The 226,058-nt window shown below is 70.9% G+C and carries 208 protein-coding genes, 1 other RNA gene and 3 pseudogenes (2 of these 212 running past the window's edge); 113 read left to right on the top strand and 99 right to left on the bottom strand.

The window, feature by feature from the left end; all coding sequences use genetic code 11:
- The 5 genes from Q0Z83_RS36775 to mctP form a co-directional block, all read left to right on the top strand.
- Window positions 1-272, top strand: the end of a protein-coding gene (locus Q0Z83_RS36775) for a zinc ribbon domain-containing protein (protein WP_317787888.1). The gene continues 463 nt to the left of window position 1, outside the view; only the last 272 of its 735 coding nucleotides appear in the window; its start codon lies off the left edge, out of view; the stop codon is at window positions 270-272.
- Between the two features lie 2 nt (window positions 273-274).
- A complete protein-coding gene (locus Q0Z83_RS36770) occupies window positions 275-1,369 on the top strand; it encodes a bifunctional RNase H/acid phosphatase (RefSeq protein WP_378078667.1) in 1,095 nt (364 codons plus the stop codon).
- Between the two features lie 80 nt (window positions 1,370-1,449).
- Window positions 1,450-2,736, top strand: coding sequence for a glycoside hydrolase family 18 protein (locus tag Q0Z83_RS36765; protein WP_317787885.1), 1,287 nt, complete (start codon window positions 1,450-1,452; stop codon window positions 2,734-2,736).
- 134 nt (window positions 2,737-2,870) lie between these two features.
- A complete protein-coding gene (locus Q0Z83_RS36760; protein ID WP_317787883.1) occupies window positions 2,871-3,086 on the top strand; it encodes a DUF3311 domain-containing protein in 216 nt (71 codons plus the stop codon).
- Window positions 3,083-4,729, top strand: a complete 1,647-nt coding sequence (gene mctP, locus Q0Z83_RS36755; RefSeq protein WP_317787882.1) for a monocarboxylate uptake permease MctP — start codon at window positions 3,083-3,085, stop codon at window positions 4,727-4,729. Before Q0Z83_RS36760 ends, mctP begins: the two co-directional genes overlap by 4 nt.
- Before the next feature lie 3 nt (window positions 4,730-4,732).
- Here mctP and Q0Z83_RS36750 read toward each other — a convergent pair whose 3' ends face one another.
- A complete protein-coding gene (locus Q0Z83_RS36750) occupies window positions 4,733-5,719 on the bottom strand; it encodes a hypothetical protein (RefSeq protein WP_317787881.1) in 987 nt (328 codons plus the stop codon).
- A 427-nt stretch (window positions 5,720-6,146) separates the two neighbouring features.
- Between Q0Z83_RS36750 and Q0Z83_RS36745 the strand changes: the two genes are divergently transcribed.
- Entirely contained in the window at window positions 6,147-6,875 is a 729-nt protein-coding gene (locus tag Q0Z83_RS36745; RefSeq protein WP_378078644.1) for a hypothetical protein, read from the top strand.
- 49 nt (window positions 6,876-6,924) lie between these two features.
- Here Q0Z83_RS36745 and rnpB read toward each other — a convergent pair.
- Window positions 6,925-7,334, bottom strand: an RNA gene (gene rnpB / locus Q0Z83_RS36740) — RNase P RNA component class A.
- A 201-nt stretch (window positions 7,335-7,535) separates the two neighbouring features.
- On the opposite strand from rnpB, the gene Q0Z83_RS36735 reads away from it, so the two are divergent.
- The gene (locus Q0Z83_RS36735; protein ID WP_317787880.1) at window positions 7,536-8,303 is read left to right on the top strand and encodes a sulfite exporter TauE/SafE family protein; all 768 of its coding nucleotides are present in this window, start codon (window positions 7,536-7,538) and stop codon (window positions 8,301-8,303) included.
- 398 nt (window positions 8,304-8,701) lie between these two features.
- Here the strand turns inward: Q0Z83_RS36735 and Q0Z83_RS36730 are convergent, their stop codons facing one another.
- Window positions 8,702-9,118: a toll/interleukin-1 receptor domain-containing protein gene (locus Q0Z83_RS36730; protein WP_317787878.1), complete on the bottom strand. Its 417-nt coding sequence runs from the start codon at window positions 9,116-9,118 to the stop codon at window positions 8,702-8,704.
- 207 nt (window positions 9,119-9,325) lie between these two features.
- On the opposite strand from Q0Z83_RS36730, the gene Q0Z83_RS36725 reads away from it, so the two are divergent.
- From Q0Z83_RS36725 to Q0Z83_RS36710, 4 genes are all read left to right on the top strand, one after another.
- Complete coding sequence (locus Q0Z83_RS36725; protein ID WP_317787877.1) at window positions 9,326-10,384, top strand: type I glyceraldehyde-3-phosphate dehydrogenase; 1,059 nt, start codon at window positions 9,326-9,328, stop codon at window positions 10,382-10,384.
- Between the two features lie 9 nt (window positions 10,385-10,393).
- Entirely contained in the window at window positions 10,394-11,302 is a 909-nt protein-coding gene (locus tag Q0Z83_RS36720; protein ID WP_317787876.1) for a serine/threonine dehydratase, read from the top strand.
- Between the two features lie 119 nt (window positions 11,303-11,421).
- Window positions 11,422-12,030, top strand: a complete 609-nt coding sequence (locus tag Q0Z83_RS36715) for a GTP cyclohydrolase II (protein ID WP_317787875.1) — start codon at window positions 11,422-11,424, stop codon at window positions 12,028-12,030.
- A 65-nt stretch (window positions 12,031-12,095) separates the two neighbouring features.
- The gene (locus tag Q0Z83_RS36710; RefSeq protein ID WP_317787874.1) at window positions 12,096-12,686 is read left to right on the top strand and encodes a M15 family metallopeptidase; all 591 of its coding nucleotides are present in this window, start codon (window positions 12,096-12,098) and stop codon (window positions 12,684-12,686) included.
- A 25-nt stretch (window positions 12,687-12,711) separates the two neighbouring features.
- Here Q0Z83_RS36710 and Q0Z83_RS36705 read toward each other — a convergent pair whose 3' ends face one another.
- Window positions 12,712-13,509 (bottom strand): class I SAM-dependent methyltransferase, encoded by a 798-nt coding sequence (locus Q0Z83_RS36705; RefSeq protein WP_317787873.1) that lies wholly within the window; start codon window positions 13,507-13,509, stop codon window positions 12,712-12,714.
- 102 nt (window positions 13,510-13,611) lie between these two features.
- Here Q0Z83_RS36705 and Q0Z83_RS36700 point away from each other — a divergent pair, with 102 nt between their 5' ends.
- Both Q0Z83_RS36700 and Q0Z83_RS36695 read left to right on the top strand, forming a co-directional pair.
- The gene (locus Q0Z83_RS36700; RefSeq protein WP_317787871.1) at window positions 13,612-14,637 is read left to right on the top strand and encodes an aspartate-semialdehyde dehydrogenase; all 1,026 of its coding nucleotides are present in this window, start codon (window positions 13,612-13,614) and stop codon (window positions 14,635-14,637) included.
- A gap of 380 nt (window positions 14,638-15,017) precedes the next feature.
- Entirely contained in the window at window positions 15,018-15,224 is a 207-nt protein-coding gene (locus tag Q0Z83_RS36695) for a hypothetical protein (RefSeq protein WP_317787870.1), read from the top strand.
- Window positions 15,225-16,046: 822 nt separating this feature from the next.
- Here the strand turns inward: Q0Z83_RS36695 and Q0Z83_RS36690 are convergent.
- Window positions 16,047-17,162, bottom strand: a complete 1,116-nt coding sequence (locus tag Q0Z83_RS36690) for a hypothetical protein (RefSeq protein WP_317787869.1) — start codon at window positions 17,160-17,162, stop codon at window positions 16,047-16,049.
- Between the two features lie 433 nt (window positions 17,163-17,595).
- On the opposite strand from Q0Z83_RS36690, the gene Q0Z83_RS36685 reads away from it, so the two are divergent.
- Together Q0Z83_RS36685 and Q0Z83_RS36680 are read left to right on the top strand one after the other, a co-directional pair.
- The gene (locus Q0Z83_RS36685; protein WP_317787868.1) at window positions 17,596-20,646 is read left to right on the top strand and encodes a hypothetical protein; all 3,051 of its coding nucleotides are present in this window, start codon (window positions 17,596-17,598) and stop codon (window positions 20,644-20,646) included.
- A gap of 150 nt (window positions 20,647-20,796) precedes the next feature.
- Window positions 20,797-22,416: an RNB domain-containing ribonuclease gene (locus tag Q0Z83_RS36680; RefSeq protein WP_317787867.1), complete on the top strand. Its 1,620-nt coding sequence runs from the start codon at window positions 20,797-20,799 to the stop codon at window positions 22,414-22,416.
- A gap of 133 nt (window positions 22,417-22,549) precedes the next feature.
- Here the strand turns inward: Q0Z83_RS36680 and panB are convergent, their stop codons facing one another.
- Both panB and Q0Z83_RS36670 read right to left on the bottom strand, forming a co-directional pair.
- Window positions 22,550-23,383 carry a 3-methyl-2-oxobutanoate hydroxymethyltransferase gene (gene panB, locus Q0Z83_RS36675; RefSeq protein WP_317787866.1) on the bottom strand — a complete coding sequence of 278 codons (834 nt, stop codon included), beginning with the start codon at window positions 23,381-23,383 and terminating at the stop codon, window positions 22,550-22,552.
- A gap of 129 nt (window positions 23,384-23,512) precedes the next feature.
- Entirely contained in the window at window positions 23,513-25,258 is a 1,746-nt protein-coding gene (locus Q0Z83_RS36670) for an NAD+ synthase (RefSeq protein ID WP_317787865.1), read from the bottom strand.
- A 113-nt stretch (window positions 25,259-25,371) separates the two neighbouring features.
- On the opposite strand from Q0Z83_RS36670, the gene glnA (Q0Z83_RS36665) reads away from it, so the two are divergent.
- Window positions 25,372-26,724, top strand: coding sequence for a type I glutamate--ammonia ligase (gene glnA / locus Q0Z83_RS36665; RefSeq protein ID WP_317787863.1), 1,353 nt, complete (start codon window positions 25,372-25,374; stop codon window positions 26,722-26,724).
- A gap of 203 nt (window positions 26,725-26,927) precedes the next feature.
- On the opposite strand, the gene Q0Z83_RS36660 is transcribed toward glnA (Q0Z83_RS36665), so the two are convergent.
- Window positions 26,928-27,725 (bottom strand): hypothetical protein, encoded by a 798-nt coding sequence (locus Q0Z83_RS36660; protein ID WP_317787861.1) that lies wholly within the window; start codon window positions 27,723-27,725, stop codon window positions 26,928-26,930.
- Window positions 27,722-28,357, bottom strand: a complete 636-nt coding sequence (locus tag Q0Z83_RS36655) for an RNA polymerase sigma factor (protein WP_378078649.1) — start codon at window positions 28,355-28,357, stop codon at window positions 27,722-27,724. The genes Q0Z83_RS36660 and Q0Z83_RS36655 overlap by 4 nt, the downstream gene beginning before the upstream one ends.
- A 165-nt stretch (window positions 28,358-28,522) precedes the next feature.
- Between Q0Z83_RS36655 and Q0Z83_RS36650 the strand changes: the two genes are divergently transcribed.
- Window positions 28,523-28,948 carry a DUF350 domain-containing protein gene (locus Q0Z83_RS36650; protein ID WP_317787860.1) on the top strand — a complete coding sequence of 142 codons (426 nt, stop codon included), beginning with the start codon at window positions 28,523-28,525 and terminating at the stop codon, window positions 28,946-28,948.
- A 10-nt stretch (window positions 28,949-28,958) separates the two neighbouring features.
- On the opposite strand, the gene Q0Z83_RS36645 is transcribed toward Q0Z83_RS36650, so the two are convergent.
- Window positions 28,959-29,099: a hypothetical protein gene (locus tag Q0Z83_RS36645; protein ID WP_317787859.1), complete on the bottom strand. Its 141-nt coding sequence runs from the start codon at window positions 29,097-29,099 to the stop codon at window positions 28,959-28,961.
- A 56-nt stretch (window positions 29,100-29,155) separates the two neighbouring features.
- On the opposite strand from Q0Z83_RS36645, the gene Q0Z83_RS36640 reads away from it, so the two are divergent.
- On the top strand, window positions 29,156-29,848 hold the full coding sequence (locus Q0Z83_RS36640; RefSeq protein WP_317787857.1) for a helix-turn-helix transcriptional regulator: 693 nt from the start codon (window positions 29,156-29,158) through the stop codon (window positions 29,846-29,848).
- Between the two features lie 24 nt (window positions 29,849-29,872).
- Here Q0Z83_RS36640 and Q0Z83_RS36635 read toward each other — a convergent pair whose 3' ends face one another.
- Entirely contained in the window at window positions 29,873-30,232 is a 360-nt protein-coding gene (locus Q0Z83_RS36635) for a VOC family protein (protein ID WP_317787856.1), read from the bottom strand.
- A 93-nt stretch (window positions 30,233-30,325) separates the two neighbouring features.
- Here Q0Z83_RS36635 and Q0Z83_RS36630 point away from each other — a divergent pair, with 93 nt between their 5' ends.
- Window positions 30,326-30,763 (top strand): GNAT family N-acetyltransferase, encoded by a 438-nt coding sequence (locus Q0Z83_RS36630; protein WP_317787854.1) that lies wholly within the window; start codon window positions 30,326-30,328, stop codon window positions 30,761-30,763.
- Here the strand turns inward: Q0Z83_RS36630 and Q0Z83_RS36625 are convergent.
- Complete coding sequence (locus Q0Z83_RS36625) at window positions 30,760-31,683, bottom strand: quinone oxidoreductase family protein (RefSeq protein WP_317787853.1); 924 nt, start codon at window positions 31,681-31,683, stop codon at window positions 30,760-30,762. The genes Q0Z83_RS36630 and Q0Z83_RS36625 overlap by 4 nt on opposite strands.
- Window positions 31,684-31,717: 34 nt before the next feature.
- On the opposite strand from Q0Z83_RS36625, the gene Q0Z83_RS36620 reads away from it, so the two are divergent.
- Together Q0Z83_RS36620 and Q0Z83_RS36615 are read left to right on the top strand one after the other, a co-directional pair.
- Window positions 31,718-32,503 (top strand): type 1 glutamine amidotransferase, encoded by a 786-nt coding sequence (locus tag Q0Z83_RS36620; protein ID WP_317787851.1) that lies wholly within the window; start codon window positions 31,718-31,720, stop codon window positions 32,501-32,503.
- A complete protein-coding gene (locus Q0Z83_RS36615; protein ID WP_317787849.1) occupies window positions 32,503-35,454 on the top strand; it encodes a bifunctional [glutamine synthetase] adenylyltransferase/[glutamine synthetase]-adenylyl-L-tyrosine phosphorylase in 2,952 nt (983 codons plus the stop codon). The genes Q0Z83_RS36620 and Q0Z83_RS36615 overlap by 1 nt, the downstream gene beginning before the upstream one ends.
- Here Q0Z83_RS36615 and Q0Z83_RS36610 read toward each other — a convergent pair whose 3' ends face one another.
- Window positions 35,455-36,135 (bottom strand): hypothetical protein, encoded by a 681-nt coding sequence (locus tag Q0Z83_RS36610; RefSeq protein ID WP_317787848.1) that lies wholly within the window; start codon window positions 36,133-36,135, stop codon window positions 35,455-35,457. It abuts the gene before it with no gap.
- A 55-nt stretch (window positions 36,136-36,190) separates the two neighbouring features.
- Window positions 36,191-36,631, bottom strand: coding sequence for a MarR family winged helix-turn-helix transcriptional regulator (locus tag Q0Z83_RS36605; RefSeq protein ID WP_317787847.1), 441 nt, complete (start codon window positions 36,629-36,631; stop codon window positions 36,191-36,193).
- A gap of 66 nt (window positions 36,632-36,697) precedes the next feature.
- Between Q0Z83_RS36605 and Q0Z83_RS36600 the strand changes: the two genes are divergently transcribed.
- The 5 genes from Q0Z83_RS36600 (at window position 36,698) to Q0Z83_RS36580 (ending at window position 41,985) form a co-directional block, all read left to right on the top strand.
- Window positions 36,698-36,901, top strand: coding sequence for a hypothetical protein (locus Q0Z83_RS36600; RefSeq protein WP_317787846.1), 204 nt, complete (start codon window positions 36,698-36,700; stop codon window positions 36,899-36,901).
- Between the two features lie 53 nt (window positions 36,902-36,954).
- Window positions 36,955-38,106, top strand: a complete 1,152-nt coding sequence (locus tag Q0Z83_RS36595) for a glycosyltransferase 87 family protein (RefSeq protein WP_317787844.1) — start codon at window positions 36,955-36,957, stop codon at window positions 38,104-38,106.
- A gap of 9 nt (window positions 38,107-38,115) precedes the next feature.
- Complete coding sequence (locus tag Q0Z83_RS36590; protein ID WP_317787843.1) at window positions 38,116-40,224, top strand: esterase-like activity of phytase family protein; 2,109 nt, start codon at window positions 38,116-38,118, stop codon at window positions 40,222-40,224.
- 67 nt (window positions 40,225-40,291) lie between these two features.
- A complete protein-coding gene (locus Q0Z83_RS36585; RefSeq protein ID WP_317787842.1) occupies window positions 40,292-41,227 on the top strand; it encodes an ATP-binding cassette domain-containing protein in 936 nt (311 codons plus the stop codon).
- On the top strand, window positions 41,224-41,985 hold the full coding sequence (locus tag Q0Z83_RS36580) for an ABC transporter permease (RefSeq protein ID WP_317787841.1): 762 nt from the start codon (window positions 41,224-41,226) through the stop codon (window positions 41,983-41,985). The genes Q0Z83_RS36585 and Q0Z83_RS36580 overlap by 4 nt, the downstream gene beginning before the upstream one ends.
- Here Q0Z83_RS36580 and Q0Z83_RS36575 read toward each other — a convergent pair.
- A complete protein-coding gene (locus Q0Z83_RS36575; RefSeq protein ID WP_317787840.1) occupies window positions 41,911-44,997 on the bottom strand; it encodes an ATP-binding protein in 3,087 nt (1,028 codons plus the stop codon). The two genes, Q0Z83_RS36580 and Q0Z83_RS36575, sit on opposite strands and share 75 nt — an antisense overlap.
- Window positions 44,998-45,072: 75 nt before the next feature.
- Here Q0Z83_RS36575 and Q0Z83_RS36570 point away from each other — a divergent pair, with 75 nt between their 5' ends.
- Window positions 45,073-45,720, top strand: coding sequence for an ElyC/SanA/YdcF family protein (locus tag Q0Z83_RS36570; protein WP_317787839.1), 648 nt, complete (start codon window positions 45,073-45,075; stop codon window positions 45,718-45,720).
- Here the strand turns inward: Q0Z83_RS36570 and Q0Z83_RS36565 are convergent, their stop codons facing one another.
- Window positions 45,721-45,876: a hypothetical protein gene (locus tag Q0Z83_RS36565; RefSeq protein ID WP_317787838.1), complete on the bottom strand. Its 156-nt coding sequence runs from the start codon at window positions 45,874-45,876 to the stop codon at window positions 45,721-45,723.
- A 35-nt stretch (window positions 45,877-45,911) separates the two neighbouring features.
- Between Q0Z83_RS36565 and Q0Z83_RS36560 the strand changes: the two genes are divergently transcribed.
- The 4 genes from Q0Z83_RS36560 (at window position 45,912) to Q0Z83_RS36545 (ending at window position 48,121) form a co-directional block, all read left to right on the top strand.
- A complete protein-coding gene (locus Q0Z83_RS36560; protein WP_317787837.1) occupies window positions 45,912-46,346 on the top strand; it encodes a hypothetical protein in 435 nt (144 codons plus the stop codon).
- Between the two features lie 391 nt (window positions 46,347-46,737).
- On the top strand, window positions 46,738-47,196 hold the full coding sequence (locus tag Q0Z83_RS36555) for a hypothetical protein (protein ID WP_317787836.1): 459 nt from the start codon (window positions 46,738-46,740) through the stop codon (window positions 47,194-47,196).
- Window positions 47,193-47,612, top strand: a complete 420-nt coding sequence (locus Q0Z83_RS36550) for a hypothetical protein (RefSeq protein WP_317787835.1) — start codon at window positions 47,193-47,195, stop codon at window positions 47,610-47,612. The genes Q0Z83_RS36555 and Q0Z83_RS36550 overlap by 4 nt, the downstream gene beginning before the upstream one ends.
- Window positions 47,609-48,121, top strand: a complete 513-nt coding sequence (locus Q0Z83_RS36545) for a DUF6907 domain-containing protein (RefSeq protein WP_317787834.1) — start codon at window positions 47,609-47,611, stop codon at window positions 48,119-48,121. The genes Q0Z83_RS36550 and Q0Z83_RS36545 overlap by 4 nt, the downstream gene beginning before the upstream one ends.
- Window positions 48,122-49,300: 1,179 nt before the next feature.
- Here Q0Z83_RS36545 and Q0Z83_RS36540 read toward each other — a convergent pair.
- Complete coding sequence (locus tag Q0Z83_RS36540) at window positions 49,301-50,044, bottom strand: helix-turn-helix domain-containing protein (protein ID WP_317787833.1); 744 nt, start codon at window positions 50,042-50,044, stop codon at window positions 49,301-49,303.
- Between the two features lie 175 nt (window positions 50,045-50,219).
- Here Q0Z83_RS36540 and Q0Z83_RS36535 point away from each other — a divergent pair, with 175 nt between their 5' ends.
- Entirely contained in the window at window positions 50,220-50,402 is a 183-nt protein-coding gene (locus Q0Z83_RS36535) for a hypothetical protein (RefSeq protein WP_317787832.1), read from the top strand.
- Between the two features lie 203 nt (window positions 50,403-50,605).
- Here the strand turns inward: Q0Z83_RS36535 and Q0Z83_RS36530 are convergent, their stop codons facing one another.
- From Q0Z83_RS36530 to Q0Z83_RS36480, 11 genes are all read right to left on the bottom strand, one after another.
- Window positions 50,606-50,890: a hypothetical protein gene (locus tag Q0Z83_RS36530; protein ID WP_317787830.1), complete on the bottom strand. Its 285-nt coding sequence runs from the start codon at window positions 50,888-50,890 to the stop codon at window positions 50,606-50,608.
- Window positions 50,887-51,138: a hypothetical protein gene (locus Q0Z83_RS36525; RefSeq protein ID WP_317787828.1), complete on the bottom strand. Its 252-nt coding sequence runs from the start codon at window positions 51,136-51,138 to the stop codon at window positions 50,887-50,889. Before Q0Z83_RS36525 ends, Q0Z83_RS36530 begins: the two co-directional genes overlap by 4 nt.
- A complete protein-coding gene (locus Q0Z83_RS36520; protein WP_317787826.1) occupies window positions 51,135-51,503 on the bottom strand; it encodes a hypothetical protein in 369 nt (122 codons plus the stop codon). Before Q0Z83_RS36520 ends, Q0Z83_RS36525 begins: the two co-directional genes overlap by 4 nt.
- A 125-nt stretch (window positions 51,504-51,628) precedes the next feature.
- Window positions 51,629-51,826: a hypothetical protein gene (locus Q0Z83_RS36515; protein WP_317787824.1), complete on the bottom strand. Its 198-nt coding sequence runs from the start codon at window positions 51,824-51,826 to the stop codon at window positions 51,629-51,631.
- 191 nt (window positions 51,827-52,017) lie between these two features.
- Entirely contained in the window at window positions 52,018-52,854 is an 837-nt protein-coding gene (locus tag Q0Z83_RS36510) for a hypothetical protein (RefSeq protein ID WP_317787822.1), read from the bottom strand.
- A gap of 49 nt (window positions 52,855-52,903) precedes the next feature.
- Window positions 52,904-53,230: a hypothetical protein gene (locus Q0Z83_RS36505; protein WP_317787820.1), complete on the bottom strand. Its 327-nt coding sequence runs from the start codon at window positions 53,228-53,230 to the stop codon at window positions 52,904-52,906.
- Window positions 53,227-53,418: a hypothetical protein gene (locus tag Q0Z83_RS36500; protein ID WP_317787819.1), complete on the bottom strand. Its 192-nt coding sequence runs from the start codon at window positions 53,416-53,418 to the stop codon at window positions 53,227-53,229. Before Q0Z83_RS36500 ends, Q0Z83_RS36505 begins: the two co-directional genes overlap by 4 nt.
- Window positions 53,419-53,436: 18 nt before the next feature.
- Window positions 53,437-54,774: a DUF3631 domain-containing protein gene (locus Q0Z83_RS36495; protein ID WP_317787817.1), complete on the bottom strand. Its 1,338-nt coding sequence runs from the start codon at window positions 54,772-54,774 to the stop codon at window positions 53,437-53,439.
- Complete coding sequence (locus tag Q0Z83_RS36490; RefSeq protein WP_317787815.1) at window positions 54,771-55,112, bottom strand: hypothetical protein; 342 nt, start codon at window positions 55,110-55,112, stop codon at window positions 54,771-54,773. Before Q0Z83_RS36490 ends, Q0Z83_RS36495 begins: the two co-directional genes overlap by 4 nt.
- Window positions 55,109-55,342: a hypothetical protein gene (locus Q0Z83_RS36485; protein WP_317787813.1), complete on the bottom strand. Its 234-nt coding sequence runs from the start codon at window positions 55,340-55,342 to the stop codon at window positions 55,109-55,111. The genes Q0Z83_RS36490 and Q0Z83_RS36485 overlap by 4 nt, the downstream gene beginning before the upstream one ends.
- Before the next feature lies 1 nt (window position 55,343).
- A complete protein-coding gene (locus tag Q0Z83_RS36480) occupies window positions 55,344-55,529 on the bottom strand; it encodes a helix-turn-helix domain-containing protein (protein ID WP_317787811.1) in 186 nt (61 codons plus the stop codon).
- A 112-nt stretch (window positions 55,530-55,641) separates the two neighbouring features.
- Between Q0Z83_RS36480 and Q0Z83_RS36475 the strand changes: the two genes are divergently transcribed.
- Window positions 55,642-56,094, top strand: a complete 453-nt coding sequence (locus Q0Z83_RS36475) for a helix-turn-helix domain-containing protein (protein WP_317787809.1) — start codon at window positions 55,642-55,644, stop codon at window positions 56,092-56,094.
- Window positions 56,084-57,223, top strand: a complete 1,140-nt coding sequence (locus tag Q0Z83_RS36470; protein ID WP_317787808.1) for a tyrosine-type recombinase/integrase — start codon at window positions 56,084-56,086, stop codon at window positions 57,221-57,223. Before Q0Z83_RS36475 ends, Q0Z83_RS36470 begins: the two co-directional genes overlap by 11 nt.
- Window positions 57,224-57,243: 20 nt before the next feature.
- On the opposite strand, the gene glnA (Q0Z83_RS36465) is transcribed toward Q0Z83_RS36470, so the two are convergent.
- Window positions 57,244-58,668 carry a type I glutamate--ammonia ligase gene (gene glnA, locus Q0Z83_RS36465; protein WP_317787807.1) on the bottom strand — a complete coding sequence of 475 codons (1,425 nt, stop codon included), beginning with the start codon at window positions 58,666-58,668 and terminating at the stop codon, window positions 57,244-57,246.
- Between the two features lie 191 nt (window positions 58,669-58,859).
- Here glnA (Q0Z83_RS36465) and Q0Z83_RS36460 point away from each other — a divergent pair, with 191 nt between their 5' ends.
- A complete protein-coding gene (locus Q0Z83_RS36460) occupies window positions 58,860-59,252 on the top strand; it encodes an RDD family protein (protein ID WP_317787806.1) in 393 nt (130 codons plus the stop codon).
- On the opposite strand, the gene Q0Z83_RS36455 is transcribed toward Q0Z83_RS36460, so the two are convergent.
- Both Q0Z83_RS36455 and Q0Z83_RS36450 read right to left on the bottom strand, forming a co-directional pair.
- Window positions 59,238-61,445 (bottom strand): hypothetical protein, encoded by a 2,208-nt coding sequence (locus Q0Z83_RS36455; RefSeq protein WP_317787805.1) that lies wholly within the window; start codon window positions 61,443-61,445, stop codon window positions 59,238-59,240. The two genes, Q0Z83_RS36460 and Q0Z83_RS36455, sit on opposite strands and share 15 nt — an antisense overlap.
- 4 nt (window positions 61,446-61,449) lie before the next feature.
- Window positions 61,450-62,412: a hypothetical protein gene (locus tag Q0Z83_RS36450; protein ID WP_317787804.1), complete on the bottom strand. Its 963-nt coding sequence runs from the start codon at window positions 62,410-62,412 to the stop codon at window positions 61,450-61,452.
- Window positions 62,413-62,613: 201 nt separating this feature from the next.
- On the opposite strand from Q0Z83_RS36450, the gene Q0Z83_RS36445 reads away from it, so the two are divergent.
- From Q0Z83_RS36445 to Q0Z83_RS36435, 3 genes are all read left to right on the top strand, one after another.
- Window positions 62,614-62,976 (top strand): WXG100 family type VII secretion target, encoded by a 363-nt coding sequence (locus Q0Z83_RS36445; RefSeq protein WP_317787803.1) that lies wholly within the window; start codon window positions 62,614-62,616, stop codon window positions 62,974-62,976.
- Window positions 62,977-62,997: 21 nt separating this feature from the next.
- On the top strand, window positions 62,998-63,282 hold the full coding sequence (locus tag Q0Z83_RS36440) for a WXG100 family type VII secretion target (RefSeq protein WP_317787802.1): 285 nt from the start codon (window positions 62,998-63,000) through the stop codon (window positions 63,280-63,282).
- Window positions 63,283-63,432: 150 nt separating this feature from the next.
- Window positions 63,433-64,782, top strand: a complete 1,350-nt coding sequence (locus tag Q0Z83_RS36435; protein WP_317787801.1) for a S8 family serine peptidase — start codon at window positions 63,433-63,435, stop codon at window positions 64,780-64,782.
- Window positions 64,783-65,130: 348 nt separating this feature from the next.
- On the opposite strand, the gene eccB is transcribed toward Q0Z83_RS36435, so the two are convergent.
- On the bottom strand, window positions 65,131-66,489 hold the full coding sequence (eccB, locus tag Q0Z83_RS36430) for a type VII secretion protein EccB (RefSeq protein WP_317787800.1): 1,359 nt from the start codon (window positions 66,487-66,489) through the stop codon (window positions 65,131-65,133).
- A gap of 7 nt (window positions 66,490-66,496) precedes the next feature.
- A complete protein-coding gene (eccD, locus tag Q0Z83_RS36425; RefSeq protein ID WP_317787799.1) occupies window positions 66,497-67,906 on the bottom strand; it encodes a type VII secretion integral membrane protein EccD in 1,410 nt (469 codons plus the stop codon).
- Between the two features lie 75 nt (window positions 67,907-67,981).
- Between eccD and eccCa the strand changes: the two genes are divergently transcribed.
- From eccCa to Q0Z83_RS36410, 3 genes are read left to right on the top strand one after another with little or no spacing between them, the layout of a single operon-like run.
- Window positions 67,982-71,929, top strand: coding sequence for a type VII secretion protein EccCa (gene eccCa / locus Q0Z83_RS36420; protein ID WP_317787798.1), 3,948 nt, complete (start codon window positions 67,982-67,984; stop codon window positions 71,927-71,929).
- A 60-nt stretch (window positions 71,930-71,989) separates the two neighbouring features.
- A complete protein-coding gene (locus tag Q0Z83_RS36415; RefSeq protein ID WP_317787797.1) occupies window positions 71,990-72,490 on the top strand; it encodes a SigE family RNA polymerase sigma factor in 501 nt (166 codons plus the stop codon).
- Entirely contained in the window at window positions 72,490-73,176 is a 687-nt protein-coding gene (locus Q0Z83_RS36410) for a hypothetical protein (protein ID WP_317787796.1), read from the top strand. The genes Q0Z83_RS36415 and Q0Z83_RS36410 overlap by 1 nt, the downstream gene beginning before the upstream one ends.
- Window positions 73,177-73,212: 36 nt before the next feature.
- On the opposite strand, the gene Q0Z83_RS36405 is transcribed toward Q0Z83_RS36410, so the two are convergent.
- The 4 genes from Q0Z83_RS36405 to Q0Z83_RS36390 all read right to left on the bottom strand — a co-directional run bounded on the left by Q0Z83_RS36405 (window position 73,213) and on the right by Q0Z83_RS36390 (window position 77,939).
- Entirely contained in the window at window positions 73,213-74,145 is a 933-nt protein-coding gene (locus Q0Z83_RS36405; protein WP_317787795.1) for a hypothetical protein, read from the bottom strand.
- Entirely contained in the window at window positions 74,142-75,341 is a 1,200-nt protein-coding gene (locus Q0Z83_RS36400; RefSeq protein WP_317787794.1) for a type VII secretion protein EccE, read from the bottom strand. Before Q0Z83_RS36400 ends, Q0Z83_RS36405 begins: the two co-directional genes overlap by 4 nt.
- An 18-nt stretch (window positions 75,342-75,359) precedes the next feature.
- The gene (locus Q0Z83_RS36395) at window positions 75,360-76,976 is read right to left on the bottom strand and encodes an AAA family ATPase (RefSeq protein WP_317787793.1); all 1,617 of its coding nucleotides are present in this window, start codon (window positions 76,974-76,976) and stop codon (window positions 75,360-75,362) included.
- Between the two features lie 270 nt (window positions 76,977-77,246).
- Window positions 77,247-77,939, bottom strand: coding sequence for a DUF4191 domain-containing protein (locus Q0Z83_RS36390; RefSeq protein ID WP_317787792.1), 693 nt, complete (start codon window positions 77,937-77,939; stop codon window positions 77,247-77,249).
- A 310-nt stretch (window positions 77,940-78,249) separates the two neighbouring features.
- Between Q0Z83_RS36390 and Q0Z83_RS36385 the strand changes: the two genes are divergently transcribed.
- Entirely contained in the window at window positions 78,250-81,837 is a 3,588-nt protein-coding gene (locus tag Q0Z83_RS36385) for an AAA family ATPase (RefSeq protein ID WP_378078669.1), read from the top strand.
- An 860-nt stretch (window positions 81,838-82,697) separates the two neighbouring features.
- Window positions 82,698-82,940 carry a hypothetical protein gene (locus Q0Z83_RS36380; RefSeq protein ID WP_317787789.1) on the top strand — a complete coding sequence of 81 codons (243 nt, stop codon included), beginning with the start codon at window positions 82,698-82,700 and terminating at the stop codon, window positions 82,938-82,940.
- Window positions 82,941-83,033: 93 nt separating this feature from the next.
- Here Q0Z83_RS36380 and lipA read toward each other — a convergent pair whose 3' ends face one another.
- A complete protein-coding gene (lipA, locus tag Q0Z83_RS36375; protein ID WP_378078670.1) occupies window positions 83,034-83,996 on the bottom strand; it encodes a lipoyl synthase in 963 nt (320 codons plus the stop codon).
- A 308-nt stretch (window positions 83,997-84,304) separates the two neighbouring features.
- On the opposite strand from lipA, the gene aspS reads away from it, so the two are divergent.
- Both aspS and Q0Z83_RS36365 read left to right on the top strand, forming a co-directional pair.
- Window positions 84,305-85,561, top strand: coding sequence for an aspartate--tRNA(Asn) ligase (gene aspS, locus Q0Z83_RS36370; RefSeq protein WP_317787788.1), 1,257 nt, complete (start codon window positions 84,305-84,307; stop codon window positions 85,559-85,561).
- Between the two features lie 19 nt (window positions 85,562-85,580).
- The gene (locus Q0Z83_RS36365; RefSeq protein ID WP_317797217.1) at window positions 85,581-86,714 is read left to right on the top strand and encodes an outer membrane protein assembly factor BamB family protein; all 1,134 of its coding nucleotides are present in this window, start codon (window positions 85,581-85,583) and stop codon (window positions 86,712-86,714) included.
- A 147-nt stretch (window positions 86,715-86,861) separates the two neighbouring features.
- Here the strand turns inward: Q0Z83_RS36365 and Q0Z83_RS36360 are convergent, their stop codons facing one another.
- The 7 genes from Q0Z83_RS36360 to lpdA form a co-directional block, all read right to left on the bottom strand.
- Window positions 86,862-87,026: a peptide ABC transporter substrate-binding protein gene (locus Q0Z83_RS36360; RefSeq protein ID WP_317787787.1), complete on the bottom strand. Its 165-nt coding sequence runs from the start codon at window positions 87,024-87,026 to the stop codon at window positions 86,862-86,864.
- Complete coding sequence (gene lipB, locus Q0Z83_RS36355; RefSeq protein WP_317787785.1) at window positions 87,026-87,655, bottom strand: lipoyl(octanoyl) transferase LipB; 630 nt, start codon at window positions 87,653-87,655, stop codon at window positions 87,026-87,028. The genes Q0Z83_RS36360 and lipB overlap by 1 nt, the downstream gene beginning before the upstream one ends.
- Before the next feature lie 10 nt (window positions 87,656-87,665).
- Entirely contained in the window at window positions 87,666-89,585 is a 1,920-nt protein-coding gene (locus tag Q0Z83_RS36350; protein WP_317787784.1) for a DUF2079 domain-containing protein, read from the bottom strand.
- A gap of 26 nt (window positions 89,586-89,611) precedes the next feature.
- The gene (locus tag Q0Z83_RS36345) at window positions 89,612-91,483 is read right to left on the bottom strand and encodes a DUF2079 domain-containing protein (protein WP_317787782.1); all 1,872 of its coding nucleotides are present in this window, start codon (window positions 91,481-91,483) and stop codon (window positions 89,612-89,614) included.
- A 33-nt stretch (window positions 91,484-91,516) separates the two neighbouring features.
- Window positions 91,517-92,434, bottom strand: a complete 918-nt coding sequence (locus tag Q0Z83_RS36340) for a TIGR01777 family oxidoreductase (protein WP_317787780.1) — start codon at window positions 92,432-92,434, stop codon at window positions 91,517-91,519.
- 84 nt (window positions 92,435-92,518) lie between these two features.
- Window positions 92,519-94,288: a 2-oxoglutarate dehydrogenase, E2 component, dihydrolipoamide succinyltransferase gene (sucB, locus tag Q0Z83_RS36335; RefSeq protein WP_317787779.1), complete on the bottom strand. Its 1,770-nt coding sequence runs from the start codon at window positions 94,286-94,288 to the stop codon at window positions 92,519-92,521.
- Window positions 94,289-94,343: 55 nt separating this feature from the next.
- Window positions 94,344-95,735 (bottom strand): dihydrolipoyl dehydrogenase, encoded by a 1,392-nt coding sequence (gene lpdA / locus Q0Z83_RS36330; RefSeq protein WP_317787778.1) that lies wholly within the window; start codon window positions 95,733-95,735, stop codon window positions 94,344-94,346.
- A gap of 164 nt (window positions 95,736-95,899) precedes the next feature.
- On the opposite strand from lpdA, the gene Q0Z83_RS36325 reads away from it, so the two are divergent.
- On the top strand, window positions 95,900-96,220 hold the full coding sequence (locus Q0Z83_RS36325; protein WP_093610849.1) for a hypothetical protein: 321 nt from the start codon (window positions 95,900-95,902) through the stop codon (window positions 96,218-96,220).
- Window positions 96,221-96,240: 20 nt separating this feature from the next.
- On the opposite strand, the gene Q0Z83_RS36320 is transcribed toward Q0Z83_RS36325, so the two are convergent.
- A complete protein-coding gene (locus Q0Z83_RS36320; protein WP_317787777.1) occupies window positions 96,241-97,776 on the bottom strand; it encodes a leucyl aminopeptidase in 1,536 nt (511 codons plus the stop codon).
- 119 nt (window positions 97,777-97,895) lie between these two features.
- Between Q0Z83_RS36320 and gcvT the strand changes: the two genes are divergently transcribed.
- A complete protein-coding gene (gene gcvT / locus Q0Z83_RS36315; protein ID WP_317787776.1) occupies window positions 97,896-98,987 on the top strand; it encodes a glycine cleavage system aminomethyltransferase GcvT in 1,092 nt (363 codons plus the stop codon).
- A gap of 21 nt (window positions 98,988-99,008) precedes the next feature.
- On the opposite strand, the gene Q0Z83_RS36310 is transcribed toward gcvT, so the two are convergent.
- Both Q0Z83_RS36310 and Q0Z83_RS36305 read right to left on the bottom strand, forming a co-directional pair.
- The gene (locus tag Q0Z83_RS36310; RefSeq protein ID WP_317787775.1) at window positions 99,009-99,755 is read right to left on the bottom strand and encodes an adenosylcobinamide-GDP ribazoletransferase; all 747 of its coding nucleotides are present in this window, start codon (window positions 99,753-99,755) and stop codon (window positions 99,009-99,011) included.
- Window positions 99,748-101,607, bottom strand: coding sequence for a bifunctional adenosylcobinamide kinase/adenosylcobinamide-phosphate guanylyltransferase (locus Q0Z83_RS36305; RefSeq protein ID WP_317787774.1), 1,860 nt, complete (start codon window positions 101,605-101,607; stop codon window positions 99,748-99,750). The genes Q0Z83_RS36310 and Q0Z83_RS36305 overlap by 8 nt, the downstream gene beginning before the upstream one ends.
- 83 nt (window positions 101,608-101,690) lie before the next feature.
- Between Q0Z83_RS36305 and Q0Z83_RS36300 the strand changes: the two genes are divergently transcribed.
- On the top strand, window positions 101,691-101,888 hold the full coding sequence (locus Q0Z83_RS36300; protein WP_317787771.1) for a hypothetical protein: 198 nt from the start codon (window positions 101,691-101,693) through the stop codon (window positions 101,886-101,888).
- A gap of 10 nt (window positions 101,889-101,898) precedes the next feature.
- The gene (locus tag Q0Z83_RS36295) at window positions 101,899-102,717 is read left to right on the top strand and encodes a site-2 protease family protein (RefSeq protein WP_317787770.1); all 819 of its coding nucleotides are present in this window, start codon (window positions 101,899-101,901) and stop codon (window positions 102,715-102,717) included.
- 3 nt (window positions 102,718-102,720) lie between these two features.
- Here the strand turns inward: Q0Z83_RS36295 and Q0Z83_RS36290 are convergent, their stop codons facing one another.
- Window positions 102,721-103,719 carry an aldo/keto reductase family protein gene (locus tag Q0Z83_RS36290; protein WP_317787769.1) on the bottom strand — a complete coding sequence of 333 codons (999 nt, stop codon included), beginning with the start codon at window positions 103,717-103,719 and terminating at the stop codon, window positions 102,721-102,723.
- A gap of 16 nt (window positions 103,720-103,735) precedes the next feature.
- Window positions 103,736-107,932 carry a WG repeat-containing protein gene (locus Q0Z83_RS36285; protein WP_317787768.1) on the bottom strand — a complete coding sequence of 1,399 codons (4,197 nt, stop codon included), beginning with the start codon at window positions 107,930-107,932 and terminating at the stop codon, window positions 103,736-103,738.
- A 2,353-nt stretch (window positions 107,933-110,285) separates the two neighbouring features.
- On the opposite strand from Q0Z83_RS36285, the gene Q0Z83_RS36280 reads away from it, so the two are divergent.
- The 3 genes from Q0Z83_RS36280 to Q0Z83_RS36270 are packed head-to-tail and all read left to right on the top strand — an operon-like array spanning window position 110,286 to window position 112,895.
- Window positions 110,286-111,146: an ABC transporter permease gene (locus Q0Z83_RS36280; RefSeq protein WP_317787767.1), complete on the top strand. Its 861-nt coding sequence runs from the start codon at window positions 110,286-110,288 to the stop codon at window positions 111,144-111,146.
- Entirely contained in the window at window positions 111,139-111,939 is an 801-nt protein-coding gene (locus Q0Z83_RS36275) for an ABC transporter permease (RefSeq protein WP_317787766.1), read from the top strand. Before Q0Z83_RS36280 ends, Q0Z83_RS36275 begins: the two co-directional genes overlap by 8 nt.
- Window positions 111,936-112,895: an ABC transporter ATP-binding protein gene (locus Q0Z83_RS36270; RefSeq protein ID WP_317787765.1), complete on the top strand. Its 960-nt coding sequence runs from the start codon at window positions 111,936-111,938 to the stop codon at window positions 112,893-112,895. The genes Q0Z83_RS36275 and Q0Z83_RS36270 overlap by 4 nt, the downstream gene beginning before the upstream one ends.
- Here Q0Z83_RS36270 and Q0Z83_RS36265 read toward each other — a convergent pair.
- On the bottom strand, window positions 112,879-113,436 hold the full coding sequence (locus Q0Z83_RS36265) for a helix-turn-helix domain-containing protein (protein WP_317787764.1): 558 nt from the start codon (window positions 113,434-113,436) through the stop codon (window positions 112,879-112,881). The genes Q0Z83_RS36270 and Q0Z83_RS36265 overlap by 17 nt on opposite strands.
- A 67-nt stretch (window positions 113,437-113,503) precedes the next feature.
- On the opposite strand from Q0Z83_RS36265, the gene Q0Z83_RS36260 reads away from it, so the two are divergent.
- Both Q0Z83_RS36260 and Q0Z83_RS36255 read left to right on the top strand, forming a co-directional pair.
- Window positions 113,504-114,292 (top strand): AzlC family ABC transporter permease, encoded by a 789-nt coding sequence (locus Q0Z83_RS36260; RefSeq protein WP_317787763.1) that lies wholly within the window; start codon window positions 113,504-113,506, stop codon window positions 114,290-114,292.
- Window positions 114,286-114,594: an AzlD domain-containing protein gene (locus tag Q0Z83_RS36255; protein WP_317787761.1), complete on the top strand. Its 309-nt coding sequence runs from the start codon at window positions 114,286-114,288 to the stop codon at window positions 114,592-114,594. The genes Q0Z83_RS36260 and Q0Z83_RS36255 overlap by 7 nt, the downstream gene beginning before the upstream one ends.
- A gap of 74 nt (window positions 114,595-114,668) precedes the next feature.
- Here the strand turns inward: Q0Z83_RS36255 and Q0Z83_RS36250 are convergent, their stop codons facing one another.
- The 3 genes from Q0Z83_RS36250 to nadA all read right to left on the bottom strand — a co-directional run bounded on the left by Q0Z83_RS36250 (window position 114,669) and on the right by nadA (window position 118,100).
- The gene (locus Q0Z83_RS36250) at window positions 114,669-115,292 is read right to left on the bottom strand and encodes a DUF3043 domain-containing protein (RefSeq protein WP_317787760.1); all 624 of its coding nucleotides are present in this window, start codon (window positions 115,290-115,292) and stop codon (window positions 114,669-114,671) included.
- A gap of 67 nt (window positions 115,293-115,359) precedes the next feature.
- The gene (murA, locus tag Q0Z83_RS36245) at window positions 115,360-116,715 is read right to left on the bottom strand and encodes a UDP-N-acetylglucosamine 1-carboxyvinyltransferase (protein ID WP_317787759.1); all 1,356 of its coding nucleotides are present in this window, start codon (window positions 116,713-116,715) and stop codon (window positions 115,360-115,362) included.
- Window positions 116,716-116,921: 206 nt separating this feature from the next.
- Window positions 116,922-118,100 (bottom strand): quinolinate synthase NadA, encoded by a 1,179-nt coding sequence (gene nadA / locus Q0Z83_RS36240; RefSeq protein ID WP_317787757.1) that lies wholly within the window; start codon window positions 118,098-118,100, stop codon window positions 116,922-116,924.
- A 60-nt stretch (window positions 118,101-118,160) separates the two neighbouring features.
- On the opposite strand from nadA, the gene Q0Z83_RS36235 reads away from it, so the two are divergent.
- From Q0Z83_RS36235 to Q0Z83_RS36220, 4 genes are all read left to right on the top strand, one after another.
- Window positions 118,161-119,267: a glycerate kinase family protein gene (locus Q0Z83_RS36235; protein WP_317787755.1), complete on the top strand. Its 1,107-nt coding sequence runs from the start codon at window positions 118,161-118,163 to the stop codon at window positions 119,265-119,267.
- 88 nt (window positions 119,268-119,355) lie between these two features.
- Window positions 119,356-119,727 (top strand): iron-sulfur cluster insertion protein ErpA, encoded by a 372-nt coding sequence (gene erpA, locus Q0Z83_RS36230; RefSeq protein WP_317787753.1) that lies wholly within the window; start codon window positions 119,356-119,358, stop codon window positions 119,725-119,727.
- Between the two features lie 113 nt (window positions 119,728-119,840).
- Window positions 119,841-120,818, top strand: a complete 978-nt coding sequence (locus Q0Z83_RS36225) for a carbohydrate kinase family protein (protein ID WP_317787752.1) — start codon at window positions 119,841-119,843, stop codon at window positions 120,816-120,818.
- A gap of 18 nt (window positions 120,819-120,836) precedes the next feature.
- The gene (locus Q0Z83_RS36220; RefSeq protein WP_317787751.1) at window positions 120,837-121,349 is read left to right on the top strand and encodes an AAA family ATPase; all 513 of its coding nucleotides are present in this window, start codon (window positions 120,837-120,839) and stop codon (window positions 121,347-121,349) included.
- A gap of 108 nt (window positions 121,350-121,457) precedes the next feature.
- Here Q0Z83_RS36220 and Q0Z83_RS36215 read toward each other — a convergent pair whose 3' ends face one another.
- Window positions 121,458-121,667, bottom strand: coding sequence for a sulfurtransferase TusA family protein (locus Q0Z83_RS36215; protein ID WP_317797216.1), 210 nt, complete (start codon window positions 121,665-121,667; stop codon window positions 121,458-121,460).
- Entirely contained in the window at window positions 121,664-122,809 is a 1,146-nt protein-coding gene (locus Q0Z83_RS36210) for a cysteine desulfurase family protein (protein WP_317787749.1), read from the bottom strand. The genes Q0Z83_RS36215 and Q0Z83_RS36210 overlap by 4 nt, the downstream gene beginning before the upstream one ends.
- A gap of 157 nt (window positions 122,810-122,966) precedes the next feature.
- On the opposite strand from Q0Z83_RS36210, the gene ctaC reads away from it, so the two are divergent.
- The 5 genes from ctaC to Q0Z83_RS36185 all read left to right on the top strand — a co-directional run bounded on the left by ctaC (window position 122,967) and on the right by Q0Z83_RS36185 (window position 127,159).
- The gene (gene ctaC, locus Q0Z83_RS36205) at window positions 122,967-123,893 is read left to right on the top strand and encodes an aa3-type cytochrome oxidase subunit II (protein WP_317787748.1); all 927 of its coding nucleotides are present in this window, start codon (window positions 122,967-122,969) and stop codon (window positions 123,891-123,893) included.
- 7 nt (window positions 123,894-123,900) lie between these two features.
- Entirely contained in the window at window positions 123,901-124,359 is a 459-nt protein-coding gene (locus tag Q0Z83_RS36200) for a cytochrome c oxidase subunit 4 (protein WP_317787747.1), read from the top strand.
- Between the two features lie 76 nt (window positions 124,360-124,435).
- Window positions 124,436-125,302 (top strand): sigma-70 family RNA polymerase sigma factor, encoded by an 867-nt coding sequence (locus Q0Z83_RS36195; protein WP_317787746.1) that lies wholly within the window; start codon window positions 124,436-124,438, stop codon window positions 125,300-125,302.
- 54 nt (window positions 125,303-125,356) lie between these two features.
- Entirely contained in the window at window positions 125,357-126,280 is a 924-nt protein-coding gene (locus tag Q0Z83_RS36190) for an SDR family oxidoreductase (protein ID WP_317787745.1), read from the top strand.
- Between the two features lie 12 nt (window positions 126,281-126,292).
- Window positions 126,293-127,159, top strand: coding sequence for a helix-turn-helix transcriptional regulator (locus Q0Z83_RS36185; protein ID WP_317787744.1), 867 nt, complete (start codon window positions 126,293-126,295; stop codon window positions 127,157-127,159).
- Here the strand turns inward: Q0Z83_RS36185 and Q0Z83_RS36180 are convergent.
- The 5 genes from Q0Z83_RS36180 to Q0Z83_RS36160 all read right to left on the bottom strand — a co-directional run bounded on the left by Q0Z83_RS36180 (window position 127,121) and on the right by Q0Z83_RS36160 (window position 130,782).
- Window positions 127,121-127,855, bottom strand: coding sequence for an SDR family oxidoreductase (locus Q0Z83_RS36180; protein WP_317787743.1), 735 nt, complete (start codon window positions 127,853-127,855; stop codon window positions 127,121-127,123). The genes Q0Z83_RS36185 and Q0Z83_RS36180 overlap by 39 nt on opposite strands.
- 88 nt (window positions 127,856-127,943) lie before the next feature.
- Window positions 127,944-128,150, bottom strand: a complete 207-nt coding sequence (locus Q0Z83_RS36175) for a hypothetical protein (RefSeq protein WP_317787742.1) — start codon at window positions 128,148-128,150, stop codon at window positions 127,944-127,946.
- 109 nt (window positions 128,151-128,259) lie between these two features.
- Window positions 128,260-129,318, bottom strand: a complete 1,059-nt coding sequence (trpD, locus tag Q0Z83_RS36170) for an anthranilate phosphoribosyltransferase (protein WP_317787740.1) — start codon at window positions 129,316-129,318, stop codon at window positions 128,260-128,262.
- 36 nt (window positions 129,319-129,354) lie between these two features.
- Entirely contained in the window at window positions 129,355-129,795 is a 441-nt protein-coding gene (locus Q0Z83_RS36165; protein ID WP_317787738.1) for a hypothetical protein, read from the bottom strand.
- 48 nt (window positions 129,796-129,843) lie between these two features.
- Window positions 129,844-130,782: a cytochrome c oxidase assembly protein gene (locus Q0Z83_RS36160; protein ID WP_378078657.1), complete on the bottom strand. Its 939-nt coding sequence runs from the start codon at window positions 130,780-130,782 to the stop codon at window positions 129,844-129,846.
- Between the two features lie 109 nt (window positions 130,783-130,891).
- Here Q0Z83_RS36160 and ctaE point away from each other — a divergent pair, with 109 nt between their 5' ends.
- The 4 genes from ctaE to qcrB are packed head-to-tail and all read left to right on the top strand — an operon-like array spanning window position 130,892 to window position 135,091.
- A complete protein-coding gene (ctaE, locus tag Q0Z83_RS36155) occupies window positions 130,892-131,488 on the top strand; it encodes an aa3-type cytochrome oxidase subunit III (RefSeq protein WP_317787737.1) in 597 nt (198 codons plus the stop codon).
- Between the two features lie 50 nt (window positions 131,489-131,538).
- Entirely contained in the window at window positions 131,539-132,387 is an 849-nt protein-coding gene (gene qcrC / locus Q0Z83_RS36150) for a cytochrome bc1 complex diheme cytochrome c subunit (protein WP_317787736.1), read from the top strand.
- Window positions 132,384-133,484 carry a cytochrome bc1 complex Rieske iron-sulfur subunit gene (gene qcrA, locus Q0Z83_RS36145; protein ID WP_317787735.1) on the top strand — a complete coding sequence of 367 codons (1,101 nt, stop codon included), beginning with the start codon at window positions 132,384-132,386 and terminating at the stop codon, window positions 133,482-133,484. The genes qcrC and qcrA overlap by 4 nt, the downstream gene beginning before the upstream one ends.
- The gene (qcrB, locus tag Q0Z83_RS36140; protein ID WP_317787734.1) at window positions 133,481-135,091 is read left to right on the top strand and encodes a cytochrome bc1 complex cytochrome b subunit; all 1,611 of its coding nucleotides are present in this window, start codon (window positions 133,481-133,483) and stop codon (window positions 135,089-135,091) included. Before qcrA ends, qcrB begins: the two co-directional genes overlap by 4 nt.
- A 615-nt stretch (window positions 135,092-135,706) precedes the next feature.
- On the opposite strand, the pseudogene Q0Z83_RS55975 reads toward qcrB, so the two are convergent.
- From Q0Z83_RS55975 to Q0Z83_RS36110, 6 genes and pseudogenes are all read right to left on the bottom strand, one after another.
- Window positions 135,707-135,874, bottom strand: a pseudogene (locus tag Q0Z83_RS55975) (EscE/YscE/SsaE family type III secretion system needle protein co-chaperone); the annotation flags it as partial.
- 843 nt (window positions 135,875-136,717) lie between these two features.
- Window positions 136,718-137,005: an Lrp/AsnC family transcriptional regulator gene (locus Q0Z83_RS36130; protein ID WP_093610781.1), complete on the bottom strand. Its 288-nt coding sequence runs from the start codon at window positions 137,003-137,005 to the stop codon at window positions 136,718-136,720.
- Window positions 137,006-137,554: 549 nt separating this feature from the next.
- Window positions 137,555-138,388 carry a sugar phosphate nucleotidyltransferase gene (locus Q0Z83_RS36125; RefSeq protein WP_317787732.1) on the bottom strand — a complete coding sequence of 278 codons (834 nt, stop codon included), beginning with the start codon at window positions 138,386-138,388 and terminating at the stop codon, window positions 137,555-137,557.
- A 320-nt stretch (window positions 138,389-138,708) separates the two neighbouring features.
- Window positions 138,709-139,224: pseudogene (locus Q0Z83_RS36120) on the bottom strand (NUDIX domain-containing protein); the annotation flags it as partial.
- A 31-nt stretch (window positions 139,225-139,255) separates the two neighbouring features.
- Window positions 139,256-141,040, bottom strand: a complete 1,785-nt coding sequence (locus tag Q0Z83_RS36115) for a RelA/SpoT family protein (RefSeq protein ID WP_317787731.1) — start codon at window positions 141,038-141,040, stop codon at window positions 139,256-139,258.
- Between the two features lie 158 nt (window positions 141,041-141,198).
- On the bottom strand, window positions 141,199-143,001 hold the full coding sequence (locus Q0Z83_RS36110; protein WP_317787730.1) for a DEDD exonuclease domain-containing protein: 1,803 nt from the start codon (window positions 142,999-143,001) through the stop codon (window positions 141,199-141,201).
- A 106-nt stretch (window positions 143,002-143,107) separates the two neighbouring features.
- Here Q0Z83_RS36110 and Q0Z83_RS36105 point away from each other — a divergent pair, with 106 nt between their 5' ends.
- The 6 genes from Q0Z83_RS36105 (at window position 143,108) to Q0Z83_RS36080 (ending at window position 150,080) form a co-directional block, all read left to right on the top strand.
- Complete coding sequence (locus Q0Z83_RS36105; RefSeq protein WP_317787729.1) at window positions 143,108-144,562, top strand: NYN domain-containing protein; 1,455 nt, start codon at window positions 143,108-143,110, stop codon at window positions 144,560-144,562.
- A 95-nt stretch (window positions 144,563-144,657) separates the two neighbouring features.
- Complete coding sequence (locus Q0Z83_RS36100; RefSeq protein WP_317787728.1) at window positions 144,658-144,879, top strand: hypothetical protein; 222 nt, start codon at window positions 144,658-144,660, stop codon at window positions 144,877-144,879.
- Between the two features lie 122 nt (window positions 144,880-145,001).
- Window positions 145,002-146,258 carry a M48 family metallopeptidase gene (locus Q0Z83_RS36095; protein ID WP_317787727.1) on the top strand — a complete coding sequence of 419 codons (1,257 nt, stop codon included), beginning with the start codon at window positions 145,002-145,004 and terminating at the stop codon, window positions 146,256-146,258.
- Entirely contained in the window at window positions 146,258-147,388 is a 1,131-nt protein-coding gene (locus tag Q0Z83_RS36090) for a glycosyltransferase family 4 protein (protein ID WP_317787726.1), read from the top strand. Before Q0Z83_RS36095 ends, Q0Z83_RS36090 begins: the two co-directional genes overlap by 1 nt.
- 254 nt (window positions 147,389-147,642) lie before the next feature.
- Entirely contained in the window at window positions 147,643-149,613 is a 1,971-nt protein-coding gene (locus Q0Z83_RS36085) for an ABC transporter ATP-binding protein (protein ID WP_317787725.1), read from the top strand.
- A gap of 20 nt (window positions 149,614-149,633) precedes the next feature.
- Entirely contained in the window at window positions 149,634-150,080 is a 447-nt protein-coding gene (locus Q0Z83_RS36080; protein ID WP_317787724.1) for a TlpA family protein disulfide reductase, read from the top strand.
- On the opposite strand, the gene Q0Z83_RS36075 is transcribed toward Q0Z83_RS36080, so the two are convergent.
- Window positions 150,058-151,365, bottom strand: coding sequence for an MFS transporter (locus Q0Z83_RS36075; protein WP_317787723.1), 1,308 nt, complete (start codon window positions 151,363-151,365; stop codon window positions 150,058-150,060). The genes Q0Z83_RS36080 and Q0Z83_RS36075 overlap by 23 nt on opposite strands.
- Window positions 151,366-151,433: 68 nt before the next feature.
- Between Q0Z83_RS36075 and Q0Z83_RS36070 the strand changes: the two genes are divergently transcribed.
- Window positions 151,434-151,928 (top strand): MarR family winged helix-turn-helix transcriptional regulator, encoded by a 495-nt coding sequence (locus Q0Z83_RS36070; protein ID WP_317787722.1) that lies wholly within the window; start codon window positions 151,434-151,436, stop codon window positions 151,926-151,928.
- 8 nt (window positions 151,929-151,936) lie between these two features.
- Window positions 151,937-152,359 (top strand): DUF4395 domain-containing protein, encoded by a 423-nt coding sequence (locus Q0Z83_RS36065; protein WP_317787721.1) that lies wholly within the window; start codon window positions 151,937-151,939, stop codon window positions 152,357-152,359.
- 6 nt (window positions 152,360-152,365) lie between these two features.
- On the opposite strand, the gene Q0Z83_RS36060 is transcribed toward Q0Z83_RS36065, so the two are convergent.
- Together Q0Z83_RS36060 and Q0Z83_RS36055 are read right to left on the bottom strand one after the other, a co-directional pair.
- On the bottom strand, window positions 152,366-153,034 hold the full coding sequence (locus Q0Z83_RS36060; RefSeq protein WP_014688640.1) for a response regulator transcription factor: 669 nt from the start codon (window positions 153,032-153,034) through the stop codon (window positions 152,366-152,368).
- Between the two features lie 7 nt (window positions 153,035-153,041).
- Window positions 153,042-154,718 carry a sensor histidine kinase gene (locus Q0Z83_RS36055; protein ID WP_378078661.1) on the bottom strand — a complete coding sequence of 559 codons (1,677 nt, stop codon included), beginning with the start codon at window positions 154,716-154,718 and terminating at the stop codon, window positions 153,042-153,044.
- A gap of 138 nt (window positions 154,719-154,856) precedes the next feature.
- Between Q0Z83_RS36055 and Q0Z83_RS36050 the strand changes: the two genes are divergently transcribed.
- From Q0Z83_RS36050 to Q0Z83_RS36025, 6 genes are read left to right on the top strand one after another with little or no spacing between them, the layout of a single operon-like run.
- Complete coding sequence (locus Q0Z83_RS36050) at window positions 154,857-155,309, top strand: SRPBCC family protein (protein WP_317787716.1); 453 nt, start codon at window positions 154,857-154,859, stop codon at window positions 155,307-155,309.
- A 24-nt stretch (window positions 155,310-155,333) separates the two neighbouring features.
- The gene (locus Q0Z83_RS36045) at window positions 155,334-156,254 is read left to right on the top strand and encodes a hypothetical protein (protein ID WP_317787714.1); all 921 of its coding nucleotides are present in this window, start codon (window positions 155,334-155,336) and stop codon (window positions 156,252-156,254) included.
- Window positions 156,255-156,279: 25 nt separating this feature from the next.
- Window positions 156,280-157,227, top strand: coding sequence for an ROK family glucokinase (locus Q0Z83_RS36040; protein WP_317787713.1), 948 nt, complete (start codon window positions 156,280-156,282; stop codon window positions 157,225-157,227).
- Window positions 157,228-157,238: 11 nt separating this feature from the next.
- A complete protein-coding gene (locus Q0Z83_RS36035) occupies window positions 157,239-157,916 on the top strand; it encodes an endonuclease/exonuclease/phosphatase family protein (protein WP_317787712.1) in 678 nt (225 codons plus the stop codon).
- A gap of 25 nt (window positions 157,917-157,941) precedes the next feature.
- Window positions 157,942-159,261 carry a flavin-containing monooxygenase gene (locus Q0Z83_RS36030; protein ID WP_317787711.1) on the top strand — a complete coding sequence of 440 codons (1,320 nt, stop codon included), beginning with the start codon at window positions 157,942-157,944 and terminating at the stop codon, window positions 159,259-159,261.
- Complete coding sequence (locus tag Q0Z83_RS36025; RefSeq protein WP_317787710.1) at window positions 159,258-160,034, top strand: alpha/beta hydrolase; 777 nt, start codon at window positions 159,258-159,260, stop codon at window positions 160,032-160,034. The genes Q0Z83_RS36030 and Q0Z83_RS36025 overlap by 4 nt, the downstream gene beginning before the upstream one ends.
- Here the strand turns inward: Q0Z83_RS36025 and Q0Z83_RS36020 are convergent.
- Complete coding sequence (locus Q0Z83_RS36020; protein ID WP_317787709.1) at window positions 160,017-161,444, bottom strand: alpha,alpha-trehalose-phosphate synthase (UDP-forming); 1,428 nt, start codon at window positions 161,442-161,444, stop codon at window positions 160,017-160,019. The genes Q0Z83_RS36025 and Q0Z83_RS36020 overlap by 18 nt on opposite strands.
- 34 nt (window positions 161,445-161,478) lie before the next feature.
- Window positions 161,479-162,276, bottom strand: coding sequence for a DUF308 domain-containing protein (locus Q0Z83_RS36015; protein ID WP_317787707.1), 798 nt, complete (start codon window positions 162,274-162,276; stop codon window positions 161,479-161,481).
- Window positions 162,277-162,418: 142 nt separating this feature from the next.
- Between Q0Z83_RS36015 and Q0Z83_RS36010 the strand changes: the two genes are divergently transcribed.
- The gene (locus Q0Z83_RS36010; RefSeq protein WP_317787706.1) at window positions 162,419-163,093 is read left to right on the top strand and encodes a lysophospholipid acyltransferase family protein; all 675 of its coding nucleotides are present in this window, start codon (window positions 162,419-162,421) and stop codon (window positions 163,091-163,093) included.
- Here Q0Z83_RS36010 and Q0Z83_RS36005 read toward each other — a convergent pair.
- Complete coding sequence (locus tag Q0Z83_RS36005) at window positions 163,090-163,767, bottom strand: Crp/Fnr family transcriptional regulator (protein WP_373871036.1); 678 nt, start codon at window positions 163,765-163,767, stop codon at window positions 163,090-163,092. The genes Q0Z83_RS36010 and Q0Z83_RS36005 overlap by 4 nt on opposite strands.
- A gap of 248 nt (window positions 163,768-164,015) precedes the next feature.
- On the opposite strand from Q0Z83_RS36005, the gene Q0Z83_RS36000 reads away from it, so the two are divergent.
- Together Q0Z83_RS36000 and Q0Z83_RS35995 are read left to right on the top strand one after the other, a co-directional pair.
- Window positions 164,016-164,870: a phosphotransferase enzyme family protein gene (locus Q0Z83_RS36000; protein ID WP_317787705.1), complete on the top strand. Its 855-nt coding sequence runs from the start codon at window positions 164,016-164,018 to the stop codon at window positions 164,868-164,870.
- Between the two features lie 34 nt (window positions 164,871-164,904).
- Window positions 164,905-165,423 carry a polyadenylate-specific 3'-exoribonuclease AS gene (locus tag Q0Z83_RS35995; protein WP_317787704.1) on the top strand — a complete coding sequence of 173 codons (519 nt, stop codon included), beginning with the start codon at window positions 164,905-164,907 and terminating at the stop codon, window positions 165,421-165,423.
- Here Q0Z83_RS35995 and Q0Z83_RS35990 read toward each other — a convergent pair.
- The gene (locus Q0Z83_RS35990) at window positions 165,380-166,021 is read right to left on the bottom strand and encodes a TetR/AcrR family transcriptional regulator (RefSeq protein ID WP_317787703.1); all 642 of its coding nucleotides are present in this window, start codon (window positions 166,019-166,021) and stop codon (window positions 165,380-165,382) included. The genes Q0Z83_RS35995 and Q0Z83_RS35990 overlap by 44 nt on opposite strands.
- 101 nt (window positions 166,022-166,122) lie before the next feature.
- Between Q0Z83_RS35990 and Q0Z83_RS35985 the strand changes: the two genes are divergently transcribed.
- A complete protein-coding gene (locus Q0Z83_RS35985; RefSeq protein WP_317787702.1) occupies window positions 166,123-167,601 on the top strand; it encodes a DHA2 family efflux MFS transporter permease subunit in 1,479 nt (492 codons plus the stop codon).
- Window positions 167,602-167,865: 264 nt separating this feature from the next.
- Here the strand turns inward: Q0Z83_RS35985 and Q0Z83_RS35980 are convergent, their stop codons facing one another.
- Together Q0Z83_RS35980 and Q0Z83_RS35975 are read right to left on the bottom strand one after the other, a co-directional pair.
- Window positions 167,866-169,650 (bottom strand): glycoside hydrolase family 3 protein, encoded by a 1,785-nt coding sequence (locus tag Q0Z83_RS35980; RefSeq protein ID WP_317787701.1) that lies wholly within the window; start codon window positions 169,648-169,650, stop codon window positions 167,866-167,868.
- Window positions 169,651-169,667: 17 nt separating this feature from the next.
- Window positions 169,668-170,936, bottom strand: a complete 1,269-nt coding sequence (locus Q0Z83_RS35975) for an MFS transporter (protein ID WP_317787700.1) — start codon at window positions 170,934-170,936, stop codon at window positions 169,668-169,670.
- Between the two features lie 248 nt (window positions 170,937-171,184).
- Here Q0Z83_RS35975 and Q0Z83_RS35970 point away from each other — a divergent pair, with 248 nt between their 5' ends.
- From Q0Z83_RS35970 to Q0Z83_RS35955, 4 genes are all read left to right on the top strand, one after another.
- Window positions 171,185-173,449 (top strand): ROK family protein, encoded by a 2,265-nt coding sequence (locus tag Q0Z83_RS35970; protein ID WP_317787699.1) that lies wholly within the window; start codon window positions 171,185-171,187, stop codon window positions 173,447-173,449.
- Window positions 173,450-173,642: 193 nt separating this feature from the next.
- Complete coding sequence (locus Q0Z83_RS35965; protein WP_317787698.1) at window positions 173,643-174,671, top strand: 6-phosphofructokinase; 1,029 nt, start codon at window positions 173,643-173,645, stop codon at window positions 174,669-174,671.
- Window positions 174,672-174,806: 135 nt separating this feature from the next.
- Window positions 174,807-175,619: a pyrroline-5-carboxylate reductase gene (gene proC, locus Q0Z83_RS35960; protein ID WP_317787696.1), complete on the top strand. Its 813-nt coding sequence runs from the start codon at window positions 174,807-174,809 to the stop codon at window positions 175,617-175,619.
- Window positions 175,620-175,674: 55 nt separating this feature from the next.
- Window positions 175,675-176,454: a GNAT family N-acetyltransferase gene (locus Q0Z83_RS35955; protein ID WP_317787695.1), complete on the top strand. Its 780-nt coding sequence runs from the start codon at window positions 175,675-175,677 to the stop codon at window positions 176,452-176,454.
- Here the strand turns inward: Q0Z83_RS35955 and Q0Z83_RS35950 are convergent.
- Window positions 176,417-177,397 carry an FAD-dependent oxidoreductase gene (locus Q0Z83_RS35950; protein WP_317787694.1) on the bottom strand — a complete coding sequence of 327 codons (981 nt, stop codon included), beginning with the start codon at window positions 177,395-177,397 and terminating at the stop codon, window positions 176,417-176,419. The two genes, Q0Z83_RS35955 and Q0Z83_RS35950, sit on opposite strands and share 38 nt — an antisense overlap.
- A 153-nt stretch (window positions 177,398-177,550) precedes the next feature.
- On the opposite strand from Q0Z83_RS35950, the gene Q0Z83_RS35945 reads away from it, so the two are divergent.
- Together Q0Z83_RS35945 and Q0Z83_RS35940 are read left to right on the top strand one after the other, a co-directional pair.
- Entirely contained in the window at window positions 177,551-178,480 is a 930-nt protein-coding gene (locus Q0Z83_RS35945; protein ID WP_317797213.1) for an SCO2521 family protein, read from the top strand.
- Entirely contained in the window at window positions 178,477-179,424 is a 948-nt protein-coding gene (locus tag Q0Z83_RS35940; RefSeq protein ID WP_317787693.1) for a DUF6879 family protein, read from the top strand. Before Q0Z83_RS35945 ends, Q0Z83_RS35940 begins: the two co-directional genes overlap by 4 nt.
- A 2-nt stretch (window positions 179,425-179,426) precedes the next feature.
- Here the strand turns inward: Q0Z83_RS35940 and Q0Z83_RS35935 are convergent, their stop codons facing one another.
- The 5 genes from Q0Z83_RS35935 to Q0Z83_RS35915 form a co-directional block, all read right to left on the bottom strand.
- Window positions 179,427-180,407 carry an SCO2522 family protein gene (locus Q0Z83_RS35935; protein ID WP_317787692.1) on the bottom strand — a complete coding sequence of 327 codons (981 nt, stop codon included), beginning with the start codon at window positions 180,405-180,407 and terminating at the stop codon, window positions 179,427-179,429.
- Complete coding sequence (locus Q0Z83_RS35930) at window positions 180,404-181,306, bottom strand: SCO2523 family variant P-loop protein (RefSeq protein WP_317787691.1); 903 nt, start codon at window positions 181,304-181,306, stop codon at window positions 180,404-180,406. The genes Q0Z83_RS35935 and Q0Z83_RS35930 overlap by 4 nt, the downstream gene beginning before the upstream one ends.
- 2 nt (window positions 181,307-181,308) lie before the next feature.
- Entirely contained in the window at window positions 181,309-183,162 is a 1,854-nt protein-coding gene (locus tag Q0Z83_RS35925; RefSeq protein WP_317787689.1) for an SCO2524 family protein, read from the bottom strand.
- A 102-nt stretch (window positions 183,163-183,264) separates the two neighbouring features.
- Window positions 183,265-183,942, bottom strand: a complete 678-nt coding sequence (locus Q0Z83_RS35920; RefSeq protein ID WP_317787688.1) for a DUF429 domain-containing protein — start codon at window positions 183,940-183,942, stop codon at window positions 183,265-183,267.
- A complete protein-coding gene (locus Q0Z83_RS35915) occupies window positions 183,942-184,412 on the bottom strand; it encodes a glutathione peroxidase (protein ID WP_317787686.1) in 471 nt (156 codons plus the stop codon). The genes Q0Z83_RS35920 and Q0Z83_RS35915 overlap by 1 nt, the downstream gene beginning before the upstream one ends.
- A 171-nt stretch (window positions 184,413-184,583) precedes the next feature.
- Between Q0Z83_RS35915 and Q0Z83_RS35910 the strand changes: the two genes are divergently transcribed.
- From Q0Z83_RS35910 to Q0Z83_RS35900, 3 genes are all read left to right on the top strand, one after another.
- The gene (locus Q0Z83_RS35910) at window positions 184,584-186,059 is read left to right on the top strand and encodes a glycosyl hydrolase family 18 protein (RefSeq protein ID WP_317787685.1); all 1,476 of its coding nucleotides are present in this window, start codon (window positions 184,584-184,586) and stop codon (window positions 186,057-186,059) included.
- Window positions 186,060-186,122: 63 nt separating this feature from the next.
- A complete protein-coding gene (locus Q0Z83_RS35905) occupies window positions 186,123-187,529 on the top strand; it encodes a class II 3-deoxy-7-phosphoheptulonate synthase (protein WP_317787684.1) in 1,407 nt (468 codons plus the stop codon).
- Window positions 187,522-188,541, top strand: coding sequence for a threonine aldolase family protein (locus tag Q0Z83_RS35900; protein ID WP_317787683.1), 1,020 nt, complete (start codon window positions 187,522-187,524; stop codon window positions 188,539-188,541). The genes Q0Z83_RS35905 and Q0Z83_RS35900 overlap by 8 nt, the downstream gene beginning before the upstream one ends.
- Here the strand turns inward: Q0Z83_RS35900 and Q0Z83_RS35895 are convergent.
- Window positions 188,505-189,230 carry a CTP synthase C-terminal region-related (seleno)protein gene (locus Q0Z83_RS35895; RefSeq protein WP_317787681.1) on the bottom strand — a complete coding sequence of 242 codons (726 nt, stop codon included), beginning with the start codon at window positions 189,228-189,230 and terminating at the stop codon, window positions 188,505-188,507. The two genes, Q0Z83_RS35900 and Q0Z83_RS35895, sit on opposite strands and share 37 nt — an antisense overlap.
- Window positions 189,231-189,301: 71 nt before the next feature.
- Between Q0Z83_RS35895 and Q0Z83_RS35890 the strand changes: the two genes are divergently transcribed.
- On the top strand, window positions 189,302-190,141 hold the full coding sequence (locus tag Q0Z83_RS35890) for a LysR family transcriptional regulator (protein ID WP_317787680.1): 840 nt from the start codon (window positions 189,302-189,304) through the stop codon (window positions 190,139-190,141).
- Here the strand turns inward: Q0Z83_RS35890 and Q0Z83_RS35885 are convergent.
- The 3 genes from Q0Z83_RS35885 to Q0Z83_RS35875 all read right to left on the bottom strand — a co-directional run bounded on the left by Q0Z83_RS35885 (window position 190,110) and on the right by Q0Z83_RS35875 (window position 193,843).
- Window positions 190,110-190,979 carry a deoxyribonuclease IV gene (locus Q0Z83_RS35885; protein ID WP_317787679.1) on the bottom strand — a complete coding sequence of 290 codons (870 nt, stop codon included), beginning with the start codon at window positions 190,977-190,979 and terminating at the stop codon, window positions 190,110-190,112. The two genes, Q0Z83_RS35890 and Q0Z83_RS35885, sit on opposite strands and share 32 nt — an antisense overlap.
- Entirely contained in the window at window positions 190,976-192,979 is a 2,004-nt protein-coding gene (gene pknB / locus Q0Z83_RS35880; RefSeq protein ID WP_317787678.1) for a Stk1 family PASTA domain-containing Ser/Thr kinase, read from the bottom strand. Before pknB ends, Q0Z83_RS35885 begins: the two co-directional genes overlap by 4 nt.
- Window positions 192,980-193,114: 135 nt before the next feature.
- Entirely contained in the window at window positions 193,115-193,843 is a 729-nt protein-coding gene (locus Q0Z83_RS35875) for a hypothetical protein (protein ID WP_317787677.1), read from the bottom strand.
- A 9-nt stretch (window positions 193,844-193,852) separates the two neighbouring features.
- Here Q0Z83_RS35875 and Q0Z83_RS35870 point away from each other — a divergent pair, with 9 nt between their 5' ends.
- Window positions 193,853-194,203 (top strand): Rv2175c family DNA-binding protein, encoded by a 351-nt coding sequence (locus Q0Z83_RS35870; RefSeq protein ID WP_317787676.1) that lies wholly within the window; start codon window positions 193,853-193,855, stop codon window positions 194,201-194,203.
- Between the two features lie 56 nt (window positions 194,204-194,259).
- Here Q0Z83_RS35870 and Q0Z83_RS35865 read toward each other — a convergent pair whose 3' ends face one another.
- Window positions 194,260-195,330: a polyprenyl synthetase family protein gene (locus tag Q0Z83_RS35865; protein WP_317787674.1), complete on the bottom strand. Its 1,071-nt coding sequence runs from the start codon at window positions 195,328-195,330 to the stop codon at window positions 194,260-194,262.
- A gap of 88 nt (window positions 195,331-195,418) precedes the next feature.
- Here Q0Z83_RS35865 and metF point away from each other — a divergent pair, with 88 nt between their 5' ends.
- From metF to Q0Z83_RS35845, 4 genes are all read left to right on the top strand, one after another.
- Window positions 195,419-196,345: a methylenetetrahydrofolate reductase [NAD(P)H] gene (gene metF / locus Q0Z83_RS35860; protein WP_317787673.1), complete on the top strand. Its 927-nt coding sequence runs from the start codon at window positions 195,419-195,421 to the stop codon at window positions 196,343-196,345.
- Window positions 196,346-196,430: 85 nt separating this feature from the next.
- On the top strand, window positions 196,431-197,099 hold the full coding sequence (locus tag Q0Z83_RS35855) for a CDP-alcohol phosphatidyltransferase family protein (RefSeq protein WP_317797212.1): 669 nt from the start codon (window positions 196,431-196,433) through the stop codon (window positions 197,097-197,099).
- A 137-nt stretch (window positions 197,100-197,236) separates the two neighbouring features.
- Entirely contained in the window at window positions 197,237-197,674 is a 438-nt protein-coding gene (locus tag Q0Z83_RS35850) for an HNH endonuclease (RefSeq protein ID WP_317787671.1), read from the top strand.
- A 173-nt stretch (window positions 197,675-197,847) separates the two neighbouring features.
- On the top strand, window positions 197,848-198,339 hold the full coding sequence (locus Q0Z83_RS35845; RefSeq protein ID WP_317787670.1) for a hypothetical protein: 492 nt from the start codon (window positions 197,848-197,850) through the stop codon (window positions 198,337-198,339).
- Here Q0Z83_RS35845 and Q0Z83_RS35840 read toward each other — a convergent pair.
- Window positions 198,315-199,694, bottom strand: coding sequence for an FAD-dependent monooxygenase (locus tag Q0Z83_RS35840; RefSeq protein ID WP_317787669.1), 1,380 nt, complete (start codon window positions 199,692-199,694; stop codon window positions 198,315-198,317). The genes Q0Z83_RS35845 and Q0Z83_RS35840 overlap by 25 nt on opposite strands.
- A 41-nt stretch (window positions 199,695-199,735) precedes the next feature.
- On the opposite strand from Q0Z83_RS35840, the gene Q0Z83_RS35835 reads away from it, so the two are divergent.
- The gene (locus Q0Z83_RS35835; protein WP_317797211.1) at window positions 199,736-200,314 is read left to right on the top strand and encodes a TetR/AcrR family transcriptional regulator; all 579 of its coding nucleotides are present in this window, start codon (window positions 199,736-199,738) and stop codon (window positions 200,312-200,314) included.
- Window positions 200,315-200,523: 209 nt separating this feature from the next.
- Here the strand turns inward: Q0Z83_RS35835 and Q0Z83_RS35830 are convergent, their stop codons facing one another.
- The 3 genes from Q0Z83_RS35830 to Q0Z83_RS35820 are packed head-to-tail and all read right to left on the bottom strand — an operon-like array spanning window position 200,524 to window position 203,959.
- Window positions 200,524-201,267: a succinate dehydrogenase/fumarate reductase iron-sulfur subunit gene (locus Q0Z83_RS35830; protein WP_317787668.1), complete on the bottom strand. Its 744-nt coding sequence runs from the start codon at window positions 201,265-201,267 to the stop codon at window positions 200,524-200,526.
- Window positions 201,267-203,216, bottom strand: coding sequence for a fumarate reductase/succinate dehydrogenase flavoprotein subunit (locus Q0Z83_RS35825; protein ID WP_317787666.1), 1,950 nt, complete (start codon window positions 203,214-203,216; stop codon window positions 201,267-201,269). Before Q0Z83_RS35825 ends, Q0Z83_RS35830 begins: the two co-directional genes overlap by 1 nt.
- Window positions 203,217-203,218: 2 nt before the next feature.
- On the bottom strand, window positions 203,219-203,959 hold the full coding sequence (locus tag Q0Z83_RS35820; protein WP_317787665.1) for a succinate dehydrogenase cytochrome b subunit: 741 nt from the start codon (window positions 203,957-203,959) through the stop codon (window positions 203,219-203,221).
- 71 nt (window positions 203,960-204,030) lie between these two features.
- Here Q0Z83_RS35820 and Q0Z83_RS35815 point away from each other — a divergent pair, with 71 nt between their 5' ends.
- The 3 genes from Q0Z83_RS35815 (at window position 204,031) to Q0Z83_RS35805 (ending at window position 207,538) form a co-directional block, all read left to right on the top strand.
- Window positions 204,031-204,939 (top strand): LysR family transcriptional regulator, encoded by a 909-nt coding sequence (locus tag Q0Z83_RS35815; protein WP_317797210.1) that lies wholly within the window; start codon window positions 204,031-204,033, stop codon window positions 204,937-204,939.
- A gap of 32 nt (window positions 204,940-204,971) precedes the next feature.
- A complete protein-coding gene (locus Q0Z83_RS35810; RefSeq protein ID WP_317787664.1) occupies window positions 204,972-205,730 on the top strand; it encodes a class I SAM-dependent methyltransferase in 759 nt (252 codons plus the stop codon).
- A 95-nt stretch (window positions 205,731-205,825) separates the two neighbouring features.
- Window positions 205,826-207,538 carry a substrate-binding domain-containing protein gene (locus tag Q0Z83_RS35805; RefSeq protein WP_317787663.1) on the top strand — a complete coding sequence of 571 codons (1,713 nt, stop codon included), beginning with the start codon at window positions 205,826-205,828 and terminating at the stop codon, window positions 207,536-207,538.
- 122 nt (window positions 207,539-207,660) lie between these two features.
- Here Q0Z83_RS35805 and Q0Z83_RS35800 read toward each other — a convergent pair whose 3' ends face one another.
- The 7 genes from Q0Z83_RS35800 to Q0Z83_RS35770 form a co-directional block, all read right to left on the bottom strand.
- Complete coding sequence (locus tag Q0Z83_RS35800; protein WP_317787662.1) at window positions 207,661-209,094, bottom strand: phytoene desaturase family protein; 1,434 nt, start codon at window positions 209,092-209,094, stop codon at window positions 207,661-207,663.
- Window positions 209,095-209,096: 2 nt separating this feature from the next.
- Window positions 209,097-210,191, bottom strand: a complete 1,095-nt coding sequence (locus tag Q0Z83_RS35795) for a glycosyltransferase (protein ID WP_317787661.1) — start codon at window positions 210,189-210,191, stop codon at window positions 209,097-209,099.
- Window positions 210,188-210,928, bottom strand: a complete 741-nt coding sequence (locus Q0Z83_RS35790; RefSeq protein ID WP_317787660.1) for a carotenoid biosynthesis protein — start codon at window positions 210,926-210,928, stop codon at window positions 210,188-210,190. Before Q0Z83_RS35790 ends, Q0Z83_RS35795 begins: the two co-directional genes overlap by 4 nt.
- 5 nt (window positions 210,929-210,933) lie before the next feature.
- Window positions 210,934-211,488, bottom strand: a complete 555-nt coding sequence (locus Q0Z83_RS35785) for a GNAT family N-acetyltransferase (RefSeq protein ID WP_317787658.1) — start codon at window positions 211,486-211,488, stop codon at window positions 210,934-210,936.
- Entirely contained in the window at window positions 211,485-212,096 is a 612-nt protein-coding gene (locus Q0Z83_RS35780; RefSeq protein WP_317797209.1) for a monooxygenase, read from the bottom strand. The genes Q0Z83_RS35785 and Q0Z83_RS35780 overlap by 4 nt, the downstream gene beginning before the upstream one ends.
- A gap of 62 nt (window positions 212,097-212,158) precedes the next feature.
- Window positions 212,159-212,632, bottom strand: a complete 474-nt coding sequence (locus Q0Z83_RS35775) for a YbaK/EbsC family protein (protein ID WP_317787657.1) — start codon at window positions 212,630-212,632, stop codon at window positions 212,159-212,161.
- A 2-nt stretch (window positions 212,633-212,634) separates the two neighbouring features.
- Window positions 212,635-213,426: an SDR family NAD(P)-dependent oxidoreductase gene (locus Q0Z83_RS35770; protein ID WP_317787656.1), complete on the bottom strand. Its 792-nt coding sequence runs from the start codon at window positions 213,424-213,426 to the stop codon at window positions 212,635-212,637.
- Window positions 213,427-213,485: 59 nt separating this feature from the next.
- Here Q0Z83_RS35770 and Q0Z83_RS35765 point away from each other — a divergent pair, with 59 nt between their 5' ends.
- Complete coding sequence (locus Q0Z83_RS35765; RefSeq protein ID WP_317787655.1) at window positions 213,486-213,947, top strand: hypothetical protein; 462 nt, start codon at window positions 213,486-213,488, stop codon at window positions 213,945-213,947.
- A 48-nt stretch (window positions 213,948-213,995) separates the two neighbouring features.
- Window positions 213,996-214,688 (top strand): DUF305 domain-containing protein, encoded by a 693-nt coding sequence (locus Q0Z83_RS35760; protein WP_317787654.1) that lies wholly within the window; start codon window positions 213,996-213,998, stop codon window positions 214,686-214,688.
- A 232-nt stretch (window positions 214,689-214,920) separates the two neighbouring features.
- Here Q0Z83_RS35760 and Q0Z83_RS35755 read toward each other — a convergent pair whose 3' ends face one another.
- Window positions 214,921-215,406 carry a DUF4396 domain-containing protein gene (locus Q0Z83_RS35755; protein ID WP_317787653.1) on the bottom strand — a complete coding sequence of 162 codons (486 nt, stop codon included), beginning with the start codon at window positions 215,404-215,406 and terminating at the stop codon, window positions 214,921-214,923.
- Window positions 215,407-216,203: 797 nt separating this feature from the next.
- Here Q0Z83_RS35755 and Q0Z83_RS35750 point away from each other — a divergent pair.
- The 7 genes and pseudogenes from Q0Z83_RS35750 to Q0Z83_RS35720 form a co-directional block, all read left to right on the top strand.
- Complete coding sequence (locus Q0Z83_RS35750) at window positions 216,204-216,605, top strand: SAV_6107 family HEPN domain-containing protein (protein WP_317787652.1); 402 nt, start codon at window positions 216,204-216,206, stop codon at window positions 216,603-216,605.
- 1,520 nt (window positions 216,606-218,125) lie between these two features.
- A pseudogene (locus Q0Z83_RS55970) lies at window positions 218,126-218,779 on the top strand (hypothetical protein); the annotation flags it as partial.
- A gap of 103 nt (window positions 218,780-218,882) precedes the next feature.
- Entirely contained in the window at window positions 218,883-220,574 is a 1,692-nt protein-coding gene (locus tag Q0Z83_RS35740) for a DNA polymerase Y family protein (protein ID WP_317787651.1), read from the top strand.
- Between the two features lie 11 nt (window positions 220,575-220,585).
- Window positions 220,586-223,903 carry an error-prone DNA polymerase gene (locus tag Q0Z83_RS35735; RefSeq protein WP_317787650.1) on the top strand — a complete coding sequence of 1,106 codons (3,318 nt, stop codon included), beginning with the start codon at window positions 220,586-220,588 and terminating at the stop codon, window positions 223,901-223,903.
- Between the two features lie 65 nt (window positions 223,904-223,968).
- Complete coding sequence (locus tag Q0Z83_RS35730) at window positions 223,969-224,316, top strand: SSI family serine proteinase inhibitor (protein ID WP_317787649.1); 348 nt, start codon at window positions 223,969-223,971, stop codon at window positions 224,314-224,316.
- Between the two features lie 26 nt (window positions 224,317-224,342).
- Window positions 224,343-225,125: a methyltransferase domain-containing protein gene (locus tag Q0Z83_RS35725; RefSeq protein ID WP_317787648.1), complete on the top strand. Its 783-nt coding sequence runs from the start codon at window positions 224,343-224,345 to the stop codon at window positions 225,123-225,125.
- A 179-nt stretch (window positions 225,126-225,304) separates the two neighbouring features.
- On the top strand, window positions 225,305-226,058 hold the 5' portion of the coding sequence (locus Q0Z83_RS35720) for an alkaline phosphatase family protein (RefSeq protein ID WP_378078688.1). It continues 329 nt past the right edge of the window; 754 of the gene's 1,083 nt are visible here — the first part of the coding sequence; the start codon lies at window positions 225,305-225,307; the stop codon falls past the right edge of the window.

Genomic DNA, 226,058 nt, shown 5'->3' with positions numbered 1-226,058 from the left:
TCGCCGAGATCGCCAAGGAGCTGGAGTTCAAGACCCAGGCCCGGGGCCCGCTCGCCGGTGACCTGCCGGACGACCTGGTCACGCTCTACGAGAAGATCCGCTCGGAGACCGGCATGGGCGCGGCGCTGTTCTACGCGGGTCGCTGCGGCGCCTGCCGGATCGAGCTGTACGGCGCCGACCTGAACCGGGTGAAGACGGCCCCGAAGGACGACGTGGTCCGCTGCGAGGAGTGTCGCCGGATCATGGTGCGTACCGCGGAGTCGGGCCTGTGACCCTGCGCGTGGTCATCGAGGCGGACGGCGGGTCGCGGGGCAACCCCGGCCCGGCCGGTTACGGTGCCGTGGTCCGGGACGCCGACTCCGGCGAGGTCCTGGCCGAGCGGTTCGACTCGCTCGGGGTGGCCACCAACAACGTGGCCGAGTATTCCGGTCTGATCGCGGGCCTGCGGGCGGCGGCCGAGCTGAACGCCGAGCGGGTCGCCGTGAAGATGGACTCGAAGCTGGTCATCGAGCAGATGTCCGGCCGCTGGCAGATCAAGAACGCGGGTCTGCGCCCGCTCGCCGCCGAGGCGGCCGCCCTGGTCGGCAAGTTCGCCGGGGTGACGTTCGAGTGGATCCCGCGGGAGCGCAACAAGGCCGCCGACGCGCTGGCGAACCGGGCGATGGACGGTGTCACCGAGACATCGGCCCGGTCAGCTGCCGAGACGCCCGCGGAGAAGCCGAAGTCGTGGGCGCCGCCCGCGTCGCTGACCGACGCCACCCGGATCATCCTGGTCCGGCACGGCGAGACGCCGCTGACCTCGCAGGGGCGTTACTCCGGGCGGGGCGACGTGCCGCTGACCGACGAGGGCGAGGCGCAGGCGATGGCCGCGGCGGGCCGGGTGGCCGGCATCTCCCGCGACATCGCGGCGGTCCTCTCCTCACCCCTTTCCCGGTGTACGAGGACCGCGCAGCTGATCGCCGATGAGGCGGGCGGACTGCCGGTGACCATCATGGACGACCTGATCGAGTGTGACTTCGGCCAGTGGGAGGCCAAGACCTTCGCCGAGGTGCAGGAACGGTGGCCGGACGAGATGGCCGCGTGGCTGGCGTCGACGAGTGTCGCCCCGCCGGGCGGAGAGTCGTTCCAGGCGGTGGCGAAACGAGTGCGGGGGGCTCTGGCGACCGTGCTCAGCGCGTACCCCGGCAAGGTCGTGGTCCTCGTCTCTCATGTGTCGCCGATCAAGCTGATCCTGCGTGACGCGCTGGCGGCCGGTGACGCCTTCCTGCACCGGCTCTTCCTGGACGCGGCGGGTGTGTCGACGATGGACGTGTGGCCGGATGGGAACATCGCGGTCAGATCGGTCAACGAGACGGCCCACCTCCGATAACCAGATATTGACCCTCGCAGGGCGGACGTTTAGCTTCCTCGATTAGGAAACTTTCTTCAACGTTTCGCCCTGGAGGGCTCATGCGCGGTTTCACCCGCCGCCTCGTCGCCGCGGCGGCCGCCGCCACCTGTGTCGTGGCGGCCGCACCGGCTCCCGCACAGGCACACGGGAACGACGGATACAAAAAGGTCGCCTACTTCACCCAGTGGGGCATCTACGGTCGCGACTTCCAGCTCGCCGACGTGCAGAACTCCGGCGCGGCGGCCCGGCTGACCCACCTCAACTACGCCTTCGGCCCGGTCACCGCCGACGGCGTGTGCGCCTCGGCCGACCCATGGGCCGACTGGCAGACGCCGTTCTCCGCGGAGAACAGTGTGGACGGTGTGGCCGACGTCGCGGGTCAGCCGATCTCCGGCAACCTGAACCAGATCGCCGAGCTCAAGAAGAAGAACCCCAAGCTCAAGGCGCTGATCTCGCTCGGTGGCTGGACCGGCTCGGCGTACTTCTCGGACGCCGTGCTCACCGACGCGTCCCGGAAGAAGTTGGTCAGCTCCTGCATCGACCTGTGGATCAAGGGCAACCTGACCGGCCTGCCCGAGGGCATCGCCGCCGGCATCCTCGACGGCATCGACCTCGACTGGGAGTGGCCCGGCTCGTCCGGCAACGACGGCAACGTCATCCGGCCCGAGGACAAGCAGAACTTCACCCTGCTGACTGCCGAGTTCCGTAAGCAGCTCGACCAGCTGGGTAGGAAGACCAAGAAGAAGTACCTGCTGACCGCGTTCCTCCCGGCCGCGCCGGCGAAGATCGAGGCGGGCTTCGAGGTCAAGAAGATCTTCAAATACCTCGACTTCGGTACGGTGCAGGGCTACGACTTCCACGGCAGTTGGGAGCTGCGGGCCAACCAGCAGTCGGCGCTGCGCGTGCCGGCCGGTGCGCCCGACAATCCGGACTTCTCGGTGGACAGCACGATCAACGCCTGGATCGCGGGCGGGGCGCCGCGCAACGAACTGGTCCTCGGCGTGCCCTACTACGGGCAGGGCTGGACCGGCGTCACCGGCGGTCGCAACGGCCTCTTCGGACCGGCCACCGGCCCGGCGCCCGGCGTCTTCGCCGCGGGCTCGGAGGACTTCAAGACCCTGCAGAAGCTGACGAAGCAGGGCTTCCAGGTGCACCGGGACATCCGCAACGGTCACGCGTGGCTCTACGACGGCAACACCTTCTGGACGTACGACGACCCGGCCGTCGTCTTCCAGAAGTCGCTCTACATCCGGGCCAAGGGTCTCGGTGGCGCGATGATGTGGTCGCTCGACGGTGACGACGAGAACGCGTCGCTCACCAAGGCCATCTCCGCCGGTCTGCGGTAACGGTTCTCATCGATGCGGCGGTGTGCCCATTCGGCGCACCGCCGCACCCGTTCGGCGCACAGGGGATCGCTCGTTCATCCGATGTCTCGTTAGCGTGACGTGAACCACACGCAATGTGGACGGAGGGGTGACTCATGACTGAGCCCGAACGTCGGAGAACCGATAGAAGTCCCTGGAACTGGCTGCTCCTGGTGCCGATCGTGGTGCCGCTGCTGACCTTCCTCTACAACCACGACGAGCCGCGGATCGCCGGCTTCCCGCTCTTCTACTGGCTGCAGTTCGCCTTCATCCTGCTCGGCGTCGGCACCACGACGCTCGTCTACCAGATGACCAAGAGGCGGCGGTCATGAGTGAGCATTTGACCGAGATCATCGTCTTCACCGCCCTGTTCCTGCTGGTCAGCGGGATGGGCTTCGTCGCCTCCCGGTGGCGGGCGCCGAAGGACATGGCCCATCTCGACGAATGGGGACTGGGCGGACGCAGCTTCGGCGGCTGGATCACCTGGTTCCTGGTCGGTGGGGATCTGTACACCGCGTACACCTTCGTCGCCGTGCCCGCCCTGATCTTCGGCGCCGGCGCGGCCGGGTTCTTCGCGGTGCCCTACACGGTGATCATCTACCCGCTGTTCTTCCTGATCCTGATCCGGCTCTGGTCGGTGTCGCACCGGCACGGGTTCGTCACCCCGGCCGACTTCGTACGCACCAGGTTCGATTCACCGACCCTCGCGCTCGTCATCGCGATCACCGGGATCGTGGCCACCATGCCGTACATCGCCCTGCAGTTGATCGGCATCGAAGCCGTTCTGAAGACCATGGGCGTCACCGGGGAGAGCACGCTCGCGAGACATCTGCCGATCATCGTGGCGTTCGCGATCCTGGCCGCCTACACCTACCAGTCCGGGCTGCGGGCGCCCGCGCTGATCGCCTTCGTCAAGGACACCCTGATCTACATCGTGATCCTGGTGGCGATCATCTACCTGCCCTACAAGCTCGGTGGCTGGAACGCCATCTTCGACGCCGCCGACGCCAAGTTCCAGGCGTCCCCGGCACCGAACGACGGCATCACCCTCAACGCCAACAACCAGGTCCAGTACTTCACCCTGGCCCTCGGCTCGGCGCTCGCGCTGTTCCTCTACCCGCACAGCATCACCGGGGTGCTGGCCAGCAAGAACCGGGACGTGATCAAGCGCAACATGTCCGCGCTCCCGGCGTACAGCCTGCTGCTCGGCCTGATCGCGCTGCTCGGCTACATGGCCATCGCGTCCGGGGTCAAACCGCTGCCCGGCGCCAAACCCGGCACCGTCGACAGCAACACGGTCGTGCCGGTCCTCTTCGACCAGCAGTTCCCGGCCTGGTTCACCGGCGTCGCCTTCGCCGCCATCGGCATCGGCGCCCTGGTCCCGGCCGCGATCATGTCGATCGCCGCGGCCAACCTGTTCACCCGCAACATCTACAAGGAGTACCTGCGCAAGGACGCCACCCACGCGCAGGAGGCCAATGTCGCCAAGATCACTTCGTTGGTGGTGAAGATCGGCGCCGTCGCCTGCATCGTCTTCCTCGACCCGCAGTTCTCCATCGACCTCCAGCTGATCGGCGGCGTGATCATCCTGCAGACGGCGCCGGCCGTGGTGATCGGGCTCTACACCAGGTGGCTGCACCGGGGTGCGCTGATCGCCGGATGGGCGGCCGGCATGGCCCTCGGTTTCTGGATGCTGTGGCAGATCCCGAATGCCGCAACCGGTCGCAAGCACTTCGGTGGATCGGCCTTCCCGCTGTCCGAATTCGGTCTCGACAGCACGAAGACGATCTACGTGGGGTTCGTCGCGGTGATCGTCAACGCGCTCGTCGCGGTGATCGTCACGCTGGCGCTGCGGGCCGCCAAGACCCCGGAAGGCGTCGACGGGACCGAGGCCGACGACTACTTCGCCGATGAGGGCGACGAGCGGATCTCGCAGCAGCGCACCACGCCGGTCGACAACGTCTCGTCCACCTGACGGTCAGGTTCGCCGTATCTCCCGCCTCAGCGGGAGATACGGCACCGGCAGATCAGCGCGATAGACCAGGTCGGCCGGCTTCGCGACGCCCGCACGCAAGGCGATGACCAGGCTTCCGGCGATCTTGCGGTACGTGTCACCGGCCGCCGGCCAGTCGATCGTCTCCGTCTCGTCCCGCACGCGTACCGTCAGGCTGTCCTCGGTCTGCGAAAGCTCGGCGAGCACCCCCGCATCCTCTGCCGCAGGTGTTCCCGAATCTTCTCGCGCATCTCTTTGGGCGTCTGCTCGTGTGGCTCTTTGCGTGTCTTCGCGCGTGTCTTTTCGGGCGTCTGCTCGTGTGGCTCTTTGTGTGTCTTCGCGCGTGTCTTTTCGGGCGCTCGCCAGCAGTCGCACGCTCGCGCCCGCCGGCAGTGACGCCGCGGCCGCCGCGAGGCCCAGCTCCAGCGCCGGCCAATCCACAGCCCCGTCCACAGGCGGGACCGGCGGATGGGGGACGCGGCGCGGAGCGGGCCGCAGCCACAGGTCGAGCACTCCCGGCCGGTCGACGATCTCCAGCACTCCGGCCGCGACCCGCCAGCCGACGCTCGGATCCGGCCCCGGACACCGCATCACCGGTGGCCCCAACTGCACGCTCACCTCGGCGATCGCGGCCACGAACCCGTCCCGGCGGGCCGGCACGCGAATGGTGTCCCGCTCGCGCGAATCGCCGATCCTCTCGGGCGGGTTTCCGTCCGGCTCGGGCGGTTTGCCGTCCCGCTCGCGCAGATCGGCGTCCCATTCGCGCAGATTCAGGAAGACGGCGGTCACCTCGGCGCCGAACAGGAACGCGCCCGCCCGTCCCGGGACGGCGTCGAACGTGCAGCTCACGGTGCCTTCGGAGGGTATCCGGTAGATCCAGCCCGCGGCGGTCACGAGCCCTTCGAGCTCATCGGCCGTCCAGGCCCAGCCGATCCCGGCGACCGCAGCCACGGTACGAGCCAGCGCGTACACCGCGACCCCCGTTCACCCTAGTCCGGCGGTCATTCTTGCTCACAAAAGTCACAACGCCGGGGTCTTGCGCGTACGGAGATCCGCGAGGGTTAGGGCATACGCGAGACGAATTTAGGTATTAGTCCGACTCGCCACAGATGAGGCTGATGCTCCGGTAGCGTCGGGTCTGGCGCCGCCCGGGCGTGACCCGCCTTGCGATCCGCTTCCGGGTTCGCCTGGCGATCCGCCTGTGACCCGCTTCCGGTTCGCTTTGCGACCCGCCTGTGACCCGCTTCCGGTTCGCTTTGCGACCGGCCTCGTGACCCTTCCGGGTTCGCTTTGCGACCCGCTTCGTGACCCGCTTCCGGGTTCGCTCTGCGACCCGCTTCGTGACCCGCTTCCGGGTTCGCTCTGCGACCCGCCTCGTGACCCCGTGGAGGAGCTCAGCGTGGCCACCCAGACCACCCTGACGCAGCAGTTCGCCACCGAGTACGCCAAGGGCGCCGTGCCCGGCATGCTCCGCGCCATCCGGACCATCAAACGTGCCAACAACCTGATCCTGATCGGCGCGCTGGCCGCCAGCTACCTGCACCAGGCCCACTACCTGGCCACGCTGGGTGCCGGAATGTTCGCCTGGATCGTCCCCGCGGTCTTCGACCTGGCGATGCTCTCCATGCTGACCATCGCACACACCGCGGGCATGGCCGCCGACGCCAAACGCGCCGCGATGAAGATCCTCGCGGTCGTCGTGGTCATCTCGGCCGCGGTGAACTTCGCCGCCCCCGGCCCACTCGGCCTCCGGATGATCTTCGCCCTGGTGGTGGGCCTGGTGGCCGGTGTCGAATGGGTAGCCGCCAAGATCCGCCCCGACTTCGCCGCCATCGAGGCCCGCGAGGTGGCCGTGATCACCGAGGTCAATCCGAACCGCAAACTCGACCCCGAGGTCGCCAAGGCCCGCGCCGCGAAGGCCGCCGCCACCCGCCGCGCCAAGCAGGAGGCCGCCTCCGCCGCCGCCAAGGCAGCCGAGGAGGCAGCCCGCGCCCGAGCCGCCCGAGCAGCCGAACGAGCCAAGGCCCGAGCCGACCGGGAGGCCCTGGACCAGGCTGAACTGGACCGCTTCCTCAGGGGCGGCCGAGCCGGACTGGAGGAGCCGGTGGGCGCGCACCGAGCGGTCTGACCAGCGGCCGAACGAGCGGCCTGACCAGCGGCCGAAAAGCACAGGGCGGCGGACGAGCCGGCCTGTACGCCGGATTCTGTGGCCGGAGACCGTGGTCTCCGGTGGCGGCCATCCATCTAGGCCTGCCGTTGCCGGCAGGCTCGAGCAGCCTACCCGCAGGCTCGGGCGAGCAGCCCTCGAACGCCTGCGCCGGCCTTCGCCTCGCGGCTCGGGCCTTGCTTGGCCTTGCTCCGGGTGGGGTTTACCGAGCCACCCCGGTCACCCGGGGTGCTGGTGAGCTCTTACCTCACCGTTTCACCCTTACCGGCGTCGTACGTGGTACGCCGCCGGCGGTCTGTTTTCTGTGGCACTTTCCCGCGGGTCGCCCCGGGTTGCCGTTAACAACCACCCTGCTCTGCGGAGTCCGGACGTTCCTCGGCGGCACCCAGAGGATGCCGACGCGGCCGCCCAGCCGACTCGTCCGTCGCGTCGCAATCTTACGTGCCGCCCGATCCGCCTCTCGTGCCGCCCGATCCGCTCTCGCCGCCCGCCTCGGCGCGGTGCCGGGTCCGGCTGGTCGTGGGAGCTGTGTCCGCGCCCGTTCGGCAACTCTGGTGACCGGCCGAAGGGGTGAAGATCACCGGGCCGGTGGGTCGGGATGGCCGTAGGGTCGGCTGCACCATGGATGTCACGGAGATCTTGCTGCTGGTGGTGGCCGGGATCGCGGCCGGGGCGATGAACGCGATCGCCGGTGGCGGGTCGCTGATCACGTTCCCCAGCCTGATCGCTATCGGACTGCCGTCGGTCGACGCGAACGTCACCAATTCGGTCTCGGTGTTCCCGGGATATGTGTCGAGTGTCGCCGGGAGCCGGGCCGATCTCGCCGGGCAACGGCAGCGGGTGCGGGCGACGGTTCCGGCGGCGGTGGCCGGTTCGGCGGTGGGCTGTGCGCTGCTGTTGCTCACGCCGGCTCGGGCGTTCGAGGTGATCGTGCCGTTCCTGGTGCTGGGGGCGGCGGCGACGCTGGCGTTCCAGGAGCGGCTACGGGCGCTGGTCGGGCATCCGCGGAGCATGTCGCCGCGCCGGGCCGCGGTGACGTTGCGGTGTGTGGTGTTCGCCGGGGCGATCTACGGCGGCTATTTCGGGGCGGCGCTCGGGGTCATGTACGTGGCCGCCCTCGCGCTGATCATCGACGAGCCGCTGAAGCGGATCAACGCGCTCAAGAACGTCCTGTCGGCCACGGTCGGCCTGGTGACGCTGCTGGTCTTCGCGGCGTTCGCGCGGGTCGACTGGGCTGCCGCGGCGACGCTCGCTCCGGCCACGATCATCGGAGGGTACGTCGGAGCGCGTCTTGCCCGGCGCCTGTCCCAGCGGGTCCTCAAGTATGTGATCGTCACCTTCGGCACCACGATCGGCCTTCTGCTCTTCTACCGAGCCGCCCTCCCCTGACCCGACCCGCCTCGACCGGCGGCGAGTTTCGGCCCGTGGTTACGCGCGCGGGTTGGGTGTGCGTCGGGTGGGTGTGGCGCGTTTCGGACTGTAGGTCACCGTGTGGGTTGGGGTCTGGCGTGATCCCGGCCGTGGGTCGTCGCGCGAGTGGGAGCCGCCGGGTCCGGGAGCGGCCGTGCCGGGCCGCCACCGGACCCGGCGGCCGGGCCGGTCGCCAGCCGGTCCCGGGGAGAGTGGTCTTCGGGGGAACCCGGTGTCGATGGCGCTTACCGGGTGCGGGTCATGGTCCTGATCGGACTGCGGATGATCGTCGGGTGTGGGCTGCCGGGACGCAGCCGGTCGGACGAGCGGGTGCTTACGGCGTACCGCTGCGGGGGTCTGCTCGGAAGGCCGACCGCTTACCACCGGGAACCGGCGGGCAAACCTCTCGTCCGGAGTTTTTCCCGGCGGAGCCCGCCGGCGACGGCCAGGACGAGTTCGAGGGCGTCCTCCTCGTCGAGGCCGTGGAGGCTGCGGCAGGGGATGGCGCGCAGGGCGCGTGGCGCCTCGGTGGCGTCGAGGCGCAGGGCGACGAGACGGCCGACGAGTGTGGACGCCGCGGCGAGGAGGGCCCAGTCGCCGGGCGTGCCGCGATGCTCGGCCGAGAGCAGCACCAGAACCGGCCCGGTGCTGCTGAAACGTCCCTCGGTAAGTCGGACGGCGAAGGCCCGGTCGGCGGGGTCGAGGCGCACCTCGTGGCCGGCCGCGCGGAGCGAGACGGAGATCCATTGTGCCCAGGGTTCGTCGGCCGGCGAGTGGGAGACGAGTACGGGCACGTTCCCAGCATGCCGGACCGGGCTCCACAGTGCTCGATGGGGTTTGCGTAGTCCATCGATGGCGTGGTGTGAGAATGTCGTCCGTTGACGTGCAACTTGCACAACTCATAGTGTCGGTGTCGTGACTGCGGGTGGACCCTTGTGGGAACGGGGGAGGCCAAGTCACGGGGGAATGCTGCCAAAGCATCACAAATCGAGGAGCGCTCGATGACTGTCACGATCGGGATCAATGGACTTGGTCGGATCGGCCGAAGTTTGACCCGGATCGTGGCCTCCGTGCCGAACCCGGGTGTGGAGATCGCCGCGGTCAACGACATCGCGTCGACGGAGAAGCTGGCCTACGGCCTCCGACGCGACAGCATCCGGGGGTCGTTCCCCGGCACGGTCACCGCACGCGGTGACTATCTGGTGGTGAACGACCACGCCATCCGGGTGTTCCATCACGAACGGCCGGAACGTATTCCCTGGGCCGACCACGGGGTCGACGTGGTCATCGAGGCCACCGGCCGGTTCCGGGCCGGGACCACCGCCCGCAACCACATCACCCACGGTGGGGCCCGCAAGGTGGTGATCAGTGCCTCCGCCGACGACCCGGACGCGTTCCTGGTCTTCGGGGCCAACCACCAGAGTTACGACCCGGTCGGCCACGACGTCGTCTCGCCCGCCTCCTGCGGGGTGAACGCGTTGACCGTGATGGCCAAGGTGCTGCTCGACAGGTTCGGGCTGAGCGCGGTCAACACCTCGGTCATCCTGGCCAGTCAGGGCTGGCAGCGGGTCCAGGACTCGGCGGTCGGCAACTCCCGGGACGATCCGCGCCTCGGTCGGGCCGGCGGGGACAGCATCATCCCGCACAACTACGTGGTCGGTGACCTGGTACGGGTGGCGCTGCCGGAGATCGGCGAGATGCGCTACAGCTACTACTGCGTACCCACCCCGGTCGGTTCGCTCGCGGAACTGTCCGGGCAGGCCGGGCGCCCGGTGACCGCCGAGGAGGTGAATCGGGCGATGGCCGAGGCCGCCGCCGGCCCGCTGCGCGGCATCCTCGCCTACGACCCGGACCCGACCGTCTCCATCGACGTCAAGAACAACTCGGCGTCGTGCCTGTTCGACCCGTCCGGCACGCAGACCACCGCGGACGGCGGGGTGAAGGTGCGCGGCTGGTTCGACAACGAGTGGGGCTTCTCCAACCGATTACTGGACCTGGCGCGCCTGGTCGGCGAACGTTTACCGGTCGGCTCCAGCCGGGTCTCCTGGAGCGTCGCCTAGGCTGGCGACGTGGTGGACCTGGCAGACGTGCGGGCGGCGGCGAAGCGTATCGACGGGCGGATCCGGCGTACTCCGGTGCTCGCCGCCGGGCCGGATCTGTGGTTCAAGCTGGAGTTCCTGCAGCATGCGGGCTCGTTCAAGACCCGCGGCATGATGAACCGGATCCTCGCCGGGCCGGTGTCCGAGGCGGGCGTGATCGCCGCCTCCGGGGGGAACGCCGGACTGGCCGCCGCCTACGCGGCCCGCGAGCTGGGCTACCCGGCCGAGGTGTACGTGCCGGTCACGGCGCCCGCGGTCAAGGTGGCGAAGCTCGGTAAGCTCGGTGCGCGGGTGGTGCAGGAGGGTCGGGAGTACGCGGAGGCGTACGCCGCCGCCGTGGTCCGGGCGGCGGAGACCGGGGCGCTGTTCTGTCACGCCTATGACGACCCGGAGATGGTGGCGGGGAACGGGACCGTCGGGCTGGAGCTGCTGTCCCAGCTGCCGGGCGGGTTCGACACCGTCCTGGTGGCGGTCGGCGGCGGCGGCCTGCTGGGCGGCGTGCTAGCCGGACTTTCCGAAAATGTCCGGATAGTGGGCGTTGAGCCGCCGGGCTGTCGCGCCCTGCACGCCGCCTTGGAGGCCGGCGAGCCGGTCGATGTCCCGGTTTCCGGTATCGCGGCGGATTCGCTCGGTGCCCGACGAATTGGAAATGTCGGATTTGGCCTGGCGGTTGCCTCCGGGATCGACTCCGTCCTCGTCGACGACTCCGCGATCATCGAGGCCCGCCGCCGGCTGTGGGACGAATACCGGATCGTCGTCGAGCACGGCACCGCCGCCGCCTACGCCGCCCTGCTCGGCGGCGCATATCGCCCCGCGCCGGGGGAGCGGGTGGTCGTTCTGCTCTGCGGTGCCAACACCGATCCGGCCACTCTGGCTTGAGCGTGCGTATTCCGGCAAATCGGGATGTGATCGGCGACCCATCGGCAACCGTGGCCACCTCATGAACCGCCGCGTACGGTCGATCCGTACTTGAAGTATCAAGTGCACAGGGAGAGGGCATGCCGGTTCGTACTCGCGTCACCGTTCCGCTCGAGTTCCCCGATGGGTACCGCACCACCGCGGAGGTCGTCACCTTCACCGGTCTGTCCGACGGTAAGGAACACCTCGCGCTGGCCCTCGGGGATGTCGTGAAGGCCGAGGCCCCACTGGTCCGATTGCACTCCGAGTGCATGACCGGTGACGTCTTCGGCTCACAGCGCTGCGACTGTGGTCCGCAGTTGCGCGAGGCCGTCGAGCGGATCACCGAGACCGGGGGCTATCTGCTCTACCTGCGCCAGGAGGGTCGGGGCATCGGGCTGTACGCGAAGCTCGACGCCTACGCGCTGCAGGACCTCGGCATGGACACCTACGAGGCCAACCGTGCTCTGGGCCACGCCGACGACGAGCGCGACTACACCGCCGCCGCCCAGATGCTGGAGTCGCTCGGCGTCGAGTCGGTCGACCTGCTCACCAACAACCCGGACAAGTCCCGGCAGTTGCGCGAGCTCGGCGTGGATGTGCGCGCGGTCCGGCCGACCGAGGTGCACGCCTCCCCGGCGAACGTCCGCTACCTGCAGGCGAAGGTCGCCCACACCCAGCACACGATCGACCTGGCTCCGGCGTCCTGAGGGTTCGTCCTGAGTTTCTCTTCGGTTGCGCCTCAGATTCCCTGAGGCGCGCCGAACGAGAAGGCGTGGGTATCGAGGGAGTGAATTCACGCATCGCGGACATCCAGAGCCGGATCCTCGCGCTGCAGGGGCAGCAGGCCACGACCATGGCGGGCCGCGCCCGGACGGAGACACCCGCCCAGGCCAGTTTCGCCAGCCATCTGCAGAGCGCTGTCGCATCCACTGGGGCTTCGGACAAAGCCTACAAACTCAACAGTAAAGGTATCCCGGAGGATCTTGCCGCGTACGGGAACGGCAAGATCCCCCCGGAGGCGCTCGGCCGAGTCGGCACCACCAACCACAAGCTGTGGGCGCCGGCCGCCGAAAAGCTGAACCGGATGATCGAGGACGCTCGGAGTCAAGGCGTCAAGATCGGCATCACCGACTCGTACCGGCCGTACGCCGAACAGGTCGACCTGGCCCGACGCAAGGGCCTCTACTCGCAGGGTGGTCTGGCGGCCAAGCCCGGCACCAGCGAACACGGCTGGGGCATGGCCACCGACCTGGACCTCAACTCCGAGGCGCTCTCCTGGATGCGGAAGAACGCCAAGAACTACGGATTCGTGGAGAACGTGCCCCGGGAGTCCTGGCACTGGGCCTTCCGGCCACCGTCCTGACCTAGATTCCGGCCATCGTCCTGATCTAGACCCGACAGAGGATCTCTCCGTGCGGGATGATCAGCCAGCCGTCGGGGTCGTCGGCCCACCGGCGCCAGCCGGCCGAGATCCGTCGCAGATCGGTTTCGGTCGCCGCGCCGGTGCGCACCGCGGAGGCGGCCATCTCCGAGTCGAGCACGCGCTCCTCCCACATCCCGCCCCACCACTCCCGGTCCTCCGGGTTGGCGAAGCACCACACGCTCGCCGTCGCGGTGACGTCGGTGAACCCCGCCGCCCGCGCCCACGACAGCAGCCGTCGGCCGGCGTCGGGCTCGCCGCCGTTACCCCGGGCCACCCGCTGGTAGAGATCCAGCCACTCGTCCAGCTCGGGCAGCATCGGGAACCAGGTGAACGCCGCATAGTCGCTGTCTCGTACCGCGACCAGCCCGCCCGGCTTCGTCACCCGGCGCATCTCGCGCAGGGCCGCCACCGGATCGGCCACGTGTTGCAGCACCTGGTGGGCGTGCACCACGTCGAACGTGTCGTCCGGGAAATCGAGCGCGTGCACGTCGCCGACCGCGAAGTCGACGCCGGTCAGGCCGCGCCGGGTGATCTCGGCCCGGGCCAGGTCGAGGGCCTCCGCGGTCTGTTCCAGAGCCGTCACTCGACCGGGTGCGACCAGTCCGGCCAGCTCGGCCGTGATCGTGCCGGGGCCGCATCCGACGTCCAACAGGGAAAATCCGGAGGAAAGATGCGGCAGCAGGTATGCCGCCGAATTCTCTGCGGTGCGCCACCGGTGTGAGCGCAAGACCGACTCGTGGTGTCCATGGGTGTAGGTCGCCATGGCACTGACGCTAGGCCCTGATTCCTCGAATGTGGGACAACCTTCTCACCATATGGACAAGTCGATTTTAAGATCACCAGTTCAGGCCGTACTTTGGTGCCCATGAGGATCGGTATCGTCGGTGCGACGGGACAGGTGGGCGGCGTCATGCGCCGGATCCTGGCCGAGCGCCGGTTTCCTGTGACCCAGCTCCGGCTCTTCGCCTCCGCGCGCAGCGCGGGCCGCACGATTCAGTGGGGCGACGGCGAGGTGACCGTCGAGGACACCGCCACGGCCGACTACTCCGGCCTCGACATCGTGCTCTTCTCGGCCGGCAAGGGCGGCTCGAAGGAGTTCGCACCGCGCTTCGCCGAGGCCGGCGCGGTCATCGTCGACAACTCGTCGGCGTACCGGATGGACCCCGAGGTCCCGCTCGTCGTCGCCGAGGTCAACCCGGCCGCGGCCCGGGTGCGGCCGAAGGGCATCATCGCCAACCCGAACTGCACGACCATGGCCGCGATGCCGGTGCTGCGCCCGCTGCACGAGGAGGCCGGCCTGGTCTCCTTCATCGCCACCACCTACCAGGCGGTCGGCGGAGCCGGTCTGGCCGGTGTGGCCGAGCTCGACGAGCAGATCAAGAAGGTCGCCGACCGCGCCACCGAGCTCACCCACGACGGCTCGGCGGTCGAGTTCCCCGAGTCGAAGGTCTTCCCCAAGCCGATCGCGTTCAACGTGATCCCGCAGGCCGGCTCGTTCGTCGACGACGGCAGCAACGAGACCGACGAGGAGCAGAAGCTCCGCAACGAGAGCCGCAAGATCCTCGACCTGCCCGAGTTGCTGGTCTCCGGCACCTGCGTCCGGGTGCCGGTCTTCACCGGCCACTCGATCCAGGTCAACGCGCGTTTCAGTCGCCCGGTCAGCCCCGAGCGGGCCCGCGAGATCCTCGCCTCCGCGCCCGGTGTCGAGCTCTCCGACGTGCCCACTCCGCTCCAGGCGGCCGGCCGCGACCCGTCCTACGTGGGCCGTTTCCGGGTCGACCCCACCGCCGAGAACGGTCTGTCGTTCTTCATCTCCAACGACAACCTCCGCAAGGGCGCGGCCCTCAACGCGGTCCAGATCGCCGAACTGGTCGCCGCCGAACTCGGCTGACCCCCGGCATTCCCGAAATGCCGCCCGGCTGCCAACGTCCGGGCGGCATTTTTCTTCGGCGGTACGGCCACCCGTACCCGAACGCAGCTGTCCCGTTCCCTGGCTCCGCCGCGACATGGTCCGGCCGTCCGGCCTTCAAGGCGACTCACGGGCGTATGCGTCCGTCCGGGAAAGTCATCCCCGCCTTTGTCGTCCCGTGTGGTTTCCGGCGGCGCATCGTGGGGATATCCGCCTGGGTGGCCGGTTCCGGCGGCCCACCTGTGCCCGATATGTCCGCTGTTGGCGGTTTCGGAGCTCTTTTGTTCAGCTTAACAATGGGAATTTGCGACTTTTTGCCCGAATCGGTAGCGCTTGGCCGATTTTAGCGGCACAGTGATGGAATGAACGACAGTGGGCTGGGCGGAGCGGGCTACTTCTGGTGCCTCCGCGACCAACGGGTGGAGAGCGGCGACGACGTGTGCCCCGCTCAATACCGGCTCGGTCCCTATGCCACGGCTGACGAAGCGACGCGGGCACTCGAAACCGTCGAGAAGCGCAATGCCGAGTGGGATGCCGAGGACGCCCGCTGGACAGGGGAAGCCAGCTGACGTAATCCGCCGCTCCGGTCACCCCGAGCCGGAGCCGCGAGTCTCCCGGCGCAGACATGCCCGCAATGAACTTCTGCCACCCCTGGCGCCGCGCTGAGCCCGTCGGGCTCCGGCGAACCGGCCAGCCACGGTGGAGAAAGCTCAGTCATTCGCAAGGAGGAACACCTCGATGCCCGCTGCCAAAAAGGCCCCGACCAGGCCCGCTGCCTCCGGCACGGGCCACCGACCCAAATCCACACCATCCGGTACGGGCACCCGCTCCACCGCCGCCCCGAAGCCCCGCCCGGCAGCGGCCACACCCCGCCCCGCCGCGACACCCACTCGTCCGGCTGCGTCTCCCGCTCGCTCGGCCGCGTCTCCCGCTCGTCCGGCTGCGTCTCCCGCTCGCTCGGCTGCGTCTCCCGCTCGTTCGGCTGCGTCTCCCGCTCGTTCGGCTGCGTCTCCCGCTCGTCCGGCGGCTTCCGCTCGTCCGGCGGCTTCCGCTCGTTCTGCTGTGACGGCCCCTCGTGCGGCCGTGCCGGGCTCGCGCTCGGCCGCGGCTGCTTCGGCCGGTAAGGGAACTGCCTCCTCCCGTTCGGGGGCGGCGGTCTCAGCGGTCAAGGGTGCCGCGGCGCGTTCGGGTGCCGTCGTCTCTCGCCCGGCATCGGCGACCAGTGCGGTGAAGAGGACTGCAGGCACGGGCGCCAACACGGCGACCGCGAAGAATGCCTCGACCAGGAGCGCCACGGCGCGGACGGCGCCGACGGCCAAGGGCCCCGCGAACGACCGTGGCGCGGTCGGCAAACAGACCGCGAAGCAGACCCTCGCCAGGAAGCCCTCGAATCAGTCGCCGACCAGGCAGTCCCAGGCGAAACCGCCCGCGCTCAAAACGGCCTCCGCCAAGCAGCCCGCGGCCAAGGCGGTGTCCGGCAAACCGAATCCCGTGAAGCAGTCCGCGAACAAGTCGGTCGCGGGCCGACAAAACGGGAATTCGGCTGCAAAGCAGATCGTCGGCAAACAGTCGGCACGGCCTGCCGGCCCGGTTGTTTCGGCGGATGCCCGGAAGTCTCCGGTCACGCCGATGCCCAAAACGGTCCCGCCCGCCAAAAAATCGACGTCTCGTGGAACAGCCACTGCCGCGGGCCGAAAGGCGCCGACTACCGAAGCCGCCATCGTCAAACCGCGCGGCTCAGGCTCGTCGCGGAACGCGGAGAAGATCGCTCCACTGCCCCGAACCGCCGTGCGGGGGGCTGCGAAAACTGCTGCGGCACCTCCGACCCGGGCGACTGCGAAGACCGCTACCGCGCCGTCGGCTCGGGCGGCCGCGAAGACCACTACGGCGCCGTCGGCGCGGGTGGCCGCGAAGACCACTACCTCCTCGTCGACTCGGGTGGCGGCGAAGGTCGCTGTTACGCCGTCGGCTCGGGCGGCTGTGAAGACCGTGAGCGCTCCGTCGGTTCGGGGTGCCGCGAAGTCCGCTGGGACACCGAAGTCCGGTGCCGGGAAAGTCGCCGCTCCACGCGTCGGAGGAAAGGCCACCACCGGAGGGTCGGTCGCGGCGAAGTCCGCCGGACGGACTCTCGCGGCTGCCAAACCGGCGCGGGTCATATCGGCTGTCGCTGTGGAGGATCGTGCCGCACCGACAAAGGGTCGCGCCGCCACGGTGGCTGCCGGCCGGTCCGTGAATTCAGCGCCGTCGGGTAAGCGCGGCACGACATCGTCGTCCGTCGCGAAGACGACCTCGAAGCCTGCCGGCAAGTCGGGGAACTCGCCGAAGGCGATTGCGGCTGCCGGCACTAAGTCGAAGACCCAGCCGGTGGTGGGCACAACAAGGTCCGCATCGGTCAAGGGATCCACGACGGCGGCCCGAACCGCTCCGGTCAAGAACGCGGCGACCGGTACCGGCCGTGCCCTCTCGACGAAGGCGGCGCCGGCCAAGACCGTTACGTCCAAGGCCACCGCGGTCAGAGGCGCCGGGGCCGTGAAGGCCGCGGGTCGGAACAACGCCGCTGGGGCTGCTGCGGCCCTGAAGGGCGCTGGTCGGAACAACGTGGCCGGGGTGGCTGCGGCCGTGAAGGGCGCTGGCCGGAACAACGCAGCCGGGGTGGCTGTGAAGGGTGCCGCTGGGCGCGGCACGGCCGGTGCCCGCGCGGGCCGAACCGGTGCGAATGTCGTGGCGCTGGAACGTGCCGCGGACCGGAAGACCGGCCGCGCGACCACCGGCGGACCCAAGGTCGCAGTCTCGTCCGGGCGTGGTGCGGCCGGGAAGGCCTCCGCTCGAAGTGGCGGTGGTGGGGTGACCGTACCGATCGCGTCGAAGGCTGTTTCCGGACGCCGTGCCGGTGGCTCGCGACGGGTTGCGGCCGCGATGAGTAACCTGCCGAAGAATCAGGTGACCATCGCCACCGACGACGATTGGGACGACGACACCGACGACCGGGCGCCCGGGTATCTCGCCGGACGGATGAACCTCGGCCAGGGCGTATCTCGGCCGGACGAGGACGAGGTCGACGCCGGATCACTGCCGGACGTGTCGTTCGTGGGCGGGTGGTTCCCGCCGCATCGCGGTCCGGTGCAGCCGGCCGAGGGTTCCGACCAGTGGGGGGCGGACCGGCCCGACCTGGAGGCTCTGGAATCCGGCGCCGAGCGACCCACCACGGACGAGGACGCTCCCGAATACACGGGTCCCGCGGATGCGGTCGAATCCGGGTGGGTGTCCACGCTCGCCAGGGTGTCCAGCGCGGACGGGCGAGAACTGGACCCGACCGCCGACGACGACGAACTCGACGACGAGGATTTCGAGGCCGCCACCCCGGCGGACGCGGTTTCGACAGGCGCGGCGCTCCAGCCGTCCCGCGACGAGCCGTCCTACGACGTCGATGCCGACGCCGAGTTCGACGAGGACGAGGACGAGGACGAACTCGCGACCGATGACGATCAGGATGCCGAAGTGACGGACGACTTCGCGGACACGACGGCTGACCTCGACGAACTCACCATGTCCGAGACGGGAGCCGCCCGGACGACTGGAACCGGGGCCACCAAGGCGACCACCAGGAAGGTCGAAGCTTCCCGCAAGATGGCGGGTGGCAAAGCGGCACCGGTGAAGAGCACGGCGACCAAGGCGGCGGGAGCGGCAAGGACGGCTGCCAAGGCGGCGGGTGCGGCGGCGACGGCGGTTCGGAACGCGGATGGCATCGGCGGCGCGACTCTGACCGACGGAACCTCCGCCACCACTGCCGGAACCGGAACACCGAAGGGCCGTGGCCCGGCGAAATCCGCGACGGCTCGGGGCCCGGCAGCAAGGACCACCGGGACGAAGGCGACCGGCACCGCTGCGTCCGGAACAGCCGGAACACGGACGGCCGCGGTCAAGACGATCGGGGGCGGAGGAGGCCGTACCGCCGGCGGGAAGGCGACCGGAACCAAGGGCGCCGCCACCAAGACGGCGGGGTCCAGGATGGCCACGTCGAGGTCCGTGACAGCGAAGCAGGCCGCCGCAGCCGAGGAAACGATCATCGAGACCGCGGCGCCGGTCGGCCGAACCGGACGCGCCCGAACCGGGGCGGCCGGAGCCACGGCGGCCAAGCGGGCCGGCGCGAAGGCGACTGGCACTGGCACTGGCACGAAGACCAAAACGACCGGTGCCGCGGCGGCGAAGGCGACCGGCGCGAAGGCGACCGCGGCGAAAGCGGCCGGGGCGAAGGCGACGGTATCGAAGGCTGCCGGGGCGTCGAAGGCTGCTGGCGGCAGGCGGGCCGGAGCCGCGGCAGGTGCCAGGGCGACAGGTGGTGCGGCAGGCGTCAAGGCAACCGCGGCTAAGGCCGCTGCTAGTAGGACATCGGCAGCGAAGGCGACGGCTGCCGAGCGGGCTGCGGCGCTGGAATCGGAAACGTCAGTGACCGGCAGTGTGGCGACAAGGAAGACCGCTGCGAAGACGACACCTGCGGGGAAGGCTGGGGTCAAAGCGACGGCTCCGAAGAAGGCTGCGGCCAAGGCCTCGGCTGGTACCGCCGCTAGGGCTGCGGCAGGTACCGCTGCGAGGGCGGCGGGTGCGGCCGCCAAGGCGACCGGTGCGAAGAAGGCTGCGGCCAAGCCGACGGCGGCTACCACTGCCAAGGCGACCGCTACCCGGAAGGCGGCCGGTCAGGTGGCTGGAGGCAAGACAGCGGCCGCTAAGAAGACCGCAGCGACGGTCGGGACGGCGGCTAAGTCGGCGGCAGCAAAGGCGACGGTGCCGAGCAAGGCCGCGAAGGCCACCGCTGCCAAGGTCGCACCCGGTAAAGCAGCCGCCAAGGCGACCGGTGCGAAGGCGGCGACCCAGGCGACCGGCACAACGGCAGCGACCAGGGCGACCGGAACCAAGGCGACCGGAACCAAGGCGACTGGCACCAGCGGGGCTGTGGGGGCCAAGGCCACCGGCCCCAGGGCGGGGGCCAAGGCGGCTGCGGAGAAGGCTGGCGGAGGTAGGGCGACCGCCGCCAAGGCCGCGCCCGCTAAGACAGCAGCCAAAGCGGCAGGGACCAAGGCCGCCGGGGCTAAGGCGACGGCCAGGACGACCGGTGTCAAGGCTGCTGGGACCAAGGCTGCTGGGGCTAAGGCGGCTCCGGTGACGGCCGGCGGAGGCCGGGCGACAGCTGGTAAAGCGACCGGTGCCAAGGTCGCTGGGACAAAGGCTGCCCCGGCGAAGGCCGGCTCGGGCAGGGTGGCCGGTACCAAGGCGACGGCCAAGGCGACCAACGCCAGGGCTGCGGCCGAGGCGACTCCGGTGAAAGCCGTTGGTGGCAGGGCGACTGCTGCCAAGGCGACGCTCGCCAAGGCGACCGGGACCAAGGCGGCACCGACCAAGACGACCGCCTCGAAGGCGACCGCGGCCAAGGCGACCAGCGCCCGCGCCACAGCCGCCAAGACGACCAGCGCAAGGTCGGCGGCCAAGGCCACCGGAACAAAGGCAACGGCGGCCAAGACCACCGCGACGAAGGCTGTCGCGGCCAAGGCCACCGGAACGAAGGCCACTGCGGGTAAGGCCGTCGGAACGAAGGCCACTGCGGGTAAGGCCGTCGGAACGAAGGCTGCCGGAGGTAAGGCCACTGCGACGAAGGCCGCTGCGGGTAAGGCTGCCGGACCGAAGGCCACCGCGACGAAGGCCGTGGTGAGCAAGGCTGGTGCGGCTAAGGCTGCCGGGAGCAGGGCCGACGCGGCGAAGAGCACCGCGGGCCGGGCGGCGAACGCGAAAACGACGCCGGCCAAGGCCGCGGCGGGCCGGGCGGCGGCGAGTGGAACGGTGAAGGCCACCGGGAACGCGGCCAAGGCGACCCGGGCGTCCCGGAGTTCGGGGGCGAACGCGGGAGCCTCCGGGCGTGCACCGGGAAGCACCCGCACCACCCGGAACACGCCGAGGACCGAACCGGTACAGGCGTCACGGGCGGCACGTCGCCGCTGATCCGAAACGCGAGGCGCGCCACCACGGGAGAACCGACCCGGGGCGGCGCGCTTCCGTCCATCGGGTGCCGCGGCAGTACCTCAGCGTGGATTCGGTGGCTGAGCGACGGCCGACCCGGTGGGTCGGGGGTGCGGCTGGTAGGAATGAGCCGTGCCGATCAAACGGGTGGTGGCGCCGCAGATCGATTTCTCGGCGCTGCGGCGGGAGCTTGGGTTGCCTGAGGTGTTTCCGGCGGCGGTGCTGGCCGAGGCCGGTACGGCTGCCCGGGACACGGTGATGCCGGAGACGGATCGGACCGGGATCGAGTTCGTGACGATCGATCCGGCCTCGTCCCGGGATCTTGACCAGGCCATGCATCTGAGCCGGCGGGCCGGGGGTGGTTATCGGGTCCACTACGCGATCGCCGATGTCGCGTCCTACGTGCGGCCGGGTGGGCCGCTCGAAGCGGAGAGCTGGGTTCGCGGGCAGACCGTCTATCTGCCGGACGGGCGGGTTCCGTTGCATCCACCGGTGCTCAGTGAGGACGCGGTCAGCCTGCTTCCGGGTGGCGATCGGGCCGCCGTCGTGTGGACGATCGATCTCGACGCCGACGGGGACACCGTGGACGTCCGGGTGGAGCGGGGCCGGGTTCGCAGCCGGGCGAAGCTCGACTATGCGGGGGTGCAGCGGCAGATCGACTCGGGGACCGCGCCGGAGATGCTGACGCTGCTGCCGGAGATCGGTGGGTTGCTTGCGCGGCGGGCCGCGGATCGGGGTGCGGTGAATCTTCCGCTGCCTTCGCAGGAGGTCGAGCGGGACAGTGGCGGGTGGCGGCTGGTGCTGCGGGCGCCCCTGGCGATCGAGGAGCACAACGCGCAGATCTCGCTGCTCACCGGCATGGCGGCGGCGCAGATCATGCTGGATGGCGGGGTCGGGCTGCTGCGGACCATGCCACGGCCGAAAGCGGAGGCCGTCGAGAAGTTGCGGGCCGCAGCCGGGCCGCTCGGTATCCGGTGGCCGGACGGGGCACAGGTCGGGGCGGTCATCGCGGCCGTCGACCCGGCCGATCCGCGGGGCGCCGCGTTCCTGGACCAGGCCGCCGAGCTGCTGCGCGGTGCCGCCTACACGGCCTTCGGCGTGGCGGCTCCGGCCGATTCGGGCCGCGGCGCGGACACCGGCCCAGCGCCATCCGACGGTCAGTCCCGTGGCCCGGCGGAAGGCGGCCGGGACGGTGGTCCGGCGGATGGCGGCCGGGGCGGCGGTCCGGCGGATGGCGGGCGGGAAGGCGGGCGGGGCGGCGGGTCGGCCACGGGTGGTCAGGACGGCGGGGACGGAATCCTCGGCGTTCCGGCCGATGCCGGGCACGGTGGGGTCGGTGCGCCATATGCCCACGTCACGGCGCCGCTGAGGCGGCTTGCGGATCGATATGCGACGGAAGTCTGTCTTTCGAGGTACGCGGGGCGCGAGATTCCCGAATGGGTGCTGAGCGCGCTGCCCCGGCTGCCGAAGACGATGTCGTCGACTGATCGGGTGGCCGGTGCGGCCGACCGGGGCGCCATCGACCTGGCCGAGGCGGTGCTGTTGCAGGGCCGGGTCGGGGAGGTGTTCGAGGCGGCGGTTCTGGATCGGGACGAGGCGAACGGGAAACGGCCGGCCGGCGGGACGATCGCGTTGGACGAGCCGGCCGTGCGGGCCAAGTGTCTCGGGGATCTGCCGCTGGGGGAGCGGGTTCCGGTGCGGCTGACGGCGGCGGACCCGATCAGCCGGACGGTCCGGTTCGAACGCGCCTGACCTTGCGGGGGCCGGCGGCGGGGTGAAAGGCGATGGGCACGGTCGTCCGGGCGAGGGTCGTGGCCGCTCGTGACGGTGTCGGCCGGGCGGGACGGGGTCCGCTGCGGTTGTCGGCGGCGGACCCCGTACCCCATCAGAAGGTGTGTTCGGCGGCGGGGAACTCGCCGTTGCGGACCTCGTCCGCGAATTGCCGCGTCGCTTCGGTGAGGGCCCCGGCGAGGTCGGCGTAACGCTTCACGAAGCGCGGCGCCTTGCCGGTGCGCAGCCCGGCCATGTCCTGCCAGACCAGTACCTGCGCGTCGGTGTCGGGGCCGGCGCCGATGCCGACGGTGGGAATCGGGAGTTCCTTGGTGATCTGCTTGGAGACCTCGCCCGGAACCATCTCCAGGACCACCGCGAAGGCGCCCGCGTCGGCGACCGCCCGGGCGTCCGAGATCACCTCGGCGCCCTCGTTCTCCCGGCCCTGGACCCGGTAGCCGCCGATGGCGTGCTCGCGCTGCGGGGTGAAGCCGACGTGCCCCATCACCGGGATGCCGGCGCCGGTGATCGCCTCGATCTGCGGTGCCATCCGGCGGCCGCCCTCGAGCTTGACCGCGTGGCAGCCACCCTCCTTCATGAACCGGACGGCGGTGCGCAGCGCCTGGGTCGGGCCCTCCTCGTAGCTGCCGAACGGCAGGTCGCCGACGATCAGTGCGGTCTTGGTGGCCCGGACCACCGCACGGACCAGCGGCAACAGCTCGTCGACGGTGACCGGGACGGTGGTCTCGTAGCCGTAGACGTTGTTCGCGGCCGAGTCGCCGACCAGCAGCACCGGCACGCCGGACTGGTCGAAGATCTGCGCGGTGTACATGTCGTAGGACGTGAGCATCGGCCAGCGGTCGCCGCGGACCTTGGCGTTGAGCAGGTCACGGGTGCGGACCCGGCGGGTCGGCGGGCCACCGTACAGGGTCGGGATGGTGTCCGACATTTCGCTTACTCCTCCCTCGAGGCCGCGCGGATGCGGTCCCCGGGTGCGCTCATCGTCGCACCGGGAACCGCCCGCCGGTCAGGGGTGAGTGGAGGTTTTCACACCCGTCCAACCGCCCCGCCCGCCACCCTAGAGTGGATCGACTGCCTGTCCTTCTCGAAACAGGTTCGTAATGGGGAGGCGACGATCGCGGCCGAACGCCTTGCCGGAGATCTTGGTGCCGGGGGCCGACTGACGCCTCTTGTACTCGGCCAGGTCGATCATGCGCAGCGTCCGGTCGACCAGGGCCGGATCGTTGCCGGCCGCGATCAGCTCGTCGCGACCGAGGTCCTGGTCGACGTAGCCCTTGATGATCGGGTCGAGGATCTCGTAGTCGGGTAGCGAGTCCGAGTCCTTCTGATCGGGCCGCAGCTCCGCGCTGGGCGCCTTGGTGATCGAGTTCTCCGGGATCGGGGGTGTGCCGGGCTGCGTGTTCCGCCACCGTGCGAGCTGCCACACCATGGTCTTCGGCACGTCCTTGAGCGGATTGAACCCGCCGACCGAATCGCCGTAGAGCGTCGAGTAGCCGACCGCCAGCTCACTCTTGTTGCCGGTGGTCAGGACCAGGTGCCCCTCCTGGTTGGAGAGCGCCATCAGGATCACGCCGCGGACCCGGGCCTGCAGGTTCTCCACGGCCAGGCCGGACAGCGACAGGTTCGCCAGGAACGCGTCGACCATCGCCTGGATCGGCTCGGTGCGGTAGTCGAGGCCGGTGCGTTTGGCCAGGTCGGCGGCGTCGTCCTTGGAGTGGTCGGAGGAGTGGCCGCTGGGCAGGGAGACGCCGACCACCCGTTCCGGGCCGAGGGCGTCGACGGCGATGGCGGCGACCACCGCCGAGTCGATGCCGCCGGACAGACCGAAGATCACCGAGCGGAACCGGTTCTTGTTCACATAGTCGCGCAGGCCGAGGACCAGGGCGGACCAGATCTCGGCCGCGTCCTCGACGCGGTCGGCGATGCCACCCCGCCTGGTGTCGGCCGGCGGGGTGAGGACGACGTCGGTCGCCACCCGGTCGATCTTGAGTGCCGTGGGGCCGGGCTCCGGCTCTTTGAGATCGAGTTCCAGATCGTGTACGAGCAGCTCCTCGCTGAACTGGCCGGTGCGGGCGAGTAGCTCCCCGGTCTCCGAAACGATCATGGAGCCGCCGTCGAAGACCAGCTCGTCCTGCCCGCCGACCATGTTGACGAACGCCACCGTGGCGCCCGCCTCGACGGCCCGGCGCCGCACCAGGGCGAGCCGCACGTCGTCCTTGTTCAGCTCGTACGGCGACGCGTTGATGTTGACCACCAGCCCCACCCCGGCCCGCCGAGCGGCGGTGAACGGCCCACCGGCCTGCCAGATGTCCTCGCAGACGGTGAGCGCCACGTCGACCCCGCCGAGCCGGGCCACGGTGAGCGTGTCGCCGGGCTCGAAGTAGCGGTCCTCGTCGAAGACGCCGTAGTTGGGCAGGTGGTGCTTGTAGTAGGTGGCCACCACCTCGCCCCGGTGCAGCAGCGCGGACGCGTCCCGCCGACCGCTGCCGGGGACGGCGTCGGAGCTGATCGCCGGCGGCCCGTCGGCGTCCACGTAACCGACCACGACCGCGAGCTCACCCAGGCCGTCGGCGGCCAGGTCGGCGGCGAGGGCCCGCAGCGCCCGTCGGGACGCCTCGACGAACGAGTTGCGGAAGACCAGATCCTCGATGGGATAGCCGGTCAGCATCATCTCCGGAAACGCCACCAGGTGTGCTCCGGCGTCCGCCGCCTGCCGGGACCAGCGCCGGACCGAATCCGCGTTGCCGCGAATGTCACCGACTGTCGAGTTCACCTGAGCGAGGGCGATGCGCAACGTGGGCATGCCCCACATTGTTCCCCCTGTCCGGGCCTCCTGATCCCGACCCGGGCCGACGTCACAGGTGAAGGTCAGCGTAGTCTCGGCTCGATAGGTAGACCTCCGAACGAGGGGTGGCAGTGGACCGACAGCAGGAGTTCGTGCTTCGTACGCTCGAGGAGCGCGACATCCGTTTCGTCCGGCTCTGGTTCACCGACGTGCTCGGCACGTTGAAGAGTGTGTCGGTCGCCCCGGCCGAGCTGGAGTCCGCCTTCGAGGAGGGCATCGGCATCGACGGCTCGGCGATCGAGGGCTTCGCCCGGGTCTACGAGTCCGACATGGTCGCCATGCCCGACCCCACCACGTTCCAGGTCTTCCCGTTCGAGGGCGGTGTCTCCGGCGAGAGCGCCCGGATGTTCTGCGACATCCTGCTGCCCGACGGCAGCGCCGCCTGGGCCGACCCGCGTCACGTGCTGCGCCGCGCCCTGGCCAAGGCCGCCGAGAAGGGCTTCACCTTCTACACCCACCCCGAGGTCGAGTTCTTCCTGATCCAGGATGGCGACAACGACGGGTCGGTGCCGGTCCCGGTCGACACCGGCGGTTACTTCGACCACACCACCCACGCGGTGGCCCGTGACTTCCGCCGGCAGGCCGTGCTGGCCCTGGAGCGGATCGGCATCTCGGTCGAGTTCAGCCACCACGAGGTCGCGCCCGGCCAGCAGGAGATCGACCTGCGCTACGCGGACGCACTGACCACGGCCGACAACATCATGACGTTCCGGCACGTGGTCAAGGAGGTGGCGCTGTCGCAGGGCGTCAAGGCCACCTTCATGCCGAAGCCGTACACCGACCAGCCCGGCTCGGGCATGCACACCCACCTGTCGCTGTTCGAGGGCGAGCGCAACGTCTTCTACGACAGCGAGGACCCGCAGAAGCTGTCGAAGACGGCCCGGTCGTTCATCGCCGGTCTGCTGGTGCACGCCCGGGAGTACACGGCGGTCACCAACCAGTGGGTCAACTCGTACAAGCGCCTGTTCCCGCTGCAGCTCCCGGACCGGATCACCGAGTCCCCGGCGTTCGTCAGCTGGGGCCACCTCAACCGGTCGGCGCTGGTCCGCGTCCCGGCGTTCGGCAAGCCCAACTCGGCGCGTGTCGAGGTCCGCTCGATCGACTCGGCGGCCAACCCGTACCTGGCCTTCGCGGTCATGCTCGGCGCCGGCCTGAAAGGCATCGAGGAGGGGTACGAGTTGCCGCCCGGTGCCGAGGACGACGTGTGGTCGCTCTCCCCGGCCGAGCGCAAGGCGGCCGGCTACGAGGCGCTCCCGGAGAACCTGTCCGAGGCGATCGACGTGATGTCCGGCTCCGAGCTGATCGCCGAGGTGCTCGGCGAGCACGTCTTCGACTTCTTCCTGCGCAACAAGCGTCAGGAGTGGGAGCAGTTCCGCCGCGAGGTCACGCCGTACGAGCGGCAGCGCTACCTCGGCGCCCTGTAACACCAGGCGTACCAGAAAGGGCCTTCCCGGATCGGGAAGGCCCTTTCTGTTTGAGGCGCCAGGCGGCGACGGTGTCCGAGCCGTCACCGCCTGGCTGGTGCGGTTGCCGGTCGCTGGGTGGGGGCGACCCTTACCGGTAACCGACCGCTAAAGGCACCCGGCGGACCGCCCGTTCCCCAGATCCGGTCCGCCGGGTGCCGGCTTCATCTGCGCGGCCTCGGGCTGTTGCTCGGGCTCGCGCTGGCGCTCGGCCGTGGTTTCGGCGACCACTGGTCGCCGTCGCCGTCGTCCGACCACTGGTCGTCGTCTCTGTCGTCGCCGTAGCCGCCCGGCTGATCGGGATAGGCCGGATAGCTCGACTGGTTGGGGTAGTCCGGTCGGGGACTGGACGTACCACCGAAGGTGTTGTTCCGGGGTCGGCTGCCGCAGAACTGCTCGACCCGCTCGCGGTCCTTCTCACCGGCTCGTTTCACCAGCTCACCGAAGCGGCCGTCGTTGAGGGCGCGCGTCCGGGTGTCCCGGTCGTGGAGGGTGAACTCCTGGCAGAGCTCGGACACCCGATCCGGGCGGACGGTGGGCGTGGCGGCGGGCTGCGGCACGGTGGAGACGGCCTGTTTCGGCGTCTGCGAGGCAGTCTGGCTCGCCGGGGCGGAGACGGTCTGCGAGTCGTCGCCGAGCGGTCCGGGCAGGGCGCCCGTGTTGGCGGCCAGGGCCACACCCCCTATGGTCGCCGAGGTGCCGAGGGCGACCACCGCCACCTTGAGGGTGAGCAGCCGGGCCACCGCGGACCTGAGCATCGAGGAGCGCCGCCGTGGAGCGGGCGCGTGCGCGGCGGCCCGGAACGCGGCCATCGCGTCGGCCTCCCCGGCCAGCTCGTGTGCGGTCGCGGGCGCCGTGGCGGCGGCCAGCACCTGGTCGAGCGGGTGCCCGGAACGGTCGCCGCGCAACAGGCGGTCCGCGGTCCTCCGGTCCATCTCGCTCCACTCCTCGGGGCTGGTCATCTCATCTCCTTCAGCGCCGCGGCCGCCGAAGTTGTCACCGGGTTGGTCCAGGTGGATGTCCGCCGCTGTTCCGGTGGGCGCTGAGGTGCCTGCGGAGGGAGCCGGGCGGCGAGCTGTTTGAGACCCCGATAGGCGGCGGTACGGACCGCGCCGGCCCGCCGTCCGAGGATCTTGCCGGTGGTGGTGGCGTCCAGCCCGACCACCACCCGCAGCATCACCGCCTCGGCCTGCTCCGGCGGCAGCGTCGCGATCAGTGCCAGCGCCGCGTCGGTGGTGACCAGCTCCATGGCCCGATCGGCGGTGTCGTCGTCGGCGCTCAGCTCGGTCAGATACTCGACCGGGGCGCTCGCCTGCGGGCGGCGGCGCTGGGCACGTAGCAGGTCCATGGCACGGTGCCTGGCGATGGTGGCGGTCCAGCCCCGGAAGCCGTCCCAGTCGCCGGAGAACTTACGCAGGTCGCGGGCGATCTGCAGCCAGGCTTCGGAGGCGACGTCCTCGGCGTCCTCGGCGACCAGGACCCGCAGATAGCGCAACAGAGCCGGCTGCTGGGTGCGGTAGAGCAGGCGGAACGCCTCCTCGTCGCCCCGCTGTGCCGCCTGCACGACCGCGTCGAGGCCCTCCGGTGCCATCATCCAACGACCTCCGCGCCTCACTTCGGCCCCACACACCGCATGCGGGCTCCCCTGGTACAGCGCCGACTGATGAAAAAACGTCACCGTGGCGTCAGGCGTCCGATCGACTCGGTAGATCCGCTCCGATACGGTCTTGTGCGGACCACATCTGACTAGGGAGAAGTCGTGCTCGAAGATCTGCTTGAGGGTGCCGGGCGCAGCATAGTGTTCGGCGGCGTCGGCATCGTGTTGATGGCCGTCGGGTTCGTTCTGATCGACGTGCTCACCCCGGGCAAGCTGCGTGATCTGATCTGGGTGGAGCGCAACCCGAACGCGGCGCTGCTGCTGGCCTCGAACCAGTTGGGTATCGCCGCGATCGTCTTCACCTCGATCTTCACCACATATGAGTCGTTCGGCCAGGGGCTGGCGTCGACCGCGCTGTTCGGCGTGATCGGCATCGGCATCATGGGCCTGGCCTTCCTGGTGCTGGACTGGCTGACCCCCGGCAAGCTGGGCGAGGTCATCTGCACCCAGGACCGGCACCCGGGCGCGCTGGTCAGCGCCGCCTCGCACTTCGGGGCGGCCCTGATCGTCTGCGCCTGCATCGCCTGATCCACCGGTTTCACTCGCCGCGACCGAAGTCACCGATCGCGGCGGCCATCCCGAGACGGCGGATGCGGGGCGGATCCTCGGCGATCGCCCCGCCCGCCAGGATCAGCGGGACCGCCGCCGGCCGGGCCACCGCGGACTGCTGCTGCGTCATGGCGCGCAGCTTAGGACAGCGCGCGTTCTGTCGTACCCCCGCTTTATGGTCGTGGGGTGAATCGAACCGATCGGCTGTATGCGCTCGTCGAGGAGTTGCGGGCGGTCGCCCCCCGACCACGCAGCGCCCGCTGGCTGGCCGAGCGGTTCGAGGTGAGCGTGCGCACGGTCGAGCGGGACATCTCGGCCCTGCAGCAGTCCGGCACCCCGATCTGGGCCGAGCCGGGCCGCACCGGCGGCTACTGCCTGGATCGCGCGCACACCCTGCCGCCGGTCAACCTGACTCCGGAGGAGGCGGTGGCCATGGCGCTCGCCCTGCGCAGCATGGCCGGCACTCCGTTCCGGCAGCCCGCGGCGACCGCGCTGCGCAAGGTGCTCGCCGCGATGCGCCCGGAGGATGTGGCCGCCGCCCACGACCTGGCCGGGCGGATCCAGCTGGCCGGTGACGCGACCCCGATCACCCTGCCACGCCTGGCCGGCGGCCCGCTGCCGGTGGGCTGCGTGCTCCGGATCGGTTATGCCGACCGGTTCGGCGTGGTGACCCTGCGCGACATCGAGCCGCTGGGTTATGTCGGCGTCAGCGAGCGGTGGTATCTGATCGCCTGGTGCCGACTGCGCGACGGGGTGCGGATCTTCCGGGCCGACCGGATCAGTTCGGTGACGCCGACCCGGGAGGCGGCGCCACCGCGGTCGCTCAGCGAGGCCGGCGTGGACATCCCACACCGGCTGCGCCCGCTGAGCCTCACCTGATCGCCCCGGGCCGGCCCCGGGCGATCAGGAAGCCGGCGGCTGGAAGACCTGGAACTGGTTGCCCGACGGGTCGAGCAGGTGGGCGATCTCGATGCCGGCCGCCGACCGGCGCCGAACCAGCACCTTGCCGCCGGCGGCCTCGGCCGCCCGGCAGGTGGCGTCGGCATCGGCGACCTGTACCGAGAAGACGGCGTGGTTCGGCCCCTGGCCACCGGTGTCGGCGAGCCCGCCCTGGATGCCGCCCTCGGCCGGGGTGGTGATGATCCGGTATCCGGGCACCTCCCGGTCGAACGTCCACCCGAACAGGCCGCCGTAGAACTGCTCGGCCTCCTCCGGCTGGTCGGTGCCGATCTGGAACCAGGCGATGCCGTTCACTGCGGACATGATCTCTTCTCCTTCGTTCGGAACTCCTTCACTCTGGAGGCCCGGCCCGACACCGTCCTGTCGGTGTTTCCGGGCTTTGGCAAGATCACCCGAATGGAAGACATCAGCCTCGAACCGGTCACCGCCGGCAATTGGCGGGACTGCGCCGCGCTCACCGTCCATCCGGAGCAGAAGCGGTTCGTCGCCGAGGTCACCTACTACCTGTGCATGTGCCACTACGGCGACACCTGGAACCCGCTCGCCGTGGTCCGCGGCGGCGCCGTCGTCGGGTTCGTGATCTGGGCGGTCGACGACGACGGCAGCCGGTGGATCGGCGGCCTCGTGGTGGACGCGGGGCTCCAGCGGCAGGGCATCGGCCGCGAGGTGGTCCGGCAGTTGCGGGAGCGGCTGATCACCGAGCCGGGCACCCCGAACGTGGCGCTCAGCTACCAGCCGGCCAACACCGCGGCCCGCGACCTCTACCTGTCGATGGGCTTCGTCGAGACCGGCGAAACCGAGGACGACGAGGTCGTCGCGAGGTGGATGCCTTAGGTGAGGCGGTGTACGTCGATCACCAGCTTGCCCGAGGTGGTGCGGCTCTCCAGATCGGCGTGCGCCGACCCGACCGCCGACAGCGGGTACCGCCCACCGATCCGGGCGGTCAGCAGCCCTCGGCCGGCCAGATGGAACAGCCGCGCCGCACTCGACCGGTAGAGCTCCTCGTCGTCCAGCACCCGCTGCAGCCAGAAGCCGAGCACCCCGGTCGACGCGGTCATCAGATCGTCCACCGCGACCGTGTTCGGCACGTCGGCGGCCCCGCCGTACGCCACGATCCGCCCGAACGGCGCCAGCGCCCCGTGCAGCTGCTCGAACGTGGGCCCGCCGACGCTGTCCAGCACCAGGGTCGGCGTCTCGTCGAGGGCCGCACCCAGGTCCGGATGGTTGGAGTCGACCGTGGCGTGCGCGCCCAGCTCGGTGAGGAACGCGCGTTTCGCCGGTGACGAGGCCACGCCGATCACCCGGGCTCCGGCCGCCCGGGCCAGCTGGACGGCCAGGTGACCGACCCCACCGGCGGCCGCGGTGATCACCACGACGTCGTCGGCGCCGACCCGGCCCAGCGTGTGCAGGCTGTGCCAGGCGGTCAGCCCCTGCTCCAGCACGGCGAGGGCCTGCTCGTCACCCGCCTCGTCGGGCACCTCGACGACGTGGTGCGCCGGGGCGACCTGTGCGTAACCACCACCGCCACGCAGCAGTGCGGCGACCCGGCGTCCGTCGGACCGACGACGGCCCACCACGTCGGCGCCGAGCACGGCGGGCAGGGGCGGCCGCTCGTACTCCCCGCGCCGCCGGTAGACGTCGGCGTAGTTGACCCCGGCCAGCGTCACGTCGACGACGTCACCCTCGGGTTCGGGCATCTCGGTCAGCGCGAACACGCCGGGCCCGCCGAACGCGGTGATGACAGCGGCGAGCATGACCCATTCATACCCGCTCGGATAGCCTCAACCCGTGGGCACCGCACTAGTCATCGAGAACGACCCCAGCGACGACCTCCGCCGACTCGGGGACTGGCTGGCCGAGGGTGGGCTGGAGCTCACCGTGCTTCGGCCGCACGCCGGCGACGAGCTGCCGGACAGCCTGGACGGCTATCTGGCGCTGATCGTGCTGGGTGGTGATCAGAACGCGTTCCCGGACACCGCGGGAGTGCCCGGTGCGCCCTGGTTCCCGGCGTTGGAGGGGCTGCTGCGCAAGGCGGTCCGGTTCCGGGTGCCCACGCTCGGTGTCTGTCTGGGCGGGCAGCTGCTGGCCCGGGCGCACGGTGGTTCGGTCGGGCGCAGCACCGCCGGTCCGGAGATCGGCCCCGGCCTGGTCGCCAAGCGCGACGCCGCCGACAACGACCCGCTGTTCAAGTGGGTGCCGCTGCTGCCCGACGTGCTCCAGTGGCACCGTGACGAGATCACCGAGCTGCCCGCCGGTGCGGTGCTGCTGGCCGCCTCCACCCGCTATCCGAACCAGGCGTTCCGGATCGGCGACCGGGCCTGGGGCCTGCAGTTCCACATCGAGTGCGACGCCGCGATGATCGCCGACTGGGCGCGGTCGGACGGTGCCGGTCTGGCCGAGCTGGGCTACGACGAGGAGGCCGTGGTGGCGGCCACCGTCGGGGTGCTCGCCGACGTGGAGGAGGTGTGGCAGCCGTTCGCGGTCCGGTTCGCCGCGCTCGCGCAGGGTCGGCTCGCCGACGCCGACATACCGAACCCCGGGACCGGGCGGACCCTGCCACTTCTGGGGCAGTGATGACCAGGCCCACCCGCCTCGCCCGGTACGGTTTCGCCGACAACGGCGCCCGCGCCACCGACCTGCTCGGGCCGGGTGGGCTGCGGCTGTGGGACACCGAGGCGCAGGCCCCGGCCGACGAGCGGGCGGCGGTGCTGCTGGACGCGCTGTCCAAGGCGGCCGACCCCAACGTGGCGCTGCGCCAGCTGCACCGGATGGTGGAGTCGGCCGAGCGCGCCGGCACCCCACCGGAGGACCTGCTCGGCGCCCTGGCCGACGACCACGGGCTGCGGCGGCGGCTGGTCGCGGTGCTCGGGGCGTCGTCGGCACTCGGCGACCACCTGGTGGCCAATCCGGGGCACTGGCGGACGCTGGCGACCGGGACGAGCGGCATGCCCCCGGATGCCGACGGCGGGCTGGCCGATTTCGATCAGCTGACAGTGCCGGCATTGCGTACCGCGTACCGCATCTCGCTCTTGCGCATCGCCGCCGCCGACCTGACGGCGGGCCGCGGTCTGGAACCCACCATGGACGCCCTGTCCCGGCTGGCCGACGAGACGCTGGCCGCCGCCTACGCGATCGCCGTCGCGGGCCTGCCCGCGGCGACGCCGGAGCCGCGTCTCGCGGTCGTCGCGATGGGCAAGTGCGGCGGCAACGAGCTCAACTACGTCTCCGACGTCGATGTGATCTTCGTGGCCGCCGGTGACGAGGACCTGTCGGCGGGCACCACGATCGCCGCCCGGCTGATCGAGATCTGCGGGCAGGTGGCCTGGCCGGTGGACGCCGCGCTGCGTCCCGAGGGCAGTCGCGGTCCGCTGGTCCGCACCCTCGCCAGCCACCAGGCCTACTACCGCCGCTGGGCCCGGACCTGGGAGTTCCAGGCGCTGCTCAAGGCTCGTCCGGCCGCCGGTGACCTGCCCCTGGCGCAGGAGTGGATCGCCGACCTGGCGCCGCTGGTGTGGCACGCCGCCGAGCGACCGGAGGCGGTCGCCGACGTCCGCGACATGCGCCGCAAGATCATCGACAACGTGCCCAAGAAGGAGCTGGACCGCGAGATCAAACGTGGTCCGGGTGGGCTGCGCGACATCGAGTTCGCGGTGCAGCTGCTCCAGCTGGTGCACGGCCGGGTGGACGAGTCGCTGCGCTGCGGCGGGACGCTCCCGGCGCTGCGCGCCCTGGTCGCGGGCGGCTACGTCGGCCGCGAGGACGGCGAGACGCTGCTGCGTGGTTACCGTTTCCTGCGCGGCGTCGAGCACCGGCTGCAACTTCAACAACTCAAGCGTACGCACACCGTGCCGGACGATCCGGCCGGGCTGCGCTGGCTGGCGGCCGCTCTCGGCTACACCGCCCTGCCCGGCCGGGACGCCGTCGAGTCGTTCCGCTCGGACTGGGTGGGGCACGCCGCCAACGTCCGCCGCCTGCATGTGAAGCTGCTCTACCGGCCGCTGCTGGAGGCGGTCGCCCGGGTGCCGGCCGAGGAGCTGCGGATGACCCCGGAGTCGGCCCGCCGACGTCTGGAGATCCTCGGATTCGCCGACCCGGTGGGCGCCCTGCGTCATCTGGAGGCGCTGACCGGTGGCGTGACCCGTACCGCGGCGATCCAGCGGACGCTGCTGCCGATGCTGCTGCAGGACTTCGCGGACGCCCCGGAACCGGACCGTGGCCTGCTCAACTACCGCCAGGTATCGGACAAGCTGGGCAGCACGCCGTGGTATCTGCGGTTGCTGCGCGACGCCGGCCCGGTGGCTCGCCGGCTGGCCCGGGTGCTGAGTCTGTCCCGGTACGCGACCGACCTGCTCACCCGCGACCCGGAGGCGCTGCGCCTGCTGGCCGAGGACGTCGAGTTGCAGCCTCGCCCCCGGGAGTCGCTGCTGGACGGTTTCGCTGCGGCCGGCGATCGGCACGCCGACCCGGTGAAGGCGATCGCCGCGGTCCGGGCGCTGCGCCGCCGGGAGCTGTTCCGGCTGGCCTGCGCCGACATCCTGAGCCAGGGCGGTGACCTGGCCCCGGACCGCCCGCTCGGGGTGGACGCGATCGGGATGGCGCTGTCCGACGTGACCGACGCGACGCTGAACGCGGCGTTGCGGATCGCCCAGCGGGCCAAACCGGCTCCGGAGGGCCTGCGGTTCGCGGTGATCGGCATGGGCCGACTCGGCAGCTACGAGATGAGCTACCCGTCCGACGCCGACGTGCTGTTCGTCTACGAGCCGCCGGCCGGGATCCCGGAGGGGGAGGCCAGCGCGGCCGCGCACGCGATCGCCGAGGAGATGCGCCGCCTGCTCAACGCGCCCGCCCCGGACCCGGCCCTCGGAGTCGACGCCGATCTGCGCCCGGAGGGCCGGCAGGGTCCGTTGGTGCGCAGCCTGCAGGCCTACCGGCAGTACTACGACCGCTGGTCGAAGGTGTGGGAGGCGCAGGCGCTGCTGCGAGCCCGGTTCGTCTGCGGTGACGCCGAGCTGGGCCGGCGGTTCGAGGTGCTGGCCGACGGCGTCCGCTATCCGGTCGGTGGCCTCACCCGTGAGCAGGTGGTCGAGATCCGGCGGATCAAGGCCCGGGTGGAGACCGAGCGGCTGCCCCGCGGTGCCGATCCGAACACGCACACCAAGCTGGGCCGGGGCGGCCTGGCCGACGTCGAGTGGGCGGTGCAGGTCACCCAGCTGCGCAACGCGCACGCGGTCCCGGAGCTGCGCAAGACCCGGACGCTGGAGGCGCTCGCCTCGGCGGCGGAGGGCGGCCAGATCTCCGAGGCGGACGCGGCCGAGATGACCGCCGGCTGGACGCTCGCGGCGCAGGTGCGCAACGCCCTCACACTGGTCCGCGGCCGGCCGACCGACCAGTTGCCCCGGCACGGGGTCGAGCTGGCGGGCGCGGTGCTCCTTCTGGGCGGCGGCGACCCGGGTGAGTTCGTGGACCGGTACCTGCGGCTGACCAGGCGTTCCCGGGCGGCGATGGAGCGGGTGCTGGAGAGCTGATCAGCACGGCCGGTTGGTGGCGTCGCCTCGCAGCATCCGGTAGCCGTCACCGTGGGCGGTGAGCAGGTAGACGGCCTGCCAGCGGGTGCACGTCTCGGCCGGCCGTTCCGGTGGCCCGTGTCCGGTCGCCTGCTCGCTGCGGAAGCTCACCTCGGCCCGGAGCCGCCCGGCGGACGCCTCGGTCAGGGCGAGCAGGACGACGTCGGAGTCCCGGCTGGTCGACGTGCCCTCGGCGAACGCGCGTAACTGGCCGGGCACCCCGGGATCGATGTCACCGGCCGGGTCGAGGATCGTCGCGACGGCCCGGTAGTCGCGCTCGTTGATGCCCCGGAAGTAGGTGTCGAGCATCGCCACCACCGCCGGCGCACCCGGGTGGTCGACCCGTGGATGCGCGGTGACCAGGGCGAGGGGGACGGTTTCCAGGATCGGTGCGGCGGTTCGCAGCGCGGCCTGTTCGGTCCGTGGCCGACCGGAGTTGAACAGGCGTGGGCCGCCGATCACCGCGGCCAGGCCGAGGGCGCCGACCAGGACGGCGATCGGCAGGGCCGGCAGTATCCGGCTGCGGGCGGGTTGCTCGGCCGGCTCCGGGATCCAGACCGACACGATCCGGACCGCTGAGCAGACTCGGCACTCGTCCGGCCCACCGATGTTGCGTTCCCCGCAGTTGACGCAGATCCACATCCGGCTCGTCCTCCCGTCGTGCTCAACGACGGTGACTGATGGATGGGGTGGTGATTCACCCGGTCGCGGCGGCTATCACCCGGGTGAGCGCCTCGTGCACCCGGCGAAGCTCCTCGATCGGCATGCCGAGCCGCTCGACCACGGCGGGCGGGATCCTCTCGGCGTCGGCCCGCAACGCCCGGCCCCGCTCGGTCAGGGTGATGGCCAGGCTGCGCTCGTCGGACCGGTCCCGCTCGCGGCGCAGGTAGCCGATCGCCTCCAGACGCTTGAGCAGCGGCGAGAGTGTGCCCGGGTCGAGTTGCAGCAGCTCGCTGAGGCGGCGCACGGACAGGGGGGAGTGCTGCCAGAGGGCGAGCATCACCAGATATTGCGGGTGGGTCAGGCCCATCGGCTCGAGTAGGGGGCGGTAGATCGCCACGACGCTGCGGGCGGCCACCGACAACGCGAAGCAGACCTGCTGCTCCAGCGCCAGGGGGTCGTGGACCGGATCACTCATCGGTGGCCAGCCTACCAACAGTTGGTGTACAAATGATTGGCACACCAACGATTATCGGGAGGCGTCGTGTCGAGGTTCAAGGCCTGGTTCCACCGGACGTTCGACGACTGGTTCTTCCGCTCGATGATCGGTCCGGCGCAGACCAAGGGGGCGGTCCACGGCGCTGACCACTTCGCCCGCGAGCAGTGGAAGCGAGACCTGGAGAACCGGAAGCGTTATACCCGTGAGCAGCGCGAGCGCAAGCGTGCCGAGCGGGCGGCCCGTCGGTGACAGCGGGGCGGGCAGCGCCGTCACGGTAGTGTCGGCGGCGTGGAAAGTGCTGCATGAAGCGAAAAGCGATGGTCATCGGCCTGGCGTCGATCACGGTGGGACTCGTCGTTCTCGCGGTGTTCCGTAACTCGTATTTCGACTCCCGGGTCTATCACGGGGCGATCGTCTACTGGTTCCGTGACGGCGGCATGGTCTATGACTTCCTGCGACCCGGTACACCGTACGGCTTCACCTATCCGCCCTTCGCCGGCCTGGTGATGTCCCCGATGGCGGTGCTGCCGCTGCTGATGGTGATGATCCTGGCCACCCTCGGCACCGTGATCACCACCGGTCTGCTGGTGTGGTGGCTGACCGGGCCGGAGATCCAGCGCCGCGGCTGGCCGGTCAAGTTCGCCTTCGCGATCGCTTTCTGCCTGGCGCTGTCCTTCGAGCCGGTCCGCGAGACGATCAGTTTCGGCCAGGTCAACACGCTGCTGCTGGCCCTGGTCGCCGGTGACATGATCCTCGGGCTGGACCGGGGCCGGAAATGGGCCGGCGTCGGCATCGGCCTGGCCACCGCGATCAAGCTCACTCCCGGCGTCTTCATCCTCTACCTGCTGGTCACCAGGCGCTGGCGGGCCCTGGGCACCGCGGTCGGCACCGCCACCGGTGTCACCCTGCTGGCCGGGGCGCTCTTCCCGGACGAGTCCCGGGAGTTCTGGACCTCGGCGCTGTGGGACACCAACCGGGTGGGCGTGCTGCACATCGTGTCCAACCAGTCCGAGCGCGGGTTCCTGGCCCGGCTGCCGATCGACACCATCGAGTCGAAGGTGTGGCTGGTGTGCGTGCTGGCGACCCTGGCGCTGTGGGCGTGGCGGGTGGCGCGGGCGCCGGAGGACGTGGTCGGTGGGCTGGCGCTGACCGGCATCGTGGGCTGCCTGCTCAGCCCGGTCACCTGGATCCACCACTGGGTGTGGGTGATCCCGGCACTGGTGCGCTGCCTGTTCCTGTTCGACTCGAACCGGGCGCGGTTCGCCCTCGGCGCGGCGGCGTATGTGCTGATGACCTCGCACATCACCTGGCTGTGGGAGAAACCCCCGATCCCGCCGATGGAGTTGCTCGGCGCCAACGTTTATGTCTGGTTCGGCCTGGCTCTGCTGCTCTGGACACCTGTGGGCATCACGCGTTCGTCTGAAGTCCATGCGAAGGTCAAGATCATCGCGTAGGCAGAGCGCATGTCTCTACGCCGTACCACCTCGGCGGTCGTCTCAGTCGTGGCCGTGGCCGCGGTGGGTGTCGTGCCCACCGCGGCGGCCGCGCACGGCCGTTCCGAGGAATTCCGCCGGCTCGCCACCTTTCCGGCCTACCTGAACTCGTCGATCGACGACACCGCGGCAGCCGAGATCTCGACCGTCACCGAGGACGGTCGCACGGTCGTCTACACCGACAGTCCGGGCAAGCGCCTCGGCTTCGTCGACATCAGCAACCCGTCCGCGCCGAAGCCGGCCGGCACCCTGGCCGTCGGCGGCGAGCCCACCTCGGTCGCCCACCTCGGCCGCCTGCTGCTCGCCGGTGTGAACACCCGGACCAGCTTCACCTCGCCGTCCGGCAAGCTCGTCGTGATCGACGCGAAGTCCCGCGCCGTGCAGCGGGAGATCGACCTCGGCGGCCAGCCGGACTCGGTCGCCGTCGCCCCGAGTGGCCGCTACATCGCCGTGGCCATCGAGAACGAGCGCGACGAGGATGTCAACGACGGCGCGATCCCGCAGGCCCCGGCCGGCTGGCTCGCCGTGATCGACACCCGCACGTGGAAAGTGACCAAGGTTGATATGTCCGGATTGTCGGCGATAGCGCCGACGGACCCGGAGCCCGAATATGTCAGCATCAACTCCCGCGACGAGGCCGTCGTCTCGCTCCAGGAGAACAACCACCTCGTCGTGGTCGACCTGCGCACCGGCAGGATCGTCCGCAGCATCGACGCCGGCACGGTCACCGTCACCGGGGTCGACACGAAGGATGACGACCAGATCACGCTGGACGGCACGATCACCGCCAAGCGTGAGCCGGACGGTGTCGCCTGGATCAACGACGACCTGTTCGCCACCGCCAACGAGGGCGACTACGAGGGCGGGTCGCGCGGCTGGTCGATCTTCAGCAAGAGGACCGGCAAGGTCGTCTGGGACGCCGGTGACAGCCTGGAGCACATCGCCGTCGCCCACGGCCAGTACCCGGACAAGCGCTCCGACGCCAAGGGCATCGAGGCGGAGAACGTCGCGTTCGCGGTCCTCAACCGGACCCCGTACGTCTTCGTCAACTCCGAGCGCGGCGACTTCACCGCCGTCTACGACGTGTCGAACCCTTCGAAACCGAAGTTCCGGCAGCTCCTGCCGACCACGAACGGCCCCGAGGGCGTCGTCGCGGTCCCGTCGCGCAACCTGGTCGTCGTCTCCTCCGAGGAGGAGGACCCCTCGATCGGCATCCGCGGCACCGTCCAGGTCTACGGCTTCGGCTCGCCGCGCAACGAACAGGTCGTCTCGAAGCACGACATCCCGTGGGGGGCGCTCTCCGCTCTCTCGGCGGTTCCCGGCCGCCGCGACCGGCTCGCGAGCGTCACCGACGCCGTCTACACCCCGACCCGGATCCTCGGCCTCACCACCGGCGGGGTCATCGACAGCGAGCTGACCGTCACCAAGGACGGAGCGCCGGTGGGCTACGACGCCGAGGGACTCGTCGTGCGCAAGGCAGGCGGTTACTGGCTGGCCGTCGAGGGCACCAACACTCTGGTACGCCTCGACGCGCGCGCCCGAGTCCAGGAGGAGATCCCACTGTCCGCCGACGTGGCGGCCGCGATCACCAGCAACGGCCTGGAGGGCATCGCCGAGGTCGGCGGATCGGTGTGGGTGGCCGTCCAACGCCCGATCAAGGGCGACCCGGCGAATGTCACCCGGATCGGCCGCTACGACACGGCCACCAAGACCTGGTCGTGGCTGCTCTACCCGCTCGACACCGCGCCCACCGGCTGGGTCGGCCTGTCCGAGCTGGTCGCCGTCGACCAGAACACGTTCGCCGTGATCGAGCGCGACAACCAGCGCGGCACCCTCGCCGCGATCAAGCGGATCTACACGTTCGACGTCCCGGCCACCTGGACCGGCACCCCGACCGTGTCGAAGAAGCTGGTCAAGGACCTGCTACCGCTGCTTCAGGCGGACGGCGGCTGGGTGCAGGACAAGGTCGAGGGCCTCGCCGTCGCCGGGAACGGCCGCACCTACGCGGTCACCGACAACGACGGGCTCGACGACAGCACCGGCGAGACGGTCTTCCTCGACCTGGGCCGGCTGCTCTGACGTGACCTGACATGGCGCTGATCGTCGTATCAGCGCCATGTCAGCTCCGCCGAGCACGGTGTCCGGCATGGACACCACCTATGCGATCCGCGCCGAAGGGCTGGTGAAACGCTTCGGCGACACCACCGCCCTGGACGGCGTCGACCTGGCCGTGCGCCCGGGCACGGTCCTCGGTCTGCTGGGGCCGAACGGGGCCGGGAAGACCACCGCGGTACGGGTACTGGCCACCCTGATCCGCCCGGACGCCGGACACGCCACCGTCGGCGGCTTCGACGTCGTCAAGCAGCCGCACGAGGTCCGTGAACTGATCGGACTGACCGGCCAGTACGCCTCCGTCGACGAGACCCTGAACGGCACCGAGAACCTCCTGATGATCGGCCGGCTCCTCGGCCTGTCCCGCCGTGACGCCCGCGCCCGCGCCGCCGAACTGCTGGAACGCTTCGAGCTCACGGCTGCCGCGAACCGGGCCGCCGGAAAATACTCCGGTGGCATGCGCCGCCGTCTCGACCTGGCCGCCAGCCTGGTCGGCGACCCGCGACTGCTCTACCTGGACGAGCCCACCACCGGCCTGGACCCGCGCAGTCGCAACGAGGTGTGGGACATCGTCCGCGGCCTGGTCGCCGGCGGCACCACAGTGCTGCTGACCACCCAGTACCTGGACGAGGCCGACCAGTTGGCCGGTGAGATCGTGGTGATCGACCACGGCCGGGTCATCGCCACCGGCACCCCGGCCCAGCTCAAAGCCCGTACCGGCGCCCAGACCGTGACCGTCCGCCCGGCTTTCGCCGACGAGATCGGCCGGGTCCGCGACGCGGTCGGCCGGATCGCCACCGGACCGGTCGACGTGGCCGGCGAGGTCGTCACCGCCTCGGTCAGCGACCCCGGCGCGCTCGCCAAACTGGTTCGTGACCTGGACGAACACGGTCTGTCGGTGGCCGAACTGGCGCTGCGCAGCCCCAGCCTCGACGAGGTCTTCCTGAGCCTGACCGGAGGCCGCTCATGACCACGATGGCGCTGCGCAACACCGCCACGCTGGCCTGGCGGACCCTGGTCCAGATCAAACACAACCCGTTCGAGCTGTTCGACTTCAGCGTCCAGCCGATCATGTTCCTGCTGCTCTTCACCTACGTGTTCGGTGGCGCCATCGCCGACACACCGGGGGAGTACCTGACCTACGCGCTGCCCGGCATCATCGTGCAGAACCTGCTCTTCGCCACCCTGAACACCGGCGTCGGCCTGAACACCGACATCAGCAAGGGCGTGTTCGACCGGCTCCGGTCGCTGCCGATCGCCAGGTTCTCCCCGTTGGCCGGCCGGATCGTCGCCGACGTGATCAAGCAGGCGTGGGCGGTCACCCTGCTCCTCGTACTCGGCATGATCCTGGGTTTCCGGATCGAGACCGGCCCGGTGCAGGTGCTCGCCATGTTCGGGCTGCTGCTCGGGTTCGCCTTCGCCGCGTCCTGGATGTCGGTGCTGGTGGCGATGCTGGTCAGCGAACCGGAGAAGGTGCAGATCTTCGGGTTCGTGCTGCTCTTCCCGATCACGTTCGCCAGCGGGGCGTTCGTCGACCCGGACACCATGCCCGGCTGGCTGCGCACCTTCGCCGACGTCAACCCGACCAGCATCCTGGCCGACGCCACCCGTGGGCTGCTCAGCGGCGGCCCGGTCGCCGGCCCGGTCACCCGGTCACTGCTGTGGGCGGCCGGATTCCTGGTGGTCTTCGCGCCGCTGTCGGTCCGGGCCTTCCGCCGGCGGATCTGACTCCAGACCGGCCGCGGCCAGCGCGTTCGCCATGGTGACCCCGTCACCCAGCCGGTACGCCGCATCGAAGCCCGCGTCGCCCAGTGCGGCGCGGGCTTCGCGGAAGGTCCGCTCGGCCTGCTCGACGGTCCGGTCCTCGGAGCCGCGCACCGAGTCCGCCGCACCCAGCAGATACGCGGCCCGCGCCGGATCACCCGCCCGCAGCGCCAGGTCCGCCACCCCGGCCAGCACCTGCGCGATCACCGGCGAGTCGTTCGAATCCACGGCGATCCGGATCGCCGTCCGATGCGACTCCCGGGCCAGCCCCAGATTGCCGGCCGCGCCGTAGATCAGCGCCTGCGTGCTCTGCGCCATCGCCCGGAACTGCGGAGCGAACATCGAATGCTCGATCAGCCGGACCGCCGTCTCGTTGTGCTCCTGCGCCAGGCCGAGATCACCCTCGGCCAGGGCGATCACCGCGTGACAGTGGTGCACCGAGGCCATCACCTCGGGAATCCCCACCTCGTGGGCGTACTCCCGGGCCCGTTTCATCATCCGGTGCGCCTCCTCCGGCTCACCGTTCAACCACAGCTGATGGGCCATCTTCACCGACAGCTGCGGCAGGTCCTCCCGCATGCCCACCTCCTCCAGCAGGGCCAGCGCCTCCCGCTGCCAGGCCAGCGCCTGCCCGAAATCGCCGCGCGCCGCCGTCATGTCGGCCAGTGAACTCAACGTGTAGCCGATGCCCCAGCGGTCCCCGATATGCCGGAACCCGGCCAGCGCGGCTCGCAGATCCGCCTCGGCCGGCGCCGCCGGTTCACCGAGATTCAGCCGGACCTGACCGATCAGCATCCGCGACATGGCCCGCAGCCACGGATCCGGATCGTCGGCGAGCAGTTCGGCCCCGCCGTACGTCGCCTCCTCCGCCACGTGCGAGTAGATCGCCGACAGCGGGCCCAGCAGGCGCAACGCCGGATGCCTGTCCAGCACCCCGACGGCCAGTTCCTCGGCCGCGTGGAACGCCGCCTTCACGTCGTCGAACTCCATCGGGCCCTCGACCCCGTTGAGCGCCGCGAACACGTGCACCAGCGCCAGATCGGCCCGATCGGCCGGGCCGGGAAGGGCGATCACCTCGGAACAGAGCCGGGCCCCCTCGGTCCGGTGCCCGTTCAGCCACCAGTACCAGCCCAGATTCGCCACCAGCGTCGCCGCGTTCACCCGGTCGCCGGCCTCGATCGCGTCCCGGACGGCGGCGTGCAGATTGTCGTGCTCGGCACTCAGCCGACGCAGCCAGCCCAGCTGCTCGGCGCGGCGTAGATGCGGCTCGGCGGCCCGGGCCAGATCGATCAAATGCGCGATGAGGGTACGCCGTACCGCCTCCGACTCACCCGCCTCCGCCAGCCGCTCCAGCCCGTACTCACGGATCGTCTCCAGCATCCGGTAACGCCCGTCCGGGCCCAGCACCAGCAGCGACTTGTCGACCAGGGCGGCCGGCGGATCCAGGTCCGGCCCGCAGATCCGCTCCACCGCGGTCACGTCCGCCCCACCGGGCAGCATCGCCAGCCGCCGCCACACCCGCCGCTCGTCGCCGGACAGCAGATCCCAGCTCCAGTCGACGACCGCGCGCAACGTGCGGTGCCGGGGCAGCGCGGTCCGGCTACCCCCGGTCAGGAGCCGGAACCGGTCGGCCAGCCGGTCCGCCAGAACCGCCGCCGGCAGGGTACGCAGCCGAGCCGCGGCCAGCTCGATGGCCAGCGGCATGCCGTCCAGAGCGCGACAGATCCGTACCACCGGCTCGGTGTTCTCGCTGGTCAGCGTGAAACCGGAGGTCCGGTCCAGGAGCAGCCGCACGGCTGGGGACGCGGCCGCCGTCGCCAGGTCGGCCCCGGCCGGCGGCAGGGCCAGCGGCTCCACCGGGAACAGCCGCTCACCGGCGATCCCCAGCGGCTCCCGGCTCGTCGCCAGCAGCCGCAGCCCCGGCGCCGCCCGCAGCAACACGTCGGCCACCTCGGCGGCCGCCTCGATCAGATGCTCACAGTTGTCCAGGACGAGCAGCAGATCCCGGCCGGCCAGCGCCTCCCGCAGCCGGGCCAGCGGCGTCGCCGGCTCCACCCGGCGCAGTGCCGGACCACTCAGGCGCAGCGTCGACAGGATCGTCTGCGGCAGTTCGGCCGGGTCCCGTACCGGAGCCAGCTCCACCCGCCACACCGCACCCGGAAGCGAACCGCCCACCTCGACCGACAGCCGCGTCTTGCCGCTGCCGCCCGGACCGGTCAGGGTGACCAGCCGGTGCTCGCCGAGCAGGGCGCGCACCGCGCGCACGTCATCGGCCCGGCCGACGAAACTGCTCACCTCGGCCGGCAGATTGCCCTCGGCCACATCGGTCTCCCGCAGCAGCTCCAGGTGCAGCCCGGCCAGCTCGGCCGACGGATCAACCCCCAACTCGTCGCCGAGCCGCCGCCGGACCTGCTCGAACACCTCCAGCGCCCGGCCCCGGTTCCCGGCGTCGCGCAGCGCCCGCATCAGCAGAGCGGCCAGCGGCTCGTCCAACGGATGTGCCCGGACCAGCGCCGCCAACTCGGGAACCACATCTCGCCGGCCCATCTCGTCGGCCAGCCGGGCCCGCCGCGCGGCCAGCCGCAGACCCTCCAGCCGCACCGCCTCCGGCCGCGCCACCTCCGGGAACTCCAGGTCGCCGTGCCACAGGCCGAGCATCCCCGTCGGATCCCTGGTGAACCGGTGGACGTCGACCGCCTCCGGGTCGATGACCAGGCGATAGCCGGCCGAGGTGGCGGCCACGGCCAGACCCGGCACGGCCCGCCGCAACCGCGAGACCAGGGCCTGCAACGCGTTCGCCGCGGCCGCGGGCGGCGCGTCACCCCAGACGCCGTCGATCAACCGGTCCGCGGTCACCTCACGGTTCGCGTCCAGGGCGAGCAGGACCACGAGGGTACGCAGCCGCGCTCCCGCCACCGGCCGGAGTGCCCCGTCCCCGTCCCGGACCTCGACCGGCCCGAGTACCGCGATCTCCACCCGGTTGATTCTGCCGCCCGCACGCATCCCGGGTCGATTCCGTATCGCCCGACGCCGCCCTGGCAGACTGATCTTGTGGAGTTCGAGGTGCTGTCCGGGACACCCGGCCTGTCCCTCGGCCGGGTCGCGCATGTCCTGGTGCCGGGCCACGGCCGTAACCACGACGCCTCCGGCCTCACTCCGGGCGGCGTCGACCGCTGCCGCATCGGCCTGGCCGTCCACTCCGCACTGTCGCCGGGCGGCGTCATCGTCTGCTCGGGTTACAAATCACCCGCCGACCGCAAGGGCGCCGTCTTCCGGGCCGACGGGGAGACGTTCCAGGGCGCCCCCGAGGCCGACCTGATGCGCGACCGACTGCTGGCCGCCGGAGCCGACGCGGCGGTGCTCCGCGTCGAACGGCACTCCGTCGACACCGTCACCAACCTGCTCCGGGCCGAACACGAGGGCCACTTCGGCGACGACCGTCCGGTTGCGATCGTCGCCCAGCGCGGCCACCTGCACCGGATCCTGTCGGTCGTCGCCCCGCGCACGCTGCGCCGCCCCTACCTGGGCGTGGTCGTTCCCGGCGGCGCACCCCGGGAGAACCCGCTGGCCGCCCCGATGAGCCGCCTGATCATCGCCGGCCTGCCCACCGACCCGGCCGCCGCGATCACCACGGCCACCGCCCGGGCCGAACGTCTCTGGCGGCTCGCCGGCCTTCTCGGCAAGCGGTCCTACCACTGATCAGGCGCCGGGCGTGCTGCCCCCGCTGTACTTGGACGGATTGTCGGGGAGGTCATCGGTCGGCGGCAGGGGAGGGGCCGGACGCGTCCGGAGCGCCACGACGAGCGCGCCCACCGCGATGACACCGATCAGGGCCACGAAGAGAAACAGCTCCATGCGTCTCAGTGTGCGCGCCTGGAACAATCCCGCGGGTGAGCGTTTTCGACGACATCACCCGGACCACCGAGGACCTGATCTTCGCGGCCCTCGACTACGCGGTGGAGAACGCCGGCATCTCCCCGGCCGGCTTCACCCCGTTCGCGTTCTTCGACGGCGCCAACGGCCGGGGCCTGACCAGATACGTCGCCGGAGACGGCACCAACCTGCAGGAATGCCAGGACGCCGGCCGTCATTCCCTGCAAACCGTCGACGCGGGCGTCACGTGTGTCGCCTTGGCCTGGGACGGTTACTACACCCACCAGGGCGAGCGCAGTGAGGCGGTCTTCGTCGAGGGGTACGAGATCGGCCGCCCCCACGGCCTGCTGCTGGCCCAGCGTTACACCCGAACCGACGGCACCGTCCGCCCGGTCGGCAACCCGGCCCTGATCGGCCGCCCCGACCCCTTGGTCCACCGGACGGCAGCCTAGTCACCGGCCTGCCCGCACCGTCACGAACACGGGTCGGTGGCGAGACCGATCATGCCGAACAGCGAAACGGCGGCCATGCCGGAGCATGACCGCCGTTCCGGAAGCTACGAGCCTCAGACGTTGTAGTACATCTCCTGGCGGCGGACCGCTGACCAGTCGATCTCTATGAAACAGCGTCCTGAACAGCGCTTACTGCGTTTGTTTGCGTTGGTTCGGGATGGCCTTCTGCGGACATCCTGCGGACTGGTTGCGGACAGGGCATTGCGTCGCATGTGATTTCCGCATACAGTCAAATGCAGTCAACGCATGAGCGTTGAAGTGGGACGGGCCCGGAACCGCGGTGCTACCAACACCGGCCGAGCCCTTGACCGCCTACGTAGGAGGCGACCCGGTGAATACCGTACCGAACGCTGCCCTCGTGGATGCCGCCGTCGAGGCGCTGTCCGCTTTCAACCCGGAGATGCCCGAGCAGGCCGTGAACATGCTGGCCCTGTGGTCGCGGCGGCCGGAGCTGACCGATCTGGACCTCTCCGAGGTCGTGAACCGCCTGTTCCCCGACTCGATGCTGGTCGACCCGCCCGCCTGCCCGGCGTGGTGCTCCGGCGCCCACTACGGCGAGACGGTGGTCCCCGAGATCCGGGAGTGCACCTCGGAGGAGGTCTACGTTCCCGACCTGGGCAACTCGGCCGTGCCCGTCGACGTGGCCCGGATCTTCGACCGCATCACCGGCCGGTTCAGCCGGCCCGCGCACGTCCGGATCGGTGAGATCGAGCTGACGTCCCTCGCCGCCCGGGCCATGGCCCGCGAGCTGAACCGCGCGGCCGCGCTCCTCGAGGACGGTGTCCTGTGAGCAGCAAGCAGCGACGCCCCCAGATCCGCCGGGGCCTCGAAGGCAACCGGGTCGTGCTAGTCGCCCCGCGCAACGACCTGTCCGGGGCGGACCTGCGGCGGGTGATGGACGAGATCGCCGCGGCCCACTGGGTGCTGGCGACGATCGTCGACCCGGCCGACTGGCGCACCGCCTTTCGCCTGATTCTCGACGGGGACGCCGACATCCTGCTCACCACTCGCCACGAGCACCTGCCGGCGATCCAGCTCGTCCGCGGATGCCCCCTCAAGGCCATGCCCGTCGTCGGGGAGTCGTCAGTACCGACGCCCTCTGAGCAGGGCGGGGCGTTGCCGCCCTCAACACCCTCTCGTCAGCCCTTCAACGGCGGCACCGCGGGCAGCCGTCGCCCCAACGTCCTCCGCCGAGGTGTCGCATGAACGAGCGTTCGATCCGAGCCCAGTTTCTTCAGGTCGGCACCCAGTTGCTCACCCCCGACGGGTGGCAACGGATCCACGGGGTCCTGGTCTTCGCCAAGGACCAGAAGTCCCTGGATCAGGTCAGCGTCTACACGCCTCAGCGGACGCTCGACGACTCCGACGGGTGGCCGTTCCGCTTCAACGACCTGGTGCTCACCCGCGGCGAGGTGCCGGGCGAGGACGACTGCCCCTCGTGGTGCGTCGAGCACTACCGGGGCGGCGACCGCCTCCAGGAGAAGAACTGCAGCTCCTTCCCCGACGCGGTGACCGTGGTCGAGGCGTGCACCGGGATCGAGCGCGAACTCGGCTTCTGGGGTGAGCAGCGCGTCAACCGGGAGACCGGCACGGTGGAGCGCTTCGGCATCATCGAGTCGAAGTTCCTGGAGGACGTGGAGCTGACCGCCAGCGGACTCCGCAACCTGGCCCGCAAGCTCCGCGAGCTGGCCGACATGGTCGAGGAGACCCCGTAGCGGTAGCGGCACGCGCGTGTCCCGAGCGGCCCTCTGGAGCGGTTTTCCCGCTTCCGGGGGCCGTTTCCGTCGTTGCCGCTACTTTCGAGCGTTTCCGCAGCTCAGCCCAGTAGCGGCAGAGGTAGCGGCACGGTGGGCGCTTCCGCGTTTCCCCTGCCCAGATAGGTAGCGGCAGAGGTAGCGGTGCCGCTACTGGCTACGCGTGCCGCTACTGCCGACGGGGCCGTAGCGTAGCGCCCGGACCGGGCACCCGAACCTGCCGTACGACGCTTCCTGGGCTCGCTACTACCGAGGGCACTACGCGCTACAGGCCCACGTCGGCCCTGGTGGCGACCGGCCTCGGGTGTAGCGCCGCCCGTAGCGTCCGCACTACACGTAGCGGGGCCCGCGCTACAGCCTGCCGGGTGGTGTGGCGCGGGCGCCGGGCCCCGCCGAGGGTCGCCCTGGGCCTGCTTTCCGGGGGTGGCCACGGGTGCCGCGCCACGCACCAAACGGGGTGCCTGCCCTGCTCAGCCCATGGCGCGGGTCATGGCGCGGATCCGCGCCAAGGATGGGGGGCCGCGCCACGCCGGCGGCCCGGTCGCGGCCGCGCGTCGCGCCTGCCGGAGAGTGCCCAGAACGGTGCCGAAAGGGCCCTGCAGTAGGGCGACCGCGACCCGCGACCAGGCGGTGTCTGCGCAGCTCACCTCACGGTCGCGCCCTGGTCGCGCACCCGCGACCATCCCAGCAGCCGCGACCACCCCCGCGACCGGCCGACGGCAGGGGTCTCAGCGCGGTTGAGACCCCCTCACGGAACGACGGGTTCAGTACTGCTGAAGTCGTCGACGCCGAAGCTTCCCGCCACCGGGGAGCTTCCGGGGATTCCGAACCTGCCTGCGGAATTCGGCACACGCGTGCCGACCGGCAACCGTGGGGCAGAGCACCACGGTTCAACCCCTGCTGTTACGACGGCGGTTGCCGACCTGCGTGGGCCTGGTGACTACGCAGCCCAACCGTCGGGGTGTCCCCACGGTTGCGGCGGACCTTGATAGCGGCCCGGCCCGGATCGTCGGTAACAGTCACACGCTGAGCAGGCGTGTTACCCGTAACGGAATGTCCCCGGCGGCCCTGATTGCGGCCTGAGCAGGGATGTCCCCGGAGACGGGGACACCTGCACTGCTGTCACGACGGTGCAGGTGTCTACTCGCCTTCCGGCGCGGCCGCGTACTTCGCCAGCGTCGTCTTGCTGGTGCTGGCGTCGAGGAAGGACAGCTCCCACGGGCCGGTGTTGATGTCCATCTCCTTGCCGAAGCCGACCCACTTGCCGGTCAGCCGGCGGCCGGTCGGCTCGGCGAGCAGCTGGATCGCCCCGTGGTAGCGGCCACCGCGGTAGTAGCCGCCCGGGTCGGTCTCCTCGACCCACGTGCCCGTGATGACGCTGCCGTCGACAACCAGGTCCATGGTGAGCAGCGACTTACCGGCGCCGTGGAGGCTGCGCACGGTCAGCCGACCGCCGTGCTGGAGCAGGACGACATGGTGCTGCCCGGTGTAGGTGTCGTTACGGCCGGAGCTGAAGTACTGGTATCGGCTCAACCACACGCCGGAGTAGCCGGCGCCTGACCGGGCCGGACCGGGCTGGGTCGGCAGGGCGGCGGCGCGCACCTCCAGGTCGTGACCGCCGCGGCCGTCATCGACGACCATCGCGTCCACGTCGGCCGGGAAGCCGAGCGACTGGATCGGCAGCCGGGTGACGACCTCCAGCGCGCGGGCGCTGGCCGGGCGGGGCTGGGCGATCTCGCCGCTCTCGTAGCGCTGCACGGTGCGCTTGGTGGTGGTCTCGGCGCCGGCGGCCCGCATCCGCTCGGCGAACTCGTCCTGACTCAGTCGCATGGAGAGGCGAACGGCGCGCAGCGCGGTGTTCGGCCGGGGCTGAAGGCTGCTCATGATCCGTACGGTACTCCCGGCGTCGCCGGAATGTCGCCTCAAATGTCGCCGGAATGTCGTCCCTCGCGTCGTCGCGCAAGGCGACGTAGCGGCGACATCCTGTAGCGGCGACGGCGGGTAGCGCCCGTGATCGTGGCCCGCCGTCGCCCCGGGCCGCAGCGAGGAGGCGACCGTGATGGGCAGAGACCTGTGGCCGAAGCACGGTCGCCGTCGCATCTGGTGGGCGCCCTGGAGGGTGGTCTGCCGTTGCGGTCTGGCCGCCTACCCCTGCGTCGTGCTGCGCACCGTCTACCGCAACCGGGTCGACGCCGCCCAGCGGTGGCGCAACGAGGAACGGCGTAACGCACACCGCTGGTGACCTCTCCCCGCTGACGCACGCCGCGCACCCGTTGACGCGATCTCCGCGCGTTTACGACCGTCAACGAAGTGCGTCAGGGGAGACCCTTCGCACGCGCCACACGCTGCGGATACGTCGTCAACGGGTGCGTCAACGGGAGGGTTCGGGAAGGCCCGGATCCGCGCAGTCTCCGGTCGGTACTTCGCGCACTCTCCGAAGCTCGGTCAGGGAGACCTCCGGCGCTCACGGGCGCCGCAGTCCCTGCCGCTGGGGAGCACCTGCTCGCACGTTTTGGTGCCCGCCCGGTGGCATCCGTTCTCGATGCACCAGGCGTCCTGCTCGGCGCGCCACCACTGGCCGAAGCCCTCGGTGATGGTGAGGCCGCCATCCTTGCGCGCGGTCCCATGGACGCGGTGATACTCCTCCAGCCCCTGCCGAAGCTGCTGAATCCAGCGCGGCGGGGCCTGATGGCCGGCAGGGCGGACGATCTCCGGCTCACGGCGCCTCACCGGGACACCACCAGCGGCCGGGTCAGGGCGTACCAGGCATCACGGTGGCCACGGTTGTCAAGCCACGACCGACCCGCATCCCGCCACTGCTGATGCATATTCACCGCCCGCCACATGTGCTCGCTGTGCCCCCAGCCCCGAGGGACGGCAGGCACCGAGTCCCACCAGTCGGCCGGGTCGAACCGCACCAGCCACGTCGGCGGATCCAGCTCGGCCGCCTCAGCGAGCGCGTCACCGCGGCGCCTCACGCGACACTTCCGCGGATCCCGTACGTACCCCGCACCCCGACGCGCCGCTGCGGCCGGCGGCCCTGCACCTGATCGCTCTCGTCGCCCGCAGGCATCCGCAGTGCGGCCATCAGCCGGGCCAGGGCGATCCGCTGCTGGCGTACCTCCACGGCCGCCGGGTGCGCCTTCTTGCCCTGCGGAGACTCGATGGTCGCGCCGTCACGGCGGAGGTCGGTTTCCAGCTCGTCGCACAGATCGACGGTCCGCGCGGCCTCCCGTAGAAGCACCAGCTCGTGCTCGTCCAGGTCGTAGTCGCCGGTGATGGCATCCCAGAGCCGACGACCCGGAGCGCGCAGTCCCGGCGGGGGCTGAACCTTCTCACTCATAGTTACTCTCCGTAGATAGGTCGACTTGTTTCGGGGCGGCCGGGTCCTAAACCACCTCTCCGGCGGTTCGCTGGGGGGCCACCCTCCATGGGTCTCCCGCCACCCCCATCACTCACCGTGACTTGCTACCGCGTCACACCGGCGGCGCGGCGGATGAGTGTGTTCATCGACGGGGCTGCGGGCGTGGTGCTGCGGGCGCCACCGTCGAAGTCGGGCGTGGTGGCCGGCTCGGTGTCGGGCTCGTCCTGCTCGGCGGGCTGTCCGTGGCCGGCGGCGGCCCGGATCTGGGCGCTCAGGCTGCGGGTCATGTCGCTGCTGCTCATGGTCTCTCCTTCGTGAGGTGTTTCGTGGGTGGCGAGGAGGGCAGCCCGACCGGGGTGACCGGACTGCCCTCTCTCCTGAGGCGCTGGCGGGTCTGTGCGCGTGGAGGTAGTGCGCTCGCCGCCATGGCTCCGCGGGCCGGTCCAACAACCAAGTCCCGCCGCGGTGACTTTGACGCCGTGAGCTGGGTGGGTCAGCCGAAGGCGTGCCGTGCGGCGCTGACGCGGGCCCGGTTCTCGGCCATGGCGTCGAGAGCGTCCTTGTGGACTTCTCGGTACCGGGCGTCCTGCTCGGCGACGGTGGGCATCCACACCCGGCCGTTGTTGCGGGCGTACCAGAGCAGGCGGTCGCTGGTCTTGGTGGGCCAGGGGCGGGGGCCGCCGATCTGGATGTTGAGGCCCGCGGTCAGTTCGTGGAAGTTGTGGAGTTCGGAGAAGTCTCCGCGGTGGTCCCATTCGGCGGGGGTGTTGCGTCGCACGCTGACGGCCGCGGCGCGCACGGCTTCGTACCGGGCGGCGAGGTCGTCAAGTCCGAGCCACGCCTTCCGTGCCTTGTCCGAGGCGCGAAGGATGGTGTCGGCGGAGGTGTCGTCGGGCAGGGCGCCGGCGGCCGCGGTGACGCCCTTCATGATGTCGTCGACGACCGGGGCGAGGTGGTCGCGGATGATCCGGTCGCCGAGGTCGTTGACCAGCAGCTCAAGGGCGCTGTCGGCCCTGTCGATGGCTTCGACCAGCAGCTCGGAGCGGCGGTCGTACTGCCGGTTGCGGCGGTCGGCGGCGGTCAGTTCGTCGAGGGTGGGCAGCGGTTCGCCGGCGGTGGCCGCGTCCATCAGCGCGGTGACGTACCGGGCCTGGTCGGCGCCACGGTCGGACGGTGGGGCCACGGCGAGTTCGGCGCTGAGGCGCACGAGGCCGTCGCGGGCGGCGAGCAGTTCGGCGGGCAGGGTGTAGAGGCCGGTGTCAGCGCCGTCGAACAGGCGTGCGTGGCGGCGGTGGTTGCGGGCGCGGTTCGGGATGTCGGTGCTGGGCATGGTGCTGTTCCTCGATTCCGTTGGTGATGTTGATTCCGAGGGAAGTGATCTACCTGCGGTCGTCCGCGCGCCTCTGGCGCCGGACGGTGCCACCGGATTCGCCGATGACGGCGCTCGTCGGCTGCTTCGCCTTCGGCCCCTGGTCGCCGATGACCTGCCGGGCCTGACGGTGCTGCGGGCAGGGTGCGAACTCGGCCTCGGCGCAGCAGAGCGGCAGCTTCCCGCCCCGGGCGAGCTTCTCGGCGTATCGCTGCTCCAGGCCGGCCCCACGCCGGGCCTTGAACTCCCGGCGCTCCTGCTCGCGCGCCTGCCGCTTGGCAAGCGTCTGCTCGACGGCAGACCGGAGCCTGGCATCCCAGTCGACGGGTTCGGTCATGGCGCGAGCGGGCTGACGACGTACCACGGCTCATCGACGCCGACCCGGTACTGAATGGACACGCCGTCGACGGGGTGCAGAACGAACGGGCGCGGGTCGCCCTCCGTGTCGATGTCCCAGCCGATAACGAGGGACGGATGCTCCCGGCCTTCGAGCTGGATGAAGAGCGGATAGGGCTGCATGATCACGCCTGTTCTCACTTTCTGTTACCGGGCGCAGTTGGTCGCATGGCCAGCGGAGTCGACGCTCCAGCCGCACGCTGTGCACGTTCCGGGGGTGGGGTCGTCAAGACCCGTCAAGGCGTCAGAATCCCTGCTCACGGCCGGTTTGGCGTTTGACGGGTTGACGGGTCGAGTCGTCAAATCGTCAGAGCCGTCAGACGCCTTGACGGGTTGAGCCGTCAGGCCGTCCAAGTCGTCAGACGGGCTGAGCTGCTGTTTTGACGCCTTGACGGCCTCTGACGGGTTGCCGCCCGAAAATGACCCGAGGTACCGGGTGAACGGGTCGGTGAAGTCCTCCAGTCGGTATCCACGAGCCGTGCCGGTTACGTTGCGTACAGGCCGTACACCGAACGCCTTGACCCGGGCGGCCAGCTTCATCGCGGACAGGTCGACACCCTCGCTGCCCCACGGGGACTCGGCGACTCCCCGGAGCTTGTTCACCAGATCCTTCGATTCCAGGAACCCAACAGCGGCCGCCGCGAACGCCTCCCGAATGTCGGTGAGCAGCTGGAGCGTCGTCGAGTCGCGCTCCTCTTCCTCCTGCTCCGCCGTGAGCGCCAGGGCGGCCTCACGGGCGAGCTTCGGCCAGTCCCCGCCCGCGATGTCAGCGATGATCACGAGCGCTTCCCAGACGTCCGCGGCCCGGTCCTCGACCGGAAGCTCCGGGATCGTTCGGGCGATCTCACCCAGGCGCGAGGCGATCCACGAACCGACCCGGCCCCGAAGGTCTTGCAGCGGCCCACCGTCGCGTCGACTGCGGAACGGGGCGACATGCTCTCCGGGCCTCCGTCGCCGCATGGTCACGTTGACCGCCCGGTCGGTGATGGTGTCCGGCAGGGCTCCGATGCCGGCCAGCGCGACGAACCCGAAGGTCTCCAGTTCCTCGACGCGCCGGGCCGCAGCGTCGTACCGCAGCGTCGGCCGGCCGCGCTCGAATCCGGCATTCACCAGTCCGCGCAGGTCCTCGTTCTGCTCGGCGGCCTTTTTCGTCCCCCACACCGTGTCGGCCTCGTCGATGATCAGGGTCGGCTTCTTGTCCGTGCCCATGACCCTGTAGAGCACCGCGGCGCTGATGTTCGCCGTCGGCATCGCGTTGCGAGACAGCGCGCCTACCAGGTCGAGCAGCCGAGACTTGCCGCACCGCTTCTCCGGCGAGCGGATCGCCAGCCGTGGAGCGGTGTGCAGGGCACTGACCGCGTGCGAGGCGGCGATCCACAGGGTGATGGCCACCTCCACGTGCTCGGTGGGCAGCTGCACGTACCGGATGACAGCCACGCGCACTTCGTCGAGCAGGTCGGCGCCCGGGCTCTCGGAGTCGGTCACGCGACCGCCCCCAGCCTGCGGATGGACGCCCCGGTCTCCCAGTCGACAGCCCCACCGCGGTACAGCCGGTACGGCCGCCCCTCGCGCTCAGCACGCGTCCGGGCCGCCCGGTCGACCGCGGCCAGCTCGGCGGCGATGCGCTCCTGCCGGGTCGGCGGGGCGACGTGGTGCGCCGCCCAGCTCGCCAGCATCTCGCCCTGGGCGTACGTCGAGGCGAAGCGGATGCCGGACTCGAAGGCCAGGGCCACCAGGTAGGCGACCTGCTCGCGGGTGAACTCCTCCTGGTCGCCGAGCAGCGCCTCGCCGGCCCGCAGCACCGTTCCCGCGTCGCGTCTCACTCGGCACGCTCCAGGACGAGCAGGGCGCTGCCGATCGCAGCACGCTCGGCGTAGCCGAGGTCGAAGCCCATCGCGTGGTAGTCGATCGTCGTGACCCGGTCGGCTGGTCGCCGAGGGGGCCGGTCGTGTCGTACGGTGGAGGCGGTCTCGGTGACCTGCTCCGTGTGCTTCGCCGCCGCTTCCCCGGCCTGGTCCGCTGGGGGGCGGCGTTCTTCGTTCTGCGAGGTCATCTCAGGCGACCGCCCGGTCACCGTCGTTGCCGGCCAGCCACTGCTCCACCGCGGACTGCGGGTAGAGCACGCGGCGGCCGCGCTTCACGCCGGCGGGACCTTTTCCGATGTGCCGCCAGTACCGCACGGTGCTGGGGGCGGTGCGGGCGATGTCGGCGACTTCCTCGGTGGTCAGGTAGCGCTCCACGGGACACTCCAGATGTGTGAACGACATGCATCCGCATGTCTGATCGACATGAAGAGAATCAACCATGCCCGGCGGCTTCCGTCAAGTTCCAACGACATCTAGCATCATGTGAATGACACATAAGGACCCTTCGGCAGAGGCTGCCTTCGGGGCTCAGGTTCGTCTTGCCCGCGAAGCGCGGCAGTGGACTCAGGAGGCCCTAGCGCGTCACCTTCGTGAGACGAGTGGCATCGGCATGGATCAGGCTGCCGTTGCACGCCTCGAAGGGGGCAAGAGGTCCATTCGCCTAAATGAGGCCTCGGCCCTTGCGAAGTTGCTGGGCCTGGACCTGCAAGCACTCTCCAGCGTCGTTCCGCGACTGACGGCGGAGGAGTACGAGGAGGCCAAGGCTTCACTGGAGGAGGCGACCGAGAAGGAAGCGGAGGCAGCCAGCGAGCTTCGTCGAGTGAAGGACGAGCTGGAGGGCCGGATCGTTGCCCTCAACGTCGAACGGCGCCACTGGAGTACCCAGATGTGGCGCTTCGGCCAGATGATCGCCGAGTACGAGGCCCGCAATGGCGAGTAGGAGCATCGCGAAGCGCCCTAACGGTAAGTGGCGGGCTCGGTACCGCGACGAGGCGGGCAAGGAGCACAGCCGGCACTTCGACCGGAAGAAGGACGGCGAGCGCTGGCTCGACGAGCAGACCGCGAGCATGGTCACCGGGATGTACGTCGACCCGAAGGCTGGCGAGATCACCTACCGGCAGTTCTTCGAGGACTGGGCGTCCCGGCAGGCCTGGCCCCCGAACACCGATCGCGCCATGCGTCTCGCGTCGAACTCAGTGACGTTCGGGCACCTGCCCATGAAGGCAATCCGGCGTTCCCACTTCGAGCAGTGGGTCAAGGGGATGCAGACCAAGGACCGCGGTGAGGGTAAGCCGCGAGGCCTGGCGCCGGGCACGGTGAAGACCCGTATCCAGAACGTCCGGCCGGTGCTGCGCGCAGCTGTCCGCGACCGGATCATCGCGTCCGATCCGAGCGACGGGTTCAAGCTGCCGCGGCAGCGGCGGGCCGAAGCGGCGATGATGATCCCGACCCCGGCTCAGGTGCGGATGCTGCTTGACCATGCCGCGGTGCCGTGGATGCGCCTGTTCATCTCGTTAGCTGCGTTCGCCGGTCTGCGCCTGGGCGAGGCGGCCGGCGTGCAGCGCCGAGACATCAACTTCCTCGGCCGGATTCTTCAGGTCACCCGGCAGGTCCAGCGCGACACCGGCGCCGCGGTGCTGATCTCGCCACCGAAGGCCGGGAGCGAGCGGCCGGTGTTCTTGGCGGACGGTCTGCTCGATCTGCTGTCGGTCCACGTAGGAGACATGCCGGTGAGTCCGCTCGGGTGGCTGTTTCTCGGCCAGGACGAGCACCCGCCGCACCAGAACTCGGTCGGCTACTGGTGGCGCAAGACCCGCAGGGCGGCGGGCCTGGAGGAGTTCGACTTCCACGATCTGCGGCACTTCTACGCGAGCGGCCTGATCGCCAAGGGGTGCGACGTCGTCACGGTGCAGAAGGCTCTCGGCCACGCGAAGGCCACGACGACGCTCAACATCTACGCCCACCTATGGCCGAGTGCCGAGGACCGTACCCGCAAGGCCGCGGACTCGCTGATGAGCGAGACGTTTGCGGACTCTGTGCGGACTGACGGTCCCCGGCAGGTGGTCTGACCAGGTCAGATACAGCTGAGCTACACGTTGTAGTACATCTCGAACTCGTGCGGGGTCGGGCGGAGCCGGACCGGGTCGATCTCGTTGGTGCGCTTGTAGTCGATCCACGTGGAGATCAGGTCGTCGGTGAAGACGCCACCGGCGGTGAGGAACTCGTGGTCGGACTCGAGCGAGTTCAGCACGGCGTCGAGCGAACCCGGCACCTGCTTGACGCTGCCCCACTCCTCCGGCGGCAGGTCGTACAGGTCCTTGTCGATCGGGGCCGGCGGCTCGATCTTGTTCTTGATGCCGTCGAGGCCGGCCATCAGCTGGGCCGAGAACGACAGGTACGGGTTGGACGACGGGTCCGGCACGCGGAACTCGACGCGCTTGGCCTTCGGGTTGCTGCCGGTCACCGGGATACGGGTGCAGGCGGAGCGGTTGCGCTGCGAGTAGACCAGGTTGACCGGGGCCTCGTAGCCGGGCACCAGGCGCCGGTACGAGTTGACGGTCGGGTTGGTGAACGCGAGCAGCGACGGCGCGTGGTGCAGCAGGCCGCCGATGTACCAGCGGGCGGTGTCGGACAGGCCGGCGTAGCCGGTCTCGTCGTAGAACAGCGGCTCGCCGTTCAGCCACAGGCTCTGGTGGGTGTGCATGCCGGAGCCGTTGTCACCGAAGAGCGGCTTCGGCATGAACGTCGCGGTCTTGCGGTGCTCCCACGCGGTGTTCTTGATGATGTACTTGAACAGCTGCATCTGGTCGCCGGCGTGCAGCAGCGTCGAGAACTTGTAGTTGATCTCGGCCTGGCCGGCGGTGCCGACCTCGTGGTGCGAGCGCTCGACGGTGAAGCCGGTGTCGACGAGGCGGCGGACCATGGCGTCACGCAGGTCGCTGTAGTGGTCGACCGGGGACACCGGGAAGTAACCACCCTTGTAGGCGGTCTTGTAGCCCTTGTTGCCGCCCTCTTCCTCACGGCCGGTGTTCCAGGCGCCCTCGATCGAGTCGATGTAGTAGAAGGCCTGGTGGGCGGAGGTCTCGTGGCGGATCGAGTCGAAGATGTAGAACTCCGCCTCGGCGCCGAAGTAGGCGGTGTCGGCGATGCCGCTGGAGGCCAGGTACGCCTCGGCCTTCTTGGCCACGTTCCGCGGGTCACGCGAGTAGGCCTCGCGGGTGAACGGGTCGTGGATGAAGAAGTTCAGGGCGAGCGTCTTCTGGATCCGGAAGGGGTCGATGAAGGCGGTCGCGACGTCCGGGAGCAGGAGCATGTCGGACTCGTGGATGGCCTGGAAGCCGCGGATCGAGGACCCGTCGAAGGCGAGGCCGTCGGTGGCGACACTGTCGTCGAACGACTCGACCGGGATGTTGAAGTGCTGCATCACACCCGGGAGGTCACAGAAACGTACGTCGACGAACTTGACGTCCTCGTCTTTGAGGTATCGCAGGAGTTCCTCGGGATTGGCGAACACACGTCCTCCTGGCACAGTTTTCCGATACCGGGCGGCATGAGCCGCCACCTGGCAAGGCTGGTCGCGACGTTATGGGTCCGGGGTTGCCCCGGCGTATCCCTACTGTTTCTGCCGTGTTACGTAGCGCGTGGAGCAGGCACGGCGAGAGCGCGAGCCGGTCTTCCGGACCATATCGCGTACCCTCGGCAGCCGTGGTTGCTTTGAACGAGCAGTTCCCTTCAGGCGAGGCTGCCGGGCTCGGCCCGCGGCTCGGTGCGCTCGTGATCGACTGGGTGCTCTGCCTGCTGATCGCGAGTTTCTACGCGACGCCGTCGGAGAAGGCGTGGCCGGCGGTGCTCGTCCTGGTTCTCGCCAACACCTTCTTTCTCGGCCTGTTCGGTCAGACCCCGGGCATGCGACTGCTCCGGGTCCGCTGTGTCTCCTATCCGGACGGCGGCGTCATCGGCCTCGGCCGGGGACTGCTGCGGGCCGTGCTGCTCGCACTGTTCGTCCCGGCGATCATCCTGAACGGTCAGGGCCGCGGCCTGCACGACCGGGCGGCCGGTTCGATGATGGTGTCGGTACCCCGTTCAGCGACCCCGTAACACCCGGCCGATGTCCTCCTCCGGGTGGTCGTCATCGCGTCGGCTGATCACGCCGCCGCCGGGTGTCCGTACCCCGAATGGTTGATCCGTCTCTGCCGGGTCGCCGCCGCCTCGCCGTCTGCCCGGCTCGGGGGTGACGCCGTCGGTCCCGGTGGCCGCGCGGCTGCGCAGGCCCCACGGACCGCCGTCCGGGCGGGCACGTTCCGGTGCGTCGATGATCCCGTCGCCGGCCCGTCTGCGGGCCTCCTCGGCGCCGAACATGTCCGACCACGCGGTCGAGCCGCGATCCGCACGCGGCGGCCGCCAGGGCGGGGGAGCGGCGGGCGAGGTGGGCCGGTTCAGGACCGGCGGGGCGGTGCCACCGGGCCGCTGCGCGGCGGCGGGAGTGCGGATCTCCGCGGCGCTTCCGGGCCGCGCCCCACGATCTTCAACCGGATTCTTCAGTACGGGCGGAGCCGCTGAAGTGGGCGGCGGGCTGAACGTGCTGGTCCCGGGCGTCCGATTCGGGCCGGCGGGTCGTCCGCGTTCGCCGGGCCGCCCGGGAGTGGCCGGCGGTGGCATGACGCCGGGTGTCGTGCGGGCGGGCTTGCCGTTCGGTGTCTGCGGCACCGGAGTGGTCGAGCCGGGCTGCGCACGCCGTTCGCCGGGCCTGCCGGTGGCCGGCGGCGGGGTGACGCCGGGTGCCGTGCGGCCGGGCCGTCCGGGCGTACCGGCCGGCGGGGTGACGCCGGGCCCGCTACGGCCGGGCCGTCCGGGTGTGACCGGCGGTGGGGTGAGGCTGGGCCCGCTGCGTCCCGGCCGTCCGGGTGTGATCGGCGGTGGGGTGACACCGGGTGTGGTGCGCCCCGGTCGACCGGTCTGCGGTGGCGGGATGGCGCCCGGTGTGGTCCGGGTGGGCCGCTGGCCGGGGCGTCCGGTGGTGGGTGCGGGGACGACCGTCGGGCCGGTGCGCCGGATCTCCCGGCCGCCACCGGGAGGGATCGCCGGCGCGGCCGGTCCCGACGGCCGCCGGATCGTGCGCCCGGGCAGCCCGCCGGGCGGAATCACCACGGTCGGCCCGCCCCCGGGCCGACCGATCTGCGACGGCAGGCCGGGCCGTACCCCGCCGGGCACGATCACCGTCGGCCCGCTGCCGCCGGGCGGCAGGGTCCCGGGCGGCACGCTTCCCGGAACCGGCAACGGCTGCCCGGCCGGCAGCGTTCCCGGCGGGAACGTTCCGGGCACCGTCGTCGGCGGCGGCAGGACACCACCCGGTTGCGGCAACGCGACGCCCGGCGGAAGGGTTCCGGGCGGCGTCACACCGGGCGGCAGAGATCCCGGGGGTACGACACCAGGCTGCGGAAGTGGTACGCCCGGAGGCAGTAGGCCCTGGGGCGGGTTCTGGCCGGGTGATTCCAGCGCCGGCGGCGGGTCACCCACCGGGATCACCGGCACGTTCGGCAGTGTGGGCGCGAACTGTCCCGGCCCGCCGGTCCCGGGTACCCCAGCCGGCTGGCTGAGCACCGCGTTCATCGGCTGCACGGGCGGGCCGGACCCGTTGGACAACACCGCGATGTAGTCGAAGAACTGGTCGCCGTAGTGCTGGGCCAGTTGCTGCGCCTCGACCCGGTACCGGTCGCGGATCCTCGCCTGCTCCTCGGAGACGAACTCCTGCGCCGCCGCGTCCCAGCCCTGCCCCTCGGACACCCACGCCTCGAGGTTCTCCAGGAAGCTGACGTCCGTGGCGGCGGTCATCTCCCGCTGGTAGGCGATCTCCAGCCGGGCCATCGCGTACCGCGCCTCGGTCGACACGTTGACCAGGTGCCGCAGCGCCGTGACGTTCTGCTGGGCGGCGTCCATCCACATGTCCAGGTAGGCGAGCGTCTCGCCGGGACCCATCTTGAGGAACGCGTCCCGGGCGGCGGGCGACTGCCACGACTCGTCGCGCAGCACGTCGCTCTGCTTGACCAGGAAACCGCGCACGTCGGCCAGGAACGCCCACGCGTTCTGCCACTGGTCGGCGAGGGTCGCCATCTCCTCCGGGTGCATGTTCCGGATCCGCAGCGAGATCTGCTCGACGGTGTCCGGGTTGTTCGGCCCGGGCGGCGCCGTGTACGGCAGTGTCGACGGCGGGTAGCTGCCGTAGTGGGTCTGCCCGCTGTACTGGCTGTACCCGTAGTTCGGGTCGGCGGTGAAGCCGTAGTGGTCGGCCATCGTCTCAACCGCCGTTCGTGGCGATGCCGGTGACGATCCGGTTCTTCTCCACGAGCTCGCCCTTCTCGTTGGGTTCCGACACCACCTGGACCTGCTCCCGGCTCTCCGGGTCGGTGCTCTCGACGGTCCGGTGCACGGTCTCGCCCGCGCCGTCGCGGACCTCGGTGCTCTGGCCGACGACCTTGTCGCCGTCGAACTCGGTGCGCGTCTCGGTCGTACCCGTCGGTTTGCCGTCCGCTCCGAAGTTCTCCTGCACGGTGATCTCGGTGCCGCCGGTGACCCGGGTCGACGTGCGGGTGGTCACCGACGAGACCGTCTCGCCGTCACTGCCGAAGATCGTGGTCGTGACCGTCGTCGCCCCGCCCGGCGGCGTGAACGTCATCACCTCGCGGCGCTCGCCGTTCGGCCCGGTCGCCGTCTGCATCGTCTGGTAGGCCGAGAGCGGGACGTTCGCGGTCACCGTCCAGTCCCGGCTGTCCGCGGCCGGGGGCAGCGCGGCCAGCGCCGACTGCTGATCGCGGAACGTGGCGCCGACACCCGTCGGGAGCCCGTCCGGCCGCGGGACACCGGCGTCGCCGTACGCGAACAGAACGTCGTTGAGGGAGGCCGCGCCGATCGCGTCGCCGGAGCCGTAGCTGTCCGCCACCGTGCGGGCGGCGTTGCCGATGTTGCCCACCGACTCGGCCAGCTTCTGCAGGTAGACGGTCAGTTCGCCGGCGTTCGCCACCAGCCGGGCCCGGACCGCGTCGGCCTCGCCCAGCACCTCACCGGTGAACGCCTGCCCCGGGATCTCGCCGAGCGGCTGCAGGTACACCCCGCGGGAGGCGATGTCGGCCTGCTGGTTCGCCAGGGAGGCCGCATACGCACGGAGCCCGTCCAGGTCGACGTCGACCGCCGGGCCGCCGCCCAGCCACGGCACGCTCGTGTTCTTCGCGGTCTGCTCCGCGTAGGGATTGTCTGCGGCCATCACACCTCTCCCCGTCCGAATGTCACCGCAATTGATCAATTGATTCTGGTGACGCTGGAGAGTACGCGCGCATCCCGGATCAGGTTCGACGAGATTCTTTTGAAAAAGCTTCGAACCGACTCCGGACGGGTGGTGTACGGAGAGGCATAACCCACTGGCGGACCGAACCGGAACGCCTGATACGAGAATCGGGGAGAGATCGTGGCAGGAACGCCGGGCATGGGTCAGGTCCATGCCACTCAGGAACAGCTCAACTCCATGGCGACCAGGTGCTCCGACACCGGCCAGAACATCTCGCGGGGCATGACCCAGCTGCTCGGCCAGATCCAGGGACTCAGCGGCGGCGCCTTCGCCGGTACCGCGAACAACGCCCTCCAGGACGTCTCGACGCAGCTCAACGACGGTCTCGCCAAGATCATGCAGGCGCTGGACGAGCTCGGCGGCAAGATGTCGTCCGCCTCGCAGACGTACGGCGTCAACGACGAGGAGGCCGCGCAGGCCATCCGTGGGGCTGCCGCCGCCGGCGGAGCCGACAGTGCCGTCCTCAACGCCCTTCGCGGCTGACCCGGAATCGGAGACCAGACCATGAACATCACCTACAACTTCGGCCAGATCGCCGAGACGTCGGCCTCCATCAACACCTTCCAAGGGCAGATGGACCAGCAGCTCAACGACCTGTACACCGCCTTCACCCAGCTCTTCGCCCAGGACTGGACCGGCGCCGCCGGCACCGCCTGCGACGAGGCCCGGCAGAAGTGGAACCAGGGCGCCACCGAGATCAAGCAGGCCCTCGCCATGGTCGGCGTCAAGCTGGGCGCCTCGGCCGATCGGATGCAGCAGGTGGATGCGCAGATCGCCGCCGGAATGTGACCGTTCCGCTCCACTCGGATCGACCGCCGGAATGCACCGGCGGTCGATCCATGTCGATATTGAACGGCAATTCCGGCCGAATTTCAGAAGGTGCACGAGATCGAATCTGTGGGCCGGTCGATTCCCTTCCGGTAGCGGAGGATCCATGTCATGAGAACCGCTTCCCCGGGCGCTGCCCTGGCCGCTCTCTGCGGTCCTCTGCTCGTCGCTCTCTGCGCCGCGCCGGCCGCCGCCTCCTCCGCGCCGGTTTCTTTCGGCGCTTCCGGTGCCCTCGCTGCGGCGGGCTTCGCGGCGCCGGCTTCTTTCGGCGCTTTCGGTACCTTCGTCGCGGCGGGCTTCGCGGCGCCGGGGCAGGACTGTGCGCAGCCGGGTGAGGATCGGGTCAACGGGTCGTGGGCCCGGGAGATGTTGCGGGCCGACGCGGTCCGGGCCCTGCGTAACGGGGACGGGACCCGGGTCGCGGTGCTCTCCACCGGTGTCGACGGTGGCCAGCCGCAACTCGACGACCGGGTGCTGACCGGCGCCGACACGGTGGACAACGCGGGCGGCGCCGACCAGGACTGCACCGGCATCGGAACCCAGGTGGCCGGAACCATCGGCGGCCGCCCCGGCGGCGGCGACAGCGACGCGGCGGGCCTGGCCCCGGAAGCCGCGATCCTGCCGATCCGGGTGATGCCCGACGACCCGGCCGGGTCCGTTCCCACCGCCGGCACCCTGGCCCGGGGAATCCTCACCGCGGTACAGAACGACGTCGACGTGGTCGTCGTCGCCGCCCCGGTCTACCAGGACGACCCGGCTCTGGCGTCAGCAGTCGAGACCGCCCTCGCCCAGGATGTGATCATCGTGGCCGCGGTCGGGGACCTGGGCGCCCGAGACGACGGTAACCCCGACCCGTACCCGGCCTCCTACCCCGGAGTCATCGGCGTCGGCGCCATCGACCAGAACGGCCAGATCTCCCCGAAATCCCAGTTCGGAAAGTACGTGGACCTGGTCGCTCCCGGGGTGGCCGTCCCCACTCTTCAGACCGGCCGGGGTGTGGTCGAGTCGTCCGGCACCGCGGTGGCCGCCGGTTTCGTGGGCGCGGCGGCCGCCCTGCTCCGAGCCGAAGACCCCGGCATGACTCCGGCCGAGGCGACCCGGCGGCTGATCGCGACCGCGAGCCCGGCTCCGGCGGGCCCGGCCTTCGGAGCCGGGGTGGTGAGTCCCTATGCGGCGTTGACCGCCCGGCTGGTGGACACCGACGCCCGCGGCCTCCCGGCCCTGGATCCGGCGCCACCTCCGGACGACAGTTCGGAGGTGTTCCGCCGAGCCGTCGCGATGACCGCGGCCGTGGTCGCGGCCACCCTGGTGATGGCCCTGTCGCTGGCGGCGGCCGCGATCCGCCGAAGCCGCCGCCGCACGTGGCGCCCGGGGCTGACCCCCACCCCGGCCCCCACTCCCGAGCCCCTGGAGCCGGGCCCTCCGGTGATGCTCCTGGACACCCCGCCCCATCGCCGTTGATCCACTCCCACCCGAGTCTCCCAACCAAGACCTGCGCTTCCTCCGTCCCGTCATCCTCGGTCGGCTCGTCCCGCTCTCGTCTCCCGGCGACTCGAATCCCTGTGCGGTGGTCGCTCCTGGCGTCGGCGCACCGAACGGCTGACCGGCCTTCCGTGGACGTTCCCGACGGCGGTGCGACCGTGGGTGCCGGTCGTGGGTTCGGATCACAGCCTGGCGGGTGCGTGGCGGGGTTTCGGTGAGGGCGGGAATCGCAGCCCGGCGGGCGCGTGGTCGGTCGGGAGGGGACGCCTGCGTCGCGAGGGCAGGCGGGGCGGAGTGGTGTGTGGTGGAGGTGTGGTTCGTACCCTATTAGGGGTTTTGGGAGGGGCGAAGGGCAGCTGCCGGGTCCAGGGTGACGCCCGCGGGGATCGAATTGATCAAGGCGGTGGGGATCTCGGCGGCCAGGGTCGGGGCGTAGCCGAGGCTGGCGAGGGCGTCCTGGCTGGGGATGGGGTGGCTGAGTCCCACGTCGGTGACCAGGGTGAACGAGCCGGATCCGGGTACCCGGGCGAGGGTGAACCGGCCGCCGGAGACCTGTATCCGGTCGGCCAGGGGGCGGCCCGAGTCGGCGGTTCCGGGGGTGGGGATGGCGGCGTTGTAGGCCGTGGCCGGGCCGCCGACCGCGATGTCCGGTGGTTTGCCGGCGTCCCTGGTGATCGCGCACGCGGATTCGTCGCCGGCCACCGCGGCCAGGCGGGGCACCTGGTCGGGGCCTCGGACGCTCGCGTCCTCGCCGGCGAGGACGCGGCTCTCCGGGATGTCGGCCAGCTGGGCGACGTTGATCTTGCGAGGCTCGCCGAAGTCCGGGGAGGCGCTCAGGACCACCTGCTGAACCGCGGTGATCGGGGCGCGGCCGTCGGCCAGGATCAGGTTGAACTGGCGCCCGCTTCCGGTGTCGGTGACCAGGATGTCGCCGATGTCGAAGCCGGGGGCCGCGTCGGACGGGTCGCCCAGGTCGCGGACCGTGAGCGGGGCGATGTCGGCGCCGGACGGCAGGGCGTTCAGCCAGGCGGCGCCGAACTGGACGGGCGCCTGGTTGCCGAACAGCGCCACCACCGTGGTGCGGTCCGGGATGCGGTGTCGACGGCCCTGCCAGATCAGGTGGGTGGTGGCGTCGTCGGTCACCAGCAGCGCGCGGTCGGCCAGTGCGGCGCCGGCCGGGCCGGTGGCGCCGACCAGCAGGATCGACTGTGGACGGTTGCCGGGGATCGCGCACATCGCCCACGGCAGGCCGGCCTGGGCCGCGGCGTCGGGCAGCGAGGCGGGGGCGCCCGCGATGCCGATGGTCACGCCGCGTGGGGTGCCGGCCAGAGACTTCGCCGCGATCCGGAAGACCGGTGGGTTCGGGCGGCCGGACGCCAGTTTCGCCGACGTGAAGTTCAGCGCCGGGTTGAGCCGGCCGCGCAAGTAGACGAAGCTGGCGCCGGACTCCCGCTCGACGACGACCGAGCCGTCCTGCTGCCACTGGTCGGCGCCGGTCCGGGTGAGCAGGCCGTAGATGCCGAACCCGGCCGCCACCAGCACCGCCACCATCAGGCCGCCGAACAGGGCGCCGATGCCGCGGCGCAGCGGGGACTGCGCCGGGTCGGTCTCCCGCATCACGAACGCCGAGATCACCCGCTGGTTCATGAACTGGTACGACTGCAACTGGTCGCGTCGGGAGATCATCGGCCGGTCACCCGCCGATCGAGGCGAACAGGCCGCGGACGCCGTCGAAGACGCCGGCCACCGCGCAGGCCAGCGGGATCAGCGCCATGATCGCGACGATGTCGAGGATGTCGCCGGCTCGGCCCAGGTACGGCGAGGGGGCCTTGCGGCTGTAGATCAGCGCGGACGGCAGGGCCACCGCGGTCACCACGGCGGCCAGCACGACCAGGACCACCCCGGACACGGCGCCGGTGACGACCGGGCCCACGCCCAGCCCGGCCAGTCCGAGCAGGCCCGCGGTCAGCAGCGGCACCCGCTGCTGAGGGGTGGGCAGCAGACGGGCCCGCAGCAGGAGGGCGGCGATCGCCGCGACCATCAGCAGCACGGCCGCCGTATCCGGACCGGACAGGGCCAGCCAGGTCATCACCACGATGCTGCACAGCGCCGCCGACAGGATGAACCCGGACAGCACCTCGGACGCCCGGACCACCGCCGCGAACACGTCGGCCCGGCGGGGCGTCGCCTGATCCTTGAGGATGTCCTCGGCCTTGGTCGGCAGGTCCGGGAAGGGCAGCCGACCGATCCAGCCCGCCAGCACCGGATACGCCGGGAGCAGCCCGATCGCCAGGGTCAGCGCCACCGCTGCCGCGCCCTCGGCGGTCACCCCGGCGAACACCAGGGTGGCCGCCAGCAGACCGGTCAGGGCGGCTGCGATCCCGGCCACGAAGAGCCTGGTCAGCCCGGCCACCCCGGCATGCCCGAGCACGCTGACCACCAGCAGCGCCGACGAGCCGAGGACCAGGCCCGGCGCACCGACCGCGAGGAAGCCCCCACCCGGCTCGGTGAGCAGCCAGGCGCCGCCGAAGAACGCATACGGCAACCCGCTCGCCGCGACCACCCCGCCCGCGTTCGCGTCCTTGAACGCCCGCGACAGCAGGATGCCGAGCACCGCGCAGGCGAGCGAGACGATCAGCGCGATCACGCCGGGAACCACCCAGCCGGGGCCGGTGGCGGCCAGCCCGGCCAGGCCCAGCAGCAGCGCCCCGGCGGTGACGGCGAGACCGCAGCGCCTGGTCGCGGCCGGGCTCCAGGTGCGGCCGGCCCGCCGGGAGCCGCTGGCGATCACCTCGACCACGTCGTCGTACGCCAGCTCGGGCCAGTCCTCCCGGGCCGGGTCGAGGTGCAGCAACTCGCCGTCGCGGACACCCTGCGAGGCCAGGTTGCGGCCCGGTTCCAAGGTGGTGCCGGTGGCCCGGCGCAGCACCCAGCCGCCGTGTCGCTCGGCCGGTTCACCCAGGGCACCCTCGGCGTGCCGCAGCAGATGCGGCAGCAACTCGGCCACGAGCATGTTGTCGGGCAGGGCGAGATCGAGGCGGCGGGTCGGCGCCGCGATGGTCACCCGGGCCAGCGAGGGCCCGCTTGCTGCGGGTGCGCTCACAGTGGACAACGTAGCAGGATCGGGCGCCGATCACGGATAGGATGACGTCGCTACGTCACAGACGGGGAGCCCAGAGTGACAGTAACGATCATCAAGCGGCCACCGCGCCGACCCGCGCCCGTGATGCCGTCCGGCGAGGTCCCGCTCGACCCGCCGCCGGAGATCCCGCCGCCGCAGGGCAAGGGCTGGAGCCGGATGCTGATGATCCTGCCGATGGGCGCGGGCGCCGCGGCGATGGGCCTGATGATGGGCGCGCAGCGGGGCGGCCCGATCACCTACGTGGCCGGAGCGATGTACGGGGTGTCCATCCTCGGCATGTTCGCGATGATGCTGACCAACACCTCCGGCCCCGGCAAACGCGAGATGATCGAGGCCCGCCGGCAGTATCTGCGTCACCTCTCCCAGCTGCGGGCGCAGGTGCGCGACACGATCCGGCAGCAGCGCGAGTCGCTCTACTACCGCAACCCCGATCCGGAGACACTCTGGACGTTCACCGACAGCGGCCGGCTGTGGGAGCGCCGTCGGGGCGACGCCGACTTCACCGTGGTCCGGATCGCGGTCGGCCCGCAGGAGGTGGCGACCCGGCTGGTTCCGCCGCAGACCCGCCCGGTCGACGAGTTGGAGCCGCTGTGCACGATGGCGCTGCGCCGGTTCCTGAACACCTACTCGGTGGTGCCGGACCTGCCGGTGTCGGTGGCGCTGCGCGACTTCTCGCACATCTACGTGCGCGGCGCCGACCGGCACACCCACGACTTCGTCCGCGCCCTGCTGGCCCAGATGGTCACCTTCCACGCCCCCGACGACCTGCGCATCGGCGTCTGCGTGCCGGATCACGAGCGGGCCCGCTGGGAGTGGGTGAAATGGTTGCCGCACACCCAGCACCCGGGCAAGACCGACGCGATCGGGCCGGTCCGCCTGGTCGCCCCGAGCGTGCCGGCGCTGGAGGCGATGCTCGACGACGTGCTGGTCAACCGGTCCCGCTTCGACCCGGCCGGCGCGCCCGGCGGCGGGCCGCACGTCATGGTGATCATCGACGGCGGTTCGACGGCCGGCTCCGACCATCTGATGACCGAGGGCGGTGTCGCCGGGGTCACCATCGTCGACCTGTCGGTGCCGCCGCCCCGGCTGCTCGACGACAGCTCGGTGGTGCTGGAGATCGCCGCCGACGGCACGGTCACCGGCACCACCATGGACGGTCCGACCGAGGTCGGCCGGTCCGACGTGCTGAGCCTGGCCGAGGCCGAGGTGCTGGCCCGGGAGTTGGCGCCGCTGCGGCTGTCGGCGGCCTCGCAGGCGGACGCGCCGGCCATCTCCCTGGACACCGGGCTGGCCGAGTTGCTGGAGCAGGACGACCCGTACGGCATCGATCTGAACGAGCTGTGGGCGAGCAGGCCGAACCGGGACCGGCTGCGGGTGCCGATCGGAGTGGGTGCCGACGGTCGCCCGGTCGAACTGGACCTGAAGGAGTCCGCGCAGGACGGCATGGGTCCACACGGGCTGCTCGTCGGCGCGACCGGCTCGGGCAAGTCGGAGCTGCTGCGCACGCTGGTGCTGGCGCTGGCCATGACGCACAGTCCGGAGATCCTCAACCTGCTGCTGGTCGACTTCAAGGGCGGCGCCACGTTCGCCTCACTGGACCGGCTGCCGCACACCGCCGCGATGATCACCAACCTGGAGGACGAGCTGCCGCTGGTGGACCGGATGCTCGGCGCCATCCAGGGTGAGCTGACCAGACGGCAGGAGTTGCTGCGCAAAGCCGGTAACTACGCGTCCCAGCGGGACTACGAGCGGGCCCGGTCGGCCGGGGTGCCACTGGCCCCGCTGCCCAGTCTGCTGTTCATCGTCGACGAGTTCTCCGAGCTGCTCAGCGCCCGGCCGGACTTCATCGACATGTTCGTCCAGATCGGACGGGTGGGTCGGTCACTCGGCATCCATCTGCTGCTGGCCTCGCAGAAACTCGAGGAGGGGCGGCTGCGTGGGCTGGAGTCGCACCTGTCGTACCGGATCGGCCTGCGGACGTTCTCGTCGATGGAGAGCCGGGCCGTGCTCGGCGTGCCGGACGCCTACGAGCTGCCCCGGTCACCCGGGCACGGCTATCTGCGGACCGGCACCGACGGGCTGATCCGACTGAAGGCGGCGTACGTCTCCGGGGCGGTCCGGCAGAACGGTGACCTGCCCGGCGCGGGCAGCCGAGGGGGAAACCCGATCCGGGACTTCTCCACCTTCTACGTGGCCCCGCTGCTCTCCTCGCCGGAGGAGGAACCGGCCCCGGTGGAGGAGAACGCCGTCGGGGACACCCTGATCGAGGTGCTGGTCCGGCAGATGGAGGGCAAGGGCGCGCCGGCCCACGAGGTCTGGCTGCCGCCGCTGGACAAGGCGTCCACGCTCGGGCAGATGCTGCCGCCGGTGATCACCGTCCCGGAGCGGGGTCTGACCGTCGACGCCGAGGACCGGTACGGCTCGTTGCACGCGCTCGGCGGGATCATCGACAAGCCGTACGACCAGCGACGCGACCCGATGTGGCTGGACCTCTCCGGTGCGGCCGGCAATGTGATGATCGTCGGGGCGGCCCAGTCGGGTAAGTCGAATCTGCTGCGTACGCTCGTCGTCAGCCTGGCCCTGACGCACACGCCGCGGGAGGCGCAGTTCTACGGCCTCGACTTCGGTGGCGGTCCGCTCAGTGCGCTGGCCGACCTGCCGCACGTCGGCGGGGTGGCGACCCGGCGAGATGTGGACAAGGTGCGGCGCACCATCGCCGAGCTGCACGGGCTGATGCGGGCCCGGGAGGAGTTGTTCGCCACCGAGAACGTGGAGGGCGCGGCGGCGTACCGGCGGGCCCGGACGCAGGGCCGGTTCGCCGAGGACCCGTTCGGTGACGTGTTCCTGATCGTGGACGGCTGGTCGACGCTGCGCACCGAGTTCGAGGACCTCGAGACGACGGTGCACGAGCTGGCCAACCGTGGTCTGGGGTTCGGCATCCACGTGCTGGCCGCCACGAACCGGTGGATGGACGTGCGCCCGCAGATCCGGGACGTCTTCGGCACCCGGATCGAGCTGCGTCTCGGTGAGGCGGCCGACTCGGTGATCAACCGGCGGGAGGCGGTGAACGTGCCGGAGGACGCGCCCGGTCGCGGCCTCACCCCGGACGGCTTCCACTTCCTGGCCGCGCTGCCCCGAGTCGATCGGGAGCAGCGCGTCGACGACCTCGCCGAGGCGGTCGGCGAGCTGGTCCGGGACGTCTCGGCACAGTGGACGACGGCGCCCGCCCCGGCGGTCCGGCTGCTCCCGGCCGAGCTGCCGTTCGAGGCGCTGCCCCCGGCCCGGGGCGCGTTGGTGCCGATCGGGATCGCCGAGGCCGACCTGCAACCGGTCGCGCTGGACTTCGACGCCGAGCCGCACGCGCTGCTCTTCGGTGACGTGGAGAGCGGCAAGAGCTCGTTCCTACGCAGTCTCGCCCGGTCGATCGCGGCCGCGCACACCCCGTCCGAGGCCCGGCTGCTCCTCGTCGACCTGCGGCGCAGCCTGCTCGGTTGTGTGCCACCGGAGAAGACCATCGGGTACGGCACCTCGCACCAGGTCACCGCCGATCTGATCAACCAGGTGGCGGTGGCGATGCGGGAGCGGCTGCCCGGCCCGGACGTCACCCCGGAGATGCTCAGCAACCGCAGTTGGTGGAAGGGCCCCGAGCTGTACGTGCTGGTCGACGACTTCGACCTGATCGCGTCGGCCACCCCGAACCCGTTGACGCCACTGCTGGAGTTCCTGCCCCAGGCCCGCGACATCGGCCTGCACGTGGTGATCACCAGGCGGATCGGCGGGGCCGGGCGGGCCCTGTTCGACCCGGTGATCGGCCGGATCCGGGAGCTGGCCTCGCCCGGGATCATGATGTCCGGCCAGCGGGAGGAGGGCCCGCTCTTCGGCAACCTGAAGCCGCAGCCGCTGCCGCCGGGTCGGGCCTGGATGGTCACCCGCAAGCACGGGGCGCGGCTGGTCCAGCTGGCCTGGTCCCCACCCGCGCGGTGACCCGGATCACAGTGGAGGGGTGCGAACCTTCCCGCCGGTCATCCCGTCTTGGACGACATGATGAGCACGGACGAGTCCTTCGCCGCGTTCGTGACCGCGCGGTCGGGCCGGCTGATCGCTCACGCCGAACTCCTGTGCGGTAGCCGGGAACAGGCCCGCGACATCGTGCAGACGGTGCTGATGCGCGCCTACCCGCGCTGGCGTCGCATCGAGCACGAGGATCCGTACGGCTATCTGTGCGTTGCGGTGACCAACGCGGTCACCGACTGGTGGCGGCTCGCCCACCGGCGCCGGGAGCAGCCGGTCGGCGTCCTACCGGAGACCGCGGCCGGTGACGGCACCGCCCGCGCCGACGACCGGAACACCCTGATCCCCGCGCTGGCCCGGCTCACCCCACGGGAACGGGCCATCGTCGTGCTCCGCTACCTCGACGACCGCAAGGAGTCCGAGGTCGCCGACATGCTCGGGATCAGCACGGGGACGGTCAAGTCACTGTGCCATCGGGCGCTCGGCAAGATGCGGATCACGCTGGGCGAAGTCGAAGTCGAGAGGAGCGCCTGATGCCCACCCAGGACGAGTTGCGCGCGGTCATGAACGACCTGGCCGCCGGGATCGGCCCACTACCGGCCGCCGATCTGCTGCGTCGGGCCAGGCGGCGGCGGGCCCGGATCCGGCTGGCGGCGATGTCCGGTGCGATGGTCGCGGTGGCCGGAATCCTCTTCCTGGTGGTGCCGGGCCGCACGCAGCCGCCCGTCGTGCCGCCGGCGATCTCACTGCCCTCGACCGATCCGTCACCGCCGGTGGTCTCGCCGCCCGCCACCGACCCGAGGGCGTCGGCATCCGCGGCGGCGGCACTCGCCCGCGAGCGGCGGTTCGTCTTCGGACCGGAGACCCGGACCGACACCGGGATCTTCACGACGGTGATCACCGACACGGCGACCCCACCCGGTCCGGAGCGGCAGAGTCCGGCCGAGTCCCATCTCGACCGGATTCCCGGTGAGACGGAGTTGCCCGCCGTCGAAACCGCCGACGCGCCGCTGAACGTGTGGGAGTTCACCGCCGCCGGCACGACCGTGCGTGTCATCGAGTCCGAGGCCGGCGCGGGCACCCGCCGTGAGCTCCAGTGGATCTCGGGCGGCGCCCTCTACCTGCTGCGGTCCGAGCCGGCGATGACGCCCCGGGGCGTCGTCTACGGCCCGACCGAGGACGACCTCGAATGGCTCGCCGAACGGGTGCTGACCCGCTGACCAGCCGTTGTGCAGCGCGCTCCGGAGTGGCCCCGGCTAGCGGCGAGGTAGTCCCATGTACTGCTGCTCGATACCCGTCTGATGCAGGAACAGGTAGCGGTCGTCGCCGTCGCCGATCAGCGCCATCATGTCGTCGTTCATCTGCTGGAGCAGCTGCGCACTCTGCGGTCGCAGTCGCAGGGTCGCCGCGGCCAGCGCCGCCTCGTCCCCGCCGAGCCGCTGCAGGACCACCAGGCCGGCCTCCTGCACCGCCGCGACACCCGGCCGGTCCAACTGTCGCAGGATGGTCAGCTGCGTGTGCCAGGGACCCAGCGGCGGGCTCGTCATCGGACCGGACACCCCCAGGTCGTAGACGGTCAGCAGCGGGGTCTGCGCGGTCCCGCCGACCGGCCCGCCCGGTTCCGCCGCGACCACGGTGAGCCGGTGCTGCTGCCCGGTGGCCCGCTCGCCGAAACCGGCCCACGCACGTGGCTCGGTCGTCACCACGACCACCCGGACCCCGACCGAGAACGCCCGGAAGATCAGCAGCTGGGCCGCCCACACCCCGCCGACCAGGGTCACCCGTACCGGATCCGGGGTGAAGAGCCGCAACGGCACCGGGACCTGCTGCTGATCGCGCCCGAGCAGCAGCCCGGCCGGGGCGGGCGGGGTCGCCGTCACCCGGCGCAGCCCGGCTCGCGGCACGGTGTGCCAGCCGATCCGCAGCCGGCTCGTCTGCCCGGACGGCCCGGTCCGGTCGCGCGGCCGCTCCCCGTCCGGCCCGGTGGGTGGGCCACCCGGCTCGTCCGGCGGACGGGTCAGCGGGGTCGGGGTGGCCAGCGGAGCGGACGTGACCGCGGGCGCGACCGGCACCCGGGCGACCGGCACGGCGGCCCGGGCGACCGCGGGCGGGGCCGGAACCGGCTGCGGGGCCGGGGCCGGTTGCGGCCGGTCAGCGCGCTCCTCCGGGTACGGCATCGGGTAGCTCATCCGGCGCCACCCCCGGTCGGTGCCGTCGCATACGCCGCCGGCCCCTGCTCCCCGTCGAGCGGCTGCAACTCGCCGCCGACCCGCCGGACCCCCTCGACCAGCACCCGGTCCAGCGCCCGCAGGTCGGCGTCGGGCCGGGTGGCCAGCCTGATGAACGCCCGTACCGGCACGTCCTCGGCGCCCGCGGCCCCGAGCACCAGCGCCACGCTGGTCTGCGCGGCCGGGGCGGTCGACGCCCACGCGAACAGCGACCCGATCTCGGTCGCCGAACCCGGCCAGGTCCGCAGCCAGTACGTCCGGTGCACCAGCCGTGCCGACCGCCAGAAGTTCCACGCCTCGTCCGGCCCCGGCCCGTCGGCGAGCGCCCACGGCTCCACGTCACAGGAGCGGGCCAGCAGCGCCAGCAGCCCGTCCGCATCCAGCGGCTGCCCGACCACCCCGAGCCGGCGCAGGCTGGTCACCACCTTGCGGGCCAGGCCGGCGACGAGTGCGGCGGCCGCCTCCGGGTCGGCGGTGTGATCGAGCAGCGCCTCGGCCAGCGCCCGCGCGTCGACCCGGATGCTGACCGACGACTCGCGGTACGACGGGACCGGTCCGGCTCCCGTCGTCTCGGCCAGCTGCCGGTAGGAGGCACCCGACGGCGACGCGGCCGGCACGTCCGGGCTCGGCGCCGGCACCGTGTGCGTGACCAGCTCCATCACCAGGCCGGGCTGGCCGGTGCCGGAGAGGACGCCGAACAGGGTGTCCAGGGGCAGCGGCGCGGCGGCCGGGTCGAGCGTGACGACGCTGAACCAGCCGGCCTCGTCCCGGGCCACCCCGACCGTACCGTCGGCGGCCGCCACGTCCTGCACGGCCAGACCGGGTGCGATCGTGCGCAGCGCGGCCAGCACCGGCCCCGACCGGGGATCGATCCGGGCGGCGCGGCGGCGCCGATGGTCGCGGGCCACCTGCCGGTGCTCCAGCCACCAGCGGTTCTGCCGACGCGCGAAGAAGACGAACAGCAGGGCCGCCGAGCCCGCGCCGACCAGCAGCAACACCACCGGGGTGGCGGCCAGCGACGCCGCCAGCGCCAGCAGCACCGCCTCGGCGACCAGGATCTGCGCGAGGCTCAGCGACCCGAGATGCCCGCGCCGAGGTACCGCGCGGACCGGGACCGCCGGCGCGGTCTGGTAGGTGGTTCCTTCCCCACGGTGCACGTCTCACCCCCTGTCGGTTCAGCGTGTGGCCACTCGCAGATCGGCGAGCATCAGTGTCCGAAGGTCGTCACGGCTGGGCATCCGCCCCATCGCCCGCAGCCGCCCGGACTGCGCCTTGCGCATGCCCTCCAGCAACCGCCGCGCCTCCCGGGCGTTGCCGAAGTTGCGGTCCCGTTCCAGCTGTCCGAAGTGCTCCCACAGCGCCTCCGGCAGCCCGTCGGCGAGCACGTAGTCGTCGTTGCGGGCGATCCGATCGGCGATCATCACCAGCTCGTCCGGTCCGTAGTTCTCGAATTCGAGGGTCTTGGCGAACCGGGAGGCCAGACCCGAATTCGCGTCCAGGAAATCGGACATCTCCCGGGTGTAGCCGGCCACGATCAACGCGACCCGCTCCCGGTGGTCCTCCATCAGCTTCACCAGCGTGTCGATCGCCTCCTGACCGAAGTCGGCGGTCGCCCCGCCGGCCCGGGCCAGCGTGTACGCCTCGTCGATGAACAGCACCCCGCCCATCGCCTCCTCGAACACGGTCGTGGTCTTCTCCGCGGTGTGCCCGATGTACTGTCCGACCAGGTCACGTCGGGACACCTCACGGAACTGCCCGTCCGGCAGCACCCCCAGCGCCCGCAACAGCCGCCCGTAGATGCGGGCCACCGTCGTCTTCCCGGTGCCCGGAGCGCCCGTGAAGATCAGGTGGTGGCTGGCCGAGCCGACCGACAGGCCCGCGCCGCGCCGCCACTCGTTCACCTGGATCTCGTCGATCAGTGACCGGACCTCGGCCTTCACCCCGGCCAGCCCGATCATCGAATCGAGCTCGGCGAGTAGCCGCTCCACGTCGGAGTCGCCCTGCGGGGCGCCCGTCATCGTCACCTGGGCCCGCGGGTCGACCTCCACCGGTGGGTCCGCGGTCTCCTCCAGCCGGCACGCGTCGACGGTCGCCGTGCAACCGGCACCGACCACGATCGCCGGCCGCCCGGAAGTCTGATGCACCCACGTCTCGACGACCCGCAGCGAACTCCCACCGGCCGCCACGATGCCCGCGTCGCGGGTGCCGGAGATCTCACAGCGCTCGATCAGCGGCCGTCCCGACTGGTAGACGTACACACCCCGGTAGCCGCAGTCGGTGATCCGAGTGTCGCGGATCACCGGGTCCGCGCCGAGCCGCACGATCACCCCGTCGTCCGAGACGCCGCCGACCACACACGAATCCACCGTGCCGCCGGCGTCGGAGAAGACGAAACCGTGCTGGCCGGCGACCACCCGCACCTCCGCGGCGTCCACCGTCGCGCCGCCCTCGACCTGCAGACCGGCGCCGTAACCCGCGGACAACTCGCAGCGCCGCAGCCGGACCCGGCCGCCGCCGATCGCCACCGCCGGATAGTCGTCCGACACCAGGGCCAGCCCGTCCACCTCGACCTCGCCGGACGCCACGGCCAACGCCGGACCGTCCAGACCGGACGCGTCCACCACCGCCGAACCGGGATCACCCGACGCCCGCACGGTCAACCGCCGGCCGGCCAGGTCGATCCGCTCCCGATAGGTCCCCGGAGCCAGCAGGACGACGGCCCCGTCGGGAGCCACCTCGAGAGCATCGCGCAGGGTCGGATAGGTGCCCGGAACCGCCAGGGTGCTGACCACGAGCGGAACTCCCTCCAGCCCAGGGTGCAGGTCGGCGTCACCGTCCGGCGTGGACCGCCGGACAGCGGCGTAGACCCGAGGCTATCGCCCCGGACCGATCATGGAGACCCTTGTCGATAAAAGCGGTCTCTCCGGAGGTACAGCCATTTTTGGTGGTACGGCTACACATGCACGCCTCGGTGAGACAACGGCAGCCCGCCCCGGTACTCGGGACGGGCTGCTGCTTTTCGGGGCGGCTCACCCCGTACTCCCCGATGAACGGGGTTTTGATCAGCGGGGGCGCTGTTGCCGGAACGCGCCCTTGCTCGGCCGCATGTTCTTGGGGATCGCGCCCTTCGGCATCTGGGGGCGCGACATCAGGGCGCCGAGCCGCTTGTCCAGGGCGTTGACGTCCTTGCCGGTCAGGTTCTTCGGCAGGCGCAGCATCGTCGAGCGCAGCTTGCGGATCGACAGCTGCCCCTCCTCGGAGCCGATCACGTAGTCGTAGATCGGGGCATTGCCGATCACCTTGACCAGCCGCTTCTTCTCCTGGCTGAGCAGGCTCCGGACCCGCTGCGGGTCGCCCTCGGCGAGCAGGATCACACCCGGCTTGCCGATCACCACGTGCACCATGTCGAACTGCGTCGTGGAGCTCGCGGCCGGGCGCACCCGCCAGTCGCCACGCATGTTCTCCATCAGCGAGGCGGCGGCGCCGGGCTGGCCCTCCGCCACGTTCATCATCGCGGTGTTGGACCGCAGATTGAGCACGATCAGCACGGCCAGCAGCGTGAACAGGATGCCGACCGGGATCCACAGCCAACCACTCGTCAGGAGCACGATCGTCACGGTGATCGCGACCGGGATCGCCACCGCGCCGATGACCAGCGGGACGAACCACTTGTCCTGCTTCGCGGTGAACGCGAACACCTGGCCGATCTGCTTCAGGCGCTCGCCGAACGACACCTTCTCCTGGGGTTTTGCCATGCCCGGAAGTGTAGTGGGGCTCAGGTACCTTACGGCGTCCCGGGGACCTCACGAGCCGTGCGTAAGGAGGGGCCGCCGGGAGAGATGAGGCGGCGGCCCCATGTCCGGGTGCCGCCTTGCGGCGAAGAGTCTCCCTCATGATCCCTTTCAGCGACCCCGACACCCACCTCCAGATGGCCCGCTTCCGCATCGACGGCATGCTCCGAGACGCCTGCGAGCACCGCCACGCCCGGCGGAGGCGGCTGCTCCGCTTCCGGCGCCGGGCTCTCACATCATGATCGGCGCGGAGATCCCGTCGTACCTGCGTGGCATGCTCGATCCCATGACGGTGAGCGTGCACAGCACGGTCCTGGTCGGCCGCGATCCCGACCTGGCCGTGCTGCGCGAGGCCCTCAAACGAGCCCACGGCGACGAGCCGGCCACCGTGCTGATCGGCGGCGAGGCCGGCGTCGGCAAGAGCCGCCTCGTCGAGGAGTTCTGCCGCCCGCTCGACGCCCGAGTCCTCCTCGGCCAGTGCCTGGAGTTGGGCGAGGAGGGTCTGCCCTTCGCGCCGTTCGCGGCCGCGCTGCGTGAGCTGTGCCGCCGCGAGGGCCGGGCCGTGCTCGGCGGGCGGGAGGCCGAGTTCGCCCGGCTGCTGCCCGAGCTGGGCCCGGCCGCCGAGCCCGGCGAGACCCGTCGCGGCCACCTGTTCGAGCTGGTCGGCGCGCTCTTCGCCAGACTCGGCGAGGAGCGCCCGGTGGTCCTGGTGGTGGAGGATCTGCACTGGGCCGACAGATCCACCCGCGACCTGATCGCCTTCCTGGTCCGCTCGGCCCGGGTGCCCCGGCTACTGCTGATCGCCACCTACCGCACCGACGAGCTGCACCGCGGTCACCCGCTGCGCCCGTTCCTGGCCGAGTTGGAGCGGGTCCGCGGGGTCCAGCGGCACGACCTCGACCGGCTCGACCGCGACGGCACCGCCGAGCTGCTCGGCCACCTGCTCGGCGCCGAGCCCGACCCGCCCACGGTCGACGCGATCAGCCGCCGCGCCCAGGGCATTCCGTTCTTCATCGAGCAGTTCGCCGCATCCACCGACCCGCGCTGCGGCGACATCCCCGACACGCTCCGCGACCTGCTGCTCTCCCGCGCCGACCAGCTGCCCGACGCGGCCCAGCGGGTGCTGCGGGTGGCCGCGGTCGGCGGCATCCGATTCGGCCACGAGCTACTCACCCGGGTCGCCGCCGTCGATTTCGCCGGCGGCAACCACGCCGGCGGCGGCTCGGGCGGCGGCGATTTCGGCGGTGGCAACCACGTTGGTGGGCCCTTGGCCGGCGGCGGCTCGGGCGGTGGCAATCATGCTGGTGGCCCCTTGGCCGGTGGCGACCGCGCGGGCCGCGATTTCGCCGGTGCCGTTGAGGCGGCCTTGGAGTCCGCGCTGCGCGCCGCGGTCGCCGCCCAGCTCATCGTCATCGATCCCGATGGGGGCTACGAGTTCCGGCACGCCCTGGTCCGTGAGGCCGTCCATGACGATCTGCTGCCCGGCGAGCGGGCCCGGCTGCACGCCCGCTACGCCCAGGCCATCGAGTCCGAGCCGCACCTGGTCGAGGCCGATCGAGCCCCCGCCGAGATCGCCCACCACTGGTTCTCCGCCCGCGATCACGCCCGTGCCCTCGTCGCCGCGCACCGTGCCGCCGACGCCGCCGGCCGCCGCTACGCCTTCGCCGAGCGGGCCCGCCTCCTCGACCGCATGCTCGAGCTGTGGGACCAGGTGCCTGACCCGGCCGCGCTGGTCGGCGCCGGCCACCTCGACCTGCTGGAGGAGGCCGCGCTGGCCGCCATCGACTCCGGCGAGCACATGCGCGCCCTCACACTGACCCGGGCCACCCTCGCCGACCTCGACTTCGAGGCCCAGCCGGTCCGCGCCGCCCGCCTCCTGATCCGCCGCGCCAAGCTGCTGCGCAACGCCGGCAAAAGCGACGGCGCCGCCGAGGCCCGGGAGGCTTATCGGCTGCTCGCCTCCCAGCCTCGCGACCACACCTGGCTGAAACTGCTCAGCAACGTCGTGTACGTCCTGTCCGCCGTCGACGACCCCGACACCGACCGGATCGCCCAGATGGTGCTCACCGCTGCCGCCGAGCTCGGCGACGAGGCGGCCCAGGCCGCCGCCGAGATCACCTACAGCAGGGTGTGCAGCGGCCGACTCCCCGCCGCCGACAGCGTGCCCGCCATGCGCCGTTCCGTCGATCGCAGCCGAGCCGCCGGCGACGTCCCCAACCTGGCCGCCGCCCTGGTCAACCTCTCCGACGCCCTGTTCGAGCTCGGCGACTACGCCGCCTCCGCAGCCGCCGCCGCCGAGGGCGTCCCCTTGGCCGACCGGGTCGGCGTCAGCCGCACCACCGGCGTCTACCTGCTGGCCAACCACGCCGAGGCTCTGATGGCCCTGGGCCGCTGGGACGAGGCCGACACCCTCCTGGCCCAGGCCGCCCGCCACGACCCGCCCGGCACACTGGCCCTCCCCGGCCTCGGCCTCCGAGCCCGGCTGCGTCTGGCCCGGGGCCATGACGGCGCCACCCAGACCGTCAGGCAGGCGGTGACGTCCCTGGCCAAGACGTTCCTGACCCACGAGGCCCGCATCTGCCTCCTGGAGTTGCGCATCATCGCCGCCCAGGCCGGCGGCGACACCTCAGCCGCCCGCGCTGCGGCCGAGGCCGCCCTCCAGGACCCCGCCCTTAGTTCCCGCCCGCGCTACTCCTGGCCGATCCTGACCGCCGCGGCCCGCACACTCCCGCCCACCGCCCCATCCGCGGCGGCCCATGTCTTCCCGGCTGTGTCGGGTTCGGGCGGAGCGGTCCCTGCGCTTCCGTCCACCTCACGGGTTGGGGCGGTCGATGCCCTTTCGGCTGCGTCGGGTTCGGGCGGGGTGGTTCCTGCGCTTCCACCCACCTCGCCATCCGCGGCGGCCCACGTCTTTCCGACCCGGACCTCGGCCGGAGTCGCGCCCGGATCTGGGACTTCGCCCGCGGTGGCCGGCGTCGATCCGGTCTTGCCGGCCGCTGCTGTCGACCCTTCGCCGGCGGCTCCGGCGGCTCCCTCGCCTTCGCCCGGATCCAGCCCACAGTCCTCGTCGGCCGCCGAAGCTGTGCGGTCCTCGGTGTTACCGGCTCCCTTGCCCGCCGCGACGGGCAAGGGTGGTGCGGTCTCGCCCGCGGCGCCGGGTTTGGGTGGTGCGGTCTTGCCCGCCGCGGTGGGCCTGGGTGGTGCGGTCTCGTCTGCGGCGCCGGGTTTGGGTGGTGCGGTCTTGCCCGTGGCGGTAGGTCCGGGTGGTGCGGTTTCGTCTGCGGTGCCGGGGCTGAGCGGTGCGGCCTCGCCCGTGGCGGAGGATTTGGAGGGCGCGATCCGGGCGGTGGCCGCTCTCCTGCCGCAGCGGTACCCCGCCGAGCGAGCCTATGCCGCCCAGCTCACCGCCATCCTGGACGGCGGCGCCGAGCGCTGGCAGGCGACGGTCGAGGCCTGGCGGGTGGATGGACAGCCGTATCAGTTGGCCGGCGCACTACTCGCCCTGGCCGAAGCCTCCGCCGCGGACCGTTCCGCCGCCGCGGCGGCTCTCACCGAGGCCGCCGCCCTCGCAACCGCGCTCGGGGCCAGACCGTTGTGCGAGGCCATCGACATCCTGGCCCGCCGGCTTGGCATCCGGAACAGCGCAGTTCCCGCCGCGAGCCCCGAAGTCCTGACTGCCCGCGAACGCGAAGTCCTCCGCCTGGTAGCCGAAGGCCACAGCAACGGCCGCATCGCCGAACGTCTGTTCATCTCTCCGAAAACCGCGAGCGTCCACGTCTCCCGGATCATCGCCAAGCTGGCGGTGACCAACCGAGTCGAGGCCGCCGCAGTAGCCCACCGTCTCGGCTACCTCGACACCTGACCACACTTCGCCCGGCTCAACCCGCTTTCGTACCTCATCGACAGTTTTTGATCTTGTCGAGATCTCGTGCTGGTCAAGGCTCCGAGTCGGTCGTCCGGGTGTGCGGCTGGTTGTCGATCAGCGCATTCGTTCCGCCGGTCGCGAGCGTTCATGCACGTTCAGGCGACGGCGGGAGCACACCGAACGCCGACCCGTGCTCTTGCCGTCGCGAAGTAGATCTCGAACCCTCGCCATGTCCGGCAGCGACCGGATGACATTCAGTGGCGACGATCGGCTCCCGCCAACGGGCGTTCCCGGAGAGCCTTCACCGCTACGGGACCGCTTCTCGCTGATGACCAGACCGCTGTCCGGCAAGGCTGCGGTGCCCGCCACTCGGGAGGCCGGGCGAGGGGCTGGGTGGCGGCGGGTCGGGGCGGGGTGGCGGGCTGGGCGGTGGCGGTGGGGTCGGGTGGTGAAGGCGGTGGGGTCGGGTGGGCGATGGCGGTGGGGTCGGGTGGTGCGGCGGCGAGGCTCAGTGGTGGCGGTGGGGTCGGGCGGTGCGCCGGCCAGAGGCCCCAATGGTGGCGGTGGACCGAGTGGCGTGGCGGCAAGGTCGGGCTGACCGGTGGCGAGGCCCATTGGTGGTGGCGGTGGACCGAGTGGCGCGGTGGCAAGGTCGGGCGGAACGGTGGCGAGGCCCATTGGTGGTGGGGTCGAGGAGCGCGGCAGGGAGGCGCGGGGGCGGGGCGCGGTGAAGTCAGGGTGGTGAGGCTCGGTGGGGGTTGAAAGCTAATGGCGGGCGGCGCCGGTCCGATATTGGGTGCCGAAGCACAGGAGGGCGTCCTGCCTGAGCTGAGCGTTTCGTCCTCCGGAGGCAGATGATGGATACCGCAGTCGAGGTGAGTTACGGCGTCGTCGGCATGTTGATGGGACCGGACTCCCTGGTGCCGTGGTGGGCCTGGCTGGCTCCCCTCGCCATGGTGTTCTTGAAGCTTCTTTCGCCGGTGCTGGTTCCGGAGGTCGCCGAGGCCCGTTGGGGGTCCGAGCAGGACGGCAAGGACAGCGGCAACGGGAAAAAGGGTAAGAAAGACAAGAAAGACAAGAAGGCGAAAAAGAAGAAGTAGATGAACGAGAAGAGCCCCATGCCAGGACGGCGTGGGGCTCTCTCGCGTATCAGGTCAGCCGCGCGGTATCAAGGTCGGCCGCGCGGTATCAGGTCAGCCGCGGGCTTCGAGGGCCTGCTTGTAGAGGCGGCCCGCACGGTAGGACGAACGGACCAGCGGGCCGCTCATCACGCCGGCGAAGCCGATCTGCTCGGCCTCCTCGCGGAGCTCGACGAACTCCTCCGGCTTCACCCAGCGCTCGACCGGGTGGTGGCGCGGGGTGGGGCGAAGATACTGGGTGATGGTGATCAGCTCGCAACCGGCGCCGTGCAGGTCGCGCAGGGCCGCCGTCACCTCTTCGCGGGTCTCGCCCATGCCGAGGATCAGGTTGCTCTTGGTGACCAGGCCGGCTGCCCGAGCCTGGGTGATCACGTCGAGGGAACGCTCGTAGCGGAAGCCGGGGCGGATGCGCTTGAAGATGCGCGGCACCGTCTCCAGGTTGTGGGCGAGCACCTCGGGCGCCGCGCCGAAGACCTCGGCCAGCTGGGCCGGGTCGGCGTTGAAGTCGGGGATCAGCAGCTCGACGCCACAACCGGGCATCAGCTTGTGAATCTGGCGGACCGTCTCCGCGTAGAGCCAGGCGCCGCCGTCGGGCAGGTCGTCGCGGGCCACACCGGTGACCGTGGCGTAGCGCAGGCCCATCGTGGCGACCGACTCGCCGACGCGGCGGGGCTCGTCGGCGTCGAACTCGGCCGGCTTGCCGGTGTCGATCTGGCAGAAGTCGCAGCGGCGGGTGCACTGGTCACCGCCGATGAGGAAGGTGGCCTCGCGGTCTTCCCAACACTCGTAGATGTTGGGGCAGCCGGCCTCCTGGCAGACCGTGTGCAGGCCCTCTTTCTGGACGCGGCCGCGCATCTCGGTGTACTCAGGGCCCATCTTGGCCTTGACCTTGATCCACGGAGGTTTCCGCTCGATGGGAGTCTCGGCGTTGCGCGCTTCGATGCGCAGCATGCGGCGGCCCTCGGGAGCAATAGTCACACCCCGAAGATACGCCCGCACAGGCCGGGCACAGCGCAGGGGCGACGAGGCTCACGTGACCATTCGTGTGAGGGCCGTCACCCATAATTCAGGAGAATGCCGCATCGGCGACTGTTAGCGTTCCCGTCACGGCGTAGATGGGACCGAGTAACGCTTCGATCCGCCGGCCGAGAGAGCCACCCGGCAGCTGGGAAGGGTGGCCCGCGCGCCGGAGCGTGAAGACACCCCGGAGCCGCAGCACGACAAAGAGGCGCCGTAAAGGCGCGAAGGTGCGGTGGTACCGCGAGGATCCCGCTCGCCCGCACCTCCCTGGGGCCGCGTTGCAGTCACCAGAGGAGGTCACCGCCATGCAACGCATCCTCTCCACCGAACTGGCCACGCAAGAACCGGGCCGGGAAGTCACGATCGCCGGGTGGATCCACCGCCGCCGGCTGCTCAAGTCGGTCGCGTTCCTGATCGTCCGGGACGCCGCCGGGTTCAGCCAGGTGGTCGTCACCGAACCGGCGGTACGCGAGCAGCTGGAACGACTCAGCGAGGAGAGCGTCGTCGAGGTGACCGCCGTGGTCACCGCCAACGAGCAGGCGCCATACGGAGTGGAGCTGACGTCTCCGTCCATCCACGAACTGAGCCGGGTGGCCGTACCCCTGCCGTTTGAAATGCATCGACCCGCGCTGAACGCCGGGCTTCCCGCCCAGCTGGACCACGCTGCTCTTGCTCTCCGGCATCCGAACCGGGCGGCGAACCTGCGGGTCGCGGCCGCCGCGACCAGGGGTTTCCGGGCGGCGCTGGAGGCGCAGCGGTTTGTCGAGATCCACACTCCGAAGATCGTCGAGTCGGCGACGGAGTCCGGGGCGAACGTGTTCAAGCTCGACTATTTCGGTCGGCCGGCTTATCTGGCGCAGTCGCCGCAGTTCTACAAGCAGATGATGGTCGGGGTGTTCGAGCGGGTCTACGAGGTGGGACCGGTGTTCCGGGCCGAACCGAGTGACACCGCGCGGCATCTCGCGCAGTACACCTCGCTGGACGCGGAGATGGGTTTCATCGCCGACCATCGGGACGTGATGGCCGCGCTGACACTGACGATCAAGGGGATGCTCGGCGAGATCGGCATTCTGGAGAACGCGATAACCGGCGAGATTCCGGCGGTGCATTTCACCGAGGCGCTGCGGATCGCCGGCGCGCCCGGCGACGAGCCCGACCTGGCACCGGCGCACGAGCGGGCGCTGGGGGAGTGGGCGCTGCGGGAGCACGGCTCGGAGTTCGTGTTCGTGACCGGCTATCCGATGCGCAAACGGCCGTTCTACACGCATCCGGACCCGGCCGACCCGACCTGGTCCAACGGCTTCGACCTGCTGTTCCGTGGTCTGGAGATCGTCACCGGCGGGCAGCGACTGCACCGGTACGAGGACTACGTCCAGGCCCTGACCGACAAGGGTGAGTCACTCGAGCCGTATGCCGGCTATCTCGACGGATTCCGCTACGGCATGCCGCCGCACGGTGGCTGGGCGATCGGCCTGGAACGGTTCGTGGCCCGATTGACGGGCATCACGAACGTACGCGAGACGACCGCCTTCCCCCGGGACTTGAACCGGATCGCACCGTAGGCCGCACAATGCCGTAGTGATGATCGATCTCGACCGGGTCGCTCCGCAGTCCCGCCCGGCGCCGCCGGCAACCCGCGCGTTGCCGGCGGCACTGGTCGTGGTGCTGCTGGCGTTGCTGCTCGGACCGTCGGCGCCGATGCCGACGGTCCGGGAACTGCCGCAGGTGGCCGCGACCGCGAGCCCGTCCGGGACGTGGCTGCTGACCGGCACGACCCTGTACAGCACGCACGCCCGGACGAGCGGCCGGCTGGACGTCATCGCATGGTCGCTGGACTCCGGGACGGCGCTCTGGCAGCGGGACGTCGACTGGTTCGCGGGGATTCCGGCGCTCACCGAGATCGGTCCGGCGCTCGTCGTGTCGGGCAACGAGGACACCCGGATCCTCGACGTCCGGACCGGCGAGGATCGGGTCGACCCGCGGACCTACTCGGTGGCCCGGGCCGCGGGCGACCGGATCGCCCTCTGGGACGGCGCGGCCGGGACGCTCGCCCTCTACGACCCGCCGGCAGACCGGATCCGGTGGAAGACCAGGTTCACCGGCCCGCCCCACGCGGTCGCCGCGACCTCCGGAAGTCTCCTGGCCGTGACCGATTCCAGCACCACCATGTTCGCGCTGGACAGCGGCGCGACGGTGTACCGCACCGATCAGGCGGTCGCCGCCGGGGCCGCGCCCGCCGTCCGGGTGATCGACGACCGGGTCTATCTGCTCGGGGACAACACGGTGACGATGATCGACGGCCGGCGCACATGGACGCTTCCGCTGCTGCTGCCCCGCGCGATCACACCGTGCGGCGCCCTGGTCTGTGTCTCGGGTGGACCCGGCCTGTCCGCGATCGAGCTGCTCGACGGCCACGTCGTCTGGACCAACCGGAACTGGATCGGCGGCGAGGACGGCATCGTCCGGACCGCCGACGGCCGGGCACTCCAGATCGACCCGGGCAGCGGCGTCGCCCGGCGTGATCTCGGTTACGGCCTGCCCGCCGGTGACCTGCTGATCCGGCCCGACGGCGACCGGCTCAACGTCTTCGAATGGGCGACCGGCCAGGTCCGCGGTCATCTCCCGGGCACCACACCGAGCGGCTGCCGCCGCACCGGCCGACACCTCGCGTGCCAGCAGACCGGCGGTCAGGTCAAGGTTTGGCGACTTCAGTGATGGTACGGCCAGAAGAAGCACCGTGAGCCACACCGCGAGGTGGCTGCCCACTCCCGGCCTCCACCGCGACCGCCGGGGCGTATCCGGTGGGCGCGGTGAGAACCCCGCGGCCGGTCGTGGGTGCTGTCGCGGGGCCGCTCGAGCCGGCTAGAGGAGGACTGCGACCGTGACCACCGCGACGATCACGAACGGGATCACCGTCATGCACATGAGGATGGCCCAGGCGATCGGGTGACCGAAATTGAGCACCACGCTGCCGTTCGGCCGGGGCACGAAGACCCGTTTGTCGCGCGGGTTGCGGTAGAGCGCCATCAGATCAGCGTCGCCAGGTGGCGCTCGACGACCGGCATGACCTCGGCGACCGGGACCGGGCGGCCGACCTCGGCGCTGAGCGACGTGACGCCCGCGTCGCGGATGCCACACGGAACGAAACGATTGAAGTTGGATAGATCGCAGTCACAGTTGAGGGCGAAGCCGTGCAGGGTGACCCCACGTGACACCCGGATCCCGATCTGCGCGATCTTGCGATCCAGCCCGCCCTCGGTGGCCCGGACCCAGGCTCCGCTGCGGCCCTCGACCCGCTCGGCGATCACACCGAACTCGGCGCAGACGTCGATCAGCATCTGCTCGGTCCGGCGGACGTAGGCCACCACGTCCACCGGGTCCGGCAGCTTGAGGATCGGGTAGCCGACGATCTGACCCGGCCCGTGCCACGTGATCCGGCCGCCCCGATCGACGTCGACCACCGGAGTGCCGTCGAACGGGCGGTCGGCCGGCTCGGTCCGTTTACCGGCCGTGAAGACGCTCGGATGCTCCAGCAGCAACACCGTGTCCGGCTGGGTGCCCGCGACCACACCCTCGTGCAGGCGCTTCTGCTCCTCCCAGGCCTCCAGATAGTCGACGAGGCCGGGACGGAGAACGGTGAGCACGGTAGAGGTCACGGCCGCAAGCCTAGCCCTCTTCCCACTGGTCGACCGGGTCCACTCCGGGACGGATGCGCCACACCAGCACGTCGTCCACCTGCTCCGGCTCGCCGAGCATCTCGGTGGCCACCTGGAGCAGAGCGTCCCGGTTCAGGTGGCCCTTGGGCCCGGTCAGCTCGGCGGGCAGGAAGATCGTCTCGACCTTCCAGTAGGCGAGGTCGATCCGGGCCTGCGCCCGGTCCAGGTTGGTCAGCTGCGGACGGTTGCCCCACCTGGCGGCCCGGTAGAACAGCTTGGCGGTCGGCCGTTCCGGCGGGCCGAGCCGACCGGTGTCGTGCCGGCCGGCCTCCGTGTAGTCCTGCGGACCGAGCCAGTACCCCGCCGGGATCTTGAACATCCGGTCGCCGCCACGGGCCATCGTGTACGCCTGCCAGCGCATCGCGTCCACCGCGACCTCGCTGGACAGTGGCAGCGAGGTGATCACCCCGTGGTCCGAGACGTAGTCCTCCCAGTGCCCGCTGGAGATGAAGACCGGCTCGGGCGAGCGTTCCATGGTCTTCAGCGGGAGCGGGGCGATCGGAACCAGCACCGCGACGATCGCCACACCGAACCCGATCCGGGCGGTGCGGCTGCGGATCAGGCTGTCCCGGCTGCGCAGCACCTCGTCCGCGAGCATCGCGATGACCAGCGCGAACACGATCACCACGACGAACGTGTAACGGACCGGTAGTGCCGAGTCGAACAGCGGGACCTCGGTGAGCAGCGCGTAGAGCAGCGGGATGTTCGAGTGCTCCTCGCCCAGGAACTGCAGCCGCGGGCCGAGCGAGAGCATGAAGAAGACGATCGCCACGACGCTCAGCGCGCGCAGCGTGACCCGCCGGTCCGGGGCCGAGCGGCGCCAGAGCAGCGCCAGCGCCACGAAGAACAGCACGATCAGCGGCACACCCAGGAACGAGGTGGCCTCGGTCGCGTTCGGCGCGAGGTCGGCGCCCCACCCGAATCTGCCGGCCACCGACTGCAGCGGGAACGCCGCGTAGGCGACCAGGTCCTCGGAGAACTGCTTCATCCCGAACCCGGTGCCGGAGAACTTCAACGGCCCGGCGAAGTGCATGTAGAGCGGCCACGCCAGCAACGTGCCGGCCACCACCGCGGTCACACCCAGCGACAGCAGCACCGGCTTGATCGCGGTCTTCGCCTCCCGCAGGCCGGCCCGCGACAGCAGCCAGACGAACAGGAACAGACCGCTGGCCTGGGCGGCGAAGAACAGCGCCTCGGCCGCGACCGAGAAGCCCATGGTGCAGAGCAGGCCCAGGACGATGCCGTTACGCAGCCAGTGGCCACGCTCCGGGAGCTTCAACACCCAGTACGCGACGATCCCGACCATCCAGCCGGAGGTCCAGTTGAGGTGGCCGTTGGCGTGCGACACCAGACCCGGGCTGAACCCGAAGATCAGGCCGCCGACCGCCGCCGCGAGCCCGCTGCGGACCAGCCAGCGGCGCAGGAACAGGTACCACACGAAGGCGGACCCGGCCAGGTTCAGCGTCATGATCGTCGCGAACGTGACCTGCGCTCCGGCGAAGTGGGTGAGCGGGGCGAACACGACGGCGTAGAACGTGCTCGACGTGTTCATCGCCAGGTTCACGCCACGAGGCGCGTTCAGCAGATCGGTGAAGAACGGATTGCTCAGGTGCTGGAGCATGTAGACGCCGTACGACAGCATCCACTCGAACTGGCCCTGGTCACTGACGTTCTCAGCGACCACGTTCCGGTACGGCGCGGCCCACAGGCCCTGGCACACGTAGACGGCTGCGGCCAGCGAGACCACCGCCATCATCAGGTGGGCCGGCCAGGTGCGCTTCTTACGGGTACCGGCCTCGTCCGGCGTGATCTCGTCGTCGGGTGTTGCGGTCGTCAGGTCCGTTTCCGGGGCGGGCGCGGCGATCGTCACGTCGCGGAGATTATCCAGCCCCGAATTCATCGGTCGATCGGGTCCACGCCGGGACGGATGCGCCACACCAGAACGTCGTCGACGCGTTCCGGTTCGCCGAGCAGATCGGTGGCCGTCACGAGGACCGCGTTACGGAACAGGGTCATGTGGTCGGATCCGGTTATCTGTTCGGGCAGGAACACCGCCTCGACACCCCAGTACTTGAAGTCGGCGCGGGCCTGCGCCCGGTCCCCGTCGCTGAGCTCGGTCACGTAGCCGTACAGCGCGGCTCGGGTGAACAGCCAGTCGGTCGGCAGGTTGGGCGCGCCGATCCGGCCGATCTGCTTACGACCCTCCTCGGTGTGGGTCATCGGGCCGAGGAAGTAGCCGCCCGGGATCCGGAACTGCGGGCCGCCGCGGGCCATCGTGTAGGCCTGCCAGCGCTGCCCGTCGGCGGTGACGTTCAGCGCGAACGGCAGGGCGGAGATCACCCCGTTGTCCGACACGTACCGCTGCCAGGTGCCGTTGGCGATGAAGTCCGGCTCCGGGGCCCGCTGCTGGTGGCGCACCGGCAGCGGCAGGATCGGCAGCAGCGCCGCCACGATCGCCGCGGTCAGCCCGGTCTGCACGGTCGGCGAGAACCGCCGCTCCAACAGCTCCTGGGTGACCAGCGCCAGCACCACGCCGAAGACCACGGCCACCACCAGCGCCAGACGCAGCGGCAGTGCCGCGTCGAAGAGCGGCAGGTGGGCGAGCAGCGAGTAGGGCAGCGGGACCGGCAGCTCGGCGTCCATCCAGTTGAGCCGCGGGCCCAGCGACAGCACCAGGAAGAGGAAGCCGACCAGCATGATCGCCCGCAGGGTGGCCCGCCGGCCCGGGTTCGACCGGCGCCAGACCAGCACCAGCGACACCAGGATCAGCAGCACCAGCGGCACACCGAAGAACGAGGTCTCCTCGGTCCGGTTCGGCGCCAGATCGGAGCCCAGCCCGAAGATCGCGGCCAGCGAGCGGCTCGGGAACGACAGGTAGGCGGCCGCGTCCTCGGCGAAGTAGCGCTGGTTGAACCCGGTCCCGGAGAACGTCTGCGGGCCGGCGAAGTGCATGTACAGCGGATAGGCCAGCAGCGCACCGGCCACCACCGCGGTCACTCCGAGCGCCCGCAGCACCGTGGTGAACGCCGCCTTGACCTCGGTCCGGACCGCCTTGGCCGTCGCCCAGGTGAGGATGAAGATGCCGCTGGCCAGCGCGGTGTAGAAGAGCCCCTCGGCGGCGATCGTGAAGAACGCCGCGAGCATCAGGCCCAGCACCAGCCCGTTACGGAACCAGCGGCCCGGCTGCCGCAGGCGAAGCACCTGCCACACCACGACCGGCGCGACCCAGCCCGCCGTCCAGTTGAGGTGGCCGTTGGCGTGCGAGATGAAGCCCGGCGCGAACCCGCAGAAGATGCCGCCCAATCCGGCCGCGAGCGGGCTGCGGACCAGCCAGCGGTTGAGGAACAGATACCAGGCGAAAGCGGACCCGGCGAGGTTCAACGTGAGGATGGTCACATAACTGACCTGAGGGCCGGCCAGGTAGGTCAACGGGGCGAACAGGATCGTGTAGACCGAGATCGAGGTGTTCGCCGCCAGGTTCACCCCCCACGGCACATTCAGCAGGTCGGTGAAGAACGGATCCGAGCCGTGTCCCAGCGTGTAGACGCCATAGCCCAGTAGCCATTCGAAGAACGCCTGGTCACCGATGTTGTCGGAGAGGCCGTTCTGATACGGGGCACGCCACAGACCGTTCGTCACATAGACGGCGAGGCCGAGGGCGAGCATGGCGACCGTCAGATGGACGCGCCAAGGACGGGCGCGAGACAGCGCCGGAGGCTCGACGGGCGGATCAGCGGACGCGGCGGGGGCAGGGGCGGCTACGGACATCAGCCGCAGGTTAGCAAGAAACCCTGAGCCGCTTTACCCGGTCACCGCCGGTTCGGGGCGCAGAGCAACCGCGAGGGCGTCCACCATATCGGGGTACGCCCACTCGAATCCGGCATTACTCAACACTCCCGGCAGCACCCGCTGAGAACGCTGCGCCTCCCCGGCCAGTTCGCCGATCACCAGGTCCAGAACCGGCCCCGGCACCGACAGCAACGCCGGCCGGCGCAGCACCCGGGCCATGTCACGGGTGAACTCGGCGTTGGTCACCGGCTTGGGCGACACCATGTTGACGGGGCCAGCCACATCGTCCCGGCCCAGCAGGAACTCGGCCGCGGCCAGCCAGTCGTTCAGGGCGATCCAGGCCATCCACTGCCGCCCGCCGCCGATCCGGGCACCCGCGCCCAGCTTGAACGGCAACAGCAGCGGCTTGATCAGCGAACCGCCGGCGTCGATCGTCGGCGCGGTGCGCAGCAGCACCACCCGGGCCCCGGCGTCCTCGGCGGGCCGGGCCGCGGCCTCCCACACCCGGCACAGATCGGCCAGGAAGGTGGTGCCCGCCGGTGCCTCCTCGGTAACCGCCTGGTCGCCGGTGTCGCCATACCACCCCACGCCGGAGCTCTGCAGCAGCGTCCGCGGCCGATCGCCCTCCGGCAGCTTGCTGATCGCCCGGGCCAGGGTGTCGGTGGTGTCGATCCGACTGGACCGCAGCACCCGCTTGTACGCCGCCGTCCACCGCTTGTCGCCGACGTTCGCCCCGGAGAGATTGATCACCGCGTCGGCGCCGGCCAGCACCGCGCCGTCCAGCCGGCCCTGCGCCGGATCCCAGGTGGCCTCATCCGGCCGCTCGGCGGGCCGCCGGACCAGCCGGACGATGTCGTGGCCGCTCTGCCGCAGCCGTTCGGCGAGCCGCTTGCCCAGGAATCCGGACGCCCCGGCCATGACGATGCGCATGACGTGATTCTTTCCCGAAAATCGCACGATCCAAAACAAACCGGGGGGTACGCCGTGACGGCGCACCCCCCGATGTCACGACACTTACAGGCCCAGGTCCGCCTCGAAGTGCCCAGCCTCCAGGCGCTCCTTCATGGTGCTCAGGAAGCGGGCGGCGTCCGCGCCGTCCACGATCCGGTGGTCGTAGGAGAGCGCCAGGTAGACCATCGACCGCGGCACGATGATCTCGCCCAGGTCCGGGTCGTTCACGATCACCGGGCGCTTGACGACCGCGCCGAGACCGAGGATGCCGACCTGCGGCTGGTTGATGATCGGCGTGTCGAACAGCGCGCCCCGGCTACCGGTGTTGGTCAGCGTGAACGTGCCGCCACCGATCTCGTCCGGCCCGATCTTGTTGTTCCGGGTCCGGTCCGCGAGGTCCGCGATCCGCTTGGACAGGCCGGCCAGGTTGAGGTCACCGGCGTCCTTGATGACCGGGACGACCAGGCCCTTCGGCGCGTCCACCGCGATGCCCAGGTGCTCGGCGCCGTGGTAGGTGACGGTGCCCGCCTCGACGTCGATCGACGAGTTGACCACCGGGTGCTGCTGCAGCGCCTCGACCGTGGCCAGGGCGAAGAACGGCAGGAAGGTCAGCTTCACGCCGTGCTTGGCCTGGAAGTCGGCCTTCGCCTTGTTCCGCAGGTTGGCGATCTTGGTCACGTCGACCTCGACCACCGTGGTGAGCTGCGCGGAGACCTGCAGCGACTCCACCATCCGGCGGGCGATCGTGGCGCGGATCCGGGTCAGCTTCTCGGTACGGCCACGCAGCGGGCTCGGCTCCGCCTTGGGCGCCGCCTTCGGAGCCGGGGCGGCAGCACTCTCGGCCTGAGCTGCCGGCGCCGGAGCCTTGGCCGCGGCGGCCTTCTCGGCGGCGTCGATGACGTCCTGCTTGCGGATTCGGCCACCGACACCGGTGCCGGTCAGGCTGGACAGGTCCACGCCCTTCTCGGCGGCCAGCTTGCGGACCAGCGGGGTCACGTAACCGGCGTCACCGGCCCCGTTCGACTGGACCGCTGCGGGAGCGGGAGCGGGAGCGGGCGCGCTTTCGATCTTGGGCGCCGGTGCGCTCTCGATCTTCGGGGCCGGTGCGCTCTCCACCTTGGGTGCGGGGGCCTGCTGCGGCGCGGGGGCCGCAGCGGGCTTCTCCGGCTCCGGAGCGGGCGCCGGAGCGGCCGCCGGGGCGCTGCCCGGGGTGCCCACGATCGCCAGGACGGCACCGACCTCGGCGGTCTCGTCCTCACCGATCTTGATCTCCAGCAGGGTGCCGGCGACGGGCGACGGCAGCTCCGTGTCGACCTTGTCGGTGGAGACCTCGACCAGCGGCTCGTCCGCCTCGACGGTGTCGCCGACGGCCTTCAGCCACCGGGTGATGGTGCCCTCGGTGACGCTCTCGCCGAGCGCCGGCAGCTTCACCTCGGTGCCCTCGCCACCGGCGGCCGGGGCGGCGCTCTGCGGGGCCGGAGCCTCCTCCTCGACCGGCTTCTCGGTCGACGGGGTGACCGGAGCGGCGGGCTCCGGCTCGGCCTCGGCCTGCTGCTCCTGGGCGGGTGCGGGCGCGGCGGAACCGGCGTCCTCACCGTCACCCGCGATGACGGCCAGCTCGCTGCCGACCTCCGCGGTCTCGTCCTCGCCGACCACGATCCGCGAGAGGATGCCCGCGGCGGGCGACGGGATCTCCGTGTCGACCTTGTCGGTGGAGACCTCGAGCAGCGGCTCGTCCGCCTCGACGCGCTCGCCCTCCTGCTTGAGCCAGCGCGTCACGGTTCCCTCGGTGACACTCTCACCCAGCCGCGGCATGGTTACCGATGTCGGCATCTCTTCCCAAACTCCTTATGACGTCAGAACGCGATCGAAATCAGCTGTGTTCGAATCAGCTGTGCGCGTGCAGCGGCTTGCCCGCGAGCGCGAGGAAGGCCTCGCCCAGCGCCTCGTTCTGCGTCGGGTGGGCGTGTACGAGCTGGGCGACCTCCTCGGGGAAGGCCTCCCAGTTGGTGATCAGCTGGGCTTCGCCGACGAGCTCGCCGACCCGGGCGCCGACCATGTGGACCCCGACGACCGGGCCGTCCTCGACCCGGACCAGCTTGATGAAGCCCGCCGTCTTGAGGATCTGGCTCTTGCCGTTGCCGCCGAGGTTGTAGTTGTACGTCGAGACCTTGTCCGCGCCGTACTGCTCCTTGGCCTTGGCCTCGGTGATGCCGACCGACGCGACCTCGGGGTCGGAGTAGGTGACGCGCGGGATGCCCGCCTCGTCGATGACCGCCGGGTTCTTGCCGGCGATCTCCTCGGCCACGAAGATGCCCTGCTGGAAGCCGCGGTGCGCGAGCTGCAGACCGGGGACGATGTCGCCGACGGCGTAGATGTTGCCGACACCGGTGCGCAGGCGCTCGTCGACGATCACGAAGCCCCGGTCGAGGGTGATGCCCTGCTGCTCGTACCCCAGGTTGGCGGTGGTCGGTCCGCGGCCGACCGCGACCAGCAGCACCTCGGCCTCGAGGGTCTCGCCGCCGGCGATGGTGACCTTGACGCCGTTGTCGGTGTGCTCGACCTTCTCGAACGGCTTGCCGACCTTGAAGTTGATTTTCCGCTTGCGGAAGGCGCGCTCGACCTGCTTCGAGATCTCCTCGTCCTCCGCGGCGACCAGGCGGGGGAGGGCCTCGATGATGGTCACGTCGGCGCCGAACGACTTCCACACGCTGGCGAACTCGACGCCGATCACACCGCCGCCGAGCACGATCGCCGACTGCGGAACCCGGTCCAGCTTGAGAGCGTGCTCGCTGGTCAGCACCCGCTTGCCGTCGACCTCGAGGCCGGGCAGCGAGCGCGAGTAGGAGCCGGTGGCGAGGATGACGTTGCGGCCGGTGTAGCGCTGGCCGGCGACCTCGACGGTGTCCTTGCTGACGAGCTTGCCCTCGCCCTGGACGATCGTGATGTTCTTGTTGTGGCCGAGCAGGCCGGTCAGACCCTTGAAGAGACGGCCGACAACTCCGTCCTTGTACGCGTTGACGCCCGCCATGTCGATGCCGACGAGGTCGGCCTTGACGCCGAACTGCTCGCTCTCGCGCGTCTGGTCGGCGATCTCCGCGGCGTGCAGGAGGGCCTTCGTGGGGATGCACCCGCGGTGCAGGCAGGTGCCGCCGAGCTCGGCCTTGTCGATCAGCGCGACCTTGAGGTCGAACTGAGCGGCACGCAGGGCGGCCGCATAGCCACCACTGCCGGCGCCGAGAATGACGATGTCGAAGGTTCCGCCGTTGGGCTGGCTCACGTTGACTCCAGTGGTCGCATCGTCTCCGGTGTGGGTCACACAATGGAAACGGTCACAGTCCCGTCACCGACATCTTGTCACTTCTCGACCCGGTCAATGCAGTCAGGTGCCCCACGACACGTCGGTCCGACGTACCCTTGCGGGATCGAACGCGAGGAGGAGCAGTGGCTTGGTTTCGGCGGCGTCCCCGGGCCAGCGGACCCGGCGGCCGACAGGTCAACCAGGCCGATCTGGAGCATCTTACGCAATTCTTCCGTACGAAGCAGGGAGTCGAGGCTTTCATCGAGCCACAGACGACAGTGACCGAGACCACCCTGTTGCTTGTGGCACACGACGGTGAATGGACCCGTCGCCGAATCGGCTCACCCGATGTCGCCTGGAAATTCGCGCACCAGCTCAGCATGCCGATTTACGACGTGAAACTCCTCGGCTATCCACAGCGGATGCGCGATTACAACGAACGGCAGCGGCGCCGCCCGGTGTGATCCGGGCGGCGCCCGCCGCGTCAGGAGAGCTCGTCGACGAGGTGGAGGAAGGTGCGGACCGGGATGCCGGTGCCACCCTTCGTCCAGTAACCGTTCGCCTCACCGGTGTGGTAACCGGGGCCCGCGATGTCGATGTGCGCCCACTCCACGCCCTCGGCCACGAACTCGCGCAGGAACACGCCGCCCTGGAGCATGTGCCCGGCCCGGTCCAGGTTCGCGTTGGTCTGGCAGATGTCGGCGATCTCCGACTCCATGCCCTTACGCACGTCATCCGGCAGCGGCATCCGCCAGGCCGGCTCGCCGACCGCCTTGCCGGCCGCCTCGACCAGCGCGGTCGCCTCGTCCGACCCCATCAGGCCGGCGATCCGCTTGCCCAGCGCGACCACCTGCCCGCCGGTCAGCGTCGACGTCTCGAACAGGTAGTCGGTGCCGTCCTCGCAGGCCCGGACGATCGCGTCGGCCAGCACCATCCGGCCCTCGGCGTCGGTGTTGAACACCTCGACCCGCTTGCCGCCGTACATGGTGATCACGTCACCCGGCCGGTACGACGCACCAGACGGCATGTTCTCCGCGATGGCCAGGTAACCGGAGACCGCCACACCCGGCTTGAGCTGGGCGATCGCGATCATCGTGGCGGCCACCGCGGCCGCGCCGGCCATGTCCGACTTCATCTCCCACATGCCCGCGGCCGGCTTGATGCTGACGCCACCGGTGTCGAAGGTGATGCCCTTGCCGACCAGCGAGATCCGCTTCGGGCTGGTCACGTTCGCCGGCGTGTAGGTCAGCTTCACCAACCGCGGCGGGGCCTCCGAACCCTGGCCGACCGCCACGATGCCGCCGTACCCACCAGCCTTGAGCTGCTCGAAGTCGAGCACCTCGACACCGAGCCCGACCTCGGTCGCGGCCGCCGCCACCTGGTCGGCCAGGTCGGCCGGGCGCTGCACGTTCGGCGGGGTGTTCACCCAGTCCCGGCTCTGGCGCACCGCCTTGGCGACCACCTCGGCCCGGCGCAGCTCGGCCGCCGCCGCCTCGTCGGCCGCGTCCGGCACGTGCAGACGCAGCTCGGCGACCGGGTCACGGCGCCCCTTCTGCGGCTTCGTCTTGTAACCGGCGAAGCGGTAGCCGCCGAGCAGCGCGCCCTCGAGCACGGCGCGCAGCACCGGCGGGGCGTCCGCGTCGTCGGGGACCGGCAGGGCCAGCACCACGGTGGCGCTACCGGCCAGGGCACGGACCGCCGCGCCGGCGCCCCGGCGCAGGGTCTCCAGGTCGGGGGCGGGGCCGTCCGGCTCGGCGCCGAGGCCGACCGCGACCAGCAGTGGCGCCGCGATCGTGCCGAGGGTGGCCAGCTTGGTCACCTCACCGGCGGCCCCGGTCGCGCCGAGCAGAGCCAACGTCGAGATCAGCTTGCCGTCGAACGCGGCGGTGATGCTCTCGGCACCCGAGGCCGGCAACAGGGTGCCCGCCTCGTCTGGCTGGCTGTGCAGGCCGATGACGATGGCATCGACCGCCGATTCGGCCGGGTCGGTGTCGACCAGGCTGAGGCTGGGCTGGGTCACTCGGACTCTCCGGACGTCTGGGCCGGAACGTCGCCGGTGGGCGCGCTCCCGGCTATTGGGAAAACGGTGTTGTCCCCGCGACTCTAAACAACCCCAAGGTCAACGGTAAGTTGAGTCTCATGTCTTCCGCGCCGCTTCAGTCTCCGCTGCACGATCGCCACGTCGCGCTGGGCGCGAAGTTCGCAGCTTTCGGCGGTTGGGACATGCCTCTGGAGTACACCGGGGGTGGCGTCCTGAAGGAGCACGCCGCGGTTCGCGAGGCCGCCGGGGTCTTCGACGTGTCGCACCTGGGCAAGGCCCGGGTCCGGGGCGCCGGTGCGGCGGCCTTCGTCGACTCGTGCCTCACCAACGACCTCGGCCGGATCGGCCCCGGCCAGGCGCAGTACACGTTGTGCTGCGACGAGTCCGGCGGTGTCGTCGACGACCTGATCGCCTACCTGCACGGCGACGACCACGTCTTCCTGATCCCGAACGCGGCGAACACCGCCGAGGTGGTCCGCCGCCTCGCCGCCGCCGCGCCGGCCGGGCTGACCGTCACCGACGAGCACCGTGACCACGCCGTCCTGGCCGTTCAGGGCCCGCGGTCGGCGGAGATCCTCGACACGCTCGGCCTGCCCACCGGGCACGGTTACATGTCGTTCGTCACCGCCTTGTTCGGCGGTTCCGAGCTGACCGTCTGCCGGACCGGGTACACCGGCGAGCACGGCTACGAACTGGTCGTCGGGTGGGACGACGCGCCCGCGGTGTGGGACGCGGTGATCGAGGCCGGGGTGCGCCCGTGCGGGCTCGGCGCCCGGGACACGCTACGCACCGAGATGGGCTACCCGCTGCACGGCCAGGAGCTCACCCTCGACATCAGTCCGGTGCAGGCCCGCTCCGGGTGGGCGGTCGGCTGGAGCAAGCCCGATTTCTGGGGCAGGTCGGCCCTTCAGGCCGAGAAGACCGCCGGTCCGCGTCGGCAACTGCGGGGCCTGGAGCTCACCGGTCGCGGCATCCCACGAGGACACATGCGGGTGTACGCCGGGGAGCACCCGGTCGGTGAGACGACCAGCGGCACCTTCTCGCCGACCCGCAAGGTCGGCATCGCCCTGGCCCTGATCGACACCGCCGCCGCCCTCGCCGACGGTGACCTGGTCGAGATCGACATCCGCGGCCGCCGCACCGAGGCACGCCTGGTGAAGCCCCCGTTCGTGACCCCATCGGTCCGCTGACCACCACCCCGGCCGACCCTCTCAGAGCCGGCCCGGGGTCAGGGTCACCAGGACGAGCGTGAGCGTCACAGCCAGCTCGACGCACGCCCCCAGCACGTCGCCGGTGATGCCGCCGAATCGCCGTACCGCATGACGCAGAAGCAGCACCACCGCGAACAGAGACACCACGACGGCGGCCGGCCCCTGCCACGGACGGCCCGGAACCGCGGCGACCCCGATCGCACAGACGAACGCCGCGCCCGCCGCCACGACCCCCGACGGCACCGTGGACGCCACCATCGCGCCCAGCCCGTCCGGCCGGGCCGACGGCACCCCACGACGGCAGGCGGCACTCACCGCGAGCCGCCCGGCCGCCCAGGCCGTCACGATCGCCCACGGCCCGGCGGCGGCCACCGCGGCGGCCTGAACGAACACCGTGGCACCGAGCGCCACCACCCCGAACGGCCCGATGTCCGGCTTCTTCATGATCTCCAGGGCGGCCGGGCCCGAGCGGTACGACCCGAGCGCGTCCACCGTGTCCGCGAGCCCGTCCAGATGCAGCCCGCGGGTGAGCAGAGCACCCGCGACGACGGTCAGCCCGGCCGCGACGAGCTCCGGCGAACCGGCCGCCCGCAGCCCGGCGTGCAGCCCGGCCAGCACCAGCCCCAGCAGCGCCCCGACGACCGGCGCCACCGACATCGCCACCGCCGCGGTGGACCGGTCCACCCGGCCGGCCCGCAGCGGCAGCACGGTCAGCGTGGTGACCGCCAGCCGTACCCCGTCAAGCACCCCACTCCGTGCGTGGGCTGATCGCGTTGAACGCCGCGGTGTTGAACGGAAGATCCGGCGCGTCGTCGTCCGGAACCACGTCGTCCTCGTCGGGGTCGTCGTCCTCGTCGAGACCGTCGTCACCGACCTCGCCGAGCATCGCCGGGTGCACCGGGAGTGCCGACGCCAGCCCGATCGCGGTCCGCAGCACCGGCAGCACGGTCAGCGCGTTGGCACCCTCGCCCAGATCCAGTCCGACCTGCAGCACCGGGGTCAGCCCGAGCACATCGGCGCCCTGCTTGACCAGCGACAGGGTGCCCGCCTCGGGCAGCAGGCACCAGTGCCGGGTCTGGGCGGCCAGGTCGCGGGCGACCAGACCGGCGGCGATCCCGAGCGGGCCGTCGACCAGCACCGGGATGCGGCGGGCGGCGGCGCCCAGCAGCAGACCCGTGGCGACCGCCACGTCCAGGCCACCGACCTGCCGCAGGATGTCGACGGCACCGCGCGGCTCCTGCCGGATCCGGTGCAGCGCGTCGCGGATCGCGGCGCAGCGGGCCATCCAGGCGTCGTCGTCGAACCGGGCGCCGGGCACCTGCACCCGGGGCAGGGTGGCGACCGGCTCGGCGCCGGTGGTGGCGGCCAGCACCGCGGTCGCGGCGGCCTCGACACCGGCCGAGATGCCGGCGAGCACGATCACGTCGCGGCCGGCGTCGGCGGCACCGTCGGCGAGCCGCCAGCCGTCCCGCAGCGCGGCCTCGACCTCCTGCTCCGAGGTGACCGGGCCGTCCTCCATCGCGCCGGTGGCCGCGGTGCGCAACACCGAGATGTCGGCGCCGGCCGGCCCGGCCAGTCGGCCCAGCAGCCCGACCCCCAGCTCGGCCTCGGCGATGCGGCGTTCCACATCGGCGGTGTCGGCTCCGGCCACCGCCCCACCGGTACGCCGCCCGCCGATCACCACCACCCGGACACCCGTCCAGGCGCGCGGGGTCACCGAGTTCTGGGTGGCCGCGGCGAACTCGATCGCCTCGCCGAGCGCGCCCAGCCCACCTCCCGGCAGGTCCAGGCCGGACAGGCGCTCCCGCGCGTCCGGACCGGCGTCGGCGCTCGGCAACGGCAGGTCCATGCCCGGTTTGATCTCGGTGAGCCCGGACGCCACCAGCGGCAGCGTCATGGTGGCCCCGCTCAGCGCACTGACCGGCTCGGTCGCCGGCTCCGGCTCGACCACCGGGGCGACCACGGTGGCCGGCGGCGGGGGCGGGGGAGCGGGCGCCGACGGGGTGGGCACCGCGATCGGGCGCGAGGAGACCCGTGGGGCCTGCACCGGCTCGGCCGAGCCCTTCAGCCAGGTCGTCTGACCGGCGACCACCAGCGCGACGGCGTCGACCGCCTCGGCCAGCGCCTGGTTGGTGGCGCCCAGCGCGTCGGCGAACGCCCGCCCGACCGGCGTGACCGGCACCAGCGACAGCCCGACCTCGGGGCTGACCAGCACCACCCGCGCCGCGGTGGCTCGGACCGCCGCGGCCAGCGCCGCCACGTCCGCCTCGTCGTCGTTGGGCTGGCGGGCCGGGTTGAGCACGGCGGCCACCCAGCCGCCGAGGTCGTCGACGAGCACCGTCTCGCCCGGACCGGCCTGGCGCAGCAGCTCGGCGAGCGCGGCCGGGTCGGCGCCGGTCTCCTCGGTCGTCCAGGACTGCGGGCGGCGCCGCTGGTGCGCCTCGATCCGGGCCTGCCACTCGGGGTCGTCCTCGCCGCCGACGGCGGTCGCCACGTAGCGCACCGAGGGGGCGCCGGAGATGAGTGACTCGGCGAACCCGGACTTGCCGGACCGGATACCACCGAGCACCAGAACCGTGTTCCACCGATCTTCGGACATGCCCCGTACCTTAGAGCCGGGTCGCACACGCTGACGCCGTAGGGTGGAAGCCCACCGAGGTACTGACGTGAGGGGGCGGCTGTATGCCGTGGAGTTGGCGGTATGAGGACGTCGACGGCAAGACGGTCGACGGCCCGGACGAGTCGTTCAGCAGCCAGGCCGATGCCGAGTCCTGGATCGGGCAGGAGTGGCGACAGTTGCAGGCCGCCGGGGTCAGCACGGTCATCCTCGTCGAGGACGACCGGGTCGACTACCAGATGAGCCTGCTCCCGGCGGAGTGAGCGGGCCGCCGTGACGTACGAACCGGTCTACACCCGTACACCGCGCAACGCCTTCGTGCCGAGCCCGGTCTTCGTCGGCATCGTCGCGGTCTTCGTCGCGACAGGTGTGATGACGTGGACGAATTTCGGCAACGTCGGTTTCGACGTGTTCCTGTTCGTGATCTCGGGCTGGATCATCTCGCTCTGCCTGCACGAGTACGCACACGCCATCACCGGCTACTTCTCCGGTGACCTGACCGTCGCCGAGCGGGGTTACCTGCGGCTCAACCCGTTGAAGTACACCCATCCGCTGCTGTCCATCGTGCTGCCGGTGATCGTGGTGATCCTCGGCGGCATCGGCCTGCCCGGCGGCGCCGTCTGGATCGACCACCGGTACATCCAGAGCAAGCTGAAGGACTCGCTGATCAGCGCGGCCGGCCCGCTCACCAACGTGCTGCTCGCGGTGATCGTGGCGATGCCGTTCCTGCTCGGCTTCGCACCCGACGTGGTGGTGAGCCTGGGCCAGGCCGCCCTCACCGACAGCAGTCACGGTGCCTTCTGGGCGGCTCTGGCCCTGCTCGCCTTCCTGCAGGTGACCGCGAGCGTGCTCAACTTCCTGCCGGTCCCGGGGCTGGACGGGGGCAGCATCGTCTCCCCGTGGTTCAGTCCCGCCTACCAGCGCGCGTGGAACCTGATGGCCCCCTGGGGCTTCCTGGTGCTGTTCCTACTGCTCTGGCAGACCCAGGTGGGCGAGTGGTTCTTCACGCTCGTCGACTGGCTGGCCGGCCTACTCGGTATCGATTCACGTCTCTACGCAACCGGTTTCAGTCTGATGCGGTTCTGGGAGTGACGGTCACGGACGTTTGGCCGGGCTGGAGGTGAGCGACGGGTCGCGGGTCACGACCGGCTCCACGATCTCGTCGATCGCCTTCAGCAGGCCGTCGTCCAGCCGTACCCCGGACGCTTTGACGTTGTCCCGGACCTGCTCGGGCCGGGACGCGCCGATGATCGCCGCCGAGACGTTCGGGTTCTGCAGCACCCACGCCACCGCCAGCTGAGCCGTGGTCAGGCCGGCCTCGTCGGCCAGCGGCTTCAGCCGGGCGACCGCGTTCAGCACGTCGTCCTCCATCCAGCGGGCGATGAACCCGGCGCCGGACTTCTCGTCGGTGGCCCGCGACCCGGCCGGCGGCTGCTCCCCGGCCCGGTACTTCCCGGTCAGCACCCCCTGCGCCAGCGGTGACCAGACGATCTGACCCAGGCCGAGCTCCTGCGACGCCGGCACCACCTCGGCCTCGATCACCCGCCACAGCATCGAATACTGCGGCTGGTTCGACACCAGCCGGACCCGCAGCTCGCGGGCCAGTGGCGCAGCCGCCCGGATCTGCTCGGCGGTCCACTCGGACACCCCGATGTAGTGCGCCTTGCCCGCCCGGACCACGTCGGCGAACGCCTCCATGGTCTCGTCCAGCGGTGTGTGATGGTCGAAGCGGTGCGCCTGGTAGAGGTCCACGTAGTCGGTGCCGAGCCGGCGCAGCGACCCGTCGATCGACTCCAGGATGTGCTTACGGGACAGGCCACTGTCGTTGGCGCCCGGCCCGGTCCGCCAGAACACCTTCGTGAAGATCTCCAGGCCGGCCCGGCGTTCGCCCTTCAGCGCCCGGCCCAGCACCTCCTCGGCGCGCGTTCCCGCGTACACGTCGGCGGTGTCGAAGGTGGTGATGCCGGAGTCGAGGGCCGCGCGCACACACGCGAGCGCGGCCTCCTCCTCCACCTGCGAACCGTGGGTGATCCAGTTGCCGTAGGCGATCTCGCTGACCAGCAGGCCGGAACGGCCGAGATGACGAAACTCCATCACCCCACCCTAGGTCCTAGAGAACCGGCCGCGACTCCTCCGGCAGCGTCTCGACGACCGTCTCCCGGGTCCGGTGGCCCATGTCGACGAGCGGCGCGCCGGTACGGTCCAGGGCGCCCCACAGTCCAGCCGCGTTCTGCACCAGGAACGCCACCGGATGGATCACCACGGCCGCGTGCACCGGCTCGACGACGACCCGCCCGGCCCGGTCCACCACCCCGAACCGGTCACCGGCGTCGACGACCGCCAGCCCCTCGTCGGTGAACCCGTCGACCGTCCCGCCGATGTGCAGCGCCGTCACGAACCGCTGGTACATCGGCGTCACCGCGAACCGGCCGTGCCTGTCGACGGCGCCCCAGACGCCGCCCTGCCGCACCACGGCCAGCCCGCGCCGGAACGGTTTCGCGTCCTCGAACCCGCCGGCCGGCACGACCAGCCGGTTGTCCCGGTCGATCGCGAACCAGCCACCCTGATCCTGCCGGGTCACCCAGGCCAGCCCTTCGGCGAACCGGGTCACCCCGACATAGCCGTGCGCCGACGCGATGATCAGCTCGCCGGCCGGATCGATCAGCTCCCACGCCGCCGAATCCGGCCGCCGCACCCACGCCGCACCCTCGGCGAACGGCAGCGCCTCGGCGAACCGGGGCTCGACCGCGGCGGCGTACCCCCACAGGCCCGCGCCGTCGTCGAGCAGCGGAACCGGCGCGGCGGGCAGCCCCAGCACCTCGTCCCGGGTCCGCGGATAGGGACCCCAGCCGGCCGCACCGGACCGCCGGGAGATCGCGTCCAGCGCCAGCTCGACCCGCTCCACCAGCTCCGGGTCCTCGCCACGGCGTACGTCCAGGGCATGCTCGAAATGGTTGACCGCTTCCAGGTAGCGGCCCTGCTCATAGGCCGACCGCCCGGCCAGCTCACAGATCTCCGCCCGGGTCCGGGGCGGCAGTTCGGCCGAGTCGACGTCCGCGTACAGCCGATCCGCCTCCTCGAACTCACCCCGCCACTGGAGCACGTGCGCCAGCCGCGCCTGCGCGATCGCCCTGGTCCGCAACTCCCCGGACGCCTCGGCGTGCCGCAGCCCCTCCCGCCCGTCGGCGAGCGCGTCCTCCAGTTCACCGACGATCCGGTGCACCACGGCCCGCAGGCTCAGCAGCCCGGCCCGGACGTTGTCCCGCTCGGCGAACTCCAGCCGGTCGGTCAGCCGGTCCGCGACATCCCACAGCCGGTCCGGTTCGTCCACCTGCTCGCGCAGCGTCTGCGGGTCGTAGGCCCACGGATAGGCCGCCAGGATCTGCTCCGGGTCGGCCCGCCTGCGATCGGCCGGCGCCCGCTGGTCCTGCCGCTGCCGGACCGGCTCGACCCGTCCGGTCTCCGCTGCCTCCGGCGGCGCGTTCCGCGACGCGGTCCCGGCCGACGCCCCGGCGGCGCTCTCGGTCGCTGTCTCCGACGTCACAGCCGGCAGCGGTACGGCCAACGCCTCGCCCGCCACGTCTTCCGAAGAGACGCCGCCCTCGTCCGCAGCCTCGTCCCGAACCTCCGCGCCGGGTTCCACCGCCGTGTCCACCGAATCGTTCGATCCTGCGGCTTCCGGGGTGCTTTCGGTATTTTCGTCCGACTCGGCGGTGTCCGGCTCCTCTACGATCGTGACCGTTTCCGGCTCGACCGCCTCTGGTTCCATGACGACCGTTTCCGGCTCGCCGACTTCCGGCTCGATACGGATGGCGACGGTCTCCGGCTCCGGCTCGGGCTCCGGCTTGGTCCCCGGTTCCGGTTCGATCGCAACGGGCTCCGGTTCCGGTTCCGGTTCCGGTTCCGCGACGATCGCGACGGTCTCGGGCTCGGGTTCCGCGACGATCGCAGCGGTCTCGGGCTCGGGTTCCGTGTGAATCGCGACGGTCTCGGGCTCCGGTTCCGCGACGATCGCGACGGTCTCCGGCTCCGGTTCCGCGATGATCGCGACGGTCTCCGGCTCCGGGTGGAGCGTGACCGTCTGGGGCTCCGTGCTCAGTTGAGCGGTGTCCCCATCGGGATCCAGGACGGTCGTCTCCTCGTCCGCGGAGAACATGACGGTGTCCGGTTCGGCCGAGATGACGACGGTCTCGGGCTCAGCCTGAATGGCGACGGTCACCGGTTCCGTGTGGAGCGTGACGGTCTCCGGTTCCCCGCTGATCAGAACCGTGTCCGGATCCACAACGTCGCCGACCTGGGCAGTGTCGTCCGACGGCGGCTCCACGACGGCCGAGATCTCGGTGATCTCGTCACCCGAGGGCTCGGCGGCCACGCCGTCCTCGTCGGTCGGTGGCGATTCCGGAACCGCGGCAGCCTTGATCCGAACGATCTGCATCGTCCGAGTGAGATCGGACTCCTCCTCGGCCGACTCGACTCCACGAGCGACCTCAGCCGCCTCATCGGCAGTGACGACGAACCCGGTGGGTTCCTCCGTCTCCGGATCCGGGTCGCCGAGCCCGCCACCGAAGGCGATCGCGTCCGCCTGCTCGGTCGGTTCGCTTCCATCCGGCACCGCGCCCGCGAACGCCGAGTCGTCCTCGGGAGCGGCTTCCTCGGACACCACCGCGGAGTCGTCGGAAGCGGTCCCCTCCGACAGCGCGGTTTCGTGACCGCCCCAGAGGGCGGTCTCATCACCGGAAGCCGGCTGAGCGGGCAGGTCGGTCTGCTCCACGATGACATGCTCATCGGACAGCGTTTCCGCCTCCGGGGCGAAACCGCCCGGCGAGGCGAGGACGCTCTCGCCGACGGGCCCGGCCGAGGACGAAACGCCTTCCACCTCGGAGACGATGTCGGCCTGGTGAGCGTCGTCCGGAACGAGATCCGCCGGGACGGAAGCCACATCAGCCGGAATCGCTCCGACGGTCTCAGCGGAATCCGAGGCGGGAGTGAACCCGGGCGGAGCCGGAACGGCTTGAGCGGGAACGGCTTGAGCGGGAACGGCTTGAGCGGGAACGGCCTGGGCGGGAATCGCCGGCGCAGGAATCGCCTGCGCGGGCGGAGCCGCCTGGACCGGGGTGGGCGCAGCCGATGCCGGATCAGTTCGGGTAACCGCCGATTCCGGCTGCGTGGAGGTGTCGGCGTCCGGTGCGGAAGCCGTTGCGCTGTCGTCCGTCTCGGGCTCGGCGGTGTCGGGGTTCCCGTTGGCACCGAACGCGAACCAGGTATGCGGCCGATCTTCGGGCTCGACGTGCTCGACGGGCTCCGCCGGTTCGGCCTCGGGTGCCGGGGTGGTCGCGCCGAGCCCACTCATCGACAGCAGCCATCCCAGCCCGTGGGTGGCCGACTCGTCCGACGGGTTTCCGGCCGACGCCGCCCCTTCGGACACCGGAGTGTCATCGGTTTCCGCGACAGGCGGCTGCGCCCGCCCCGGATCGCCGGGCTGTGCCGGGTCCGGGCCGAACGGCTGCGCCAACCCGGACGTGATCGGCTGTGCCGGGTCCGGGCCGAGCGGCTGCGCCAACCCGGACGTGATCGGCTGTGCCGGGTCCGGGCCGAACGGCTGCGCCAACCCGGACGCGATCGGCTGGGCCGGGCTCGACTCGACAGGCGTCTCCGGGCTGGTCGGTGGCCTGGAAGCCCAGCCGCCGGAGATGCCGGGTTCGCCGACCGAACCAGGTTCGCCAGATTGAACCGGTGTGGACGCCGCGGTCTGCCACGGCTCCATCCGGTGGCCGATCGTGCCGTGCCCGGGTTCGGTCCGGTGACCGGAGTCGAAACGCTGACCGGTCGTCGGCTGCTGACCGGCTGCCGGCCCGTGCCCACCCGCGGTGGGCATGCCCGGAGCATCCGGGCCCGGCCCACGCGGATCGATCGCGCGGGTGGGGTCCTCGAGCGGCCCGAGCCCTTCGCCACCGACCCGCCGCCGAAGCCCGAACGGCCGCGTCGGATCGTCCGGTTGGGAGACGCCGTCGTGGCGCCCGTCCGGGTTCGTGCCCTGCACCAGCCGGCGCGGGTCGAGCGGCCGGGTCGGGTCCTGTTCGTCATGTCCGCGCTCACCGAAGCCGCTTCCACCGGCCGGTTCCTGACCACGCGGGAACGACACCCCGGCCCCGGCCGGCTGCCCGGCGCCCCCGACCGGCCCGGAAACGGGCTCGGCACCGGTCGGTGCTCCCGGCCTACCGCTCGTGACCGAACCCGGCCCGCCGATCGCCTGCGAGGCCTCCGGCCGCTGCTGACCGTGCGGATACCGCCCATCCGGACCAGCCACCCCGGCAACCGGCGCGGTGCCACTTCCGGCCTGCGGGTAGCCGCCGGCAGGCGCCGAAACGGGCGCGGTGCCACTTCCGGCCTGCGGGTAACCGCCGGCAGGCGCGGAAACGGGCGCGGTGCCACTTCCGGCCTGCGGGTAACCGCCGGCAGGCGCCGAAACGGGCGCGGTGCCACTTCCGGCCTGCGGGTAACCGCCGGCAGGCGCGGAAACGGGCGCGGTGCCACTTCCGGCCTGCGGGTAACCGCCGGCAGGCGCGGAAACGGGCGCGGCACCGGTTCGCGGTTCGAACCCCGGCTGGCCGGAACCAGGTGCGGACCCGGCGTGGGATACCGGGCCGACGGGTCCGGAGACGGGCGCGGCTGAGCCGCGCGGGTCGACGCCTGCCGGGCCGAAACGCGGTGCCGGACCGGTGGGCCCGCTGCCGAACGGGCTTCCGGTGCGCGGGTCGATCCCACCGGGCGCGGTGACCTGTGCGGATCCGGTGCGTGGGCCGGTCGCGGCCGGTCCGGAGACCGGGTTGACCCCGGGCTGGGGGTCGCGCGCCGCTGGACTCGAAACCGGTGCGACACCGGGTGTCGGGGGAGCCGTCGGCGCGGAGACCGGTGCCGGTGTGCCGGGACCGCGCAGTGCCTGCCTGGCCTCTGGCCCGGGCTGGACGTGCGGGAACGTCGGACCGGGTACCGCCGACCCGGGTACCGGGCCGCGCCCGCCGGGGACACCCGCCCCGGGTACCGGGCCGCGCCCGCCGGGGACACCCGCCCCGGAAACCGGCCCGGTGGCGCCGGGACCGCCCGCGTCGGGGCCACGGCCGCCGGGGCCGGGGCCGTAGGGGGTCGCTACTCCGGAGACCGGGGCTACCCCGCCGGCTGTGCCACGGTTCTGGTCGGGCACCGACATGCCGGGGCCCTGGCCGGGAACCGCCGGGTAGACGGCAGCCGGAGCGACCGGCTGCGACGGGGTGACCCGGGTCGGCTGGGGTGCCGGGCGGGCGGGGGCCGGCGAGTTCCGGTCATGCGGCGCGGGCCGCAGGTCGAACGGCGCGTCCGGGGTGCGTCCTTCGCGTGGTGTGCGGCGGTCGTCGTGGTAGGCCGGGAAAGCGTCGGCGGGCGCCGGACGAGCGGCACCGTAGGTGGGTCCGGCGGGCGACGTCGGGCCGGAAACCGGGCGCGCGTCCCCACTCTGCCGGGGAATCTGCTGCTCCGGACCCGGTCGGCGACCCTGGAAACCGGGCTCCTGATCGGGCCGTCCCCGGCCGGGAGCGAACCCGGCCGACGCCGCGGGCGCGACCGGACCACCGAAGCGGCCCGGCTCGTGCCGTCCGGGATGTCCTTCATGACGACCGGGCGCACCCTCGTGCCGCCCCGGCCCCTGCCGCCCAGCCGGGCCGGGAGCACCCGACCCGCCATGCGAAGGCTGTCCGGGCCCGCCATGCGAAGGCTGTCCGGGCCCGCCCGGCCCGCCATACGACGGCTGCCCGGAAGGCCCAGGACCACGCTGACCCGCGAACCCGGGACCGGGTTGCCCGGGCGAACCCGGCCCACCGCGCGGCGCGCCGCCGCCGGGAGACTGAGGCCCGGAAGCACCAGGCCCACCGCGCGGCGCGGGACCGGCCGGCCGCCCCGGACCGCCGGGACCACCGAACTGCCCGGCGGAGGAGGCGCCGGACGAAGAGCCGGGGAACTGCCCACGCCCATCCGGTCCAGGCGAGACCGGCGGATTGCCGGAGCCCGGTCCCCGCCCCCATCCGCCTCCGTCGGGCGGCCCCTGAGGAGCGCGCCCACCAGGCGAGACCGGTGCCGAAGCGCCGTAGACGGGCACACCCCCGCGCCGCTGCTCGGGCATGGAGTGGGCGGGCCGATTCCAGGAGGGCTCATCCCGAGGCGGTTGCGGCGCGCCGGCGGGCCCGCGCGAGTCAGCGCGCGTTTCCTCGTACCGTGACTGATTTTGATCGGGCGATCCGGACCACGACGAACCCGGCACCGACGCGCGACCGGCCGGGCTGATCGGCGCGGTGCTGGCCGGCGCGGTGCTGGCCGGGGCGGAGCCGCCGCGCGACGCCTCGTAGACCGGCGTGTGCACGGCCTTGCGGCGGCCGGGGTCGCCGGGATAGCGCTGACCGGGCAGCGGTTCCCATTCCCAGGTGATCTCGTAGACCCAGGCGGGTTCGTCGTCCCAGTTGTCGCCCGGCCGGGAGCCCCATCCGTTCATCGGGCGCCCCACGGGTGACCCGTCGAATGGCAACGCTCCGTCACGGCGAACTCCACCTGTCAGAAAATGTGCCGCGTCCGGCCGGGGACCCGCGTAGAGTCGCCCGGCTCCGTCGCGGGGGTCTGGAAAGGAGATTAACTGCGTGTACCAGAGAGACGCCAGCGTGCCGACGATCTCTCGAATCGGTCCGTTCCGCGCCTTCGTCGCTACTTTCGGCGCGCTGATCGGGTCAGGTTTCCGGCGGTACGCCACCTACCGGCAAGCCACCATAGCCGGAACGTTCACGAACATCGTGTTCGGCTTCCTCCGCTGTTATGTGCTGCTCGCGGTGGCCGCGGAGGCGGTCGGGCGGCGGCCCGCGGGGTACGACGCCGAGCAACTCGCGCTCTACGTCTGGGTCGGTCAGGGTCTACTGAGTGTCATCGGCATCTGGGGTTGGACCGAGCTGGCGGACCGGATCCGGTCCGGCGACATCGCGGCCGACCTGTTACGTCCGATCGCCCCGGTGACCGGCTATCTCGCCGCTGACCTGGGCCGGGCGCTGTACGGCATGCTGACCAGGTTCGGTCCGCCGCTGCTGGCCGGTGCCCTGTTCTTCCCGCTGCACACTCCGGCCCGGTGGCAGACGGTTCCGCTGTTCGCGGTCTCGGTGATTCTGGCCGTGGTGATCTGCTTCGGCTGCCGTTATGTCGTCAACGCGACCGCGTACTGGCTGCACGACGCGCGTGGCCCGATCATGCTGTGGACGCTCGGTTCGGGTGTGCTGGGCGGCCTGTATTTCCCGCTGCGCCTGCTGCCGGAGGAGTTCGTGGTGGCGTTGTGGGTGCTGACCCCGCTGCCGAGCCTGTTGCAGACGCCACTCGACGTGATCGCCGAGCGGGACGGCCCGGCGCTGCAGGCCGGCCTGGTGGGTCTCCAACTGCTGTGGGCGGTCGCGATCCTGGCGCTGGCCGCCCTGGTCCAGCGGCGGGCCGAGAAGCGCCTGGTGGTGCAGGGTGGGTGAGTTGCGGGCGTATGTCGCGCTCGGGTCGGCGCAGTTGCGGTCGGCGACGTCGTACCGGGCGTCGTTCCTGGTGGAGTTGTTCGGCAACGTGGGCGCGACGGTGTTCGACGTGCTCACCGTGCTGGTGCTGTTCCGGGCGACCCCGGCGGTCGGCGGGTTCAGCCTGCGTGAGGCGGTGCTGATCGTGGGGCTGAGCTCGGCCGGGTTCGCGCTGGCCGATCTCACGGTCGGCAACGTCGATCGGCTGAAGACCTACGTGCGGGCCGGAACACTCGACGCGGTGCTGGTCCGGCCGCTGCCCGCGCTGCCGCAGTTGCTGCTGATGGATCTGCCGGTGCGCAAGGCGTTGCGGGTGGTGTTCGGAGTCACGGTGCTGGGTGTGGCGGTCGCCGCAAATCACATCGACTGGACACCGGGCCGGGTGCTGCTCATCGTGCTCACCCCGATCGCGGCGGCGGTCTTCTTCGGGTCGATCTTCGTGCTCAGCGCCAGCCTGGCGTTCTGGTGGGTCGACTCCGGGGAGATCGGATCCGCGTTCACCTACGGCGGGCGCGACTTCACCTCGTACCCCGTCTCGGTTTATGGCGGCTGGTTCCGCAACCTGTTCGCCTACGCCCTCGGTTTCGGTTTCGTCGCCTATCAGCCGGCGCTCGCGCTGCTCGGCCGGGCCGATCCGCTCGGCCTGCCGGCCTGGGCCGGCTTCCTGTCTCCGCTGGTCGCGGTCGGTGCGGCGGCGATCGCCGCGGTCGTCTGGCGCACCGGCATCCGTCACTACCGGAGCACCGGCTCATGATCAAAATGCAAGACCTGCAAAAAGACTTCACGGTACGGGTGAAAGCCGGCCGATTTCGACGCAAGAAGCGGACCGTGGCCGCCGTGGACGGGGTCAGTCTGACGATCGATCGCGGTGAGATGGTCGGCTACATCGGCCCGAACGGTGCCGGGAAGTCGACCACCCTGAAGATGCTCACCGGTGTGCTGACCCCCACCTCGGGGGAGGTGTCGGTGTGCGGCCTGGCCCCGGTGCCGCAGCGCACGAGACTGGCCCTGCGGATCGGCGTGGTCTTCGGCCAGCGCTCGCAACTGTGGTGGGACCTGCCGTTGCGGGAGTCGTTCGAGCTGCTCCGGTACATCTACCGGGTGCCGGCCGCCGAGCACGCCGCCAGATTGAGACGGTGCCGGGATCTGCTCGATCTGGACGAGTTCCTGGACACCCCGGTCCGGCAGTTGTCGCTGGGCCAGCGGATGCGCGGCGAGCTGACCGCGGCCCTGCTGCACGGCCCGGAGGTGCTGTTCCTGGACGAGCCGACGATCGGCCTGGACGTGGTCAGCAAACAGGCGGTCCGTTCGTTCCTGGCCGAGCTCGGCGCGACCGGCGACGTGACCCTGGTGCTGACCACCCACGACCTGGCCGACATCGAACGTCTCTGCGAACGTCTCGTGGTGATCGACCACGGCCGGGTGGTGCACGACGGCAGCATCGAGGCCCTGCACACCCGGTACGGTTCCCGCCGCACCCTGGTCGCCGATCTGGAGCAGTCGCTGCCGCCCGGATTCGAACTGCCCGGCGCGGTGCTCACCAGCGTGACCGCTAATGGTCATCGCGCGACGTTCGCGCTGGAGTCGACGACGGCGGCCGCCGCGGTGGGTGCTCTGGTCGCCGCGGTCCCGGTCCGCGACCTCTCGCTACTCGAACCGGACATCGAGGACGTGGTGGCCCGCCTCTACTCGGCTACCGATGCTCCATGACCAGGGTCGCCCAGGAGCCCGGCTCCAGCGCCTCGTAGCTGTGCGGCACGTCGCCCGGGAACGTCACATAGTCACCGGGTCCGAGTTCGACCAGTTCGTCGACCGGCCCGGTGCGGATCCGGCCGGCCGACACGATCAGGTGCTCGACGCTGCCCGGGATGTGCGGGTCGGCGTCGCGCCGCGCGCCCGGCTCCAGCTCCAGCACGTAGACGTCCCGCCGGGTCCCGGGCACCCCGGCGGTCAGCAGGGTGCCGTAGAAGTCGGCCCCCTCGGCCCGCACCCGCGGACTGCTGCCGGCCCGGACCACGCGCACCGGTGACGGCGGCGGCTCGACCAGCCGACTGAACGGGACGCCGAGCGCGACGCCGAGCGCCCACAGCGTCTCGATGCTGGGGTTGCCGGCGCCCGATTCCAGCTGGGACAGCGTCGACTTGGCCAGCCCGGCGCGGCGGGCCAGTTCGGCGAGGGAGATCCCGGCCCGGTCCCGTTCCCGTCGCAGGGCGGCGGCGATGACTGCGAGCGGTGGTGCCGGTTGTTGCATTGTTCGCTCCATCGGTCCAAGTGTTCGGTTTGACGAACGCAGTGCGGATCGTTCAGCATGTCGAACTATGGGGACGTTATATCGAACGCGGGCCCAGCTTCGCGACATCGGCGCGCTGGCCGCCGCCTCCCTGGCGGTCGGCGCCTCCTTCGGGGCCATCGCCATCGCGTACGGGCTACCCGCCTGGGTTCCGGTCGTCATGTCGGTGCTGATCTTCGCCGGTGGCGCCCAGTTCCTGGCCGTGGGCCTGCTCGCCGCCGGCAACCCGATCGCCGCCGTGCTGGCCGGCCTGCTGCTCAACGCCCGCCACCTGCCGTTCGGGCTGGCCGTCGCGGACACCATCGGCACCCGCTGGCGGGATCGTCTGGTCGGCAGCCACCTGATGACCGACGAGGCGGTCGCCTTCGCCCTGGCCGAGTCCTCGCCCACCGCCCGCCGCCGCGTCTACTGGCTGGTCGGCGGCAGCCTGTTCGTCGCCTGGAACATCGGAGTCGTCCTGGGCGTCCTGCTCGGCGGAGCCACCGGAGATCCGGACGCCCTGGGCCTCGACGCGGCTTTCCCGGCGGGCCTGATCGCGCTGATCCTGCCGTCGCTCCGCGATCGGGAGACCCGTCTGGTGGCCCTGACCGGCGCCGCCCTGGCGGTGCTGCTGACTCCGGTCCTCCCGGCCGGCCTTCCGGTGATGTGCGCCCTGCTGGGCCTGCTGGTTCTCGTCCGCCCGACAACCCGGAACCGCCGATCGTCCCCGGACGCCCCGCCTCTGACGGCCGGGCCCGCCGAGTCCGCGCGGATCGCTCCGGTGCGCCCGCCCTCCGTGCCGACTCCCGATGACGTCTCCGAGGGGGACCGATGCTGATCGCCGCGATCCTGGTGCTGGCCGTCGGCACCTACGCGTTCCGCCTGAGCGGGGTCCTGCTCCGCGAACGCCTGGAGCTCTCCGCCTCCCTGCAACGAATGCTCCCGATGTCGGCCGCCGCCTTGCTGGCCGCCCTGGCCGCGACCGCCACCCTGATGGCCGGAAGCGAGTTCGCCGGCTTCGCCCGCCCCGCCGGAGTCCTGGCCGGTGCCTTACTGGCCTGGCGCAAGGCCCCGTTCGTACTGGTGGTGATCGCCGCAGCCGCGGTGACAGCCCTGCTACGTCTAGCCGGCATCGAATGAACCGGCTGGTCCGCAGGGCTGTCGGGGTATGCGAAACGCGGAGGCCGGTGGCCTCCGCGTTTCGATGGGAACGGTCAGATTGTGGCGCCCAGCTCGACCTTCGGCTTCGGCACCCGCATGCGGCGGAACGTCAGCCCGCGCATGATGCCGTAGAAGTACAGCGAGCCGAGCCGCTGCGTGGTCTCCGGGAAGCGGGCGCGCACCAGCTTCTTGATCCGCCGGCTGATGAAGATGCTGTCGACGAGCACGGCGAACGCCAGGCCGGCCCACAGCACGGTGCTGGCGGTCTGCACGATCGGGATCGCGACCGACGAGCCGATCAGCACGATCACGGCACCGGCGATGAAATACGACCCGGCGGTGCGGCGGGAGTCGACGATGTCGCGGACCAGCGAGCGCTCCGGGCCGCGGTCACGGGCGAGCAGGTAGCGCTCGTCGCCGTTGCGCATGCCCTCGGACGCCTCGAGCCGCTCGGCCCGCTGCCGCTCACGGAGCTGCTTGTAGGCCTCTTTGCGGTTGGCGGGTGCCGGGTCCTGCACACGGCGGCCCTGGACGGTCCGTTTCGGGGTGACCACGCCCAGCTCTTTCTTGCTGGGGGTGTAGCCCTTGCGATGGACCGAGGCGGACTCGTCCTCGGTCACCGAGGCGGTGGCGTCGGCGACGAGGTCGGCGGACTTGCGGCGAAACAGCGGAGACACCCCAGCAGCGTAGCCAAACGGCGCGGTGTGTTACACACCGCGCCGTCGATCGTAGCGAAATAGCTGATCAGGGCCGCTCTACATGGGCACCGAGGGCTGCCAGCTTGGCTTCGAAGTCCTCATACCCCCGCTTGATCAGGTCGACGCCGTAGACCCGCGAGGTGCCCTCGGCGGCCAGCGCCGCGATCAGGTGCGCGAACCCGGCCCGCAGGTCGGGGATGCGCAGGTCGGCCGCGTGCAGCTTGGACGGGCCGGCGATGACCGCGGAGTGCATGAAGTTGCGGCGGCCGAACCGGCACGGGGTGCCACCGAGGCAGTCCCGGTAGACCTGGATGGTCGCGCCCATCTGGTTCAGCGCCTCGGTGTAGCCGAGCCGCTGCTCGTACACCGTCTCGTGCATGATCGAGATGCCGCGGGCCTGGGTCAGTGCCACCACCAGGGGCTGCTGCCAGTCGGTCATGAAACCGGGGTGCACGTCGGTCTCCAGCGCGACGGCCTTGAGCTCGCCGCCGGGGTGCCAGAACTTGATGCCGCCCTCGGCCCCGGAGACACCCTCGCGGGCCACCCGGTCGTCGGTGATCTTCAGCTCGCCGCCGATGGACCGGAAGACGTTCAGGAACGTCATCATGTCGGCCTGGCGGGCGCCGACCACCTCGATCTCGCCACGGGTGGCGAGCGCGGCGGCGGCCCAGCTGGCGGCCTCGATCCGGTCCGGGATCGGCTTGTGCTCGTAGCCGTACAGCCGGGGGACGCCCTGGATCTCGATGACCCGATCGGTGTGCACCGTGATGATGGCGCCCATCTTCTGCAGAATGCAGATGAGGTCCATGATCTCCGGCTCGATCGCGGCGTTGCGCAGCTCGGTGACGCCCTCCGCGCGGACCGCGGTGAGCAGCACCTGCTCGGTCGCGCCGACGCTCGGGTAGGGCAGTTCCAGTTTGGCGCCGTGCAGACCGTTGGGGGCGCTCAGGTGCATGCCCTCAGGGGTCTTGTCGACGACGGCGCCGAACTCGCGCAGCGCCCTGATGTGGAAGTCGATCGGGCGGGGGCCGATGTGGCAGCCACCCAGGTCCGGGATGAACGCGTGGCCGAGCCGGTGCAGCAGCGGCCCGCAGAACAGGATCGGGATACGGCTCGAACCCGCGTGCACGTTGATCTCGTCGGTGCTTGCGGACTCCACGTTGGTGGGGTCCATCACCAGTTCGCCGTCCTCGACGCCGGCGGTGACCTTCACACCGTGCAGCTCGAGGAGACCGCTGACCACCTCCACGTCCCGGATCCGCGGGACGTCGAAGAGGCGGCTCGGCGACTCGCCGAGCAGGGCGGCGACCATGGCCTTGGATACGAGATTCTTGGCGCCACGGACCCGGATCTGTCCCTGCAGCGGCGTACCGCCGTGCACGATGAGGACATCGTCGGTCAACGTAACCTCCAGCCGGTGGGCGCGCGAACGCCCGGAGTCGAAAAGCAGAGCGCGGGCGGGGGTACCCGATTCTGCAACCGGGGAAGCATAGCGCTGAGTGACAACCACGGCATCCGTCGCGAGCGTTGAAACGCCGTTTAAATGCTGTTGACTAAGGCGCGCTTAAAAAATCAGCCATGCGGGTGGATTCGCTTGACTACCCAGGGTTACGGGAGGGCCAGCATCTGGTCGAGAGCGACCCGGGCCTCGTGCGCGGTCTTCTCATCCACCGTGATGACGTTCGGCACGCGGCCGGCCACCAGCTCCTCCAACGTCCAGACCAGATGGGGGAGGTCGATGCGATTCATGGTGGAGCAGTAGCAGACCGTCCGGTCGAGGAACATGATCTGCTTGTCCGGGTGGGCGAGCGCGAGTCGCCGTACCAGATTGAGCTCGGTGCCCACCGCCCACGCCGAACCGGACGGCGCCGCGTCGAGGGCCTTGATGATGTACTCGGTCGAGCCGACGTAGTCGGCCGCCTTGACCACGTCGTGCCGGCACTCGGGGTGGACCAGCACGTTGACGCCGGGAACCCGCTCGCGGACCTCGCGGACGCTGTCGATGGTGAACCGGCCGTGCACCGAGCAGTGCCCGCGCCAGAGGATCATGCGGGCGTCGACCAGCTGCTCGTCGGTGAGGCCGCCCTTGGGCTTGTGCGGGTCGTAGAGGACGCAGTCGTCCAGCTCGAAACCCATCTCGAGCACGGCGGTGTTGCGGCCCAGGTGCTGGTCGGGCAGGAAGAACACCTTCGAACCCTGCTCGAACGACCAGTCCAGGGCGCGCTTGGCGTTGGACGACGTGCAGACCACGCCCTTGTTACGGCCGACGAAGCCCTTGATGTCGGCCGACGAGTTCATGTACGTCACGGGGACGATCTGGTCGGTGATGCCGAGGTCCTGGAAGTGCTCCCAGGCGGTCTCGACCTGCCCGAGCACGGCCATGTCGGCCATCGAGCAGCCGGCCGCGAGGTCCGGCAGGATCACGCGCTGGTCCGCGCCGGTCAGAATGTCCGCGCTCTCGGCCATGAAGTGCACACCGCAGAAGACGATGAACTCCGCGTCCGGCCGGGCGGCGGCCTGCTGGGCGAGCTTGAACGAGTCGCCGGTGACGTCGGCGAACTGGATGACCTCGTCACGCTGGTAGTGGTGGCCGAGCACGAACACCCGGTCGCCGAGCGCCGCCTTCGCCGCGGTGGCTCGGGCCACCAGGTCGGGGTCGCTGGGTGCGGGCAGATCGCCGGGGCAGTCCACCCCGCGCTCACTGGCCGGGTCGGTGCCCTTGCCCAGGAGGAGCAGGGTCAGCGGGGAGTCCGAGGGTTCGGTCCAGGTCGACGTCACGCCAGTCATCGTTGCACAGCGGATGGGACGGTAGCTGCGCCCCGGAGAGTGTGCTGCCACACTCGCGGTGTGCGCGTACTGATCTGTCCGGACAAGTTCGCCGGCACCCTCTCCGCCCCCGAAGTCGCCCAGGCCGTCGCCGACGGCTGGTCCGCCCCGGGCGACGTCCTCGTCCAGCGCCCGCTCGCCGACGGCGGCCCCGGCTTCGTGGAGGTGTTGGCCACCGCCCTGGACGGCCGGCTCGTCGGAGTCGACACGGTCGATCCGCTGGGTCGTCCGGCCCGCGGCGAGATCCTGCTGGCGAACGGCGTCGCCTACGTCGAGAGCGCCCAGGCGTGCGGCCTGCACCTGCTGACGGCCGAGGAGCGGGACCCGAGACGGGCCACCTCGTACGGCCTGGGCCTGCTGCTCGCCGCCGCGGTGGAGTCCGGCGCCGCCGAGATCGTGGTCGGCCTCGGCGGCTCCGCGGTCAACGACGCCGGCGCCGGCATGCTGGCCGCCCTGGGCGCCGCCCCGCTCGACGAGACCGGGTACGCCCTGCCGTACGGCGGCGCGGTCCTGATCAACGCGGCCTCGCTCGGCGGTGTCCCGCAGTTGCGGCAGGTCCGCCTGGTCGCCGCGACAGACGTCGACAACCCGCTGACCGGCCTGCACGGCGCCAGCAACGTGTTCGGCCCGCAGAAGGGCGCCTCCCGGGAGGACGTGCTGCTGCTGGACGCGGCGCTGGAGCACTTCGCCGGTGTGCTGGAGCGCGCCTTCGACCTCAAGGATCTGGCGCTGCAGCCGGGCGGCGGCGCGGCCGGCGGGATCGGTGCGGCCCTGATCGCGCTCGGTGGCCGGGTGACCTCGGGTATCAACCTGGTCACGAATCTGATCGGCCTGGACGCCGAGTTGGACGCGGCCGACCTGGTGATCACCGGCGAGGGCTCGTTCGATCACCAGTCGCTGCGCGGCAAGGTGGTGGCCGGTATCGCGGCCGGTGCCCGGGACCGCGGCCTGCCGTGCGTGGTGGTGGCCGGCCGCAACGAGACAGGTCAGCGCGAGGCGGCGGCGGCCGGGGTGACCGAGACGCACACCCTGGTCGAGCATTTCGGGAACGTCGAGACCGCCCTCGCCGAACCGGCCCGTGGGCTGCGCGAACTCGCGACGCGTCTGGCCGGGCAGTGGAGCCGGTGATCTGTGTTGCCCCGGATTGGGAATCCCGGGGAATGGGGTTAGCGTTGCCTGGTACGGCACATGTCCGCACCTGGCAGGGAGATACCTAGTGACCACTGAAGCGCACACCGAGTCGACCGAGGCGACTGCTGCCCCGACCGGCATCCTCCTCACCGACGTCGCCGCGGTGAAGGTCAAGGCCCTGATCGAGCAGGAGGGGCGCGACGACCTGCGCCTGCGCATCGCCGTACAGCCCGGTGGCTGCTCCGGCCTGCGCTACCAGCTCTTCTTCGACGAGCGCTCGCTCGACGGTGACATCGTCAGCGACTTCGACGGCGTCGAGGTCGTGGTGGACCGGATGAGCGCTCCCTACCTGGCCGGCGCGACCATCGACTTCGCCGACCGGATCGACGCGCAGGGCTTCACGATCGACAACCCGAACGCGCAGAACTCGTGCGCCTGTGGTGACTCGTTCCACTGAGTCGCACCGCGACGAAAGATCAGGCCGTCCCGTTAACGGGGCGGCCTGATCTGCTTAACCGACCGGTAGTCTCAACCCGTAACGCCCCTGTTTCCCGACCCCCGAGGGCCGAAATGAAGATCGCCGTCACCGGCTCGATCGCCACCGACCACCTGATGCACTTCCCCGGCAGGTTCGCCGAGCAGCTCATCGCCGACCAGTTGCACAAGGTCTCGCTGTCCTTCCTCGTCGACGACCTGGTGGTCCGGCGCGGCGGGGTGGCCCCCAACATCGCCTTCGGGATGGCCAAGCTGGGCCTGCGGCCGATCCTGGTCGGCGCGGTCGGCGCGGACTTCGCCGACTACCGGTCGTGGCTCGAGCGGCACGGCGTCGACTGCGACTCGGTGCACGTCAGCGATGTGGCGCACACCGCCCGGTTCGTCTGCACCACCGACGACGACCTGAACCAGATCGCCTCGTTCTACGCGGGTGCGATGGCCGAGGCCCGCAACATCGAGCTGGCCCCGGTGTTCGAGCGGGCCGGCGGCCTCGACCTGGTGCTGGTCGGCGCCAACGACCCGGCCGCGATGATCCGCCACTCGGAGGAGTGCCGGTCACGCGGTTACCGGTTCATCGCCGACCCGTCGCAGCAGCTCGCCCGGATGAGCGGGTCCGACGTGCTGAGCCTGATCAGCGGCGCCGAGTACCTGATGACCAACGAGTATGAGCGGTCGCTCCTGGAGACCAAGGCCGAGCTGACCGCCGACCAGGTCCTGGAGCACGTCAAGATCCGGGTCACCACGCTCGGCAAGGACGGTGTGGAGATCACCGGCCGCGACATCGAGCGCATCCACGTGCCGGTCGTGCCGGATGTGATCGGCGAGGACCCGACAGGTGTCGGCGACGGCTTCCGGGCCGGCTTCTTCTCGGCCGTGTCCTGGGGCCTCGGGCTGGAGCGCGCCGCGCAGGTGGGCTCGCTGGTGGCCGCCCTGGTGCTGGAGACGGTCGGCACCCAGGAGTACGACATCCGGGCCGCCGACTTCGGCAAGCGGTTCGCGGCGGCGTACGGCGACGAGGCGGCTGCCGAGATCACGCCCTTCCTCCCGGCGTGAGGGCGTAGACCTCAAGTCATGGTTCTAGCGGTTTTCGCCGGTCTCCCCGGAGTCGGCAAGAGCACCCTGGCCGCCGTGGTCGCAGCCGAGCTGCCCGCGGCGGTCCTGGCCGTCGACACGGTCGACTTCACCCTCCAGCGGTACGGGGTGCACGAACCCCGGCCCGGCTACGCCGCCTACGGCGTGGTGGCCGCGCTCGCCGAGGAACAGATCAGGATCGGCCACCACGTGATCATCGACGCGGTCAACCCGGTCAAGGCGGCCCGCGAGCTGTGGACCGACCTGGCCGACCGGATGGCGGTGCCGCTGCGGGTCGTCGAGGTGGTCTGCGGCGACGACGCGGAGCACCGCCGCCGGGTCGAGGAGCGCTATCAGGCCCGCGACCACGAGGGCATCCCGGACTGGGTGCGGGTCCTGGAGCGCCAGGCCGAGTACGAGCCGTACCTCGGCCCGCGCCTGGTCGTCGACACCCACCTGGCCAAGGATCCGGTCCCCCAGGTGATCGACTACCTCGACGATCGCCGCCGGTGAGATGGCAACCGGTTTTTCGGCGCCGCGGGGTTTGCGGTGGCGGAAAACCGGTTGCCATCTCACCGGTTACAAGGCGATCGTCCGCGGAGCGAAGCGGAGCCAGCCGGCTCAGGTGACACGCCTCACGTCGAACTGATGGCCGTCGGCCGCGACGAACTCCTGGCCCTTCATCCGGCACCAGGCGGGGATGTCGCCGGCCGCGGCCGGGTCGTCGGCGAGCACCCGCACGATCTCGCCGACGGCCACTCCGGGCATCGCCTTGGCCAGCCGGATCACCGGGATCGGGCAGCGCAGCCCACGGCAGTCGAGGATGATCAGAGCCCGGCCTCCGTCCGGATGTCCGCCACCAGACCCGGCAACACCGTGAGGAATCTCTCCACGTCCGCCTCGGTCGTCGCCCGGTGCAGCGACACTCGCACATTGCCGTGACTGAGCACGCCCATCGCCTCCAGCACGTGACTGGGCCGCAGCGTCGACGACGTGCACGACGAGCCGGACGACACCGCGAACCCGTGCCGGTCGAGCGCGTGCAGCAGCGCCTCACCATCCACATACAGGCAGCTGAACGTCACCAGATGCGGCAGCCGGCCGACCGGGTCGCCGACGATCTCCACATCCGGCACGGTCGCCGCGACACGCTCCCGGATCCGGTCGACGAGCGCGCTCAGCCGCACCGACTCGGCCGCCGCCTCACCCGCGACGGCCCGCAGGCTCGCGGCCGCCGCGACCACTTGCGGCAGGCCGGGCACGCCCGGGTGGCCGGGGCGATGAAGATCATCCTGGGGGTACGGGGAAAGCCAGCGCACACCTTTGCGGACCACCAGCACACCGACCCCGGGCGGACCACCCCACTTGTGCGCGCTCGCGCTCAGCAGTGACCAGCCGGACGGAAGATCGACCCGGCCCACGGTCTGGGCCGCGTCCACGAACAGCGGCACCCCCGCCTCCGCGCAGATCTCCGCGGCCGCGGCCACCGGCTGAATCGTTCCCACTTCGTGACTCGCGCCGATCAGGCACGCCAGGGCCACTCCGGTGCCACCGACCGCGGCCGACCACGCGTCCAGGTCGAGGCGGCCCAGCCGGTCCACGCCCACCTCGACCGCCTCGGCGGTGCGGGCCGCGTGCAGCACGGCCGAATGCTCGATCGCCGAGTGGACCAGCGTGTTCCCGGCCCGTCGCCGACCGCCGAGTCCGCCGAGGACAGCCGCCTGCGCGGCTGCCGTCCCGGATGGCCAGAAGGAGAGCTCGTCCGGCCGTACCCCCAGGATCTCGGCGGCCACCGCGGTGGCCGCGTCGTGCAACTGCCTCGCCCGCCGGCCCGCCGCGTAGAGCCGGGTGGGATCGGCCCAGCCATCGGCGAGGGAGGCCAGCAACGCCTCGCGGGCCACCGGATGCAGAGGCGCCGCGCCGGCGGCGTCCAGGTAAGCGTGCGCCCCGACCGGATCGCCTGTGTAGTCCACACAGGGAACGGTATCGTCCAGTTGTCCGGGCGTTTTCCGCGACGGTCCCCCCGGTGGCGGGCGGACCGGTCTTGGTCGAGTAGTGTGCGACCGTCGGTGAGCCTTGCCGCCAGGTGTCCGGTTTCGGCAGGCGGCGCTGCTAAGGAGGCAGAAGCAGGTGGGCGCAAGGAGTTCGGCCACGAGGCCGCGGGCAGTAGGCCGAGCGGCCGGGCTGGGTCTCGGCGGCGCGACGCTGCTGACAGTGCTCTCGGGCTGTTCGATCGCGGACTGGGGAGATGCGTTCGGCCACTTCGGCTGGCCGAGCCGGGGCATCAGCCTCCAGGCCCACGAGATGTATGACCTGTGGATCGCGTCGACCATCGCGGCCCTCACGGTCGGCATCGGCGTGTGGGGCCTGATCTTCTGGTGTGTGATCAGGTATCGGAAGCGCGGCGAAGAGCTGCCCGTGCAGACCCGGTTCAACATGCCGATGGAGATCCTGTACACGGTCACGCCGATCCTGATCGTCGCGGTGCTGTTCTACTACACCGCGGTCGTGCAGACCAATGTCGACAAGCTCTCCAAGAACCCGGACCAGGTCGTCGAGGTCGTCGCGTTCAAGTGGAACTGGCAGTTCAACTACCGTGACGGCATGGGCAAGGACGCCGCGACGGTCGCCTCGACCGTCGGCTCGTCCGATGTGATCCCGATCCTGGTGCTGCCGGTCGGCCAGACCATCCGGTTCGAGGAGACCAGCAAGGACGTCATCCACTCGTTCTGGGTGCCGGAGATGCTGTTCAAGCGGGACGTGTTCCCCGGCAACGTGCGCAACGTCTTCGAGGTCACCCTCGACAAGACCGGCCGTTACGTCGGCCGCTGCGCCGAGCTGTGCGGTACCTACCACGCCTTCATGAACTTCGAGCTGGTCACCGTCACGCCGGAGAATTTCGACAAGTACCTCGCGGCGCGCAAGGCCGGCCAGTCGACCCAGCAGGCCCTGACCGCGATCGGCGAAGAGCCGTATGCGACCCGGACCTCGCCGTTCAACACCCGGCGCCAGTCGCACACCTGGAACGCGCCCGAGACCGTAGCAGCGGGGAAGTAGGACTGTCGTGAGGACTGAATACAAGATCTTCGCCGCCGTCTCGGCCTTCCTTTTCGCCGCGGCCGCCGTCTACGGCATGTACACGTACAACACGCCGAACTCCACCGGAGTGGGCGACGGCTACGAGGGCGGCACCGAGTGGGTCGGCGTCGTCGCGCTGATCCTTTCCGGACTGCTCTGCTTGATGTGCGCCGGCTTCTTCTGGTTCGTCGCCCGCCGCATCGACCTGCGGCCGGAGGACCGGGAGGACGGCGAGATCGCCGAGGGCGCCGGCGAGGTCGGCTTCTTCAGCCCGGGCAGCTACTGGCCGTTCGGCATTGCGCTGGCCGCCTCGGTGGCCGGTATCGGCCTGGTGTTCTGGATGTGGTGGCTGCTCGCGCTCGGCCTGGTCGCGGTCATCTTCACCGCGTGTGGCCTGCTCTTCGAGTACTACTCCGGCACCCGCCACCCGGAAGCGCACCTGTAGATCTGAGCACGCTGAGAAGCCCGCACCCCGACCGGTGGTGCGGGCTTCCGCGTTTCCCGGCTGGGAGGATCGGTTCGTGGACACGCAGGATCTCGACGACGCCACCGCGATCTTCATCGAGGCCCGGCCACGGCTGTTCGGGATCGCGTACCGCATGCTCAGCAGCGCCTCCGAGGCCGAGGATCTGGTGCAGGAGGTCTGGCTGCGCTGGCAGACCACCGACCGCAGCGTGGTCCACAACCCGGGCGGATTCCTGACCACCACGGCGACCCGGCTGGCCATCAACGCGCTGCAGTCGGCCCGGGTGCGGCGGGAGACGTACATCGGGCCGTGGCTGCCCGAACCCGTGGACACCGGCGCCGACCCCTACCTGGGTGCGGAGCGGGGTGAGGCACTGGAGTTCGCGGCGCTGCTGCTGATGGAGAAGCTGACCCCGAACGAACGTGCCGCGTACGTGCTGCGGGAGGCGTTCGACTATCCGTACGGGCAGATCGCCGAGATCCTGGACACCACCGAACCGGCGGTCCGGCAGTTGGTCAGCCGGGCCCGGAAACGGGTGACGGGTGAGCGGCGCGCTCCGGTCAGCGCCGAGGCACAGCGGGAGCTGCTCACGGCGTTCGTCGCGGCGGCCCGCTCCGGCGACATGGCGGCCCTGGAACGGCTGTTCGCCGTCGACGTGCGGAGTGTGTCCGACGGCAACGGTGCCTACCAGGTGTCCCGGCACGCGGTGGTGGGCCCGTTGCGGGTGATCAACTTCTTGACCGCGATCGCCCCGTGGTTCTGGGCCGACGTCGACGTGGAGTTCGCCGCGCTCAACGGCGGCGACGCGGTCGTCCTGCGTCGCGGCGGGGCGATCTACGGCGTGCTCGCGGTCACCGCCGGGCCGGATGGCATCGAACAACTGCTCTGGATGGTCAACCCGGACAAGTTGACCGCGCTCTGAGCCTTGTATCGGCGTGGCATGGTTGCCCGTCGGTGCCGCCGTCAGCGTGGAGGCATGAACAGAGTGACGATGCCGCGGGAGCTGGATCTCACCGGTCGCCGGGCGCTGGTGACCGGGGCGAGCGGCGGACTGGGCCTGGCCCTGGCGGGCCGACTTGCCGAGGCGGGCGCCGAGGTGCTGCTGGCCGTCCGGGACGAGGCCAGGGGAGTGGCCGCGGTGGATCGGATCCGCGGCGCCGCCCCGGGCGCCCGGGTCTCGGTGCGGCCGCTGGACCTCGCCTCGGCCGCGTCGGTGAACAGCCTGTTCCGTAGCCTGATCACCGAGGACCGGCCGATCCACCTGCTGATCAACAACGCCGGGGTGATGGCGCCGGCCACCCGGCACACCACCGTGGACGGCTTCGAGTTGCAGTTCGGCACCAACCACATGGGGCATTTCGCGCTCACCACCGGGCTGCTGCCGCTGCTGCGGGCCGGCCAGGCCCGGGTGACCACGGTGACCAGCAGCGCGGCCCGCCAGGCCCGCCTGGACTGGACCGACCTGCAGAGCGAGCGGCGGTACTCGGCGGTCGGCGGCTACGGGCGGTCGAAACTGGCCAACCTGTTCTTCGCCCTGGAACTGGACCGGCGCAGCCGTACCGAGGGCTGGGGTGTGGTCAGCAACGCCGCCCATCCGGGCACCACCCTGACCGGCCTCTACGCCGCCGGACCCAACCTGGGCCGGGCCGGGCGCGCCCCGCACGAGGCGCTCATGAGCCGCCTGCACCGCTGGGGGATCCTGGTGCACGGCGTGGCGCAGGGCATGCTGCCGATCCTGTACGCGGCCACCAGTGAGCAGGCACAGGGCGGGCGGCTCTACGGCCCGGACGGGTTCGGTCAGTTCACCGGCGGACCGGCCGAACTGAAGATCTACCGGGCGGCCCGAGACCGCGATCAGGCCGCCCGCCTGTGGGAGCACTCACTGGCGCTGGCCGGCTGACGGGAGGACACGGTGGATCGGGCACGGCTGGCCGCCTATCTGCGTACCCGGCGGGAGACCGTGCAGCCCGAGGACGTGGGACTGCCCCGGGGCGGCCGCCGCCGGACCCGCGGGCTGCGCCGGGAGGAGGTCGCCGTGCTCAGCGACATGTCCGTCGACTACTACACCCGGCTGGAGCAGCCGCGCGGCCCGCACCCGTCCGAGCAGATGATCGACGCTGTCGCCCGTGGGCTGCGGCTGTCGATGGAAGAACACGACCACCTGCGAACGCTGGCCGGCTATGCCACGCCCCGTCGATCGGCGGACTCCGGGCACGTCAACCCCGGGATGCGCCGGATCTTCGACGGGGTCGGGGAGACCGCGGCGCAGGTGGTCACCGCGCTCGGCGAGACGCTGCTGCAGACACCGCTGTCGGTGGCGCTGATCGGCGACGAGAGCGTGCACACCGGGTGGGCACGCTCTCTGCACTACCGGTGGTTCACCGATCCGGCGGCGCGGCAGCTGCACCCGGACGAGGACCGGGACGCGCAGAGCCGTCTCGTCGTGGCGGATCTGCTCCGGTCGTACACCCGGGATGGGGTTGAATCTCGAACCGCGACGCTCGTCGGCCTGCTGCTCACCGCAAGCCCGGAATTCGCCCGACTGTGGCGTGACCAGCCGGTCGCCGGGCCCTACTGCGGGCCGGTGCGGCTGCGGCATCCCCGGGTGGGGCCGCTGGAGCTGCACTGCCAGCGCCTGATCGACCCGGACCAGGCGCAGCAGCTGGTGATGTACACCGCCGCTCCGGGAACCGCCGCCGACGAGAGACTCCGTCTGCTGGCGGTTCTCGGAGCCGTCGATCTACCGGGACAGCCAGTCCAGGAAGGTCGTCCCGGCTAGGACGGCGTCGTCCCGGCCGATCAGGACGTCACCTGGGACCGCGGCGAACATACCCGCCGACGGGTCGGTGACCACGGCCCGTCGGTCGCCCCGGGCGGACAGGGCGACCCGGCCCAGTTCGTCGAGCCCGAACACCTGCGGTCCGGCGACGTTGCGAACCCCGTTCAGCGGGGCACCGGCGGCGACGTCGGCCACCGCCCGGGCCACATCGGCCGCCGCCATCGGCTGGACCGGGGTGGCGGGCAGGCGGACCGTGTTCTCGTCGGACGTCCACGACAGGATCGCGTCGACGAACTCGAAGAACTGGGTGGCCCGGACGATCGAGTACGGCACCGGGCCGGTCCGCAGCAGGTCCTCCTGCAGCACCTTGGCGCGGTAGTAGTCCAGCTCCGGCACCTGGTCGACCCCGACGATCGACAGGATCACGGCGTGGCCGACCCCGGCCGAGGCGGCCGCCGACAGCATGTTCTCCATGGTCGTCCGGAAGAACGCGGGCGACGCCTCGTCGAACGTCGGTGAGTTGGTCAGGTTGACGACGACGTCGGCGCCGGCCAGCGCCTCCGGCAGGCCCGACCCGGTCAGCAGGTCGACGCCGGTCGACGGGGAGAGCGGCAGCACGTCGTGCCCACCGGTGGTCAGCAGCCGCACGACCTGCGACCCGATGAGCCCGGTGCCCCCGATTACAGCGATCTTCATTTTTCTCGGCCTTCGTTCTGTTCGTCGAATGACTCGGACGACAGTGATGACCGGGTAGCGCCGCGATCTGTGACAGCGGGGCCGAAGATCAGGCGGCGGAGCGCTGCTGGGGTGCGACCCGTCTGGTCCGCTCGCCCGGTTTCCACAGGTGGACGACGATCGGGGCGACCACCTCGGCCGCCCCGCAGCGGGTGCAGACCAGCTCGGGGCAGTCGTCGTGGCCGTCCTCGCAGGGCGGCACCTCGAAGAGCATGTCGCCGTCGCAGATGACGCAGCGCAGTTCGCGTTCCGGCACGGGTTTCTCCTTCGCGGGAAGGTCAAATTACCCGAATGTCATTCAGACGGTTTCACGTAAAAAGGACGATCTCGGGTATTACCAGCGGCGTGTTGAAGGAAATTCCCGGTTACTCGGCGGCCTTGGCGGCCTGCGCCGCGGCCACCCAGCGCTCCAGCTGAGCGGTCGTCGCGCCGGAGTCGATCGCCTCGGCGGCCCGCCGCATGCCGGCCACCAGCGTCTCCCGGAAGTCACCCGGGAAGCCGCTCTGGGCCGCGAACGCCGCCGACGCGTTGAGCAGCACGGCGTCACGCACCGGGCCCTGCTCACCGGCGAACAGGCGCCGGGCCACATCCGCGTTGAACGCCACCTCACCGCCGCGCAGGTCGGCCGGGCGGCTCCGCGGCAGACCCAGCTCCACCGCGTCGATCACCAACTCCTCCACCTTGCCGTCCCGAGCCATCCAGATCCGGGTGGGCGCCGAGGTGGTGAACTCGTCCAGGCCGTCCTCGCCCCGCACCACCAGCGCCGAATCACCACGCCGGGCGAAGACCTCGGCCATCACCGGGGCCATCCGGGCGTCGAAGCAACCCACCATCGCCGAGGTCGGCCGGGCCGGGTTGGTCAGCGGGCCGAGCATGTTGAAGAAGGTCGGAACGCCCAGCTCACGCCGGGGGACCGAGGCGTGCCGCATGCCCGGGTGGTAGCGGGCCGCGAAGCAGAAACCGATGCCCGCCTCGGCGACCGACCGGGCGACCCCGGCCGGGCCCAGATCGAGCGGCAGGCCGAAATGCTCCAGCAGGTCGGCCGAACCGGTCGTCGACGAGGCCGACCGGTTGCCGTGCTTGACCACCGGCACCCCGGCCGAGGCCGTCACGATCGCGGCCAGGGTGGAGATGTTCACCGTGTTGGCCCGGTCGCCGCCGGTGCCGACCACGTCGACCGCGCTGGTCCGGGTCTCCTCCGGCAGCTCGACCAGCGTGGCGCTGGCGATCATCGCCTCCACCAGGCCACCGAGCTCGGCCGGCGTCTCACCCTTGGCACGCAGCGCCACCGCGAACCCGGCTATCTGCACCGGGGTCGCGTTGCCGGCCATGATCTCGCCCATGGCCCACGCCGTGTCCGTCGTGGCGAGCTCCTCGCCACGCAGCAGTGCGCTCGTCAGGTTGGGCCAGGTGCGTGCGCCCATGGCGCTGCCTCCATCAAGGGTTCAAGCGGAAAGTGCTCAGCGGGGGATGGTGCCCAAGGTGCCCAGCGGGATGGCGCCGGCACGGCGCGCGCGGAGCAGCCCGGCCACCGTCTGCCCGGTGGTGACCGGGTCCAGCGGGGCCACGATGGTGGCGTCCACCTGCGCGTACGCGGCGAGCCAGCGGTCGGCGGCACGGGCGATCACGACACAGGTGGGCGGGGGGTTCAGATACTCGTCCTTGGTCTGACGAGCGATTCCGATGCCGCCGGCCGGAGTGGCCTCGCCGTCGAGCATCATCAGATCGATCTCGTACTCGTCGAGCAGGCGGCGGCACTCCTCCCAGGTGGAGGCCTCGGCGAACTCGACCTTGAGATCAGCCGCGGGACGCGGGCCGATGGCGAGCCGGATCCGGTCCCGCACGGCGGCGTCGTCGCTGTAGAGCAGAACGGTGTACTCGCTCACGGTGTACTCGCTCATCTTGTGCCCCACCTCACGTCTTAGGTCCCAGGGATCGTACCGAACTTGTTATCCGGCGTCGGGCGCCGGGCGTACCGCATTCTCCGCCGCCTCGGCCCGGTCCAGGGCTCGGTCGATCCGCCGGGCCTCCCGCTCCGACTGGCGGACCCACTGGACCACCAGGATGCCCAGCATCGTGACACTGACGATCTCGCCGCCGGCCCACAGGATGCCGCCCGCCGTGACCTGGTCGGCCTTCGGATCCAGCCAGCTCAGGCCCAGATTCGGGTACCAGTCGCCGCCGAGCAGCTCATTGCTCTGCATGATGGTCAGCCCGAGCACCGTGTGGAACGGGACACTCAAGACCATGAGCAGGGCCCGGCCCGGGTACGGCCACCGGTTCGGCAACGGGTCGAGCCCGAGCAGCGGCCAGAAGAACAGGCAGCCGGTCACGATGAAGTGGAAGTGCACGAACTCGTGCACCCAGACGTGTTCCAGGGTCTGCCGGTAGGCGCCGGTGAAGTAGAGGACGAACGGGTTCGCGATGAACAGCCCGAACGCCACCAGCGGGAAGGTCAGCACCCGGACGTACCGGCTGTGCAGGACCGTCAGCAGGGTCTTGCGCGGCGGCCCGTGCAGGACGCGCAGGGCCAGCGTGGTCGGCGCGCCCAGGGCCAGGAAGATCGGGCCCACCATGGACAGCACCATGTGCTGCACCATGTGGACGGAGATCAGGGTGGTGTCGTACGCCTCGATGCCGGTGACCGTGACCAGCGCGATCGACCCCAGCCCACCGGCGATGAAGGCCACCGTCCGCCCGGCCGGCCAGTCGTCGCCGCGCTGCCGCAGACGCCACACGCCGTACAGGTAGAGCGCCGCCGACACCAGCAGACCCAACGCGATCGGACTGACCAGGTTGATCTCGGTGAAGAACGCCGCCGGGGTGAACGGCGGAAGACTAGTATCCCCGGCATCGGCCGCGAGTGAGGGCAAAACGTGAAGCTGCACCACTTGAGGTTAGGTCTACCCGCTGGTCACGGAATATTCCGGGCCGCCCACTGGGCCGGATTGGGGACCCCGGAGGACCTTGGGCCTATCTCGGATGAATAATGAGGCCGTGACAGCGGCAGCCATCGACAAGAGCCGGATCCACTCGCTGACCCGACCCAACATGGTCAGCGTCGGGACCATCGTGTGGCTCTCCAGCGAGCTCATGTTCTTCGCGGCGTTGTTCGCGATGTACTTCTCCATCCGTGCTGCGGACTACAGCATGTGGGAGCACCACACGAAAGCACTCAACATCCCGTACGCCACAACGTTCACGGTGATCCTGGTTCTCTCGTCGGTGACCTGCCAGCTCGGCGTCTTCGCGGCGGAGAAGGGTGACGTGTTCGCGCTGCGGCGTTGGTTCACGATCACCTTCGTGATGGGCCTGATCTTCGTGCTCGGGCAGGTGAACGAGTACGTGACCCTGGTCGGACACGGCGTCAAGATCAACGGCGACGGGTACGGCTCGATGTTCTACCTGACGACCGGGTTCCACGGTCTGCACGTGACCGGCGGCCTGATCGCCTTCATCGTCTACATGATCCGGACGACCATGGGCCGGTTCACTCCCGCCCAGGCCACGTCAGCGATCGTCGTGTCGTACTACTGGCACTTCGTGGACGTCGTCTGGATCGCCCTGTTCGCCATGATCTATTGGCTTCAGTGACGCGCCGTCATCCGCTGAGCTTCAGGTTCGAACCCCAAGGGACATAGCCCATGACTTCTGACACCCCCGCCCGCAGGCGCGCCCGGGTGTTCTCCCGGCGGCGCGGCGCGCCCAGCCGGGTGCGCCGGAGGCTCGGCGCAGCGGTGCGCATGCTCGCCGCCCTGGCGTTGGCCGGCGGCGTCTACACCGCATTCACACCGGGCGCGTTCGCCGAGGACAACGTCCAGCTCTCCGCTGTCGCACGGGAGGGTAAGGCGCTCTACGACACCAGCTGCATCAGCTGCCACGGCCGTGACGGCCAGGGTGTCCAGGACCGTGGGCCGAGCCTGATCGGCGTCGGCTCGGCTTCGGTGGAGTTCCAGGTGGGCACCGGCCGCATGCCGATGACCCGCCAGGAGGCCCAGGCCGAGCAGAAGCCGCCGCAGTTCGACGACGCGCAGACCGAGCAGCTGGGTCAGTACATCCAGGAGCTCGGCGGCGGTCCGGAGCTGCCCGACGGCCCGCTGGTCGCCGACATCGAGTCCGACCCGGACGCGCTGGCCCGCGGTGGCGAGCTGTTCCGCGTCAACTGCACCTCCTGCCACGGCTTCGGCGCCGGCGGCGGCGCGCTCTCCTCCGGCAAGTTCGCCCCGAGCCTGGGCGACGCCACGGCCGAGGAGCTCTACGCGGCCATGCTCACCGGCCCGCAGAACATGCCGGTCTTCGGTGACAACCAGCTCACGCCGGAGCAGAAGAAGCAGATCATCACCTACATCTCGGTCCAGCTGCAGGACGACAAGGACCCGGGCGGCCTCTTCAACCTGGGCCGGTACGGCCCGTCGACCGAGGGCATGGCCATCTTCCTGGTCGGCATCACGCTCCTGGTCTTCACGTCGCTCTGGATTGCGGGGAAGTCATGACGGCGGTCCACCACGGCGAGACCGGCACGCCGGTCGACGTCAACGACCCCCACCTGACGAGGTTCGACATCGTCAAGGAAGGCCTTCGGCGCGACGACATCGAGATCGTCACGTACGAGTCGCACTTCCACGGGCAGAACTCCAAGGCGGAGCGGCGGATCGTCCGCAACATCAGCCTGCTGCTCCTGCTCTCCGGGCTGTTCACCGCGGCCTTCCTGGTCTTCTACATCGTGTGGCCGTGGGAGTTCAAGCTCGGCCACACGCTGAGCGACTACTACACCCCGATCCTGGGCATCACCCTGGGCCTGGGCCTGCTGTCGCTCGGTTTCGCGATCCTCGCCTGGGCGAAGAAGCTGCTGCCGCACGAGCTGTCCATCCAGCAGCGGCACGGCGACCCGTCCTCCGACGACGAGCGCCTGATCACCGGTCAGACCATGATGTATGTGGCCGACGAGCTGGGTGTCGCGCGCCGGCCGCTGCTGAAGGGTGCGATCGCCATCGGCGCCGCCCCGCTCGGCCTGGCCGTCGCCGCTCCGCTGGTCGGTGGCCTGATCCAGAACCCGCACAAGGGCGACCACCCGATGATGTACACCACCGGGTTCCACCCTTCGAACAACGGGGACAAGCTGGTCCGCCTCACCCGTGAGGACGGCACCCCGATCCGCCCCGAGGACGTGAGCGCGGGCGGCCAGATGACCGTCTACCCGGGCATCCCGCACGGCGCCACCAACCACTACGCCGACTCTCCGACGCTGCTGATCCACCTCCGGGCGGACGACGCGGCGGAGACCCGCAAGAACGCCGAGGCCGACAAGAACGGCCGCAACGTGGGTTCGATGTGGGGCAACTACGTGGCGTATTCCAAGATCTGCACGCACGCCGGCTGCCCGGCCAGCCTCTACGAGCAGCAGACCAACCGTCTTCTCTGCCCTTGCCACCAGTCGCAGTTCCTCATCACGAACAACGCGCAGCCGGTCTTCGGGCCCGCGACGCGTCGTCTGCCGATGCTGCCGCTTACAGTGGACGAGGAAGGTTTCTTCGTGGCGGCGGAAGACTATCGAGACGTCGTCGGACCTGACTTCTGGGAGCGGCCGTGAAGCGCCGAAAAATCGACCTCGCAGAGGCCCCTAAGACTTTCGCCAAGGGTGTCGACGACCGGTTCCAGGCGGCCACCCCGCTGCGCGGCCTACTGAACAAGGTCTTCCCCGACCACTGGTCGTTCCTGCTCGGCGAGATCGCCCTGTTCTCGTTCATCGTGCTGCTGCTCAGTGGCGTGTTCCTCACCCTCTTCTTCGACCCGTCGATGAAGGAGGTGCCGTACGACGGCTCGTACCTCGCGCTCAAGGGCACCATGATGTCCGCGGCCTACGAGTCCTCGCTGCACCTGTCGTTCGAGGTCCGCGGTGGCCTCTTCATGCGGCAGATGCACCACTGGGCGGCGCTGCTGTTCATGGCCTCGATCATCGTGCACATGGCGCGCATCTTCTTCACCGGTGCGTTCCGTAAGCCGCGCGAGATCAACTGGGTGATCGGCGTCGTGCTGTTCCTGCTCGGGTTCTTCGCCGGCTTCACCGGCTACTCGCTTCCCGACGACGGCCTCTCCGGTACCGGTCTCCGCATCGCCTCCGCGATCATGCTGACCCTCCCGGTCATCGGCACCTGGCTCTCCGCCGCCATCTTCGGCGGCGAGTTCCCCGGCGAGCTGATCATCGGCCGCTTCTACATCGCGCACGTGCTGCTCATCCCGGGTCTCCTGCTCGGCCTGATCGCCGCCCACCTGGGCATCGTGTTCAAGCAGAAGCACACCCAGTGGGCCGGCCCGCTGCGGACCAACGACAACGTCGTCGGTGAGCGCATGTTCCCGCGCTACGCGATGAAGCAGGGCGGCTTCTTCATGGCCGTCTTCGGCGTCATCGCGCTGATGGCCGGCCTGTTCCAGATCAACCCGATCTGGCTCTTCGGGCCGTACCGTGCGGCTGAGGTCTCCTCCGCCTCGCAGCCCGACTTCTACGTCATGTTCATGGACGGCCTGGTCCGTCTCATGCCGAACTGGCAGATCTACATCCCGATCGGCGACGGCTACAGCCTCCCACCGATGTTCTGGCCCGCCGTGGTCGGTCTCGGTGCGCTGTTCACGCTGCCCATGGCGTACCCGTGGCTGGAAGCGCGCAAGCTCAAGGACAAGCGCAGCCACCACCTGCTCGAGCGGCCGCGTGACAACCCGGAGCGCGTCGGCATCGGCATGATGTCGCTGGCGTTCTTCATCGTCGCCACCATCTCCGGCGGCAACGACGTCATCGCCGACAAGTTCCACATCAGCCTGAACGCGATGACCTGGGCCGGCCGTATCGGTCTCGTCATCCTGCCGCCGCTCGCCTACTACATCTCGGTCCGTATCTGCCTCGGCCTGCAGCAGCACGACCGCCAGGTCCTGGCCCACGGCGTGGAGACGGGCATCATCAAGCGCCTGCCGAACGGCCAGTTCGTCGAAGTCCACCAGCCCCTGGGCCCGGTCGACGAGCACGGACACCCGATCCCGCTGGAGTACGCCGGCTGGGTCGTCCCGAAGAAGATGAACCGCCTCGGGGCCCTGGCTCCGGCGATCAAGGGCTTCTTCTACCCGGTGGAGAAGCCGGCCGAGATTCCGGTTTCCCCGGCTGTCGGTGGGCCCGCCAAGCGTGAGGAGATCAAGTCCGGACGGTGACGTCTTGGTCTTGAGGCCCGTCGGACTTCGGTCCGGCGGGCCTTTCTTCTTTCCCGCCCGCGTCTCCTCGCCGCTTCTTTTCCTCTCCGTGTGCGCCTCTCGCCGCGCTTCGCTCTCTGCGGCTGCTTCTCCGTGTTCTCCCGGCCATGGGTGGTCGGTCCGGGTGCTTTCCAGCCGGAAGGCTGCGGGTTCGAGGATTTTATGGTCGTGGGTCGGTTCGGGGGCGGCGGCGGCTCACTCCGGGCGGTCAGGCTTGATCCCTCCGTGAACCACCGCCGCCCCCGAACCTTGCGTCGCCGGGATGGCTGCGGGGGTCCCTCCATACTCTGGTCGACCCGACCCGACCCGACCCGACCCGACCCGACCCGACCCGACCCGACCCGACCCGACCCGACCCGACCCGACCCGACCCGACCCGACCCGACCCGACCCGACCTTTGCCTTGGCCTTGGCCCTGCGGTGGTGCGGCGGCCTTGGGGCCTTGGCCCTGCGGTGGTGCGGCGGCCTTGGGGCCTTGGCCCTGCGGCGGCTGTGTCTGCTTTCGCCGGTTGTCGCCGCTGCGGTGGTTCCTCCGGTCGCTGTGTCCACCGGTATGTCCACCGCCGCGCCTGTGATCGCTGTGGCTGCTTTCGCCGCCCGCTGATACCGCGGCGGACTGTCACTGGCCAGGGCCTTCTTCACCGTGTTCCGTGACATCTTCAACCGCCGGGCGATGGCCTTGATCGCCATCCCTTCCGACCGCCGCAGCCGCCGGATCTCCGCCCAGTCCTCCACGTTCAGCACCTCCCGATGCTTCAGGAGGTGGTCCCGATTCACCCGGAACCACGTGGTCAGTTTTCAGGCGGAGCCGATAGCCGCGGTGGCACTGTCTGTCAGTCGCTCTGGTTTCGCAATCGAGCGCCCGGGATTCTGGATCGTGCGATTTCGTTTATCGCTATCGCGACGGTCAGCGACCACGAACCGGTTTACATGCGGTCTCCATCCACACCACCACGACGATGAGCGACCCCGGTTGCGGATGGGCGACCGCATCCACGTCTGCCTCATGCCGTAGTGGATACCAGCGCATACGAGATTCCGCCCAGCGGCCCCATCAGGCGGCCGATCAGCTCCCGGTTGCGCTCTGTCTCGCTAAATTCCACAAGATCGCGGAGGGGCGGCGTTAGACCGCAGCGGGTGCGGCACTCGGCCGAAGAGGCGGCCCGGGCGGTGGGACACTTCCCGCTGAGGCGGTATTCGCGCTGGTCGGCTGGATGCGGTCGGGGTGGCTGATCGCCTCGGTGGGGCGGTCTCGGGCCGGGGCGGCCGACCCGCTTCTGGCCACCTTCGGTGAGGCGGCGGGCGGGGCGGCCACACCGGGTGATCCGGCCGGGTCACGGAGGATCGGCGCCGGGTCACGGAGGATCGGCGCTGGATCGCGGAGGATCGGCGCCGGGTCACGGAGGATCGGCGCCGGGTCATGATGGACCGGCGCAGGTGAGGTGGATCGGCGCTTGGGTGCGATGGAACGGCGCCGGGGCACGGTGGAACGGCGCTTGGGTGCGATGGAACGGCGCTGGGGCACGGTGGAGCGGCGTTGAGGTGCGGGGGAGCGGCGCCTGAGTGCGTCGTGGAGGGGGCGCTGGACTAGTCGGCGTCGGGGAGGCCGATTGCGAAAGCGTCTTCCAGGTCGTGCTTCGAGTAGGCGCGGAAAGCCACGAACGTCTCGCTGTTGATCACGCCGGGGGTCTTCGAGATGCGGCCGGCGATGACCTCGGCGATGTCGTCGAAGTGTGGGACGCGGACGATCGCGATCAGGTCTACGCCGCCGGCCACCGAATACACCTCGCTGACGCCGTCCAGCGCGGCCAGGGCCTCGGCCACCTCGGGGATCGAGTCGGTCGCGCAGTCGATGTGGACGATGGCGGTGTTCACCAGCGGGCTCCTCGCCTATGAGGACGAATGTGGGTCGCGCCCATGCTATGCCGTCCCGTGCCGCTCCCGCATGCGCCCGGCCCGTCCCGATCTTGTTCGGCTGGTCCTCAGAGCGGTCCCAGGCCCGTCGGACAGCCCTCGGAGCCAGCCGTGGACCGTTTACCGCTGTCTCAAGCCCTCGGAGACACCCCGCAGGTTCTTGGTGCCACGATCTTCGGTGGTCGACGGGTCGCGGGGGACATGTGCCCGGAAGCCGCGTTTCGGCCTGGGGTCGGTGCGGCGTTTGCCGTTGCGGCCTTCAGATCGGGCGGGTGGGCGTCGCGTTGTGGTCCGGGACCCGGGTGGTTGGGCGGCGGGTGGGCGTTGCGTTATGGCCCGGGGCCGGATGGTTTGGTGGGTGTTGTGGCCCGGGGCCGGGTGGTTTGGTGGGCGTTGTGGCCCGGGGGCGGGTGGTTCGTGGGCGTTGCAGCGTGGCCCAGGACCGGGTGGTGCTGGGCCACGCTATGGGGGGCGGGCGAGGCTGGGCGGCGGTGGGCCGTACCGCTGGGGTCAGATTTTGATCGTCAGGCCGGTGGCGGTCCTGATCGCGTCGGTGAGGGATTCGGTGGCGGGGATGTGGGCGCCCGGCCATAGGACGCAGCGTGTCGCGGTGCCTTCGACCAGGGCTCCGGGGCCCAGCACCGACTCGGTGGCCGTGCCGGTCACCCGGGCGGACTCGTCGGCGAGGACGTTGCCCGCCGCGGCATGCAGGTTGGCCTCCAGGTAGTCGGCGGGGGTGCCGGTGTCCAGGTAGAGGCCTTCGTAGGCGATCAACTCCAGGTCTCCGGCGGCTTCGGCGGGGCGCCAGACGGTACGGACGAGGTTGCTGTCGACCTCCGCCAGATCGCGCACGTAGCGCCACGGGATCAGCGAGAAACCGGCGAAACGGCGGCCGCTGAAGCCTCCGGTGTCGCCGGGGAAGCAGGGTTTCGTCAGCATTCGCACGGTTTCGCCGGACCAGTTGTCCAGCAAGGCCGCGATGTCCTTGCCCGGGTCGCGGAACGGGTCGTGCAGGTAGGCGTCGGCGTTTCCGACCAGCACTCCGCGGCCGTCGATCCATGGGCGCAGCCGGGCCACGCCGCCGGAGGTGCCGATCGGGCCGTCCGGTTCGACCGAGAGGTGGGCGCGGGCGCCGACATGGCTGACGATCTGGTCGGCCAGGTAGGCGGCGTTGACGGCGACGGTGGCCGGGCCGGACAGGCCGAGCCCGGCCAGGCGGCGCAGCGCGTGATCGAGCAGGGCCAGGTTGCCGACCGGGCACAACGCCTTCGGCACGGTGGCGGTGAGCGGGCGCAGACGCTGCCCCTCACCGGCGGCCAGCACCACCCCGGCGACAGCGGTCACTGGCCGCCACCCGAGCCCGAAGCCGGCGAACCCGAGACCGGCGCGACGGAGGCGGAGGACCCCGAAGCGGACGGCCCCGAAGCGGGGGAGCCCGAAGGGGACGAGCCGGAAGCGGGGGAGCCCGAAGGAGATGAGCCGGAAGCGGGGGAGCCCGAAGGAGATGAGCCGGAAGCGGGGGAGCCCGAAGGGGACGAGCCGGAGGCGGACGAGCCCGAAGGAGACGAGCCGGAAGCGGACGAGCCCGAAGCCGGGGAGCCCGAAACGGGTGCCACAGCGGCCCGGGAGTCCGAGTCCGAGAAGGGGGAGCCGTAAGTGCCGGTGGGAATCGAGGGCGGGAGCTCACCGGCTCGTGGGCCCAGGCCGTAGATGCCGAGCAGCCGCGCCGTCGGCCAGGTCAGGTCGGGGAGGGCGTCGACCGGGAACCAGCGGGCCTCCAGAACCTCACCGCCGTCCACCGCCAGCTTCGTGCTCGACGCGGGCACCGCCCCGAACCAGACGGTGTCGACGACGCCGCCGTTCGGATGGACGATCGCGTTCGGATTGCCGGGAGTCAGGTCGCCGGGCTTCACCCGTACCCCTGATTCTTCGAAAAGCTCTCGGGCCGCGCCCACCGCGGGCAACTCGCCGCGCTTGAGGATGCCCGCCGGAAGGCCCCAGCCGCGCCCGGGCGGCTGGCGCAGCAGAAGGATGCGCTCCGCCTCCGAATCCCTGATGATCGCCACCGCTCCGACCAGGTATTTCGGTGAGACCAGGCGGGCGATGTGGCGGCGCATCGGGAGGGGCAGCCCGTAGAAGACCTGATAGGCGAGGCCGCGGATCTGCCGATGAATGTCCACGCGGTAAGGCTAACGGGGGATGCCGCGCGGGTCAGTCGGGGTGGTCGACCAGGGCGATGAGCTGCTCGACCACCGCGTCCGGCTCCAGGCTGCGCTCGCAGACGGCGACCAGCAGCGTCTCCAGGTCGGGGTAGCCCAACTCCTCGGCGAGCCGGCGCAGCGGCACTTCACTGGCCAGGCCGCGGTCGTGCTTGCGCAGGGTGAGCCCGATCGTGGCCCGGCCCAGGCGGACCTTGTCGGCGATGCTGATGCCCGGTTCGTTCTTCTCGTCGAAGTACCTGTTGATCTGCATCTGCGCCTGGCTGGACTTGACGAAGCCGAGCCACTCCTTGCGGGGGCCGCGAGGCGCGTTCGGCTCGGTGTCGACCTGGCCTTCGGTCTCCGAAAAAATCTCCACGACGTCACCGTCGCGGAGAGGGGAGGAGAGCGGGGCGAGACGCCCGTTGATGGTTGCGGCCAGACACTGGTCACCGTGGCGTGGACCCAGCTCGTACGCCAGATCGACCGGCGTGGACTGACTGGGCAACTCGTAGGCGTTGCCGTGGGCGAAGACGGTGATCTGTCCCTCGGCGAGGTCACATCGCAGCGAGTCGAGGAACTGCCCCGCGTCGGTGGTGTCCTGCTGCCAGTCGAGCACCCGTTTCAGCCAGGTCAGCTGGTCGGCGCCGGGTGGCTCGTCCGACTCCTTCGGATATCGGTAGCTGGTGGCGACGCCGTACTCCGAGTAGCGGTGCATCGTCTCGGTCCGGATCAGCACCTCGACCAGCTTGCCCTCCGGACCCACCACGGTGGTGTGCAGGGAGCGGTAGAGGTTGTTCTTCGGGGAGGCGATGAAGTCCTTGAACCGGCCCGCCACCGGGCGCCATCGGCCGTGGATCGCGCCGAGAGCCGCGTAACAGTCGGTGTCCGGCCCGTCCACCACCACCGCGATCCGGGGCAGGTCGAGCGGGACCGGGTGGTCGCCGGCGACGGTGTCCTTCCAGATCGAGTAGTAGTGCCGGGGCCGGGCCTGCACCTCGGCCGTCACCTTCTGCCGGCGCAGCGCCGACCGGGCCTTGTGTGAGACGTCGGAGAGATACTCGTCCCAGCCGGGTCGGTTGCGTACGTGCTCGTCGATCCGGGCGAACGAATCCGGCTCCAGGTGGTAGAGCACCACGTCGTCGAGGGACCGTTTGAGGGCCTGGATGCCGAGCCGGTCACAGAGCGGGACCAGCACGTCGAGGGTGGCCGTGGCGATGCGGGCGCGGCTGGCGTTGGACCGGGCGCCCAGGGTGCGCATGTTGTGCAGCCGGTCGGCCAGTTTGATGATCAGGACCCGGACGTCCTTGCCGGCGGCGACGATCATCTTGCGGATCGTCTCGCCCTCGGCGGCCTTGCCGTAATAGGCCTTGTCGAACTTGGTCACCCCGTCGACCAGGTGGGCCACCTCGTTGCCGAAGTCGCCCTGCAGCGCCTCGAGGGTGTAGCTGGTGTCCTCGACCGTGTCGTGCAGCAGCGCGGCGACCAGGGTGGTGGTGTCCATCCCGAGCTCGGCGCAGATCTGCGCGACCGCCAGCGGGTGGGTGATGTACGGATCGCCGCTCTTGCGCATCTGACCGCGGTGCATGCTCTCGGCGATCTGGTAGCTGCGGCGCAGGATCGCGACGTCGGCCGAGGCGTGGATGCTGCGGTGGGTGCGAGCCAACTCGGCGACCGGATCGTCGTCGTTGTTCTGAAAACTCAGCAGCGAGCGCAGGCGCCGGGTGAAGGACGTTTCGGAAGAGCTGGTCGGCATGGCACGACCGAATGCGGCGCCGTGGCCGGCGTCGACGTCCACCCGGACACCCCCTCACCGATCGTCCACGCCCAACCGGTGCGTGGAGTCGCCTCGCGTTTCCATCGCAAGCGAATCATCGGAGAGGGCCGGTCGCCAAGGGCCGGACCCGCAAATGTGACAAGTCACTACGAGAATTCATTACGACAGTTGCGCGTGCCTTACAGCCTAAGCGAGCGAGCGTCGTCCGAACGGTCAGTTACCGATAGGCGAACGGACGAGTCTTTACCTGAGGCGGCAGCTTCAGCCCTGGTGAGGAGGGCGGAGAAACGCGCCGCGCCACGAACCGGTGACACCCAGTCGCCGGAGGTTTCCACCAAGCGGGTGTCCGGCCTCTCCAGCCACCCCAGGATCTTCTCCGTCTCCTCCGCGGTCGCCGCCGGAACCGGGCCCGCACCCGGCAGCACCGTCTCGGCCGTGAGCTTCGCGGCGTCGAGTGTCGGACGTGGGTGCTCCCTCGGCGGAGACGTCGCCGCGGCGGCCAGCCGACCGTGCCGGATCACCGCGATCTCCCAGCCGCCCTTGTCGTCGCGGCGGGCCGCCACCACCTCCGGCAGTCTGGTCAGCGCGTCCAGCCGCTGCATCCGGATCAGAGCGCGCAGCAGGGCGATCAGGCGTGATCGGACGACCGCGGCCTCCTCGTACCGCTGCTTCTCGGCGAGCGCGTCGAGGCGGGCCAGGATCGCCGAGATCACCGGGCCGGGGTCGCCCGTGGTGGCCGTCCGGAACGGGAGGGCGGCGCGTCTGTCGTACTCCTCCGGGGTGATCTCGTGCTCGCACGGCGCCGGGCACCGCCCCAGCTCGGCCAGCGCACACGCCGGCGTCTTCGAGCGCAGCGAGAGCTTGTGATTGCACTGCCGCAGCGGCACGGCGTCGTAGACGCCGGCCGCGGCCAGCTCGGCCGTCCGCCGCGACGAGAACGGCCCCAGATACGTCGCGCCGTCGTCGGCGAGACGCCGGACCACCGACAGGCGCGGGAAGGCCTCCGCGGTCAGCTTCAGCCAGACGATCCGTTCCGGATACTTCGACCGGCGGTTGTACGGCGGAGCGTGCGCCGCGATCAGCCGCAACTCCCGGACCTCGGCCTCCAGCGAATGCGCACACTCCACCGCGTCCACCCGAACCGCCGCGGTGAGCATCTCGGTGGAGATCCGGGAACGTTTCTCGGTGGACGTGAAGTAGGAGCGCACCCGGACCGCGATGTCGTTCGACTTGCCCACGTAGAGCGGCCTGTCGTCGGCCGCCCGGAAGATGTAGACCCCCGGCACGTGCGGCAGCCCGTCGGCCAGATGCCGTTGGCGGCGCTGCGCCGGGGTGACCGCCTTGGCGAACTCGATCGCGTCGCCCAGCGTGTGCACCTTGAAGCTGCCCAGCCGCTCGATCAGGCCGTGCAGCACGTCCACGGTCGCCTTCGCGTCGTCGAGCGCCCGGTGGTTGGGCTGGACCGGCGACCGGAAGAAATGCGCCAGCGTGCCCAGTTTCCGGTTGGGCACCTCGTCCCTGGTCAGGGCCCGGCGGGCCAGCGCCGCCGTGTCCAGCACCCGGGGGTTCGGCCAGGGGTAGCCGTGCCGGGCACACGCCGCCTTGAGGAAGCCCACGTCGTAGGGCGCGTTGTGCGCCACCAGGACCGCCCCGCGCAGGAACTCCAGCAGGGCCGGCAGCACCGTCTCGATCGGCGGGGCCGGCCGCAGCATCGCCTCGGTGATGCCGGTCAGGACGGTGATGAACGGCGGCAGCGGCTCACCCGGGTTGACCAGGGTCGCGAACTCGCCCAGCCGCTCACCGGCGCGCACCTTGACCGCCCCGATCTCGGTGATCCCGGCGCCGTCCGGAGCGCCGCCGGTGGTCTCCAGGTCGAGGACCACGAACGTGGTGTCCGCCAGGGACAGCGCCGCCGGATCCACCGAGCCGTCGGCGGACAACAGGGAGTCCAGAGTGCCCTGGACATAGGCCGGTTGCGTCACGGGCGGCAACGATAGAGCGGGGGTATGACATGAACCGGGCCCGGGGCGGGAAAAGATCACTTGCTCCGCTGGGCTAATCGGTCGTCCCCGGTGTGAGAATGGGGAGATGTCCGCGCTGTTGAACCCTGACGACCGCCCCGAGGAGGAGGCGGTGCCGGAGGGTGCGGACTTCTCGTCTTCACCGGATCCCGACGCGGATCTCGACCTGTCCCTGTCGGCGGATCTCGACCTGCTGCCGTCGGCCGGTCTCGACCTCTCGCCCGAGCCGGTGCTTCCGGAGGCGGTCCGGCAACGGATCACGGTGCTCGCCGCGGCCGCCCTGCCCGGGCTCCCGGCCGACGAGATGCCGGTTCCGCTGCGCCGGGTCGCCCGGTTCGCGCCGAACCGTCGGGCCCGTCTCGGCGGCCGGGACATCGCCGCCCAGCTGGTCGCCGACCCCCTGTTCCGGCAGCGCATCGGCACCCGCATCATGGCCGATGCGGGCGACCTCGGCACCGCGGTGACCAGCGGTGTCGCTCCCGCCGCGGCCGATCCGGTGGAGGTGGCCGCGCTCGCCTACCTGGCCCGGCCGGACGGCTGGCGCGAGCTGATCGCGGCCGCCGGCGACGCGGTCCGGGCCGAGGCCGACAGCGCCGCCGTGACCGCCCAGGTTCGGGCGGCCGAGCAGCGGGCCACCCGGGCCGAGCACGACCGGGCCGTCGCCCGGGTCGAGGCCGACAAACTCCGCGACGAGCTGGCCCGGGTCCGTGAGGAGCTGGGTCAGCTGCGCGAGGAGGCGCGGACCACGGCGAAGGCCCTGCGCGAGGCGCAGGCCGCCCAGAAACGCGCGACCGACCTGCTGGCCACCGAGAAGGGGCGCGCCAACCGCGCCACCCTCGATCACGAGGCGGAGGTACGCCGTCTGCGTTCCCGCCTGTCCGACGCCGAAGCGACCGCCGCCACCGGCAAACAGGCGGCCAAGGACGCCCGCGCCGTCGACGACGCCCGCCTCTGGCTGCTCATCGAGACCATCGGGCAGGCCGCCTCCGGGTTACGTCGTGAGCTGGCCATCGGCCCCGCGGAGAAACTGCCGGCCGACTTCGTGGCGGACACCGCCGCCGACCGGCCCGGCGCGCCCGAGCGGTCCCGGGCCCGCGCCCAGGACACCGACGACCCCGGCCGCCTCGACCAGCTGCTCGCCCTGCCCCGGGCGCACCTGGTCGTCGACGGTTACAACGTCACCAAGCGCGGCTTCGCCGACATGTCCCTCGAGCAGCAACGCAAACGGCTGATCACCGGCCTCGGCGGGATCGCCGCGCAGACCGGTGACGAGGTCACCGTCGTCTTCGACGGGGCCGAGCGGGTGCACGGGCTGCCGCCGGCGCCCCGCGGGGTGCGGGTGCTCTTCTCCAAGAAGGGCACCACCGCCGACGAGCTGATCCGGCAACTGGTCCGGGCCGAGCCGCCGGGTCGCCCGGTGGTCGTGGTCTCCTCGGACCGGGAGGTCGCCGACGGGGTCCGGCGGCACGGCGCCTACCCGATGGGCGCGGATTCTCTGCTGCGCCGGCTGTCGCGCTCGTAAAACTGTCATACCCCTCGCTTAGCGTGACTGTCACCGATGGTGGCCGGTCCGTCGCTTGTTCCAGGACGTGGCCGACCTCCCGATGAGGAGGGGTAATGATCATCGATTGTGGGCGCTGCGCCGAGCGGAGCGTCGATTGCAACGGGTGCCTGGTCAGCGTGCTGATGGACACACCCGACGGGATCGCCGACCTGACCCCGGGCGAGCTGCGGGCGATCGAGATGTTCGAGCTGGCCGGCTTCGAGGTGGAGCTGCTGGAGACCCCGGCGCCGCCGGCCGTGGCCCCGATCTTCCGCCCCGGCCGTGACGTGGCGTGATCAACTTCCGTGCTGCCCCGGCCGTCCGGGGTGGGTGGTGACCCGGATCTCTAGGATTGGTCGCCGGTGAGCACGTTTCGTCGTACCCCCTCGGAGGGTTTGATGTCGGCAGGGGACCAGCGGTGAGCCCGCGGCTGTGGGCGGCCGTCGCGTTCGTCGTGCTGCTGGTGGCCCTGATCGGGTTCACCGCCGCGACGGTGCCCTGGCATCGCGCGCCGGCACCGCGCGCCGACCAGCTGGCCGCTCTCGGGCAGTTGCCGGCCGACCAGGTGGCCCGGTCCCGCGCCTTCCACGCCGAGCTGCGGCCGGCCTCCTACGGTGGCATGGCCCTCGGTCTGCTGGTGGCCCTGGTGCTCGGGCTCACCCCGCTCGGCGCGCGCCTGGTCGAGGTGGCCGGCCGTCCGTTCGGCGACCACTGGCTGGCCCGGGCCGTCCTCGGTGGTCTCGCCCTCGCCCTGATCGCCGAGCTGATCAGCCTGCCCCTGTCGGCCTGGCGGCACACCGTCGTGGTCCGCTACGGCATCTCCACCCAGACCTGGGGCGCCTGGTCGGCCGACCTGCTCAAGTCGTTCGGGGTCGGCGCGGTGCTCGGCGGGATCGTGCTGGCCGGCTTCTTCACCGTCACCCACTTCGCGCCACGCTGGTGGTGGGCGTTCGGCGCGGTCGGTGCCGCCGCGCTGGTGATCCTACTGTCGTTCGTCCTGCCGGTGGTCGTCGAGCCGATCTTCAACAGGTTCACCCCGATGGCCGACGGCCCGTTGCGCACCGAGTTGCTGGCCCTGGCCGACCGCGACGGTGTCCCGGTCAAGGACGTGTTGGTCGCCGACGCGTCCCGGCGCACCCGGGCGGTGAACGCGTATGTCTCCGGCTTCGGCCCGACCCGCCGCATCGTCGTCTACGACACCATGCTCACCGAGGCCACCCCCGACGAGGTGGTCTCGGTCGCCGCCCACGAGCTGGGCCACGCCAAGGATCAGGATGTGCTGATCGGCACGATCCTGGGCGCGCTCGGCGCCGCGCTCGCCGTGATCGCCCTCTATCTGCTCGGCTCCTGGCGCGGGCTGCTCGATCTGGCCGGTGTCGACTCGATCGCCGAGCCCCGAGCCATCGGCCTGCTCCTGGCCGTCACCACGGTGGTCGGTCTGATCGCCGGTCCGGCCCAGTCCTTCGTGTCCCGCCGGATCGAGGCCCGGGCCGACACCCACGCCCTGACCCTGACCGGTGACGCCGCGACCTTCGAGGCGATGCAGCGCCGCCTCGGCACCGTGAACCTGTCCGACCCCGACCCGCCGTCCTGGGAGCACACCATGTTCGCCTCGCACCCGTCCACCGTGCAGCGCATGGCCGCCGCCCGAGCCTGGGCCAGGGGAGACCGCTGATGGGCCGCACGTTGCTCGTCACCAACGACTTTCCGCCGCGGCCCGGCGGGATTCAGCAGTTCGTGCACAACCTGGCGGTGCGCCAGCCGGCCGGGTCGGTCGTGGTCTACTCGTCGACCTGGCGGGGAGCCGCCGAGTTCGACGCCGAGCAGCCGTTCGAGGTGGTCCGGGAGAAGACCGGCATGCTCCTGCCCACCCCGGCCGTCGCCCGCCGCGCCGCCGAGCTGGCCCGGGCCAACGATTGTGACCGTGTCCTCTTCGGCGCGGCCGCCCCGCTCGGTCTGCTCGCCCACGGCCTGCGCCGTAACGCCGGCATCGAACGCGCCGTCGGCATCACCCACGGCCACGAGATCGGCTGGGCCGCCCTGCCCGGTGCCCGCGGCCTGCTCCGACGGATCGCCGACGGCAACGACGTCCTCACCTACCTGGGGGAGTATCAGCGCACTCGCCTGGACAAGGCCCTGCACGGCCGGACCGATCTGCGACGGCTCGCGCCGGGCGTCGACGTCGACAAGTTCCACCCCGGGGTGGACGGTTCGGCGGTTCGCCGGCGTCACGAGCTCAGCGACCGTCCGGTGGTCGTCTGTGTCTCCCGGCTGGTGCCTCGTAAGGGCCAGGACATGCTGATCCGTGCCCTGCCGGAGATCCGCCGCCGCGTCCCCGGAGCCGCGTTGCTGCTGGTCAGCGGCGGCCCTTACCGGAAGGCGCTGGAGCGGCTGGCCCGGGAGAACAACGTCGAGTGCGACGTGGTCTTCACCGGTTCGGTCCCGTGGGCCGAGCTCCCCGAGCACTACGCGGCCGGTGACGTCTACGCGATGCCCTGCCGCACCCGGGCCGCCGGCCTGGATGTCGAAGGCCTCGGCATCGTCTACCTGGAGGCCTCCGCGACGGGCCTGCCCGTGGTCGGCGGCGACTCGGGCGGCGCCCCCGACGCGGTCCGGGAGGGCGAGACCGGCTACGTGGTCGGCGGTTCCGACGTCCCGGCGATCGCCGCCCGGGTCGCCGAGCTTTTGGCCGACCCGGCGAAGGCGACAGCGATGGGCAAGGCCGGCCGGGCCTGGGTCGAGCAGGAGTGGCGCTGGGAGACACAGGCCGCCCGCCTCACCGACCTGCTCACCGCTCAGAGCTGACCACAGCTTCAGGGTGGTTGGGCAGCTCTGAGGGCCGGCCGGGGGTGATGGGCGCGGCGTCCACGATGAATCCCCGGGTTCGGCGTGAAGAGACTCACGGGCGTGAATGAGTGGGAACGGGGTGGACGTTCCCGGTCCGCGCGGCGTAGGAACGAATGCGGGGCTTCCGGCACGCCGAACAGCCTGCCGCCCGTGCGTCGCGTGTCCGGTCACGTGCGCGGAGCTCCGGCGCGGGACCCGAGAGGCGGCCGTCGATGGCGGATCCCACCACTGAGTCCGGTCCGGCCGCTGCGGCTGCCCCGCAGACGGCGCCACCCATCGATGACGATTCGCCGGCCGGCCCGGACGCGATGCCGCCCGTGCCGGACGACGGCGAGCTGGAGCTGCCCTACTGGCTGACCAGCACCGAGGAGGCGGCCAACACCTCGTTCCCGCAGATGGTCCGGCGACTGCCGCGACTGCTCCGGGAAGCCTGGCTCCTGGGCTGGCGGGCCAGCCCGCGGACCACCCTGGCGGTCCTGATCCTTCAGGTCGCGGCGGGCGTGGCGGCCGCGGTCGGCCTGATCAGCGTGGTGGGTGTCCTGGACGGGTTGCTCCAGGCGGGGCCCACTCCGGAACGGGTGCGGGCGGCCGTACCATCGCTGCTGCTCTTGATCCTTGCTCTTGCCCTGCGTGGACTGCTCGCGTCGGCCGCCACGGCGGCGCACGGCCGGCTGTCGCCGATGGTCTATGAGGCCGCCGAGATGCGGCTGCTGGATCTGACGACGCGGGTGGATCTGGCCACGTTCGACGATCCGGGGTGGCGGGACGCCATGGAACGGGCCCGGGACCGGGGGATCTTCGCGGCGCAGCAGGTGGTGGATCACGGCATCGAGGTGCTGACCCACCTGGTCGGGCTGGCCGCGGCGGCGAGTGTGCTGGCGGTGCTGCATCCGGTGCTGCTGCCGATGCTGGTGCTCGCGGTGGTGCCGACGGCCTGGGCCGCGGTGCGCTCGGCGAAGCTCGGTTACCGCAGCAAGCTGCGCCTGATCGCGGTGTGGAGGCGGCAGCGGATGCTCGCCTACCTGCTGGCGGCCCGGGAGCCGGCCGCCGAATTGCGAGCCTTCACGGTACGCCGATTCCTGCTCACCGAGGTCGGGCGCCTGTTGCGGATCTCCACCCTGGAGGAGATCCGGGTGATCGGGCGGAAGGTCCGGACCAACCTGGTCGGGCAGGCGTTGAGCGGGCTGGCGACCGGTCTGGCGTACGTGGTGCTGCTGTGGCTGTTGTGGACGGGTCGGATGGAGTTGGCCGCCGCGGGTGGTGCCGCCTACGCGATCAACATCGGGATCGGGAAGCTGACCGAGTTGGCGTTCACCGCGAACCGGGTCTACGAGCAGGGTCTGTACTTCTCGGACTTCCAGGGCTTCTGTGAGATGTCGCTGTCGCACGCCGAGCCGGAGCCGGACCGGCCGGCGCCCGACGGGTTCCGGGAGATCCGGCTGGACGAGGTGACGTTCAGCTACCCGGACGCCGACCGGCCCGCGGTGAACGGTGTGTCGATGACCCTGCGGCGTGGGCAGATCATCGCGCTGGTCGGCGAGAACGGTTCCGGCAAGTCGACGCTGGCGGCCCTGCTGGCCGGGCTCTACCGGCCCCAGAAGGGCAGGGTGACCTGGGACGGCGTGGACGTGGCACGGGTCGGCCCGGAGGCGATGCGGGAACAGGTGGCGGTGGTGATGCAGGAGCCGACCCGGTGGCCGCTGTCGGCCCGGCTGAACATCGCGATCGGGCGGCACGACCGGCCGGCGACCCTGGCCGCGGTGCAGGAGTCGGCGCGGGCCGGTGACGCGCACGGGTTCGTGGTCGAGCTGCCCCGGCAGTACGAGACGCTGCTGTCCCGGCATTTCACCGACGGCGCGGACCTGTCCGGCGGGCAGTGGCAGCGGCTCGCGGTGAGCCGGGCCTTCCACCGGGACGCGTCGCTGCTGATCTGCGACGAACCGACGGCGAACCTGGACGCGCGGGCCGAGCACGAGGTCTACCGGCGGCTGCGGGATCTGGCCGCCGGGCGGACGGTCGTGCTGATCACGCACCGGATGGCGAGTGTCCGCGAGGCCGACCGGATCTACGTCCTGGATCACGGGGTGGTGGTCGAGGAGGGTGGGCACGAGGAGCTGATGGCGGCGGACGGGTTGTATGCGCAGTTGTTCACGCTGCAGGCCGACGCCTACCGGTCCGAGTGATCCCGTGACACAGTTATCCGATGGATCCGGTAGGTATAGGCGCGGTCGTGATCGTGCTGGTCATGGGCATTGCGGCGGGGCTGTGGCGTCGCCGGTCCGAGGGACGGCTGGCCGTCACGCCCGGGGCGAGCGAAGATCAGCGTATGAAGGATGTGCTGGAACGGCTCGGGGTGGAGCCGGGGTCGGCCACGCTGCTCCAGTTCTCCACCGCGTTCTGTGCGCCGTGCCGGGCCGTGCGGCGGGTCAGTTCCGAGGTCGCCGCGATGATGCCCGGGGCGCGGCATGTCGAGGTGGACGCCGAGAGCCACCTCGACGAGGTCCGGGAGTTGGGCATCTGGCGTACCCCGACACTGCTGATCCTCGACGCCGAGGGGCGTGAGGTCCGCCGGGCGACCGGGGTGCCGACGAAGCCGCACCTGATCGCCGCCCTGGCGGACCTGGTTCCTAGTCCCGGTGCGGGTCGCTGACCAGGACCGCGGCCGGCGTCGGGTCGCTGGGCGGCAGGTCCCGGCCGGAATCCACGGCCGGTGTCGAGTCGCTGGGCGGCAGGTCCCGATCGGAATCCTCGGCCGGCCGGCCGGTGCGGGTCAGGCGCCGGGAGCCGGGCACCGCGAGCATCGCGACCGCAGCCGTGAGCAGCACACACGCGCACGCGGTCAGCACCCGGTCGATGCCGAACCGGTCGGCCAGCGGGTCGGCCATCATGTTGCCCACCGGCATCGCCAGGAACGAGGCCAGGTAGTCCCACGAGGCGACCCGCCCGAGGAACCGGTGCGGCACGTTCTCCTGGAGTGAGGTGTCCCAGGCGACGTCGTAGAAGAGCAGGCCGGCGTACCCGATCACGGCGCCGATCATGATGGCGGCCAGGGTGCCGGGCCAGACGTAGGAGAACGCCCACACCGACATCAGCGGCAGCGCCAAGAGGCCGGCGAGTAGGAGCCGCCGCGGGCGGAACCGCATGCCGATCGCCGAGCCGATCACGCCACCCAGTCCCTCGGCGGCGGCGATCCACCCGATCGCGTGCGCGCCACCGAGCCGTTCCATCGCCACCAACGGGACGAGGACCAGGATCACGCCGTTGGCGATGTGGTAGCTGGTGGCGCCGAGCAGGTTGGCCAGCAGCCAGTCGCGGCTGCGGATCTCCCGCAGTCCGGCGGCCAATTCTCCCAGCATGGGGGTACGCGGGCCGCGCGGAGCCCGTACCCGGATCATCGCGGCGGCGACCAGGGAGATGAGGAAGCTGACCGAGTTGATGGTGAATCCGGCCGGCGCGCCGAAGGCGGCGACGGTGATGCCCGCGGTGGCCGGACCGGCCACGCCGCACGCCGATTGGAGCAGGCTGAGCGTCGCGTTCGCCCTCTGCCGGTCCTCGGCCGGAACGAGCAGGGGTTTGAGCGAGCTCATGGCCGGGCTGAAGAAACTGCCGGCGCCGGCCGAGACGACGGTGAGGGCGCAGAGCAGGGCCAGGTGGTAGCCGTCGGTGGCGAACATGGCGGCGATGCCGGCGGTGGCGAGGAAGCGGATCAGGTCGGAGGCGACCATGACCCGCCGGGGTTGGAGCCGGTCGGCCCAGATGCCGCCGAAGAGTGTGCCGGCCAGCAGCGTGAGGATGTTCGTCGCCATCACCAGGCCGAAGTCGCGGGCGCCGCCACCGGTGGCGATGACGGCGACGGCGAGGGCCACGGTCTGGAAGGCGTTACCGAGCCAGGAGAAGCCCTGGCCGATCGCGAGCAGCCGGAAGTCACGGGTCATGGCGGGGACATTAGTTCAGCGTCTAACTATTAGCAATCGAATAGTCAGACGGGTGGCAGAATGGGGCCATGGAAGACAGCGTCGACCAGCACGTCGCCCGGTGGGCGAGTTTCTGGAAGAACGAGCCCGCCTTCGCCCCCGAGGTCGAGGGCGCCCTGGTCCGGATGAAGTTCATCCAGCGGTGGATCGACCGGGCTGACCTGGCGATCTTCAACGACGGCTTCACCGTGCAGGACTACAAGACCCTGCATGTGCTGATGGTGCAGCCGTGGCCGACCGAGGCGACCCCGGCGCAACTCGCCGAGGCGTTGAACGTGACCCGGGCGGCGGTGACCAGCCGGCTCGACCGCCTCGACGAGGCGGGTCTGATCACGCGTCAGATCGACGGCACCGACCGGCGCCGGGTGATCGTCCGACCCACGCAGAAGGGTCGGGAAATGTGGAGCAAATACATCTTCAAGGGCATGGCGGTCGACCAACGGGCTCTCGCCGCACTCGATTTCGAGGAGTTGACGCAGCTCAACGGACTGCTGCGGAAAGTCCTACTTTCCCTGGAGGAATAATAGGCTCCATGGAACTCGACCCCCGCGGCCAGCGCTTCGCCGCAGTTCTCACCACCATCGTCATCGCGCTCGTGCTGATCACCGGCTCGGGCCTGCTCGCCCTCGTCCAGGCGGTCGTCTTCGCGATCACCGCCTGGGACCCGCGCCGCGGACCCTATCCGCTGATCTTCCGGGCCGTGCTGCTGCCGCGCCTCGGTCCGCCCACCGAGCGCGAGCCGGCCGCCCCCGTGCGGTTCGCCCAACTCGTGGGCTTCACCTTCCTGGCCGTCTCCGCCGCGGGCTATCTCACCGGGGTGAGCGCGGTCGGCATCACGGCGGCAGCCTTCGGGCTGCTCGCCGCGTTTCTCAACGCAGCTTTCGGACTTTGCCTAGGCTGCGAGACGTATATCTTGATTCGGCGTCTGAAATACAGAAACGCCGAATCTGTCTAGATCTGTCTAGAACTTGGGGGCGTCCGGCGCTTCCAGCAGACCCAGCCGCAGCGCCGTCATGAGCGCCTGGGCCCGGTTGGCCGCCCCCAGCTTCTCGTAGAGCTTCGAGATGTGGGTCTTCGCCGTCGACTCCGACACGAACAGCTGCTTGGCGATGCCGGCGACACTCATGCCGTCGGCCAGCAGACGCAGCACCTGACCCTCACGCGGCGAGAGCTGCGGGCCGGACGGGGCGAGACGCCTCTTCATGGCCTCGGCCAGATCGGCCGCGGTGAACGCGCTGGGCGCCGACGCCGCATGCCGGGCAGCCGCCACGACCTCGTCCGCCGGGGCGGTTTTCGGCACGAACGCGCTGGCCCCGGCCTCGAGAGCGCCGAAGAGCTGGTCATCACCGGCATACATGGTGAGGACCACGATGCCCATGTTGGCGTTGTTCTTCCGCAGGGCGCGGGTCGCCTCCAGGCCACTGCCGTCGGGCAGGCGCAGGTCCATGATCACGACATCCGGCTGGAGTGCGCCGGCCTGGCGCACCGCTTCCGCCGCCGTGGCGGCCTCGCCGACGACCTCGAACTGACGGTCGCGCTCGAATGCGTGTCGCAGCCCCTTACGGATCAGATCGTGATCGTCGACAAGGAGGACCTTGGTGCGCGTCGTCGGCGCAGGACTGGTCGACATGCTCGGGTTACTCCCCTTCTGGAGCTGAAACGCTATCCCGCACGCTATCGCGCCGAGGCGGTGTTCCGAGCACTACAGCGACGGTTGTCCCGCTGGGGTGTCGCGGCGTGATCTTGAGTCGGCCTCGGATGCGTTCGGCGCGTTCCGCCATGATGGTAAGACCGTATCGGCCGTCAGGTCGCGTGTCTGCGAACCCCTTGCCGTCGTCGGACACTTCGATCTCGGCGTAAGGCGGGTCGACGGTGCAGGTCACCCACAGGTTCGAGGCGCCCGCGTGCTTGCGTGCGTTGGTGATCGCCTCCTGGGCGATCCGGAGCAGCTCGGCCTCGGTCGCGGCGGGCAACCGGGCCGTCGACTCGTCGAACGTGAAGTGCACCCGCAGGCCGGCGCTGGTGCCCAGGGTCCGCGCATACTCCGCGATGGCCGCGGCCAGGCCGCCGTTGCGATCGACCTCGGACCGCAGCTCGAACAGGCTCAGCCGCAGCTCGGTGATCACCCGGGTCACCTCGGCCCGCAGCGTGCGCAGCTCCTCGGCGGTCTCCTCGGCCCCCTCCGGCAGCGTCGCCTGCGCGTTGTCGATGCCGTAGCCGACCATCACCAGCTCCTGGGCCACGCCGTCGTGGATCTCCCGGGCCAGACGCTGGCGCTCCTCGTTGGTGGCCAGGGAGCGCACGTCGTCGAAGAGCAGGGCGGCCTCCAGCCGCAGCGAGGCCGGGCCGGTCACCTCGGTCACCGCCTGGACCACCGCGGACGGGTACGCCCCGGAGGCATCCGTCTCCAGGATGACCAGCCCGATCGTGCGCACCCCGGCGACCAGCGGCACCACCAGCGAGGACACGTCGCCCCCCGGATGACTGCGCGCCTGGGACCGGCTCGCCGTCTGCGGCTGCTGGGTCGCCCAGGCGTCGGCGATGCCGGAATCGGCGTCGAGCGTGGTCTCCCAGTCGACCCGCTCCGCGCCGGTCTGCGCCAGCACCACCAGCCGGCCGCCGCCGCTGGCCGACAGCACCGCCGCCCGGTGCCCCGGCGCGACCACGCGCAACTCCTCCAGCAGATGCTCGGAGATGCCGCCCGGGTCGAGGGTGGCGCCCGGCAGCGAGCGGGCCACACTGCGCAGCTGGGTCAGCAGGCGGGTGGCCTCGGCATAGGGCTGCGGGGTCGGATCCGGCGGCTGGAGCAGCTGCCGCATCGTCTCGGTGGCGAAGGTGATGATCGCGCCCTGCACCAGCCACTGGACGCAGACGGCGTAGTAGCCCCCCTCCAGCGTGCCGAAGGCGAAGCCGCTGACCGCCATGGTGACGGCGGACACCCCGAGCAGCGCCATGCCCTCGGCCTGGCGGCGCCGCAGGGCCGCGGTGAGCAGCGGCACGGCGAGGTAGGGCAGGACCGCCTCGGCGCCGAAGCCGTTGGTGACCCGGCCCGCCACATCCGCCGCGTCGGCGACCGAACCGGCGGCCAGGCAGGTCACCAGGACCTCGCCGAACCGCCCGAGCGGGGCCAGCACGGCGTGCCCGCGGGCCAGGAAGGAGGGCGCGGCCGCGACCGCCAACAGGGCGATCCAGCCGAGCTGGGCGGCGCTGCCGGTGAACGCGTAGGTCAGGGCGGCGACCAGCACGAGCATGACGGCGCGGGCCGCGGCTTCGGCCGGTCGGATGCGCACGGAACCACTGGCGAGTGCTGGCACGTGACGGATGGTATCGGGAGGGGCCGACATCGGCTCGTCGGAGCGTTGCCCGGCCGGGTGTCACATCCCCGGGGGTACCTCGGACGGACGCCGCCCCGGCCGCGCGATCGGTCGTGCCCGGCGGGTAGCCTCGCGTACATGGCGGACACCTCGACACAGTCGATTCAGGTCCATGCGCCCCTGGCCCGGGTGGCGGCGGTGATCTGCGACTTCGCGCGCTACCCGGAGTGGGCGGAGTCGATCAAGCGGGTGGAGGTCCTCGAGCGCTACGAGGACGACTACGCCGCGCAGGTGCGGTTCCAGATCGACGCCACGGTGCTGATCGACGAGTACACGTTGGAGTATGCGTACGCCGACGATCTGTCCCGGATCGAGTGGAGTCTGGTCGAGCCGTCGAAGACGCAGCGTTCCCAGGAGGGTTCCTACGACCTGGTGGAGAACGCGGACGGCAGTACGACCGTGACGTACACCCTTGCGGTGGATCTCGCGATCGGAATGCTGGGCATGTTCCGCCGCAAGGCTGAGAAAATGATCATGGATACGGCGCTGAAGGAGCTCAAGCGCCGCGTCGAGAGCCTGCCCGCGGCCTGAGCCGCCGGCCGAGGGGAGCGCCAGATGCCCGGATCAGCTCGTGAGGAGGCCGAACGGCTGGTCGCGGCGATCCTCGCCCGGACCTCGGCGGGCGGCGGCTCCGGAGACGCGTTCGGTCTCCTGGGCGAGTCGGTCGCCGGCCTGATCGGCATGCTCAACCGGGACGATCTGTCCACCGGCAGCGCCGAGTGCTGTGTGTGCCCGGTCTGCAAGGCGATCGCGGCGGTCCGTGACCCGAGCCCGGAGACCGCCGAGCGGCTGGCCGCCAGCGCCGGCGACATCGCGACCGGGGTGGCCGGCCTGATGCGCGCCTTCTCGTCGATGGCGGCCGAGCGCCCGCGCACCCCGGCGCCGCGCAGCCGTCCCGCGCCCGCCGCTTCCGCGCCTGCTGGCTCCGCGCCTGCTGGCTCCGCGCCTGCTGGCTCCGCGCCCGCCGCTTCCTCGCCCTCCTCGTCGGACCGCGCCTGGTCCGCGGCCACCCGGTCGGCGGACGCCGCGACGCGGGCGGCCGAGCCGGGATCGGCCGTGGCCGACGTGACGCCCGCGCCCGACGCGGAGAGCGACCCGTGGGGAGCCGCCAGCGCCGCCGCCGCGCGGGAGGCGGCCGCCGCCGCCCGGGCCCGGGCCGCCGCCGCCGAGGAGGCCGTGGCCCGCGCCGTCGAGCAGGCGAGGACCGCCCGCGCGGCTGAGCAGGCCAGAAACGCCCGCGCGGCTGAGCAGGCCGGGAAGGCCCGCGCGGCCGGGACCCCGGACCGTGGAGTCCCCGGCCCGGTTGCCGGAGGATCACGGACGGGTGGCGACGTGTGGGCCATGGCCACGGCTGTGGAGGTGGCCGCAGACGACACGGCCGAGCCCCGTAGCGTGGATCATGAGTTGGGTGCTTCGGCGCCCGAGGACCGCGAGCCGGGCCAGGGCGACGACGCCCGCCCCGGCGACGCGGTGTGAACTGTTTGCAGAGGGGACGGGCAGCGTGACGCTGACCATCGGAATCGACGTCGGCGGCACCAAGGTCGCCGGTGGTGTCGTCGACGAGCTGGGCAACGTGCTCGCGTCCAACCGGCGGCCGACGCCGGCGGACGACCCGGCCGGCACCCGCGACACGATCGTCGAGGTGGCCGCCGAGCTGGTGGAGCAGTACCCGCAGGCGACCGCGATCGGGATCGGCGCCGCCGCGTGGATCGACGCCACCGGTTCGATGGTGCTGTTCGCGCCGAACCTGGCCTGGCGGGACGAGCCGCTGCGCGACTACGTGGGCAAGGCCACCGGCCTGCCCGTGGTGCTGGACAACGACGCCAACGTCGCCGCCTGGGCGGAGTTCCGGTTCGGCGTCGGCAAGCACGCCGAGTCGATGGTGATGATCACGGTGGGTACCGGCATCGGCGGTGCGATCGTGGTCAACGGCAACCTGTGGCGCGGCGCCAACGGCATCGCCGCCGAGCTCGGGCACATCCAGTCGGTTCCGGACGGGCATCCGTGCGGCTGCGGGCGGCTCGGCTGCCTGGAGCAGTACGCGAGCGGCAACGCCCTGGTCCGGTTCGGCCGGGCCGGCGCGCGACAGGAGCCGGAGCGCGCCGCCAAGCTGCTCGAACTCGCCGGTGGCGACGCCCTGGCGATCACCGGCCGACAGATCACCGAGGCGGCCCGGTCCGGTGACGGGGTCGCGATGGACGCCTTCGCCCAGGTCGGCTACTGGCTCGGGGTGGCGCTGGCCGACCTCGCCCAGAGCCTGGACCCGCAGATCATGGTGATCGGCGGCGGTGTGATCGACGCGGGGCCGCTGCTGATGGGGCCGCTTGAACGGACCTACCGGGAACAGCTCGCCAACCGTGACCGCTTCCCGGTCGCCGAGATCCACGCGGCCCGGATGGGTAACGCCGCCGGTGTGGTGGGCGCGGCCGACCTGGCCCGGCGCGGCTGAGGACGACGGGGATGTCCGGGGTTCCGCTGCGGGTGGTCAGCTACAACGTCCACGGGTTGCGGGACGATCGGGCCGCGCTGACCGGCCTGGTCCGTGACCTGGCCCCGGACGTCCTCGTCGTGCAGGAGGCGCCGCGCCGGTTCCGGTGGCGGCAGAAATGCGCCCTGCTCGCCTCCGAGACGGGCCTGGTGGTGGCGGCCGGTGGCCTGCCGTCGCTGGGCAATCTCCTGCTGGTCAGCCTGCGGGTGGCGATCCGCCGGACCTGGTGCATGCGGTACCCGCTCACCCCGGGCCGGCACCTGCGGGGCGCCGTCTTCGCCGAGGGCGCGGTGCGCGGCGCCACCTTCACCGTCTCCGGCTCGCATCTGGCCACCGACGCGAACGAGCGGCCGTCCCAGGCGCAGCACTGGAAGACCGAGTTGGACAAGCTGGACGGCCCGGTGATCGTGGCCGCCGACCTCAACGAGGGGCCGGGTGGCGGCGCCTGGCGGATGGTCGAGGACGGGCTGCTCGGCTCGACGGCCGACGAACCCACCTTCCCGTCAGGGGCGCCCAGTCGGCGCATCGACGGGCTCTTCGTCAGCCCCGGTGTGAGCATCGAACGTTACGAGATCATCTCGACCGAGCAGGCACGCGTCGCGAGTGATCACTTACCGATCGTCGCGGACCTTTTGCTCCCTTCCTCCTAGGCTCGCCGTCTGCGAGGATCGCCGGGTGCAAGACTCCCCGGACCTCGGAGACCGTGGCGGCGCCGTCTGCGTCGTCGGCGCCGGCGCCAGCGGCCTGACCGCCATCAAGAACCTGCGTGAGCTGGGCTTCGCGGTCGACTGCTACGAGCGTGAGACCTCGGTCGGCGGCGCCTGGAACTGGCGGCACGACCGCAGCCCGGTCTATGCCGGCACCCATCTGATCTCGTCCCGGCCGCTCACCGAGTTCCCCGACTTCCCGATGCCGGACACCTGGCCCGACTACCCGCACCACAGTCAGGTCCTCGAGTACCTGGAGCGCTACGCGAAGCACTTCGGTCTGGGCGAGCACATCTGGTACGGCATGGAGGTCAAGTCCATCGTCCCGGTCGGTGACGGCCGCTGGGACGTGACGATCCAGTCGACGGGTGGCGGCTCGTCCCGGGTGCAGCGGTACGCCGCCGTGGTGATCGCTAACGGACACAACTGGGCGCCGGTCACCCCGGAGATCCCCGGTGACTTCACCGGCCAGGTGATCCACGCCGCCGCGTACAAGGAGCCGTCCCGGCTGCGTGGCCGCCGGGTGCTGGTGATCGGCGGTGGCAACACCGGCTGTGACATCGCGGTCGAGGCGGCCCAGCACGCCACCCGGGTGTGGCACTCGACCCGGCGCGGCTACTGGTACTTCCCGAAATACCTCGGCAACCGCCCGGCCGATCAGGTCTACCACCGCCGGATGTCCGCCTGGCTGCGGGACCGCCGGTTCCGGAAGTCGGCCGCAGACCTGACCCGCTGGGGTGTCCCGGCGCCCGATCACGCCCCGTTGGAGAGCCACCCGATCGTCAACGGCCTGCTGCCGCACTACCTGGGGCACGGCCGGATCGAGGCGGTGCCGGACGTGACCCGCTACGACGGCGCGTCGGTCGAGTTGTCCGACGGCCGCCGGATCGAGCCGGAGCTGGTGATCACCGCCACCGGGTACCGCCCGCGGTTCGACTTCCTCGCCCCGGAGCTGCTCGACATCGACGAGGACGGCCGCCCCGACCTGCACCTGCACGCGTTCGCCCGGAAGTATCCGACGCTCGCCGTGGTCGGCCTGGTCCAGCCGTCGGCCGGGCTGTTCCCGCTGGCGCACTGGCAGAGCGTCGCGGTGGCCCGCTGGCTGCGGCTGCGCGACACCGACCCGGAGAAGGCCGGCGTGGTGCAGAAAGAGGAGTCGCAGCGTCCGCTGGCGTCCTGGTCACGCCGCAAGGTGGTGCCGACGCCGAGGCACTGGTTCGAGGTCGACCACGTCGACTACCTGAAGGCCGTGGAGAGCCTGTTGACTCGGATGGAAACGGCGAAGTGAGCGCGCTGCTGCGTTTCGAGGACTGGTCCGACCCGGTCCCGGCGGCCGACCGGGAGGTCGTGTCCCAACTGCCCGACGACGACCAGGGCCGTCCGCCGCTGCTGTTCGTACCGGGCCTCGGCCACGGCGCCTGGGCGTTCGCCGAGCACTGGATCGGGCACGCCGCGAGCCGCGGTTTCCCGGCCCACGCGGTCAACCCGCGCCCGGGCGGCGACCTGCGGGCCCAGGCCCACGACGTGGTCCAGACGGCGGCCGCGTTGCCGCGCCAGACCGTGCTGATCGGCCACGGCACCGGCAGCCGCGTGGTGGCCCGGGCGCTGGGCCGCTACCCGGCTCGTGCGGCCGTCCTGATCGCGCCGGTGCTGGACGGCTGGGCGGCCCTGTCGGCGGCGCTGCGCAGCAACCCGGCCGGGACCGTGCCGGCCCTGTTCGGTGGCCGGCTGAAGTTCTCCGGGCGGCAGCTGTTCGGGCCGGACCTGCCGGCCGAGGAGGCGGCGGCCCACCTGGAGCGGATCGGCGCCCGCCCGCGGGCCGAGCTGTTCGCCCGGGACGGCCTGCCCGAGCCGGTCGGCGGGCCGCCCATGCTGGTGGTGGGCAGCCCGGACGATCGGGTGGTGCCACGACCGGCTCTGGACCGGGCGGCGGCCCGGTACGGCGGCGCTCCGCTGCTCTTCCCGGGCATGGGCCACTACCTGATGCTCGAGACGAAGTGGGCCGAGCCGATCGACGCGATCCTGGACTGGCTGGAGAAGGAGCTACCGCCGGCGGGCTAGCGGCGGCAGCCGGTCGGCGAGCCGGCCGGTGTGGTCCAGCGCGGTCAGGTAGTCGCGGGCCCACGCCATGATGTCGTGGTGGGCCAGATGCCGCCGCATGGCCGTCATCCGGGCGGTCAGGTCGGTGTGGTCCGCCTCCATGGCCCGCAGCAGGGTCTGCTTGAGCCCGTCCACGTCGTGCGGGTTCACCAGGAATGCCTGCTCCAGCTCGGCCGCCGCTCCGGCGAACTCGCTGAGCACCAGCGCGCCGGTGCCGTCCTCCCGGGCCGCCACGAACTCCTTGGCCACCAGGTTCATCCCGTCCCGCAGCGGGGTCACCACCATGACGTCGGCGGTCTGGTAGAGGGCGGCCAGCTCGGCCCGGGCGAACGGCTGGTTCAGGTAGTGGATGGCCGGTTCACCGACCCGGCCGAACTCGCCGTTGATCCGGCCGACCTCGCTCTCGATCCGGTCACGCAGGCCGCGGTAGCTCTCCACCCGCTCCCGGCTGGGCACCGCCACCTGGACCATCACGGTGTCCCGTACCTTCACGAACCCGTCCCGCAGCAGTTCGCTGTACGCCGTGAGCCGGTGCTCGATGCCCTTGGTCCAGTCCAGCCGGTCGACGCTGAGCAGCACCCGTTTCGGTTGCCCCAGATCGTGCCGCAGCTGCCGGGCCTGGGTGACCACGTCCGGCCGGGTGGCCAGCGCCCGCATCTCGGCGACGTCGATGGAGACCGGGAACGCCCCGGTCCGCACGGTCCGCCCGTCGATCGTGATGGCGCGGTCGGTGGCCTCCACCTGCAGCAGCTTCTTGGCCAGTTGGGCGACGTTGTGGGCGGCCTGCTCCCGCTGGAACCCGACCAGGTCGGCGCCGAGCATCCCGCGTAGCAGCTCGACCCGGCGGGGCAGCTGCATGTACAGCTCGGGTGGCGGGAACGGCACGTGCAGGAAGAACCCGATCAGCAGGTCGGGTCGCAGCTCCCGGAGCATCGCCGGAACCAGCTGGAGGTGGTAGTCCTGCACCCAGACGGCGGCGCCGGGCTCGGCCACCTCGGCGGCGGCCTCGGCGAACCGCTGGTTCACCGTCCGGTACGTCTCCCACCAGCCCCGATCGAACACCGGCTGCTGCACCGCGTCGTGGTAGAGCGGCCACAGGGTCGAGTTGGCGAACCCCTCGTAGTAGCCGCGCAACTCCTCCTCGGTCAGTGACACGGGCCGTAACCGCAGGCTGCCGAGGTCGGGCAGGGCCGGTGCCGGGCCGACCCCGCCGGCCCAGCCCACCCAGGTGGCCGGGGTCTGCTCGAGGATCGCGTGCAGGGCGCTGGCCAGGCCACCTGGGCTGCGGCGCCACTCGCAGGCGCCGTCCGGCGCGGCGCTGTCATCCAGGGGCAGACGGTTGGCGATGACGACGAGCGAACTCTGACGCATCACCGTAGGTTACTGCTCAGACACCAATATCTGTCTATACGACGGCGCCGTCGTCGAATTCGTCGTCGTCATCGCCGGACCGCAGCCGCCAGACCAGCGTGGCCGCCCCGCCGATGATCGCGGCGAACCCGAGGACCTGGACCAGGTTGGAGTCGATCGGGAGCAGCCGGGGGAAGAGGAACAGCACGAAGCCGATCGTGATGCCCAGAAGAGCCGCCACCGCGTATTTCGAGATGCGCGGCAGGGGTGGGGGAGGGGGCGGGACGTACCGCTCCTCCTCGTCGTCCTCAGCGGGCAGGTCGGTGCCGAACGTGTCGAGTCCGTAGAGGATCGACGGCTCGTCCTTCGGGTCGGTGCGCCGCCGGTTGTGCGGCGTGCCCTCCTCGGTGATCGAGCGGATCGGCGGAGGCGGCGGGCCCGGGTCGTCCTCGGCCGCCGGCCACGGCGTCGTCTCGGCGTCGACGGTGGTGTGGAACCCCGCGATGATCTTGGCCCACTCCTCGTCCACCTCGGCCTGCGGCTTCGGGGTGGGTGCCGGCGGCGCCGGCGGGGTGGGCGGGACTCCGCCGGTCACCTTCTGCAGGTGCTCCTTGGCGGTCTCCAGATGAGTACGGTCCACGAACAGCCGATCGACCGGCCGCGCGGGCAGTGTCGTCGCCCGTAGAACCGGATTGAGATCGGCCGTCGGTTGTAGGTAAGCCGCTATGCCGCCGGCCGCGAGCACGTCGAGCAGATGCTCGCCGATACGTGGATCGACATCTCCCGCCGCCGCGAAGTCGGCGGCGTCGAGCCCGTTGTCGCGCCGCCCGCGACGGGCGCCACCCGCTGTCACCGATGCACACCCCCTTGCCGACCGTGCCTTGAATGGTGACACGGCAGGCACCTGTTGCGGGAGTGCGTTGTGGCGCGCCGCTCCCGCTTCGTACGCTTCCTGTCGCCCCAAACGCACGGTGGCATCCGTCGAAAGGACGTCAGTGTTCTACTGGCTGCTGAAGTTGGTGCTCCTCGGGCCGGTCCTGAGACTCGTCTTCCGCCCCAAGGTGGAGGGCCTGCAGAACGTGCCCCGATCCGGTCCGGTCATTCTCGCCTGCAACCACCTCTCGTTCTCTGACTCGATCTTCACCCCGCTGATCATGCGGCGGAAAGTGACCTTCGTCGCCAAGGCCGAATACTTCACCGGCAAGGGGATCAAGGGCTGGTTCTCGCGGATGTTCTTCACCGGCGCGGGGACGATCCCGGTGGACCGATCGGGTGGCGAGGCGGCCCAGGCGGCTCTGGACACGCTGCTGCGGGTGCTGAAGGAGGGCAACATCGCCGGCATCTACCCGGAGGGCACCCGCTCGCCGGACGGGCGTCTGTACCGCGGGAAGACCGGCGTGGCCCGGCTGGCCCTGGAGAGCGGCGCCCCGGTCGTCCCGGTGGCCCTGCTGAACACCGACGAGATCCAGCCGACCGGCACGCTGATCCCGGCGGTCAAGCGGGTCCGGATCAGAATCGGTCAGCCGCTCGACTTCTCCCGCTACGCCGACCAGCGCGGCGACCGCTTCGTCGAGCGCGCGATCACCGACGAGATCATGTACGAGCTGATGGCCCTCTCCGGCCGTGAGTACGTCGACGTCTACGCGTCCACGCTGAAGGCGGCCGCCTAGCCGGTCATCCCGGCGCGGCGGCGCAGGGCCTGCACATCGGTGACGACGATGCGCCGGCCCTCGGTGCGCAGCCATCCCCGGCTGGCGAAGGAGCCGATCGCCTGGTTGACGCTCTGCCGGGAGCCGCCGGCCATCTCGGCGAGCTGACTCTGGTTGAGCTCGATGGTGATCATCGGCGCCTGGCTCTCGCCGGAGAGCCGGACCAGGGTCTTGGCCACCCGGCCGGGCAGGTCGAGGAAGACGTGATCCGCGTTCTGCTCGGTGAGCCGGCGGATCAGGCCGCCGACCGAACGCATCACCGCGTCCAGGATGCGCGGGTTGGAGTGCACCAGCTCCATGAAGGCCACCCGGGACAGCGACAGCGCCTGCGAGTCCTCGATGGCCTCGGCCGAGGCGCTGCGGGTGGAGGCGTCCAGCAGGGACACCTCGCCCAGCACGTCGGGTGGTCGGACCACGGTCAGGACGGCCCGCTCGCCGGTGGGGGCGGTCCGGAAGACGGCGACGGCGCCCCGCTTCATGATGATCAGCGAGTCGCCGGGGTCGTGCTCGACGAAGAGGATCTGCCCCTTGCGGTAGTGGCGTGGGACGGCGGCGGCGATGACGCGCTGGCGCACCTCCGGCTCGAGACCGGCGAACATGTCGACTCCGGTGAGCGCGTCGCCGGGATCCGGCATGCGATGGTCCACGGCGCTATCCCCTCCCCCGGTGAGGACACGCCGACGGCCGACGGCGCCGGCCCCACGACGCGAACGATCACTCTTAGCACGAAGCGTGCTCCGAACGCCATTTTCAAAACGGACATTGAAGCTCGCCTCGTACGATCATGTCCCTTCGGTTGCTTTCTGTAAACCGTCAATCTCTCTGAGTTACTGTCGCCCTGTCTGTCCGTCGCATTGGTGCCAAGTGTCGAGATAATCCCGCGGTGCCGGATGATGACTTTCTTCGATCGACCCTGCGCGACCAGTGGCACCTCCTCCCGTCCGAGATGATCGAGCTTCCGCTGACCATGCTGTCGCGCGGCTGGGAGTTCGTCGCGGGCGCCGTGACCTACGTGGCACGCCTGGTCGAGGCGAGCGCGCGGCACCGGATGGAGGCCGGGCTGGCCGTGGCGATGCACCTGCGCGGCCACCGGATAGACGCGGGGGAGCCGGTCCGCACCCTCGGCGGCGCCCTCACCGTGGCCACCCCGCACGGCGCGCTCGCCGTCCTGCGCCGCATCCCGGGCCGGCGGCTCGACGGGCGGGACCCGGTCGACCAGCAGTGGTGGGGCGAGCGCCTGGGTGCCGTACACCGGGCTCTCCAGGGTTTTCGCCATCCGGGCCTGCGGCCCTGGCAGCCTCTCGACCTGGACGGCTCGCATCTCGACGCGGAGCCCTGGCTGCGCAAGACGGTGACCGCCGCGATCACCGCGGCCACCCGGCTCACCGTGACCGATCACCTCACCTCCGGGGTGCTGCACGGCGACCCGGCGCCGGAGATGTTCGTGCTCGACCCGGCGACCGGCCGGTCCGGCCTGCTGTACTGCGGGGCCGGCGGGACCGGGCCGCTGGTGCACGACGTGGCCGCCGCGGTTGCTTACGCCGGCGGCGCCGAGCACGCCGGCGAGTTCCTCGACGGATACCTCGCGTCGGGGCCGGTCGGCGCCGACGAGATGGAGGCCGCCCTGCCGGTGCTCCTGCGGCTGCGCTGGGCGCTCCAGGCCGACCTGGCCGCCCGCCACGACTGCCCGCACGGTCTGGGTAAGGCCAGGGAGGCGCTGGAGGCCATGCCCGGATGACATGACCGTACGGCTATGGGCGAGGATGCTCGGGATGTCATATCGCTATTTCTACGACTGCGAGTTCATCGAGGACGGCCGGATCGTCGACCTCGTCTCGATCGGTGTCGTCGACGAGTTCGGCCGCGAGTTCTACGCGGTCAGCACCGAGTTCGACGACACCCGAGCCGTGCCCTGGGTGCGCCGCAACGTCCTCGACAAGCTCCCCTCCCCGTCGGACAAGGCGTGGCGCAGCCGCGAGCGCATCCGTGCGGACCTCTACGAGTTCCTGACCGAGCCGATCCGCGGCCGGGGCGAGCAGATGGAGCTCTGGGCGTGGTATGCGGCGTACGACCACGTGGCGCTCGCCCAGCTGTGGGGCGCGATGCCGGCCCTGCCGCGGGAGATCCCCCGTTTCACCAAGGACCTGCGCCAGCGCTGGGACGATCTGGGCCGCCCGCACCTGCCGGAGATGGCCGGCCGGCACGACGCCCTGGTCGACGCCAAGCACAACCTGGCCCGGTGGAACGCTATGACCGCGAAGACCTCATCGGGGGGACACAGCCCCGCATGACGGCCTGGACGTCGGTCTCGGTCGGCGCGGCGCCGAGCGCGCCGTTGCCCGGCCGGGCTCGCAGGCCGTCGATCACCATCTCCAGATAGCGCTCGTAGAGGCCCGGCCGGCATCCCTCGCTGTGCTGGGCCATTTCGGTCACCATGGCCATGATGATCGGGAAGTCGTGGAAGCCGGCGTCGATCCGTAGCGTGCCCTCGGCGTGCGCCCGCTCCATCAGTTGCTCCAGGAGCGGCACGATCTGCTCGCCGGCCTGCTTGAAATGCTGCTCGCCCATGCTCAGCGCGGCGTCGCGCAGCCCGCGGTCGGCCGCGTGCCACCGCGCCGACGTGCGCAGGAACCCGGTCAGCCCCTCCCACGCCGACTCGGCGGCGAGGGCCTCCTCGGCCAGCGTGACGAGGTCCTCCAGGCGGTCGGTGAAGACCGCGTCGATCAGCTCCTCCTTGGTGGGGAACCGCCGGTAGACCGTGCCCACCCCGACCCCGGCGTGATGGGCCACGTCGTCGAGGGTGGCGGCGAACCCCCTGGTGGCGAAGACCTCGCCGGCGGCCTCGACGATCCGCTCCCGATTGCGCTGCGCGTCGCGGCGAAGTGGCATGTGGCCAAGCCTACAACTAAGTGGAGGTAACTCCTCAACTTCTCCTGCTAGCCTGCCGAAGTGGAGGACATACCTCAACTTAGCTTCGGAAGGCTCCGCGCATGAGCAGCACCGTTATTGATCGGCCACAGCCGGCACAACGTGAGACAGGGCGCTGGTGGGCCCTGGTGGTGCTGGCCCTGGCCCAGCTGATGGTGGTGCTGGACGCCACGATCGTGAACATCGCGCTGCCCACCGCACAGGCCGACCTCGGCTTCGACGACTTCGGCCGGCAGTGGGTGGTCACCGGCTACGCGCTCGCCTTCGGCAGCCTGCTGCTGCTCGGCGGCCGGCTCTCCGACTTCTTCGGCCGCAAGCGGATGTTCGTCATCGGCCTGATCGGCTTCGCCCTGGCCTCCGCGCTCGGCGGCGCCGCTCAGAACCTCGAGCTGCTGATCTTCGCCCGTGCGCTGCAGGGCGCCTTCGGCGCGGCCCTCGCCCCGGCCGCCCTGTCGCTGCTCTCCACCACGTTCACCGAGCCCGCCGAGCGCGGCAAGGCGTTCGGCATCTTCGGCGCCATCTCCGGCGCCGGCGGCGGCATGGGCCTGCTGCTCGGTGGTGTCCTCACCGAGTACGTGTCCTGGCGCTGGTGCCTCTACGTCAACCTGGTGATCGCCGCGATCGCGGTGGCCGGCGCGTTCCTGAAGCTGCGTGACGAGCCCACCCCCGCGCACGGCCGGATCGACGTCCCCGGCACCGTCACCGCCGTCGCCGGCCTGGTCGCCCTGGTCTACGGCCTCGGCAACGCGGAGACCGACGGCTGGACCGACGCGCTCACCCTCGGCCCGATCGCCGCCGGCGTGGCCCTGCTCATCGCGTTCGTCGTCATCGAGCGCAAGGTCGAGCACCCGCTGCTGCCGCTGCGCGTCGTCCTCGACCGCAACCGCGGCGGCTCCTACGCCTCGATCGCGATCGCCGGCGCCGGCATGTTCGGCATCTTCCTCTTCCTCACCTACTTCCTCGCCGGCATCCTCGGCTTCACTCCGATCAAGACCGGTCTCGCCTTCCTGCCGATGCTCGGCTCCGTGATGCTCACCGCCACCGCCGCCGGCTCGATGCTGGCCCCGAAGATCGGCCCGCGCCCGCTGGTGCCGGTCGGCGCCCTGGTCGCCGCGGCCGGCATGCTCCTGCTCACCCGCCTGGACCTCGACTCCACGTACGCCGCGGACGTCCTCCCCGGCCTGATCATCATCGGCCTGGGCCTGGGCCTGGTCTTCGCGCCCACCCAGAACGCCGCCACCTCCGGCGTCGAGCACCGCGACGCGGGTGTGGCCTCCGCGATGATCAACACGGTCCAGCAGATCGGCGGCTCCATCGGAACCGCCCTGCTCAGCTCCTTCGCGGCCAGCGCCGCCGAGGACTACGTGTCCGGCAAGGAGCCGTCCCAGCTGCTCCAGGCGCAGGCCGCCATCGAGAGCTACCACACGGTCTTCTGGTGGTCGGCCGGTTTCTTCGTGCTCGCCGCCGTGGTCGCCGCGGTCCTCTTCCGCACCGGCCCCCTGGACGTCGACCCCGACGCCCCGCCCGCGATGGCCCACTGAGAACCACGACGATGCGCTCCGCTGCGGGCCGGCGGGGCGCATCGTCCTTTTCCGGTACGCCGTGCCCGGCCCCCGACCGCAACCACCCGTCCCCACCTACCGCGCGATGCAGGCGGTGGTCCGGACCGCCCGGCGACCGCCGGGCTGAATGCGGCCCTCACCGTCACCCCGTCGCCCGGCCGGTTCCGGCGCTGTCGCGGGCCGGCCGGGCGACGGCGAACGCCGGCCATCCCGTGGGGTGGCCGGCGTTCGTGTGGCGGAGGGTCAGGGCAGCCGGAGACCGTGGTTGTCGGGGAACAGCGGGTCGGCGGTGTCGTTGGGGACGTCCTCGCGGGACGCCTCCACCTCGGCCATCGAGGACGGAAGCTCGAACGGCAGCGTCCCGGTGGCGGGTGAGCGGCCGAACAGCACGTCCAGCAGGGCCTCGTCCGATGAGCCGAAGCTGCCGGTCAGGGCGGCCGCGGTGGTGGCCAGCGGGGTGAGGACGGCGGGGCGGTCCAGCCGGACGTCGACGACGGTCGGGAGAGTGGCGGCCAGTTCGAGTAGCGGGGCGAGCTCGTCCGGGGTCCACTCCAGGCGCCCGGCGTGGAAGAACGCCTCGAACCCGCCGCCGCGCGGGTCGTAGGGCGCCGCCCGCCGGACGATCGCGACATCGGCCAGGGCCGGATCGTCGACGACTTTCGCGTACCCCGCGGCCACGCCCGGGTCGACGCCGTCCAGATACACCGGGACGCCCTCCGCCAACGGAAGCGTCGCCGCCGGAGAGCCCGAGCCGGCAGAAGGGGAGGCGGGGTGGTTGGTGAGGAGGACTATCGAGCGGCGCTGGGCCGCCAGCCCCGCGGCACGGAAGGACGGCCGGCCGGCGATGCGGGCGGCGGCCGCCGGGTCCACGTAGCGTCGGTCGTCGAAGAGGCCGAGCCGGAACTTGTCGCGGAGGAGCCGGCGGGCCGAGACGTCGATCCGGGCCTCCGGGAGACGGCCGGCGGTCACGAGGTCGACGATCAGTTCCGGACAGTGCTCGCCACCGAGTTGGTCAGCGCCGGCGGTCAGGATGCGCAGGACGCGGGCGTGCCGGTCCAGGTGTTCCACACCCCAGGCGCGGGCCGGCATGTCGGAGCCCATGATCACCGCGTCGGTGACCAGCCCCCAGTCGGTGCAGACCACGCCGTCGAAGCCGTACCGCTGCCGGAGCAGCCCGTCGATGATGCCCTGGCTGAAGCTGAACCCGACCTCCTCGTACGACGTACCGACCGGCATCCCGTAGTAGGGCATGACCTGCGCCGCCCCCGCCTCGAACGCGGCCTCGAACGGCTTCAGATGGTGGTCCCACATGCCGCCCGGGTAGACCTGTTCCCGCCCGTAGTGGAAGTGCGCGTCCTCGCCGTCCTTCTGCGGCCCGGCGCCGGGGAAGTGCTTGACCATCGCGGCCACCGAGGACGGGCCGAGCGTGTCGCCCTGCAGGCCGAGCACGTATTCGCGGATCAGCGTGGACACCATGTCGGCGTCCGAGCCGAGGGTGCCGTTGGTGCGTGCCCAGCGCGGCTCGGTGGCGAGGTCGGCCATCGGGTGCAGCGCGACGCGGATGCCGGTGGCCAGGTACTCCTGCCGGACGGTGTCGGCGAACTCCCGTACCAGCGAAGGGTCTTTGGTCGCGCCGAGCCCGATGGGCTCCGGCCACGCGGAGAAGCCGCCGGCCGCCGCGGACGCCGCGGGGTTGTCGATGACGCCGTGCCGGGGGTCGGTGGAGACGGTCACGGGGATGCCGTGGCCGATGCCCGCCGCCATCTCCTGGATCCGGTTGTGCCATTGCGCTAGCCGTTCCGGCGGGACCGGCGCGAAGGTCAGGATGTTGACGTGGTTGATCAGCTTGCCTTCGAGCAGGGCGGACGCGGACGGGATCATCTCGTTGCCGTCGGCGATCGTGCCGTCCGGGTCGACCGCGATCATCGTGTGGAACATCAGGCCCGCCTTCTCCGCCAGCGTGAGGCGGCCGAGCAGGTCGGTGATCCGGTCCTCGACGGGCAGCGCGGCGTTCTGGTAGGGGTGCATCAGGTTCTCCAAAAGGGCTAGCGGGCGCCGCGGACCATGCGGACCAGCAGGGATCCGGTGATGGCGACGGCCGCGCCGCACAGGAAGAGCAGGCTGTAGTTGGCGCCGTCGCCGCTGCCGACGGCGAGGATCGGCGCGGCCAGGATCGGCACGAGCGACTGGGGCAGCGCGTTGGCGATGTTGAGCACACCCATGTCCTTGGCGGCGTCGTCCGGGTCGGGCAGCACGTCGGTGGCGAGCGCCAGGTCGACCGCGAGGTAGACACCCTGGCCGAGCCCGAAGATCAGGGACGCGGCGAGGAAGACGGCGAAGCTGCCGGCGAACGCGATGACCACGAGCGCGGCGGTGACCACGAGGCCGGCGCCGAGCACGAACGGCTTGCGGCGGCCGAGCCGGTCGGAGAGGGTGCCGCCGACCGCGGAGCCGACGACCAGGCCGCCGGTGCTGACCAGGGTGGAGAGCAGGATGCCGGTGGCCACGTTGTCGGTGGTGTACCCGAACCGGTCGATCAGCAGGTAGGCCTGGTAGGTGGTGACCGACGCCAGGCCCATCCAGATCAGGAAGCGGCTGACGATGTTCCAGACGAAGTCGGGGTGCCGTCGCGGGCTGACGTAGAAGGTGTGCAGGAACTCCCTGAACCGGTAGGGCGCGAAGTGCCCCTTCTCGGCCGGGCGGTCCTTGAGGACGACGACGAGCAGCGCCACGGTGGCGACGCCGATCGCGGACGGGACGGCGAACATCAGCAGGGCGCTGCCGGCCAGGGCGGCGGCGAGCGCGCTTCCGGCCAGGATCGCGACCGACGTCATCAGGCCGAGGATGCCGCTGACCCTGCCGCGCTGCTGGGCCGGGATCTGGTCGGGCAGCAGCGCGGTCAGGGTGGCGAGGGTGGCGTTGACGCCGAGCTGGGCGAGCGCCCACCCGGCGGTCAGGACGCCGATGCTGCTGCCGAGCGCGACGACGAGCAGGCCGGCGAAGCCGACGACCATGCCGCCGAGCAGCCACGGGCGGCGGCGGCCGAAGCGGGAGGTGGTGCGGTCGGAGAGGGCGCCGAAGAACGGGTTGCCGATCAGCGCGAGGACGGCGCCGACGGACAGCACGGTGCCGAGGGCGGCCGCCTTGTCGTCGGGGGCGATCTGCGCGACCCGGATGGACATCGTGACGATGACCGGGGTCAGGATCGTCAGGTACGCGCCGAGCTGCGCGAGCGCCATCGCGACGATGAGTCTGGTCGGCGCGTCGGGAACGGTCGCAGTGGTGGCCGGCGGGCGGGGCTGGACAGTCGTCATCGCACACCTCGGAACGAAAAAGGGGGAAACGAAAGAGCGAAGGGCACCGGGCCGGCTCCGGTGTTGTGTTAACGCCTTGTTCGCTGAACGTATCGAGTTGATTAGCGCCGAACCAGAGCCGAAAAGGCCTGCTCAACGCTGTGATTTGCCGGTGTCTCGCGTTACTGCCGCCCGGTTTGCCCGCTCCTGGGTGTGACCGGTGTCGCAATCCGCCGATAATTAAGTCCAGGTTCGGCAAAACTGGGTTCATGTCGGGCCGCCGGGTGCATCAGGTCCGCCGGGACCTGCTCCTGGCCGCCGTCCGCGAGGCCGGCCGCAGCACCCGCTCCGACCTGGCCCGCCGCACCGGCATGGCCCGGATGACCATTGACGGCCTGGTCGCCGAGCTGCTCACGGCCGGTCTCCTGGCCGAGGACGCCGCGGTCCCGGACGGGGCCCGCGCCGGGCGTCCCGCCCGGTCGATCACTCTCGGTCCGGCTGCGGGTGGGGTGGTGGGCGCGATCGTCACCACCCAGGGGGTACGGGCGGCGAGCGCCGACCTCACCGGACGCATCCTCGCGGAACACCACCTGTCCCGCAACGATCTAGACAGCCTCGCCCTGCTGATCGCCGAGTGCGAGACGACGATCGAGGGCCCGGCCTGGTCGGTCGTGCTCGGCCTCGGCGCCGGCCAGGACCCCGCCCTCGCCGCCGGCCTGCAGCAGCGCCTCGGCCGCCGGGTGATCGTCCGCACCACCGCCGAGCTGAGCCTTCTCGGCGAGGTCGGCTACGGGTGCGCGGCCGGCCACTCCGACGTCTGCTACCTGCGGATCGGCTCGGTGATCACCTGCGGTCTGCTGCTCGGCGGCGTGCTGCACCACGGGGCGCACGGCGCGGCCGGGCAGATCGGGCACGTCCAGATGGACGAGATCGGCCCGCTCTGCCGCTGCGGCAATCGGGGCTGCCTGGACACCATCGCCTCAGTCCCGGCCATCCTCGCCGCCCTCGGTGCCGCACTCGGCGAGCCGGTCAGCGCCGGCCGCGCGGTCGAGTCGTCCCGCACCGACGAGGCCACCGAGCGGATCCTCGCCGACGCCGGCCGGATGATCGGGCGGGTCGTCGCGGGCCTGGCCAACACCGTGAACCCGGCTCTGATCGTGCTGGACGGGCCACTGATCGAGGCGGACGGGCCGATCGTCACCGCGGTCGGCGAGTCGCTGCGGCGCTACGCCCAACCCGAGGTGGCGGCCGGCACCGCGATCCGGGCCGGGACACTCGGCGACCGGGCCGGGCTGCTCGGCGCGCTCTGGGCGGGGCTGCGGGCCACTCCGGCGGCGCGTGGTAGCCGTACCCTCGCCCGGGTCTCACCCACCGTGACCACCGCGGACGCCGAGCCGATCGGGAAAGGTGTCTCGTCGGGGGAGCGGGAGCGGGTCGTGCGCCGAGGCATTCTTGTCGAAGCGATCCGGACGCTCGGTCAGGCCACCCGCAGTGAGCTGGTCAAACGCACCCTTCTGCCGAGGGCCGCGGTGGCCACCCTGCTGGACGGGATGGTTCGGGACGGTGTCGTCGAGCGCTGCCCGGCCGACGGGCCACGCGCCGGACGGCCGTCACCGTGTTTCCGTCTGGTCACGCCGGGTGAGCTGCTGGTCGGCGTGGCGATCGGCGGCGACGGTGTCCGGGTGATCGCCACCGGCGGCACCGGTGAGATCCGGTGGACCGGGTACCGGGACATGCCGCCGTCGATGGACGGCCGGGCGATCATGCGGGACACCGCCGGGTTCGTGCGCGAGCTACTCGACGCGCACGGCGAGCGGCGGGGCCCGGGGATCAGGTTCGCGGTGAGCATGCCGGCCCCGGTGCACCCGGTCACCGGGCATCTGAGCTCGCGCAGTGTGCTGACCATGTTCGCCGGGTTCTCGCCGGCCGAGGAGATCGCCGCGGTCCTCGGCGGTCCGGCCCTGGTCACCAACAACGCCCAGCTCTCGGCGCTGGCGGAGAGCCGCCGAGGGGCCGCCCGGGGCGCCCGGGACGTGCTCTACCTGAGCTGCGACCAGTACACCGGAGCCGGTCTGGTGGCCGGTGGGCGGCCGTATCCCGGTGCGATCGGGTACGCCGGAGAGGTCGGGCACCTCAACGTCCGCGAGGTCGGCCCGCTCTGCCTGTGCGGCAAGCGGGGATGTCTGAGCGCGTTCCTGTCGCCCGGCTACTTCGCGGCGATCTCCGACGGCGGGCCGCCGGACGAGGGTCGGCTGCTGGCCCGGGCCGCCGCCGGGGACCGTCCGGCCCAGCGCGCTCTGCTCGACGCGGGCCGGCTGATCGGGCGTACCGTCGCTCCGCTCGTGTCGGTTTTCGATCCGGCCGTCGTGGTGGTCGGCGGCCGGTTCACCGAGCCCGGCGGTTTTGTCGTCGACGGGGTTCGGGAGGCGCTCCAACGGCACTGCCCTCCGGCCACGGCGGCCGCGCTCAGCGTGGTTCCCGCAGCTCTCGGCCGGGATGTCGAGGCGCTGGGGGCGATCGAGTCGCTGTTGTGAGGTTGCCGTTCCGTCGCGGCGCCGTGACCGCATCGAAACTGTCCGGCTTTAGTGGGCCGCCGTCGGGTGGCTCAGGTACGGCGACTACAGTTCGGGTGCGGCCCGCCCCGGGCCGGCAACGCTGCCGACGAAATCGTCCCTGGGGCCTCGACGGGCTATCCGCATCTCGCTACCCGATCCAGGGGGAAGAAAAATGCGTATCGGCGTGCTCACCGGTGGCGGCGACTGCCCCGGTCTCAACGCGGTCATCCGGGCCGTCGTCCGTAAGGGCGTCACCGCTTACGGCCACGAGTTCGTCGGGTTCCGCGACGGTTGGAAGGGCCCGCTGGAGGGTCTGACGAAGCCGCTGGGTATCGCGGAGGTCCGTGGCATCCTGCCGCGCGGCGGCACCATCCTGGGCTCGTCCCGCACCAACCCGTTCAAGATCGAGAACGGTGTCGAGCGGATCAAGGCGAACCTGGCCGAGCAGGGTGTCGACGCGCTCGTGGCGATCGGCGGCGAGGACACCCTCGGCGTCGCCACCAAGCTCTCCGAGCTGGGCGTCAACGTCGTCGGCGTGCCGAAGACGATCGACAACGACCTGAACGGCACCGACTACACCTTCGGCTTCGACACCGCGGTCAACATCGCGATGGAGGCCATCGACCGGCTGCACACCACCGCCGAGTCGCACCACCGCACCCTCGTCGTCGAGGTCATGGGCCGCCACGCCGGCTGGATCGCGCTGCACGCCGGCCTGGCCGGTGGCGCCAACGTCATCCTGCTGCCCGAGCGCCAGTTCGACGTCGAGCAGGTCGCGACCTACGTGACCAAGCGCTTCCAGGTGGAGTACGCGCCGATCGTCGTCGTCGCCGAGGGCGCCCAGCCGCTCGACGGCCAGATGGTGCTGCACAACCAGGAGCTCGACAGCTTCGGCCACGTCCGCCTCGGCGGCATCGGCCAGTGGCTCGCCGAGCAGCTGGAGGAGAAGACCGGCAAGGAGGCCCGCACGGTCGTCCTCGGTCACATCCAGCGCGGTGGCACCCCGACCGCGTTCGACCGGGTGCTGTCCACCCGCTTCGGTCTCCAGGCGATCGACGCCGTCCACGAGGGCGACTTCGGCAAGATGGTCGCGCTGCAGGGCACCGACGTCGTCCGGATCCCGCTGATCGAGGGCACCGGCGAGCTGAAGACCGTTCCGCTGGAGCGCTACGAAGAGGCCGAGGTCTTCTTCGGCAGCTGATCCACCCGTCGTGATGCCGGGGGCGGTCCGCTCCTGGCATCCGGCTCTTCTTCGGCTGGTTCTCTGTGCTGTCTCCGCGGGCCGGAGACAGCACAGAGAACCAGCCGTTTCTGGTCGTCTCGTAAGGAGCCCGCTTTGCCCAAGCACACCGTCGCGGTCCTCGGGGCCGGCAAGATCGGTGAACTCGTCGTCGCCGGTCTGCTCCGCTCCGGTCGGCCCGCGGAGAACCTGCTGGTCACCGCCCGTCGCCCGGAGCGCGGCGCGGAGCTGACCGAGCGGTACGGCGTGCCCGTCGTCGACAACGCCACCGCCGTCGAGCGGGCCGGAGTGCTGGCGATCGCGGTCAAACCGCAGGACGCCGCGGCGCTCCTCGACGAGATCGGCGGCCGGATCTCCGCCGACACCCTGGTGGTGTCACTCTGTGCCGGGCTGCCCACCGGTTTCTTCGCGTCCCGGCTGGCCGAGGGCACCCCGGTGATCCGGGTGATGACCAACACCCCGGCCACCGTCGACCAGGGGATGACCGCGATCTCGGCCGGCCCGCACGCCACCGACGACCATCTGAGCATCGCCGAGGAGATGTTCAAGCCACTCGGCTCCACGGTCCGGGTGCCCGAGTACCAGCAGGACGCCGTCACGGCGCTGTCCGGATCCGGGCCGGCCTACTTCTACCTGATGGTCGAGGCCCTGATCGACGCGGGCGTCCAGCTGGGGCTGCCGCGCACGGTCGCTCACGAACTGGTGGTGCAGACCGCGGTCGGCTCGGCGATGATGCTCCGTGATTCCGGCGAGCACCCGGTGAAGCTCCGCGAGGCGGTCACCTCCCCGGCCGGGACGACCGCCGCCGCCCTGCGTGAGCTGGAGCGGCACGGCGTACGATCGGCGCTGCTCACCGCGGCCGAAGCGGCGCGCGACCGAGCCCGTCAGATCGCCGAAGCGGCCGGTTGACCGCGTAGGTTGACAGTAGAAACCACCGTGCGTCTGAGTGACTGGGTGATCCGTCATGGCTTCTGAGCAGGCAGTGGAGTTCCGTGAACTCACCAGCATCGACGAGCTCGAGCGACTGGTCGATGTGTTCTGCCAGATCTGGAACGCCGACACCCACCTCGACCTGATCAACCCGTCCACGCTGCGGGCCATGGTGGACGCCAGGTGTTACGTGGTCGGGATGTACCTGGAGGGTGTGATGGTCGGCGGCGCCGTCGCGTTGCGCGGGCCGCACGGTGGTCACCTGCACTCGCACATCGCCGGCGTGCACCCCAAAAGCCAGGGCCTGGGACTCGGCTACCAGCTGAAACGGCACCAGGCCGAGTGGGCGGCGAAGGAGGGCTTCGCCCGGATCCGGTGGACCTACGACCCGCTGGTACGCCGCAACGCGCACTTCAACCTGGCCAAACTGGGCGGCCGAGTGCTGGGTTATGAGAAGAGCTACTACGGCGAGCTCAACGACGGCCTCAACGACAACGACGAGACCGACCGGCTGGTGGTCGACTGGGACGTCCACGCCGTGCCCGGCGCTGTCGGCCCAGCGCCGGTCACCTTTCCGGTGGTCGCCGACAGGTGGGATTTCGCCGAGCGGCCCGCCGCGGTGCTCGACTGCGGTGACGGGCTCCACCGGCTGGTGCCCACCCCGGTGGACATCGAGCGTCTCCGACTGGACGACCCGGCCCGTGCGCATGCCTGGCGGCTCGGCGTCCGTGCCGGTTTCGCCGAGGCCGATGCCGCCGGGTTCGTGGTGACGGGCTTCAACAACGACGGGTGGTACGTGCTGCGGCGCCTGTGAGCGCCAGCACCTCGTCGGCGCACCCCCAGGAGAGGGTCACGCCCGCGCCGCCGTGCCCGTAGTTGTGGATGACGTGTGGATGGCGGCCGTCCGCCTCGACCCGCAATCTCTTACGCGCCGGGCGCAGGCCGACCCGGTGGTCCAGCACCCGCGCCCCGGCCAGCAGCGGCTCGGCTTCCACACAGCGCTGGAGGATCTGCTCGGCCCGCTCGGGATCGGGCTGCCGTGACCAGTCGCCGTCGGTCCGGCTGCCGCCCAGCATCACCCGGTCGCCGTGCGGCAGCACATAGGTGGTCAGCCCGTCGCGGTCGTCGTCGTGCTCCACGAAGAACGTGTCGATCCCCGGGTTGCCGACCACCAGCAGATCACCGCGGATCGGGCGCACCGGATCGCCGGGCACCACGTCACCGGCGTCCACACCGGTGCAGTTGACCACGGTCGTGCCGAGCCGCGGCAGTTGCTCCGGGGTGACCCGGCCGCCGACCTGCACCCGCACCCCGCAGTCGTCGAGCCGGGCGGTCAGATAGGCCAGGTAGACGACCATGTCGATCAGCGGGACCCGATACCACCAGCCGTTGGTGAACCCGGGCGGCAGCGTCGCCGTGCTCGTCACCGGCTGCACATCCTCGGCGCCCGGCCCCGGATGGTCGGCTTTCAGATCACCCCGGCTCGCCACCACGCCCGAGGTCATCCGGACCCCGGTGACGGCCGGTTCGCGGGCCAGGTCACGGAAGATCTCCAGCGAGCGCAGCGACCAGTCCACACCGCGGTCGTGCGCCACGAGGTAACAGCCCCAGATGGCGCCGGCCGCGTAGGACGTGATGCGGGCCGGCGGATCGGCACTGTGCACAGTGACCCGGAAGCCCGCCTCGGCGAGGCGGATCGCACAGGTGAGCCCGGAGACGCCGGCGCCCAGAACGACCACGTCCGCGTTGACGATCATGCATACATTTTAGGCGAACCGGACCACCCCATCGACTCTCGTTAACTTGCCGTGAACACGTATGGTGACAGCTCTGGAGCGTTGCGTTATTTAGAACGGTGCGGTCCAATCGAGCCTTGGAACGATTCGCCGGACAGGAGCGGGCACGGGGTGATGTTGGTTCTGGGTGAGGTGCTCACGTCCCTCCTGCCTACCTCCGCAGCGGTGCCCGCCGATGCCGCGCAGCGCATGCTCGGCCTCACCGCCGGGGCGCCGGTGATCCGCTCCGACCGTCCGATCTCCTACGTCGTCTCGCCCGAGCGACTGGAGGGTGTGGACTGTCAGGTCCCGGCCGCTCTCGACCGTGGCGTGCGGGGGATCGGCACGGTCGCCACCCGGGCCGTGCTCACCGGCGGTCACGCGTTCCAGGCGTCGGCCCGCACGGTGGCCGAGCGGAGCCGGTACTCGCGCCGGGTGCTCTGGTCCCACTACCTGGCCCGCCCGGGCACACTCCAGATCATCGGTAGGTATCAGGAAGAGGCGATGGCCGCGGCCTTCCTGGCCGGCGCCCCGAAGCCGTCCGGGCTCGATCTCACCCCGATCGCCGAGCGCACCGCCATCCGGGCCCGGTCCGGGGTGCAGCTCGCCCGGAAGGTCGCGGTCCCGAGTGACCGGATCACTCTGCGCTGGGCCGCCCTGCTCGGCGCCGGCGAGGAGGAGCTGCACTTCCGCGTCGACTCCCCGCTGCACCGGACCGTGCGAATCGCCACGAGCGCCTGCGACCTCGCCGACGTGGTGACCCTCTGCGAAAGCCTGGCGTTGCACGACTGGCTGCTCACCACACTGGAGGCGATCCTCAGCCGCGCGCCGCTGACCGGGCCGTCGGAGGGTGCCGTGGTGGACCGGATCCAGCCCGCCGTCGACCACCTGCTGCACCTGTGGACGCCCGGTTTTCGTCTGAGCCGGGGCGCCCGGGACCTCTGGGACCGGCTCGACCGGCTCGCCGGCTTCGACCACCAGTGGCACACCTCGGTGAACCGTATCCGTGACCACATGGCCGTCAGTACGCTCCGCGAGCGGGACAGACCAGGGGTGCCCCGATGAGCGGGCTGACCGTGCCGGCCGACGAGTCGGTGCGCCGGCTGTCCAAAGTGATGCGTAAGGTCGTCATCGCCCTGGTCACCGGCGGGGTGGCCTTCGTCCTGACGAACCTGGCCGACAAGGATCCGCTGCTGTCGATAACGCTGTCGGTGCTGGTCGGTGGCTCGGCCCTGGTGGTGCAGTTCCTGGTCTCGTTCGAGGGCCGGCTGCGCGAGGTCCAGCTCAGCCAGGAGGAGCAGTCCCGGCAGATAAAGGCCTGTGTCGACGAACGGTTCCGGGCGATCAGCGAGGCCACCGAGCTGTTCCACCTGATCGAGGAATGCGCCGTGGAGACCGAGTCGCTGGCCCGGCTGGTCCGGCACTCCACGAAGATCACCACGCACCTGCCGGAGCTCGTGCACCGGCTCGCCCAGCGGGAGCTCGACCGGATGTCGGAGTTCCTCAAGGGGCTCGGCGACGGGGTCGAGACGATCTACGAGGGCGAGGACCGGGACTGGCTGCTCAGCCTCACCCACTCGGCGGAGAAGTCGATCGACGCGACCAGCCTGACCACGGTGGACGGTGGTGGCCTGTGGAACACCGACCTGGGCCAGCGCTACCTCGACGCCCAGCGGTACGCGGTGCAGCGCGGCGTGCGGATCCGCCGGATCTTCATCGAGGACCAGCCCGGCCCCGGCAGCGAGAGCGCGCTGGAGAAGATCTGCCGGCGGCACGCCGACATCGGCGTCGAGGTCCGGGTGCTGCACGGCGCCACGGCCGCGGAGCTTCGTCGTACCTCATTGTTCGACTTCATCCTTTTCGACGACGTGATCAGTTACGAGCTGATGGCCCGGCCGGGCAACATCCCGCCGATCGTCGTCAACACCAGACTGCTGCTGCGGACCAACAGCGTTACCGACCACAGTGAACGTTTCCGGGAGCTGTGGGAGGCGGCGCAGCCCCGCTGATCTCAGGGCACCCGGTTGCTGTCGCCGTCGAAGACGTACGAGATCCGTTGCACCAGGCCCTCGGGCAGCACGACGCCCTCCTCCTCGGCCCGGATCCGGACCTGCTGGTGGACCTCCTCGTCGACGGCGACCTGGCCCAGCACCACCCCGACCGCCGCCTCGATGTTCTGGAATTGCCGGGCCAGTACCGACAGCGTCCGGTACGCGCTGAACGGCTGGGCGTCCGGGTTGAGCCGCAGGACCGCCGGCATCGACTCCCACGTGGCCGGCAGCCGCTCGCCGGCCGGCTGCGGGGCCGCCACCGGCCGTCCGTTGTCCCGCAACATGCCGAGCCGCAGCAACTGCCAGACCGCGGCCAGGAACGGGCACGACCACTGCCGGCCCTCCGGCTTCCGCGAGAAGATCTCCACCGCCAGGTAGATCGAGTGCAGGCTCTTGGCGTTCTCCGTCGGGGGCTGCCAGGCCGGGCGACGGGCCATCGCCGGCTGCGCGGAAGAGCCGGGCGGCCGGTCGCCGTTGGTGACCCAGCCGCTCGCCGCCGCCGGTGGCTTGAGACCGTCGGTGCCCGGTGGCGGCTCGTTGACCAGCCGGTCGAGCACGAGCTCGGCGGGCCGGACCGGGCCGGCCTCGGCGCAGCCGGCCTCCCGGGCCACGTAGTCGATGGTGAGCCCGTTGTCGCCGGCCGCCTCGACCAGCCGGCCGATCACCTCGTCGGGAGTGCTGAACGCGCTGAAGTAGTCGTCGATCAGGAAGCACGTGCTGATCCGCGGGCGTCTGCCCGGCCCGGCCAGCGCGGCGGCCCGGTCGCGGGCGGCGGCGACCCACGGCTTGATCTCCCGGAAATGCCGGCGCAGCAGCTCGATGCCGCCCGCGAAGTCCTCCCGGTAGAGGTGCCCCAGCTCGATCGAGACGTGTGACAGGGGCACCCGCTCGATACGTGGCTGGGCCGACCACTCCTGGAACGTCGTGTGCGGCCCGGTCACCGCACCTCCCACGCCTTGTCGTTGTGCAGCAGCCGGGCCAGTTGCTGGAACGCCTCGGCGGTCCGCTCGTTGGCGATACCGATCGTCGTCACGTCATGGGCGGTGATCAGCTGCTCGCGCCACTGCAGGACCGGGTCGAGCGGGACGGTGTGCAGCATCCAGGGCGGTCCGGCGTTCGCACTCTCGGCGATGGCCTGGAGGCGGCTGTCCCACTCGGCGATCCAGACGGACTGCTGCGAGGTCAGGCCGGGCCGAGCCGGGTCGACCAGGGCGGTCCGCACGAAGCGCAACGACGCCAGCAACTCGTCCCGGTTGTAGCCGAGGTCCTCGCCGGCCTCCAGGATGCCGTGCCGGCCGTGCACCAGCGAGGCGGCCGCGATGACGTGCTGCTTGGTCCACCGGTGATAGACCAGCCACCGGGTCCGAACGTCAGGCAGCCGGCGCGCGGCCTCCAGCGCCATCTGCAGGGCGTAGGACCGCCCGGCGCTGAGGTCGACGAAACACATGTGGAACTGACTGACCAGCAACTCCAGTATCTCCGTGCAGCGGCTGACCACGCCGTCGCTGCTCGGGAACTCACCGATGCCGAGGTCGCCGGGGAGCAGGAACAACTTGCCGGCGTGGCGGTCCCGGACCTTGACGCTCTCCCGCTCGGTCTCGGCGAAGACGTCGATCCGGTGTGGCTCGGTCACCTCGCCCAGCAGGTACGAGTGCAGCCCGCCGTGCAGCACGCCGAGCCGGCCCGCGTCGATGTCGAAGACCGAACCGGCGGTCGGCGAGCCGAAGTCGAAGTCGAGATAGCAGACGTCGTAGCCGGCGAGCGCGCTCTGATAGGCCACGTTGCTGGTGGTCACCGACCGCCCGGTGCCGCCCTTGTCCGAGGTCGCGAAGACCAGCATGGTCAGGACTCGCTGTCGAGGTCGCTACGGGCCGCCGCGAACTGGTCCAGCGCCACCAGTACGAAATTGGCGAGGGCATAGGCCGTCCCCGGCTGCTTGTCGAGGACCGAGCGCCCGCGTTCGAGCTTGGCCGCCAGCGCCTGCATCTCCGCCTGCATCGCGTGGCCGCTGTTCGGGGAGCCCTGGAGCAGCTCCTGGTCGTACAGGTGCTCGGCCTCGCTGAGCAGGTCGTTGGCGAGGGCGGCGACCGGCTCGCTGCGCGGCGGCGGTTTGCGGATGACCTCGGCCGCGGTGATCAGGCAGTCGGTGATCCGCTTCGTGTGGTACCACGACGGATCCTCGAACGTGTCCTCGAAGTCCTCGAAGACCCGGCGAGGTTGATCCCAGAGGCCGTGCCGGGTCTTCGTCAGCCGCCGGGCGTCCAGATGGTCCCAGATGTCGTCGGCGAGATCGATCATCTCGTTACGCATCGTCGAGGCGCCGAGCAACTCGGCCAGGCTGATCGTCCGTTTGAGCAGCAACGGCGCGAAGTCCGACATCACCCAGGTGAGCCGGGCCTCGTCGAGATCGCCGCTGCCACCCAGGTTGATCGGGAAGCCGGGGGCGTGCAGCCGGTAACTCTTGTCGCCGGCGTAGACCCGGCTGGTGATCCGGGCCCGGTCGGCCAGGCTCTGCAGCACCCGGCCGACCCGGTTGAGGTCGACGTTGCCGGCCCGTTTACGGACCAGGTCCTGCACCACGATCGAGGAGACGTGCAGGGAGAAGTACTCCGACTCCTTCTCGGTGGTGCGCTGCCAGGGGATGTCCTCGAGTGGCCACCGGAGTCCGCTGCCGGCCGGCACGGCGATGGCCGACCAGTACGACTGGGTCAGGTCCCAGCGCAGCCGGAGGCCCTGAGCGAGTCGTTGCTGCTCCTCGTTGAGCAGGCCGAGCCGCTGGGTGCGCGGAGCGGACAGTGCCTCGATGGCGTCCAGGGCCACGGTCGTGAAGTAGATGTACGGCGCGGGCTCGGCCCGGCCGGACAGCTGCCGGCCGATCTGCTCACTGGTCTCGATCACCGGCGCGTCCCGGACGACGCCCCAACTCCAGCCGCACTCGAACAGGCGATCCGGATGGTCGAGGTCATCGGCCAGGTTGGCGCCGGAGCCGATCGTGATGGTGCGCAGGCTGTTCCGCACGTCCTCCAGAGACTGCTGGATCATCGGGACGATGCGCCGGGTGGAGAGCCCGCGCTGGTTCACCGTCCGGATGAGGGCGCGGCCGTCGCGGGAGTCCACGTCGAAGATGTTGACGGTGAAACTGCGCAGCAGGCCCACCATGGCAGCCGAGAGACGCCTGCTCGCCATCTCCACCAGGCGGTCGATGTCCGCGCGGGAGCTGCGCCGTTTCAGGTTCTTGCGGAACTCCCGGGCGAACCCGATGGTGGCCAGCGACAGCGCCATCGAGATGGCGAACGAGTCGACGACCGGCTGGGCCAGTTGCTCCGGGCTCAGCTCGGCCGGGTCCGCGCCGACCGGGTTTCGGAAGTAGCTCTCCGCGGCGAAGATCGGGGTGTTGTTCTCGTCCGTGTAGGCCGTGAGGTAAGCCTCCACCGCTTCGAGCAGGGCGAGCGGGCCGTCCATCACGCCGCCGAGTGGTTTCAGGACGTCCAGCAGGTCCTCGCTGATCCGGCCGGGCGAGTCCAGACCGAACGTGTCGATCGCGGTGGCCGGCCCGAGGATGCAGAGCAACTGCTCCGCGTCGCTGATCGAGTTGCGGCCGTCGCGACCGCCCCAATGCCACTCGCCGTCACGGTACGAGTGCTCGATCACCGCCCGCCAGATCTCCAGAAGCTGCTGCCGGGGATCAACCTTCATGCGCGGTCACCTGCTACTCCCGTGGCGAAACCCGGCGTCAGTATACAAAGCAGACGCCGGGGGCGATGTAGCGATGACGCTTATTATCCGCGCTTCTCGATGTCAGTAGTAGATCGCGATCCGACTGCCGTTCTCCTCCTCGGGTGGGCTGGGGTGGCTGAGCGCCGCCCCGGTGGCGACCCGGTGGGCGGTCCAGGCGACGGCGGCCGCGTCCAGGATGTCGTCGGGCGGGGCCTGCCCGGCCGGGCCGAGCTTGTCCGGCAGCACGATGCCGTTGCGGGCCAGCAGCTCACGGCGGCGTGCCTGCCCGCTCCAGGTCTTCTTGGCGTGCGGCAACGGCTCGCCGGCCATGGTCCGGAAGGACACCTCCGGATGGGCCTCGAAGAGCAGACCCGGGTGCCGTTCCCAGATCGCGTTCGCCTCCAGCAGCTTGGGCCGCAGCGCCCAGGACTGCCGGCTGAGCCCGGCGCCGGTCAGCTCCCGGCAGAGCCGGTTGGCCGAGGCGAAGTCGGGCTCCTGCCAGACCGCCCGGGGCGGCACCCGGAAGACGCTGCCGCGGCGCGGGCCGAGCTGGTCGGCGGCCAGGGTGTCGGCGGCCCGCCAGCGGTCGGGGAGCATGCCGAGCGGGATGTCCACGCCGATCACCGCGGCGCCGGAGCTGCCGGCGACGATCTCGTAGAGGGTGGCGGCCAGGACGGCGCGCCCGAAGGCCCCGTCGCGCAGTTCGACGCCGACCCATCCGAGCGCGTACGCGTCGACGCCGATCACGTGGATGCTCATCAGTGCGGCAGCAGCTTCTCGATCGTCGCGACGAGCTCCGCGTCGTCCGGCTGGGTGCCCGGTTCGAACCGGGCCGCGACGGTCCCGTCCGGGGCGACCACGAACTTCTCGAAGTTCCACGAGATGTCCGCGCCGTCGCCGACGAGCTCGGTGTAGAGGGGGTGCCGGCCCGGTCCGTTGACCTCCACCTTCTCGGTCACCGGGAAGGTCACGCCGTAGTTGACCCGGCAGAACTCGTCGATCTGCTCGGCGGTGCCGGGCTCCTGACCGCCGAACTGGTCGCAGGGCACGCCGACCAGCACCAGGCCGCGGTCGCGATGGGTCTCCCAGAGGTTCTGTAGCTTCGCGTACTGCGGGGTCAGTCCGCATCGCGAGGCCACGTTGACCACCAGCACGACCTTGCCGCGGTAACGGTCCAATTCGGTCGCGCCACCGGTGAGGGCGCCAATTTTGACGTCGAAGATGGTCATGACGGAAGACTACCGGCCGTGTCCGCCTGATTGCACGCCGTCGTGACGCGTCCGGCTGTGTTAAAGAACCTTAAATGCTGTTCACCTGGCTTGACTGTTGTTAATCGATGTGACTACGGTCTCTTCATCCCTCTCTTTGGAAAGTTTCCTAACTGTTTGAGGAGACATCCCTTGCGTACAACCCCCCGCCGGGCGCTCATCACCGGCGCGATCGTGCTGGCGTCCAGCGTCGCCGTGCCGATGAGCCAGGCGTCCGCCGCTGCCGCCTGTGCCACCCCCTGGTCCGCCACCGCCGTCTACGTGAAGGACAACGTCGCCTCGCAGAACGGCCACAACTACACCGCCAAGTGGTGGACCCAGAACGAGTCGCCCGCCACCAACAGCACCCAGTGGGCGGTCTGGATCGACAACGGCGTCTGCGGTGGCACCACGCCCACCACCCCGCCGACCACCACCCCGCCCACCACCACGCCGCCGACGACCCCGCCGACGACGCCCCCGACCACCCCGCCGACCACGACGCCGCCGAACACCGGCAGCAAGTGGGTCGTCGGCTACTTCGCCGAGTGGGGCGTCTACGGCCGCGGCTACCACGTGAAGAACATCGACACGTCCGGTTCGGCGTCCAAGCTGACCCACATCCTGTACGCGTTCGCCAACACCACCGGCGGTCGCTGCACCATCGGTGACTCGTACGCCGACTACGAGAAGGCGTACACCGCGGCGGAGAGCGTCGACGGCGTCGCGGACACCTGGGACCAGCCGCTGCGTGGCTCGTTCAACCAGCTCCGCAAGCTGAAGAAGAAGTACCCGGGCCTCAAGGTGATCTACTCGGTGGGTGGCTGGACCTGGTCCGGCGGCTTCACCCAGGCGGCCGCCAACCCGACCGCCTTCGCCGACAGCTGCTACAGCCTGGTCGAGGACCCGCGCTGGGCGGACGTCTTCGACGGCATCGACATCGACTGGGAGTACCCGAACGCCTGCGGTCTCTCCTGCGACGCCAGCGGCCCGGCCGCCTACGCCAACGTGATCACCGCGCTGCGTAACAAGTTCGGCTCCAGCAACCTGATCACCTCGGCGATCTCCGCCGACGGCAGCAACGGCGGCAAGCTCGACGTGGCCGACTACGCGGCCGGCATCGCGAAGCTCGACAAGGTCTTCCCGATGACGTACGACTACTTCGGCGCCTTCAACGCGCAGGGCCCGACCGCCCCGCACTCGCCGCTGACCTCGTACACCGGCATCCCGCAGGCCGGCTTCAACTCGGACGCGGCGATCCAGAAGCTCAAGAGCAAGGGCGTCCCGGCCGCGAAGATCCTGCTCGGCATCGGCTTCTACGGCCGTGGCTGGACCGGCGTCACCCAGGCCGCCCCGGGCGGCTCGGCGACCGGTGCCGCACCCGGCACCTACGAGGCGGGCATCGAGGACTACAAGGTCCTCAAGACCAAGTGCCCGGCCACCGGCACCATCGGTGGTACGGCATACGCCTTCTGCGGTGGCAACTGGTGGGGCTACGACACCCCGTCGACGATCGCGGGCAAGCTGACCTACGCCAAGAACCAGGGCCTCGGCGGCGCGTTCTTCTGGGAGCTCTCCGGTGACACCACCAACGGTGAGCTGATCACGGCGATCAAGAGCAACCTGTAGGACCGACCGCGAAAGAGGGGCACCGGCGACAACGCCGGTGCCCCTCTTCCGTACGCTTTCGGCATGCGTCGTGAGTGGCATCAGCTCAGTCATCCCGGGGTCGGTAACCCGGCTCTGCAGACGTCCCGCCCGTCCACGGACTCTGCCGAGGACGAGGCTCTCGGCCTCGACCGGTGGCGCAGCCTCCCGCGCGTCCAGATGCCGCCCTGGCCGGACATGGCCGAGGTCGCCGAGGTCTGCAAGGTCCTCGACAACGTGCCGTCGATCGTCGCGCCCTACGAGGTCGACCAGTTGCGGCACCGGCTCGCCGAGGTGTGCGAGGGCCGTGCCTTCCTGCTCCAGGGCGGTGACTGCGCCGAGACCTTCGCCGACAACACCGAGAGCCACCTGCTGGCCAACGCCCGCACCCTGCTCCAGATGGCGGTCGTGCTCACCTACGGCGCGTCGATGCCGGTGGTCAAGGTGGCCCGGGTCGCCGGGCAGTACACGAAGCCCCGCTCCGCGCCGACCGACTCGCTCGGCCTGCCCGCCTACCGCGGCGACATGATCAACTCGCTGGAGCCGGACGAGGCGGCGCGGATCGCCGATCCACAGCGCATGATCCGGGCGTATGCGAACTCGGCCGCCGCGATGAACATGCTTCGGGCGTATCTTTCGGGTGGTCTCGCCGACCTGCACGGCCTGCACGACTGGAACAAGGACTTCGTCCGCGCCTCCCCGGCCGGCGAGCGCTACGAGGCGATCGCCCGCGAGATCGACCGCGCGCTCGACTTCATCCGCGCCTGCGGCATGACCGACAGCGAGGCACTGCGGACGGTCAGTCTGTACTGCTCGCACGAGGCCCTGGCCCTGGAGTACGACAGGGCGCTCACCCGCGTCTCCGACGGTCGCGCCTACGGCCTGTCCGGCCATTTCCTGTGGATCGGCGAGCGCACCCGGCAGCTCGACCACGCGCACATCGACTTCATCAGTCGGATCGCCAACCCGATCGGCGTCAAGATCGGCCCCGGCACGTCGCCGGAGACCGCGATCGAGCTGTGCGAGAAGCTGAATCCGGAGAACGAGCCGGGCCGACTCACCCTGATCAGCCGGATGGGCAACGGCAAGGTCCGCGACGCGCTGTCCCCGATCGTGGAGAAGGTGCACGCCTCCGGGGCCAAGGTCGTCTGGCAGTGCGACCCGATGCACGGCAACACCCACGAGTCGTCGAACGGCTACAAGACCCGCCACTTCGACCGGGTGGTCGACGAGGTGCTCGGCTACTTCGAGGTGCACCGCGGCCTCGGCACCCACCCGGGCGGCATTCACGTCGAGCTGACCGGCGAGGACGTCACCGAGTGCCTCGGCGGGGCCCAGGGCATCGAGGACCTCGACCTCCCGGATCGGTACGAGACCGCCTGCGACCCGCGCCTCAACACCCAGCAGAGCCTGGAGTTGGCGTTCCTCGTCGCCGAGATGCTCCGTGGCTGACCTGCGTTCGGACACCGTCACCCGCCCCACCAAGGGGATGCGGACGGCGATGGCCCGCGCGGCCGTCGGCGACGACGTCTTCGGCGACGACCCGACCGTGAACGCGCTCGAGGCCCACGTGGCCGAGCTGTTCGGCCACGAGGCGGCGCTGTTCGCCCCATCCGGCACGATGGCCAACCAGATCGCCCTGCAACTCGTCGTCCCGCCCGGCGGCGAGTTGCTGGCCGGCGCCGACGCGCACGTCGTCACCTACGAGGTGGGGGCGGCCGCGCTGCTCGGCGGCATCTCCACCCGGACCTGGCCGTCCTACGGCGCCGCGCTGAACGCCGAGCGGATCACCGAGATGATCCGCCCGGCCGGCTTCCCATCGGTGCCGACCGCGGCGATCGCCGTCGAGCAGACCCACAACCTCGGCGGCGGCGGGGTCATCCCGCTCAGCACCCTTCAGGACCTGCGGGTCGCCGCCGACAAGCACAACATCGCCCTGCACTGTGACGGCGCCCGGATCTGGCACGCCCACATCGCCGACGGGGTGACCCTGGCCGAGTACGGCGCCCTTTTCGACACCCTCTCGGTCTGCCTCTCCAAGGGCCTCGGCGCACCTGTCGGCTCCCTGGTCGTCGGCAGCCGCGAGCGGATCGCCAAGGCTCGAGTGATCCGCAAACGGATGGGTGGCGGCATGCGCCAGGCGGGCATCCTCGCCGCCGCCGGCCGGTACGCCCTCGATCACCACCTGCAGCGGCTCACCGAGGACCACGAGCGGGCCCGCCAGATCGCCGAGGCCCTGGCCCCGTTCGGCGTGGTCGACCCGGAGAAGGTGCGCACCAACCTGGTGCCCCTGGACCTGTCGAAACACGACCTGAGCGCCCCCGCCCTGGCGTCGGCCGCCGCCGAGCGTGGTGTGCTGATCGCCGCGATGCTGCCGCAGGTCGCCCGGCTCGTCACCCATCTCGACCTGGACGAGGCGGGCGTGGATCAGGCCATCGACGTCCTCAGTGACCTGCTGGCCTGAGCGGCCCCCGCAGCCGCGACGAAGCCACGGATGATCGGGTGCGGGTCGGTCCCGTCTCCGGCCAACTCCGGCTGGAAGAGCGTGAGCAGATAGAACGGATGGTCCGTGAGCTCGGCGGCCCGGACCGCCCCGCTCTCGTCGCGGCCGGTGAAACGCATCCCGTGCTCGGTCAGCAGGTCGAGGTGGGCGGCGGCGAGCCCATACGAACAGTGATAGCGCTCGACCGTGCGGGACGCGCCGAGCAGCCGCTCGATCAGTGACCCGGCGGCCACCTCGACCGCCGCCTCGTGCCCGGCCAGGGAACAGGCCAGCTCGACGATCAGCGAGTCGGTGCCCTCCTCCTCGCCCTCCGCATACTCCGAGTGGCTCGCGGCGAGGAAACCGCACTCGTTGCGCGCGAACTCCAGCATGGCGTGCTGGAAGCCGCCGCACGTGCCCAGGAACGGGATGCCGCCGAGACGGGCCACCTGGGCCGCGGTGATGCCGCCCTCGGGGCTTCGGTAGGGACTGCCCGGCACCAGCCAGATCCCGTCGAAGCCGCGCAGGGTCGTCGGGTCCTCGGCATCGGGCGTCGGGACCCAGTAGACGTCGAGGTCCTCCTCGTCGCGGAGGACGTCGAGTAGATCGGGAATCCGGTTATGGGCGCGAACGGCCGGTGACCGATCGCCGACCAGGGCGATTCTCTTCATGGGTCCACTCTCGCCCCGACGCGAGATCAGGTCCAACGATCGTTGCTGCACTCGGCATTAGCATCGCTCATGTGGATCCGCACCTGCTGCGCACGTTCGTGGCCGTCGCCGAGACCGGCTCGTTCTCGGTCGCCGCACAGCGCCTCAGCTACACCCAGTCGGCCGTCTCGCAGCAGATCGCGCTCCTCGAAGCCGACCTGGGCACCCCACTGCTGACCCGCCGGCCGGTCGCTCTCACACCGGCCGGCGAGCGCCTGCAACGGCACGCCACGCTCCTGCTGACCAGGCTGGCCGCGGCCCGCGCGGACGTGACCCGGGCGGTGGCGCCACCCGGCCGCCTGATCATCGGACTGACCCCGCTCGCCTGGTCCCGGCGGATCTCCACGGCGCTGGCCGCGATCCGCGCCGAGTCGGCCCGCCTGGACAGCCGGGTGCTGGTCGGCGACCGGGCCCGGATCGTCGACGCGGCCGCCACCGGGGAGATCGACATCGCCCTGGTGGACGGGTTCACCGCGCCCAACGACCCGCTGCCGCTGCCGCTGGCCGGGGCGATCGGGGTGGCCGAGGACACGGCCGTGGTGGCGGTTCCGCGGGATCATCCGCTGACGGCCCGCCGGACCGTCGAGCTGGCCGACCTCACGGAGGCGTACTGGATAGACGCTCCGGTGGTCTCGCCCCTGACGAACCTGCCGGTGGACGGCCCGCGTGCCGGGTTGCGCTACGAGGGCGCCGACGTCGCGGTGCTGATCGGGCTGGTCGAGGCGGGCCACGGGCTCACCGTCCTGCCCGCGAGTGTGGCCGACGGCGTCCCGCTGCCGCGGATGGTGCACCGGGTGGAGCTGCTGACCACACCCGGCGCGGGCGCACCCGCGGCCCGGCTCAGCGCGCTTCTGACGAACGCAATCCCTTGAGCACCGCGATGTCCGCGGCGTGCCCCTCGTGCTCGACCGTCGGCGTCTCCACGATGATCGGGATGCCCGCGGTCGCCGGGTGGGCGAAGAGCTCGGCGAACGGCTCGGTGCCGATCCGGCCCTTGCCGATCGTCTCGTGGCGGTCCCGCGTCGACCCGCACTCGTCCTTCGAGTCGTTGGCGTGGATCAGCTGGAGACGGCCCGGCCCGGCCGCCTCGACCAGCGCGTCGAGCGTCGCCGTCATACCGCCCGGGGTGGCCAGGTCGTGCCCGGCCGCCCAGGCGTGGCAGGTGTCGAAGCAGACCCCCAGCCACGGATGCCGCTCCACGGCCGCCAGGTAGGCGGTCAGATCCTGCACCTTCGACGCCAGGCTCCGCCCGCCGCCCGCGCTCGGCTCGACCAGCAGCTTCGGTAGGTCCTCGGCGGCCGCCCGGTCGAGCAACGGCAGCAGCTGCTCGTGCAGCTGGTGCATGGCCTTCTCGGCGTGCGCCTCGTCGACCGAGCTGCCCGCGTGGTAGACGACAGCCGTCGCGCCGATCGCCTTACCCCGCAGCAGCGCGTGCTCCAGCGTGGCGATCGAGCGCTCCACCGTCAGCTCGGTCGGTGAGCCGAGGTTGACCAGCAGCGACGCGTGAATGTAGGCGGGCAGCCCGCGCTCGCCGATGCCGTCGCGGAACAGCACGTCCTGCTTCGGGTCGCCGGGCGGCAGCGCCCAGCCACGGGAGTTGGAGACGTACACCTGAAGGGTCTCCGAACCCGCGGCGTCGACGTAGGGGAGGGCCGCCTTGGCCAGCCCTCCCGACGTCTTGGTGTGTGATCCGATCCGGCGCAGGGTCACAGGAAGCACACCAGCTGGACGACGCTCTGCGGCGCGACCGGAGTACCCGGGCCCGGGTTCATCTGCCGGGCCGTCGCGTTCGGGTCGCCGTTCATCTGCACCTGGACATTCTGTGCCTGGAGCGCCGCGGCCGCCTGCTGGCACGGCTGGTTTGTCACGTCCTGCAGCACGATCAGTGCCGGGCCCTTGCTGATCTGAAGGGTGACCTGCGCGTTCTTCTCCACGCCGGTGCCCGCCTTGGGTGACTGGCTGAGCACCTCGTCGGTCGGCTTGTCGCTCTCCACGGACTGCTCGACGACCTGCAGACCCCGCTCGTTCAACTGCCGGCGGGCCTCGTTGATGTTCTGGCCGACCAGGTTCGGGATGGTGATCGGCGCCTTGCCCTTACTCAGCACCACCTCGACGGTCTCGCCCGGTTTGAGCTCGGTGCCCGCCTTCGGGTTGGTGGACAGCACCACACCCTCCGGGGCGGTGTCGCTGTACTGCCCCTTGCCCTGCTTCACCTTCAGCTTGATCGCTTCCAGCTGGGCCTTGGCGAAGGCCAGCTCCTGGCCCTCCAGCTCGGGAACCGGGTGCACCTCGGGGCCGAGCGACAGGATGACGGTGATGCTGTCGCCCTGCACGATCTTGTCCTGTGGGCCCGGATTCTGCTCCAGGACCGAGCCCTTCGCCACCGTCTCGCTGTACTTGCCGTCGCCCAGGATGATCGTGAAACCCTCCTGCTTGGCGTACGCGGTGGCCTGGTCCTGGCTCATGGTCAGCAGCCGTGGCGTCTCGGCGTAGCGCCCGAGCGTCACCCACCAGGTGCTGCCCAGCACGACCAGGGCCATCACGGCGACCAGCGCGGTCATCACGACCCGCCGCCGGTCCTCGAAGAAGCCGGCCAGCCCGCCGGCCGGTGCTGCGGCCCGGCGGTGCGGCCCGGTGTTACGGACGCCACCACCCTGCTCCGGCAGCCGGGCCCAGGACGGGCGGTGGGAGGCCTGGTAGGCGGTGCCGGCCGGAACCGGCGGCACCATCGCGGTGGCGTCGGCCGACGGGATGGCCGGGACGATCCGGGTCGCGTCGGAGGTGCCCGGGGCGCCCGGAACCTGGCGCATCAGCGCGGTGTCGACGTGCTGCACGCCGAGACCGTCGCGGGTGGCCTGCACCTCGGAGAGGAACGCACCGGCGTCGGTCGGGCGCGCGCCGGCGTCGCGTCGGGTGGCCCGGGCGACGAGTCGGTCCAGCACCGCCGGCAGGCCGCGGATGATCGACGAGGGCGCCGGCACGTCGTTGTCGACGTGCTGCCAGGCCACCTCGATCGGTTCCTTACCGTCGTACGGCACCCGGCCGGTCAGCATCTCGAAGAGCACGATGCCCGCCGAATACACATCGGTACGCGCGTCGGCGTGCCCGTTCTGCACGAGCTCCGGAGCGACATAGGCCACCGTGGCCATGAGCTGGCCGGAGTCGTCGACGGTGCTCGCCTCGATGGCCCGGGCCAGACCGAAGTCGGCCACCTTGACCACGGCGTCCACCAGGTCCGACGCGCCGCCACTGGGCGCCTCGGCGACCAGCACGTTCTCCGGCTTGACGTCACGGTGCACCAGGCCCGCGCGGTGTGCGGCGGCGATCGCGGCGAGCATCTGCTCGAGGATCGCGAGGGCCTCCACCGGGTTCAGCCGGGTGCGCTGGCTCAGCAGGTCACGCAGGGTGCGGCCCTGCACGAACTCCATCACCAGATAGGGCAGGCCCTGGTGGCGCCCCTGGTCGTAGACCGCCACGACATTCGGATGCGTCAGGCGGGCGATCGTCTTGGCCTCGTCGGTGAAACGGTCGACGAAGTGGACGTTGGTGGCCTGCGACGGGTGGATGATCTTCAGCGCGACGGTGCGCTCAAGCCGCTCGTCGGTGGCCCGGTAGACGGTCGCCATGCCACCACGGGCGACGCGACCGGTGATCCGGTAGCGCCCGTCAATCGTTGTGCCGATCAACGTATCGGCGACTGTGGTGTCCATCGGCGTGAAGTGTATGTGTCTTTCCAGTGGGGGTGGCCCAGGATGTCACAGCTGAGTCCAAACGGGTACCCAAGCGCCGATGACCTGGGCTGATTGATGTGGAAGCCCTTCACATCAGACGAAATTAGGGATTTATCACCATGGAAGGCGATGGTGATGGCTGTCACTGGGAGCGGTCCAGGCGCTGCCGGCGGGGCTCGGTGTGCCCGGAAAGTCGGGATCCGGGCCGGTCGATCCACTGGGCGAGGCGGAGGTCGACGCGGTGGGGTCCGGGACGGTCGGCGTCGGCACCGGGGGTGTGTCGCAGTCGCACTCCGGTGGTTCCGTGACGGGGGTCGCGGGCCGGGTGTTCTCCCTGGCCGGAGGAGGTGTCACGACGACCCGGGTGGTGGTCGTCAGGACGGCGGCCGGAGTGGGCGAGACGGCGTGCGGGCGCCGCGGGGTGCGGCCCATCCCGGCGTGGCCGCCCGGACGCGGTCCGGGTGCGGCCTCGAAGGTGGGCGGCCTGGGTGGCGGCGGGGCGACCTCCGGCGCGGCCGCCGGGGGGTCGGTCATCCGTCCGGCGAACGCGGTCGTCGCGACGAGGTAGGCGCCGACCGCTCCGCACACCGCCAGCGCACAGAAGACGGCAACCGCGACGAATCGCCGTGGTGGCCGCTCCTCGTCCGCGGCCGGTTCGGCGGGGAGGAAGACGAGTGATCCCGGGAACGTGTTCATCCCGGTCGAGGTGACGTCCGGCTCCGCCGGCCCGCGGCCCGCCGGGCGCCGCCCCAGGTCGTAACGAAGGGACCGCCAGGCCCCGGCCATCTCCGCACGGATGTTGCGCCACAGGCTCATCAACAGTTCTCCGATCTGGTCTGGCACGCTGTACAGGTGACCGAACCCGTAACCTCCGGCCCCGCCGGCTGGATCCCTCTGCCGGATGTGTCCGAAAAGCTCGGTGTGACGATCAGCAAGGTGCACCAGCTGATCCGCGAGGGGTCGCTGCTCGCGGTCCGCCGGGACGGCATCCGGGTGGTGCCCGCCGAGCTGGTGGCGAACGCCACGGTGCTCAAGCACCTGCCCGGTGTCCTGACCCTGCTCCATGACGCCGGGTACAACGACGAAGAGGCCCTCGGGTGGCTCTACGAGCCGGATGAGAGCCTCGGCGGCAACGCGGCGCTGGCACTCGGCGGCGATCGCGCCCGCGAGGCGAAACGGCGCGCCCAGGCACTGGGCTTCTGACCGGCACCTCTATGTGATCTACGCCACCAGGGTGGGGGCGCGTCGACCGGCAGGTGTCAGACCGAGCGGCGGGTCGCCGCGTCGGCCAGCGCCAGCAGCACCTCGCGCGCCTCCTCCTCGATCGGCGCCTCGTCGAGAGCCGTCAGTGCCTCCCGGCTGAGCGCGTCGATCCGTGCCTCGGTGGCGTCCAGCGCCGCGGACGCCCGGATGACCGCCCGGAGCCGCTCCACGCCCGCGTCGTCGAGCGCCGGATCACCCAGCGCCTCGTCCAGCTCGACCCGACCGGCGTCGTCGAGCGCCGCCAGTGCCGACGCCACCAGGTAGGTCCGCTTGCCCTCGCGCAGGTCGTCACCGGCCGGCTTACCGGTCTGCGCCGGATCGCCGAACACCCCGAGCACGTCGTCGCGCATCTGGAACGCCTCACCCAGCGGCAGGCCGAACGCCGAATACGCCGCGAGGACCTCCGGGCCCGCCCCGGCCAGTGCCGCGCCCAGCAGTAGCGGCCGTTCCACCGTGTACTTCGCCGACTTGAACCGGGCCACCTTGCCGGCCCGCTCCAGCGACGTGTCGGCGGTCGCCTGGGTGAGCACGTCCAGGTACTGCCCGACGGTCACCTCGGTCCGCATCAGGTCGAACACCGGCCGCGCCCGGGCCAGCTCGGCCAGGCCCATCCCGGAGGTGTGCAACAGGTCGTCCGACCAGACCAGGGCCAGGTCACCGAGGAGCACCGCCGCCGAGTCGCCGAACCCGGCCGCGTCACTGCGCCAGCCCGCGCGCCGGTGCAGCAGCTCGAACCGCCGATGCACCGACGGCTCCCCACGCCGCGTGTCCGACCGGTCCATCAGGTCGTCGTGGATCAGCGCGCTCGCCTGCACCAGCTCCAGCGCCGACACGGCGGCCACCGCCTCGTCCGAGTCGATGCCGCCGGCACCCCGGAACCCCCAGTAGGCGAACGCGGGCCGCAGCCGCTTGCCGCCGCCCAGCACGAACGCCGACACCGCGTCGGCCACCTCGGCCAGCGCCGGGTCGATCTCCAGCAGATGCGCCCGCTGGGTCGCGAGGAAACCGGCGAGGGCCTTGTCGACACGGGGCCGCAGGCCGGCCCGCTCGAGCGGAGAGTTCGTCACCCTTCCAGACGCTATCTGGTGCCCTCCGCCCCTGTTCAGCGGGTGAGCACCCGACCGGTGTCGCCGGGGCGGCCGGTAGAGTTCCGGTATGGCTCTCGGACTTCCCTCCCGGCTACCCGGTACGCCGTCCGTCGGTGATCTGGTCCGGGGCTCGACGCCGACGTTCTCGTTCGAGTTCTTCCCGCCGAAGACACCTGTCGGCGAGGAGCGGCTCTGGCAGGCGATCCGGGAGCTGGAGTCGCTGCGGCCCAGCTTCGTGTCGATCACCTACGGGTCCGGCGGCACCACCCGGGACACCACGGTCGCCGTCACCGAGCGGGTCGCCACCGAGACCACCCTGCTGCCGATGGCGCACCTCACCGCGGTCGACCACTCGGTCGCCGAGCTGCGCAACGTGATCGGCCGGCTGGCCGGCGCCGGCATCAGCAACATCCTGGCCGTCCGCGGTGACCCGCCCGGCGACCCGACCGGCGAGTGGGTCCGGCATCCGGAGGGCGTGCTCTACGCCGAGGACCTGGTGCGCCTGATCCGCGAGTCGGGTGACTTCAGCGTCGGGGTGGCGGCGTTCCCCTACAAACACCCCCGCTCGGCCGACGTGGAGAGCGACACCCGGGCCTTCGTGCGCAAGTGCCGGGCCGGTGCCGACTTCGCGATCACCCAGATGTTCTTCGACGCCGACGACTATCTGCGGCTGCGCGACCGGGTCGCCGCCGAGGGCTGCGACACGCCGATCCTGCCCGGCCTGATGCCGGTCACCCAGATGGCCACGATCGAGAAGGCCTCGATGCTCTCCGGCGCCCCGTTCCCGGCGGCGCTGCTGCCCCGCTTCGAGCGTCTTGCCGACGATCCGGAGGCGGTCCGGGCGCTGGGCATCGAGATGTGCGCCGAGATGTGCGCCAGGCTGCTGGACGAGGGCGTGCCGGGCATCCACTTCATCACCCTGAACCGCTCCACCGCGACCCGCGAGGTCTGGCAGCTCCTGGCCCCCTCCGAGGTCGCCGCAGCCGCCGCCTGACGTGCCCCGGTCCGTCCCACAGCCACCACCGGATTCCACCGGGCGCTCGGCGGCCTCCTCCCGCCCTTCCGCGGGCGGCGGCGTCCTGAGCTGGGACGACTATGTGACGGCCTGGTCGGGGCTGCACGGCGGGTTCGATCCGCGACGCGCCTCGCCCGTCGTTCGTGGGTGGGTGCTCTGCGCGTACCGGATCGGCTCTCTTCTCGGTCGTCAGCGGATCGCGCCGCTCACGGTGACCCTCGCCGGTCTGCTGCTCTGTCTCGCCGTGCCGGTGGTGATCGGCCTGGCCGGTCCGGCCGGCCTGGCCGTCGGCGCGCTGCTGGTGCTGCTGGCCGCCTTCGCCGACGGGCTGGACGGTGCGGTGGCGGTGGTGTCCGGGCGGGTGACTCGGGCCGGGCACGTGTACGACTCGGTCGCCGACCGTCTCGGGGAGGCCGCCTGGCTGACCGCGTTCTGGCTGGCCGGGGCCCCCGCCTGGCTGGCGGTGGCGGCCGGTGCGGGCAGCTGGCTGCACGAATATCTGCGGGCCCGGGCCACCACGGCCGGGATGACCGAGATCGGCACGGTGACCGTGGGCGAGCGCCCGACCCGCGTCGCGGTGGCTGTGACCGGGCTGCTCCTGGCCCCGATCGCGGCTCTCGTCGCCCCGGCCTGGACGGCTCCGGCGCTGACCGTCGCCGCGGCGATCTGGCTGCTCCTGCAGGTCATCGGCCTGGCTCAGCTGACCGCGGCGGTCCATCGCGCTCTGCGCTGACCCCGTCGCCCGCGCGTTTATTCGGTTGTCGGTGATCGATGTCGGGCCTATTTTTTCTTCAGCGGATCCGGGGCGGGTGGAACGCCTCTGAACTGTGATTTCGCTATCGCGCAAACGATTTTCCGGGGGGTGACGAAATGAGTGCGGTTCTGGTTCTGAACGCTGACTGCGGGCCGCTGCACCGGGTCAGCCTCCGGCACGCGATCCGGATGCTGTTCCGTCAGGTCGCCGTGGTTCACGAGGCACAGCCGGACACGCGGATGGGTGTCTACCCGGTGCCGACCGTGGTACGGCTGGTGTCCTATGTGGTGACTCGGTGGCGTCGCGGCCGCGGTCCGGGCTGGTCGCGGGCCGGTGTGCTGGTGCGGGACGGGCGGAGGTGCGCCTACTGCGGCGACGCCGCGTCGACCATCGACCACGTGCTGCCGCGCTCGCGGGGTGGCCGCAACGAATGGCTGAACACCGTCGCGGCGTGCGGGCGCTGCAACAACCGCAAGGGCGACCGGACCCCGGCCGAGGCCCGGATGCCGCTGCGCATCACGCCGTTCGCGCCGGTCTGGGCCGCGCACCTCTGATCCTTCCGATTATCGACTTTCCTCATTCGGGCGGCCGGCGAGTTTACACGGGGACTCGCCGGCCGCCCCTTTCGTCGGCGAGAATGCGGCGGAGGCCGAGAATGCTGCGGAGGCCGAAGCCGAGAATGCGGCGGCGGCCCAGAATGCGGCGGACGGCGGGGGAGGCGGAACCGATGGCGGAGCTGGACGGGCTGCGGGAGATCCGCGAGCGGCGGGCCCGGCTCGACGCCGAGGAGTTGGAGCTGATCGACCGGGCCCGGCGTTCCGGCGTGACCTGGCCGGCCATCGCCGCCGCGCTCGGTCTGGGTAGCCGGCAGGCCGCCGAGCAGCGCCGGCGCAACCTGGCCAGGGCCGCCGAGCGCGATTCGTCGCCGGGTCGGCAGGAACTCGATCAGGGGTACGGCGACGGCGCCACCCGGCTGCGGAGGCAGGCGGTCGACCTGTACCGGCGAATCGGTGCCGACCGCCGCTGGGACGCCCGTTTCACCCGTGCCGCCCTGGTCCGGGAGACCCTCTCGGCCGCACCCGACGCCCCGGCCGGCGCCCTCTACGACCTGGTGGCCGCGGCTCTCGGCGATCTGGAGGGCCGACTGCTGCCGACACCGCTGAGAGCCTCGGTGGAGTGCCTCCGCGCCGAGTCTCAGAGCCTGAACCGCCGCAGATAGGCGACCACGTCCGCCGCGTCGTGGGTGGCGCAGCCGACGTGGTTGTCCGGCCGGACGAGGAGCAGTGTGGGCCGGTCGACGCCGTAGATCGGCGCCGCCTCGGTGACGTGATGGACCGGAACGGTCAGTTCGGGCAGCGGCGTGGACCAGTCGAAGGCCAGCAGGGTGGCGTGCGGCCCGCGCAGCCGATCGAAGATCCGCCCGTCCCGGAGTGGGGCGTCGGGCGCCCGGTCCCCGGCACGTACCCCGCCGGGCCGCGGCCGGTGCTCCGCGGAGAGGGTGGCGCCCCGATAGTGGAGCGACAACTGCCGCAGTACCGGGTCGTCCCGGCGCATCGCGTCGTCGGCTCCCTCGGCATGCCGCCGGTGCAGGCGGGTGCTGATCCCGAGAACCGACGCGGCGACCGGCAGCCGCTCCTCCTGGTAGGTGTCCAGCACCGCGGAGTCGCCGGTGGCGATCTTCCAGCCCAGGTTGTACGCGTCCTGAACGCCGGTGTTGAGTCCCTGTCCACCGGCCGGTGAGTGCACATGGGCGGCGTCTCCGGCGAGGAACACGTGCCCGTCCCGGAACCGGGAGGCCATTCGCATGTTGGCCCGGAACTCGGACGTCCAGCCCACCTCGGTGACCGTGATCGACGGGTCGACGGCGGCCACGAGCTCCGCCGGTGAGAGGTCCGACGGTGGCGCGGTGAGCTGGAACCAGCCGTCCCCGGGCAGCGGGCACAGCCCGAGCCGGAACGCCCGTCCCTCGCCCGGCCAGACGTGCCAGTGGTCGCGGTCGAGACCGGTGAGCCGGACGTCGGCGATGAACAACCGCTCCTGTTCGTGGGTCTCGCCCTCGAAGCCGATGCCGGCCAGCTTGCGGACGGTGCTGCGGCCGCCGTCCGCGCCGACCAGCCAGCGGGCGTCCACGATTTCGCCGGAGTCCAGGGTGACCCGCACGCCGCCGTCGATCGGGGTGAAGCCGGTGAGTCCGACTCCGAACTCCACCGGGATGCCGTCGGCGAGCAGCTCGGAGGTGCGCCACTGGGGGAGCATCAGCATGTTCGGCCAGGGGACCGAGGGGGTCGGTGCGTGCTGTTCGTCGAGGCGGAACCGGTGGGTGCCGCCGTTCGGCAGGTGGGCCAGCAGCTCCGGATAGTCGCCACCGGCGGCCAGGAACCGCTCGATCAGTCCGAGATCGTCCAGGACCTCGAGGGTGCGCGGTTGCAGGCCCTTGCCGCGCGAGCCGTCGAACGGCTTCGCCGACTTCTCCACGATCCGGTACGGCACGCCGTGCCGGTCGAGCTGGCGGGCCAGGGTGAGCCCGGTCGGCCCGGCCCCGACGATTACAGTGAATTGAGATTCAGTGAACATAGATTCACCGTAAGGGCGCTGGTAGCCTCCGTCAAGTGGTGATGGGCACGCGCGCACAGCAGGCTGCGCAGACCGAGGTCGAGTTGAAGAAGGCCGCGATCCGGGTGTTCGCCCGAGTGGGCTACCTGAACACCAAGATCACCGACATCACGGCCGAGGCCGGGCGGGCCACCGGCTCCTTCTACAAGCACTTCCCGAGCAAGGAGAAGCTGCTGGAGGCGCTGCTGGCCGATCTGCTCGCCGAGGGCGACGCCAGCGCCGGGCTGGCCGGTCACCTGGACGACTTCCGTGACCGGGCGGCGGTTCGCTGGCATGTCGCCGTCTACTGGGACTTCTATCGCGAGCACCGCGCGATCATGTCCGCGCTCCAGCAGGCCTCGACGGTCGACGAGGAATTCGCGCGCCGCAGCCGCGAGATGCTCGAACCCGATCTGCACCACCTGGCCGGCCACCTCGCCGGGCTGAGCCCGCCCGGCGGTCCGCTGGTGGCGGCGGCGTTCTTCACCTCGGCGCTGTCGGCGGCCGTCACCGCGTGGTTCGCCGATCCGAGCCCGGCCGCCGGCGAGGACGAGACGATCGAGGCCCTCACCACGTTCCTGCACCGCGGCGTCGGCGGGTAGGGAGACCACCGCATTCAGCCCGGCGGTCGCGTTTCGGCCGGAAGCGCCGCGGACCGCGCGGGGCCGCCACGGGAGGGGTGGTCCGCGGGTGGGGGCGGCCGACGGCGTACCACCGGAAAAGCGGAAGCCCGGCACATCGTCGTGCCGGGCATCCGAAGAAGCCGGGTACCGGACACGCCGTTGTGCCCGGTACCTGGAGTCGTGCGCGATCAGCGCGTGGTGATCGCCTTGCGGTAGTCGCTGTTCAGGCGGCCGATGAGGCTCAGCGGGATGCCCTTGGGGCAGACCGTGGTGCACTCGCCGGCGTTGGTGCAGCCGCCGAAGCCGGCGTCGTCCTGCGCCTGAAGCATGTCGATGACGCGGCTGTCGCGTTCCGGCTGGCCCTGCGGCATCAGGCCGAGGTGGGCGATCTTCGCGGCGGTGAACAGCATCGACGAGCCGTTCGGGCAGGCCGCCACGCAGGCGCCGCAGCCGATGCAGGTGGCCGCTTCGAAGGCCGCGTCGGCGTCCTTCTTGGGCACCGGGGTGGCGTGGGCGTCGGGTGCGGTGCCGGTCGGCGCGGTGATGTAGCCACCGGCCTGGATGATCTTGTCGAACGCGGACCGGTCGACGACCAGGTCCTTGATCACCGGGAAGGCGGCGGCACGCCACGGCTCGACGTCGATCACGTCGCCGTCGGAGAACTTCCGCATGTGCAGCTGGCAGGTGGTGGTGGCCTTCTCCGGGCCGTGCGCCACACCGTTGATGACCATGCTGCAGGCGCCGCAGATGCCCTCACGGCAGTCGTGGTCGAACGCGATCGGGTCGTCACCGCCGAGGATCAGCGTCTCGTTGAGGACGTCGATCATCTCGAGGAACGACGCGTCGGGGGAGATGCCCTTCACGTCGTAGGTGACCATCTTCCCGGCAGCCGAGGGGCCGGCTTGACGCCACACCCTGACCTTGATGTCCATTACTTGTAGCTCCGCGTGCTCGGGTGGACGTACTCGAAGTTGAGGTCTTCCTTGTGCAGGACCGGCTTGCCGTCCGCGCCGAAGTACTCCCAGGCCGCCGCGTAGCTGAACTGGTCGTCGTGGCGCAGCGCCTCGCCGTCCGGGGTCTGCGACTCGGCCCGGAAGTGGCCGCCGCAGGACTCCCGCCGGTGCAGCGCGTCGATGCACATCAGCTCGCCGAGCTCGATGAAGTCGGCGACCCGGCCGGCCTTCTCCAGGTTCTGGTTGAGCTCCTCGCCCTTACCCGGCACCTTCACCCGGGTCCAGAACTCCTCCTTGAGCGCCCGGATCAGCCCGATGGCCTTGGTCAGGCCCTCCTCGGTCCGCTCCATGCCGCAGTACTCCCACATGATCTGGCCGAGCTCGCGGTGGAACGAGTCCACGGTGCGGTCGCCGTCGATCGACAGGAACTTCTCGATCCGGTCCTCGACCTGCTTGCGGGCCTCGACGACCGCCTCGTCCGACTCGGTGACCTTCTTGAAGGGGCCCGCGGCGAGGTAGTTGCTGATCGTGTTCGGGAGCACGAAGTAGCCGTCGGCCAGGCCCTGCATCAGCGCGGACGCGCCGAGCCGGTTGGCGCCGTGGTCGGAGAAGTTCGCCTCACCCACCACGAACAGGCCGGGCACCGTCGACTGCAGGTCGTAGTCGACCCACAGGCCACCCATCGTGTAGTGCACGGCGGGGTAGATGCGCATCGGCGTCTCGTACGGGTCCTCGCCGGTGATCCGCTCGTACATCTCGAAGAGGTTGCCGTACTTCGCCTCGACCGCCTTACGGCCCAGCCGCTTGATCGCGTCGGCGAAGTCCAGGTACACACCGAGGCCACCCGGGCCGACGCCGCGGCCCTCGTCGCAGACGTTCTTGGCGGCCCGCGACGCGATGTCCCGGGGCACCAGGTTGCCGAACGACGGGTAGATCCGCTCCAGGTAGTAGTCGCGGTCCTCCTCGGCGATCGAGCCCGCGGGCTTCGGGCAGTCGGCGGCCTTCTTCGGCACCCACACCCGGCCGTCGTTACGCAGCGACTCGGACATCAGGGTCAGCTTCGACTGGTGCGAGCCGGACTCCGGGATGCAGGTCGGGTGGATCTGCGTGTAGCAGGGGTTCGCGAACAGCGCGCCCTTGCGGTGCGCCCGCCACGACGCGGTGACGTTGCAGCCCTTGGCGTTCGTCGACAGGAAGAAGACGTTGCCGTAACCACCGGAGGCCAGCACCACGGCGTCGGCGAACTCGGTGGTGATCTCGCCGGTGACCATGTCGCGGACCACGATGCCGCGGGCCTTGCCGTCCACGATGATCAGCTCCAGCATCTCGTGCCGGGCGTTCATCTCGACGTTGCCGAGGCCGATCTGGCGCTCCAGGGCCTGGTATGCGCCGAGCAGCAACTGCTGGCCCGTCTGGCCCCGGGCGTAGAAGGTCCGGGACACCTGGGTGCCACCGAACGAGCGGTTGTCGAGCAGGCCGCCGTACTCGCGGGCGAACGGGACGCCCTGGGCCACGCACTGGTCGATGATGTTCACCGACACCTGGGCCAGGCGATACACGTTCGACTCGCGGGCGCGGAAGTCGCCGCCCTTGACCGTGTCGTAGAAGAGCCGGTAGACGGAGTCGCCGTCGTTGCGGTAGTTCTTCGCGGCGTTGATGCCACCCTGCGCGGCGATCGAGTGCGCGCGGCGGGGGCTGTCCTGGTAGCAGTAGGACTTGACCCGGTACCCGGCCTCGGCCAGCGTCGCCGCGGCCGAGCCGCCGGCCAGGCCGGTGCCGACCACGATGACCGTCAGCTTCCGGCGGTTCGCCGGGTTGACCAGCTTGGCGGAGAACTTGCGCCGCTCCCAGCGGGTCTCGACCGGCCCGTCCGGGGCGGCCTTGTCGAAGACGGGTTCGCCCTCGGCCCAGAAGTCGTTAGCAGTCATGATCAACCCACCAATCCGGTCAGGACCGCGATCGGCACCGAGAGGTACATCGCGACCAGGATCACCGAGAGCGTCAGGGCGATCGCCTTGGCCCGGCGCTCACCCTTGATCGTCTGCTGCCCCATCGTGCGGGCCGCGCTCCAGATGCCGTGCCGCAGGTGGAAACCGACGGCCACGACCGCGAGGACGTAGAAGAGGGTCACGTACCAGCGATCGGGGGCGAAGCCCTCGACCACCCGCTCGGACGGGGCGGAGTCGCCACCGGCCGGGTTCACCTTGCCCAGGGTCAGGTCGAGGATGTGCCAGATCACGAACAGCACGATGATCACGCCGCCCCAGCGCATGGTGCGTGCGGCGTAGCTGCCCTGCACCTTCGGCCGGTGGGCGTACTTGACCGGCCGGGCCTTCTTGGCGCGGATGGTCAGCGCGGCCGCCGCCCAGATGTGCAGGCCGATCGCGACCAGCAGACCGACGCGCTGGATCCAGAGGAACCAGGCGTGCGGCAGCAGGGGGGTGCCGAGCTCCCGCAGCCACTCCGCGTAGTGATTGAAGTCCGACTCGCCCACGAAGATCTTGAGGTTGCCGGCCGCGTGCGCGAAGAGGAAGAAGACCAGCAGCGCACCGCTGGCCGCCATGATCAATTTGAGTACGACCGACGAGGGCCGGACCGACTTCGGCGGCGTGGGGCGTGCCGTCGCACCCGCAGCCTTGGTCGTCTTGGGAATAGGAGTGTCTACCGCCACAACTTGGACGGTAGAAAGTCCCGATCGATTCGTCTAATGCATGCAGGTGCTGCTCTCCATAGCCGTAAGCTATTAAGGTGCAGCTGCAACAACTCAGGTACTTCGTAGCGGTGGCAGAGACGCGACATTTCACCCAAGCGGCGGATGAATTGGGCGTCTCCCAACCCACGCTGAGTAAGCAGATTCACACCCTTGAGATGTCACTCGGCGCGCCACTCTTCGAGCGCATCCGTGGGGGCGTGACCCTCACGGTAGCCGGAGAAACCCTGCTCCCGCTGGCACAGCGGATGATCGCCGACGCGGATGCGGCACGGGACGCGGTCGCCGACATCGTGGGGCTCCGACGGGGCGAGATCCGCCTCGGCGCCACCCCCAGTCTCTGCTCCTCACTGGTCCCGGCGGTGCTCCGGGCGTACCGGGCCGACCACCCCGGCATCCGGCTGCACGTGACCGAGGGCAGCTCGCAGGACATGATCGCCGACCTGCTCGCACACACCCTCGACCTGGCCCTGATCGTGCAGCCCGAGCACGGCGTCGACTCGGCTCTGGAGACCGCCGAGCTGCTCCGGGAGAGCCTCGTGGTCGCCTCGGTCGCGAGTGGCCCACCGCCCACCGTGGCCCGCCAGCTCGACCTGATCGAGCTGCGGCACACCCCGATGGTGATGTTCCGCGACGGCTACGACATCCGCGACGTCACCCTGCAGGCCTGTGAGCGGGCCGGTTTCACCCCCAAGTTCGCCGTCGAGGGCGGCGAGATGGACGCGGTGCTCGCCTTCGTCGAGGCGGGTCTCGGTGTCGCGCTGGTGCCGAGCATGGTGCTGGCCAACCGTCCACTGTTGCGGGCCACCCCGCTCGCCCCGCCGGGCATGCGCCGCACCATCGCCCTGGCCCAGCGTCGCGGAGCGATCATGTCGCATGCCGCCGCCGCGCTCCGCGAGGTCGTCATCGAGCACTGCGCGGCCACCGTCCACATCGGGTAGTCAAGCGGGTGCGCCGCGTTTAGGCTGCTGGTGTGTGGCATGGCGAGTACCGGGATCCCCGACTGGTCGAGGTCTACGACGCCGAACACCCCTGGGGCTGGGAGGACGACTTCTTCATGCGGGTCCTCGCCGACCGCATGACGCCCCGGGTCCTCGATCTCGGCTGCGGCACCGGCCGCCTGGCGATCGCGATGGCCGAGGCCGGGCACGAGGTGACCGCGGTCGACCCGGCCCGGGCCAGCCTCGACGCCGCCCGCCGCCGGCCCGGCGCGGCCCGGGTCCGCTGGATCGAGGGCTCCTTCGAGACGCTGCCGCCGCGCTCGTTCGACGCCGCCTTCCTGACCGGTCACGTCACCGAGCTGCTGGTGACCGACGAGGAGTGGTCCGGCGCCCTGCACGCTCTGCGCGACTCCCTGACCGTCGACGGGCGACTGATCCTGGACGGCCGCGACCCGGCCGCCCGTCCGTGGCGGGGATGGGACCGGGCCGGCACCGAGCGGCCCATCGTGCTCTCCGACGGCTCGTCGGTGATCGCGTGGACGGAGAGTGTCCCGGCCGCCGACGAGCGCACCGTGTCCGTGGTCCATCACTATCTGTTCCCGGACGGATTGGAGCTGACCAGCACCGCGGTCCACCGATTCCGCGACGAAACCACGCTGCGTGACTCGCTGCGTGCTGCCGGCTTCCGGGTCGACCAGCTCTACGGTGGATGGAGCCGGGAGCCCGTCGGCCTCAGCGAGGACGGCGAACTGATAGTGATCGCGATCGCTGAGCCTCGGATATTGCCCTGATGTGCCGCGTTACTTACTGAACCATTGCAGGACATGAATACCGGACTACTATCCGGCAGGCATCGGTACCGACCTCAACGACGGGGCTAGGTGGCATGTCCGACAACGAGTGGCCAAGGCAGTTACCCCCGCCGGACCACGGCGACTGGAGCGAGGCGCCGCACAGCCGCGGCCGTCTCCTGCTCGCCGCCGTCCTGGTGATCACGGTCCTGCTGGTCGCCGGTGGCGTCGCCTGGCGGCTGATGAGCAACGGGACGTCCACACCCGCCGCGCAGTCCAGCGCCGCGCCGGTCCCGTCGGTCTCCTCGCCCACCGTCACCCCCTGCCCGGACCCCGAGCTCACCGTGGCCGCCGCGCCGGAGATCGCGCCGGTGATCGAGAAGGTCGCGGCCGACCTCAAACCGGCCGGGCAGCGCTGCGCGCCGATCGTGGTCCGCGCCGAGGAACCGGGTGTCACCGTCGACGCCAAGGACCAGCCCGACGTCTGGGTGCCGTCGTCGAGCGTCTGGCTGCGGATCGCCGCCGACCGCAACCGCAACTTCCAGACCTCCGGTGCCACCCTCGCCTGGTCGCCGATCGTGCTGGCCGCCCCGCCCGCGCTCGCCGACCAGTACGCCCAGGACAGCAAGACCGCCTGGACCACGCTGATCAAGGCGGTCACCGAGGAGCGGGTGCCGGTCGTCACCATGCCCGACCCGCTGCTCACCACGACCGGCCTGCTCAGCGTCCACGGCGTGCACGCCGCCACCGCACTGACCACGAAGGACCCCGGCATCGCCCAGCTGCGCGCCCTCACCCTGCGCAGCCGGCTCACCAAGGCGAACGCCGACCCCACCGCCCTGATCACCCAGATGGCCCGGGAGGAGGACGCCGGTTCGGCCGCGTTCGGCGTCGGTGTCTTCCCGGTGGTCGAGCAGCAGGTCGCCGCCTACCAGAAGGCCGGGCACAAGGTCGGGCTGACACCCGCGGTGCCGGTCGACGGGCAGGTCGAGGCCGACTACCCGTTCGCGGTCCGCAAGGGTGTCAAGACCCGCCTGGTCGAGCAGCTGCGCGCGGCGATCAGCAAGCCGGACCTGGCCGAGGCCGGGTTCCGCACCGAGCCCACGGCCGGTACCGCCCGCCTGCCCGAGACGGCGGCGGCGATGCTCACTCCGGCCAAGCAGTGGGCCGGGTTCCAGACCGTGGCGTTCCAGGTGCTGCTGCTGATCGACAACTCCGGCTCGATGAACGAGAAGATCGGCGCCGGGCCGGAGACCAAGGCGTCGCTGTTACGCCAGTCCGGGATCAGTGCGGCTGAACTGTTCAACGAACAGACCACGATCGGTATGTGGTATTTCGGTGCGGCCGGTGCGGCCGACGCCGCGCACACCGAGGTGGTCCCGTTCGGACCGATCACCGCGGCCGTCGACGGTAAACCCCGACGGCAGGCGCTCGGCGAGGCGATCGGCTCGTACCGGCCGCAGGCGGGCGCCGGCACACCGCTCTACCAGAGCGTTCTCGACGGCGTCGAAGCCATGCGCGCGCAGGCGCAGCCCGGCCGTCCGTCGGTGGTCGTGGTGCTCACCGACGGCGACGACGGCGGCACCCGGTTCGCGATGACCCAGCAGGAGTTCCTGAAGCGGCTCAACGCCGGCCGCGACCCGGCCCGGCCGGTGCAGATCTTCGCGGTCGGGTACGGGCCGGGCGCCGACCTGAAGTCACTGGGGGAGATGGCGAAGGCGACCGGCGGCCAGGCGATCGGGGCCCGCAACCCGGCCGACCTCGCCTCCGCGATGGCCAAGGCGTTCCTGGCCACCCGGTCCTCGTAGAAAGCGCCACCCGGTCCTCGTGGAAAGCGCCACCCGGTCCTCGTGGAAAGCGCCACCCGGTCCTCGTGGAAAGCGCCACCCGGTCCTCGTGGAAAGCGCCACCTGGTAGGCGGACCAGACGGTCAGGCCGGGCCGATCATGTCGGCCACGATCCGGGCCGAGAGGGTGACCATCGGTAGCCCTCCGCCCGGATGCACCGACCCGCCGACCAGGAACAATCCGTCCACCGGGCCACGGTTGCCGGGGCGCAGCAGGCCGCCCGCGGTGCCGTAGATCGCCCCGCCCGGCGCGCCCGCCGCCTCGGCCAGATCCGCCGGGGTACGGGTCTCCACGAACTCCAGCCGATCCCGGACGTCCAGGCCGCGCTGGGCCAGCACGTTCAGGACGTGATCGGCGTACGCGTCCGCCAGCCCCGGCCGCCGCCAGTCCACAGCGGACGCGTCGGTCCCGTGCCGGGGCGTGTTGACCAGCACGAACCACGCCTCCCGCCCGGCCGGCCGCACCGCCGGATCCACGGCCCGGGTGACGAACACCGCCGGATCGTCGACCGGCCGGGCCCGCCGCCCCGGCCCCGGGAAGATCGCGTCGAACTCCGCGTCGTAACGGCGCGGGAAGAAGACCGTGTGGTGGGCCAGTTCCGGGGTGTCCCCGCGCACTCCCAGCAGCAGCACGAACCCGCCCAGGCTGCGGTCCGCGAGCCCGGTCAGCCGGGCCGGGGCCGGCAGCAGATCCCGGTACAGGGAGATCGCGTCCACATTCGACACCACCACGTCGGCGCGCACGAACCGGCCGGATCGCAGGGTCACCCCGCGTACCGCGGCGTCGGCCTCGATCGTGGCCACCTCGGAACCGAACTCCAGGCGTACCCCCAGATCGGCACACCGCGCGCGCAGCGCCGCGGCCAGCGTGCCCAACCCGCCCGGCAGATACCAGCCACCGTGCGTCAGTTCGGCGTAGGGGATCGCGGCGAGCGCCGCGGGCGCCCGCCGCGGATCGGTCCCGGTGTACGTCGCGTACCGATCCAGCAGCATCCGCAGCCGCCGATCCCGCAGATAGCGCCGCCCCAGACCGCGCAACGACCGGCCCGGCGCGATCGCCGCGAGATCACCGACCCGCCAGGAGAGCCGCGCCAGCGACGCCGCCGACACCGGCTGTTGCAGCACCGACTCCCACGAGGCCCGCCAGATCCGGGCCGCCCGCCGCCAGAACCGGTCCCAGTCCCGCGCCGCGTCGGCACCGAGGGCCGCCGTGATCCGCTCCAGGAACACCTCGTGATCGGGGGACGAGTCGAGCACCACCCGGTCCGGGAAGACGTGCCGCACCACCGGGTCCAGCGGCTCCGGCCGCAACCCCAGCCCCAGATCGTCGAAGACCTGCGGCAACGTGAGCAGGCTCGGGCCGGTGTCGAAGCGGTAGCCGTCCCGCTCGTACACGGCCAGCTTCCCGCCCGCCTCGGCGGCCCGCTCGTGCACGGTCACCCGATGCCCGGCCGTCGCCAGCCGCACCGCGGCGGCGAGGCCGCCGACTCCGGCTCCCACCACGACGACGTCACTCACGGTTACCCCTTTTTCGTTGGTACGGCTACCGTCCGGCCACGCCAGGAGAGGCGGCCGGTTCGTCGCATGTGGAACGAGCGGGCCACCAGCCAGGCGAACAGGACCACCGAGAGCGGGTGGGCGAACGCGTCGAGCAGGCGGCCCCCGGTGGCGGCGGCGCTGATCAGGCGGCCGGTGACGCCGAGCGCGTATGCGAACGCGACGGCCGGCCCGGCAACGGGTAGGAACAGCGGCGGTACGGCGTACAGGAAAAGAAGAAGGACCACGACGGCGGCCGCACCGGACGCCGACCCGAAAGACGCCCACAGCGATTTGCCGTAGCCGTTCGCCAACTCGGACCAGGACGAATACATGTGGCAGGTGGCCAGGCGGGAGCCGTCGGCGAGGGCGATCCGCCCGCCGGAGCGCTTCACCGCGCGGGCCAGGCCGATGTCCTCCAGGATGTCGTCGCGGACGGCGGCGTGGCCGCCGGCCTCGCGGTAACCGGCCCGGTCGGCGACCAGCCATTGGCCGCCGGCGGCGGCGAGCGACGGGCGCGGCGAGCGTTCCATCAGACGCAACGGCAGGAAGGTGAGCCAGGACCATTGCAGGATCGGCTGGACCAGCCGTCCGGCACCGACGATCCGGGGGTACGGCGAGAGCAGCGTCACCCCGGTCTCCCGGAGTAGGCCGACCGCCCCGGCGATCGCGTCGGGCGCCAGGACCACGTCGGCGTCCACGAAGACCAGCACGTCCGCATCGGCGGCGTCGTCGGCCAGCTGCCGGCAGGCGTTCGGTTTGCCCAGCCAGCCATCCGGCAGCGGCCCACCGGTGAGCAGCCGCACCCGGTCACCGGCGACTGCCCGGACCACGTCGGCCGTCCCGTCGGTGGACCCGTCGTCGAGGACGTGGATGTCGAGGTTCGGCACACCACGTTGGGTGAGCAGCGACTCCAGGCAGGGCCTGACCCGATCGGCCTCGTCGCGCAGCGGCAACAGGACGGCCACCCGCTCGATCGTCGTGGCGTCGCGGCGAGGCCGGCGCAGCAACAGCGCGTTCACCGCCGTGTGCACGGTGATCAGCAGCAACGGCACGAGCAGGAGCCAGGCCACGGTCATGCCCGGATCCGCGGTATCAGCGGCAGGACGGCGGCGCCCATCAGGACACCACCCCAGACTGCCGAGGCGGACAGGTCCAGGAAGACGGCGTGGGCGAGGACCGAGGAGAAGTACGTCCACAGCCACAGCACCAGCATCGGCATGTCTCCGGGCGACGGCGACGACACCGTGCGCGCCGCTGCCGACAGCAGCGTCATCAGCAGGATCGCGAACCCGAGCCAGCCCAGATAGTTGCCGACCGGGATCCCCGGCACCCCGGGTAGCGCCGGAACCGGATCGTGCCAGCGCCAGTACCCCTCGGCCACCATCTGCGGATCGAGGAAGAGGTCCCACGCCGCCAACCCGCAGGCGGCCACCGCGATCCGGGCCACCCGACCCCGGGCCACCCGCAGCGCGGCGAGCCACGCCGGCCACGCCATCCACGTCCAGGCCAACGGGATGATCAGCGGCACACCGAGCAGTTTCGGTCCGAGCTGACCGGAGTAGTCGTACGTCCCGAACGGGAAGCCGGTGGCCACCCCGATCGCCTCGACCGCGAACCCGCCGAGCATCGCCGTCCCGACCAGCGCCAGTGCCGCCCGGCCGCCACGGAACAGCCACGCGTGCGACACCGACAGCACCACACCGATCAGCACCGTCGCCACGGTCAGTCCGGCCCGAGTCCCGCCGTGGGTCAGCGGATAACAGATCTGGGCCAGGACCAGGCCGCTCAGCAGAGCCCAGGGAACCGCACGCAATGTGGTCAGCCGCCGACCATTCCCTCAACCGGAAGTTCCCGGCCGAGGATCGCGAACGCCCGCTCGTCACCCGGGAACAGGAAGTCCCGCAGCACGTCGGAGAACCCGAACCGCCGGTACAGCCGCCACGCCCGGGACGCCTGCTCGTCGGCCTCCGGAGTGGACAGCAGCACCCGCTTGCCCTCGGCCATCGCCAGCAGCGCCCGCAACTGCCGGGCACCCACCCCGTGACCCTGCGCCACCGGGCGCACGTGCAGCTCGACGACCTCGAAGCAGTCCGACAGCCAGTACCTGCGGGACGGCTCGTCCAGCGACGCCCGCACCTGGTCGTGCCACCACTGGCCGGCGGCGGACGTGTAGCCGTACCCGAAACCGGCGAGCCGCCCCTCCGCGGTCAGCGTCGCCACCGCCCGGAACCCCGGCCGGCGCACGTGCGAGCCGATGTAGCCGCGGCGGGTCTGCAGCAGCTCCTTGCGGTAGCCCATCGCCTCGCCGTAGACGGCCACCACGTCATCGAGCCGGCGCAGCAGGTCATCCGGCTGCCAAGCTACGAGCCTCATCGCTCTGTCAGCTCCTCGTCGATCCAGCCCAGCACCGTGCGGTCGCCGGTTAGGTCACGCACCGCGAAACGGGCGAAAAGCTCCTCCGCGTACCAGCCGTCGGCGGGGGTACGGGCGATCACCGCGCGGTGCTCCGGCTGACGGTACGCGAACGCGGTGAGATCCGCCGTGCTGCGCCACACGCTGACCGTGCCCTGCCAGCCGATCGGCGCCTCACCCACCCCGAACCGGGCCAGCAGACCCGGTGCGTCCGCCACCTCCCGCGCCACCGCCGGGATCGCCCGCCAGAACCGCAGCGCCCGGGTCGGCCGCAGCCGGGCCCGGGTCAGCGCCACCACCGGACCGTCCGGTTTACGACCGGTCGGGCGGAACGGGCTGCGGCCCGACCACTCGCCCCGGCTGACCAGCGGTTCCAGGTCGATCCGGGCATGCCTATCGGCTATCGCGTCCCACTTCGGGAAACGCACCGGGATGTCACTCACGGTTATCGCTGCCCAGCGGGTCCAATCCGTGTCGCCCGGGCCGAAGGTGGCGCCGGTGCCCGTACCCAGGAATTTGCCGAATTTGACGTTTTCAAGGTCTTTTCCGGCGAAAGCCATGCGTAACATGGCGGCGCCGATCGCACGGCGCGGGACCCGCCAGACATGCAGGCTGACGTGGTCCTCGTCGATCACGCGACCTCGGCGGGAGTTCCGGCGGTGACGCGGACCAGCTCCGCAAAGGTGGTGGCGAAGACCGAGTGGGGTACGCCGCCCGCCGCCCACACCACCGGGAACCGTTCCAACTCGACGTCCACCAGCGTGCGCACCGGCTTCGGATGACCCACCGGGGCGACACCACCGATCGCCTGCCCGGTGTGCTGCCGGACGAACTCCGGTGTCGCCCGGCGCAGCTTCCCGATGTTGAGGTCGGCGGCCACCTTCGCGGTGTCCACCCGGTGCGCCCCGGACGTCAGGACCAGCAGCGGCTCACCGTCGGCGTCGAAGATCAGCGAGTTGGCGATCTGGCCGACCTCGATCTCCAGGGCGGCGGCCGCCAGCGCGGCGGTGTGCACCGCCTCGTCCAGGATGACGATCTCGGTGTCGGCCGCACCGGCCGCCGTCAGGGCATCGCGTACCGCGATCACATTCGGATGGTTGTGCATTCTTACTTGTTTACCGCCTCGGCGCTGGCCTCCCACAACCGGCCGGCCAACTCGGGGTCACGGGCCCATGCCGCCGGGGTGGTCAGCGTGTGCCCCACGTAGTAGCCGCCGTTCACCAGCTCCGCCTCCGGTGCCGTGGCCAGCCACACCAGCAGCTCACCGGCCTTCTCCGGGGTGACCAGGAACGGCGCGTACTTGTAGAACAGGCGGACGGTCCGGCCGGCGCCGAAATTCGTCCGCACCACACCCGGGTGGAACGACACGCTGAACACATCCGGCCAGCGGCGCGCCGCCTCCGCCGCGAACAGGATGTTCGCCGACTTGCCCGCGCCATACGCCTGCCAGCGGTTGTAAGCCGCCGGATCACCCTCCGGGCGCCCCGGATCGGGGCGGCCCCGCATGTGCGCGCGGGACGCCGTGTTCACCACCCGGGCGCCGCGCAGCCGCTCCCGCAACAGATTCGTCAGTAGGAACGGGGCCAGATGGTTGCCCTGGAACGTCGCCTCGAACTCGTCCGCGGTCCGCCGGAAATCGTCGACCATGCCGCCGGCGTTGTTCGCCAGCACGTCGATCCTCGGGAAACCGGCCAGCAACTCGCTCGCGAGCGCGCGGACCTCGTCGAGGCTCTCGAAGTCGGCGCGGAAATGTGCCACCGGATCGACCTGGGCCACCGCGTCGGCGAGACGTCGCGGGTCACGGCCCACCAGGACCACCTCGTCGCCGCGTGCGGCGAACTGCTTCGCGGCGGCCAGCCCCACACCGGAGCTGCCGCCGGTGACCACGATCGTCGCCATCCCGCCATCGTATTCACGATCGTGCGGATCCGCGCCCGGTCGTGGGTACCGTTGTCGGCGTGTGGATCATGGCGGTGGGCGGCGCGACGGGTGGTCTGGTGGCTGCTGCCGACCTGCGCGGCTCTCGGCCCTTGGCTCCCTTCTCGTTCTCGTCTTCTTTCTCGGTGTTGCCCTTTGCGCCCTCTTTGCGGTCGGCCGTTCTGCCGCTTCTGCCGTCCTCCTCGCTTTCCTTCGCCGCTTCTCCGGCTTCTTCCTTGATCGACTTCCGTTCGGCCGAGTTCCAGGTGGGGGCGCATCCGGGTGATCATGGGTCGGGTGGGCACGGTGCGGTGTGGAGTGTCTGCCTGGCGGTACTCACCGGGCCGACGGTGGCGGTGTTGCTGCTGTTCTGGCTGCTGCGCCGGCTGGCCGGCGGCTTGGTGGACGTGCGTTCGTTCTCCATCGGCCGGGTGAACCCGCGGGGTCCGCCCCGGCGTGGCGCCGGTCTTCAGTCGGCGGCGATATCGGTGCTCCGCATATAGCGGGGATTTGTCGCCCGCTTCTGTTCTCACCGTTTCGAAAGGCCTTCCATGATCCGTACGATGCTGCGCCGCGCCCTCCCGGTCGGCGCTCTGGTCCTCACCCTCGCCGTAGCCGCCTGTAGTGGTGGCGGGCATTCCTCCGGTCACCCCGGGGGCGGGTCCACCGCGTCCGGTCATGCCGACGCGGGGTCTACCGCGTCCGGTCATGCCGACGCGGGGTCTACCGCGTCCGGTCATGCCGGGGGTGGGTCCACCGCGTCGCCTTCTCCGGGGGCCGTGTTCAACGACGCCGATGCGGCGTTCGCCGAACACATGAGCGTCCACCATCAGCAGGCCGTGGTGATGTCGGCCCTCGCCACCGAACGAGCCTCCGACCCCCGGGTGAAGAAACTCGCCGCCGAGATCGAAGCCGCCCAGGCCCCGGAGATCGCCACCATGGCCGCCTGGCTCTCCGACTGGGGACGCGAGCCCGCGGCAACCGGCGACGGCCACGGCAACGTCACGGGCCACGAGTCGATGCCGGGCATGATGTCCGCCGCCGACATGGCAAAGCTGGTCGAGTCCACCGGCGAGGCCTTCGACAACCGGTTCCTGACCATGATGATCGCCCATCACGAGGGTGCCGTGACGATGGCCCGGGATCAGATCGCCAACGGCGCCAACCCGGAGGCCAAAGCCCTGGCTGCAAAGATCGTCACCGATCAGCAGGCGGAGATCGCCACCATGAAGGCGATGCTCTGACCGGTCTCCGGGACCAGACCTTCCGTCAGCGGCACATCAGGCGAGTCATAGGTTGATCGGCCGCCGGCGATCTTCCGGCTGTCTGGCGGGTGCTTCATCGGACGGTCGGGAGTCGGCGGGCCGGTGGTTCCGGCACGGGGGCGCTGGCTGTTTTGGCTCGGTTCGAGGTCTGATTCCGCCGGGGCGCGCTGCTGCCTCGGGTGTTCTGGGTGGCTTTGGCCGTACACCCTGGTCAATGGTTGTGGTGTTGATGAACGACCGCGTGGCCCTTGCCGCGGGTGATCAACCACCTGTTGACCGGCACGGTCAGTACGAACGCCGTGGCCAGGGCGAAAGCGAGTGATGCCCAGAACAGCGGTTCGGTCAGGCCGGCCTCCATCGCGCCGGGCACCACCAGCATGATCGCGTTGTCGATGATCTCCATGACGAGGATCGACACCGTGTCGGCGGCGAGGGCGACCTTCAGCGCGTCGCGGACACCGATGCCGGAGCGCAGTAGTGGCCGCATCGTCAGTGCGTATCCGAAGACGAACGCCAGCCCGATCGCGAGGACCACGGTGGGGCCGGCGCTCCAGCCCGCCGCGGTGCCGATCACCATGCCGAGAACCTCGCCGATGGCGCAGCCGGTGAGGCAGTGCAGTGTCGCCTGTGCCGCCATCCGCCACGAGGCGGATCCATGCCTGCTGTGGGTCATCAGCTTCTCCTTCCATTCGGTCATCAACATACCCCCGGGGGTATATTGGGGAAGGGGTCCCGCGCTCGACCGCCCGAAACGCCCGCCGCCACCTCTATCGATCATCCGTTCGAAAAAGCTGGTGGCGTGGCGCGCTGGAGGTTGCGTTTTTGTCGTAGGGGGGTGTTAGTCTCTGGAGTAGTTAGAACGGATGTTCGAAAGGGTGTTCGTTCGGCTCCGGGAGCGTGTTTCGCGGCTCGCCTCCCGGGTGTGGCGCCCGCGGAGCGCCGCACACGTGGTCCGGGCATTCGCGGGTCCGGGCCTCGTTCAAGGCAGGCCGTCGCTCGCTGCCCCCGACCCCCGGTGGCGGGCGACGGACCCGCCGGCGGTGCCGGCCGGGTGTGGTGTGGGGAAGCTTCACGCCTGGCCGGCTAACCGTCGGGTGGCCCGAGCGGTCGCCCACCGGGGCTCCGGCCGCCCGTTGGGGCCCCGGTTTCCGGCTTCGGCCGGTCGCGGCAAGCTGCGTCTTCCTCCGCAGCGATCGGTTCGACCCACCAACGTCGGATGCGAAACGAGCGAGGAGAACGACGATGGCGAGCACCAAGGCCCCGAGCATCATGGCCCCGGACCTCATGGCGGCTCCCGCCCCGGCGCACGACGTCCCGGCCTGCGCAGTCCCGGCCCAGTCGGTTACAGCCCGTGCGGTCCCGGCCTCCAGCGCCCCAGCCCGCTCCGTCCCATCCCAGCCTCGTTCAGTTCAGGCCCAGCCCGGTCCTGCCCAGATCGGTTCGGTGGCGGGTGGTGCGGCGTTGCGGGCGGATGCGCCTGCGGTTCCGGCTCACATGCTGCCTCATCGGACTCCCGTTCAGCTGCTGGCGATCGCCCATGAGGGCCTGACCGAGGCGGCGAAGACCGGGCCGGACGGATTGCGCTACGCGACGGCCCACCTGGCGGCTCTGCGGGCGGCCGCGGCCCTGATCGCCGCGCGCGCCCGGCCCGCCGCGTCCGGGCGCCGGGCTCGTGCCACCAGTGCCTGGTCACTGCTGGTTCTGGTGGCGCCGGAGTTCAGCGAATGGGCCGGCTATTTCGCTCTCGGCGCGAGCAAGCGAGCAGCCGCCGAAGCCGGAATCCCACATGTGGTCAGCGCCCGCGAGGCGGATGACCTGCTGAGGGCGGCCGAGCAGTTCGTGGCCGTGGCCGAGTCCTCCCTGGGCCTCTCCTACCAGCCCCCACTGGCCGCATGACCGGCCGCGGCATTCCGGCCGCGCACACTTCGCCTTCCCCCGAGGCCGTGCCGCCTTCACCACTTCCAGCGGCCCCGCGTTCCCGGTCCCGTCCTATGGTCGTGCGCCTCTCGTCTCTCGCTTCGGTCGTGCGTCGTTCGTCTCCCTCGGCGATCGTGCGTCGTCCGGCTTTTCCATTGGTCGTGGGTCGTTCGCTTCTCCTGGTGGTTGTGCGTCTGTTGTTCTTTTCGGTGGCGACACCTTCCTCGGCTCTTTCCTGGACTGTGCGTTTTTCGCCTCTTCTCGCGGTCCTGCTTTCGCTGTCTCGCGCTGGAGTCGGCTGTTCGTCGGCCCTTCCGATGGCTCGGCGTCCCTTGCCTCGTTCTGGGGGCTCATGTTCTTCGTCTCTTTTCGCGGCTACGCGTCCGCCGCCCTCGGTGTGGCCGTATCGCTGGGGCGCTTTCCGGTGGCCCGCGCGAGGGGTCCGTCTGATCGCGTGATCAGAGGCGTTGTCCGGCTTCTGGTTCGTCAAGAGCGTTAGCCGTGCCGGTTTTCGGCCTTGTGTGTCTTTTGTCCTCTGGGTGGAGTGACTTCTCGTTCGGAGGGCTTGGGTCTTCGCCGGGGCCTGACCGGTGGCTGTTCGGAGGGATGCGGGCGGCCGTGTGGTGGTGCTGGTGGTGAGTTTGTCCACGTGACGGGGGTTGCCGATCCGGGGGCGCTTGACGGGGAGCAACAGAGCGAGGCATGACGTGGCTGGGCGCATGATCAGTGGTGCGAACGCCCTTGCGGGACTGGTCCGGACGGCTACCGGAACCGGCGAGCCGGACGTGGATCGGACGCTGCCGGTGGCGTCTGAGCTGGGTGGGTTGTTGCCGGGGCGTGCGCTGCGCCGGGGTAGCACCGTCTCTGTCGCCAACGGGCAGATCCTGCCGTCTGGTGTGGGCAGACCGCGGCGGGCTACGCCGAGTGGCGATTCCGGCGCGGGTTCCCCGGCACCCAGGTCGGGCGTCTCCGCCGGGCGTGGCATCCAGCCGGGTGGGACCCCGTCAGACGGCGCAGGCGTCTCGGCCGGCTTCGGCAGGCCGGTCCCCGTCACTCCAGCGGCGGGCCGGGAGACCAGGCTCGGTCGTGCGTTTCGTTCATCCGGTTCTGGCCTGTCCAACGCCACGGAGTCGCCCGGCGGTGCGTCGTTTGGCCGTGCCGACCTGATCAGTGGCGGGCGATCCGACGCCGTCGGTCCCGTCGCCGCCGATCCGGCTGGTGGCGTCGATCCGGCTGGTGGCGTCGATTCGGTTGGTGGCGTCGATCCGGCTGGTGGTGCCGGTTCGGTTGGTGGTGCCGGTTCGGTTGGTGGTGCTGGTCTGCCCGGCGATGGCGACTCGGCTGGTCCGGCTGATGGTGTGGAGGGTGAGGTCTCGGGGAGGGCCGGCTCCTCGGCCGGGGGCGGGTTTTCGGGCCGGGACGGCTCTTGGAGTCGGAGTGGGCCTTCGGGTGCGCGGGAGGCGGCGGCTGGACGAGGGCTGTCGGTGGTGGACGGTGGGATGAAGGAGGTGGCTGGGCCGGTCTCTGGAGTGAAGGAGGTGGCTGGGCCGGTCGCTGGGGTGAACGGGCAGGCTGGGCTGAGGGCTGGGATTTCGGCCGGTGGCGGTACCTCGCTGCTGCTGGCTCTGCTCTCTGCCGCGTCCCGGAGCGGGGCCTGGTGTGCGGTTGTCGGGATGCCCGCGTTGGGGGCCGTCGCCGCTGCGGAGAGTGGCATCGTGCTGGAGCGGCTTGCGCTCGTTCCGGAACCCGGGCCGGACTGGCCCACTGTGGTCGCCGCACTGATCGACGGTGTGGATGTCGTGGTCGTGGCCGTTCCGGGGCCGGTGTCGGCGGGCATCGCCGGCCGGCTGGCCGCCCGGGCTCGGCAGCGGGGGAGCCTGCTCGTGCCGTTCGGTGACTGGGCCGGTGCGGATGTGCACCTGCGTGTCGGTGAGGGGCACTGGGACGGGCTCGGGTTCGGGCGGGGGCGGCTGCGTCGTCGTGAGGTCACCGTGGTGGCCCAGGGACGGGGGGCGGCGGCCCGCCCTCGGCAGATCACCATGTGGATGCCGGGTGTCGCGGTTCGCTCCGTCGTTGCGCCGCCGCGAGCCGACGAGGATGCGGAGCCGCCGGGGAAACGGTCGGCCGAAGGCGCATCCGCGTCGGTCGGCCCGCGATCCGCAGCCGATGCATCGATGGCCGCCGAGACGGCGACCCGCGGTGGTGAGGGACCCGGCCCGGAGACGGCGTCCACGACCGGCCGGGGGTGGGGCTGAGGTGGAGGCGGGGGTTCGTACGTTGCTGGTCTGGTGTCCGGACTGGCCTGTGGTCGCCGCGGAGATCGTGGCGGGAGTGGTGGCGTCGGAGCCGGTGGCGGTGTTCGCCGGGAATCGGGTTCTGGCCTGTTCTGAGGCGGCCCGGCGGGAAGGAGTGCGGCGAGGGCTGCGGCGGCGCGACGCTCAGGGGCGCTGTCCGCAGCTCGTCGTGGTCGAGCACGATCCGGGGCGAGATGCCCGGGCGTTCGAACCGGTGGTGGCGGCCGTCGAAGAGGTGGTGGCGGGTGTCGAGGTGCTTCGGCCCGGCGTGTGCGCGGCGGCGGTCCGGGGGCCGGCCCGGTATTTCGGTGGGGAGGAGGCCGCCGCCGAACGGGTCGTCGAGCAGGTGGCGCAGGCCTGTGCGGTGGAGAGTCAGATCGGGATCGCGGACGGAGTGTTCGCGGCCGGGATCGCGGCTCGTACCGGGCGAGTCGTGGAGGCGGGGGAGAGCCGGGCGTTCCTGTCACCCGTACCCATTGCTGCTCTGGAAGAACCTCAGCTCACCGACCTGCTGAAGCGTCTCGGGGTGGTGACCCTCGGGGATTTCGCGGCGTTGCCGCCGGGGGATGTGCTGACCCGGTTCGGGTTCGAGGGGGCGTTGGCGCACCGGCTCGCGTCGGGTGCGGATGTCCGGCCGCTCGCGGTGCGTAAGCCGCCGCCTGATCTGGCGGTCGAGGAGACCTACGACGAGACGCTGGATCGGGTGGATGTGGCCGCGTTCGCCGGGCGGGTGCTGGCCGAACGACTGCACGAGCGGCTCGCCGCGCACGGGCTGGCGTGCACCCGGCTGGGGATCGAGGCGGTCACCGCGGACGGTCAGGAACTGGTCCGGGTGTGGCGGCACGACGGGATGCTGACGTCCGCGGCCATCGCCGAACGGGTGCGCTGGCAGCTGGACGGTTGGCTGACCGGGGCCCGACGCGGGCAGACCCCGAAACCCACTTCGGGGCTGGTACGGCTACGACTGGTGCCGGACGGGGTGCTCGCGCATGTCGGGCTGCAACCGGGCCTGTGGGGTGAGACCGGGGCGGGCCGGGAGCGGGCGCACCGGGCGTTCAGCCGGGTGCAGGGGCTGCTCGGGCCGGGTTCGGTGCTGACCGCGGTGCTCGGTGGCGGGCGGTCGTCCGACGATCAGGTGCGGCTGGTGCCGTGGGGTGACGAGCGGGAGCCGGAGCGGCCGGCCGCGGAGCAGACCGAGCCGATCCCGGGAATCGACACGGTCCCGCTGCTCGACCAGAGCGCCGTACCCGTGGAGACGACACCCGGTTTCACCATGATCGAGGTGGGGCGGAAGAAGCGGCGCGTCCGAGCGAGGCCGGCACCGCTGCCACCGTGGCCGGGCCGGATGCCGCGCCCGGCGCCCGCGGTGGTGTTGGCGCATCCCCTGCCGGCGGCCGTGTACGACGAGACCGGCGCCCCGGTCGGGGTGAGCGCCCGCCTGGAGCTGACCGGCGACCCCACGATCCTGCGGATCGACAGACGTCAGCCGGTGGCGATCACCGGCTGGGCCGGTCCGTGGCCGGTGGACGAACGCTGGTGGGCGCCCGGCGAGGCCCGTCGCCGGGCCCGGTTTCAGGTGCTGCTGGAGGACGGCCGGGCGCTGCTGATGTCCCTGGCCGGCGGTCACTGGCTGGTGGAGGCGATCTATGACTGAGGGGTACGCCGATGGGCTTCAATAATCCGGATGTCCCCTGGTCACAGCTGGAGGGGGTGCTGTCCGGCCGGCTCGTGGTGGACCCGCTGGCGGTCGACGGTGACGGCGGCGACTCGCCGGCCTGGACCCGGAAGCGGGAGCCGTACCGGGCCGCGCCGGGCCTGATCCGGGCGACGAGCCGGACGCCGTACGCCGAACTGCACTGCCACACCAACTTCAGTTTCCTGGACGGGGCGAGCCATCCGGAGGAACTGGCCGAGGAGGCGTCCCGGCTGGGCCTGACCGGGCTGGCGGTGACCGACCACGACGGCCTGTACGGGGTGGTCCGGTTCTCGCAGGCGGCCCGCGAGCTGAACCTGCCGACGATCTTCGGCGCCGAACTGTCGCTGGGGCTGACCCGTCCGCGCAGTGGCGAGCCGGACCCGGAGGGCCCGCACCTGCTGGCGTTGGCGCACGGCCACGAGGGGTACGCCCGCCTGGCCCGGGTGATCTCCGAGGCCCAGCTGCGGGGCGGCGAGAAGGGCCGCCCCGACTACCGGAGCCAGGAGCAGACGGCGGAGTTGCTGCGCGATCACGTCCTGGTGCTGACCGGCTGCCGGAAGGGGCCGGTCCCGCTGGCCCTGGCCACCGGGGGAGTCGAGGCGGCGGCGTACGAGCTGGACCGCCTGGTGGCGAACTTCGGCGCCCCGAACGTCGCCGTCGAACTCACCGATCACGCCGACCCGTACGACGCCGATCGCAACGACGTCCTGTTCGACCTGGCCCGCCGACGCGGCCTGGAGGTGGTGGCCACCAACAACGTGCACTACGCGAGCCCGTCGCGCCGCCGGTTGGCGACCGCGCTGGCCGCGGTCCGGGCCCGGCGCAGCCTGGACGAGATGGACGGCTGGCTGCCCGCGGCCGGCGCCGCCCACCTGCGCAGCGGTGACGAGATGGCCCGCCGGTTCGCCGACTACCCGGGTGCGGTGGAGAACGCCGCGATGTACGGCGACGGCCTGGCCTTCGACCTGGATCTGGTGGCGCCGAGCCTGCCCGACTATCCGGTGCCGCCCGGCCACACCGAGATGAGCTGGCTGCGCGAGTTGACCATGCGGGGCGCCGCGATCCGCTACCGGGACAACCCCAAGGCCTACGAGCAATTGGAGTACGAGCTACGCATGATCGAGGAGCTGGGCTTCCCCGGCTACTTCCTGGTCGTGTACGACATCGTCGACTTCTGCCGGGAAAAGAAGATCTACTGCCAGGGCCGGGGTTCGGCGGCCAACTCGGCGGTCTGCTTCGCCCTGTTCATCACGAATGTCGACGCGGTGAAGCACAGGCTGCTCTTCGAGCGGTTCCTCACCGCGGAACGCGACGGGCCACCGGACATCGACGTGGACATCGAATCCGATCGGCGCGAGGAGGTGATCCAGCACGTTTATGAGAAGTACGGCCGCGAGCACACCGCCCAGGTCGCGAACGTCATCTCCTACCGCCCCCGGTCGGCGGTGCGGGACATGGCCCGGGCGTTCGGCTTCTCACCCGGCCAGCAGGACGCCTGGAGCAAGCAGATCGACCGTTGGGGTGACGTGGCGACCGCGGAGGACATCCCGGAGAGCGTCGTCACGGCCGCCAACGACGTCCAGGACTTCCCCCGCCATCTGGGCATCCACTCCGGTGGCATGGTCATCTGCGACCGCCCGATCATCGAGGTCTGCCCGGTCGAGTGGGGGCGGATGCCCGGCCGCACCGTGCTCCAGTGGGACAAGGACGACTGCGCCGCCGTCGACCTGGTCAAGTTCGACCTGCTCGGGCTGGGCATGCTGTCGGCGCTGCACTACGCCTACGACATGATCGAGGACGAACTGGACATCGGGACGATGCCGCTCGACGACCCCGAGGTCTACACGATGCTGTGCCGGGCCGACTCGGTCGGGGTGTTCCAGGTGGAGAGCCGTGCCCAGATGGCCACGCTGCCCCGTCTCAAGCCCCGGGAGTTCTATGACCTGGTCATCGAGGTGGCGTTGATCCGGCCGGGGCCGATCCAGGGCGGTTCGGTCCACCCGTACATCCGGCGCAAGAATGGTCTGGAGAAGCCCGATGTGCCGCATCCGCTGATGGCGAACGCCCTGGCCAAGACGCTGGGGGTGCCGCTCTTCCAGGAGCAGTTGATGCAGCTGGCGATCGACGTCGCCGGCTTCGACCCGGCCGAGGCCGATCAGCTGCGGCGGGCGATGGGCGCGAAACGCTCCAGGGAGCGGATGGAGAGGATCAGAAACAGACTGTACGAGGGGATGGCGGCGAACGGGATCACCGGTGCGCTCGCTGACGATCTCTTCGTGAAGCTCGCCGCGTTCGCCAGTTACGGCTTCCCGGAGAGCCATGCCATGAGCTTCGCGTACCTGGTCTACGCGAGCGCCTGGCTCAAGCGCTATCACCCGGCGGCGTTCTGTGCGGCCCTGCTCAACGCGCAGCCGATGGGGTTCTACTCGCCACAGACGCTGGTCGACGACGCGCGACGGCACGGAGTCGAGGTGCGCCGGCCGGACATCAACCTCAGCGACGCGGCGGCCACGTTGGAGAAGACCCCGGCGACCCGGCATCGCAGCGCGGTCGGCGAGCCTCCGCACGCGTGGGGGCTCGGCGGTCCGGTGGTCCGGCAAGGACTTTCCCGCATTCGTACGATCGGGGCCGAACTCGCCGCGAAGATCGAGCAGGAACGGCGTACCAATGGTCCTTATCGGTCAATGACTGATCTCGCACGGCGTACCGGATGCTCTGCCGGACACCTGGAGGCCCTCGCCACCGCCGACGCCTTCGCGAGTTTCGGGTTGTCGCGCCGTGAGGCGCTCTGGGCCGCGGGAGCGGCCGCCTCCGACAAACCGGACCGCCTGCCGGGCACCGTCACCGGCGTCGAGGCGCCCACACTGCCCGGCATGAGCGACGTGGACGTGCTGGTCGCGGACGTGTGGGCGACCGGGTTGTCGCCGGAGACGCATCCGGCGCGGTTCCTGCGGGCCGAGTTGGAGCGGGCTGGGGCACTGCCGATCGAGAAGCTGGTCGAGGTGGAGGGCGGCACCCGGGTGCGGGTCGGCGGGATCGTCACGCACCGGCAGCGGCCGGCGACCGCGGGCGGGGTGACGTTCGTGAACCTGGAGGACGAGACCGGGATGCTGAACGTGACCTGCTCACCGGGGTTGTGGCTGCGCTACCGGCGGGTGGCCCGGACCAGCACGGCGCTGCTCGTGCGCGGGCGGTTGGAGAAGGTGGAGGGGGTGCTCAACCTGGTCGCGGACCGGCTCGACGCGGTGTCCCCGCCGGTCGCCTCCACTTCCCGCGATTTCCGGTGATTTGCACCTTTGGCGGTGTACGGTGCACTGCGAAAGTCATCCGGGGGTGCATCATGATCCGTACGATGATCGGTCTCGCCACGGCGTTCGCCGTGCTCGCCGGACCGACCGGACCGGCGGCGGCAGCCGGTCCGACCGAACTCACGCTCGCCTACGAGGCCAAATCGGTGCGGCTCACCTGCGCGCCCGCAGGCGGCCTCCACCCGAAAGCCGTCGAGGCGTGCGCCACCCTGCGCGGCGCCGGCGGCGACCCGGCCAACCTCAAAGGCGGGGACTCGCTCTGCATACTGCTCTACCAGCCGGTCACGGCCAGCGTGAAAGGCACCTGGCGCGGCAAGACGGTGAAGTGGCGGCAGACCTTCGGCAACGGCTGCGAGTTGACCCGCGCGACAGGTGTCCTCTTCGACTTTTAGATGGACGTCGCCGATAGGCTGCTCGCGTGGAAACTTCAGCGCGAACCGGTCGCCCGCACGTCACGGCCCGCACCGCCGCGGTCTGGGCGGTGCTCCGTCGTGAGCTCGACCGGCAGGCCGGCCGCGAGCTGACGGTGCTCGACGTCGGCGGCGGGACCGGCGGTTTCGCCGTGCCGCTGGCCGAGGCCGGCCACAACGTCACCGTGATCGATGCCAGCCCCGACGCGCTCGCCGCGCTCACCCGCCGGGCCGACGACGCGCGCGTCGCCGATCGGGTCCGGGCCGTGCAAGGCGACGGCGACGCGCTCGCCACCCTCGTCGAGCCGGGCAGCGCCGACCTCATCCTCTGCCACTCGGTTCTCGAGGTCGTCGACGACCCGTCCGGCGTGGTCGCGGCCATCGCCACCGCGTTGCGTCCCGGTGGCGCGGTCAGCGTTCTGGTCGCGGGTCGGGCCGCGGCGATCCTCGGCCGGGCCGTCAACGGCCACCTCAAGGCGGCGTCCGCGCTGGTCACCGACCCGGCCGGCCGCGCCGGGCCGCGGGACACGCTGCTTCGCCGCTACGACGCGGCGGGCGCCACCGAGCTGCTCACCGCCGCGGGGCTCGAGGTCGAGGACACCCAGGGGGTACGGGTGGTGGCCGATCTGCTGCCCGCCGTCGTGCTCGAGGAGGACCCGCAGGCCGTGCTCGAACTCGAACTGGCCCTGAGTAACCGCGCGCCGTTCCGGGATGTGGCGTCCCAGCTGCACCTGTTCGCCCGCCGCCCGGCGTCCGGTTCCTCCAGCGGGGTCACTCCGGGGCTGTCGTGACCTCCGGCCCGCCGCCTCCCGGCCCGCCTGCGACGGGCGTTCCTTCTTCTGGGCCCTCTTCGCCTGGCCTGCCTGTTGCGGGTGGGCGGGAGTTGCCTCCGGTGCCTGACGACGGATTGCCGGAGGAGGCGTTCTGTCAGCATTTCCCAGCCTATGGTGCCGGGAGTCTGGCTGATCTGATGCCGAGCCTGTCGGCTGTTCTAGGGGTTCCGGGTGCGGCGGACGTGCTCGGTCTCGGTGAGCGGCTGGCCGGTGTGGATCGGATCGGGGTGCTCCTGGTGGACGGCCTCGGGGCGTACCAGCTGCCGACGGCCGCGCCCTTCGCTCCCACCCTCGCTTCCATTTCCGATATTTCAGGTATTTCCGGTCGGACGCTGACCACCGGATTCCCGTCCACCACCCCGGTCAGCCTGGTCACCGTCGGGACCGGTGTGCCACCCGGTGCCCACGGGGTTCTCGGTTTCACCGTCCGGCAGCCGGACGGGCGGACCCTCAATCACATCCACTGGGGCGACGACCCCGATCCGTACCGGTGGCAGCCCGTACCGACCGCGTTCGAGGCCGCCACCGCCGCCGGGGTCGCGGTCACGCTGGTCAGTCGCTCGCTCTACCGGGGGACCGGGCTGAGCGTGGCCGCCAACCGGGGTGCTCGCTACCACGTGGCCGACGACGGTCCGGCGGTCGCCGAGGGCATGCTGGCGGCACTGCGCTCCGGTCCGGGCCTGGTCTACGGCTATCACCCCGACCTGGACCGGGCCGGCCACGAGTACGGTGTCTCGTCCCCGGCCTGGGCGGAGGCGGCCCGTGGTGTCGACGCGATCCTGGACCGGCTCGTCCATGGGCTGCCACCCGGCGCCGCGCTGCTCGTCACGGCCGACCACGGCCAGCTCAACGTGCCCGCCGACCGTTACGACCTGGCCACCGGGCCGCTCG

This window comes from Actinoplanes sichuanensis (assembly GCF_033097365.1).
GTDB lineage: Bacteria > Actinomycetota > Actinomycetes > Mycobacteriales > Micromonosporaceae > Actinoplanes > Actinoplanes sichuanensis.
This window is presented reverse-complemented; position numbering and strand designations above follow the sequence as displayed.

What these genes read in the sequence shown, in the direction of transcription:
- Q0Z83_RS36060 (WP_014688640.1), bottom strand. Translation starts at nt 153,034, where the DNA reads ATGTCGACCAGTCCTGCGCCGACGACGCGCACCAAGGTCCTCCTTGTC.
- Q0Z83_RS36545 (WP_317787834.1), top strand. Translation starts at nt 47,609, where the DNA reads ATGAACGAGCGTTCGATCCGAGCCCAGTTTCTTCAGGTCGGCACCCAG.
- Q0Z83_RS35975 (WP_317787700.1), bottom strand. Translation starts at nt 170,936, where the DNA reads ATGACGACTGTCCAGCCCCGCCCGCCGGCCACCACTGCGACCGTTCCC.
- Q0Z83_RS36515 (WP_317787824.1), bottom strand. Translation starts at nt 51,826, where the DNA reads ATGAGCAGCAGCGACATGACCCGCAGCCTGAGCGCCCAGATCCGGGCC.
- Q0Z83_RS36535 (WP_317787832.1), top strand. Translation starts at nt 50,220, where the DNA reads ATGGGCAGAGACCTGTGGCCGAAGCACGGTCGCCGTCGCATCTGGTGG.
- Q0Z83_RS36470 (WP_317787808.1), top strand. Translation starts at nt 56,084, where the DNA reads ATGGCGAGTAGGAGCATCGCGAAGCGCCCTAACGGTAAGTGGCGGGCT.
- Q0Z83_RS35945 (WP_317797213.1), top strand. Translation starts at nt 177,551, where the DNA reads ATGTTGGTTCTGGGTGAGGTGCTCACGTCCCTCCTGCCTACCTCCGCA.
- Q0Z83_RS36455 (WP_317787805.1), bottom strand. Translation starts at nt 61,445, where the DNA reads ATGGCCGACCACTACGGCTTCACCGCCGACCCGAACTACGGGTACAGC.
- Q0Z83_RS36290 (WP_317787769.1), bottom strand. Translation starts at nt 103,719, where the DNA reads ATGGAGTTTCGTCATCTCGGCCGTTCCGGCCTGCTGGTCAGCGAGATC.
- Q0Z83_RS35775 (WP_317787657.1), bottom strand. Translation starts at nt 212,632, where the DNA reads ATGCACAACCATCCGAATGTGATCGCGGTACGCGATGCCCTGACGGCG.
- Q0Z83_RS36510 (WP_317787822.1), bottom strand. Translation starts at nt 52,854, where the DNA reads ATGCCCAGCACCGACATCCCGAACCGCGCCCGCAACCACCGCCGCCAC.
- Q0Z83_RS36540 (WP_317787833.1), bottom strand. Translation starts at nt 50,044, where the DNA reads ATGAGCAGCCTTCAGCCCCGGCCGAACACCGCGCTGCGCGCCGTTCGC.
- Q0Z83_RS36660 (WP_317787861.1), bottom strand. Translation starts at nt 27,725, where the DNA reads ATGACCAGCCCCGAGGAGTGGAGCGAGATGGACCGGAGGACCGCGGAC.
- Q0Z83_RS36735 (WP_317787880.1), top strand. Translation starts at nt 7,536, where the DNA reads ATGGATGTCACGGAGATCTTGCTGCTGGTGGTGGCCGGGATCGCGGCC.
- Q0Z83_RS35930 (WP_317787691.1), bottom strand. Translation starts at nt 181,306, where the DNA reads ATGCTGGTCTTCGCGACCTCGGACAAGGGCGGCACCGGGCGGTCGGTG.
- pknB (WP_317787678.1), bottom strand. Translation starts at nt 192,979, where the DNA reads ATGGACACCACAGTCGCCGATACGTTGATCGGCACAACGATTGACGGG.
- Q0Z83_RS36065 (WP_317787721.1), top strand. Translation starts at nt 151,937, where the DNA reads ATGGAACTCGACCCCCGCGGCCAGCGCTTCGCCGCAGTTCTCACCACC.
- trpD (WP_317787740.1), bottom strand. Translation starts at nt 129,318, where the DNA reads ATGGGCGCACGCACCTGGCCCAACCTGACGAGCGCACTGCTGCGTGGC.
- Q0Z83_RS36440 (WP_317787802.1), top strand. Translation starts at nt 62,998, where the DNA reads ATGAACATCACCTACAACTTCGGCCAGATCGCCGAGACGTCGGCCTCC.
- qcrC (WP_317787736.1), top strand. Translation starts at nt 131,539, where the DNA reads ATGACTTCTGACACCCCCGCCCGCAGGCGCGCCCGGGTGTTCTCCCGG.
- Q0Z83_RS35755 (WP_317787653.1), bottom strand. Translation starts at nt 215,406, where the DNA reads ATGACCGAATGGAAGGAGAAGCTGATGACCCACAGCAGGCATGGATCC.
- eccB (WP_317787800.1), bottom strand. Translation starts at nt 66,489, where the DNA reads ATGATCTCCCGACGCGACCAGTTGCAGTCGTACCAGTTCATGAACCAG.
- Q0Z83_RS36225 (WP_317787752.1), top strand. Translation starts at nt 119,841, where the DNA reads ATGAAGATCGCCGTCACCGGCTCGATCGCCACCGACCACCTGATGCAC.
- Q0Z83_RS35925 (WP_317787689.1), bottom strand. Translation starts at nt 183,162, where the DNA reads ATGAAGGTTGATCCCCGGCAGCAGCTTCTGGAGATCTGGCGGGCGGTG.
- Q0Z83_RS36265 (WP_317787764.1), bottom strand. Translation starts at nt 113,436, where the DNA reads ATGCAACAACCGGCACCACCGCTCGCAGTCATCGCCGCCGCCCTGCGA.
- Q0Z83_RS36645 (WP_317787859.1), bottom strand. Translation starts at nt 29,099, where the DNA reads ATGACGCAGCAGCAGTCCGCGGTGGCCCGGCCGGCGGCGGTCCCGCTG.
- Q0Z83_RS35965 (WP_317787698.1), top strand. Translation starts at nt 173,643, where the DNA reads ATGCGTATCGGCGTGCTCACCGGTGGCGGCGACTGCCCCGGTCTCAAC.
- Q0Z83_RS36715 (WP_317787875.1), top strand. Translation starts at nt 11,422, where the DNA reads ATGCCGGTTCGTACTCGCGTCACCGTTCCGCTCGAGTTCCCCGATGGG.
- Q0Z83_RS35985 (WP_317787702.1), top strand. Translation starts at nt 166,123, where the DNA reads ATGAGCAGCACCGTTATTGATCGGCCACAGCCGGCACAACGTGAGACA.
- Q0Z83_RS36045 (WP_317787714.1), top strand. Translation starts at nt 155,334, where the DNA reads ATGCCCGGATCAGCTCGTGAGGAGGCCGAACGGCTGGTCGCGGCGATC.
- Q0Z83_RS36635 (WP_317787856.1), bottom strand. Translation starts at nt 30,232, where the DNA reads ATGTCCGCAGTGAACGGCATCGCCTGGTTCCAGATCGGCACCGACCAG.
- Q0Z83_RS35730 (WP_317787649.1), top strand. Translation starts at nt 223,969, where the DNA reads ATGATCGGTCTCGCCACGGCGTTCGCCGTGCTCGCCGGACCGACCGGA.
- Q0Z83_RS36580 (WP_317787841.1), top strand. Translation starts at nt 41,224, where the DNA reads ATGACCACGATGGCGCTGCGCAACACCGCCACGCTGGCCTGGCGGACC.
- qcrA (WP_317787735.1), top strand. Translation starts at nt 132,384, where the DNA reads ATGACGGCGGTCCACCACGGCGAGACCGGCACGCCGGTCGACGTCAAC.
- Q0Z83_RS36085 (WP_317787725.1), top strand. Translation starts at nt 147,643, where the DNA reads ATGGCGGATCCCACCACTGAGTCCGGTCCGGCCGCTGCGGCTGCCCCG.
- Q0Z83_RS36695 (WP_317787870.1), top strand. Translation starts at nt 15,018, where the DNA reads ATGAACGACAGTGGGCTGGGCGGAGCGGGCTACTTCTGGTGCCTCCGC.
- Q0Z83_RS36670 (WP_317787865.1), bottom strand. Translation starts at nt 25,258, where the DNA reads ATGCCCACGTTGCGCATCGCCCTCGCTCAGGTGAACTCGACAGTCGGT.
- Q0Z83_RS36270 (WP_317787765.1), top strand. Translation starts at nt 111,936, where the DNA reads ATGATCAAAATGCAAGACCTGCAAAAAGACTTCACGGTACGGGTGAAA.
- Q0Z83_RS36485 (WP_317787813.1), bottom strand. Translation starts at nt 55,342, where the DNA reads ATGACCTCGCAGAACGAAGAACGCCGCCCCCCAGCGGACCAGGCCGGG.
- Q0Z83_RS35850 (WP_317787671.1), top strand. Translation starts at nt 197,237, where the DNA reads ATGAGTGCGGTTCTGGTTCTGAACGCTGACTGCGGGCCGCTGCACCGG.
- Q0Z83_RS36700 (WP_317787871.1), top strand. Translation starts at nt 13,612, where the DNA reads ATGAGGATCGGTATCGTCGGTGCGACGGGACAGGTGGGCGGCGTCATG.
- Q0Z83_RS36765 (WP_317787885.1), top strand. Translation starts at nt 1,450, where the DNA reads ATGCGCGGTTTCACCCGCCGCCTCGTCGCCGCGGCGGCCGCCGCCACC.
- Q0Z83_RS35835 (WP_317797211.1), top strand. Translation starts at nt 199,736, where the DNA reads ATGGGCACGCGCGCACAGCAGGCTGCGCAGACCGAGGTCGAGTTGAAG.
- Q0Z83_RS36005 (WP_373871036.1), bottom strand. Translation starts at nt 163,767, where the DNA reads ATGCCGGATCCCGGCGACGCGCTCACCGGAGTCGACATGTTCGCCGGT.
- Q0Z83_RS35795 (WP_317787661.1), bottom strand. Translation starts at nt 210,191, where the DNA reads ATGACCGTGGCCTGGCTCCTGCTCGTGCCGTTGCTGCTGATCACCGTG.
- Q0Z83_RS36610 (WP_317787848.1), bottom strand. Translation starts at nt 36,135, where the DNA reads ATGTGGATCTGCGTCAACTGCGGGGAACGCAACATCGGTGGGCCGGAC.
- Q0Z83_RS35825 (WP_317787666.1), bottom strand. Translation starts at nt 203,216, where the DNA reads ATGACTGCTAACGACTTCTGGGCCGAGGGCGAACCCGTCTTCGACAAG.
- Q0Z83_RS35905 (WP_317787684.1), top strand. Translation starts at nt 186,123, where the DNA reads ATGCGTCGTGAGTGGCATCAGCTCAGTCATCCCGGGGTCGGTAACCCG.
- Q0Z83_RS36360 (WP_317787787.1), bottom strand. Translation starts at nt 87,026, where the DNA reads ATGGCGCTCTACCGCAACCCGCGCGACAAACGGGTCTTCGTGCCCCGG.
- Q0Z83_RS36605 (WP_317787847.1), bottom strand. Translation starts at nt 36,631, where the DNA reads ATGAGTGATCCGGTCCACGACCCCCTGGCGCTGGAGCAGCAGGTCTGC.
- Q0Z83_RS36450 (WP_317787804.1), bottom strand. Translation starts at nt 62,412, where the DNA reads ATGGCCGCAGACAATCCCTACGCGGAGCAGACCGCGAAGAACACGAGC.
- panB (WP_317787866.1), bottom strand. Translation starts at nt 23,383, where the DNA reads ATGTCGGACACCATCCCGACCCTGTACGGTGGCCCGCCGACCCGCCGG.
- Q0Z83_RS36105 (WP_317787729.1), top strand. Translation starts at nt 143,108, where the DNA reads ATGTCCGCGCTGTTGAACCCTGACGACCGCCCCGAGGAGGAGGCGGTG.
- Q0Z83_RS35785 (WP_317787658.1), bottom strand. Translation starts at nt 211,488, where the DNA reads ATGAGGCTCGTAGCTTGGCAGCCGGATGACCTGCTGCGCCGGCTCGAT.
- Q0Z83_RS36255 (WP_317787761.1), top strand. Translation starts at nt 114,286, where the DNA reads ATGCTGATCGCCGCGATCCTGGTGCTGGCCGTCGGCACCTACGCGTTC.
- Q0Z83_RS35950 (WP_317787694.1), bottom strand. Translation starts at nt 177,397, where the DNA reads ATGATCGTCAACGCGGACGTGGTCGTTCTGGGCGCCGGCGTCTCCGGG.
- Q0Z83_RS36435 (WP_317787801.1), top strand. Translation starts at nt 63,433, where the DNA reads ATGAGAACCGCTTCCCCGGGCGCTGCCCTGGCCGCTCTCTGCGGTCCT.
- Q0Z83_RS35770 (WP_317787656.1), bottom strand. Translation starts at nt 213,426, where the DNA reads ATGGCGACGATCGTGGTCACCGGCGGCAGCTCCGGTGTGGGGCTGGCC.
- Q0Z83_RS36520 (WP_317787826.1), bottom strand. Translation starts at nt 51,503, where the DNA reads ATGAGTGAGAAGGTTCAGCCCCCGCCGGGACTGCGCGCTCCGGGTCGT.
- nadA (WP_317787757.1), bottom strand. Translation starts at nt 118,100, where the DNA reads ATGACTGGCGTGACGTCGACCTGGACCGAACCCTCGGACTCCCCGCTG.
- sucB (WP_317787779.1), bottom strand. Translation starts at nt 94,288, where the DNA reads ATGCCGACATCGGTAACCATGCCGCGGCTGGGTGAGAGTGTCACCGAG.
- Q0Z83_RS36615 (WP_317787849.1), top strand. Translation starts at nt 32,503, where the DNA reads ATGACCAGGCCCACCCGCCTCGCCCGGTACGGTTTCGCCGACAACGGC.
- Q0Z83_RS36075 (WP_317787723.1), bottom strand. Translation starts at nt 151,365, where the DNA reads ATGACCCGTGACTTCCGGCTGCTCGCGATCGGCCAGGGCTTCTCCTGG.
- Q0Z83_RS35750 (WP_317787652.1), top strand. Translation starts at nt 216,204, where the DNA reads ATGCTGCCTCATCGGACTCCCGTTCAGCTGCTGGCGATCGCCCATGAG.
- Q0Z83_RS36020 (WP_317787709.1), bottom strand. Translation starts at nt 161,444, where the DNA reads ATGCGTCAGAGTTCGCTCGTCGTCATCGCCAACCGTCTGCCCCTGGAT.
- Q0Z83_RS36340 (WP_317787780.1), bottom strand. Translation starts at nt 92,434, where the DNA reads ATGCGCATCGTCATGGCCGGGGCGTCCGGATTCCTGGGCAAGCGGCTC.
- Q0Z83_RS35920 (WP_317787688.1), bottom strand. Translation starts at nt 183,942, where the DNA reads ATGAGCATCCACGTGATCGGCGTCGACGCGTACGCGCTCGGATGGGTC.
- Q0Z83_RS36405 (WP_317787795.1), bottom strand. Translation starts at nt 74,145, where the DNA reads ATGAGCTACCCGATGCCGTACCCGGAGGAGCGCGCTGACCGGCCGCAA.
- Q0Z83_RS36595 (WP_317787844.1), top strand. Translation starts at nt 36,955, where the DNA reads ATGAAGCGAAAAGCGATGGTCATCGGCCTGGCGTCGATCACGGTGGGA.
- Q0Z83_RS36100 (WP_317787728.1), top strand. Translation starts at nt 144,658, where the DNA reads ATGATCATCGATTGTGGGCGCTGCGCCGAGCGGAGCGTCGATTGCAAC.
- Q0Z83_RS36090 (WP_317787726.1), top strand. Translation starts at nt 146,258, where the DNA reads ATGGGCCGCACGTTGCTCGTCACCAACGACTTTCCGCCGCGGCCCGGC.
- Q0Z83_RS36380 (WP_317787789.1), top strand. Translation starts at nt 82,698, where the DNA reads ATGGATACCGCAGTCGAGGTGAGTTACGGCGTCGTCGGCATGTTGATG.
- Q0Z83_RS36705 (WP_317787873.1), bottom strand. Translation starts at nt 13,509, where the DNA reads ATGGCGACCTACACCCATGGACACCACGAGTCGGTCTTGCGCTCACAC.
- Q0Z83_RS35995 (WP_317787704.1), top strand. Translation starts at nt 164,905, where the DNA reads ATGTCATATCGCTATTTCTACGACTGCGAGTTCATCGAGGACGGCCGG.
- Q0Z83_RS36035 (WP_317787712.1), top strand. Translation starts at nt 157,239, where the DNA reads ATGTCCGGGGTTCCGCTGCGGGTGGTCAGCTACAACGTCCACGGGTTG.
- Q0Z83_RS36410 (WP_317787796.1), top strand. Translation starts at nt 72,490, where the DNA reads ATGCCCACCCAGGACGAGTTGCGCGCGGTCATGAACGACCTGGCCGCC.
- Q0Z83_RS36585 (WP_317787842.1), top strand. Translation starts at nt 40,292, where the DNA reads ATGGACACCACCTATGCGATCCGCGCCGAAGGGCTGGTGAAACGCTTC.
- mctP (WP_317787882.1), top strand. Translation starts at nt 3,083, where the DNA reads ATGAGTGAGCATTTGACCGAGATCATCGTCTTCACCGCCCTGTTCCTG.
- Q0Z83_RS35955 (WP_317787695.1), top strand. Translation starts at nt 175,675, where the DNA reads ATGGCTTCTGAGCAGGCAGTGGAGTTCCGTGAACTCACCAGCATCGAC.
- Q0Z83_RS36050 (WP_317787716.1), top strand. Translation starts at nt 154,857, where the DNA reads ATGGCGGACACCTCGACACAGTCGATTCAGGTCCATGCGCCCCTGGCC.
- Q0Z83_RS35780 (WP_317797209.1), bottom strand. Translation starts at nt 212,096, where the DNA reads ATGTTACGCATGGCTTTCGCCGGAAAAGACCTTGAAAACGTCAAATTC.
- Q0Z83_RS36070 (WP_317787722.1), top strand. Translation starts at nt 151,434, where the DNA reads ATGGAAGACAGCGTCGACCAGCACGTCGCCCGGTGGGCGAGTTTCTGG.
- Q0Z83_RS36180 (WP_317787743.1), bottom strand. Translation starts at nt 127,855, where the DNA reads ATGAAGATCGCTGTAATCGGGGGCACCGGGCTCATCGGGTCGCAGGTC.
- Q0Z83_RS35990 (WP_317787703.1), bottom strand. Translation starts at nt 166,021, where the DNA reads ATGCCACTTCGCCGCGACGCGCAGCGCAATCGGGAGCGGATCGTCGAG.
- Q0Z83_RS36220 (WP_317787751.1), top strand. Translation starts at nt 120,837, where the DNA reads ATGGTTCTAGCGGTTTTCGCCGGTCTCCCCGGAGTCGGCAAGAGCACC.
- Q0Z83_RS35760 (WP_317787654.1), top strand. Translation starts at nt 213,996, where the DNA reads ATGATCCGTACGATGCTGCGCCGCGCCCTCCCGGTCGGCGCTCTGGTC.
- Q0Z83_RS36625 (WP_317787853.1), bottom strand. Translation starts at nt 31,683, where the DNA reads ATGCTCGCCGCTGTCATCACCGCGTTCGGCGGGCCCGGCGTGTTCGCG.
- Q0Z83_RS35915 (WP_317787686.1), bottom strand. Translation starts at nt 184,412, where the DNA reads ATGACCATCTTCGACGTCAAAATTGGCGCCCTCACCGGTGGCGCGACC.
- Q0Z83_RS36260 (WP_317787763.1), top strand. Translation starts at nt 113,504, where the DNA reads ATGGGGACGTTATATCGAACGCGGGCCCAGCTTCGCGACATCGGCGCG.
- Q0Z83_RS36190 (WP_317787745.1), top strand. Translation starts at nt 125,357, where the DNA reads ATGAACAGAGTGACGATGCCGCGGGAGCTGGATCTCACCGGTCGCCGG.
- Q0Z83_RS35845 (WP_317787670.1), top strand. Translation starts at nt 197,848, where the DNA reads ATGGCGGAGCTGGACGGGCTGCGGGAGATCCGCGAGCGGCGGGCCCGG.
- Q0Z83_RS36165 (WP_317787738.1), bottom strand. Translation starts at nt 129,795, where the DNA reads ATGAGCGAGTACACCGTGAGCGAGTACACCGTTCTGCTCTACAGCGAC.
- Q0Z83_RS36760 (WP_317787883.1), top strand. Translation starts at nt 2,871, where the DNA reads ATGACTGAGCCCGAACGTCGGAGAACCGATAGAAGTCCCTGGAACTGG.
- Q0Z83_RS36725 (WP_317787877.1), top strand. Translation starts at nt 9,326, where the DNA reads ATGACTGTCACGATCGGGATCAATGGACTTGGTCGGATCGGCCGAAGT.
- Q0Z83_RS36475 (WP_317787809.1), top strand. Translation starts at nt 55,642, where the DNA reads ATGACACATAAGGACCCTTCGGCAGAGGCTGCCTTCGGGGCTCAGGTT.
- Q0Z83_RS35805 (WP_317787663.1), top strand. Translation starts at nt 205,826, where the DNA reads ATGTCCGACAACGAGTGGCCAAGGCAGTTACCCCCGCCGGACCACGGC.
- Q0Z83_RS35830 (WP_317787668.1), bottom strand. Translation starts at nt 201,267, where the DNA reads ATGGACATCAAGGTCAGGGTGTGGCGTCAAGCCGGCCCCTCGGCTGCC.
- metF (WP_317787673.1), top strand. Translation starts at nt 195,419, where the DNA reads ATGGCTCTCGGACTTCCCTCCCGGCTACCCGGTACGCCGTCCGTCGGT.
- gcvT (WP_317787776.1), top strand. Translation starts at nt 97,896, where the DNA reads ATGTCTTCCGCGCCGCTTCAGTCTCCGCTGCACGATCGCCACGTCGCG.
- Q0Z83_RS35940 (WP_317787693.1), top strand. Translation starts at nt 178,477, where the DNA reads ATGAGCGGGCTGACCGTGCCGGCCGACGAGTCGGTGCGCCGGCTGTCC.
- Q0Z83_RS36415 (WP_317787797.1), top strand. Translation starts at nt 71,990, where the DNA reads ATGAGCACGGACGAGTCCTTCGCCGCGTTCGTGACCGCGCGGTCGGGC.
- Q0Z83_RS36590 (WP_317787843.1), top strand. Translation starts at nt 38,116, where the DNA reads ATGTCTCTACGCCGTACCACCTCGGCGGTCGTCTCAGTCGTGGCCGTG.
- Q0Z83_RS36505 (WP_317787820.1), bottom strand. Translation starts at nt 53,230, where the DNA reads ATGACCGAACCCGTCGACTGGGATGCCAGGCTCCGGTCTGCCGTCGAG.
- Q0Z83_RS36305 (WP_317787774.1), bottom strand. Translation starts at nt 101,607, where the DNA reads ATGTCCGAAGATCGGTGGAACACGGTTCTGGTGCTCGGTGGTATCCGG.
- Q0Z83_RS35840 (WP_317787669.1), bottom strand. Translation starts at nt 199,694, where the DNA reads ATGTTCACTGAATCTCAATTCACTGTAATCGTCGGGGCCGGGCCGACC.
- Q0Z83_RS36565 (WP_317787838.1), bottom strand. Translation starts at nt 45,876, where the DNA reads ATGGAGCTGTTTCTCTTCGTGGCCCTGATCGGTGTCATCGCGGTGGGC.
- Q0Z83_RS36390 (WP_317787792.1), bottom strand. Translation starts at nt 77,939, where the DNA reads ATGGCAAAACCCCAGGAGAAGGTGTCGTTCGGCGAGCGCCTGAAGCAG.
- Q0Z83_RS36385 (WP_378078669.1), top strand. Translation starts at nt 78,250, where the DNA reads ATGCTCGATCCCATGACGGTGAGCGTGCACAGCACGGTCCTGGTCGGC.
- Q0Z83_RS36080 (WP_317787724.1), top strand. Translation starts at nt 149,634, where the DNA reads ATGGATCCGGTAGGTATAGGCGCGGTCGTGATCGTGCTGGTCATGGGC.
- Q0Z83_RS36630 (WP_317787854.1), top strand. Translation starts at nt 30,326, where the DNA reads ATGGAAGACATCAGCCTCGAACCGGTCACCGCCGGCAATTGGCGGGAC.
- Q0Z83_RS35980 (WP_317787701.1), bottom strand. Translation starts at nt 169,650, where the DNA reads ATGCACCCCTACCAGAACGCCGCGCTGCCCGTCGAGGACCGGATCACC.
- Q0Z83_RS36655 (WP_378078649.1), bottom strand. Translation starts at nt 28,357, where the DNA reads ATGATGGCACCGGAGGGCCTCGACGCGGTCGTGCAGGCGGCACAGCGG.
- Q0Z83_RS35970 (WP_317787699.1), top strand. Translation starts at nt 171,185, where the DNA reads ATGTCGGGCCGCCGGGTGCATCAGGTCCGCCGGGACCTGCTCCTGGCC.
- Q0Z83_RS35895 (WP_317787681.1), bottom strand. Translation starts at nt 189,230, where the DNA reads ATGAAGAGAATCGCCCTGGTCGGCGATCGGTCACCGGCCGTTCGCGCC.
- Q0Z83_RS35735 (WP_317787650.1), top strand. Translation starts at nt 220,586, where the DNA reads ATGGGCTTCAATAATCCGGATGTCCCCTGGTCACAGCTGGAGGGGGTG.
- aspS (WP_317787788.1), top strand. Translation starts at nt 84,305, where the DNA reads ATGCAACGCATCCTCTCCACCGAACTGGCCACGCAAGAACCGGGCCGG.
- Q0Z83_RS36345 (WP_317787782.1), bottom strand. Translation starts at nt 91,483, where the DNA reads ATGTCCGTAGCCGCCCCTGCCCCCGCCGCGTCCGCTGATCCGCCCGTC.
- Q0Z83_RS36300 (WP_317787771.1), top strand. Translation starts at nt 101,691, where the DNA reads ATGCCGTGGAGTTGGCGGTATGAGGACGTCGACGGCAAGACGGTCGAC.
- Q0Z83_RS36365 (WP_317797217.1), top strand. Translation starts at nt 85,581, where the DNA reads ATGATCGATCTCGACCGGGTCGCTCCGCAGTCCCGCCCGGCGCCGCCG.